This window comes from Pseudomonas marginalis (assembly GCF_900105325.1).
GTDB lineage: Bacteria > Pseudomonadota > Gammaproteobacteria > Pseudomonadales > Pseudomonadaceae > Aquipseudomonas > Aquipseudomonas marginalis.
Genome location: NZ_FNSU01000003.1, coordinates 3,014,390 through 3,232,500, shown reverse-complemented (window position 1 = coordinate 3,232,500; position 218,111 = coordinate 3,014,390). Strand labels below are relative to the sequence as shown.

Below are 218,111 nucleotides of genomic sequence, written 5' to 3'. Positions count from 1 at the left end.
GAGATAGCTGGTTCTCCTCGAAAGCTATTTAGGTAGCGCCTCATGTATCACTGTAGGGGGTAGAGCACTGTTTCGGCTAGGGGGTCATCCCGACTTACCAAACCGATGCAAACTCCGAATACCTACAAGTGCCGAGCATGGGAGACACACGGCGGGTGCTAACGTCCGTCGTGAAAAGGGAAACAACCCAGACCGTCAGCTAAGGTCCCAAAGTTATGGTTAAGTGGGAAACGATGTGGGAAGGCTTAGACAGCTAGGAGGTTGGCTTAGAAGCAGCCACCCTTTAAAGAAAGCGTAATAGCTCACTAGTCGAGTCGGCCTGCGCGGAAGATGTAACGGGGCTCAAACCATACACCGAAGCTACGGGTATCACGTAAGTGATGCGGTAGAGGAGCGTTCTGTAAGCCTGTGAAGGTGAGTTGAGAAGCTTGCTGGAGGTATCAGAAGTGCGAATGCTGACATGAGTAACGATAATGGGTGTGAAAAACACCCACGCCGAAAGACCAAGGTTTCCTGCGCAACGTTAATCGACGCAGGGTTAGTCGGTCCCTAAGGCGAGGCTGAAAAGCGTAGTCGATGGAAAACAGGTTAATATTCCTGTACTTCTGGTTATTGCGATGGAGGGACGGAGAAGGCTAGGCCAGCTTGGCGTTGGTTGTCCAAGTTTAAGGTGGTAGGCTGGAATCTTAGGTAAATCCGGGATTCTAAGGCCGAGAGCTGATGACGAGTTAACTTTTAGTTAACGAAGTGGTTGATGCCATGCTTCCAAGAAAAGCTTCTAAGCTTCAGGTAACCAGGAACCGTACCCCAAACCGACACAGGTGGTTGGGTAGAGAATACCAAGGCGCTTGAGAGAACTCGGGTGAAGGAACTAGGCAAAATGGCACCGTAACTTCGGGAGAAGGTGCGCCGGTGAGGGTGAAGGACTTGCTCCGTAAGCCCATGCCGGTCGAAGATACCAGGCCGCTGCGACTGTTTATTAAAAACACAGCACTCTGCAAACACGAAAGTGGACGTATAGGGTGTGACGCCTGCCCGGTGCCGGAAGGTTAATTGATGGGGTTAGCTAACGCGAAGCTCTTGATCGAAGCCCCGGTAAACGGCGGCCGTAACTATAACGGTCCTAAGGTAGCGAAATTCCTTGTCGGGTAAGTTCCGACCTGCACGAATGGCGTAACGATGGCGGCGCTGTCTCCACCCGAGACTCAGTGAAATTGAAATCGCTGTGAAGATGCAGTGTATCCGCGGCTAGACGGAAAGACCCCGTGAACCTTTACTATAGCTTTGCACTGGACTTTGAATTTGCTTGTGTAGGATAGGTGGGAGGCTTTGAAGCGTGGACGCCAGTCTGCGTGGAGCCAACCTTGAAATACCACCCTGGCAACTTTGAGGTTCTAACTCAGGTCCGTTATCCGGATCGAGGACAGTGTATGGTGGGTAGTTTGACTGGGGCGGTCTCCTCCTAAAGAGTAACGGAGGAGTACGAAGGTGCGCTCAGACCGGTCGGAAATCGGTCGTAGAGTATAAAGGCAAAAGCGCGCTTGACTGCGAGACAGACACGTCGAGCAGGTACGAAAGTAGGTCTTAGTGATCCGGTGGTTCTGTATGGAAGGGCCATCGCTCAACGGATAAAAGGTACTCCGGGGATAACAGGCTGATACCGCCCAAGAGTTCATATCGACGGCGGTGTTTGGCACCTCGATGTCGGCTCATCACATCCTGGGGCTGAAGCCGGTCCCAAGGGTATGGCTGTTCGCCATTTAAAGTGGTACGCGAGCTGGGTTTAGAACGTCGTGAGACAGTTCGGTCCCTATCTGCCGTGGACGTTTGAGATTTGAGAGGGGCTGCTCCTAGTACGAGAGGACCGGAGTGGACGAACCTCTGGTGTTCCGGTTGTCACGCCAGTGGCATTGCCGGGTAGCTATGTTCGGAATAGATAACCGCTGAAAGCATCTAAGCGGGAAACTAGCCTCAAGATGAGATCTCACTGGGACCTTGAGTCCCCTGAAGGGCCGTCGAAGACTACGACGTTGATAGGTTGGGTGTGTAAGCGCTGTGAGGCGTTGAGCTAACCAATACTAATTGCCCGTGAGGCTTGACCATATAACACCCAAGCAATTTGCGTCGAAAGGCCAGATTGCGGTGTGTGAAGACGCAATGAACCGAAAGTTCGAGATTTCACAAAACACCGACAGCTGTCACATACCCAATTTGCTGAAGCGAGGCCAGCTGGCCACGACTCAGTACCCGAATTTCTTGACGACCATAGAGCATTGGAACCACCTGATCCCATCCCGAACTCAGCAGTGAAACGATGCATCGCCGATGGTAGTGTGGGGTTTCCCCATGTGAGAGTAGGTCATCGTCAAGATTAAATTCCGAAACCCCATTTGCGAAAGCAGGTGGGGTTTTGTTTTGGTCGGTCGAAAAGTGCGAGGAGGCGCCTCGGGAGGGTCTTCAGTGCTAAAGTCCATGCCCATTAAAGGAGACAGGATCTCCGCTCGAAGCGCTAGCAGTACTTTGGGTGGGTCCAGGGTTAACCAAGGGTCGTTTTAGCGTCCTCGCAAAGGCCTGTGAGTGGGCCTGCTGGACTTTATGATGATATGAAGGGGAGTCGCGCTATCTCGCTCTCTGGGAGCTGTCGCGGCCTCAGGGCGCTTTTCTGCAGACGAAAAAAAAGACCTTGAAATTCAAGGTCTTTCTTTAAGATGGTGCCCCGAGGGAGACTCGAACTCCCACTCCTTTCGAAAACGGATTTTGAATCCGCCGCGTCTACCAATTCCGCCATCAGGGCTCAATGGCGGCGAAGTATAGAGATGAGATTACCGTTGGTCAATCACGTTTCATGGTCTATTTTCACTATTTCCGCTAGACTTCCCGGCCCTGCTAGACGAACCCCATCATGCGCGTTGCTGACTTTACTTTTGAACTCCCGGATTCGCTGATTGCTCGCCACCCTTTGGCCGAGCGTCGCGCCAGTCGACTGCTGACCCTGGACGGGGCCAGCGGCACCCTCGCACACCGTCAATTCACTGATTTGCTTGAGCATTTGCGTCCGGGCGATCTGATGGTGTTCAACAATACCCGGGTCATCCCGGCACGGCTGTTTGGCCAGAAAGCATCCGGCGGCAAGTTGGAAATTCTGGTGGAACGGGTGTTGGACAGCCATCGTGTGCTGGCCCATGTACGCTCCAGCAAGTCGCCGAAACCGGGTTCGAGCATCCTCGTCGAGGGTGGCGGTGAAGCCGAGATGGTAGCGCGTCATGATGCGCTGTTCGAACTCCGGTTCGCCGAAGAGGTTTTGCCGTTGCTGGAGCGCGTCGGTCATATGCCATTGCCTCCTTATATCGACCGCCCCGACGAAGACTCGGACCGTGAGCGCTATCAAACGGTCTATTCCCAGCGCCTCGGTGCCGTGGCCGCGCCGACTGCCGGGCTGCATTTTGACCAACTGCTGCTGGATGCGATTGCCGCCAAGGGCGTCGAGACCGCCTATGTGACCCTGCACGTGGGGGCCGGCACGTTTCAGCCGGTGCGTGTGGATAACATCGAAGACCACCATATGCATAGCGAATGGCTGGAAGTCAGCCAGGACGTCGTGGACGCAGTTAGCGCCTGCAAGGCGCGCGGCGGGCGGGTGGTTGCGGTGGGCACCACCAGCGTGCGCTCCCTTGAGAGCGCGGCGCGTGATGGCGTGCTCAAACCGTTCAGTGGCGACACCGATATCTTTATTTACCCAGGCCGGCCGTTCCATGTGGTCGACTGCCTGGTGACCAACTTCCATTTGCCGGAATCCACGCTATTGATGCTGGTGTCGGCCTTCGCGGGTTATCCCGAAACAATGGCGGCGTACAAAGCAGCCATCGACAATGGATACCGTTTTTTCAGCTACGGTGATGCGATGTTTATCACCCGTAATCCGGCGCCGCGCGGCCCAGAGGAACAACTATGAGTCGTATGTCGTTTGAATTGCTCGCCACCGACGGCAAAGCCCGTCGCGGTCGCCTGACGTTTCCGCGCGGTACGGTAGAGACCCCGGCATTCATGCCCGTGGGCACCTACGGCACCGTTAAAGGCATGCTGCCGCGTGACATCGTCGCCACCGGCGCCGAGATCATCCTCGGCAACACCTTCCACCTGTGGCTGCGTCCAGGCACTGAAGTGATCAAGAAGCATGGCGACCTGCATGACTTCATGAAGTGGCATGGCCCGATCCTCACGGACTCGGGTGGTTTCCAGGTGTTCAGCCTGGGCGCCATGCGCAAGATCAAGGAGGAGGGCGTGACCTTCGCCTCGCCGGTGGACGGTTCCAAGGTATTCATGGGCCCGGAAGAGTCCATGCAGGTGCAACGCGACCTGGGCTCGGACATCGTGATGATTTTCGACGAGTGCACACCGTACCCGGCTGATGAGGACGTCGCGCGGATTTCCATGGAGCTGTCCCTGCGTTGGGCCCAGCGTTCGAAGAATGCCCATGGCGACAACACCGCGGCGCTGTTTGGCATTGTCCAGGGCGGCATGCATGAAAGCCTGCGCAAACGCTCGCTGGAAGGCCTCGACAAGATCGGTTTTGACGGCCTGGCCATCGGCGGTTTGTCGGTGGGCGAACCCAAGCACGAGATGATCAAGGTACTGGACTACCTGCCAGGCCTGATGCCCGCTGACAAACCTCGTTACCTTATGGGCGTTGGCAAACCCGAAGATCTCGTAGAGGGTGTGCGCCGCGGTGTGGACATGTTCGATTGCGTGATGCCAACCCGTAATGCCCGCAATGGGCATCTGTTCATCGATACAGGCGTGCTCAAGATCCGTAACGCGTTCCATCGCCATGATGATTCGCCGCTGGATCCCACCTGTGATTGCTACACCTGCCAGAACTTCTCCCGTGCTTATCTGCACCATCTGGACAAATGCGGAGAAATGCTGGGTAGCATGTTGAATACCATCCACAATTTGCGTCACTACCAAGTCCTGATGGCTGGTTTGCGCGAGGCTATTCAACAGGGTACATTGGCCGCCTTCGTCGATGCCTTCTATGCCAAGCGCGGGCTCCCTGTGCCGCCCTTGGACTGAGTTTTCCGACCCTAAGATTCACTATTTGCAACTGGAGTGCTAAATGAGCTTTTTTATCTCTAACGCCATGGCTGACGCCGCTGCGCCTGCTGCTGCCGGCCCTATGGGCGGTGGTTTCGAGTGGATTTTCCTGGTCGGCTTCCTGGTCATCTTCTACCTGATGATCTGGCGTCCACAGGCCAAGCGTGCCAAAGAGCAGAAGAACCTGCTGGGCAGCCTGCAGAAAGGCGACGAAGTCGTGACCACCGGCGGCATCGCGGGCAAGATCACCAAGGTTTCCGATGCTTTCGTGGTTCTGGAAGTGTCCGACACCGTGGAAATGAAGTTCCAGAAGGGCGCCATCGCCGCCACGCTGCCAAAAGGCACGCTCAAAGCGATCTAAGTTCCAACCTTTACCAATCGACGGGGCGCGCAAGGCGCCCCGCGTTATAAGCGGGCGGCGTGATGCTGAACAAATACCCTCTGTGGAAATACGTACTGATCCTGGCGGTGCTGGCGATCGGTTTTATTTATTCCGCTCCCAATCTTTACCCTGATGACCCGGCGATCCAGATCACTGGCGCCAGCACTTCGCTGCAGGTCAACCAGGCTGACCTGGAACGCGCGAGCAAGGCACTGGCCGACGCGGGTATCCAGGTTAAAGCGGCAACATTGGCAGCTGGTGCGAAGGGCGGGTTGTTGCGCCTGACCAAGCAAGAAGACCAATTGCCGGCAAAAGATGTCGTACGCAAGGCCATGGGTGACGATTACGTTGTTGCCCTGAACCTGGCACAGACCACGCCACAGTGGTTGCGCAGCATTGGCGCGCACCCGATGAAGCTGGGTCTGGACTTGTCCGGTGGTGTGCACTTCCTGCTGGAAGTCGACATGGACAAAGCCCTCGACGCACGCCTGAAGGTCTATGAAGGCGACGTGAAGAGCCTGCTGCGTAAAGAGAAGCTGCGTTATCGCAGCCTGCCGCAGCTCAACGGTGCCATCCAGCTGGGCTTCTCTGACGAGGCCTCCCGTGAACAGGCCCGTGCGCTGATCCGCAAGAACTTCAACGATTTCGACATCGTACCGGCCGACCTGAATGGTCAGGCGGTACTGCGTCTGGCGATGAGCCCGGCCAAAATCGCGGAAATCCGCGAATACTCCATCAAGCAGAACTTGACCACGGTACGTAACCGCGTCAACGAGCTGGGTGTGGCCGAGCCGATTGTTCAGCGTCAGGGCGCCAACCGCATCGTGGTTGAGCTGCCGGGCGTGCAGGACACCGCTGAAGCCAAGCGTATCCTGGGTAAAACCGCCAACCTGGAGTTCCGTCTTGCGGCTGAGCCGGGTGCTTCCCGTGCAACTTCCGAAGAGTTCGAGTTCCGTGAAGGCAACCGTCCTCCGGCGCTGATCGAGCGTGGCTTGATCATCACCGGTGACCAGGTGACCGACGCCAAGGCCGGTTTCGGCGAGCACGGTACCCCTGAAGTGAACATCCGCCTGGATGGCCACGGCGGCGAACTGATGAGCCGCGCCACGCGCAGCAACGTTGGTCGCAGCATGGCGGTGATCTTCATCGAGCAGCGCCCGGTGACCACCTACACCAAGCAAATGGTCAACGGCGTCGAGAAAGACGTACCGGTGCAGACCTTCAAGGAAGAGAAGAAGATCATCAGCCTGGCGACCATCCAGTCGCCGCTGGGTGCTCAATTCCGCATCACCGGCCTGAACGGCCAGGGCGAATCCTCGGAGCTGGCCCTGTTGCTGCGTGCCGGTGGCCTGGCTGCGCCGATGTACTTCGCTGAAGAACGTACCATCGGCCCGAGCCTGGGTGCCGACAACATCACCAAGGGTATCGACGCGGCCTTGTGGGGCATGCTGTTCGTGTCGCTGTTCATCATCGCCATCTACCGCTTCTTCGGCATCATTGCCACCGTGGCCCTGGCGGGCAACATGGTGATGCTGCTGGCCCTGATGTCGCTGCTGGGCGCTACGCTGACCTTGCCAGGTATCGCCGGTATCGTACTCACCATGGGTATGGCGGTAGACGCCAACGTGCTGATCTTCTCGCGGATTCGTGAAGAGATCGCCGCCGGCATGACCGTACAGCGTGCAATCAACGAAGGCTTCGGCCGGGCATTTACCGCGATTCTCGACTCCAACCTGACCACATTGCTGGTTGGCGGGATTCTCTTTGCCATGGGCACCGGCCCGGTCAAAGGTTTTGCGGTAACCATGTCCCTCGGTATCTTTACCTCGATGTTCACGGCCATCATGGTGACCCGCGCAATGGTCAACCTGATCTTTGGCGGGCGTGACTTCAAGAAGTTGTGGATTTAAGGGGCTGCCATGTTACGTACAATCAACTTCATGGGCGTTCGCAACATTGCGTTCGGCGTCACCTTGCTCCTTACCGTTCTGGCGTTGTTCAGCTGGTTCCATAAGGGCCTGAACTACGGTCTGGACTTCACCGGCGGTACGCTCATCGAGCTGACCTACGAGAAGCCTGCCGACGTCACCCTGGTACGCAGTGAACTGGTCAAGGCCGGCTATCACGAAGCCATCGTGCAGAGCTTCGGTGCGACCACCGACCTGCTGGTGCGCATGCCTGGCGAAGACCCGCAACTGGGTCACCAGGTAGCCGAAGCCTTGCAGAAGGTGGGTGGTGACAACCCTGCGTCGGTCAAGCGCGTCGAGTTCGTGGGCCCGCAAGTGGGTGAAGAGCTGCGCGACCAGGGCGGCCTCGGCATGCTGATGGCGCTGGTCGGTATCATGATCTACCTGGCTTTCCGCTTTCAGTGGAAGTTCGGTGTCGGCGCCATTGTGTCGCTGATCCACGACGTGATCGTGACCGTGGGTATCCTGGCGTACTTCCAGATCACCTTCGACCTGACCGTGCTGGCGGCCGTGCTGGCGATCATTGGTTACTCCCTCAATGACACCATCGTGGTATTCGACCGGGTTCGTGAGAACTTCCGCGTACTGCGCAAGGCGTCGCTGATCGAGAACATCAACATCTCCACCACCCAGACCCTGCTGCGGACCATGGCGACGTCGATCTCCACCTTGCTGGCGATCGCGGCGCTGATGATCTTCGGTGGCGACAACCTGTGGGGCTTCTCCCTGGCGCTGTTCATCGGCGTCCTGGCAGGCACCTACTCGTCGATCTACATCGCCAACGTGGTGCTGATCTGGCTGAACCTCAACAGCGAAGACCTGATCCCTCCTGCCGCCACTGGCAAAGAGGTCGACGATCGTCCTTGATTGGCGCTTGTTGATCTGCTGTTACAAAAAAGGCACGAGTATTGAACTCGTGCCTTTTTTTTTGCTCCAAGGCTGGGTATAGCGCGGATCTTTCGGTCCGTTTGTGATGGTCAGGAGGTTCAACGTGAACAAGTCGTTACTGGTTGGTGCGGTATTGGGTGCTGTCGGTGTAACTGCCGGGGGTGCTGTTGCCACCTACAGCCTGGTAAAAAGCGGCCCTGAGTATGCGCAAGTGCTGGCGGTGCAGCCGGTGAAAACCCAGATTAAAACACCTCGCGAAGTCTGCAAGGACGTCGCAGTGACCCGGCAGAAGCCGGTGCAGGATCAACATCAGATCGTCGGTACGGTGGTTGGTGCGCTGGCCGGTGGCCTGTTGGGTAACCAGGTCGGTGGCGGTAACGGCAAGAAGCTGGCCACTGTGGCCGGTGCGGTCGGTGGTGGTTACGCCGGTAACAAGGTTCAGGAAGGTATGCAGAACCGCGATACCTATACCACCACCCAGACTCGCTGTAACACCGTCAACGACATCAGTGACAAGGTCGTTGGCTATGACGTGCGTTACACCTTGGATGGCAAGGAAGGTTCGGTGCGCATGGATCGTGATCCGGGCGGCCAGATTCCAGTCGACAAGGAAGGGCGTCTCGTCCTGGGCCAGAACCAGCAGTAAGTCTTCTCTTGTATTTGATTTGTGGTGGTGTTGGTATTTAAGCTCACACCAAGCAAATCCCAGGCATAAAAAAAGCACCCCGCAGGGTGCTTTTTTTTGCTCGCTCGCTTAGCGCTTCAGCGAAGCCGGCAGGTGCGGCTGGATCGCCGTCAGTACTGCCTTGAAGCATTTGGTGTTGCCGGCAACGACGTGGCCTTTTTCCAGGAAGTCATGACCGCCGGTGAAGTCGCTCACCAGGCCGCCGGCCTCTTGGATCAGTAGGGCGCCTGCAGCCATGTCCCACTCGGACAGGCCCGACTCCCAGAACGCATCAAAACGACCGGCAGCCACATAGGCCAGGTCCAGGCTGGCCGCGCCAGCACGACGGATGCCGGCAGTCTGGCCAACCAGGGCGCGGAACATGCCCAGGTAGTTCTCCAGGTTGTCCATCTGGTCGTCACGGAACGGGAAGCCGGTACCCAGCAGGGCGCCATCCAGGCTGGTGCGACCGCTGACGCGCAGGCGACGACCGTTCAGTTGGGCACCACGGCCACGGCTGGCGGTGAATTCTTCCTGGCGAACAGGATCGAGTACTACAGCGTGTTCCAGGCGGCCACGGTATTTGCAGGCAATGCTGACGGCAAAGTGCGGGATGCCGCGCAGGAAGTTGGTGGTGCCATCCAGTGGGTCGATGATCCACAGGTAGTCTTCGCCTTCGCCGCTGCCTTTGTGCAGGCCGGTTTCCTCGCCGAGGATGCCGTGGGTAGGGTAGGCCTTGCGCAGCGCGTCGATGATCTTCTGTTCAGCGGCGCGATCCACCTCGGACACATAATCCTTGGCGTCTTTTTCGTCGACCTTGATGGTATCCAGGCGCTCGATGGAGCGGAAGATCAATTCACTGGCGCTGCGGGCGGCGCGCAGCGCGATATTCAGCATGGGCTGCATGGATGTGTCACCTAAGGTTGTTAAAGAAAGCCGAGCATTCTAGCAGAAACTTTCTTCAGGTGAAGGACGACGTTAGCTTTCATGGCATAACCTTAGGCTGTTCTGTAAGATTTGCTCCCCTTTCCCGTGTCCGAGAGCGCCTACCTTGCTGCAAAACATTCGTGTCGTCTTGGTCAATACCAGTCATCCCGGCAATATCGGCGGGGTGGCGCGAGCCATGAAAAACATGGGGCTGACGCGCCTGGTGCTGGTCGAACCGCGCGTGTTCCCGCACCACGAGGCCGATGCCCGCGCATCCGGCGCCAATGACATCCTGGAAAAAGCCCAGGTGGTCGCCACTCTGGAAGACGCCTTGGTCGGCTGCAACCTGGTGCTTGGCACCAGCGCCCGTGACCGCCGCATCCCCTGGCCGCTGCTGGATCCGCGTGAGTGCGGTACCAAGGTAGTGGAAGAGGCGGCCGGCGGTGCTGAAATCGCCCTGGTATTCGGCCGTGAAGACTCCGGCCTCACCAATGAAGAGCTGCAACGATGTCATTATCACGTGCACATTCCATCAGACCCTGGGTTCAGTTCGCTGAACCTCGGGGCAGCGGTGCAGGTGTTGAGTTACGAAGTGCGCATGGCCTGGCTGGCCGCTGAAGGGCAGCCGAGCAAGGTAGAGAAGGATGAAGTGGCGTCGACCAAGAGTGGCGAACTGGCCACCATGGACGAGCTGGAGCGGTTCTATGAGCACCTGGAGCAAACCCTGGTGGCCATCGAATTCCTCGATCCGGAAAAACCTCGGCACTTGATGGCGCGCCTGCGCCGCCTGTACGGGCGCAGCTCGGTCAGTCGAGCGGAAATGAATATATTGCGTGGCATCCTCACGGAAACCCAGAAAGCGGCCCGTGGCGAGCTTCTTAAGCGGAAGGATTAAAAATGTTCGAGCGTTTGCGAGAAGATATCCAGAGTGTTTTCCATCGTGACCCGGCGGCGCGCAACGCCTTTGAGGTGCTGACCTGCTACCCGGGCATGCACGCGATCTGGATCCATCGCCTGTCCGGCGCCTTGTGGAATATGGGCTGGAAATGGTTGGCGCGGCTGGTGTCGAACTTCGGCCGCTGGTTGACCGGGATCGAGATTCACCCAGGTGCCAAGGTGGGACGTCGCTTCTTTATCGATCACGGTATGGGCATCGTCATTGGCGAGACTGCCGAGATTGGTGACGACGTGACCCTCTACCAAGGCGTGACATTGGGCGGCACCAGCTGGAACAAGGGTAAGCGCCACCCGACGCTGGAGGATGGTGTGGTGGTGGGTGCGGGCGCCAAGGTGCTTGGTCCGTTCACCGTAGGCGCTGGCGCCAAAGTCGGCTCCAACGCCGTGGTGACCAAGGCCGTGCCGGCCGGCGCCACTGTAGTGGGGATTCCGGGGCGGATCATCGTCAAGCCGGAAGTGGGCGATGAGCAGGAAGCCAAGCGCAAGGCCATGGCCGAAAAAATCGGTTTCGATGCCTACGGTGTCAGCGAAGACATGCCCGACCCTGTCGCGCGCGCCATCGGCCAGTTGCTTGACCACCTGCAAGCGGTGGACGGCAAGCTGGACGGTATGTGCGGCGCGCTGAAGGAATTGGGCAGCAGCTACTGTGCGAAAGACCTGCCTGAGCTGCGCGAAGAGGACTTCGCCGAGATCAAGAGTGAGCCCGCCACCAAAGCTGGCTGAGATCTCACATTTGCTGCTAGGCCCATGTGGGAGGCTTGCCCCCCCCCGATGGCCATCTGTCAGTCACCCAATATATTGACTGATCCACCGCTATCGGGGGCAAGCCCCCTCCCACATGTGATCTCCATTGGTCTCGATATCGAGCCATCGCCGCGCTGCCGCTGTTCGTCCTCGCCCCGTCCTGCTATGATTCGCGCGCCCTTTTTACGGGTAATCCTGACTAAAGTACTAGGTCTTATAGTTGACTTAAATACTCGGGAATCGCATACTTGCTCCCATTCTGAAACACCTTGGTACTTGTCCATGAGACTGACTACAAAAGGCCGATACGCGGTGACCGCCATGCTTGATTTGGCCTTGCACGCGCAAACTGGGCCGGTGTCCCTGGCCGATATCTCCGAGCGCCAAGGCATTTCCCTGTCCTACCTTGAGCAGCTGTTCGCCAAGTTGCGCCGTAGCAATCTGGTCTCCAGTGTGCGTGGGCCGGGCGGCGGCTATCAGCTGTCCCGCGACATGCAGGGCATCCAGGTGGCCCAGGTGATCGACGCGGTCAACGAATCCGTCGACGCGACCAAGTGCCAGGGCCTGGGTGACTGCCACGCCGGCGACACCTGCCTGACGCACCACTTGTGGTGTGACTTGAGCCTGCAGATCCATGAGTTTTTGAGTGGTATCAGCTTGGCTGATCTTGTGACTCGCCGTGAGGTGCAAGAAGTAGCCCAGCGTCAGGACCAGCGCCGTTGCAATACCAAGGCGCCGCGTCTGGACAAGATCGAAGCGTCCGCCGTCGAGTGACAGCCGAAGAGCTAACGGCACGCCAGCCAGCCTGATTTAGGAGAAAGTCCATGAAATTGCCGATTTACCTTGATTACTCAGCGACCACCCCGGTTGATCCGCGTGTCGCGCAAAAGATGAGCGAGTGCCTGCTGGTCGACGGAAACTTCGGCAACCCGGCCTCCCGTTCCCACGTTTTTGGCTGGAAAGCCGAGGAAGCGGTCGAGAACGCTCGTCGCCAGGTTGCCGACCTGGTTGGCGCAGATCCGCGTGAAATCGTCTGGACCTCCGGTGCCACCGAGTCCGACAACCTGGCTATCAAGGGCGCGGCGCATTTCTACGCGACCAAAGGCAAGCACCTGATCACCACCAAGATTGAGCACAAGGCTGTCCTCGACACCATGCGCCAACTGGAGCGTGAAGGTTTCGAGGTCACTTACCTTGAGCCAACCACCGACGGTATCGTCACCCCGGCCATGATCGAAGCCGCGCTGCGTGAAGACACCATCCTGGTTTCCGTGATCCACGTGAATAACGAAATCGGTACCATCAACGACATCGCGGCCATCGGCGAGCTGACTCGCTCCAAAGGCATCCTGCTGCACGTCGACGCTGCTCAGTCCACCGGCAAGGTCGATATCGACCTGTCCAAGCTGAAAGTCGACCTGATGTCGTTCTCGGCCCACAAGACCTATGGCCCCAAAGGCATCGGCGCACTGTACGTGAGCCGCAAGCCACGCGTGCGCATCGAAGCCACCATGCACGGCGGCGGTCACGAGCGCGGCATGCGTTCGGGCACCCTGGCGACCCACCAGATCGTCGGCATGGGCGAAGCCTTCCGCGTAGCCAAGGAAGACATGGCTGCCGAAAACGTACGTATCAAGGCCCTGAGCGATCGCTTCTACAAGCAGGTCGAGAACCTTGAAGAGCTGTACATCAACGGCAGCATGACTGCCCGTGTACCGCACAACCTGAATTTGAGCTTCAACTATGTCGAAGGCGAGTCGCTGATCATGGCGCTCAAGGACCTGGCGGTTTCGTCCGGATCGGCCTGTACCTCGGCTTCGCTTGAGCCTTCGTACGTACTGCGCGCCCTGGGCCGCAACGACGAACTGGCACACAGCTCGATCCGCTTTACGTTCGGCCGCTTCACCACCGAAGAGCAAGTCGACTACGCCGCGCAGAAGGTTTGCGAAGCCGTCAACAAGCTGCGCGTCCTGTCGCCGCTGTGGGACATGTACAAAGACGGTGTCGATATTTCCAAGATCGAGTGGGCGGCACACTAACTATAGAAGCCGCCACCCAAGCTCTGTAGGAACGTGGCGGTAAACGCAGGCGTTTTTACAGGGTTCCAGAGCGGCCCTGATGAGTGAGGATTCAGTACCATGGCTTACAGCGAAAAGGTCATCGACCACTACGAAAACCCGCGCAACGTCGGCAAGATGAACGCGGAAGACCCTGATGTCGGCACCGGCATGGTCGGCGCTCCGGCGTGCGGCGATGTAATGCGCCTGCAGATCAAGGTCAACGAAGCTGGCGTTATCGAAGACGCCAAGTTCAAGACTTACGGCTGCGGTTCGGCCATCGCCTCCAGCTCCCTGGCGACCGAATGGATGAAAGGCAAGACCCTGGATGAGGCTGTGACTATCAGCAATACCCAGCTGGCCGAAGAACTGGCCCTGCCTCCAGTGAAAATCCACTGCTCCGTGCTCGCAGAAGACGCCATCAAGGCGGCCGTTCGCGACTACAAGCAGAAGAAAGGCTTGATCTAAGCATTTGGCGACGAGTAAGGAGTCAACGATGGCTATCAGCATGACAGAAGCGGCTGCGCGGCACGTGCGACGCTCCCTGGATGGGCGCGGTAAAGGTGAGGGGATTCGTCTGGGTGTTCGCACCACGGGCTGCTCCGGCCTTGCCTATGTGCTGGAGTTCGTCGACGAGGTGGTTGATGAGGACCAGGTGTTCGAAAGTCACGGCGAGAAAGTGATCATCGACCCTAAAAGCCTGACTTACCTGGACGGCACCGAACTCGATTTCGTCAAGGAAGGGTTGAACGAAGGCTTCAAGTTCAACAACCCCAACGTACGCGGTGAATGTGGCTGCGGCGAAAGCTTCAACATCTGAGGCTATTCGTGGGTACTCCTTGTCATTTCGCTTTATTCGAGCTGCAGCCGAGTTTTCGGCTGGACCTCGAGCAGCTTGCCACGCGCTACCGAGAATTGGCGCGTGGGGTGCATCCGGACCGCTTCGCTGACGCTTCCGAGCGTGAGCAGCGCTTGGCGCTGGAGCAATCGGCCAGCCTCAACGAAGCCTATCAGACGCTCAAAAGCCCACCGAAGCGCGCGCGTTACCTGCTCGCGATGAACGGTGGCGAGTTGCCCCTGGAAGTGACCGTGCACGACCCGGACTTCCTGATGCAGCAGATGCAGTGGCGTGAAGAGCTCGAAGACCTGCAGGACGAAGCCGATGTGGCGGGTGTCGCGGTCTTCAAGCGTCGTCTGAAAGTTGCCCAGGATGAGCTCAACGAAAGCTTCGCAGCCTGTTGGGACGATGCAGCGCAACGTGAACAGGCCGAGCGCCTGATGCGGCGCATGCAGTTCCTCGACAAGCTCACCTACGAAGTGCGCCAGCTGGAAGAGCGCCTCGACGATTAACCCAGTGTGCTGCCCGTGATGCGCGCCTGATAGACAGATAAGACCTGATTACCATGGCTCTACTGCAAATCGCCGAACCCGGCCAAAGCCCTCAACCGCACCAGCGTCGCCTGGCGGTGGGGATTGACCTGGGTACCACCAATTCCCTGGTTGCTGCCTTGCGCAGCGGCCTGTCCGAGCCGCTGCCCGACGCTGACGGCCAGGTGATCCTGCCGTCCGCCGTGCGCTATCACGCTGACCGCACCGAAGTCGGTGAGTCGGCCAAGTTGGCGGCGTCTACCGATCCTTTGAACACCGTGCTGTCGGTCAAGCGCTTGATGGGTCGTGGCCTGTCCGACGTCAAGCAATTGGGCGACCAGCTGCCGTACCGCTTTGTCGGTGGTGAATCCCATATGCCGTTCATCGACACGGTCCAGGGCCCGAAAAGCCCGGTGGAAGTGTCGGCGGATATCCTCAAGGTGCTGCGCCAGCGCGCGGAAACCACGCTGGGTGGCGAACTGGTCGGTGCGGTGATCACCGTCCCGGCGTATTTCGATGATGCCCAGCGCCAGGCCACAAAGGACGCGGCGAAACTCGCCGGCCTGAACGTGTTGCGCCTGCTCAACGAGCCGACTGCTGCGGCCGTGGCCTATGGCCTGGACCAGCATGCCGAAGGCCTGGTCGCTATTTACGACCTGGGTGGTGGCACTTTTGATATTTCGATCCTGCGCCTGACTGGCGGCGTGTTCGAAGTACTGGCTACCGGTGGCGATACAGCGCTGGGTGGCGATGACTTCGACCACGCCATCGCGGGTTGGATCATCAGCAGCGCCGGCTTGTCCGCTGACCTGGATCCGGGCGAGCAGCGTAACTTGCTGCAAACGGCCTGTGCCGCCAAGGAGGCGCTGACTGACGCTGCTTCTGTTGACGTTTCCTACGGCAGTTGGTGCGCCAAGCTGACTCGCGAAGCCTTTGATTCGCTGATCGAACCAATGATCGCCCGCAGCCTGAAAGCCTGCCGTCGTGCCGTGCGTGACTCCGGTATCGAGTTGGAAGACGTCGGTGCCGTGGTCATGGTCGGCGGTTCAACCCGTGTGCCAAGGGTTCGCGAAGCCGTGGCCGAAGCCTTTGGTCGCCAGCCGCTGACGGAAATCGACCCGGACCAGGTGGTCGCCATCGGCGCCGCCATCCAGGCCGATACCCTGGCCGGCAATAAGCGTGATGGCGGCGAACTGCTGCTGCTTGACGTGATCCCGCTGTCCCTGGGGCTGGAGACCATGGGCGGGCTGATGGAGAAGGTGATTCCACGGAACACCACCATCCCCGTCGCTCGCGCCCAGGACTTCACGACCTATAAAGATGGTCAGACGGCGATGATGATTCATGTGCTGCAAGGCGAGCGCGAGCTGATCAGTGACTGCCGCTCCCTGGCGCGCTTTGAATTGCGCGGCATCCCGGCCATGGTCGCGGGTGCGGCGAAGATTCGCGTGACCTTCCAGGTCGACGCCGACGGCCTGCTCAGCGTCGCCGCGCGCGAGCTGGCGTCCGGCGTGGAGGCCAGCATCCAGGTCAAGCCGTCCTACGGCCTGACTGACGGTGAAATCGCCAAGATGCTCAAGGATTCGTTCCAATACGCCGGTGACGACAAGGTCGCGCGTGTACTGCGCGAGCAACAAGTGGATGCCCAGCGCCTGCTTGAAGCGGTGCAGGGCGCCCTGGATGCCGACGGCGAGCGTTTGCTGGATGCCGAAGAGCGCATGGTCATCGACCTGCAGATGCAGGAGCTGGCCGAACTGATGAAAGGCAACGATGGTTACGCCATCGAGCAGCAGACCAAGCGCTTGTCGCAGGTCACTGACGCCTTTGCTGCCCGCCGCATGGATCAGACGGTAAAAGCCGCACTGGCCGGGCGCAACCTGAATGAAATCGAGGAATAATTAATGCCGCAGGTCATTTTTCTGCCACACGCCGAGCATTGCCCGGACGGTATGGTTGTTGAGGCTGAGACCGGCAAGTCCATCCTCGAAGTTGCCCATGACAACCACATCGAGATCGAAAGTGCCTGTGGTGGTGTGTGCGCCTGCACCACCTGCCACTGCATCATTCGCGAAGGCTTCAGTAGCCTGGAAGAGGCCGATGAGCTGGAAGAGGATTTTCTTGATCGCGCCTGGGGCCTGGAAGCCACTTCTCGCCTAAGCTGTCAGGCAAAGGTCGGGACTGAAGACATCACCGTCGAAATTCCGAAATATTCGCTCAACCATGCGGCCGAAGCGCCGCACTGATTCAAGGAAGTGTCATGAGTCTTAAATGGGTTGATGTGCAAGAGATCGCTATCCTGTTGGCCGACGGCAACCCGGATACGGATCCCTATTCCCTGAATTTTGTTGCTTTGCGTGACATGGTCATGGCCTTGCCAGGCTTTGATGATGAGCGCGATCGCGGTGGCGAAAAGGTCCTGGAAGCTATCCAGACTGCCTGGAAAGAAGAGCAGGACTGACGCCTCCCTTACGCAGTTAGGCAATACCCAAGAACCCGCGTATAATTCGCGGGTTTAATTTTTCGTAAATTACCGTTTCTGGAGTTACACCATGGCTGTTCAACGTACTTTCTCCATCATCAAGCCTGACGCTGTTGCAAAAAACGTCATCGGCGAGATCACCACTCGTTTCGAAAAAGCCGGCCTGAAGGTTGTAGCTTCGAAACTCAAGCAACTGTCCAAGGCTGAAGCTGAAGGCTTCTACGCTGAGCACAGCGCTCGTGGCTTCTTCGGCGACCTGGTTGCCTTCATGATCTCCGGTCCTGTTGTTGTTCAGGTTCTGGAAGGCGAAAACGCCATCGCTCTGAACCGTGAGCTGATGGGCGCTACCAACCCTAAAGAAGCCGCTGCCGGCACCATTCGTGCTGACTTCGCTGACTCCATCGACGCCAACGCTGTTCACGGTTCGGACTCCGAAGCCGCTGCTGCTCGCGAAATCTCGTACTTCTTCGCAGCTACCGAAGTAACCACTCGCTAAGCATCGGCTTAAAGAGTGAGGGTGAATCCATGACGACATCGACTGTAAAAACCAACCTGCTGGGTCTGACTCAACAGGAAATGGAAAAATTCTTCGACTCAATCGGGGAGAAGCGTTTCCGTGCCGGTCAGGTAATGAAATGGATTCACCACTTTGGCGTCGACGATTTCGACGCCATGACGAACGTCAGCAAGGCCCTGCGCGACAAGCTCAAGGCTATTGCTGAAGTACGTGGCCCCGAAGTGGTCAGCGAGGACATCTCCAGCGACGGCACCCGTAAGTGGGTGGTGCGCGTAGCGTCCGGCAGCTGCGTCGAGACCGTGTACATTCCCCAGGGCAAGCGCGGTACCTTGTGCGTTTCGTCCCAGGCAGGCTGTGCCCTGGACTGCAGTTTCTGCTCCACCGGCAAGCAAGGCTTCAATAGCAACCTCACTGCCGCCGAAGTGATCGGCCAGGTGTGGATTGCCAACAAATCCTTTGGCAGCGTCCCGGCGACCGTCGACCGTGCCATCACCAACGTGGTGATGATGGGCATGGGTGAGCCGCTGCTGAACTTCGACAACGTCATCGCAGCCATGCACCTGATGATGGACGACCTGGGCTACGGCATCTCCAAGCGCCGTGTGACCCTGTCGACCTCCGGCGTGGTCCCGATGATCGATGAGCTGGCCAAGCACATCGACGTCTCCCTGGCGTTGTCGCTGCACGCACCCAATGACGCATTGCGTAACCAATTGGTGCCGATCAACAAGAAGTATCCGCTTAAGATGCTGCTCGAATCCTGCCAGCGTTATATGGCGACCTTGGGCGAAAAACGTGTGCTGACCATTGAGTACACCATGCTCAAGGATGTTAACGACAAGGTCGAACACGCGGTCGAGATGATTGAACTGCTCAAGAACACCCCGTGCAAGATCAACCTGATTCCGTTTAACCCGTTTCCACATTCTGGTTACGAGCGACCAAGCAACAACGCCATTCGCCGTTTCCAGGATCAACTGCACCAGGCCGGCTACAACGTCACCGTGCGCACCACCCGTGGTGAAGACATCGACGCCGCCTGTGGTCAATTGGTCGGGCAGGTGATGGACCGCACCCGCCGCAGCGAGCGCTATATCGCCGTGCGTGAATTGAACGCCGCCGACGATCTGCCGCAAATTGCTGTGAATCGAATCTGAGAGAGGATCTCTATGCCCTTGCGCCTTGCGCTGCTTCTGCTGGTTACCGGCCTCGCCGCCGGTTGTGTTTCATCGGGCCATGACAGCCCTTTGCAAACCGGCAAGGGCCGTGACGAGGCGCGGGTTGCCTATGTGCAACTGGGGTTGGGTTACCTGCGCCAAGGCATGAGCGAGCAGGCCAAGGTGCCGTTGAAAAAAGCCCTTGAACTGGACAGCGACGATGCTGACGCCAACGCTGCGCTGGCCCTGGTGTTCCAGGCCCAGGCCGAGCCTGAACTGGCTGACCGGTACTTCAACAAAGCCCTGGCCGCACGGCCTGCCGATCCGAAACTGCTGAACAATTACGGCAGTTTCCTGTTCAAGCAAAAGCGTTATGACCAGGCCGCCCTTTATTTCCAGCAAGCCAGTACCGATACCCTCTATCCTGAGCGCGCGCGGGTGTTCGAGAACCTTGGGGTGACCTCGATGCGCCTCGGCCAGCGCGACAGCGCACGCCAGCAGCTGGAAAAAGCCCTGCACTTGAATGGCCATCAGCCACGAGCGCTGCTCGAAATGGCTGAGTTGTCCTACGAAGACAGGCATTATGTGCCGGCACGTGACTATTACGAGCGTTTTAGCCTGCTCAGCGGGCAAAATGCACGTAGTCTATTGCTCGGCGTGCGCCTGGCGACGGTTCATGAAGAACACGACACGGCCGCACGTTTTGGCCAGCAACTCGAACGACTCTATCCCGGTACGCCGGAATATCAGCAATACCTGTCGGAGCAATGATGAAAGCGGCGCACCCGGAAGTTGTAGCAGCTAATCGCGTAAACCCAGGCGACACCTTGCGTCAGGCCCGCGAAAGCAATGGTTGGTCGCTGGCGGAAGTGGCCCTCAAGCTCAATTTGACCACCACCTCCCTGGGCAACCTTGAGGCCGGCGCATTCGACAAGCTGCCTGGGCATACCTTCGCCCGTGGTTATATCCGCGCCTACGCCAAGTTGCTGGGCATCGACCAGGCCGTGTTGGTCCAGGAATTCGACCAGTTCACCGGCACCGACTCCCAGGGCAGCAATGTGCATGGCCTGGGTCGCATCGAAGAGCCGGTGCGGGTTTCCCACACAATCCTGCGGATTGTCAGCCTGTTGTTGCTGATCGCCGTGATCGGCGGCGGTTTCGTCTGGTGGCAAGACCAGACGTCCCAGCGCAGTAAAGACCTGACCAGCAACGCCATGGAGCACGTCGAAGTCGAGAGCGCCGACGGCACCACCCAGATTCATCCGCTGGATGAGCCGGAAGACCAGGCCGTTGCCCAAGGCCAGGCTGCCCCCGAAACCCCGGCCACCGCTGAGCCGTCCGAACCGGAAAGTGCCCCGACCGCTGCCGTACCGGCCCCAGTGACACCGGCCACGCCAGCCCATACCCCCGCGGCTCCGGTTGCCCAGGCTCATACACCGGCTGCTCCGGTCCCGGCGCCAGCGACTACGGCGCCAACCGCTCCGGCAGCCCCGGCGATTTCACCACCCACCACCCCTGCGTTGATCGCCGGTGACGGGCGTGTACAAATTACCTTCGTCGCTGACTGCTGGACGCAAGTCACCGATGGCAACGGCAAAGTGCTGGTCAGTGGTCTCAAGCGTAAGGGCGATACGCTCGACCTGGGCGGCAAGCCTCCTTTGACGCTGCGTCTGGGCTTCGCCCGTGGCGCGCAAGTGGCCTACAACGGCCAACCTGTAGACGTAGCGCCGTTCACCACTGGCGAGACCGCTCGCCTGAAGTTGGGACAATAGTCATGCACGGCGAATCTCCAATCAAACGTCGCGTATCGCGCAAGATCTGGGTCGGCTCGGTGCCGGTGGGTGGCGACGCCCCCATCGCGGTACAGAGCATGACCAACAGCGACACCAATGACGTTGCCGCTACCGTTGCCCAGATCAATCGCCTGGAAGCGGCCGGTGTAGACATCGTTCGGGTATCCGTCCCGGACATGGACGCTGCCGAGGCTTTCGGTCGCATCAAGCAGCTAGTCAAGGTGCCGCTGGTTGCCGACATTCACTTCGACTACAAGATCGCCTTGCGTGTGGCCGAGTTGGGTGTCGATTGCCTGCGCATCAACCCGGGCAACATCGGTCGTGAAGACCGTGTGCGCGCTGTGGTGGACGCTGCCCGTGATCGCGGGATCCCGATCCGCATCGGCGTCAACGCCGGTTCCCTGGAAAAAGACCTGCAAAAGAAGTACGGCGAGCCGACCCCGGCAGCGCTGGTCGAGTCTGCACTGCGTCATGTTGAACACCTCGAACGCCTGAACTTCCAGGACTTCAAGGTCAGCGTAAAGGCCTCCGACGTGTTCATGGCGGTGGAAGCCTACCGCCTGCTGGCCAAGGAAATCGTGCAGCCGCTGCACTTGGGCATCACCGAAGCCGGCGGTTTGCGCTCAGGCACAGTGAAATCTGCGGTGGGTCTCGGTATGCTGCTCGCCGAAGGGATTGGCGATACTATCCGCATCTCGTTGGCGGCAGACCCGGTAGAGGAAGTGAAAGTCGGCTACGACATTCTCAAATCCCTGCGTTTGCGTTCACGCGGCATCAACTTCATTGCCTGCCCGAGTTGCTCGCGGCAGAACTTCGACGTGGTGAAAACCATGAACGACCTGGAGTTGCGCCTCGAAGACCTGCTGGTGCCGCTGGATGTTGCAGTGATCGGTTGTGTGGTCAACGGCCCGGGTGAAGCCAAGGAAGCCCATGTGGGCTTGACCGGCGGTACACCGAACCTGATTTACATCGACGGTAAGCCGTCGCAGAAGTTAACGAATGACAATCTGGTGGATGAGCTGGAAAAGCTGATCCGCGAGAAAGCGGCCGAAAAGGTCGCGGCTGACGCAGCGCTGATCGCTCGCGGCTGATTGAACGAATTTAAGGATTTGATGTGAGCAAGTCTCTGCAAGCCATTCGTGGCATGAACGACATCCTGCCGGAGCAAACGCCGTTGTGGCGCTACCTCGAGGGTACTGTCGCGCGCCTGCTGGATAACTACGGTTACAAGCAGATCCGCATGCCGATCGTCGAGTTCACCGAGCTGTTCAAACGCTCCATCGGTGAAGTGACCGACATCGTCGAAAAAGAGATGTACACCTTTGAAGACCGTAACGGCGACTCCCTGACCTTGCGTCCGGAAGGTACTGCCGCGTGCGTGCGCGCCGTGCTTGAGCATGGCCTCACCGGTGCTGGCCAGCCGCAGAAACTGTGGTACATCGGCCCGATGTTCCGTCACGAACGTCCACAGAAAGGCCGTTATCGCCAGTTTCATCAGATCGGCCTGGAAGTATTCAACATCGACGGCCCGGACATCGACGCGGAGCTGATCGTGCTGACGTGGCGCCTATGGGGCCTGCTGGGCATCCGCGACGCGGTCAAGCTTGAGCTCAACAGCCTGGGCACCAGTGAATCCCGCGGCCGCTATAAAGTGGCCCTGGTCGAGTACCTGTCCGCCCACCTGGACAAGTTGGATGAAGACAGCCAGCGTCGTCTGAAGACCAACCCGTTGCGCGTCCTCGATACCAAGAACGCCGACACCCAGGCCGTGCTGGTCAATGCGCCGAAAATGGCCGATTACCTGGACGACGAATCCCGCATTCACTTCGAAGGCCTCAAGGCTCGTCTGGACGCGGCCGGCATTCCGTTCGTGATCAATACCAAGCTGGTGCGTGGCCTCGATTACTACAGCAAGACCGTGTTCGAGTGGGTCACCGACAAGCTCGGCGCCCAGGGCACCGTGTGTGCGGGTGGCCGTTACGACGGGCTGGTCGAGCAGATGGGCGGCAAGCCGACCACCGGCGTGGGCTTCGCCATGGGGATCGAGCGGCTGATCCTGCTGCTGGAAACCCTGGAGAAGGTTCCGGAAGAAATCTCCCGTCAGGTGGACGTGTACCTGTGTGCCTTTGGCGAGGCCGCCGAACTGGCCGCCCTGGCCCTGAGCGAAAAAGTACGTGACCAGTTGCCAAACCTGCGCCTTCAGGTCAATGCCGGCGCAGGCAGCTTCAAGAGCCAGTTCAAGAAGGCCGACAAGAGCGGTGCACTGTACGCACTGATCCTGGGCGATGACGAGCTGGCCCAGCAAGTGATAGGTTTCAAACCCCTGCGTGGCCAGGGCGAGCAACAGAACATTGCCTTTGATGCGCTCGCTGCGCACTTGGCCACCTGCGTCGTGCAGGGTTGAAGCTGTCGAACAGCCGAATTTAGCGATTAAGGAGTATTGGGGTGTCGAGTACTGATGATGAGCAGTTGGCCGAGTTCAAGGACTGGTGGCAGCGTAACGGCAAGCCCCTGGTTACTGGCGGTCTGCTGGCTTTAGTGGTGGTGTTCGGCTGGCAAGCCTGGACAAAGTATCAGGCCAACCAGTCCCAGGGCGCCTCGATCGTTTATCAGCAATTGCTGGAAACTACACTGACGCCGGACGGCAAGCCCGACCCCGCGCAGGTTGCAGACCTGGCCGGCAAGCTGAAGAACGAATTCGGCGGCAGCACCTACGCCCAATACGGCAGCCTGTTCGTCGCGAAAGTCGCGGTCGATACCGGCAAGCTGGATGACGCCGCCGCAGAACTCAAGGCCATCGCCGACAAGCCGACCAACCCGACCCTGGGTGAAATCGCGCGTCAGCGCCTGGCCCAGGTATTGGCGGCACAGAACAAGGCTGACGAAGCACTCAAACTGCTCGACGGCGATGCGGACAAGGCATTTGTAGCCACTCGCGAAGAGCTCAAGGGCGACCTGTTGGTCCAATTGGGTCGTACCGACGAAGCCAATGCTGCGTACAAGAAAGCCAAGGCGGCGCTGTCTGATGAAGCGGCAGTCGGTGGCTTACAAATCAAGCTGGACGACCTGGCCAAAGGGGATGCATGACGTGATCCGTTGGAAACATGCAGCATTGCTGGCTCTGGCCGTTCTGGCCGCGGGTTGCAGCAGCAACAGTAAAAAAGAACTGCCTCCGGCCGAGCTGACCAGCTTCAAGGAAGAAGTCGTCCTGCAAAAGCAATGGAGCCGCTCCATCGGTGACGGCCAGGGCGAGACCTACAATATGCTGGTGCCGGCAATCGACGGTGACAACATTGTGGCCGCTGACGTAACCGGCGTGGTGATCTCCATGGATCGCATGAACGGCGACGTGAAGTGGAAGAAAGACCTTGAATTGCCGGTGTCCGGCGCCGTAGGCGTGGGTTACGGCATGGTCATGCTCGGCACGCTCAAGGGCGAAGTCGTGGCGCTGGACTCCAGCACCGGTGAAGAGAAATGGCGCGCTCGCGTGACCAGTGAAGTCCTCGCACCGCCTGCCACCAACGGCGATATCGTCGTGGTGCAAACCCAGGATGACCGTGTGATCGGCCTGGACGCCAGCACCGGCGAACAGCGTTGGTTGTACGACAGCACCCCGGCGGTGCTGACCTTGCGCGGTACCAGTGGTCCGGTTGTGACCAACAATCTGGCCGTTGCAGGCCTGTCGACCGGTAAAGTAGTCGCCCTGGACACCAGGAACGGCGTGCCTGCCTGGGAAACCCGTGTGGCCATCCCCCAAGGTCGTTCCGAGCTGGATCGCGTAGTGGACATCGACGGTGGCTTGCTGCTGTCGGGCGAAACCCTCTACGTCGCCACTTACCAAGGCCGCGTTGCCGCGCTGGACCTGCAGAGCGGCCGTGTCAACTGGCAGCGCGATGCTTCCAGTTATGCGGGTGTCGCCCAAGGGTTTGGCAGCGTCTACGTAAGCCTGGCGTCCGGCACCGTTGAAAGTGTCGACGAGCGTTCCACCACTGCACTGTGGAGCAATGACTCCCTGGCCCGTCGTCAACTGTCGGCTCCGGAAGTGTTCTCCAGCTATGTAGCGGTCGGCGACTTCGAAGGCTACCTGCACCTGCTGAGCCAGGTGGATGGTCGTTTTGTAGGTCGTGAGCGTATCGACAGCGACGGCCTGCGTGCTCGTCCGCTGGTGGTGGGCAACATGCTTTATGTGTTTGGCAACAGCGGCAAGCTGGAAGCCCTGACCATCAAGTAAGAACTATGCTTGGGGGTAACCCCTCAAGCAGCTTCACCTGTAGGAGCGAGCTTGCTCGCGAAAATCGTTAACGATAACGCGTGCTGTCTGAATAAACGCGGTGCCATTGCGTTTTTCGCGAGCAAGCTCGCTCCTACAGTCGAGCACCAGCCGCTGCCTTGCAGCGGCTTTTGTATTTTCTGAAATAACGAAGTGGAGAGCCGCATGGTTCCCGTAATCGCCCTGGTGGGCCGACCTAACGTCGGCAAGTCCACCTTGTTCAACCGCCTGACCAGGACTCGTGACGCCATTGTCGGCGACTTGTCCGGTCTGACCCGTGATCGCCAATACGGTGAGGCAAAGTGGCAAGGGCGCTCCTACATTATTGTCGACACCGGTGGTATCTCCGGTGATGAGCATGGCATGGACGAAAAGATGGCCGAGCAGTCCCTGCTGGCCATTGAAGAAGCCGATGTCGTGTTGTTCCTGGTGGACGCCCGCGCGGGCTACACCGCTGCCGACCAGATGATTGGCGAGCACCTGCGCAAGCGCAACAAGCGTTCCTATCTGGTCGCCAACAAGATCGACAACATCGATCCTGAGGCGGCCCGTGCCGAATTCAGCCCGATGGGGCTTGGCGACGCGATCCCGGTCGCCGGTGCCCACGGTCGCGGCATCACCCAGATGCTGGAAGTCGCCCTGCGCGACTTCCCTAAGGATGACGCCGAGGAAGAAGAAGGCGAAGAAGAGATCGTTGCCGAAGGCGAGGAAGCCAAGCGCATTCCTGGCCCAAGCGAAAAAGACGGTATCAAGATTGCGATCATCGGTCGCCCGAACGTGGGCAAGTCGACCCTGGTCAACCGCATGCTCGGTGAAGACCGGGTAATCGTCTACGACCAGCCCGGCACCACCCGCGACAGCATCTACATCCCGTTCGAGCGTAACGACGAGAAGTACACGCTGATCGACACCGCCGGTGTGCGCAAACGCGGCAAGATCCACGAGGAAGTTGAAAAGTTCTCCGTGGTGAAAACCCTGCAGGCGATCAAAGACGCCAACGTGGTGATCTTCGTGATGGACGCCCGCGAAGGCGTGGTGGACCACGACCTCAACCTGCTGGGTTTTGCCCTCGAAGCCGGTCGTGCCCTGGTCATCGCGATCAACAAGTGGGACGGCATGACGCCGAGCGAGCGCGATTTCGTCAAGATCGAGCTGCAGCGCCGCCTGTTCTTCGTCGAGTTCGCCGATATCCACTTTATCTCGGCCCTGCACGGCACGGGTGTGGGTAACCTCTACGCTTCCGTACAGAACTCGTTCAAGTCCGCCGTTACCCGTTGGCCGACCAACCGTCTGACCCAGATCCTCGAAGACGCCGTTGGCGAGCACGCACCGCCGATGGTCAACAACCGCCGGATCAAACTGCGTTACGCCCACTTGGGTGGTGCCAACCCGCCGATTATCGTGATCCACGGTAACCAGATCGAGAAGGTGCCCAAGTCCTACGTGCGTTACCTGGAAAACACCTACCGCCGTGTCCTGAAACTGGTCGGTACGCCGATCCGTATCGAGTTCAAGGGTGGCGAGAACCCGTACGAAGGCAACAAGAACACATTGACTGACCGGCAGGTGAACAAGAAGCGTCGTTTGATGACTCACCACAAGAAGGCTGACAAGAAGCGCAGGGATAAAAAGTAGCAGCTGCAAGTTGTAAGCTACAAGCTGCAAGCTAAAGCGGGTTTGCTTGCGGCTTGAAGCTTACAGCTTGTAGCTCAAACCGCCAGGCACAAAAAAGGGCTCTGAATGAGCCCTTTTTTGTGCCTGGCGGTTTGCCCCTTGACCTACTTGCAGCTTGCAGCTTAAAACTTGCAGCTCACCCGAAGGGGGCTCCCATGATCACCAGCAAGCTGCCAAATGTCGGCACGACTATTTTCACTACCATGTCGCAACTCGCTGCCGAAACCGGCGCGCTCAACCTGTCCCAGGGGTTTCCCGACTTCAATGGGCCTCAGGCTTTGCTCGATGCCGTGGGCAAACATGTCGCCAGCGGGCACAACCAATATTCACCGATGACCGGCCTGCCGGCCTTGCGCCAGCAAGTGGCGGCCAAGATCGCCCGCAGCTATGGCGCCACGGTGAATGCCGACAGTGAAGTGACCATCACCCCTGGCGCCACCGCCGCGATCTTCTGCGCGATCCAGGCGGTGATTCGCACTGGCGATGAGGTCATTGTGTTCGACCCCTGCTACGACAGCTATGAGCCCTCAGTCGAACTGGCCGGTGGCCGCTGCGTGCATGTGCAACTGAGCCTGCAAGGCTTTGCATTGGACTTCGAGAGGATCAAGGCTGCGCTGTCGCCACGTACGCGCATGATCATCCTCAATACTCCGCACAACCCAACCGGCGCGCTGATCAGCCGCGCCGAGCTGGACCAGTTGGCCGAACTGATCCGCGACCGCGATATCTACCTGGTCAGCGACGAGGTCTACGAACACCTGGTATTCGACGGCGTGCCCCACGTCAGCGTGCTGGCCCATGAAGAGCTGTACCCGCGAGCGTTCGTGGTCAGCTCCTTCGGCAAGACCTACCACGTCACCGGCTGGAAAACCGGCTACGTGGTCGCGCCACCGGCCCTGACGGCCGAACTGCGCAAGGTGCATCAATACGTCAATTTCTGTGGCGTGACCCCGTTGCAGTTCGCGTTGGCCGATTTCATGGCCGAACACCCGGAGCACGTCGATGAACTGCCGGGGTTCTACCAGGCCAAGCGCGACCTGTTCTGCGACCTGCTGGCACCGTCGCGTTTCAGCTTTAGCCGGGTGGCCGGTACCTACTTCCAGTTGGTCGATTACTCACAAATACGCCCGGACCTGGATGACGTCGCCATGTCCCTGTGGATGACCCGCGAGCATGGCGTGGCGACCATCCCGGTCTCGGTGTTCTACCAGAGCCCACCGCAAGGCCAGCGCCTGGTGCGCCTGTGTTTTGCCAAGCGCAAGGAGACGCTGCGACAAGCGGCTGAAAAACTATGCGTGATCTGACGGCATTGCCTGACTTGAATATCGCCCTGGTCCAGACCACCCTGGCCTGGCACGACCGCCAGGCCAACCTCGAGCATTTCGAGGGGCTGCTGGAGCAGGTCCGCGGCGCCGACCTGATCGTGCTGCCGGAAATGTTCACCACCGGTTTCTCCATGGCGTCGCAAACCCTCGCCGAGCCGGAAAACGGCCCGACCCATCAGTGGCTCCAGGCCCAGGCTGCGAAGTACAACGCCGTGATCACCGGCAGCGTGATCATCCAGGCCGCTGATGGCAGCCACCGCAACCGCCTGTTGTGGGCGCGGCCGGATGGCGAGGTGTTGCACTACGACAAGCGTCATCTGTTTCGTATGGCCGGTGAACACAATCACTACACCCCCGGCGAGCGCCAGGTGCAGTTCGAATTAAAAGGCTGGCGTGTTCGGCCGCTGATTTGCTACGACCTGCGCTTCCCGGTGTGGAGTCGGGATGCCCAGGACACTGACTTGCTGCTGTACACCGCCAATTGGCCGGGGGCGCGGCGCCAGCATTGGAACCGCTTGTTGCCGGCGCGGGCTATCGAGAACCTGTGCTACGTAGCGGCGGTGAATCGAGTGGGCACCGACGGCAAGGGCTTTGCCTACACCGGTGATAGCCAGGTGCTGGATTTCCAGGGTGAGAGCCTGCTGAGTGCGGGGGAGGCGAACGGGGTGTTCCAGGTGTGCCTGGACGCGGCTGAACTGGCGGCGTACCGCACCAGGTTTCCGGCGAACCTGGATGCCGATAGCTTTCAGTTTGTCTGACAGGCCGTTATCGGGGGCAACCCAAATCTGAAACTCAATAAAAAAGGCCCCTGGGTTCTCACCCAGGGGCCTTCTGTATGACGGCGAAGGTTACGCCGCTTTCGCTTCCTGCTGGCTCAACGAGCGGTTCAGCGCACTGAACAGTGCCTTGAAGCTCGCCGTGGTGATGTTTTCATCAATACCCACGCCATGCACCGGGCGTTCACCGTTCACACGCAGCTCGATATAGGCCGCGGCCTTGGCGTTGGTGCCCGCGCCGATGGCATGTTCGTTGTAGTCCATGATCTCCACCCCAATCGGCAGGCCGGCTACCAGGGCTTCCAGTGCGCCGTTGCCTTTGCCTTTCCAGTGCAGGTTGGTTTCGCCCTGGCCCTTGCCCGAGACTTCCACTTCGACAAAGCTGTTGCCGTTTTCTTCCTGCAGGCGATGGCTGACCAGCGCGTACGGAGTGTTGGCTTGCAGGTATTCACGCTGCAGCAACGCGTAGATCTGCGGTGCGGTCATCTCCAGGCCCACACGGTCGGTTTCGGCCTGGACCACCTGGCTGAATTCGATCTGCATGCGGCGCGGCAAGCTGATGTCGTATTCCTGCTCCAGCAGGTAGGCGATGCCGCCTTTGCCCGACTGGCTGTTCACCCGAATCACCGCCTCGTAGCTGCGACCGATATCGGCCGGATCGATCGGCAAGTACGGCACTTCCCACAGCGCATCCTCTTTCTGCTGGGAGAAGCCTTTGCGGATCGCGTCCTGGTGAGAACCGGAGAAGGCGGTGTGCACCAGATCGCCGACGTACGGATGACGTGGGTGTACCTGGATCTGGTTGCACTCCTCGACGACTTTACGCACGCCGTCGATGTCGGAGAAGTCCAGCTGCGGGTCGAGGCCCTGGGTGTACATGTTCAAGGCCACGGTGACGAGGTCGACGTTACCGGTACGCTCGCCGTTACCGAACAGGCAACCCTCGACACGGTCCGCGCCGGCCATCAGGCCCAGCTCGGTGGCGGCTACGCCGGTGCCGCGGTCGTTGTGGGTGTGCAGGCTGATGATCACGCTGTCGCGACGGTTGATATGGCGACCGAACCACTCGATCTGGTCGGCATAGATGTTCGGCGTCGCGCACTCGACGGTGGCTGGCAGGTTGAGGATCATCTTGTGCTCAGGCGTCGGGTTCCAGACCTCGATCACGGCATCGCAGACTTCCTTGGCGAACTCCAGTTCGGTAGCGCTGAAAGTCTCCGGCGAGTACTCGAAGGTCCACTGGGTTTCCGGCTGCTGGGCGGCGTACTTGACGAACAGCTTGGCCGCGTTGACCGCGATGGCCTTGATGCCGTCCTTGTCCTGGTTGAACACGATGCGGCGGAACGACGGCGATGTGGCGTTGTACAGGTGCACGATGGCCTTTTTGGCGCCGCGCAGGGATTCGAAGGTGCGTGCGATCAAGTCTTCACGGCCCTGGGTCAGCACCTGGATGGTGGTGTCCTCGGGGATGTGGTTGTCTTCGATCAGGGTACGCACGAAGTCGAAGTCGGTTTGCGATGCGGCAGGGAACGACGCCTCGATTTCCTTCACGCCGACCGCGACCAGGGTCTTCCAGAAGCGCAGCTTTTTCACCGCGTCCATCGGCTCGATCAGCGACTGGTTGCCATCACGCAGGTCGGAACTGCACCAGATCGGCGCGGTGGTGATGGTTTTGGAAGGCCAGGTGCGGTCCGGGATATCGATGGTCGGAAACGCGCGGTACTTCGAAGACGGGTCTTTGAGCATGCTCATCGGGAAATCCTTTGTTGTAGGGGCCGAGAAAAGGCGGCCTGCCGTAGAACTGTTTTTAGGGATAAAACGTAAAGACGAGGCAGATCGATTCAGCCTGGCAGTCGTGCGCTGACGAGGCACAGGCTGCGGTGCTGGCGAAGCTGGATGAGGGTGTGAGAGGTTTTCATGGATTTAACCCTACCCGCGGGGGATAGGAGATGGCAAGCGCTCAAGAAAAATTGATAGAAAATCTACGGTTTCGCATTTTTGTAGTTTTTTATTGTTTATTTTGTGGTTTTTTGTGGTTTTTATTTTGCTCATCTTCGTGGGTGCGCAATGGGTGGTTGCCGTACGGCGACGTTAGCGCCGGTACGGCATCCTGGGTTGCCTGCTACGGTAGTCGTAGATCATCAACGTTTTGCTTGAATTCAATATCCGGTTGTAAATCGGCGAAACTTGGGGAGGTAGTGTCTTTCGCGGCTGGGGGGATCGCCAAGCTTTTTGCGCCCTGGGGAGCCTCGATAATCGAGATTCCGACCCCTTTGTTCAACTCGGCAACCCCTGGAACACCGGCGGCCGTATTCATGTGCACGTTGCCAACCAACGCCACCCATTTCTCCCCCGGTGGTGTCTTCCCAATGATTTTTGTCGCGTAGTAATTGAAGTCTGACAAGCGCTCTTGGACGTAGCCTTGGTTACCAGCCCTGGCCGCGAAGTTATCGCTATGGGCTGTGAGGTAAGGATGCTCGAGCCCTATGACCTTAATGCCGTGTTTGTCGGCTTCCTGAATGAGGTCATACGGGGTCGGACTGTTTGGTGCATAGGTTGAGTAATCGTAAGGGCGGGGATAGGCATATCTCGCATCCTGAGGTTGATAGGCGCCGGCGCCGAACACTGGAGAGCCCTCGAAGTACGGGGCATTTTCGAGATAAATCGTTGTGACTCCGTTTGCTTTTAAGTTCGCCATGTTTTCAATGATGAACTTGTAGCCCCCTGGCTCGTCGTGAAGTTCGCCTATGACCAGGCCATTTACATCGGCTGGCGCCAAGGTCGATTTAATCAGTTGGGCCGACGTCGCATTGTCAGGGATGGCTGGAATGGCAGGCCGTGCCGGCAGTTGCCCCGCACTCATGCGGGCAAAGAAGTCCTGCACGTCACGCCTGAACCAACGCCTCAGTTGCCCGGTGGTGGCCGCGTTCCCGTCGAAGTCTCTGGCCGCTTGGCCACTGAGCACGCGATCCATATATTCGTCGCCCGGTGGTGAAGTTCGTCCTCTGTGCCTCTTGGCGCCGGGCAACTCACTCAGGCGCCATTCCCCTGTCCCGGTTGATTCCATGAACGCCACATTCTTGTAGATGCTGGGGGCATCCGACGGCACTTTGGGATCGATAATACTGACCCGCCCATGCCTGGCGTTGAACACAGAATAAATCTGGTAGGGGCGGTTGATTCCGGTGCTGTCGGTATAGCGGATGTAACAGTTTTCTCCCACTTGATAAATGCCATTGGCGTCTGGTCTGACGCCTCTAAGCGTGTCTTCAGGGACGGAATAGGCGCTCAGGTCTCGCGGTGGCGTAACGGATTGCGCGACGGGGCTGGGGATTGCCTGGGACGCCCTGATGCCCGCGCTGGTCGAAGGGACGGCAGGCGGGACAGGCGCGCCGGGCGGGGGCGTTCCCTGGGTGAGCAGCGACCTTGCGACGGGAGCGGCGGGGACGGGCGTTCCCGCCGCGCGAAACACCGGACGCAAAGGCGTGCTCGGCACATGGGGCAGGCCTGATGCAAGCGCGGTGAAGTCGGCGAAAAGGTTGACCCGGCCGCCGCGTGTGAGCAGTCCACCTGGCAAGTGCCGGGCATTGCCCTGGATGGTTTTCAGTGCCGCTCGGCCGAGCCGACTGCCCACCTTTACCCCGGTAGAAATGCCCTTGCCGATGACTGGTATGAAGTCCAGAAACAGGCTGCCCACCTCCAAGCCAAACATGATCTTGTTACGCGTCGATTCGGCGTTCACTTCTGCGCTGCTGGTTGACTGGAAGTCGGCTTTATCGATTAGCAAGCGCGTCTGTTGAGTGAACAATTCATCGTGGATGTCTGTTTCCATCGGCTTTAGGGTTATGGAACCAGCGAGGCGTTTTCTTCCTTTGTCAAGAACCTCGGCGGCTGCAAGAAGGTCGGTGCCCCCACTGGTGACGACTCGGCGCGCAGCGTCCACGGATTGCTGAAAATCGTCCTTTTCCGTTGGCGATTTTCTGCTCTGGGTATAGGCCTGCCATTCTTTCTTCTCCAGCAGCGTCGTCAATGCGTCCAGGTTGGGCAGTTCCCTGAACGCCAGTCCGTCGGGGGCTCCGGGGCTGTAGAGCACCACAGAAGCGTCGGTTTGATTGCCGATGACCATCACGCCGCGAACCGGTAGGCCCAGCTGGAGCAGGGTGTTGGCAACAATCGTTTGTCCATCCACCTTCGCACGCTGGGCCGGATCCGGATGATCCAGAACCGCGTTGATCCACTGTACGCCCCGCTTCAAGGTCTTGTCGGTGCTGGCATCGGCTTGGAACCCACCGGGGTTGAGTTGTGCCAGGAAGGCTTCTTTCACCATCAAGTCGGCATTGCTGGCTTTCCACGCCTTGTGTAAATCAGCAGCCGGCCCCGATGCGGCATCCGGCGCCATGCGCGTCTCCAGCAGCTTGGTGTATTCGCCACCCACATCTGCGGTGTAGACCAGGTGCTTGAGTTGTTGTGTATCGAGGGTGATCGGCCGCCTCTGATCATCTGGAACCGGTGAGCCCTTGGTGTCTTGCAGCGCCAGGGTCATGGTGGTTTCGGTGTGCTTGTGGCTTTCGCCCATTTCCCAGTGGCTTGGGTTTTTCAGGGCCAGGTCGGACAGTGACAGATAGGTGATGGTAGTGGAGGGGGGTTGTGGAATGCCGGAGCGACCGAGGTGGAAACGCGTCTTGGTGACTACTTTAACCATCAGTTGATCGGCGTCCACATTGGCCTGGGGGTAAGCCTGTTTCAGCGCCTCATTCATTTGCGACGTGGCAAAGCTGGATAAGGACGGAATGTTTTCCAGCAGGGGGGCGAGTTGTTCAGCGCTCTTTGTCGCTTTCCCTTCCAAGTGGCTGTAGAGCAATTCTTGAGCGGGGCTGAGGTTTTTCAACCAGCCCGGCTGGCCTTTCTCGGCCAATTTCTCGTTACGCGCAAGCATGGCGTTGCTGCCGTCGACTTGTGCCGACCAGTCAGCGGCATCATCCAGGGCCGTCATGAGCGTCGGCCCCAGCGTTGATGTGGGGCTTGATGGCCGCTGCGGGGTGAATGTCCTGGCCATCAACGCATCGACTTCCGCGCCCTGGCGCTGGAGCAGCAAATTTATCCCCTCTGCCTGCACATCCCCGGCCAGGGGGGCCACGCCTAGCATCAAGTCATCCCCCGTAGGCGGCGACGCGCGGTTTTGCAGCGAAAGCGGCAGGCTTTGCCTCAACAGCTCGGCGGCCGGCCCGCCGCTGTCGAGCCGTTGCGCCAATGCTTCGCGTAACAGTGCCGGGGTTGCGAATTCCTCGAAACCTTCGCTGGGGGTATAGAGCACCACGGGGCCATTCTGGTCGTTGAGCTTAATCTCCCGACCGGTGGCAGGCCAGGTCGGGGTGGACGCTGAAGAGCCATCCTTGCTGGTGATCATGAACGCACCGGCGAAGGCTGCACCCTGTACTGTGCCGTCATCAATGGTGATGGGGTACACACCGGGCCTTGATCCGTCAGGCAGTTTACTTTCCCGTTCCTCTAGAGACGGGTAGCGCAGCGCGTTGTCGATCAACTCTTTACTGGCCGGGCTCAGCGTGCCGTCCATCTTGCGGATGGCTGCCAAGGTCGACAGTTGCTGTTTGTGGACCCATAACAGTTGGTCCTGTGGCGAGGGCGAGTTCGCTGAAAGCTGGGGCGTGGTCCAGTATTCCCGAAGCGTCTGAGCGTACTCGGTGGCAATGCTCCTGGCGATGGTGTGCAGCGAGGCGGTGGGCTGGAGGACATTGACTGCCTCATCGGGCGCTGGCCGGGTCACAAATTCGGTCCTGACCCCCGGTGTCTCGAATAGCTGTTTGCTCGGGTTGGCATAGATTTCCCGAATCGCACGGCTCAAGGCAGTCATTATCGGCTCGGAGGATTTCAACTGTTCTACGCCGTTGTTTGACGTATAGCTATTGAACGAAACCTTGTCCGGGTCGAGGGGATTCAGTTGAGGAAACGCCTGTGCCAGCCGTGTCTGCAAAAAGTTTTTGAAATCAGGACGCTGGCGTTGCTCTGAGGCCATCTCGTCCATGAGGCTGGAGTACTGTTCATTCAGTAGCTGCAGATCGCCGATCTTGAAGTGATTCGAGAGAGGGCTGCGGATGGCAGTGGCGGGGTTTATGCCCGATGAGTAAGGGGCGGAGAGGCTGGCGAGTCCCCGTACGGACGAACGAGACTTGGCGGGGGCGGGTTGTGGGCCTGGGCTGTCGTTCTGGGCTGTTGGCGTAGATGATGCAGGGCGAGAAGGTGGAATAACGGTTTGGGGTTGCGCGGGCTTGAAGTCAGAGATATGCATTAAGGAAACTCCACAAGACTTGCTTTATGTGTCCTTGTGAGCGAATTGTCCTCCCTGGGACTCGATGTGTGGGTGGCAAGTCAAGCGATGACGGTTCCTTCGAAAATAGGCGGGAATGGCGACGCACTGTGTCGAGATCGGCGCCATGGTTGTTGAAAGAGGGCGGTCGTCAGTGACCGGTCTATACGTGGGGTTTGAACGTCCAGACCGGGCTGAATGCGCTGCCGCGTATCAGGGCTGGAAGGCGCCGATAAATATCGCAGGATCGACCCGTGCGTCATTGAGGCTGATATTCCAATGCATATGCGGCCCGGTCGCACGGCCCGTCGAGCCGACCTTGCCCACCACCGTACCGCGCACCAGTTGATCGCCGACTTTTACATCGATCTTCGACATATGGCAGAACATGCTGATAAAGCCCTGGCCGTGGTCGACAAACACGGTATTGCCATTGAAGAAGTAGTTGCCGGTCAGAATCACCTTACCGTTCGCCGGCGTCTTGATCGGTGTACCGGCCGGCACGGCAAAGTCCAGGCCCGAATGAGGATTGCGCTCTTCATCGTTGAAGAAACGGCGTACGCCAAACTTGCTCGACAGCGGCCCGTTCACCGGTTTGTCCAGCACCAGGTTGCTCGGCAGGTTCGGGCTGAAACTGCGATAGGCCTTGAGCTGCACGGCCAACTCGCCCTCGATGCGCTTGAGCTGCGCCGGGTTGGGGTTGACCTGGCTTTTGTTCTTCAGGGTGATGCGCTGTTCCGGGTATTTCTTGTAGCCGACGATAAACGGCAGGCTGCGCCCGCCGCTGCTGATGCGCTCGTTGCCCGGCTTGACCGTCAGCGGGATGCCGACAATCGCCAGCCAGTTGTCCTGCTCCTTCACCACCAGCACGGGTTTGCCCTGGTACGTGGCTTTCGGCGCGGTAGCCGAAGGGCCGAGTTCAACCACCGCAACGCCGCCGGGCACCGGCTTGTTCAAGGTACGGCTGATATAGCTGTCGGCATGAGCGTTAACGGCGAGGCATAGCAGCAGCAACACACTAAAGAAACGTGGCATCAATCAATCCAATAACGAAAGGGTGACGGGGGTCAGGTGGTTATCTTCCACCCGCACCTGCAATTGGCCTTCACCGAGGCGCGCGGTGAGGCGCTGGCCGGTGTGGGTCTGTGCGGCGTTGCGGATGGCCTGGCCACGCTCGTCGAGCAAAATGCTGTAGCCACGGCCCAAGGTTGCCAGCGGGCTGACTACGTGCAACGTCTGCACCTGGCTTTGCAATTGCAGGCGACGCGCCTTGAGGCCTTCGCGCATGGCGCGGGGCAGGCGTTCGGCAAGGCTGTCCAGGCGCTGGCGCAGCAGGGCCAACTGGCGCCCCGGATGCTGGCCGGCGAGACGGGTTTCCAGGCGGATCAGGCGTTCGCGGCGGGTATTGAGGCTGCGCTCGAAGGCGCGGCGCAGGCGCATATCCAGGTCATCCAGGCGCTGGGCCTGCTGGCGCAGACGTTCGCCGGGGTGCCGCAGGCGCCGGGCCATGCCTTCCAGGCGCAGGCGGTCGTGGGTCAGGCGATTGCGCATCAGCATCACCAGGCGGCGGTGCAGGCTTTCGACCTGGCGCACCAGGTTGCCGGCGTCGGGGGCCAGCAACTCAGCGGCCGCCGAAGGTGTGGGCGCGCGTACGTCGGCAACGAAATCGCTGATGGACACATCGGTTTCATGGCCGACGGCACTGACGATTGGCGTCACGCAAGCATCCACTGCCCGCGCCACGGCTTCTTCGTTGAAGCACCAGAGATCTTCCAGCGAACCGCCGCCACGGGCCAGGATCAGCGCGTCAAAGCCACGGGCATCCGCCAGCTTCAGCGCGCGCACAATCTGCGGGATCGCTTCGCGGCCTTGTACGGCGGTGGGGATCAACGTCAATTGCACCTGGGGCGCGCGACGACGGAACACGCTGATGATGTCGCGGATCACCGCACCGGTGGGCGAACTGATAATGCCGATGCGGCGCGGGTGCGCGGGCAGCGGCACCTTGCGTTCGGCACTGAACAGGCCCTCGGCGCTGAGTTTTTCCTTCAGGGCATCGAAGGCCAGGCGCAGCGCGCCATCCCCGGCGGGTTCGACGGTATCGAGGATCAACTGGTAGTCGCCACGGCCCTCGAACAGCGAGACCTTGCCGCGTACCTTCACCGCCAGGCCATCCTTCAACGCCTGGCGGACCCGCGCGGCGTTATTGCGAAACAGCGCACAACGCACCTGGGCGCCACTGTCCTTGAGGGTGAAGTACACATGGCCGGAGGCCGGGCGGGCGAGGTTGGAGATCTCGCCTTCGACCCAGATATTGGTGAACACGTCTTCCAGCAACACCCGCGCGCGGCCGTTGAGCTGGCTGACAGTCAGGACTTCGCGGTCCAGGCCCAAGCGGGCAAAGGGATCTTTAATCATGGGCGGCAGTTTATAGGCATTCGTGCAGGGTTTGACAGAACTGCTCCACCAACGCGCTCGGTGACTGCTGGCAGGCCAGGGCGACGGTGCTCAGGCAGTCCGAGTCGGCCAGGGGCAAAAAGTGCACGTTGGCGGGGGCGATGTCCTGCATGGACTTTGGCAGCAAGGCTATACCGAAACCGGCCTGGATCAACTGCAACTGGGTGGTTTTGCGTGACATCACTCGCGCGGCCTTGGGGAAAAATCCCGCACGCATGCACAGTTCGGCCGACAGATAACTCAGGCCGCCACGCTGGGGATGGGAGATCGAGATAAACGCCTGGTCTTTCAGTTGCTCCAGTTCGATGGGCGCCTGGCTGCGTGCCAGCGCATGACTCGCAGGCACGGCCAGCAGCAGGGGTTCGCTGTATAAAGGCATGACCCGTACACCTTCGCGCTGGCGCAGCACGGGTAAACGCAGCACCCCGACTTCCAGGCGACCGTCGGCGATTTCTTCCAGCTGCGCTTCGGAGGACAGTTTGCCGATATCCATCGACACCCCAGGGCAGCGCTCCAGCCAGGTGCCGATGCCTTGCAGTAAAGGCCCGCTCATCGGCACGGTGCTCGAATGGCTGAGGCGCAGTGTGCCCAATTCGCCGTTGCCCACTTGGGTCGCCATCTGGCTGGCCTTGAGCAATTCGCCCAGCAGGTTGCGCGCCCGTGGATAGAAGGCTTCACCGGCGGCAGTCAGCCGCGGCTGGCGCGCGGTGCGTTCGAACAGCGGGGTTCGCAGTTGGTTTTCCAGCTCCTTGATCTGCCGGCTCAGGGCCGATTGCGCCACGAACAAACGTTCGGCGGCGGCACTGAAGCTGCCGCTGTCGGCGATTTCGACGAAGTAACGCAGTTGGCGGGTGGAGATCACACGTCATGCCTTTTCGAGATAGGTGGAGGGCCTTGAAGATATTAGTCGGATCCCTTACCGATGGCTAAAGTGATGGTCATCTCCAATAAGGAATTACCCATGAGCCCGGTTGAGCTGATGAGTCAGTGGTCGTTTGATGGTATGGATTGGCTGGTGATCGGCCTGGGCGTGGTGGTGGCCTATATCGTGTTCGGCATCGCCGGTTTTGGCACGGCGCTGGTGGCGGGGCCGATCCTGATTGTGTTTATGCCGCTGTCGAAGATCATCCCGCTGCTGGTGCTGCTGGATTTCGTCGCGGCCTTCGGCGGCCTGCTGCAAACGCGCCGGGACGTGAACAAGCCGGAGCTGCTGCGATTGCTGCCGTGCATGGCGATTGGCTGCACCCTGGGCGTGGTGTTTCTGCTCAACCTGCATTCGGACCTGTTGCTGCTGCTGATGGGGCTGTTTATCAGCGCCTATGCGATCTACAGCCTGGCGGTGAAAACCCGGCCAACGCAGCTGGCCGCTGGCTGGTCGATCCCCATGGGCACCGTAGGCGGGTTGTTCGGTGCGTTGTTCGGCAGTGGTGGCTTTTTATATGCAATCTACCTCAACAGCCGCTTGCCCAAGGACGCGGCGCGCGCCACCCAAAGCGCGCTGATCAGTTGCAGCACGGTGGTGCGCCTGAGCCTGTTCCTGATCGCCGGGGTGTATGCTGATTGGCCGCTGCTGATGCTGGCGCTGTGCCTGCTGCCGGCGATGGCCCTGGGGCTGTGGTGTGGGCGCAGGCTGACCATGCGCATGTCCCGTGAGGCCTTCGTCCGGCTGGTGACGTGGTTGGTGCTGGCCAGTGGCATTGCGTTGATTGGGCGGTACTTGAGCACTTGACCTGATTTCTTCAGGGATTAAGCTGCCGTCCTCCCGAGCCTCATCGCGGGCTTGTCCGCGATGAGGCCAGAAGCCACGCCGCAGGTCTCCCATGAATTCCCAAAGCATCCTTGTCCCGAAAATCTCCACCTTGCCCGTCCACGAACCCCGCGCCCGGGCGATCGTGCGGTGGCTGGTGCGCAAGAACATCATCAAGGAAGAACTGACCACCTGTGGCCGCACCGGCAACCGCATGGCCTATGCCCTGGCCGACGGCGCCCGCGCCGTGGTGCTGCACCCCGAGGCGCTGCCGTTCAACGAGCCGGTCAACGGCCTGGAGATCATCTACAAGCGCTGCATCTATACCCCGGCCAAGGGCTTTCTCGAGGAGGCCGGCTGCCCGGAATGCCTCAAGGAAGTCGGCGAGGCGCTGTTCGAAAGCCTGGAAGACTGGATGCCCGGCCACACCGACAACTTCACCTGCCCGCTGTGTGGGCATGAAGATGACATCAACGGTTTTCTGTTCCTGCAGGCGTGCGGGTTTTCCAACCTGGGGTTCATCTTCAACAACTGGGCGGAGGCGGGGTTCAAGCAGAGCTTTATCGACGAATTCGCCGATTGGCTGGACCAGAAGATCAGCTGGGTCAAAGTCGAGCTGTAGTCCTTCTATCACTATTCCCAAATATGTCAGAGTTTTACATTGAGACCTGGGGGGTGTCTGAGTATAATGGCGCGCTTCCATTTTCCCGCTCGGGAGCCCCCGCGATGCTGCGTATCAGCCAAGAAGCTCTGACATTCGACGACATTCTCCTAGTGCCCGGTTATTCCGAGGTGCTTCCTAACGAAGTCAGTCTCAAGACCCGCCTAACCCGTGGCATCGAGCTGAATATTCCCCTGGTTTCCGCTGCCATGGACACCGTCACCGAAGCCCGTTTGGCAATCGCCATGGCTCAGGAAGGCGGCATCGGCATCATCCACAAGAACATGACCATCGAGCAGCAAGCTGCCGAAGTGCGCAAGGTCAAGCGTTACGAAGCCGGTGTGGTGAAGGATCCGATCACCATCGAAGCCGACGCTACCGTGCGTGACCTGTTCGACCTGACTCGCCTGCACAACATCTCCGGCGTTCCGGTACTGCACGATGGCGACCTGGTCGGCATCGTCACTTCCCGTGACGTGCGTTTCGAGAACCGTCTTGAAGTCACCGTCCGCGAAGTGATGACGCCTAAAGAGCGCCTCGTGACTGTCAAGGAAGGCGCCGACAAGAACGACGTGCGCGAACTGCTGCACAAGCACCGTATCGAGCGCGTGCTGATCGTCGACGACAAATTCGCCCTCAAAGGGATGATGACCGTCAATGACATCGAAAAAGCCAAGGCTTACCCGCTGGCCAGCAAGGATGACCAAGGTCGTCTGCGCGTCGGCGCTGCGGTCGGTACCGGCAAAGACACTGGCGACCGCGTGGCGGCCCTGGTGGCTGCCGGCGTTGACGTGGTAGTGGTCGACACTGCCCACGGTCACTCCAAAGGCGTGATCGACCGCGTTCGCTGGGTCAAGCAGAACTTCCCTGAGGTGCAGGTGATCGGCGGCAATATTGCCACCGGCGCGGCCGCCAAGGCCCTGGCCGAAGCCGGTGCCGATGCGGTCAAGGTCGGTATCGGCCCTGGCTCGATCTGCACCACGCGTATCGTTGCCGGTGTGGGCGTGCCGCAAATCAGCGCCATCGCCAACGTCGCCGCGGCCCTTGAAGGCACTGGCGTACCGTTGATCGCCGACGGCGGCATCCGTTTCTCCGGTGACCTGTCCAAGGCCATCGTTGCCGGTGCTTCCTGCGTAATGATGGGCTCGATGTTCGCCGGTACCGAAGAAGCGCCGGGCGAGATCGAACTGTTCCAAGGCCGTTCCTACAAGGCTTACCGCGGCATGGGTTCGCTGGGCGCCATGTCCCAGGCGCAAGGCTCTTCCGACCGTTACTTCCAGGACTCCTCGGCAGGCGCCGAGAAGCTCGTGCCGGAAGGCATCGAAGGCCGTGTGCCGTACAAGGGCACCCTGAGCGCCATCATCCATCAACTGATGGGCGGCCTGCGTTCCTCGATGGGCTACACCGGCAGCGCCGACATCGAAGAAATGCGCACCAAGCCAGAGTTCGTACGGATCACCGGCGCCGGCATGGCTGAGTCCCATGTCCACGACGTGCAGATCACCAAGGAAGCGCCTAACTACCGCGTAGGTTGAGGCTTCCAGCAAAACGTTAAGTAACCGGGGCTGTTCTTTCAGCCCCGAGTTGTTTCTGATTCATTAGACGAGACTGACTTCATGGCCCTCGACATTCACGCCCACCGCATCCTGATCCTCGACTTCGGTTCCCAGTACACCCAACTGATCGCCCGCCGCGTGCGTGAAATCGGCGTGTACTGCGAACTGCACCCGTTCGACATGGATGACGAAGCGATTCGCGAATTCGCACCGAAAGGCGTCATCCTCGCCGGTGGCCCCGAGTCCGTGCACGAAGCCAACAGCCCGCGTTGCCCGCAAGCCGTGTTCGACCTGGGCGTTCCTGTCTTTGGTATCTGCTACGGCATGCAGACCATGGCCGAGCAACTGGGCGGCAAGGTTGAAGGTTCCGAGCTGCGTGAATTCGGTTATGCCCGTGTCGACGTGGTCGGCAAGAGCCGCCTGCTGGACGGCATCGAAGACCACATCGACGCCGATGGCCTGTTCGGCCTCGACGTATGGATGAGCCACGGTGATAAGGTCACCAGGATGCCGGAAGACTTCCACATCCTGGCCAGCACCCCGAGCTGCCCGATCGCCGGCATGTTCAGCGACGAGCGTCGTTACTACGGCGTGCAGTTCCACCCGGAAGTGACCCACACCAAGCAAGGCGGGCGCATCCTGTCGCGCTTCATCCTCGACATCTGCGAGTGTGAAGCCCTGTGGACCCCGTCGAAAATCGCTGAAGACGCGATCGCCAACGTACGCGCCCAGGTCGGCACCGACAACGTGCTGCTCGGTCTGTCCGGCGGCGTTGACTCCTCCGTGGTCGCTGCGCTGCTGCACAAGGCCATCGGCGACCAACTGACCTGCGTGTTCGTCGACAACGGCCTGCTGCGCCTGCATGAAGGCGAGCAGGTAATGGCCATGTTCGCCGAGAACATGGGCGTCAAGGTGATCCGCGCCAACGCCGAAGAGCAGTTCTTGAACAACCTGGCCGGCGAATCCGACCCGGAGAAGAAGCGCAAGATCATCGGCCGCACTTTCATCGACGTATTCGATGCCCAGTCCAACAAGCTGGACAACATCAAGTACCTCGCCCAGGGCACCATCTACCCCGACGTGATCGAGTCGGCCGGTGCCAAGAGCGGCAAGGCCCACGTGATCAAGTCCCACCACAACGTGGGTGGCCTGCCTGAGGAAATGAACCTCAAGCTGGTAGAACCGCTGCGCGAACTGTTCAAGGACGAAGTCCGCCGTCTGGGCCTGGAACTCGGCCTGCCGTACGACATGGTCTACCGCCACCCATTCCCCGGCCCGGGCCTGGGCGTGCGCATCCTCGGTGAAGTGAAAAAGGAATACGCCGACCTGCTGCGCCGTGCCGACCACATCTTCATCGAAGAACTGCGCAAGGCCGACTGGTACCACAAGGTCAGCCAGGCGTTCGTGGTGTTCCAGCCGGTTAAGTCCGTAGGCGTTGTAGGCGATGGCCGTCGTTACGCCTGGGTCGTGGCCCTGCGTGCCGTGGAAACCATCGACTTCATGACCGCCCGTTGGGCACACCTGCCGTACGAACTGCTGGAAACCGTCAGCGGCCGTATCATCAATGAGATCGAAGGTATTTCGCGCGTTACTTATGACGTGTCGAGCAAGCCGCCGGCGACGATTGAGTGGGAATAAGCAAGGCGAGCCTGAATGGCCTGCGTTGAGTGAGTAAAAAACCTGGCCTCGGCCAGGTTTTTTATTGCCTGTCAGGCAGGAAGCCGACTTTGCAGGCTCATGCCCATATTGGTAAGGGCGCTGGACAGCTGTTCCAGCGTGGGGAACCGTATGTCATGCACGCCTGCCCAGGCCGGGCGGTCGATGTAAAAGCTGCCGTCGGCCAGTCGATTGATGGGGGTCGCAACGATGCCCCTGTCTCTGCTGTGGTGCCGCAGGGTGTAGTTGCCCTGGTTTTTGTCGATCAGGTACATGCCCTTGCGAAACAGCAGTCGCTGCTGTTGCTCCAGCGTCCTGTGCACCGGTGGGGCTTCCACTTGTACGCGTAGGTCGGCATTCAAGGTGTCGAAGCTGTCGCCGACGCTTTCATGACTGGGGGCGTTGTCGCGATCAATGGCGATGCCGGGGTCGATACGCACCTCGTTGCCTTGCCCCGGAAAGACCTCTTCTATACGCAGCCCGATACCTCCTTCCAGTTCACTGAGACCGGCGAATCCATTAAAGGTATTGATGTTTCTGGCCCCGGTCAGTACCAGCCATTTACCGCCGCCGTTCAGCGCTATGTCGGCTTGGATAAGGAGGTGGGCGAGGTAATTGCTCATCACCTGCTCTGAAAGATCGGCGATAGGGGTGGGGTATTTGTAATGGGCTGCGCAATCGATAGCCTGCACGCGTATGCCATTGGCCCTGGCGGTCTTGACCAGTTCCAGTTCATTGAACTGCCCGGATGGATCGGTGCCCAGCTTGCCAAGGTAGCTTTCCAGGTCCTCCGGCATCTTGCCGGTCTGGAAGTAGTGGTTCAGATCATCCTGGGCGAAGTCGTTGAGCAGGCGCCGCATATACAGGGTTTTCACGCCCTTGCGCGCGAAGAGCGGCATGTTGTTGATCAGCAGGCGGGTGCTGCTGATACGGTCCAGGGTTTCGCCGATGACGTAGCCCGGTAGGTCTTCGGGCAGGCGTTCGAGGACTTCTTCGAAGGCCGTTGTCGGTTCAAAGGCGGGGATGTCCGGACGAGGTGGCAGGCGGGTCCAGGACAGTTCCTTGTAGAAGTCTTGCGCCGATTGCAGCAGTTTGCGGTGCGTTTCGCCGAAGTAGTAGGTGAAGCGGTCAATACGGCCGAAGCGGCTGTGAACATGGGTTTCAGTGAGGCCCATTGCCCAGCGTTTCACTTCCGGGCGGGTGGATGGCGGGGTATCGAAGGGGCTGGTCACCCTGCGCAGCGAGTGGGGTGGCGTGGTCATCGCTTGTGGCGGTGGCGGGACCCGCGAGGGGGCCGGCCCCCGGGCGCTTTTGCTGGAGTTTCCCCCGCCGCCTTTCAAGCCGTTGCTGTGGGGCACAGGTTCCCATTCGTTGAGTTCGTTCAGGCGCACCGGCAGCGCGCCGGAAAAGCCATGGGGGTTGTTCGGGTCGACAATCGCCCAATGCCCACGACCGTTGGGGTCGGCTTCGTAGCGCACGTAATAGGCTTGATCGTTCATCAGGATGGCTTGCTGAGGCATGCCGTCGGAGGTCCGCAGGCTATAGACCTGCTGGAATTTTCCGGGGGCGGTATCCAGGTGTTCTCCTTCCAGTATCAGGTTGGCCTGGTAGGTGGCAGGTACCGCAGGCTCAGGCACCGGCGGTGCGCTGGCGGGCGCTGTGGGCGGCGTCAACTCAATGGGCTCCACTGCGAGGGTGTCGGCCGCTTCGGCGATATCGGGCATGACCCCGTCGGCTTTCAACAGTGCCAGGTTAAACAGCGTATCGATGGCACTGAATACCGCGCCCAGCTCCCCGGCGTGGCGTTCGGCCGGGGTCTTGCCGTTGATGGCCTGGTCGATGTTCAGGCCAAGATTTGCCGCACTGGCCCCCACGACCACCAACGCCACCGGCCAGCCGACCACGGCCATCGGGCCAAAGGTTTTGCCAAAGGCGTTCAGGTAGCCGATCCAGAGTTTCTTGCGCAGGTCGCCATTGCTGCGCAGGGAAAAATCCGCGTCATTGCGCATGCGCGTCTGACTCGATTGCGCCAGCCAGGTAAAGGCATCGTCCTCGATGGCCTGGTCGGCTTGATTGATCAGGCGGTGGTCCCAGGTGCCCCAGTCGACAAACAACTGGTCGAGTTGGTGGGACAGGCCCTTGTCCACCCAGTCCGGCGGCAGGGTACCCGCCAGGGCCTGGGCGGTGCGATAGATCAGCACGGGGGTGAGCAGCATCTGTTTCCACGTCACGGCAGCGGTGTCGTCCTGCTGGATCTGCGCCGACAGCGGGAAATGGGCCATGAAGCGGGCGCGGTTATCCGGGTGGCTGGTCTGGTTCAGCAGCCAGAAATGCAGGTCGGCAGGGGTCTCGAAACAGTGGAATGCCTGTGACTCGCCCGGTACATAAAGGATTTGCCGCCCATCGCCGTCGACGATGCGCAGGATATCCGTGGCGGTATGTCCACCGATATCCAGCGCCGCCACACGCAGCCCGCCGGCTGAAGTGGCCTTGGCCTGCAGGTTGGACAGGGTTGGGGGCCAGCACAGATTGCTGGCCAGGGCCCGAATCACCGTCTGCAACTGCGACGTGGTGAGATCCCCGGCCTGTCGTGCTTGCAGGGCCTCGGCCAGGCAGCTGACCTTGGCCAGGGTGCGAAAATCATCGAAGTGAGCGCTCCAGAATGCATCCATGCGCGTGGTGTAGCGATCGCTGAAATTGATCGCCCAGAAGTCCTTGAGCACCGCGCTGGCGGACAGCCGCACTTCGTTATGCTGATCGAATAACCGCGCCTCGGCACCCTCGCGATAAAAGCCACCATCACCGTCGAGCAGGTCGGCATTGTCCTGGTCATGTACCTCGAAGCGGTGAATGACCAGCTGCGTCAGCGTCATCGACGCCTGGGGTTTTTCGTTGTGGCTCCAGCCCGTAAACGTCGCCGGGTCACCGACACCGCCGGTGAAGCGGTGCCAGTGCACGTGATCGGGATCCAGGGTCGCCAGACCGTGTTTTGCGAGAATCTCGCGGGCGGCCTCGATGGCCATCCTCTGCATGTTCGGGCACGCATCCAGCACGATGGGCGCCAGGGCCCTGAGTTGTTGCTGAGCGGCGGGGGAGGTGTCGGCAAGCGGCATGCTGCTCTCCTTTAGGGGGAAGAGCCGAGCATGCCAAGCCGTTTAGACGGGCGATGGGTAGATAGTTAGCGCCTGGCGATATCGGAGAAGTAAAACTTATCCAACGTATGCCGCGACTCGGTGTACTCGAACTGTCGCCCGTCCTGCAAAAACGTCTGGTTGCTCACCACGATCACATGGCTTTGCCCTTCGAGGTCCAGGTGCGTCTGGTCGTCCTTGCTGCGGGGCAGGGCTTCGATGGTGCGCTGGGCGTAGCTGATCTGCAGTTGCAAGGTCTGCTCGATGAAGGCGTAGATCGACTGTTCGGCGATCGCCTGGTCCAGGCCTGGGATCAGGTCGGCGACGAAGTGGTTGATGTCGAGGATCACCCGTTTGCCGCCGATGCGCCGTACCCGTTTGATGCGTGTGATGAGGCTGCCGGGTTCGGCCTCGATGTGTTGCAACAATGGGCCTTCCAGGGGGAGCTGGGTGAATTCGACCACTTCGGTGCGTACGTCATCGCCCAGGTCGGCGTGGGTTTCGTGAAAGCTGACGATGCCGCCGAGTTGGAACTCAATCGGGTTGGGCGAGAGCACGAAGGTGCCCTTGCCGTGGATCTTTTGCGCAAAACCACGTTCCTGCAGTTGCTCGATGGCGCGACGCACGGTGCCTCGGCTGGCCTGGTAGCTGTCCATCAATTCGGTTTCGGAGGGCAGGCGCGTGCCGCGTTGCAGGCGTTCGGTGGTGATGCTGGCAAGCAGATCGGTATAGATCTGGTTGTATTTGCTCATGGATAGGGCTCTGTGCCGCGTTGGCGTTCAAGGCAGGAACCTTAGAGGCAGAGCGGGAGTTTGTCCATTAGACCCATGGATTTCTGCGGCTTGCAGCGCAGCGGTGTCCTGCAGGGAATAAACAAAATCAAACTCGTACAGACGAGTTGTTGCTTTAACTCGTCTGTACGAGTACTTTTGCCTTCGGCGTGCTGCCAATGACTGCCCCCAATAAAAAAAATCAAAGTGGAAACCAAGCATGAGCCACGACTATTCCAACATTGCCCGCGAGATCCTCGAGCACCTCGGGGGCAGCGACAACCTTGAGCAAGCTGCCCACTGCGTGACCCGCCTGCGCCTGGCGCTCAAGGATCCGAGCCTGGTCAACAACAGCGCGTTGAACCAGGTCGATCTGGTCAAGGGCTCGTTCTTCACCGGCGGTTTGTTCCAGGTGGTGATCGGCCCCGGCGAAGTGGAAAAGGTCTACGCCGCCCTGCGCGAACAGACCGGCCTCGCCGCCGCCACCATCGCCGATGTGAAGAAGAAGGGCGCCGACAAGACCAACGCCATGCAGCGCCTGGTACGGGTGTTCTCCGATGTGTTCATGCCGATCCTGCCCGCGTTGATCATCGCCGGCCTGCTGATGGGCGTGAACAACCTGATGGGCGCCAAGGGCATGTTCATCGAGGGCCAGACGCTGCTGGAGGCGTATCCGAACCTGGATGGCCTGTGGAGCCTGATCAACCTGATGGCCAACACCTCGTTCGTGTTCCTGCCGGCGTTGGTGGGTTGGTCGGCGGCCAAGCGCTTTGGCGGCAGTGAAATCCTCGGCATCGTGCTCGGCCTGATGCTGGTGCATCCCGATCTGCTCAATGCCTGGAACTACGGCAAGGCGGTCGCCGGGCTCGACGGCCAGAGCCTGCCGTACTTCGATATTTTCGGTTGGTTCAAGATCGAGAAAGTCGGCTACCAGGGGCAGATCCTGCCGATCCTGATGGCGGCGTATGTCATGAGCGTCATCGAGAAATGGCTGCGCGCTCGTGTGCCCAACGCCATTCAATTGCTGGTCGTGCCAATCACCACCATCGTCGTCACCGGCGTGCTCGCGTTGGCGATCATCGGCCCGGTGACCCGTCACCTCGGCATCCTGATCACCGAAGGCGTGGTCACCCTGTTTGACCTGGCGCCGATGGTTGGCGGAGCGATTTTCGGGCTGCTGTACGCGCCGCTGGTGATCACCGGCATGCACCACATGTTCCTCGCCGTGGACCTGCAACTGATCTCCACCCAGGGCGGCACGTTTATCTGGCCGATGATCGTGATGTCCAACCTGGCCCAGGGCAGCGCCGCGCTCGCGGTGTTCTACACCACCCGCAATGCGCGGGATAAAAGCATGGCCTCGACCTCAGCGATTTCCGCGTACTTCGGCATCACGGAACCGGCGATGTTCGGGGTGAACCTGCGCTTCAAGTTTCCGTTTTACGCGGCCCTGGTGGGCTCGGCGCTGGGCAGCATTTTCCTGTCGCTGAACAAGGTGCAGGCCTCGGCCATCGGCGTCGGTGGTTTACCTGGGTTTATCTCGATCGTGCCGCAATCCATCGCGATGTTTGTGATCGGGATGGTCATCGCGATGGTCGTGCCGTTTGTACTGACCTGTGCGTTGAGCATGAAGATTGTTCGGCCGGGTTATCGCGTCGCCTGATCAATCGCCATCGAGGCCCGAGAGGCCAGCACAAAACTCTACTGAAGGAACCCACCATGCAAGACTGGCAACACTCGGTGATCTACCAGATCTACCCCAAGAGCTTCCACAGCCACGCGGGTAACGCCACCGGTGACCTGCTGGGCATCGTGGACAAACTCGACTACCTCAAATGGCTGGGCGTGGATTGCCTGTGGATCACCCCGTTCCTGCGCTCGCCGCAACGGGACAACGGCTACGACATCAGCGACTACTACGCCATCGACCCCAGCTACGGGACCATGGCCGACTGCGACCTGCTGATCAGCGAAGCGGCCAAGTGTGGCATCAAGCTGATGCTCGACATTGTGGTCAACCACACCTCCATCGAGCATGAGTGGTTCCAGCAGGCGCGCAGCAGCCTCGACAACCCCTACCGCGACTTCTACATCTGGCGGGACCAGCCGAACAACTGGGAGTCCAAGTTCGGCGGTTCGGCCTGGGAATACGAGGCGCAAACCGGCCAGTACTTCCTGCACCTGTTCGACCACACCCAGGCCGACCTCAATTGGGACAACCCCCAGGTGCGTGCCGAGGTGTTCAAGTTGATGCGCTTCTGGCGCGACAAGGGCGTGGGCGGTTTCCGCCTGGACGTGATCAACCTGATCTCCAAGCCCGCCGACTTCCCCGAAGACAACAGCGACGGCCGCCGCTTCTACACCGACGGCCCGAACGTGCATGAATACCTGCAGGAGATGCACCGCGAAGTCTTTGAAGGCCATGACCTGATCAACGTCGGCGAGATGTCGTCCACCAGCCTTGAGCATTGCATTCGCTACTCGCGGCCAGAGTCGAAAGAGCTGTCGATGACCTTCAACTTTCATCACCTGAAAGTCGATTACCCGAACCTGCAGAAGTGGGTGAAGGCTGACTTCGACTTCCTGCAACTCAAGCAGATCCTCTCCGACTGGCAACTGGGCATGCAGGCCGGTGGCGGCTGGAACGCGCTGTTCTGGTGTAACCACGATCAACCCCGGGTGGTCTCGCGGTTTGGTGACGACGGTGAGCATCGCGTGGTCTCGGCCAAGATGCTCGCCACCGCGCTGCACTTCCTCCAGGGCACGCCGTTCGTGTACCAGGGCGAAGAACTGGGCATGACCAATCCGGGCTTCGACAGCATCGATCAGTACCGCGATGTGGAGACCCTGAACATCTTCCGCCTCAAGCGCGATGCCGGTGAATCCGAAGCGGCGAGCATGGCGGCGATCATGCAGAAGTCCCGCGACAACGGCCGTACGCCGATGCAGTGGAACGCGCAGCCGAATGCGGGTTTCAGTAGCGGCGAGCCCTGGATCGGCCTCCCGGCGAATGCCGCGCAGATCAACGTTGAACACCAGCGCGACGATCCCGACTCCGTGCTGCATCACTACCGCGCACTGATCGCCCTGCGCCGTCACGAACCGCTGATTCAAGAGGGGGTTTACCGCCAACTGCTGCAAGACCATTTGCAGGTCTGGGCGTACCTGCGCGAAGGCCACGGCGAGCGCCTGCTGGTGCTGAACAACTTCTACGGCCAGCCCTGTGAGGTCCAGCTGCCTGGCGACGTGATCGACGCCGCGACCGAGCAACGCCTGCTGATCAGCAACTACCCCGACTGCCCGCGACGCTCGGCCACGGTCGTCTTGCGTCCCTACGAATCGTTCGTGCTGCACCTGATTGATTGATACGCCCCCTGTAGGAGCGAGCTTGCTCGCGAAAAACCTGAGAGCGCCGCGTTAAACCAGTATCGCTGCGTAATCGTTGGCGTTCTTCGCGAGCAAGCTCGCTCCTACAGGGAATCGTGTCGTGCAAGGACAGTAATAAAACAATAAAAATAGAAGGAGCATTCATGAAAACAACAATAAAGCTGGGCCTCGTTGCATCCTGCCTGAGCCTGCCATTCGGCGCGCAGGCCCTGGAATTTGCCGGTTACTTGCGCAGCGGCGCGGGGACGTCGACAGGCAGTGGCAAGCAGCAATGTTTCCAGTTGCCGGGGGCGCAAACCAAATACCGACTGGGCAACGAATGCGAGCAGTACGCCGAACTGGAACTGCGTCAGGACCTGCTGACCCTCGACGATGGCTCGGTGCTCAGCGTCGACGCCATGGCGTCGCTGTACAACCAATACGACCGCGCCCTTAAATTCCAGGGCGAAGACAACGGCTCGGCGCGCATGCCGCAGATGTATGCGCAGTGGTCGAACCTGCCTGCCCTCAATGGCGGTTCGCTGTGGGCCGGTCGGCGTTACTACAAACGCAATGACATCCATATTTCCGACTTCTACTACTGGAACCAGAGCGCCACCGGCGGCGGAATCGAGGACGTGCTGATCGGCGACCTCAAGTACAGCTACGCCATTTCGCGCAAGGACAACCTGTACCAGAAGGAATACGCCACCCGTCACGACTTCAACGTCGCGGGCTTCAAGACCAACCCCGGCGGCGAGCTGGAGCTGGGCTTGAGCCATATCGAAAAGGCCGGCGGGCGCGACACCCACAGCGGCTGGGCGCTCACCGCGCAGCATGTGCAAAAAGACTTCCTGGGCGGCAAGAACAAATTCGCTTTGCAGTACGGCGAAGGCCCCGGCACCGGCCTGGGCTACACCGGCAATACCTTCCTGGATAACAGCAGCAAAAGTTATCGCGCCGTGGAGTTCTTCGACTGGCAGGTGACCCCGCGTTTTGGTGGGCAGATCGAGGCGGTGTACCAGAAGGATATTCGCCCCGGCAGCCAGGACCAGACCTGGATGTCCATCGGCGTGCGCCCTGCGTATGCGATCAGCGAACAATTCAAGTTGGTCACCGAGCTTGGGCATGATCAGGTCGATGCCACCGGCGGCACGCGCAAGCTGAGCAAATTTACCTTTGCCCCGACCTGGTCGCCCAACGGCCCGGATTTCTGGGCGCGGCCGGAAGTGCGTTTGTACTACACCTATGCGACCTGGAACGAAGCGGCCAAGCGTGCAGCGAATGAACTGGCGGCGGGCTCGGCGTTGTCCGACACCGGCGCCTATGGCACCGCGCGGCATGGGTCGAACGTTGGCGTGCAGGTTGAATACTGGTGGAAATAAGTCATCCATGGGATAGGCATCCACCCAAGGATCTTTACAGAACAAAACAGCAGGTGACGTCATGACCGCAACTCAACCCCTGGAACTGCTGGCGCCCTTGTCCGGCGTGCTGCTGGCACTGGACAAGGTGCCTGACCCGGTGTTCGCCAGCCGCATGATCGGCGACGGCCTGTGCATCGATCCCACCTCGCAGACCCTGTGCGCCCCCCTGGCCGGGGTGATCAGCAATATCCAGGACAGTGGGCATGCGGTCAGCGTCACCGACGACAACGGCGTGCAGGTGCTGATGCATATCGGCCTGGACACCGTGAGCCTGGCCGGCAAGGGCTTCACCCGCCTGGTCGAGGAAGGCCAGCGGGTAGAAGCCGGGCAAGCCTTGATCGAATTCGATGCCGACTATGTGGCACTCCACGCACGCAGTTTGCTGACCTTGATGCTGGTGGTCAGCGGCGAGCCGTTCACGCCGTTGGCAAGCGGCCTGGTGGAACGGGGCCAGCCGGTGTTGCAGGTAGCGCCCGGCAACCGGGTAGAGGAGGCCGATGAGGAGGAGGGCGATGCACGCTTCTCAAAGCCGTTGACCTTACCCAACGCCAACGGTTTACACGCGCGCCCGGCCGCCGTGTTTGCACAAGCCGCGAAAGGTTTTAACGCGAGCATTTACCTGCACAAGCAAACCCAGAGTGCCAACGCCAAGTCGCTGGTGGCGATCATGGCACTGCAAACCGTGCAGGGCGATACCTTGCAAGTGAGTGCGGCCGGTGACGATGCCGAGGCGGCGATCCAAGCTTTGGTCGCGCTGTTGCTTGAAGGCTGCGGCGAGGCCATTGCGGCGCCGGCTGCACAGCTTGAAGCGCCCGTGCCGGTATCGTCGGCGACGCTGCTGCGAGGCGTTTGCGCATCGCCGGGATCGGCGTTTGGCCAGGTGGTCCAGATTGCTGAGCCCGAGCTGAAGGTGACTGAACAGGGCGCTGGCGAGGCGTTCGAGCGCGGCGCTTTGGACCGTGGCTTGCTGGCTGCAACCGAAGCGCTGCAAGCCCTGCAAACCCAGGCGGCAGGCAGTGCCCAGGCGGAGATTTTCCGCGCCCATCAGGAATTGCTCGAAGACCCGACGCTGCTGGAACAAGCCCACGGCCTACTGGCCGAAGGCAAGAGCGCCGCATTTGCCTGGAACAGCGCCACGGTCGCCACTGCCCAGCTGTTCCAGAACCTGGGCAATGCCCTGTTGGCCGAACGTGCGGCGGACCTCGCGGATGTCGGCCAGCGTGTGCTGAAGCTGATCCTCGGAATTCAAGACCGCGCCTGGGACCTGCCCGACCGCGCGATCCTGGTCGCCGAGCAACTGACGCCTTCGCAAACCGCCAGCCTCGATCCCCAAAAGGTGCTGGGGTTTGTCACCGTCGGCGGCGGGGCGACCAGCCATGTGGCGATCCTCGCCCGTGCCTTGGGCTTGCCGGCGATCTGCGGGGTGCCGGAGCAGGTCTTGGCGCTGGCGAATGGCAAGCAGGTGCTGCTGGATGCCGATAAAGGCGAGCTGCATCTGGCGCCGAACCTGGCTGAAATCGAACGCTTGGAAGTGGCTCGCCAACAACAGGTGCAGCGGCATCAGCGCGATGTGGCGCAGGCTGCGTTGCCCGCCATCACCCGCGATGGTCATCACGTCGAGGTCACGGCCAACGTCGCTTCGCTTCAGGAGGTGGAGCAATCCCTGACCCTAGGGGGTGAAGGCGTGGGCCTGCTGCGCTCGGAATTCCTCTACCTCGACCGTAACCGCGCGCCGAGCCCCGAGGAACAGGCCACCACTTACAGCGCCATCGCCCGTGCCCTGGGTACTGAACGCAACCTGGTGGTGCGCACCCTGGACGTGGGCGGCGACAAACCGTTGGCCTACGTGCCGATGGAAGCGGAGACCAACCCATTCCTGGGTTTGCGCGGGATTCGCCTGTGCCTGGAGCGTCCACAGCTACTGCGCGAGCAGTTGCGCGCCATCCTCGCCAGTGCCGGCCTGACGCGGCTGCATATCATGTTACCGATGGTCAGCCTGTTGTCGGAGCTGCACCTGGCGCGCAAGATCCTTGAAGAAGAGGCGCTGGCGCTGGGGCTTGTCGAGCTGCCGAAGCTGGGCATCATGATCGAAGTGCCGTCCGCCGCCTTGATGGCCGACGTGTTTGCGCCCCATGTGGATTTTTTCTCCATCGGCACCAACGACCTGACCCAATACACCCTGGCCATGGACCGTGACCATCCACGGCTGGCCAGCCAGGCCGACAGCTTTCACCCGGCGGTATTGCGCCTGATTGCCACCACCGTCAAGGCCGCTCATGCCCACGGCAAATGGGTGGGCATCTGCGGCGCGTTGGCGTCGGAAGCGCTGGCCGTGCCGTTGTTGATCGGGTTGGGGGTCGATGAGTTGTCGGTCAGCGTGCCGTTGATCCCGACCATCAAGGCCACCGTGCGCGAGTTGGACCTGGTCGACTGCCAGAGCATCGCCCGCCAGGTGCTGGGCCTGGAAGAAGCCGCCCAAGTGCGCGAGGCCCTGCGCGACTATCAAACAGCCACCGTTGTGCTGGAGAACTGAGCATGTTGGATAAATTGAAGCAGGCGTTCTGGAAGGCCCTGACCCCGGATTTGATCGCCGAGACGGTCGAGGCACCGACGCAGAATCTGTTGTCGCCCGAAGTGCTGAGTGCGTTGGGGGGTGCGGATAACCTCAAGTCGCAACAGCGGGTGGCGCTGACGCGGGTAAGGGTGCAGTTGCAGGATGTGGGACGATTGGATGAGGCGGCGTTGAAAGCAGCGAGTGTGCTGGCGGTGATGGTGTTGCCGGGCGGTGTTGTGCACCTGATCACCGGTTTATAAGACGACGTCGATCAACGTTGAGCCATTTGAATGAGCTGCAGTTCGTGTGTGGTGAGCGGGCCTTTGTAGTGAAGGGGCTTTTGTGGTGAGCGGGCTTGCCCCGCGCTGGGCTGCGAAGCGGCCCCAATAGGGCCGCCGCGATTTTTCAGGAAAACCGTAGCGCCTGGTTTTGGGGCGGCTTCGCCACCCAGCGCGGGGCAAGCCCGCTCACCACAAAAAGCCCGCTCACCACAAAAGCCCCGTCACTACAAAGGCCCGATCACCGGCCCGCTTACCACAAAGCGCTCTCCCACACGGGTACCTAGAGCTTCGGGTTGTCTTCCGGCGGTTTGGTCTTGTCCACACCCGGCACATGTAGATTACCTTCCACCACCTGGTTACCCTCCAGCTGGGGCTGGGTCACCCAGGTCAGGATGTCGTAGTAGCGCCGGATGTTCGCCACGAAGTGCACCGGCTCGCCGCCTCGGGCGTAGCCGTAGCGGGTCTTGCTGTACCACTGCTTCTGCGACAGGCGCGGCAGCATCTTCTTCACATCCAGCCACTTGTTCGGGTTCAGGCCTTCCTTCTTCGCCAGGATGCGCGCGTCGTCCAGATGGCCGGTGCCGACGTTATAAGCAGCGAGGGCGAACCAGGTGCGGTCGGGCTCGGCGATCTTGTCGTCCAGCTCGTCCTTGATCTTGGCCAGGTACTTGGCGCCGCCCATGATGCTTTGCCTGGCATCCAGGCGGTTGGACACGCCCATGGCCTGGGCGGTGTTCTGGGTCAGCATCATCAGGCCGCGCACGCCGGTCTTTGAGGTGACCGCCGGTTGCCACAGCGATTCCTGATAACCGATAGCCGCAAGCAGGCGCCAATCGACTTTTTCTTCCTTGGCGTAGGCGCGAAAGTGTTTCTCGTATTTGGGCAGCCGCTGCTGCAAATGCTGGGCGAAGGTGTAGGCGCCGACATAGCCGAGTACATCGACGTGCCCGTAATAGCGGTCTTTAAGGCGTTGCAGGGTGCCGTTCTTTTCCACCTTGTCCAGGTAGCTGTTGATCTCGTTGAGCAGGCTGTTGTCGTCGCCGGCCGCCACGGCCCAGCTCTGGTTGCTGGCATTGCCGAGGTCGAACGCCACCCGTACGTTGGGGAAGTACACTTGGTTCATCGCCACTTCGTTGGAGTCCACCAGGGTCAGGTCGATTTGCCCCTCGTCCACCATGCGCAGCAGGTCGACCACCTCGACAGCATCGGATTCTTCGTATTCGATGGCCGGGTTCTGCTTTTTAAGCGCCGCCAGTTGTTCGGCGTGGGTGCTGCCCTTGAGCACCATGATCTTCTTGCCCACCAAGTCCGCCGCGTTCGTCGGGCGTGACTGGCCGTTGCGGTAGATGATCTGCGGGGTGACTTCCAGGTAAGGATGGGAGAAACGCATCTGTTGCTGGCGCTGCTCGCTGCTGACCAGGCCGGCGGCGGCGAGCACCGGGCCGTTGGGTTTGCCCAGCTGGCCGAACAGGTCATCGAGGTTGTCGGCGGTCTCGATTTCCAGCTTCACGCCCAGGTCATCGGCAAAACGCTTGACCAGTTCATATTCGAAACCGGTTTCACCGTTGCGGTCCTGGAAGTAAGTCGCCGGGCTGTTTCGGGTAATCACCCGCAATACGCCATCCTCCTTGATTCGCTCGAGCGTGCTGGGTTTATCAACACAGGCGCTGAGCATCAGGAAGAGTCCGGTGACGATGAGCCATCTGGCGCATCGCGGGCGCAAAGCAGTTGGGGAGAACATCTGCGCAGTATACGCAAACGGCCCACGGCGCCATATCTCGACAGCGGCGGACTTGTCTGCTAGCGCCGCCAAAACTGTGCTGCAACCCGCAGAAACGTGGCTTGGCGCCCGATTGTGACGGTTAAAATAACTGCGCGGAATGCCTTGGATAACGCCCCGATAGCGTGCAAACCGTGCCAACTGACGTTCGGCAGCCGCCAGCGGTGCCGTTTCGGGTGCCGTTGGCGATGGTTTACGCTAGAATGCACGGCCTCAAAGCACACCCCTTCCCGAGGCTGTCCCGAAGATGTTGATCCTGCGCGGCGCTCCTGCCCTTTCTGCCTTTCGCCACAGCAAACTCCTTGAACAACTGAGCCAGAAGGTTCCAGCGGTTACAGGCCTGTATGCTGAATTTGCTCACTTCGCCGACGTTACCGGCGTCTTGACCGCCGACGAACAGCAAGTGCTCGCACGCCTTCTGAAGTACGGCCCCAGCGTTCCCGTTCAAGAGCCGACCGGCCGCTTGTTCCTGGTTCTGCCACGGTTCGGCACCATCTCGCCCTGGTCGAGCAAGGCCAGCGACATCGCCCGTAACTGCGGCCTGGAAAAAATCCAGCGCCTGGAACGCGGTATCGCCTTCTATGTAGCAGGGCAGTTCAGCGACGCCGAGGCCGAGCTGATCGCCAGCAGCCTGCACGACCGCATGACCCAGATCATCGTCAGCCAGCTGGAACAGGCTGCCGGCCTGTTCAGCCACGCCGAGCCCAAGCCGCTGACCGCGATTGACGTGCTGGGCGGTGGCCGCGCTGCGCTGGAGAAGGCCAACACCGAGCTGGGCCTGGCCCTGGCCGAAGACGAGATCGACTACCTGGTCAACGCCTTCACCGGTCTCAAGCGCAACCCCCACGACATCGAACTGATGATGTTCGCCCAGGCCAACTCCGAGCACTGCCGTCACAAGATCTTCAACGCCAGTTGGGACATCGACGGCGAAAGCCAGGAAAAAAGCCTGTTCGGCATGATCAAGAACACCTACGTGATGCACAGCGAAGGCGTTCTGTCGGCTTATAAGGACAACGCCTCGGTGATCGTCGGCTCGGTCGCCGGCCGTTTCTTCCCGGACCCTGAAACCCGCCAGTACGGCGCGGTGCAGGAGCCGGTGCACATCCTGATGAAGGTCGAGACCCACAACCACCCGACCGCGATTGCCCCGTTCCCGGGCGCAGCCACCGGTTCCGGCGGCGAGATCCGCGACGAAGGTGCCACCGGCCGTGGCGCCAAGCCAAAGGCCGGCCTCACCGGTTTCACCGTGTCCAACCTGCAGATCCCGGGTTTCGAACAGCCATGGGAAGTGCCGTACGGCAAGCCTGAGCGCATCGTGACGGCGCTGGACATCATGATCGAAGGCCCGCTGGGCGGCGCCGCGTTCAACAACGAATTCGGGCGTCCGGCGCTGACCGGTTATTTCCGTACCTTCGAACAGTCCATCACCACCCCCCGTGGTGATGAAGTGCGCGGTTACCACAAGCCGATCATGTTGGCCGGCGGCATGGGCAACATCCGTGAAGAACACGTCAAGAAAGGCGAGATCCTGGTCGGCTCCAAGCTGATCGTGCTCGGCGGCCCGGCGATGCTGATCGGCCTGGGCGGCGGCGCGGCTTCCTCCATGGCCACCGGCACCAGCTCGGCCGACCTGGACTTCGCTTCCGTACAGCGCGAAAACCCAGAGATGGAACGTCGCTGCCAGGAAGTCATCGACCGTTGCTGGCAGTTGGGTGACAAGAACCCGATCAGCTTCATCCACGACGTCGGCGCCGGTGGTTTGTCCAACGCCTTCCCGGAACTGGTCAACGATGGTGACCGTGGTGGCCGTTTCGAACTGCGCAACATTCCAAACGACGAGCCGGGCATGGCCCCGCACGAAATCTGGAGCAACGAATCCCAGGAACGTTACGTACTGGCGGTCGGCCCTGAAGACTTCGCGCGCTTCCAGGCCATCTGCGAACGCGAGCGTTGCCCGTTTGCCGTGGTCGGCGAAGCCACTGCCGAGCCGCAGTTGACGGTGACCGACAGCCACTTCGGCAACAACCCAGTGGACATGCCACTCGAAGTGCTGCTGGGCAAAGCCCCGCGCATGCACCGTTCGGCGGTGCGTGAAGCCGAGCTGGGCGATGATTTCGACCCAAGCGCCCTGGACCTGGCCGACAGCATCGAACGTGTGCTGCACCACCCGGCCGTGGCGAGCAAAAGCTTCCTGATCACCATCGGCGACCGCACCATCACCGGCCTGGTGGCCCGTGACCAGATGGTCGGCCCATGGCAGGTGCCGGTGGCCGACGTTGCCGTCACCGCTACCAGCTTCGACGTCTACACCGGTGAAGCCATGGCCATGGGCGAGCGTACGCCGCTGGCCCTGCTGGACGCCCCGGCGTCGGGCCGCATGGCCATTGGTGAAACCCTCACCAACATCGCCGCGTCGCGCATCGGCAAGCTGTCCGACATCAAATTGTCGGCCAACTGGATGTCCGCTGCCGGTCACCCAGGTGAAGACGCGCGTCTGTACGACACCGTGAAAGCGGTCGGCATGGAGCTGTGCCCGGAGCTGGGCATCACCATTCCGGTGGGCAAGGACTCCATGTCCATGGCCACCCGTTGGAACGATGAAGGCGTGGACAAGAGCGTCACCTCGCCGCTGTCGCTGATCGTCACCGGCTTTGCGCCGGTCACCGACATCCGCCAGACCCTGACCCCGCAACTGCGCATGGACAAGGGCACCACCGACCTGATCCTGATCGACCTGGGCCGTGGCCAGAACCGCATGGGCGCCTCGATCCTCGCACAAACCCACGGCAAGCTCGGCAAACAGGCGCCGGACGTGGATGACGCCGAAGACCTCAAGGCCTTCTTCGCCGTGATCCAGGGCCTCAATGCCGACGGCCACCTGCTGGCCTACCACGACCGTTCCGACGGTGGTCTGCTGACCAGCGTGGTCGAGATGGCCTTCGCCGGTCACTGCGGCCTGAACATCGTGCTCGACAGCGTTGCCGAGGACGCCTCTGAAATCAACGGCATCCTCTTCAACGAAGAGTTGGGCGCGGTAATCCAGGTGCGCCAGGACGCCACGCCGGACGTCCTCGCACAATTCAGTGCCGCTGGCCTGGACGACTGCGTGGCGGTGATCGGCCAGCCGATCAACAACGGTGAAATCAACATCTCGTTCAACGGCGACACCGTGTTTGCCGGCCAGCGCCGCTTGCTGCAACGCCAGTGGGCCGAGACCAGCTACCAGATCCAACGCCTGCGTGACAACGCCGACTGCGCCGAGCAGGAATTCGACGTGATCCTGGAAGAAGACAACCCGGGCCTGAGCACCAAGCTCAGCTTCGACGTCAACCAGGACATCGCCGCGCCGTACATCAAGAAAGGCATCCGTCCACAGGTTGCCGTGCTGCGTGAGCAGGGCGTCAACGGCCAGGTGGAAATGGCGGCTGCATTCGACCGCGCCGGCTTCAATGCGATCGACGTGCACATGAGCGACATCCTCGCCGGTCGCGTTGACCTCAATGAGTTCAAGGGCCTGGTGGCCTGCGGTGGTTTCTCCTACGGCGACGTACTGGGTGCCGGTGAAGGCTGGGCCAAGTCGGCGCTGTTCAACAGCCGTGCCCGCGACGCGTTCCAAGGTTTCTTCGAGCGCAACGACAGTTTCACCCTGGGTGTGTGCAACGGTTGCCAGATGATGTCCAACCTCCACGAGCTGATCCCGGGCAGCGAGTTCTGGCCGCACTTCGTGCGTAACCGTTCCGAGCAGTTCGAAGCCCGCGTCGCCATGGTGCAGGTGCAGGAATCCAACTCGATCTTCCTGCAGGGCATGGCCGGTTCGCGCATGCCAATCGCCATCGCCCACGGTGAAGGCCATGCCGAGTTCGAAAGCGAAGAGGCGTTGCTCGAGGCCGATCTGTCCGGCTGCGTGGCCATGCGTTTCGTCGACAACCACGGCAAGGTCACCGAAAGCTACCCGGCCAACCCGAACGGCTCGCCGCGCGGGATCACCGGCCTCACCAGCCGCGACGGTCGCGTGACCATCATGATGCCGCACCCGGAGCGCGTGTTCCGCGCCGTGCAGAACTCCTGGCGCCCGGAAGAATGGAACGAAGACGGTGCCTGGATGCGCATGTTCCGCAACGCCCGCGTGTGGGTGAACTAAGACCGTGTACAAGCTCGCCTTCTTCGTGCCCGACAGCCATGTGGAGACGGTGAAAACCGCCGTCTTCGCTGCTGGCGGCGGACGCATCGGCGACTACGACCGCTGCGCCTGGCAAGTGCTGGGCCAGGGCCAGTTTCGCGCGTTGGACGGCAGCCAGCCGTTTATCGGGCAGGTTGGCCAGGTTGAAGTGGTTGAAGAGTGGAAGGTCGAGTTGGTGGTGGCCGATGAGTGGGTCAAGGCGGTTGTCGCGGCCTTGAAGCTCAGCCACCCCTACGAGACACCGGCGTATGAAGTGTGGCAGTTGGCAGATTTCTGATCGGCTGGCTGTTAAAACAAGAAACCCGCTGGGCCAGTTTGGCCAGCGGGTTTTTTGTTGGCTGTCATGCAATCAGGGCCAGGCCTTCAACGACTCAGGGCGCGGGGGTCAGCCCGACTTCCACCCGCAGTGCACTGATCAAGGTGCTTTCGTAGCTGAAGCGCTTGCCCTGCATCGGTTCCCAGCGGTCGACGTAATACAGGCCGTCAGCATTGACCTTGATGGGCGTCGACACAATTTCCCCGGTGCGCGAACGGTGCAGCACATTGTTCTGCGCCGGTGTTGGGCGTTCGATCAGGAAATGGCCGGGTCTTTTCAGCCGAGACCGGTCGACCGGAACGAACGGCGCTGGCGCCGTTAAGCCTTCCACACCGGCCTCCAGAACTAAGTCGCTACGCAAGGCCCTGGCATCGAGGTCTATGCCTTCGGAAAATGTCTCCCAGGTGCCGGGGCGAATGTTTCGCGCCAACGCGGGGGGCGTGTCCCTGACATGCAGGCTGACGGCACCTTGCAGTTCCGCCAGTCCGGGCACCCCCAGGTTGTTGTTGGTGTGAGTGCTGCCGATGAACGCGACCCACTTGTGTGGCCCATGCGCCGCCTGGTCGGCCTTGATCACATTGGAGGCGAAGTAGCTGAATATTTGGTTGCGCGTTACAGACATGTCCCCACCCAGCCCTTTGAGGTGATAACTGGCGGCGCAGTCCAGGGCGCGGACGCGCAAGCCGTGCTTGCCGGCTGCCTGGACGACTTCCGTGTACGTATCACGGCCTTTGTAGCCGCGCATTTGCCCCTGGTCCAGATAGTTCAGGTAGCGCTTGAGGGTGTCCGGCAGGTGTTGGGTGCGCAGGAAGGCATCCAGCTCTGCCTGATGCAAATCGGTCATCAGGTGTTCTACGTACAGGGTCTTGAACCCCTGCGCCTTGAGGTGCCCCATGTGCTCGCGCAACAACCGTTTGCTGGACTCCGCCCGGTGCCCTTCACCGATCACCAGTCCGGTGAACTCGCTGTGACGGATGCTTTCCAGCAGCGCCTCTGGGGTTTTCGGCGAGCCCAGAACCGAAGGGTCGGGCCTGGTGGGCGGCACGTGGCTGGCCATATAGGTTTGTGCCTCGGTGCTCAGGCGTTCCCTGGTGTTCTGGAACGCCTGGAGTGCTTCGCGATGATCGGGGGCCGTCGAGTAGTAACGTGTATTGAGCCCATATCGCGTAGTAGCCTGTTGAGCGATGCTGGCGCGCAACGGCGGCGCGATGTCGTAGTCGCTGAAGTGGTTGGCGACAGCGACTGACGCAGCACCGGATGGCGTTACCGGCTCGGGCGCCGCATAGGCTGTGTGAAGGGTCAGCCGGTAGTCAGCGTGGGCCAGTGGATCGCCGACGATGGCGCCCGGCTCGTCGATCCAGATGCCCACCGGCTGGCCTGGGCCGACATCGTCCACCCGCAAGGCCACCGCGTCGTGCAAGTCGGCCAGGCCCGGCGTTTTATCGAAGGTACGCAGGCGCGAGGAATCCACTAACGCGATCCAGCGAGCGTCGGGCTCGTCGATGGCGTCGGTCTCGATGGTCTTGTGGGAATAGAAGTTCCTGGCCGCGTTATCCCGCGGCGTTGTCGCCGGTGTGTCGCCCATTTGCAGGGCATCCTCCAGTTGATACGAGGTCGAGGCGTCGAGGGCTCTGAGTTTCAAGCCCTTTTTTTGCGCCTGGCGCACCAGGGCGACAAACGAATACTCGGCGTCTTCGGCGAAGCCAAACGCCTGGTCAATCGTCTTCAGGTGGCGTTCGATGTGCTGCCAGGATTTACCGGTGTTGAGCTTCTGCAATTTTGTGCGGAATAAATCGGCAGGCAGGTGCTCGATGTACAGGTACTTGAAGCCTTTGCTCAGCAAGCTGTCCATTTGCGTTATCAGGAGTTCTTTACTGGCGATGGAGCCTGGTGCCGCGCCGATGACCAAGTGCCGGTTTGCGGCCAAGGCATCGCTGGCCAGTAGTTGCGTAAATGAGGCGTCGGCGTCGATGGCCGGGACGTCGGCGCGGGCCGGCAACGGATCAAGGTGTTTGAAGAACTCTTCGGCGTCACTCGTCAAGCGTTCGGCCTGTTGCAAATAAGTGGTGCGCAGGGAGTGCAACTCGCTGGCGACGTGCCCCAGCGCGCCCTCCCGTGAGCCGAACTCCCATTCAGTCCGCTGCACGATGCTGGCCCGCACATCCGGATTGATCGCCAGTTCCAGTTTGCTCGCGTACTTCACCGGTATTTCATAGGGCTTGAGCGGCTCCGGTGTGTCGGGCAGTTTTTCATATTTAGGTGCGCCGCCGGTGATCCCGGTGCGGCTCCAGACGCCTTGCGCATCCGGGGCTGCCACGCGTGTGGTGGAGACCAGTTTGCCACTGGCCGGGTCCAGTCGGTAGAGCAGGTAGCGGCCGATGGGGTCCGGGGTTTTCTTCGCCCACAGCGCTTGGCCATCGAAGAGTACCGCTTGCATGTCTTCCAGGGCCAAGGGCTTGGGTTGCAGAGGCTGGACAAGTTTCAAGGCTTCGCTGGGGACGGCAGTGCGCCTGGCGATCGGGCTCACGGCGGGTCGGGCAAGCTGCCTGAGGGACACTAGGGCCGGGCGCAGATCGGTGAATGCGGCGCCGGCACTGTTGAGCATGTAGCCGATCAAGTGCTCCAGTGCGGCGCCGGTATCGCCCTGCTGGTAAGCGTGCAAGGCCAGCATGCCGTCCTTGAACGCCAGCAGCATGCCCAGGCTCAGGCTGAGGACGGGGAAGGGCGCGGTGGCAATCGCAGTGACCCACTCCACGCAGGTCCACAGAATACCGGTGATCATCTTGAGTCGATTGACCGTGGTGCCTTCAACATCGTCGATCTTGCGCTGCAGCTTCATGTTGTAAAGCGCTTGGCGCAGGTCCGGCAGGGGCACGCGAGTGGCGTCGTAGCGCGCAAGGCTGACGGAGGTCTTGTTCAGGTCCTCGGGTAACTGCGCCTTGGCGTTTTCCAGGAAAGTCCGTACCCGCGTCTGCGACTGGGCCCCTACCCGCAGGGTCAAATAGCCGACCATGCCGGGAATTTTTTTCAGCAGGTAATTGAACTGCCGGGCCTCGCGAAAGCTGATGCCATCCGGTGCGTTGGGGGTGTAGAGCAACGTCGGGAAGCCGCTGTGGCTGAACAGGAAGTTGTCGATGACCCACTCCCCGTCGACCAGCAGTCGATGGATGGCATAGGTACCGCGCTGGTCGGTGGCGGTACTGCCCATGCTGGCGATACTGCGTTCAAGCCACTCCCAATCGACCCCGGCGATATGCCCTTGCAGGCGGCACTCCAAGGCAGCGTTCTGCATCTGGCGTTGGGTGATGCTCAGGGTTGCATTGCGCCGCAACTCGTAATCCGCGCTGCCGACATTCAATAGGCGGGCCCTGACCTCGTTGATGTAGCGCTGGCCGATCCACACACCGGTGACCGAGCGGGCGACCTTTTCTGCGGTCAGCGGGCTCAGGTCAATGCCGTTGGGACCTTTGAAGCGGGCCGCCCGCGAAAACTTTTCGTCGAGAAAACCCACGCCGTCCGCGTAGCCGTCACGGTACAGCTGGGTGTAGGTCAGCGGTTTCGGCGTCCAGGCGCCGAGCAGTGCCGGCGGCGAGAAGGCCCAGACGGTATCGGGGTCGACATCGTTCTGGTGACGTCCCAGCAGCTCGTTCAGGCGCTTTTTTGCCTGCTCATGCAGAAAGTCGGGGAAGCTGGGGAAGTGCGCATCGGACAGCGCAAAGACGTTGTAGGCATGCAGTGCACCCTCGGCGTCGTCAGCCAGTTTCAAAAGCTTCTGGCGGTTGGCGTTACTGGTGGAGCGGTACCAGTCCGGTGTGCTGAAGGCATAGTCGTCGACCCGTGTCGCCAGCACATGGGCCGACATGGCCTTGAGGCAATGAGCATGGTTGCCGATGTTGCCAAAGCGGACCTCTTTGTATTCCTCGGCATGAGGCTTGAAACTCAGGCCAGTCAAGACCTGCTTCATCGCTGCACGAAAGCGCAAGGCGACCCGCGTGATCAGGTAATCGGTGAGGGTGCCGGGCGGTTGTTTCGAACCGTTGTCCAGGCTCCAGCCAAGGATGTGCTGCTGGCAGGCAACCTCATCGTCGAATGCCTGGAATTGCTGCCGCCCAGGTGCCTCAGGGGTACACAGCAGCAGGCGTATGACCTTGCCGTTGCCGTCGCTCTGGCGCAGCACCCACATATCCTGCAACTGGGCCTCATGCAGAGACAGAGTTGCGGCGCTCAGGCGGGCGTCGGTGCCTTGGCGCAGGGTCTGCACCAATTGGAAGTCGTCTTCACTGAGATGGCCCTCGAGCACGGCGGTATAGGCCAGCGCGTTGATCCTTTGGTCGAGCATCTGTTCGATCGCGAGGCTGGTTTCGGGTTTTGCATGCATCTGTTGTTGCGCAGCGGCGAAGTCGAGGCGCGGTTGCAGGGTGCTAAGCGTCTGTACCAGCCAGGTCACGGTGAGGTCCTTGTATGCCTCTGGCAGTGGCGCCTCTTGATAGGTGAGCGTGGTTTTTTTCAGGAAGTCCGAGCCCGTCTGCTCGTCACCTTCGTGCAGCCCGCGCAGGGTCAGGTCGATCAGGTTGCGGTCGTGTTCGTACTCGCCGATGGGGGAGACGTAGCGACGGGTATTGATCACCAGGCGTTCCGGTTCCAGGTCGTGGATATCCAGGTCTTCGCTCAGCCGCTCCAGCAGTTGATAGCGGGCCAGTGTTGCAGGCGTGGTGACCGGGCCCAGCAGTTCAAGCAGGTGTTGGCGGGCGGTGTTGTAGCCTGCCAGGTGCCCGGCCAATTCGGCCCGGCGGGTTTCGCTGGCGCTGCGGTACCAGTCCGGGGCGCTCTGGCGCAGGTAGCGCTCCAGCACGCGCTGGGCACGCCACGCCAGGCGTGCGGCCAGGTCGGGCAGGGACGCGACGATGGCCTGGTCCAGTGCGCTGATCAGGGTGTCCACGGCCTGCTCGGGGTTATTCACCAGGCTCAGGGCATGATCAATGTCTGCGTTGCGCTTATCGATCAGGGCGTTGTAGGTGTGTTCGAACAGCGGCCGGTCATTGATGGGCGTCAGTGCCAGCGGCCAGATCGCGCCGGGGCTGATGTGGTGGTAGCGCACCGGCAGCAGGTGCATGAAGTCGCGGCGTTGCGCGGCGTCATCCATGCCGCGCTGCAAATGCGCGTTCAGTTGAGGCAGGGAGCCAAAGGTTTCAATCCCGCGCGTGGGGGTGAACAGCATCACTTCGCCCACGGCCGGCATGGAGGAAAGGTCGGTGACGACCGGGCTGGTGCGTTCGGTCAGGACAAAGGCCCCGGCCAGTTCGATGGTTTGTGCTTGATAGTCCAGGGTCAACGCATAGAAACCAGGCCGCAGTGTGCTGCCCAGCGGCACACGCTCCAGCATGGCCTGTTGTTGCGGGTGCAGCAGACGGTCCTGGGCGCTCAGGGCGGTTTCGTTGGCAAGGGCAGTGAAACCGGCTTCAAAGGTCATGAAGGATTTACGCGGTTTTCCGTCGATCTGCTCGTAACGGTCGAGGTGTTCCAGATGGGTGTTGAGTGTGGCCTTGAGCGTGACCAGTTGTTGGGGCAGGTCAGCCTGTTTCAGCGATTGGTAAAGCGTTCGGCTCTTGTGCAGGAACTGCTGCCGGTAGCTCGCCAGGATTGCGTTGGTTTTTTCCAGATAGGCCTGTTCGGCTGAGGGTTTGTGTTCTGGCAACAGCGGTGCTTCGACATTGAGCAGGTGATGACCGATCTGATTGAGGTTGCTTTCGATGCCTTCAAAGGCCTGGGATGGTGTGTTCACAGGCGCGCTCTCCATGCTGATGATAGGAACCTCAGCATGGAGCGCTGCACCGTTGGCAAGGCGGTAGATAAGTCGCGATGTCAGGCGCTGGTGTGCACCGGATCACGGTTGGCCAGGGCCTTGAGCGCGCTGCTCAAGCCCTGGGCCGATTCACCCACCAGCAAGTGCCAGATGCCGTCGTCGAGCTGGCGGATTCCCTGGCAACCCAAGGCTGTGAGCTGCTGCTCGGACAGCGCTTGGTCATCAGCCAGCTTCAAGCGAATGCGGCTCATGGCCACGCACTCCAACTGCAACACATTACGCGCACCGCCCAGTGCATTCAGCCATTGTTCGGCGTGTGGCGGGGTGACAGCGCCGGCCTCGGGTTGAGCGGGGGCCGAGGGCGACGATGGCTGGCCGGACGTGGGCATGGCCAAGCGAATCTCGTCGGCAATGCTGTCCGCCAGCGGGCCCACCACCACCTGCAAGCTGCCGCCGTTACCGGGGCGCACCACGGCCATCGCGCCCAGGGCTTTGAGCTCTGCATCCACGGCCTTGTTGCGATCGACCATGTCCAGGCGCAGGCGTGTGGTGCACGCGCCGACACTCAGCAGGTTGTCAGCGCCGCCCAGCGCACGGATGTAGGCGCTGGCCCGTTGATGGTCGGTCATGACTTCGGTCGGGGCGGCCTGGATATCTTCCCGGCCCGGTGTCTTGAGGTTGAAGCGACGGATGCAGTAGCTGAACACGCTGTAGTAGATCACGGCATAGGCCAGGCCCACCGGCACCATCAGCCAGCCATTGGTGGACTTGCCCCAGCCCAGCACCATGTCGATAAACCCACCGGAGAAGGTAAAGCCCAGGTGGATGTTCAGCAGATTGGTGACGGCCATCGACAGGCCTGTGAGCAGCGCGTGCAGCAGGTAAAGGAACGGCGCGAGGAACATGAACGCGAATTCGATGGGTTCGGTCACGCCGGTCAGGAAGGAGGTCAGCGCCATCGACAGGAAGATCCCGCCCATGACTTTGCGCCGCTCCGGCAGGGCGTTGCGGTACATCGCCAGGCAGGCAGCGGGCAGGCCGAACAGCATCACCGGGAACATCCCCGTCATGAACTGGCCGCCCTTGGGGTCGCCGGCGAAGTAGCGGGTCAGGTCGCCAGTGACCACCGCACCGGTCAGCGGGTCGGTGAAACTGCCGAACACAAACCACGCCATGTTGTTGAGGATATGGTGCAGGCCGGTGACGATCAGCAGGCGGTTGAACACGCCAAACACGAACGCGCCGAGGCTGCCGCTTTCCATCAGCAATACGCCGAAGCTGTTGATCCCGTGCTGGATCGGCGGCCAGATCAAGCCAAAAATCACCCCCAGCGCCACCGCTGAAAACCCGGTGACAATCGGCACAAACCGCCGCCCGCCGAAGAACGCCAGGTACTCCGGCAGCTTGATGTCCTTGAAGCGGTTATACAGCGCACCGGCCATCAAGCCGCTGGCGATACCGGCGAGCATGCCCATGTTGATGGTAGTGTCCATCACCTTGAGCGTGGAGATCATCACCAGGTAACCAATTGCCCCGGCCAGGCCAGCGGTGCCGTTATTGTCACGGGCAAAACCCACGGCAATACCGATGGCGAAGATCAGCGCCAGGTTGGCGAAGATCGCCTGCCCGGCATCGTGCATCACCGCGATGTTGAGCAAGTCGGTGTCGCCCAGGCGCAGCAAGAGACCGGCGATCGGCAAGATCGCGATCGGCAGCATCAGCGCACGGCCCAGGCGTTGCAGGCCTTCAATAAAGTGTTGGTACATGGCGTGTCTCCTTTTTTCTTGTTGTTGTCAGCTCAGCGGCCAGTGGTGTTGACAGGCTTGGCGAACCGCCCTGGCGCTGCTCAGGTCGAGCAGGCCGAGGCTCAGTTGCCGGCATTGCGCCGCTTCCAGGTGGCGGACGCGGTCCTTGATTTCGCCGATCTGCGGCGGGCTGACCGACAGCTCGCTGACCCCCAGGCCGACCAGTACCGGCGTGGCCAGCGGGTCGCTGGCCAAGGCCCCGCAGACACCGACCCAGCGGCCATGCCTGGCCGCGCCGGCGCAGGTCTGGGCGATCAGCCGCAGCAATGCCGGATGCAGCGCATCGACCCGCGCAGCCAGGCCGGCGTGGTCGCGGTCCATCGCCAGGGTGTACTGGGACAGGTCATTGGTGCCGATGGATAAGAAGTCCGCGTGCTCGGCCAACTGCTCGGCCATCAGCGCGGCGGCGGGCACTTCGATCATCACCCCCAGCTCCGGGCGCTGGGTCAGTTCCAGCTCGGCGCACAATTGATCCAGGCGTTGGCGAATGTGCAGCAGTTCGTCGACTTCGCTGACCATCGGCAGCAGGATGCGGCAGCGCTCCAAGGGGCACACTTGCAGCAGCGCACGCAGTTGCTGATCCAGCAGCTGCGGGCGTACCTGCGCCAGGCGAATACCGCGCAGGCCCAAGACCGGGTTGGCCTCGACGGGCAGCGGCAGGTAGTCGAGTTGTTTGTCGCCGCCCACATCGATGGTGCGGATGATCACCGACTTGTCGCCCATAGCATCCATCACAGCTTGATAGGCTTGGCGCTGCTCCTGTTCATCCGGCGCCGTGCGGCGGTCGACGAAGAGGAATTCGGTGCGCAGCAGGCCGACGCCGTCAGCGCCATTTTCAAAGGCCACCTGGGCCTCGGCGCTGGAGGCGACATTGGCGGCCACTTCGATGTTCACGCCATCGCGGGTTTGCGCCGGTTGTTGGGCCTGGGCCTGTTGCTGCCGGCGACGCAGTATCTGCGCGTCGCGGATCCGGTGGACTTCGGCATGACGCGCCTCGCTGGGGGCCAGTTCCAGGCGGCCGTTGCCGGCGTCGAGCACCACGCGCTGGCCGTGCGGCACATCGAGCACCTCAGCGCCCAACGCGACGACACATGGCAAGCCTTTGCCCCGCGCCAGGATGGCGACATGGGACGTGGCGCCACCTTCGGCCATGCAGATCCCGGCAGCCTGTTGCGCGCTCAGTTGCAGCAAATCCGAAGGGGTCAGTTCATGGGCGCTGACAATCGCTCCCGCAGGCAATTCGAAATGCCAGGCTTCACCCAACAGTGCGCGCAGGACCCGTTGTTGCAGGTCGCGCAGGTCGTTGGCGCGTTCGGCGAACAGCGGCTTGCCCAGGGCCAGCAATACCGCGCACTGCGCCTGGATCGCATCACGCCAGGCATGGGTGGCGGCGCTGCCGTGTTCGATAGCTTCGGTGGCGGCGTCCAGCAGGGTGGGGTCTTCGAGCAGGGCCAGGTGGGCGGCGAAGATCTCTTCTTCTTCGACGGCCTTGCGTTGGCGAGCCTGGTCCAGGGTGCTGCGGATTTCACCGCGCACCTGCTCCAGGGCTGCGTCCAGGCGTTGCAGTTGTTCGTCAGTGACGTGATGGCCGGGGTCCGACGGCAACTCGATACCCGCCAGCCGAAACAACGGCCCGCAGACCAGTCCCGGTGCCGCGCACACGCCCTGCAACACATCAACTTCCGTGGTTGCCCGGCGCGGCATGGCGACGACCGGTGCGTGGGGTTCAGCCTTGACGGCGGCGGACAAGGCCGCGACCAGCGCCTGCAGCGCGGCTTCGGCGTCCTTGCCGCGACAGGTCACGCGCACCTCGTCGCCTTCGCCAATGCCCAGCCCCATCAGACCGATCAGGCTGTCGCAGGCGGCCGACCTGGCGCCGAAGTGCACCTGCGCCTGGCTGCTGAAACCCTGGGCGGTCTTGCGAATCAACGCCGCCGGCCGTGCGTGCAGGCCGCCACGGTGCGTCACGTGCACGCTGGCGCTGGCTTCGGCGACGGCGTAATCCACAGCCGTTTGCTGCGCTGCGTTCGCACGCGGCACAACCTGCACCAAGGGGTCGCCCTGCTTGACGGTTTTCGCGGCCAGCGGGCGCATTTCAAAGTGTTCGCCATTGGTGAGGATGATCAGGCTGACCAGGCTTTTGCACTGGCGGGCAATACGGTCCAGGTCAAAGCGCACCAGCGCCTGGCCATTGCTGACCCGGGCGCCTTCCTTGACCAGCAGGGCAAACCCTTCGCCGTTCAATTCGACCGTGTCGATGCCGATGTGCAGCAACACTTCGGCGCCGTTGTCGGCGCGTATCGTCAAGGCGTGGCCGGTGCGGGCGACGTGGATGACCACGCCATCGCACGGCGCATGCAGGCAATCGTTGAGCGGGTCGATCGCCATGCCGTCGCCCAGGGCGCCGCTGGCGAACACGTCGTCAGGCACGTTGCCCAGGGCCAGTAACGGCCCGCTGAGGGGGGCGTTGAGGGTCAGTTCATTATTGTTGTTGGGCATGGGCACGGTACTCATCAGGAAAGCGCGACTCAGTGAGTGCGGGTAACTTTGCTCAGGTGGCGCGGCTGGTCCGGGTCCATGCCTCGGGCGACGGACAGGCCGGCCGCCATGACATAGAAACTCTGGATCGCCAGGATCGGGTCCAGGCTCGGGTGTTCGGCGCGGCTCAGGGTCAAGTCGCGTTCGGCGATATCGTCCGGTGCTACGAGCAGCACGCGGGCACCGCGTTGGCGCATATCGGCGGCCAGGCTCAACAAGCCGGCTTGCTCGGCACCCCGTGGTGCGAAGACCAGCAGCGGGTAGTCCGCGCCGATCAAGGCCATCGGCCCGTGGCGTACCTCGGCGCTGCTGAAGGCTTCGGCCTGGATCGCCGAGGTTTCCTTGAGTTTGAGCGCGGCTTCCTGGGCGATGGCAAACCCGGCGCCACGGCCGATCACCATCAGTTGCTGGCAGCCGCGCAGCGCCTCGATGGCGGGCGTCCAGTCCTGCCCGGCGGCTTCACGCAGGCCTTCGGGCAGGGCCTGGCAGGCTTGCAGCAAGTCGGGCTCCTGGTTCCAGTGGCCGATCAACAGCGCGCTGGCGCTGAGGGTGGCGATAAAGCTCTTGGTCGCGGCCACGCTGAGTTCCGGCCCGGCGCACAGGGGTACATGGAATTCGCAGGCGGCTTCCAGCGGCGAGTCTTCGGCGTTGACCAGCGAGATGCTCAAGGCGCCACGCTTGCGCAGCAGGCGCAAGCTGTTGACCAGGTCCGGGCTTTGCCCCGACTGGGAGAAACCGAACGCTACCTGGCCGCTGACTTTCATGGGTGCTTGCAACAAGGTCACCACCGACATCGGCAACGACGCCACCGGGATGCCGACATGCTGCATGGCCAGGTAGGCGAAGTAGCTGGCGGCGTGGTCCGAGCTGCCCCGCGCAATGGTCATCGCCACCTGCGGCGGCTGGCGGCGCAGGCGGCCGGCGACTTCTTCCAGCAGTGGGCCCAGGCGTTGCAGTTGTGCCGCGACGGCGTCAGCGGAGGCCAAGGCCTCTTCAAGCATTTTTGAAGACAATGGTTTCTCCTTCGACCATGACGTCGGTGAGGTGCAGGGAGCGGTCCAGGCGTACGCAGTCGGCAAAGCTGCCCGGTTGCAGGCGGCCGCGTTCTTCCAGGCCCAGGTAATCCGCAGGAAATTGCGACAGGCGTTGTGAGGCTTCGCTGATCGGCAGGCCGATCTTCACCAGGTTGCGCAGCGCCTGGTCCATGGTCAGCGTACTGCCGGCCAGGGTGCCGTCGGCCAGGCGTACACCGCCTAGGCATTTGGTCACGGTGTGGCTGCCCAGCTTGTATTCGCCATCGGGCATGCCGGCGGCGGCGGTGGAATCGGTGACGCAATACAGGCACGGGATCGCCCGCAGGGCTACGCGCATGGCACCGGGGTGCACATGCAGCAGGTCCGGAATCAATTCTGCGTACTTGGCGTGGGCCAGCGCGGCGCCGACGATGCCCGGCTCACGGTGATGCAACGGGCTCATGGCGTTGTACAAATGGGTAAAGCTGGTGGCGCCGGCGGCGAGGGCGGCGACGCCTTCTTCATAGCTGCCCAGGGTGTGGCCGATCTGCATGCGCACGCCGCGCTCGCTGAGGGCGCGGATCAACGCATCGTGGCCGGCGATTTCCGGCGCGATGGTGATCACGCGGATCGGCGCCAGGCGCAGGTAGGTTTCCACTTCCGCCATCAGCGCGGTGTGGGCGAAGTTGGGTTGGGCGCCGAGTTTGCCTGGGTTGATGTAAGGGCCTTCCAAGTGCACGCCGAGTACGCGGGCGCTGCCGCTAGGACGTTGCTCGCAAAAGCCGCCGAGTTGGCCGAGCACGCTGGAGATTTCCTCCACCGGTGCAGTCATGGTGGTGGCCAGCAGCGAGGTGGTACCAAAGCGCACGTGGGTGCGGGTGATGGTCTCGAAAGCGTCGGCGCCTTCCATGATGTCTTTACCGCCGCCGCCGTGGACGTGCAGGTCGATAAAACCCGGCAGCAGGTAGGGCAAGTCGTTTTCAGCCGGGTCGCAAGGTTCGCCCTCGATGGCGATGACCTTGCCGTGCTGGTGCACCAGGCGGCCGCGCATCCAGCCGTGGGGCGTGAGGATATTGTCTTCGGACATGGGCAGTTCTCTAAGGCCGCAACTCGGCGGCAAAGTCATAACGGCGAAGCTCTGCGACAAAGTCGTAGTAGTCGTTGCGGCAGTAGGTGTCGGTGATTTCGATCGGCGTGTTGTCGGCGGTGTAGCCGACCCGGGTCATCAGCAGCATGGCGGTGCCGGGGGCGATGCCCACCAGTCTGGCGAACTCGTCCGAGGCATTGATCGCCTGGATGTGTTGCAGGGCGCGCACGATGGGCTTGCCGATGCTTTCGAGGTATTCGTACAACGAATTGCCGATGGCTTGCGGCTGCGGCAGCACCGAGGCGGGCATGGCGGTCATCTCGATGGCCATCACTGTGTCATCGGCTTTGCGCAGGCGTTTGAGGCGCGCCACTTTGTCGGTGGGCGACAGGCACAGGCGTATCAGCTCTTCGTGGGTCGGCGGCGTGATGTCGCGCTCCAGCCATTGGGAGCTGGGCACGAAGCCTTTGAGGCGCAACATTTCGCTGAAGCCCGACAGGCGTGACAGCGGCTGCTCCAGGCGTGGCGTGATAAAGGTGCCGGAACCCTGGCTGCGGCGGATCAGGCCTTGGGAGAACAACACTTCCAGCGCTTTACGGGCGGTCACCCGCGAAATGCTCAGCTGTTCGCTGAGGGCGCGCTCCGAGGGCAGGGCCTGTTCGGATTTCCACTGGCCGGCATGGATCGCCGCTTCCAGGTTGCGGGCCAATTGCAGGTACAGCGGCGTGGATTGTTTGTCGTCGGGACGCAGCGTCAGGATGGGGTTCATCTATGAGGTTTCCGATGCGGTTATTGGAGTGTTGTCGCCCGGTATTGGCCGGAAGCTAATACCACTTAAATACCATGTCAATGCTGCCAAAACGGTGCGAGTACCGGTTTCAGGGCGCCTTAATGGTGCCCGGTATCAAGTGGTATTAGAGAGGTCTTTATCGCGCGCAGAAGTGCGCAGCCCGCGCGGTGAACTGGTATTCACCGGCAGGCGTGGGAGGGGGAGGGAAATATTTTTAATTAAATTACGAACGGTCGAAGATTTACGGGCGGATCTCGATCAGCGTGCCGTCCTTGACCAGGTTCCAGACTTCGCGCATGTCGACGTTGCGCATACCGATGCAGCCGTCGGTCCAGTCCAGGGTGTGGAACCACTGCTCCGGGTACTCTTCGGTGTCGGGCGTGCCGTGGATCATGATCATGCTGCCGGGCTTCACCCCTTCGCGGCGGGCGCGGGCGGCATCGCTGATATTCGGGTAGGAGATGTGCATGGACAGGTAGTAGCGGTCGCTGGTCTTGCGCCAGTCGATCCAGTACAGGCCTTCCGGGGTGCGGCGGTCGCCCTCGATCAGCTTGTGGCCCTTGGGGTTTTTGCCCAGGGAAATCCGATAGGTCTTGAGGGGCTTGCCGTCGTTGATCAACTGCAATTGGTGGGCGGACTTGAGCACCAGGACTTTTTCGACCGTCTTGCCGCCCAGGGTTTCCACGGTAGAGGCCGGCGAAAGCGTGGCGAACGACAGGCAGATCAGAGCAAGCAACCAACGCATTAAAACGGTATCCCTGTGGCGACGAGCTGCCGAATGGTTATTGGGCGGGCTTTGAAGAAAGAGGTGGCACGGCTTCGCTGCGCACCGGGAAGGACTGCTGGCGGCGGTCGGCGAAAAAGTATTCTAGGGTACGCCCGACCGTGCGGAAAGCCAGCTCGGACCAAGGGATGTCCGCCTCGTCGAACAGCTGCACTTCGAGGCTTTCGGGGCCGGCGGCGAAGTCCAGGTCGACCAGTTCGGCGCGGTAGAAGATATGCACCTGGCTGATATGCGGCACGTCGATCAGCGTATAGATCGCCAGGTTGCGCACGCGGGCGCAGGCTTCCTCCAGGGTTTCGCGCGTGGCGGCCTGTTCGACGGTCTCGCCGTTTTCCATAAAACCGGCGGGCAGGGTCCAGTAACCCAGGCGCGGCTCGATGGCACGACGGCACAGCAGCACTTTATCGCCCCACACTGGCACGGTACCGGCGACGATATTGGGGTTCTGATAGTGGATGGTGGAGCAGTGATCACACACAAAACGCAGGCGCCCGTCGCCTTCGGGAATGCGTTGGGTCACCGGTTTACCGCACTGGCTACAGAAATTCATGCTGGGGTTCCTGGAAAGTGCGCCTATCTTGGCGTGGCGGGCGGGGGCCTGCAAGTTGTCGTTTAGCGACACCTGCCGGGTTTTGGGGTTGGGCACCCGCACGCTTTGGTGCATGATGCAAGGTAGCCAACAGACCGAGATGACTCATGCTGGACGAGCTACTTCGCCGGGTAAGCAATCACACCCCCCACACGCTGGAAACCGACGGGCGCTTCCCCGAGGCCGCGGTGCTGGTGCCGATTACCCGCAGTGACGAACCTGAGCTGATCCTGACCCTGCGCGCCAGCGGCCTGTCGACCCATGGTGGCGAAGTGGCCTTTCCCGGCGGGCGCCGCGACCCCGAAGACCCGGACCTGATCTTCACCGCCCTGCGTGAAGCCGAAGAAGAAATCGGCCTGCCCCCCGGCCTGGTGGAAGTCATCGGCCCACTGAGCCCGCTGATCTCCCTGCACGGCATCCGGGTCACGCCCTATGTGGGGGTGATCCCCGACTACGTCGAGTATCTGGCCAACGATGCTGAAATCGCTGCCGTCTTCAGCGTTCCCCTGGACTTTTTCCGACAGGATCCACGCGAACATACCCACCGAATCGATTACCAGGGTCGCAGTTGGTACGTGCCCAGTTATCGCTTCGGCGAATACAAGATCTGGGGCCTGACGGCAATCATGATCGTCGAGTTGATCAATCTGCTTTATGACGACGCCCAGATAAGCCTGCACCAGCCGCCCAAGAGCTTCATCAATACCTAAGCCGTCGTTTGAACGGCCAGCCGTGAGGGAACAGCATGAAATACCGCCTGGGCGATGCCCGCGTCGAGACCCATCCACACAGCTGGGTGGCGCCGAATGCCACGCTGGTGGGCAAGGTCAAGCTGGAGGAGGGCGCCAACGTCTGGTTCAACGCGGTGCTGCGTGGCGACAACGAGCTGATCCTGATCGGCAAGAACAGCAACGTCCAGGACGGCAGCGTGATGCACACCGATATGGGCTACCCGCTGACCCTGGGCACCGGCGTGACCATCGGCCATAACGCCATGCTGCATGGCTGCACGGTCGACGATTACAGCCTGATCGGTATCAACGCGGTGATCCTCAACGGCGCCAAGATCGGCAAGCACTGCATCATCGGCGCCAACGCGTTGATCGGCGAAGGCAAGGAAATTCCCGATGGCTCCCTGGTGATGGGCTCGCCGGGCAAAGTCGTGCGTGAGTTGACCGACGCACAGAAGCGGATGCTGGAAGCCAGCGCCGCGCACTATGTGCATAACGCCCAGCGTTACGCGCGGGACCTGGTTGAGCAGGAAGAATGAACCCGATTGAACGCCCCGTCGCCTCGCCGTGCGTGAGCATTTGTGCGCTGGACGATGACGATATCTGCACCGGCTGCCAGCGCACCGTGGATGAGATTACGCGTTGGAGCCGCATGGACAACGCCGAGCGCCGGGTGGTGTTGGGGTTGTGCCATGAGCGGGCGGTGGCGAGTGGGTTGGTGTTTATGGTTTCTGGGAAATCCGGTGCCTGATAGACCGCCATCGGGGCAAGCCCCTCCCACACTTGACCGCGTTTGATCTGTAAGAATGCGGTCAACATGTGGGAGGGGGGCTTGTCCCCGATGAGGCCCTCCCAGACGACATATTTCAAAATGTGAAGTACCCTGTGCCCCTTGTTCACAGGTCCCTCGCCCCATGCTCTTCCTGATCGCCTACATCAGCAGCGTCGTGCTGATCAACTTCGCCTTCTCCACTGCCCCGCACCTGGACGTCATCTGGTCGGCCTGGGGCGGCCTGGTGTTTATTCTGCGCGACATGGTGCAAACCCGCTTCGGCCACGGGGCGATCATCGCCATGCTGGCGGCGCTGGTGTTGTCGTATATCACTTCGGACCCGTCCATCGCCCTGGCCAGCGCCACGGCATTCGCGGTGTCGGAATGCATTGACTGGCTGGTGTTCAGCATCACCAAGCGCCCGCTCCACGACCGCCTGTGGATAAGTTCGGCGCTCAGCATTCCCCTTGATACCTTTATCTTCTTCGGCCTGATCGGTGCGCTCACCCCTGCCGTGGTGGGCACCGCCTTGGCGTCGAAGTTCGCCGGGGTCACGGCGGTGTGGCTGATCATGGCCTGGCGCATCCGCAAGCGGGCCGTCGCCAACTGAGGCCAATTTTTACAGTTCATGTAAAATGCCGGCCTTTCTCCCCATGATCCGCTCCCCTGAGGACCTGAGATGACCCGAATCGGAACTCCATTGTCGCCAACCGCGACCCGCGTTTTGCTGTGTGGCTGCGGTGAGCTGGGCAAGGAAGTGGTGATTGAACTGCAACGCCTGGGCGTTGAAGTGATTGCCGTGGATCGCTACGCCAATGCGCCGGCCATGCAGGTTGCCCATCGCAGCCATGTGATCAACATGCTCGACGGCGCCGCCCTGCGTGCGGTGATCGAAGCGGAAAAACCGCACTTCATCGTGCCGGAAATCGAAGCCATCGCCACCGCGACGCTGGTTGAGCTGGAAGCCGAAGGCTTCACCGTGATCCCGACTGCGCGCGCCACGTCGCTGACCATGAACCGTGAAGGCATCCGTCGCCTGGCCGCCGAAGAACTGGACCTGCCGACCTCGCCGTACCATTTCGCCGACACCTTCGAGGACTACAGCAAGGCCGTCCAGGACCTGGGTTTCCCCTGCGTGGTCAAGCCGGTGATGAGTTCGTCGGGCAAGGGCCAGAGCCTGCTGCGCAGCGCTGACGACGTGCGCAAAGCCTGGGATTACGCCCAGGAAGGCGGACGTGCAGGCAAGGGCCGAGTGATCATCGAAGGTTTTATCGACTTCGACTACGAAATCACCCTCCTGACCGTGCGCCACATCGGCGGCACCACCTTCTGCGCGCCGGTCGGCCACCGTCAGGAGAAAGGCGACTATCAGGAATCCTGGCAGCCACAGGCCATGAGCCCGGTTGCGCTGGCAGAGTCCGAGCGCGTCGCCAAAGCCGTGACCGAAGCCTTGGGTGGCCGTGGTCTGTTTGGCGTGGAACTGTTCATCAAGGGTGATCAGGTGTGGTTCAGCGAAGTGTCGCCACGCCCGCACGACACGGGTTTGGTGACGTTGATTTCCCAGGACCTGTCGCAGTTTGCCCTGCATGCGCGTGCCATCCTGGGCTTGCCAATCCCGTTGATCCGTCAGTTCGGGCCTTCGGCGTCGGCGGTGATTCTAGTGGAAGGGCAGTCGACCCAGACCGCGTTTGCCAACCTCGGCGCTGCACTGAGCGAGCCGGACACGGCGTTGCGTCTGTTTGGTAAGCCAGAAGTGAATGGCCAGCGCCGCATGGGCGTGGCGTTGGGGCGGGATGAATCGATTGAAGCGGCTCGGGCCAAGGCGACCCGTGCTTCCCAGGCGGTTGTGGTAGAGCTTTAAAGCATCGGGAGCAAGCCCCCTTCCACATTTTGATCGCATTGTTCCAGTAGAAATGCGGTCAAAATGTGGGAGGGGGCTTGCTCCCGATAGCTGTTTATCAGACGACCTTGTTCAAATCGTTATCCCGCGTCTCTTTCAGGCACAGCACAGCAATCAAGCTGAGCAACGCTGCCGCCGACACATACCCACCGACATAACTCAGCCCACCCATCGCCACCAGCTTGGTCGCGAAGAACGGTGCAGCCGAAGCGCCCACAATCCCACCCAGGTTATACGCTGCCGAAGCACCGGTATAACGCACGCGGGTCGGGAACAGTTCCGGCAGCATGGCGCCCATCGGCGCGAAGGTTACGCCCATCAGGAACAGCTCCAGCGCCAGGAACAATGCCACGGCCCAGGTCGAACCGTGGGTCAGCAGGGGCTCCATGGTGAAGCCGGACAGGATCGCCAGGATTGCGCCGACGATCAGCACCGGCCTGCGTCCGTAGCGATCACTGGCCAAGGCGGCCAAAGGCGTGGCAAGGCCCATGAACAATACGGCAAAGCACAGCAGCCCAAGGAATGTCTCGCGGCTGTAGCCCAAGGTCGACACGCCGTAGCTCAGGGAAAACGCAGTGGTGATGTAAAACAGCGCGTAGCACACCACCATCGACGCGGCGCCCAGCAGCACCGGCAGCCAATGCTGGCTGAATAACTCCACCAGCGGCACTTTCACCGGCTTTTCCTTGGCCACGGCGTTGGCGAACACCGGAGTTTCGTGCAGTTTCAAGCGTGCATACAGGCCGACCATCACCAGCGCCGCGCTGAGGATGAACGGAATACGCCAGCCCCAACTGCGGAACTGCTCGTCGTTGAGGCTCATGGCCAGGATCAGGAACAGGCCGTTGGCGGCCAGGAACCCGATGGAGGGGCCCAGTTGCGGAAACATGCCGAACCAGGCGCGTTTGCCTTTGGGCGCGTTCTCGGTGGCCAGCAAGGCGGCGCCGCCCCATTCCCCGCCCAACCCAAGGCCCTGGCCGAAACGCAGCACGCACAACAGGATCGGCGCCCAGGCCCCGATGCTGTCATAGCCGGGCAGCAAACCGATCAGCGTGGTGCACACGCCCATTAGCAGCAACGAGGCCACCAGCGTGGATTTTCGGCCGATACGGTCGCCAAAGTGGCCAAACAATGCCGAGCCCAGCGGACGCGCGATAAAGGCGATGCCAAAGGTCAGGAATGACGCCAGCATCTGCGCAGTGCCGGAGGTCTGCGGGAAGAACACCGGGCCGATCACCAGGGCTGCGGCGGTGGCGTAAATATAGAAGTCGTAGAACTCGATGGCGGTGCCGACGATGCTCGCGGTGGCGACTCGTGCAGTCGAGTTGGTCGGGGCGGCGGTCGCAGCCTCGTTATAGGTGGTGCTCATTGAGTTATCCCTGACAGTCGTTGCGCGTTTGGACGCGGATTATTATTGGGTCGAACCCCCTTGGATCAGGGTAGTGCGCGGGGCGGCTCGGGATGGGAGCGAACACCGGTCAGACACGATGCAGCGGAGCCTGGACGCGCGGAGTGCGGGTAGCACGCGGTCGGGCGGGGCTTGGGTAAGCCGCAGGGATTATAGGAAGGGGTGTGTGGATCCAACAAGGGGCTGACACGCTGCAAATCCAAATGTGGGAGGGGGCTTGCTCCCGATGGCAGTGGGTCAGTCCCCGAATGCAGTGAATGGCACACCGCTATCGGGAGCAAGCCCCCTCCCACATTGGATTTTGGTTTGTCAGGAGAGCTACGCGGCGACAGGCACTCGGCTGGTGTGCCAGATCAGCACTTTCGCTACGCGGTTGTCTTCGGTCTCGAGGATTTCCAGGCGATAGCGCCCGATCTTAAGGCACACCGCGCAATCCGGAATGGTTTCCAGCGCTTCGGTCACCAGGCCGTTGAGGGTCTTTGGGCCGTCGCTGGGCAGGTGCCAGCCCAGGCTCTTGTTCAGTTCGCGGATCGAGGCGGCGCCATCAATGATGTAGCGGCCGTCCGTCTGGGCTTCGATGTGCGGGTTGTCGGTGCTTTGCTCACTTTCGAATTCACCGACGATTTCTTCGAGGATGTCTTCCAGGGTGACGATGCCCAGCACTTCGCCGTACTCATCCACGACCATGCCCAGGCGCCGCTGCTGTTTGTGGAAGTTCAGCAGTTGCAGTTGCAGTGGGGTGCTTTCCGGGACGAAGTAGGGTTCGTGGCAGGCGGCGAGCAATGCGTCCTTGGTCAGGCTGGCATCGGGCAGCAGGTGCTGGACCTGGCGGGTATTGAGCACGGCCTGGACCTGGTTGATATCACTGTGGAACACCGGCAGGCGGGTGCGCGGGGAGGTGCGCAGTTGTTCGATGATGTCTTCAATCGAGTCGTCGAGGTTGATGCCGTCCACTTCACTGCGTGGCACCAGGATGTCATTGACCGTGATGTTGTCCAGCGCGTGGATGCCAGGCATGCCGGGGGTGCGGTCGGCGTCGGCATCAGGCTCGGGTTCGTCATCGTGGTCGGGTAGCGGTTCATCGCTCTTTTTAACCACCCCGGATTTGCGCGCAAACGGGCGCAATAACAGCAGGCTGATGCCGTTGAGCAGCCAGGCCAGGGGATAGAGGATTTTCAGCGGTACGCCCAGCAGCGTATTGCCAAAGCCCAGGATCGCTTGCGGATAACGGGTGGCCAGGGCGCGCGGCAGGTAGTCGGCCAGCACCAGCAGGAGTGCACAGGACATCAGCCAGCCGAGCCAAGGGCCGTTCTGTGCCCAAGCATAGATCGCCAGCAGGGTGCAGAGAATCACCACGGCGGCGCGACACAGGCTGTTGCACAGGATCAGGCTGTGACGCGGGAAATTCAGGCGGGCGGCCGCTTTGTCTCCCTGGCGAGTGCCGGGGCGCAGGGCCAGCAGGTGCTGTTGTGCGGCTTCGATGGCGGTAAACAGCCCGGCCCATAACACCAGCAAGGCGATTACCGCGAGCATCGGCCCCAGGGGCAAGTTGTCCATGATTGCTGCCCGTCAGATATGCAGGATGTATTCGCGAACCAGCTTGCTGCCGAAATAGGCCAGCATCAGCAGGCAGAAACCGGCCAGGGTCCAGCGGATCGCTTTATGCCCGCGCCAGCCGAGGCGGTTGCGGCCCCACAGCAGCACGCTGAACACGATCCAGGCCAGGCAGGCCAGCAGGGTCTTGTGCACCAGGTGCTGGGCAAACAGGTTTTCGACGAACAGCCAGCCGGAGATCAGCGACAGCGAAAGCAGGGTCCAGCCGGCCCACAGGAAACCGAACAGCAGGCTTTCCATGGTTTGCAGCGGTGGGAAGTTCTTGATCAGGCCGGAAGGGTGCTTGTGCTTGAGTTGGTGGTCCTGCAACAGCAGGAGCAGGGCCTGGAACACCGCGATGGTGAACATGCCATAGGCCAGGATCGACAACAGGATATGCGCGAGGATGCCGGGCTCTTCGTCAATCACCTGTACGGTGCCGGTGGGGGCGAACTGCGCCAGCAGCACCGTCAGCACGCCCAGGGGAAAGAGCAGGACCAGCAGGTTCTCGACGGGGATCCGGTAGCAGGCCAGCAATGTCAGCGCGATGACTGCTGCAGCGATCAGGCTGGCGGCGCTGAAAAAGTCCAGGCCCAGGCCAACCGGGGTCATCAGGTGGGTGAACAGGCTCGCGGTGTGGGCCAGCAGGGCGAGGACGCCCAGGCCGACCAGCAGGCGTTTGTCCGCCTTGGTGCCTTGGGCAAGACGAGTGCCCTGATAGAGGGTCGCAGCGGCATAAAGGAGTGCGGCGGCGAGGCTGGGTAGCAAACTGGGTGACAAGGGACCATAAATCCTGATAGACAAGCCCGAAAGGCGCTGAGTTTGGCATACACCTGCGTTCCACGAAAGACTCCCGGACCAGACAGCGGGTGTGCATGGACGCAGTCTTCGCTATAATCCGCGATCTGCCCACGCCGCAGGCTCGTCGAGCGCTGTGTTTAATAGCGATTTACCACAGCCTGGGCTGCCATTACCTCGGTCTACCAATGCATTTCGATGATTAGGGCCTGAAAGGATCGCGCATGTTTGAAAACTTGACTGACCGTCTCTCGCAGACGCTGCGCCATGTAACCGGCAAGGCCAAGCTGACCGAGGACAATATTAAAGACACCCTGCGCGAAGTGCGCATGGCGTTGCTGGAAGCCGACGTGGCCTTGCCAGTGGTGAAGGACTTCGTCAACTCGGTCAAAGAGCGCGCAGTGGGCACTGAAGTGTCCCGCAGCCTGACGCCGGGCCAGGCCTTTGTGAAGATCGTCCAGGCCGAACTCGAAAGCCTGATGGGTGCGGCCAACGAAGATTTGAACCTCAGTGCCGTGCCACCGGCCGTCGTGTTGATGGCCGGCCTGCAAGGTGCGGGCAAGACCACCACCGCCGGCAAGCTGGCGCGCTTCCTTAAAGAGCGCAAGAAGAAGTCCGTGATGGTGGTATCGGCCGACGTGTACCGTCCGGCGGCCATCAAGCAGCTGGAAATGCTCGCGGGCGAAGTGGGCGTGACCTTCTTCCCGTCCGACCTGAGCCAGAAGCCGGTCGACATCGCCAACGCCGCTATTAAAGAAGCAAGGCTCAAGTTCATCGACGTGGTCATCGTCGATACCGCCGGTCGCCTGCACATCGATGAAGAGATGATGGGCGAGATCAAGGCGCTGCATGCCGCGATCAACCCGGTCGAGACGCTTTTCGTGGTCGACGCCATGACCGGCCAGGATGCGGCCAATACCGCCAAGGCCTTCGGCGACGCGCTGCCGCTGACCGGCGTGATCCTCACCAAGGTCGACGGCGACGCCCGTGGCGGTGCCGCGCTGTCGGTGCGTGCCATCACCGGCAAGCCGATCAAGTTCATCGGTATGGGCGAGAAGAGCGAAGCGCTCGAACCGTTCCACCCTGAGCGTATCGCCTCGCGTATCCTCGGCATGGGTGACGTGCTCAGCCTGATCGAACAGGCCGAAGCGACGCTCGACAAGGACAAAGCCGATAAGCTTGCTAAAAAGTTGAAGAAGGGCAAGGGCTTCGACCTCGAAGACTTCCGCGACCAACTGCAACAAATGAAGAGCATGGGCGGCCTTGGCGGCCTGATGGACAAGCTGCCGAACATCGGCGGTGTGAACCTGGCGCAAATGGGCAATGCCCAGGGCGCGGCAGAGAAGCAGTTCAAGCAGATGGAAGCCATCATCAACTCCATGACCCCGGCCGAGCGCCGCGACCCTGAGCTGATCAGCGGTTCGCGCAAGCGTCGGATCGCCATGGGTTCCGGCACCCAGGTGCAGGACATCGGGCGCTTGATCAAGCAGCACAAGCAGATGCAGAAGATGATGAAGAAATTCTCCGCCAAGGGCGGAATGGCCAAGATGATGCGCGGCATGGGCGGTATGTTGCCCGGCGGCGGCATGCCGAAAATGTAAAGTATTCGAGCGGGAGTTCACTCCTGCTCCGACCCACAGGGATGTGGGATCTCCAGCAAACCCGCCGTTGGCGGGGGCTGACCTGCCGTTTTAACCGACGGCTCTCTAGCAGATCTGAATGGCCCGCTGATAGGCGCCAGAAAAAGACATTTGCAAAAGTCCGGATATTCCTTAGAATATGCGGCCTTTCGGGCACCTATGCCCGCTGTGCATTTAGATTTGCAGCACCGACTACAGGAACGATGTTCACATGCTAACAATCCGTCTTGCCCTTGGCGGCTCCAAAAAGCGCCCGTTTTACCACTTGACCGTAACTGACAGCCGCAACCCACGTGACGGCTCTCACAAGGAACAAGTAGGTTTCTTCAACCCGATCGCTCGTGGTCAAGAAGTCCGCCTGTCCGTGAACCAAGAGCGCGTAGCCTACTGGCTGAGCGTTGGTGCACAACCGTCTGAGCGTGTTGCCAAGTTGTTGAAGGACTCGGCTAAGGCCGCAGCCTGAGCAATATGAACGCGACGCCAACTGTTGCTGATGATTTGATCGTTATCGGCAAGATTTATTCTGTTCATGGCGTTCGCGGCGAAGTGAAGGTGTATTCCTTTACTGATCCGACTGAAAACCTGTTGCAGTACAAGACCTGGACGCTCAAGCGCGAAGGTAGTGTGAAACAGGTCGAGCTGGTCAGTGGACGCGGGAGCGATAAGTTCCTGGTCGCAAAGCTCAAGGGTCTTGATGATCGTGAAGAAGCTCGTCTTCTGGCCGGTTATGAGATCTGCGTGCCGCGCAACCTGTTCCCTGAATTGACCGACGGCGAGTACTACTGGTACCAGTTGGAAGGTCTGAAGGTTATTGATCAACTCGGGCAATTGTTCGGGAAAATCGATCATCTTCTGGAAACCGGCGCCAATGATGTAATGGTGGTCAAGCCTTGCGCTGGCAGCCTGGATGATCGCGAACGCCTGTTGCCCTATACCGAGCAATGCGTGTTGGCTGTCGACCTGGCGGCGGGCGAGATGAAGGTGGAATGGGACGCGGACTTCTAAGCGTGGCTAATTTGCGCATTGAAGTGATCAGTTTGTTTCCCGAGATGTTCTCCGCCATCAGCGAGTACGGCATCACCAGTCGGGCGGTGAAACAGGGGCTGTTGCAGCTCACCTGTTGGAACCCGCGAGACTACACGACGGATCGACATCACACTGTGGACGATCGCCCATTTGGCGGTGGCCCGGGCATGGTGATGAAGATCAAGCCCTTGGAAGATGCATTGGTTGAGGCCAAGGCTGCTGCCGGGGAGAAGGCGAAGGTGATTTACCTGTCCCCTCAAGGCCGTCAGCTGAAACAGGCTGCGGTACGCGACATGGCGAATGAGGAAGCATTAATCCTGATTGCCGGTCGCTATGAAGGCATTGACGAGCGCTTTATTGAGGCTCATGTCGATGAAGAGTGGTCGATTGGGGACTATGTCCTGTCTGGCGGCGAGCTGCCGGCGATGGTCCTGATAGATGCGGTTACACGACTGCTGCCTGGAGCTTTAGGGCATGCGGACTCCGCGGAGGAAGATTCCTTCACGGATGGTTTGCTGGATTGCCCGCACTACACCCGACCGGAGGTGTATGCGGATCAGCGTGTTCCCGACGTATTGCTAAGTGGCAATCACGCACACATCCGGCGTTGGCGTTTACAGCAGTCCCTTGGTCGGACCTATGAACGACGCGCCGATCTTCTGGAAAGCCGCTCGCTTTCTGGAGAAGAGAAGAAGCTGCTCGAGGAATACATCCTCGCGCGGGACGATAGTTAACAACGTATCGATGGTAGGTCCATTGACTTACCTTAGGAGCACAGCATGACTAACAAAATCATCCTTGCACTCGAAGCAGAGCAGATGACCAAAGAGATCCCTACCTTTGCCCCGGGCGACACTATTGTCGTCCAGGTGAAAGTGAAGGAAGGCGACCGTTCGCGTCTGCAAGCGTTCGAAGGCGTGGTAATCGCCAAGCGTAACCGTGGTGTGAACAGTGCTTTCACTGTTCGTAAAATCTCCAACGGTGTTGGCGTAGAGCGTACTTTCCAGACCTACAGCCCGCAAATCGACAGCATGGCCGTCAAGCGTCGCGGTGACGTACGTAAAGCCAAGCTGTACTACCTGCGTGACCTGTCCGGTAAAGCAGCTCGCATCAAGGAAAAACTGGCTTAAGTCCAGCTTCCCGATGCAGAAAAAAGCAGCCTACGGGCTGCTTTTTTGTGCCCGCGATTTGAGGTCCGGGATAGGATCTACCTGATTCCGCCATTTTTCTGTTCGAGTCCCTATGCCCGCCATCGACCACCCCCTGATCGACCGTTTCCTCGATGCCCTATGGCTGGAAAAAGGCCTGTCAGATAACACCCGCCAGGCCTACCGCAGCGACCTGGCGCTGTTCAACGGCTGGCTGCAGGAGAAACACCTGGAACTGATCAATGCCGGCCGCGAGCTGATCCTCGATCACCTGGCCTGGCGTCTGGAGCAGAACTACAAACCCCGTTCCACTGCACGATTTCTCTCCGGTGTGCGTGGCTTTTATCGCTATTTGCTCAGGGAGAAACTGATTACCCTCGATCCGACCCTGCAAATCGATATGCCGCAACTGGGCAGGCCCTTGCCCAAATCCCTGTCGGAAGCCGACGTCGATGCCTTGCTCGCTGCGCCCGACCTCAGCGAAGCCATCGGCCAGCGTGACCGCGCCATGCTGGAAGTGTTGTATGCCTGTGGCCTGCGGGTCACGGAGCTGATCAGCCTGACTCTGGAGCAAGTCAATCTGCGCCAGGGGGTGCTGCGGGTAATGGGCAAGGGCAGCAAGGAGCGGCTGGTGCCGATGGGGGAGGAAGCGATTATGTGGGTCGAGCGCTACATGCGCGATGCCCGTAGCGAGCTGCTTGGCGGGCGGCCCAGCGATGTGCTGTTTCCCAGCCAACGCGGCGAACAGATGACCCGCCAGACGTTCTGGCATCGCATCAAACACCAGGCCAAGGTCGCGGGGATCGGCAAGAGCCTGTCGCCCCACACTTTGCGCCATGCATTCGCCACCCATTTGCTCAACCACGGTGCGGATTTGCGCGTGGTGCAAATGCTGCTCGGGCACAGCGACTTATCCACCACCCAGATCTACACCCATGTGGCGCGTGCGCGCTTGCAGGATATGCATGCCAAGCACCACCCGCGAGGCTGAAAAGCGCCAATTTATTCCTCCACGGGCTGCCCTGCGGCCCAACTGTGGTAGGCTTTGCCGGTTAGCAAAGGGGACCGCCCGCACCCGTGTTTCCGTATTGGCGCGCCTGCACCCGTCCCTGCATCTGCCTTCAGGAGTTTCCATGCGCTTGACCCAGATTATTGCCGCCGCAGCCATTGCGTTGGTTTCCACCTTTGCCGTCGCCGATGACGCTGCCGAGCAGACCATCCGCAAGAGCCTGGCCAACCTGCAACTCGACACCCCGATCGAAAGCATCAGTGCCAGCCCCATGGCCGGCCTGTATGAAGTCAAGCTCAAGGGCAGCCGCGTGCTGTACGCCAGTGCAGACGGTCAGTACATCGTCCAGGGCTACCTGTTCCAGCTCAAGGACGGCAAGCCGGTCAACCTGACCGAGAAAGCCGAGCGCCTGGGCGTGTCCAAGCTGATCAACGGCATCCCGGTGGCTGAAACCGTGGTTTACCCGGCTATCGGCGAGACCAAGACCCATATCACCGTGTTCACCGACACCACCTGCCCGTACTGCCACAAGTTGCATGCCGAAGTGCCTGCGCTGAACAAGCTGGGTGTGGAAGTCCGCTACGTAGCGTTCCCGCGCCAGGGCCTGGGTTCGCCAGGCGACGAGCAGTTGCAGGCCGTATGGTGCTCGGCCGACAAGAAAGCGGCCATGGACAAGATGGTCGATGGCAAGGAAATCAAGGCCGCCAAGTGCGCCAACCCGGTGTCGAAGCAATTTGCCCTGGGCCAGTCCATCGGCGTCAACGGTACACCGGCCATCGTTTTGGCTGACGGCCAGGTGATTCCGGGCTACCAGCCGGCACCACAAGTTGCCAAACTGGCGCTGGGTGCCAAATAAACCAGCATCGTCGAACCTTTGGCGATCATGGCTCGTGGATAAGTCGACGGGCCATTAATTGAAAGCCGCAGTTGTGTGGCTGTTTTTCACGGCCGACCTAGCGTCGGCCGTTTCATGGGGAGTTCTTCAGTGAAACCGGTCAAAGTAGGCATCTGTGGGTTAGGGACCGTCGGTGGCGGCACCTTCAACGTACTTCAGCGTAATGCTGAAGAAATTTCCCGCCGTGCAGGGCGTGGGATTGAAGTGGCGCAAATTGCCACGCGTTCGCCAAAGCCTCAGTTCCAAACGACCGGTATTGCGATTACCAACGATGTCTTCGCCGTGGCCACCAACCCTGAAATCGATATCGTCATCGAGCTGGTGGGCGGTTACACCGTGGCTCGCGAGCTGGTGCTCAAGGCGATCGAAAACGGCAAGCACGTGGTCACCGCCAACAAGGCGCTGATCGCCGTACACGGCAACGAGATCTTCGCCAAGGCCCGCGAGAAAGGCGTGATCGTGGCGTTCGAAGCCGCGGTTGCCGGCGGTATCCCGGTGATCAAGGCGATCCGTGAAGGCCTGTCCGCCAACCGCATCAACTGGGTGGCCGGCATCATCAACGGCACCGGTAACTTCATCCTCACCGAAATGCGCGAGAAGGGCCGTACCTTCGAAGACGTACTGGCCGAAGCCCAGGCCCTGGGGTATGCCGAAGCCGACCCGACATTCGACGTGGAAGGCATCGACGCGGCGCACAAGCTGACCATCCTGGCGTCCATCGCCTTTGGTATCCCGCTGCAGTTCGACAAGGCCTACACCGAAGGCATCACCAAGCTGACCACTGCCGACGTGAACTACGCCGAAGCCCTGGGCTACCGCATCAAGCACCTCGGTGTCGCGCGCAGCACCCCGGCGGGTATCGAGTTGCGTGTGCACCCGACGCTGATCCCGGCCGACCGCTTGATCGCCAACGTCAATGGGGTGATGAACGCCGTGATGGTCAACGGTGATGCCGCTGGTTCCACGCTGTTCTACGGCGCCGGTGCCGGCATGGAGCCGACCGCTTCGTCGGTGATCGCCGACCTCGTGGACGTGGTGCGCGCCATGACCAGCGACCCGGAAAACCGCGTGCCGCACCTGGCCTTCCAGCCGGATTCGCTGTCGGCCCACCCGATCCTGCCGATCGAGGCATGCGAAAGCGCCTACTACCTGCGCATCCAGGCCAAGGATCACCCGGGCGTGTTGGCCCAGGTGGCCAGCATCCTGTCGGAGCGCGGTATCAACATCGAGTCGATCATGCAGAAGGAAGTCGAGGAGCAGAACGGCCAGGTGCCGATGATCCTGCTGACCCACCGGGTGCTCGAGCAGCACATCAACGATGCCATCCAGTCCCTGGAAGCTCTCCAGGGTGTGGTTGGGCCGGTAGTACGGATTCGCGTCGAACATTTGAATTAATCCAGCTGCAAGCTATTGGCTGCAAGCTGCAAGTAAAAGCCGATCAGCTTTAACTTGCCGCTTGTAGCTTGAAGCTTGAAGCTCAAACCAAAGGTTTGCTTTTATGCGCTACATCAGCACCCGCGGCCAGGCACCGGCCCTGAATTTCGAAGACGTCTTGCTGGCAGGCCTTGCCACTGACGGCGGCCTGTACGTGCCGGAAAACCTGCCACGCTTTACCCAGGAAGAAATCGCTTCGTGGGCCGGCCTGCCGTACCACGAGCTGGCGTTCCGGGTGATGCGCCCGTTCGTCACCGGCAGCATCCCCGATGCGGATTTCAAAAAGATTCTGGAAGAGACCTACGGCGTGTTTTCCCACAGCGCCATCGCGCCTCTGCGCCAGCTCAACAGCAACGAATGGGTGCTCGAGCTGTTCCATGGCCCGACCCTGGCGTTCAAAGACTTCGCCCTGCAACTGCTGGGTCGCCTGCTGGACTACGTGCTGGAGAAACGCGGCGAGCGCGTGGTGATCATCGGCGCCACCTCGGGTGATACCGGTTCGGCCGCCATCGAAGGCTGCAAGCACTGCGAAAACGTCGACATCTTCATCCTGCACCCGCACAAGCGTGTCTCGGAAGTACAGCGCCGCCAGATGACCACCATCTTCGGCGAGAACATCCATAACATCGCCATCGAAGGCAACTTCGACGACTGCCAGGAAATGGTCAAGAACAGCTTCGCCGACCAGGACTTCCTCAAAGGCACACGCCTGGTGGCGGTGAACTCGATCAACTGGGCGCGGATCATGGCCCAGATCGTCTACTACTTCCACGCCTCGCTGCAGTTGGGTGGCCCGGCGCGCTCGGTGTCGTTCTCGGTGCCGACCGGCAATTTCGGCGACATCTTCGCCGGCTACCTGGCCCGTAACATGGGCCTGCCGGTCAACCAGTTGATCGTCGCCACCAACCGTAACGACATCCTGCACCGCTTCATGAGCGGCAACCAATACGTCAAGGAAACCCTGCACGCCACCTTGTCGCCGTCCATGGACATCATGGTGTCGTCGAACTTCGAACGCCTGCTGTTCGACATGCACGGTCGCAACGGCGCAGCCATCGCCGGCTTGATGGACACCTTCAAGAGCGGCGGCGGTTTCAGCGTTGATGAAGAGCGCTGGACCGAAACCCGCAAGCTGTTCGACTCCCTGGCCGTGGACGACGCGCAGACCTGTGAAACCATCGCCGAGGTCTACGCCCAGACCGGCGAGCTGCTCGACCCGCACACCGCCATTGGGGTGAAGGCCGCCCGCGAATGCCGTCGTAGCCTGGATATCCCGATGGTGATCCTCGGCACCGCCCATCCAGTGAAATTCCCGGAAGCGGTGGAGAAGGCGGGTGTCGGCAAGGCGCTGGAACTGCCGGTGCACCTGACAGACCTGTTCGAGCGTGAAGAGCGTTGCACGGTGCTGCCGAATGACTTGAAGGCGATGCAGGCGTTTGTCAGCCAGCATGGCAATCGTGGCAAGCCTTTGTAAGGCAGGTCACCAAGACAAAAACGCCGCTTTCCCTTCCTTGGGTCAGCGGCGTTTTTTGTTTCTGGCAGGCCCGACAGCGTGCCGTTTACAAGAGCAACTTAATCGCTACTCCAGTAATCGAAGCAATCGTTGCGACCACGGCCATTGCTACGCCCATGGGGTACCAGAAAGTTTCACAGTTTATTTTCAGGGATTCCGATCTGAGCTTATCTTGCTCAGCCTGCATGCGTGATATTTCTGCGTAAATGCGCCTTACATCGGCATGCATTTTCTCCATCGTCGCCAGTCGCTCATCGTTTTCCACCATCGCATTCCTCCTTCGCAATAAGGGCCTTTGGCATACGCTTTACCCACGTGGCACTGTGATCAGCGCTCATCGAGTATAGGATTCACCCATGGCCTGCGCGGCAGGGGAAGCCCAAAACAGCAGCCCATTGCGTAAGCATTTATGTGCCGCCGTTTTTTGCCTGTCATGTTGCAAGCGCATGCTGGAAACGTCATCCCCCGACAACCCCGCATAAACGAAAAAGCGAACTTTCCTACGTCACAACCAGTCACTTAGGATAGATGCAGCTCCCGTTTACAAGAATGTTTGCGAACTATTGAGTGGTGATCGAGATGGAAAGTATCAGCCTATTGCTCGAAGAGGCACTGAGCCCTTATCAGGTGACGTTGACCACCGCAGGTGTGCAGGAAGAGTGCCTGGTAACCGTGAAGAACCCCGCCGGTGCGATCATGGTCGAGCGTGAAGTCGACCGGGCGCAATTGCTCGATAAGCGCCTATTGGTGGATGTGGTGGATTGCCTGCTGCGTGATCTCAAGATCGCTGAAGGACGCCTGGAACCCTCGGTCATCGCGGCCTTGCGCAACGCCGCCCAGACCCGCAGCGCTGCCGTTGCATGAAGAATTGTTTATAGATGGAAACTTCCCACGTCATGGCCGGTCAGATTTCGTAACAGCAAGAGCAAACATTGTGCTCCGGTGTTTGTGCCTTGTTGTACTGGTCTTTGTAGGCCACGTTTAACCCCGAAGTGTCTCCCCACTCTTCGGGGTTTCTTTTTGCCTGGGATTTGTCACGGCGCTGGCGAGTCCTGGAAAAAGCTCGGGTTGTCTCGCAGGTAATGTTCACGCATGACAGGGTCCAGCCAGGCGGCATAGGACTGTTGTACTCGTGCCAGCGGGAGGCTGGGCAGAACCTGGTTGATCCGTTCCATGGCTTCGCGCCCCTCAGGTGTATCCGAGCAGCCGATATGCGTGCGCTGGTAAGGCGCTGTGCCCTTGATGGGGTAGAAGCTGAGGTCGTCGGCTGCGATCCCCTGTTGCATCGCGTGGTAGCGGATTTCCGGCCAATAGCCCAGCACTGCCTCCAGCCGGCCCAGGCGCTGCATCTGCAGCAAGCTGCCAAGGGCATCGTTGCCGTAGTGCAGTGCCAGTTTGTGTGTGTCGGCCTGTTTCAGTCGCTCATCGATAACGGCGCCGTAGCTGCGTTCCGCGATCGCGCCTACCCTTGCCTTAGGGGCGTCGAAGAAGGCCTGCAGGTCAAATTGGCCGTCTACGATAAACGCCGCCAGGGCGCCCTGCTGGCTGCGTCGGATCGTGATGCCATTACTGGCGACCACAAACGCCTGCCTGGAAAATACGATGTACCTGGCCCGCTCGGCCGTCCACAGCAAGGATGGATCGCAGGTGAGCGTGGGTTCGCGCAGCATCTGCATGCCGCGCGCGCGATTGACGTGCATTACCTGGTGGCGATATTCCGGCAAGTGTCCGATCAGTATCGGCAGCAACTGGTCCAGGGCACCCTGGCCTTTGCCTGGCCCTTCGAAGATGGTCAGCGGCGGCAAGTCGCGCAATAACCAGATCAACGTGCCCTCTGCGCTCGCCGGTACGGGCCAGCCGCCGGCCAGCATGGCGGCCAGGTACAGCGCAATGAGCCAGTGTTTGCAGCCGTGGGGCATCAGATTGCACCTTGCTCACGCAGGCGGACAATGGCGGCGGCGTCGTATCCCAGCTCGCCCAACACCACGCCGTTGTGTTCACCCAGTTGCGGCCCCACCCATTCGCAACTGCCCGGTGTGTCCGACAGCTTGGGCACGATGCCCGGCATCTTGAAGTCCTTGCCGCCGGGAAGCCGGGCCTTGAGGAACATCTCGCGCGCGAGGAATTGCGGGTCGCCCAGCATGTCCTCGGCGCTGTAGATACGGCTGGCGGGCACTTCAGCCTTGTTGAGTTGCTCCACCACCTGCTCCAGCGGCAGCGAGTTCACCCAGCGATCAATCACGCCATAGAGTTCATCGCGACGGCTATCGCGCCCGTCATTGCTGGCCAGTTGTGGATCGTTCGCCAGGTCTTCCCGGCCGATGGCACTCATGAAGCGTTTGAAGATGGCATCGCCGTTGGCACCGATCTGTACGTGCTTGCCGTCCGCGCTGGTGTGGATCGACGACGGCGTGATGCCTGGCATGATGTTGCCGGTACGTTCGCGAATAAACCCGAATACGTCGAACTCGGGGATCATGCTTTCCATCATGGCGAAGATGGCTTCATACAGCGCCACATCGACCACCTGGCCCACACCGCCGTTAACCTCGCGATGACGCAGCGCCATCAAGGCGCCGATGACCGCCCACAGCGCGGCGATGGAGTCACCAATGGAGATTCCGGTGCGCACCGGCGGGCGATCTTCGAAACCGGTGATATAGCGCAGCCCGCCCATGGACTCGCCCACTGCGCCAAACCCGGGCTGGTCTTTCATCGGCCCGGTCTGGCCAAAACCCGAGAGGCGCACCATCACCAGTTTCGGATTCAGCCCATGCAGGGTTTCCCAGCTCAGGCCAAGCTTCTCCAGTACGCCGGGACGGAAGTTTTCGATCAGGATGTCGGCGTCTGCCAGCAGTTGCTTGAGAATCGCCAGCCCGTCCGGGTGCTTGAGGTTCAACGTCAGGGACTTTTTGTTGCGCGCCTGCACAAACCACCATAACGAGGTGCCTTCATACAGCTTGCGCCATTTGCGCAACGGGTCGCCGCCGTCCGGGGATTCGACCTTGACCACCTCGGCACCGAATTCAGCACAAATGCGTGAGGCGAAGGGCCCGGCGATCAGGGTGCCGAGTTCGATGACTTTCAGGCCGGCAAGCGGTTTGGCATTAAACGACATGGGGATCCTTGTCTGCGCAGAACGGTGATGTGAAGCCTTTTAACATAGGCGAGCAGGCCAGGGATAAGGATGATGCAGCGCAGGATTCGTTGAATGGCCTCGCCATCGGTTAGACTGGCCGCCTTTCCCTGTCTCTAGAAGCCCGTTCATGGCCCAGCCGTCCACGACCTACAAATTCGAACTCAACCTCACCGACCTCGACCGTTCGGTGTACGAGAGCGTCAAGCAGACCATCGCTCGCCACCCCTCGGAAACTGAAGAACGCATGACCGTGCGTCTGCTGGCCTACGCCCTTTTTTACAACGAACAGTTGGCGTTCGGTCGTGGCCTGTCAGATGTAGACGAGCCAGCCCTGTGGGAAAAAAGCCTGGATGATCGGGTTTTGCATTGGATCGAAGTCGGCCAGCCGGATGCCGACCGCCTGACCTGGTGCTCGCGCCGCACCGAGCGCACCAGCCTGCTGGCATACGGCAGCTTGCGCGTTTGGGAGGGCAAAGTGGTGCCGGTGGCGAACAACCTGAAGAATGTACACATCGCAGCAGTGCCCCAGGAGATTCTGGAGGTCCTGGCCAAGGACATGCCCCGCGTGATCAAGTGGGACGTGATGATCAGTGAAGGCACGATCTTCGTCACCGACGACCGTGGCCAGCACGAAGTGCAACTGCAATGGCTGGTCGGCGAACGCGGTTGAATTGGAGCTGCAAGCCTCAAGCTTGAAGCTTGAAGCTTGAAGCTTGTAGCTAAAATCCCCCTACAGAGAACTCCCCAACGTCCCATGCGTATCGATCCCCGCCCGTTGCCCGCCGTCTTGCCCTTCCTGGGTGAATTGCCACCGCTATTGACCCGTCTCTACGCCGCTCGTGGCGTGCAGTCCGAGGCCGAGCTGGACAAGAGCCTGGCGCGGTTGATTCCCTATCAGCAGCTCAAGGGCATCGACGCGGCGGTGGACTTGCTGGTGACGGCATTGGAGCAGCGCCAGCGCATCCTCATCGTCGGTGACTTCGACGCCGATGGTGCCACCGCCAGCACCGTAGGTACCCTGGGCCTGCGTTTGCTCGGTGCGGCCCATGTCGATTACCTGGTGCCCAACCGCTTCGAATACGGCTATGGGCTGACCCCGGAAATCGTCGCTGTGGCCCTGCAGCGCGAGCCGCAGTTGCTGATCACCGTGGACAATGGCATCTCCAGTGTCGAAGGCGTGGCGGCGGCGAAAGCGGCGGGGTTGCAGGTATTGGTGACCGATCACCACTTGCCTGGTGATGAGCTGCCGGCGGCGGATGCCATCGTCAACCCGAACCAGCCGGGCTGTGAGTTCCCGAGCAAGGCCCTGGCCGGCGTGGGCGTGATCTTCTACGTACTGATGGCCCTGCGCGCGCGTTTGCGCAGTTTGGGCTGGTATGAAAACAAGCCTCAACCCAACATTGGCGAGCTGCTCGACCTGGTCGCCCTGGGCAGCGTCGCCGACGTGGTTCCCCTGGACGCCAATAATCGCATCCTCGTGCATCAGGGCCTGGAGCGTATTCGTGCCGGTCGCGCACGGCCGGGGATCAAGGCGATCCTCGAAGTGGCCAAGCGGGATGCAGCGCGCATCACCTCCACCGACCTCGGCTTTATCCTCGGGCCACGCTTGAACGCCGCCGGGCGCCTGGACGATATGAGCCTGGGCATCGAATGCCTGCTCACCACGGATTTCGCCGCGGCACGGGAAATGGCCGCACAACTGGACGGCATGAACCAGGACCGCAAATCCATCGAGCAGGGCATGCAGCGCGAAGCCCTGGCTCAGCTCAAGGACTTGCCGGTGGACTCAATGCCCTACGGCTTGTGCCTGTTTGATCCGGACTGGCACCAAGGTGTGATCGGCATTCTTGCGTCGCGCATGAAGGAGCGGTACTTCCGCCCCACCATTGCCTTCGCCGATGCAGGCGATGGGCTGCTCAAGGGCTCAGGGCGCTCTGTGCAAGGCTTCCACATCCGCGATGCCCTGGCGGTGGTCGCGAGCCAGCACCCCAACCTGATCAGCAAATATGGCGGCCACGCCATGGCGGCGGGGTTGACCTTGCCCGAGGAAAACTTCCCACTGTTTGCCGAGGCCTTTGACGCCGAAGTGCGTCGGCAGCTGCGCGAAGAAGACCTCACCGGGCGCCTGCTGTCCGATGGCACCCTGGCGGTGGAAGAGTTTCACCTGGAACTGGCGCGCGCATTGCGCCACGCCGGGCCGTGGGGGCAGCACTTTCCCGAGCCGTTGTTCCATGGCGTGTTCCAACTGGTCGAGCAGCGGGTAGTAGGGGAGCGGCACCTGAAAGTGGTGCTCAAGAGCGAATGCGGGTCGGTGAAGCTCGATGGCATTGCCTTCGGCGTCGACCGGGAAGTCTGGCCGAACCCGACCGTGCGTTGGGTGGAGTTGGCCTACAAGCTGGATGTGAACGAGTTTCGTGGCAATGAAACCGTGCAATTGATGATCGCGCATATCGAACCGCGTTAAATCTCACTGACACCACAAACAACTGTGGGAGGGGGGCTTGCCCCGATAGCGGTGTTTCAGTCAGCTTACCTCTAGCTGACCCACCGTCATCGGGGGCAAGCCCCCCCCACATTTTTTATCGCCTACAGCCTGAGATTACTCGGCTTTGTCCTTGGCCTGGTGTTTGACGATGATATCCACCAACCGCTTGGCCAGTGCCGGATAGTTCTCATCGAAGTGATGCCCGCCCGGCAGTTTCACCGCCTCGCCCACGGCGGTCTTGTCGGTGCAGCCACTCTCGTCGACTTCTTCGGCACCGTAGATGCACACCACCTTGTCAGCCGGCAGCTTGGCCATTTCCGGGCCGGTCGCAGCTTCTTTGCCGGCGTTGCCCAGCCAGCCTTCCACTTCGATTTCAAAGCTGCCGGTGCGGGCGAAGGCCAGCAGGATGATGACGTCCACACGCTGTTGTTCGTTTTCCGGCAGGCGGTTGTAGATCGCCGGCAGTACGTCGGCACCGAACGAGTAACCGGTCAGTACAAAGCGCTTGGTGCCCCACTTCTGCCGGTAGTGCTGCATCAGCTCGGTGAGGTCCTTGGCGCTTTGTTCCGGGGTCTTGTGCTGCCAGTAGTAGCGCAGGGTGTCGATGCCGACCACCGGGTAGCCGATCTTGGCCATTTCGCCGGCCACGTCGCGGTCGAGGTCACGCCAGCCGCCATCACCGGAAAGGAACAACGTCACGGTGTCCTTGGCCTGGCCAGCCGGCACTTCCACCACGGGAATCGCCAGGCCGCCGTTGTCCGAACCCACCAGTTGCTTGCGCAGTTCGTTGTTCAGCACTTGCGGATAGTGAATGTCGTAGTCGCTGATACTGGTAGTGGCGCGCGGGGTGTCACGTACGAAACTGGCGCTTTCATCGTCAGGGTTGTCGTTCCAGGCCACCAGCCAATTACCGTGTGCGGCGGTTTTCGGCAGTGGGTCCTTGCACCCTTCCTGCACCAACGCGAAGCCGACGGAGATGGCGTTGGCCTTGTCGTCGCTCTGAGTGGCCAGCCAGCGCCAGGCGAGGGCGGCGCCAGGGCCGATGCCGCTGACCAGGGTCGCGGGGCCCTTGAGCTGGCCCAGGGCGCTTTGCAGCGCTTGTTCCTGGAGCTTGCAGTCATCCTTTGGCAGGATCACCTGGACGATCTGCGCCTTGCCGCCCTGGCTCAGGGTAATCAACTGGCTATTGGTCAGTGTTTCGTCAGCCATCACCGCCACCGCGACGCGGGCTTTCGGGGTGCCGGCCGGGGTCACGCGGGTCATCACCGAGCCGTCGGCCTGGGGCAGTTGCTCCAGGGTCGGCTGCGGGGCAGGGCGGTTCCAGAACCAAAAGCCGCCACCCAGGACCAGGGCGAGCAGCACTACAAAGGCCAATACATACCGCCAGGAGCGTCGAATCATCAGCGTTTCACCAATCCAGTCAAGCCGCCCGCGATCAGGGCGGCGGTATCGGCCAGTGCCACCAGCGGGTCAAGTCCTGCGGGCACGGCCATGTAACGGGGTTCCCAGTCAGGCTGGAACTTGTCTTTGAAGCGGCGCAAGCCTTGGAAGTTATACAGTTGCTCGCCGCGACGGAACACCATCGAGCCCAGGCGCTGGGTCAGTGGCGCGCCGCGTCGCGGTTGCAGGCCCGACAATGGCACCATGCCGAGGCTGAAGCGGGCGTAGCCGTGACTCTTATAGTGTTGAATCAGGCCGACCATCATGAATTCCATGGTCAACTTGGGCGCATCCGGGTGGGCGCGCATCAGGTCGAGACTGGCCAGGTCGTGGTTGTAGGTCTCGAGCAGGTTGGCGAAGGCCACCGGGCGGCCTTCGAAGCGAATGATCGCGATACGAAAGTGCTTGAGGTAGTCGTCGCTGAAGCGTCCGAGGGAAAAGCCTTTTTCCCGCACATTCTTACCGGTAAGCCAGGCGTCCGAGATGACTTTTAATTCATCCATCGGTGCCGTGCCGGGTTCAAAGATCTCCAGGGACAGGCCGTCCCGGGTGCCACGGTTCCAGGTGTAGCGCAGGTCCTTCATCTCTTTGCCCTTGGCTTCCAGGTCAAAGCGTTTCAGGTCGACGCGGGCTTCCTCGCCCAGCTTGATCGCGGTGAGGCCGATGTCCATGTAATAGGGCAGGTTCTCGGCGCGTACCTGATAGAACACCGGGCGCGCATGATGGATGTCGCACAGGTCGCGGAACTGCCAGATCATTTCGGCACGTGGCTGGGTCGGACCGATCGGGTCATACAAGGCCACCAGGCTGCGGCCGCGACGGGCATACATCAGGAACGCTTCGTCATTCGGGTGGAACAGCAGCGCCTTGTCGCCGGTCAGCGCCAGGCCGCCGTCGGGTTGCGACGATGCCATCAGGATCTTGCTGGCGCGTTCCAGTTCCTCGGGTGTCGGCAGGTGGATCACCGGGCGTGCGGTGCGCAGCAGCCAGGTCAGCGAGACGATGACCAGCAGCACGGCGGCGCCCAGCAGCGAGCGCAGGCCGCGCGGGGCATTGGCATCGAGGGTGAACTGCCACCACAGTTGATGGCTGTACGGTACATCTTGATACGCGAACAGCAGCAGCCAGATAGAAGCCCCCAGCACACAGACGCTGGCCACCAGATACAGCGGTGAGAAAGGCAGCTCGGTCAGGCGGCTGGCGCGATAGAACGAGCGGCGGAAGATCGCCAGCAGTATCGCCGTCATGGTCATCAGGCTGGCTTCTTCCCAATCGAACCCCTTGAGCAGCGAGAGCAGGGCGCCCACCAGCAGCAGCACCATGGTCAGCATCCACGCAGCCGACAGGCGTCGACGCAGGCCCTGGGCCAGCAACAGGCACAGCACGCCGATCAGGCTGGCACCGAAGTGCGAGGCGTCAATCAGGCGGTGGGGGATCAGGAAGCCGATGTTTTCCAGGCGTGAGTCGATTTCTGGCGTGGCGCCGGAAAACAGCAGGACCACGCCGGACAAAAAAACCAGTACGGCCAGCACCGGCGCCGCCAAACCCGAGGCTACCCGCAGGCTTTGCTGAGTCTGGAACAGGCGCTGCGCTTCGTTGACCAGCAGGAATACGCAGGCGATCAGCAGCGGCAGGACCACGTAGATCATGCGGTACAGCAGTAGGGCGGCAGCCAATGGCGCGGCACCGAGCTTGTCGGCGAATGCGGCGAGCAGGATGGCTTCAAATACGCCCACGCCCCCTGGCACATGGCTGAGCACACCAGCGGCCAGCGCCAGCAGGTACACGAGCAGGAACGGGCCGAAAGGCGGTGCTTCCGGCAGCAGCATATAAAGGACGGTGGCGGCAGCGGCAACGTCCAGTGCGGTGATGATCAGTTGCAGGAATGTCAGGCGGCGACCGGGCAGACGCAGGGTCCGACGCCCGGCTTTTACCAGCAGGTTGTCCGGGTAGGGTTGTTCCGGCAGGCGGCGGCGATAGATGCCGATGCACAACATGGCCGACAGCAACAGCACTGCGCCGGCAACGCCGCCGAGCACCGTTTGTGGCAAATGCAGGTAGGTCGACGCTGCCGGCAAGTTGCTCAGCGTGGCCAATGCAGCCAGCGGGGGCAGGGCGCAGCCCAGTGCCAGGCTGGCGAACACGGTCATGTGGGCGACTTCCGAAGCCCCGATGCCATGGCGTGCATATAAACGGTAGCGTACCGAGCCGCCCGAGAGCATCGACAGGCCAATGGCATTGCCGATCGCAAAGGCAGTAAAGCCGCCAAGGGCCAAGGTCTTGGCCGGCAGGTTCACCCCGGCATAGCGTGCGCCGGAAAATTCATAGCCCAGCAGAATGACAAACCCGGCGACGGCGGCGGCGAACGCACCGAGCAATGCGGGTTTGGGGACTTCCAGGATCGAGTCGTGGAGAGCGTAGAGGTCCAGCTCCAATAGCAGGTGCCGACAGGCGATCAGGGCGATTGCGAACAGCAACAAGGTCACGGCCAGCCCGATGGGTTGCCGGTATTTGCTCAACAGATCCAGCCAGCGCAAGCGGGTGGGGGCGATAGGTTGTTCTGCTGTGACGGTGTCTTGTGGTTCAGACGAGTTGGCGCGCATCAATCACCTCGTGGATTGTGCGCGACAGGATGGAGGTATCCAGCCAAGTTACCAATCCCTATGGACAAAATAATTACAAATATTAACGCGGATCACCGGGGGCGGCGACTGCGGCCATTGGTCGTAGAGGCGTAAGCATAGCGTGCAATGAGATGGACTCTACAAACCGTGTACGGTTTCATGAAAGATGCCATGCCATTGTTTCAGAAGAACTTTTTCATCGGATACAAAAAAGGCCACTCTTTCGAGTAGCCTTTTTTGATGTTTGGTTGCGGGAGCCGGATTTGAACCGACGACCTTCGGGTTATGAGCCCGACGAGCTACCAGACTGCTCCATCCCGCGTCTGTGGGCGGCATTCTACAGCCAGATGGCGAGGTGTCAACCGTTAATGAGCCGATGGGTCAAATAAGTGTGAAATAGCTGACATGTAACCTAAGTTCGCGATTGAAAACGCTTTTTGTAGTGAGCGGGCTTGCCCCGCGCCGGGCTGCGGAGCAGTCCGTGGTGAAGTGCACACTATCTTGTGTGGGGCTGCTTCGCAGCCCAGGACGGGACAGCCACAACAAAAAAGGCCACTCTTTCGAGTAGCCTTTTTTGATGTTTGGTTGCGGGAGCCGGATTTGAACCGACGACCTTCGGGTTATGAGCCCGACGAGCTACCAGACTGCTCCATCCCGCGTCTGTGTGTCGGCATTCTACAGAGGATCACGAGTGTGTCAACCTGTGAATCGAAGAAAAGCGCTTGTGGTTCAATCGGTTAGGTCTCCATGCGGGGCCATTTGAGGCGTGCGGGCCAGTAGGGCCAAGGGTTTCAGCTCTATTGGAAGGCTAATTTCGATTGAGAAAATAAATTCATCTAGGAAATTTCCTACCACTCAATCGGAAGATTCAAACTACTGGTGCTATATACAGGGGTGGATGCGATACTGGCCACCCGTTGGATTAAACCCGCCTTTCTACTTATGACGCAGCGCAAAATCATCCACGTTGACTGTGATTGCTTCTACGCCGCCATTGAGATGCGCGATGACCCGAGCCTGGCGCAAAAGCCCCTGGCAGTAGGTGGGTCGGCAGATCGAAGGGGCGTGATCGCTACATGCAACTACGAAGCGCGAGCGTATGGGGTGCGTTCCGCCATGTCGTCGCGACATGCCCTGAAGCTCTGCCCGGACCTGACCATCGTCAAGCCGCGCATGGATGCCTATAAGGAGGCGTCGAAGGAAATCCAGACGATCTTTCGCGACTACACCGACTTGATCGAGCCCCTGTCGCTGGACGAGGCCTACCTGGATGTCTCCGATAGCCCGCACTTTGGCGGCAGCGCCACGCGCATCGCCCAGGACATTCGGCGCCGGGTCTCCAACCAATTGCACATCACCGTGTCCGCCGGCGTGGCGCCGAACAAGTTCTTGGCCAAGATCGCCAGCGATTGGAAAAAGCCCAACGGCCTGTTTGTCATCACCCCGGATCAGGTCGAGGACTTTGTCTCCCAACTGCGGGTAAGCAAGTTGCACGGCGTGGGCAAGGTGACGGCAGACAAGCTGGCGCGCCTGGGCATCGAAGACTGCCTGCAATTGCGCGAATGGAACAAGCTGGCGCTGGTACGTGAGTTCGGCAGCTTTGGCGAGCGCTTGTGGAGCCTGGCCCGTGGGATAGATGAACGTGTGGTGCAGAACGACAGCCGGCGGCAGTCCATCAGTGTGGAAAATACCTACGATGTGGACCTGCCGGATCTCTCAAGCTGCCTGGCGAAACTGCCCGAACTGATGGAGACCCTGGCAGGGCGCATGGCGCGTATCGACAGCAGCTACAAGGCGGGCAAGCCGTTCGTTAAGGTGAAGTTTCATGACTTTACCCAGACAACGTTGGAGCAGGCGGGCGCGGCGCGGGATCTGGAGAGTTATCAACAGTTGATGACCCAGGCGTTCAATCGCGGTGGGAAACCGGTGCGGTTGTTGGGGATTGGTGTGCGGTTGCTGGACCTGAGTGGCGGGAACGAACAGTTAGAGTTCTCTTGGTAGAAACCGGAAACAAATGTGGGAGGGAGCAAACCCCCTCCCACATTTGGATCGATAGCGTTTTCGAAGCCTCAGCGTGCTCCGGGATCCGCCACCAACCGCCCTGCATCCTTGGTCAACGCCTGCAGGAATTCCTGCTGCAACTCGGGATCATTGCGGGTCAGTTCGATCAGGCTTTGTTCCAGTTCGCTGGCTTCTTCCTCCAGGCCCAGCTCCGACAGGCGCTTGACCCGGTGCACCCACTGGCTGACTTCATCGTCTTCCAGGTCGTCGTAGATCAGGCCGTGGGCTTCCAGCAACTTGCCGCGCAGGGTGCTGCTGATCGCCAGGGTCGAGTCCGAGTGCACGTCGTCCTGGCCATCTTCCACGCTGATCTTCAAGGTCGTGACGCGGTTCAGGTCCTGCTCGGCAAACGGGCTGTCCAACAGGTTCAGGCGCAGCACGCCGTTGCGGTCGGTGGTCAGCTCATGGGTCTGTTTGCCGGCGGTGACCTGGACCGGGCGCTCGCTCCAGGGCAGGCTCGAATACTCCACGCGTTTGTCGCGCTGGACTTCATCGATACCCGCCAGGTTCTGTTGCGCGCGCCCATGGGATTGCACATTCATGAACGGGTTGAGACCGTCCACGCCGTAGGTCAGCCAGTCGTGGGTCATGCTGGTCGGCAGGTTGCCGAGGGCGAAGATGTTCGCCACGTTGGCGCCCGCACCCGCGACCAAAGCCACTGCACCCAGGGGCATCTCATAGAGTTTGCGCCAGGGCTGGTAAGGCGTGTAGCGATCGTAACGACGGGTAACTTCGAATTCGGTGACCTCAAAGGTCTTTTGCTCGTGAATGCGAACCCGGCGTTGCGGCAGTTCCAGCACTTTGGGTTCGCCTACATCGATCTGCAGGCTGTGGTCGAGCAACTTACGCTCGACCCGCTCCTCGTGCTCACTGCGTTGCGACATCTGATTGGCGCAGCCGCTGACCAGCAGGGCGCCGCACAAGGCGGCGCCCCCCAGGGCTCTGGTGTTTCGCTTGAACATGACGTCTCTTGATCTGGTTTTCAGCGACGAATACGCGCCTGGAGGAAAGACAGCACGTCAGCCACCGGCAAGGGTTGGGCTTCGGCTTCGGTCCGGCTCTTGTATTCCAGATTGCCATCGGCCAGGCCGCGGTCACTGACCACGATCCGGTGCGGGATGCCAATCAGCTCCATGTCGGCGAACTTGATGCCCGGGCTGGTTTTCTTGTCGCGGTCATCCAGCAGCACTTCAAAACCAGCGGCCGTCAGTTCGGCATACAGTTTGTCGGTGGCTTCGCGTACTTGCTCGGTTTCGTAACGCAGTGGTACCAGGGCCACCTGGAAAGGCGCGAGGGCGTCACTCCAGATAATGCCTTTCTCGTCGTTGTTCTGCTCGATGGCAGCGGCAACCACGCGGGAAACGCCAATGCCGTAGCAGCCCATGTCGAGGGTAATCGGCTTGCCGTTCTCGCCCAGCACTTCGCACTTCATCGCCTTGCTGTACTTGTTGCCCAGCTGGAAGATGTGCCCGACTTCGATGCCGCGCTTGATTTCCAGGGTGCCCTTGCCGTCCGGGCTTGGGTCGCCAGCAACGACGTTGCGCAGGTCGGCCACGGTCGGCACCGGCAGGTCACGCTCCCAGTTCACGCCGAAGTAGTGCTTGTCGTCGATGTTCGCGCCGATACCGAAGTCGCTCATCAACTCGACCGAGCGGTCGATGATGATCGGCAGCGGCAGGTTCAGCGGGCCGAGGGAACCGGCACCGGCGCCGATGGCGTCGCGCAGTTCGGCATCGCTGGCCATGACCAGCGGGCTGGCCACGCCAGGTTGCTGGGCGGCCTTGATTTCGTTGAGTTCGTGGTCGCCACGGATCACCAGGGCGATCAGCTTGCCTTCTTCTTCGGCGTGCACGATCAGGGTCTTGATGGTCTTTTCAATCGGCAGATTGAATTTCTCCACCAGGGCCGCGATGGTCTTGGTCTCTGGCGTATCCACCAGGCGCAGTTCTTCAGCCGGGGCTGGACGGGAGGTTTCCCGTGGCACGGCTTCGGCTTTCTCGATGTTCGCCGCGTAGTCGGAACCGTTGCTGAACGCGATATCGTCTTCGCCGGACTCGGCCAGCACGTGGAATTCGTGGGAGCCGGCACCGCCGATGGAGCCATTGTCCGCTTCAACCGCCCGGAACTTCAGGCCCAGGCGCGTGAACACATTGCAGTAGGCCTGGTGCATGCGGTCGTAGGTGGCCTGCAGCGATGCCTGGTCGGCGTGGAACGAATAGGCGTCCTTCATGATGAATTCGCGGCCGCGCATCAAACCGAAGCGTGGGCGGATTTCATCGCGGAATTTGGTCTGGATCTGATACAGGTTCAGAGGCAGCTGTTTATAGCTGCTCAACTCGTTGCGCATCAGGTCGGTGATCACTTCTTCATGGGTCGGGCCGGCGCAGAAGTCGCGGCCATGACGGTCCTTGAAGCGCAGCAACTCAGGGCCGTACTCTTCCCAGCGCCCGGATTCCTGCCACAGCTCGGCCGGTTGGGTGCTCGGCATCAACACTTCGAGAGAGCCGGCGGCGTTCATTTCTTCGCGAACGATGGCTTCGACCTTGCGCATCACCTTCAAGCCCATGGGCAGCCAGGTGTACAGGCCCGAGGCCAGTTTGCGGATCATGCCGGCGCGCAGCATCAGCTGGTGGCTGATCACGACCGCATCGGAAGGCGTTTCTTTCTGTGTGGCGAGCAAATATTGACTGGTACGCATGGTAGGCCGTTGTCGGTTGCTTGGACTTGAAATGACTTGGGATTGTACGGGCGCAAACTGCCGCCGTACAGGCATCAGAATGCAGGGCTGTCTGTAGGCGCAGAGCTTGCTCGCGATGGGGGCGCCGCGGTCTGGCTTTTAAAGGGCCCCCAGAATCAGTCCTCTACCGGCGGATTCAACCGAATCCGCCGATTCTCCTGATACCAGTGCAACGCAATCAGCAGCAATGTCGGCACGCCCAGCATGCAGGTGATCAGGAAGAAGTTGTGGTACCCGAACTTCTCCACCATCACCCCCGAATACCCACCGATCAGGCGAGGCAACAACAGCATGATCGAGCTGAGCAGCGCATATTGGGTGGCGGAAAACTTGAGGTTGGTCAGGCTCGACAGGTAGGCCACGAATGCCGACGTGGCCAGGCCCGAGCTGAAGTTATCCAGGGAGATGGTGAAGATCAGCATCTGCAGGTCGGGGCCCATGTCGGCGAGCATCACGAACAGCAGGTTGGTCCCCGCCGACGTCACGCCGCCGATAAACAGGATCGGCAGGATGCCGAAGCGCACGATCAGCAGGCCGCCCATGCCGGCGCCGAGCAGGGTCATGATCAGGCCGAAGATCTTGCTGACCCCGGCGATCTGATCCTTGGTAAAGCCCTGGTCGATGTAGAACACGTTGGCCATCACGCCCATCACTGTGTCGGACATGCGATAGGTGGCGATCAGCCCCAGCAGCAGCAATGCCTGCCAGCGGTAGCGCAGGATAAAGTCGTTGACCGGCGTGAGCACCGGCGCCAGGCCCCGTCGGCCCATGGCCGACAGGCACAGTGTGGTGAGAATGATATAGAGAATGGCGCGCAGGAACGCGCGGTCGTCCATCAGCAAGTCCCACAGGCTGACGCCCTGGAACAGCACGCTGGCGAAGTCGGTGTTGAACAGCTGGGTGAACATCGCCGGTACGGACACCAGCAACACGATCAGCACGAACACCGACACCAGTTGATGCACGAAGCTGTAGCGCCCGGCCTGCAACTGGGTGCGCAGCGGTACATTCGGTTCGCGCATGAACAGCGTGGTCAGCAGCGCCGGGATCATCAGCACGCCGAACAGCACATAGGTGCCGGTCCAGGCCGAGTGCTTATAGTTGAAGCCGGTGGAGCCGAAGCCTTCGGCAAAGAACAGCGCACCGGCCGTGGCCAGCAGGGCGGCGATGCGGTAGCCGGACATATAGCTGGCGGCCAGGGCGGCCTGGCGGCTGTCGTCGGCGATCTCCAGGCGATAGGCGTCGACCGCGATGTCCTGGGTGGCGGAAGCGAAGGCCACCACGACGGCAATGGCGATCAGCCAGGACAGGTGTTTCTGCGGGTCGCAGAAGCCCATGCCGATCAATCCGAGGATCACCAGCGACTGTGCAAGCACCAGCCAGGAGCGACGACGTCCGAGTTTACCGAGCAGTGGCAGGCGCCATTGGTCGAGCAGCGGCGACCAGACCCATTTGAAGGCGTACGCCAAACCGATCAGGCTCGCATAGCCGATGGTCTCGCGGGCCACACCGGCCTCACGCAGCCACACCGAAAGCGTCGAGAACACCAACATGTAAGGCAAGCCGGCGGCAAAGCCGAGCAACAACAGCACTAACGTCGAGGGGCTGGCATAGGCGGCGAGCGCGGCGCGCCAGGTTTTACGGGGCATGGGCTGGAGTCTGCCTCAGATTCACGGAAACAAAGCGCGCACTCTAACCGCTGTGCTCTACCGGGCGCCAGCCATGGCGCTGAATATCCACGCGATTGTTGCGCACCGTGACGCCCTCGTCACGCAAGCGCGCCCGTTGCTCGTCGCCTGAGGCGCTGCCCACCGGCAGACTTATCCGACCACCGGCACCCAGCACGCGATGCCAGGGCAATGTGGTGCCCTCGGGAAGTTGGCTCAAGGTACGACCCACCCAGCGCGCGGCGCGTCCCAGCCCGGCCAGTTGCGCCAGTTCGCCGTAGCTCACCACGCAACCGGCGGGGACTTGCGCCAGGGTCAGGTACAGCGCGGTGCGGCGCATTTCGGCGGGGGTTTGTGGGGCATCGGCAGGCTGATTGACTGTGGGCATATCCGTTGGGATCTTCGGTCTTTTGTAAGAAACGTCTGTAAGTATGCTGTTGAGAATTGAACTCAACACAAATCCTTGAGTCAGTCCTAGCTATCTAACACGATAATCGCCCCTTTTCGCCAACCTTGAGCTCCCCATCCGCTTATGTTGTCCAGAACCCTGCTGTGCCTCGCTGTCTTCAGTGCCTCCACGCCCCTGCTGGCCGATACCGTCTGGTTAAAAAACGGTGATCGCCTGACCGGCAAGATCAAGGTCTTCGACGGTGGCAAGCTGCTGATCCAGACCGACTACGCCGGCGCCATTCCGGTGGACTGGAAGCAGGTGAAAACCCTGGAGAGCGACCAGGAGTTGCTGGTCAAGCAGGACGCCTACACCGGCGAGAAGGCCAAGTCCCTGCAGGCGGCGGACGATGGCAAGGTGGTGCTGGCCAATGGCGAGGCGCCCAAGACCGTCGAGCTGGCAAGTATCCAGCAGATCATCAAGCCCAAGCCGGTGATCGAAGACCTGATGTGGAAGGGCAATGTCGACATGGCGCTGGACTACAAGCGCGCCGAAAAAGACACCAATGACTACGACATCGACTTCAAGACCACCGCGCGCCATGGCCAATGGCGCCATACCGGGCAGGGCGAGTACAACCGCGAGTTCCAGGACGACGTCACCACCACCGACAACTGGGCGCTGGAGTATGACCTAGACCGCTTCATCACCGAGCACTGGTTCTGGCAGGGGCGCCTGACCTACAAGCGCGACAAGGTTGAAGACCTGGCGCGCCAACGTACCGTCGGTACCGGCCCGGGCTACCAGTTCTGGGACGACGAACTGGGGGCGTTCTCCCTCGGCTCGCTGGTCAACCGCACCGATTACGAGTACGCCGATGGCGGCAAGGACAACTTCTATTCCTTGGCCATGAAGTGGAACTACAACCGCTACCTGGTGGGCAAGACCGTTGAGTTCTTCACCAATGGCGAGGTGGGCAAGCCTATCGACGGCCCGGCCGAGTACTCCCTGGATGCGGAAATGGGCCTGCGCTATAAAGTCACCGAGTGGGCGTCGCTCAACCTCAAGGCCGAGCGCGACGTGATCAGCGGCGATTCGGAAAGCAGCCTGAGCAAGACCCGCTATACCGCAGGCTTCGGCGTCGCCTGGTAATCGAGCCGCTGGCAACCGGCGCGTAGATTGATTACCTTGTGTTGAGATCCATTCCCATACGCTATGGGCGGCCGAATACCCGAGGAGTCATACGTTGAGCACGCAGGTTGCCAAGAACGCCCGAGAGCTGTTGCTCAAGGAATACCGTGGGGCTCTCTCCACACTGTCCAAGGCCATGCCCGGCTTTCCGTTCGGCTCGGTCGTGCCGTATTGCCTCGACGAGCAGGGCCGCCCGCTGATTCTGATCAGCCGTATCGCCCAGCACACCCATAACCTGCAAAAAGATCCCAAGTGTTCGCTGCTGGTCGGCGAGCGTGAAGCGGATGATGTGCAGGCCGTGGGGCGCCTGACCTACCTGGCCGAAGCCGAGAAACTCGAGGACCCGGTCGCCATCGAAGCAGCGGCCGAGCGCTATTACCGCTACTTCCCCGATTCGGCCAACTACCACCAGGCCCACGATTTCGATTTCTGGGTGCTCAAGCCGGTGCGTCACCGTTATATCGGCGGGTTTGGCGCGATTCACTGGATCGACCAATTGACCCTGGCCAACCCCTTCGCGGGCAAGGCCGAGCGCAGCATGATCGAGCACATGAACAGCGACCACACCAAGGCCATTGCCCATTACGTCGAGTTGGCCGGCTTGCCTGCTTTCGAACCTGCGCAATTGGCCGGCATCGACAGCGAAGGCCTGCATCTGCGCATCGGCCAGGCTTTGCACTGGCTGCCGTTTGCGGCGTCTTGCAACACGCCGACACAAGTACGTGAAGCCCTGGTTTCATTGGCCCACGCCGAGGTCTGGCCGAAAAAAGCCGTCGCTGAAGCTTGAATTCACGAAACGGCGACGTCATCTAAGGTGGACTGGCAAGGCATTCTTGCGTTGAGGAACCTTTTGATGCGCCCTTTTTTATTGCTCTTTCTGCTGTTCCCGGTGTTGGAGCTGTTCGTATTCGTTCAAGTCAGCGGTGCGATCGGGTTTTTCCCGGCCCTGTTGCTGATCATTCTCGGCTCGATGCTCGGCGTCCTGGTGCTGCGCGTCGCCGGCCTGGCCACGGCGCTGCGTGCCCGTGAGAGCCTGAACCGCGGCGAACTGCCGGCCCAGACCATGCTCGAAGGCCTGATGATGGCGTTGGCGGGCGGCCTGTTGATCCTCCCGGGCTTTATCAGCGACGTAGTGGGCCTGGTGATGCTGCTGCCGTTCACCCGCAAATTGCTGGCGGGCAAGATGCGCCAGCGCGCCGAAGAGGCCGCTATTCGCCAACGTGCGTTCGCCGACGACCTGCAACCCCGTGGCGGCCCGGCTCCGCGCCAACCGTTGGGGCGAGAAGGCGACGTGATCGAAGGCGAGTTCGAACACCGCGACAGCAAATAACCGCTTCACTGGCACGGCACCTTCGGGTGCCGTGTTGCTTTTATAGGCCGGCAGACGCAAAAAAAATCATCGCCGGCCCCTTGTAATAAGCTTATGCGCCCTTATGTAACGGTCACCGCAAGGTTTCTGGTGGCGACACCGGACAGACTTCCGTGTTTCGCCCAGCGAACCGCGACCGGCACTGCCGGAATACAACCCGCCGGTATCGATACCGGCCGATGAAAAACACAATTAGGAGAGATCGACAATGAGCAAGCTTCGTCCTCTGCACGACCGCGTCGTAATCCGTCGCAGCGAAGAAGAAAAGAAAACCGCTGGCGGTATCGTTCTGCCAGGTTCGGCTGCTGAAAAAGCCAACCACGGTGTGATCGTCGCTGCAGGCCCAGGCAAGACTCTGGAAAACGGTGACGTACGTGCGCTGGCCGTTAAAGTCGGTGACAAGGTTGTATTTGGCCCTTACTCCGGCAGCAACACTGTGAAAGTCGACGGCGAAGACCTGCTGGTTATGGCTGAGAACGAGATTCTCGCCGTTCTGGAAGACTGATTTCCCCGCTCATTTTCCCGTTACTACAAAGTATTTAAGGAATATCGATCATGGCTGCTAAAGAAGTTAAATTCGGCGATTCCGCCCGTAAGAAAATGCTCACCGGTGTCAACATCCTGGCTGACGCAGTAAAAGCGACCCTGGGCCCGAAAGGCCGTAACGTGATCATCGAGAAGAGCTTCGGCGCTCCGACCATCACCAAGGACGGCGTTTCCGTCGCCAAAGAAATCGAACTGGAAGACCGTTTCGAAAACATGGGCGCGCAGCTGGTCAAAGACGTTGCCTCCCGTGCCAACGATGACGCAGGCGACGGTACTACCACCGCCACCGTTCTGGCTCAGGCGATCGTCAACGAAGGCTACAAGGCCGTTGCTGCCGGCATGAACCCGATGGACCTCAAGCGCGGCATCGACAAGGCCACCATCGCCATCGTCGCTGAGCTGAAAAACCTGTCCAAGCCTTGCGCCGACACCAAGGCTATCGCCCAGGTAGGCACCATCTCCGCCAACTCCGACAGCTCCATCGGCGACATCATTGCCGAAGCCATGGAAAAAGTCGGTAAAGAAGGCGTGATCACCGTTGAAGAAGGCACTGGCCTGGAAAACGAACTGTCGGTTGTCGAAGGCATGCAGTTCGACCGTGGCTACCTGTCCCCGTACTTCGTCAACAAGCCGGAAACCATGGTTGCCGAGCTGGACAGCCCGCTGATCCTGCTGGTCGACAAGAAGATTTCCAACATCCGCGAAATGCTGCCAGTGCTGGAAGCCGTTGCCAAAGCCGGCCGCCCACTGCTGATCGTTTCCGAAGACGTTGAAGGCGAAGCCCTGGCGACCCTGGTTGTGAACAACATGCGTGGCATCGTTAAAGTCGCAGCCGTCAAGGCTCCAGGCTTCGGCGACCGTCGCAAGGCCATGCTGCAGGACATCGCCGTCCTGACCGGCGGTACCGTTATCTCCGAAGAGATCGGCCTGAGCCTGGAAAGCGCCACCCTGGAAAACCTGGGTAGCGCCAAGCGCGTGACCATCTCCAAGGAAAACACCATCATCGTTGACGGTGCTGGCGTTGACGGCGACATCCAATCGCGCATCACTCAGATCCGTGCCCAGGTTGCCGAGACGTCCTCGGACTACGACCGTGAAAAACTGCAAGAGCGCCTGGCCAAGCTGTCCGGCGGCGTTGCAGTGATCAAGGTTGGCGCGGGTTCCGAAGTTGAAATGAAAGAGAAGAAAGCCCGCGTTGAAGACGCCCTGCACGCAACCCGCGCAGCCGTCGAAGAAGGCGTGGTACCTGGCGGTGGCGTCGCGCTGATCCGTGCCCTGGAAGCCCTGACCAACCTGGCCGGCGACAACGCTGACCAGAACGTCGGTATCGCTGTGCTGCGTCGTGCGGTTGAAGCACCGCTGCGTCAGATCGCTGCCAACTCCGGCGACGAGCCAAGTGTTGTGGTCAACGAAGTCAAGAACGGCAAAGGTAACTACGGTTACAACGCTGCGACTGGCGTCTATGGCGACATGATCGAAATGGGCATCCTGGACCCTACCAAGGTGACTCGTTCCGCGCTGCAGGCCGCAGCCTCCATCGGTGGTCTGATCCTGACCACCGAAGCTGCAATCGCTGACAAGCCAAAGGCTGAAGGCTCGGCTGGCGGCGGTATGCCAGACATGGGCGGCATGGGTGGCATGGGCGGCATGATGTAAGCCAGCCTTACCCCTGTACTGAAAAAGCCCCGCCTGCAGTAATGCAGGTGGGGCTTTTTTGTGGGCGGCGGCTTGGGCTCAGGTGGGCGCCGCGCGCTTGGAGGGCCGGTACAGCAACAGGCAATACAGCCCCAGGCAGATCAGCCAGGAGAAAATTGCCGTCCACACGTTATGGGAAAAGAAGTGCGCGCCTTGCATCATACGGCTGACGGAAAAAACGCTGCCCAAGCCGACGGCGAAGATGAATGCGCTGCGCGCCATCCGTGGCTGCCGGTCACGCAGTGCAAAAAACAGGGCAAACAAGGCGAACCCGGTGGCGGCATGACCGCCTGGCCAGCAGCGCCCGGGTTTATCGGTGGGCGGGCGAGGGCTCAGCAATTTGCTGTAGGTTTCCTGACCGCCGAATTCCTGGACGCTCCACGGGCACTGGACGCCGGTGATGGTTTTCAGCGGAGCGACAAACGCGGTCGCCAGCCCAAGGGACAGCACCAGGCAGCCCAGTTCACGCCGATAGGGTTTGAGCCGCCGGAGGATAAACGTGCCGGCAAATCCCAGGATCGCCAGGACCGAGAACAGGATGACCAACTGTTTGGCACGATCATGCAGGATGTCTTCGAGGAAGAAACTGTAACGCCCGATGAAGCCGCCCTCCGCGCCGTTGTAGAACAGCTTGGCGAGGTTCATGTCCAGCGAGGTCAGCTCCAGCAGCAGCAATAGGAGCGCAGCGCCGCCGGGGATGCCCAGGCAGAGCCATAGGTTGAGAGGTTTGGAGACGGGGACGGCGGGGGTGGTTCCCATGGTGGACCCTGGTGAAAAACGTCCCGTACTGACCTGTGCGGGGCGTTTTGGTTAGCGCGTGCTCAGTGCCGGGGCCTCTTCCTTGGGCGCTCTCCAGCTCAGTAACTGTTGTTTGAAGTCATAGCTGGCGGCCTGGTAGTAGGTGATCGCCCGCTGGATCAACGGGTCATCGCTGCCGACCCGCAACTCCTGGCTCTCACCCAGGGCCTGGTCGTGGCGGCGCAGGCCCAGGCGTGGGCTGAGAATGGCCAGGTCCTTGCCGTCGAACAGGCCAAGGTGCTGGTAGTTGCCGAGCACCACCCGAGGTGGCAGTGGGTTGTCTTGCAGTAGGTTGCGACCAAAGAAGGTGGATTCGTAGCTCAGGTTGAGCAGGCCCAGCAGCGTGGGCGCCAGGTCGATCTGGCTGGCCAGTTGTGCGCTTTCCCGTGCGTCGATCAGCTTGGGCGCATAGATGAACAGCGGAATCTGGTAGTTGGTGATGGGCAGGTCTTCCTTGCCTGCGCTGCCGGCGGTGTGGTCGGCGACGAAGATGAAGATCGTGTTATCGAACCAGGGTTTTTGGCGGGCGGCTTCCAGGAATTGGCCGATGGCGTGGTCGGTGTATTTCACCGCGCCGTCGCGGCCATTCCCGGATTTGATGTCGATACGCCCATCCGGGTAGGTGTAGGGGCGGTGGTTGGAAGTGGTCATCAGTTGCAGCAAAAAGGGCTGCTGCTTGGCGTAGTCGATGTCGGCCAGTTTCAGGGTTTGGTTATACAGGTCCTCGTCAGCCATGCCCCAGGCGTTCTTGAACGAGATTTCTGACTCGGGCACGCTGCTCTGGTCCACGACGCGATAACCGTTGCCGCTGAAAAACGCGTTCATGTTATCGAAGTACCCGCGCCCGCCGTACACAAACACGCTGTCGTAACCGACGGCCGTGAGCTGTTGCCCCAGGCTGGCGAAGCCGCTTTCACGACCGATGCGCTTGACGATCGAGCGCCCGGGCGTGGGTGGAATCGCCAGGGTGATCGCCTCCAGGCCACGGTCGGTGCGAGTGCCGGTGGCATAGAAATTATTGAAATACAGGCTCTGTTTACGCAGCGCATCCAGGTTAGGCGTGAGGTTGCGCTCGTCGCCGTTGCTGCCCATGTACTTGGCGCTGAAACTTTCGATGGTCACCAGCACGACATTGGGTTTGCGCGGCGTGCCCGGATTGGTGATGGCGCGGCGGATATCCAGCGAGTCCTGGCCGATAAAGCGGGCGTTGGGTTCGCTCAGCTCTGTACGCAGTTGCGTGGCGATAACCTCAGTCGGCAGGGTTTTGTAGAACTGTGGGTAATCCAGTTCGTTGTTACGGAATGCGGCGAAAAACTGATACGGACCATTGCTGGCCAGTTCGTTCTTGTAGGCGTTGCCGCCCTGGGCTCGCGGGCTGTCCTGGCTGACCAGTTGCAGGCTGAGGCCAGCAATCACCAACAGGGCCAGGGCATTCACCAGGCGACCGCGCATCGGCGGCAGTGGGGCGCTCATCGCCGCATTGAACGGCTTGCGCAAGGCCAGGCTCAAGACAATCGCCAGCATGGCGAGCAGGCTCAGCAGTTTGCCGATCGGGTAGGACTCGAGCAGGTTGTTCAACACCTCGTCGGAGTACACCAGGTAATCGACGGCAATGAAGTTGAAGCGCACGCCGAATTCATCCCAGAACAGCCACTCGGCCACCGAGGTAAATAGCATGGCGAACAGGCTGACGGTGAGCACGGCCTGCAGGAACCAGCGGTGACCGCGACGGCGCCACAGCACGGGCGGGCACAGCAGCAAATACAAACCCAGCGGCAGTGCCGCATACGCCAGGAAACCCAGGTCGTACAGCAGGCCCACGCCAAACACCGGCAACAGGTTGCCGCCGACTTCATCCAAATGGGTGATGAGCAGCACGCCACGAGTGAGCAGGAAAATAACCAGCCAGGCACCGGTTACCAACAGCAAATAGCGCATTGGCGCCGTCTTGAGCAACCCCATGTCCATGTTCCTTATATCAATGGGGGGCGATCTTCTGCCTGACACTGTAGTCAGTTTGTGAAGCTATAGTGAAAAACTCGTTGGTAGGCTGAATCGGTTGAAAACCTATATTGGCACGCCTTTCCGCTCTATCCCTGAGCCACACTTGGCCTTAAGCTGCGCGAGCCAACACGGCCGTTACCGCGTACGGAGACACTGCCCATGCGAATTCTACTGGTTGAAGACAACCGCGATATTCTGGCCAACCTGGCCGACTACCTGGGGCTAAAAGGCTACACCGTGGACTGTGCGCAGGACGGTTTGTCGGGCCTGCACCTGGCCGCGACCGAGCATTACGACTTGATCGTGCTCGACATCATGCTGCCTGGCATCGATGGCTACACCTTGTGCAAACGCCTGCGTGAGGACGCGCGCCGTGACACGCCGGTGATCATGCTCACCGCTCGCGACCAGTTGGATGACCGGCTGCAGGGCTTCAAGTCCGGCGCCGATGACTATTTGCTCAAACCGTTTGCCCTGTCGGAACTGGCTGCGCGCATCGAAGCGGTGCTGCGCCGTGCCCAAGGTGGCGGTCGCCGCGCCCTGCAAGTGGCTGATCTGAATTACGACCTCGATACCCTGGAAGTGACCCGCGAAGGGCGCCTGCTCAAGCTCAACCCGGTCGGCCTGAAGCTGCTCGCGGTCTTGATGCAGAAAAGTCCCCACGTATTGCGTCGGGAAGTGCTGGAAGAGGCGCTGTGGGGCGATGACTGCCCGGACAGCGACAGCCTGCGCAGCCATGTCCACCAGTTGCGCCAGGTGATCGATAAGCCGTTCGCCAAGCCGTTGCTGCAAACCGTGCATGGTGTGGGTTACCGCTTGGCCGAGGGCCGTGATGGAGTTTAAGCAAAGCCTTGCCCAGCGGATCATCATCGCCTTTGCCTTGATGAGTGCGTTGGTGGCGGGGGCCTTCGCCATGGGCATCGTCGCCACCGTGCACCTGGTGGAAGAGAAGTTGATCTCGGCAGGCTTGGGCGGTGACCTGCAGCGCCTGCTGCTGATGGACACCGTCGAGGACTGGCGGCACCGGCCCGAGCCCGACCAGCTATTTTACTTCAGCGGTGGCCCCGGGGATTTTGAATTGCCCAAGGACCTGCGGCATCTGGAACCAGGGTTTCATGAGGTGTTTCGTGAGGCGTTGTCGTACCACGCCATGGTAGAAGTGGTCGACGGTCGGCGCTATGTGCTGCTGCAGGATCAAAGCGATTTCGAAGAGCGCGAGCGCGTGCTGTTTGCCGTGGTGCTGGTGGGCTTCGTGCTCAGCCTGGCGCTGGCGGTATTCCTCGGCTGGGTGCTGGCCCGTAAAGTGATGGCGCCGGTGGTGCGCCTGGCTCGCCAGGTGCGGCACCGCGACCAGTTGCTGGGCCTGGCGCCTCCCCTGGCACCGGACTACGCGGCCGACGAAGTGGGTGAGCTGGCGGTGGCCTTCGACGCCACGCTGGGGCGCCTGCGCCAGGCGTTGTCCCGCGAGCAGTTGTTCACCAGCGATGTCAGCCACGAACTGCGCACGCCTTTGATGGTGCTGGCCAGTTCCTGCGAACTGTTGCTGGAAAACCCGGCTATCGATCAGCGTGGGCGTAACCAGGTCGAGCGAATCGCCCGGGCCTGCGAAGAAATGCGCGAACTGGTGCAAACCTTCCTGATGCTGGCCCGGGCTCAGCATGATGACGGGAGCATGTCGCCTAGGGCCAATCTGTCCCAGGTCGCTGATGATCTGCTCGGCATCTGGCGCGAGCCCATCGAACACAAGGGCCTGGAGTTGATCTACCAGCCGGGCGACCCGCTGGATACGCGCTACAACGCGACCTTCCTGCATGCCGTGATGGGCAACCTGTTGCGCAATGCCCTGCATTACACCGAAAGCGGCTTCATCCGGCTGACCCTGGAGCCGACCGGGTTTGTGGTGGAAGACAGCGGCGTCGGCATTCCCGAAGACAAGCGCGAAGCGATGTTCGAGCCGTTCGTCCGCGGCAGTGAGAAGCGCGGCGAGGGTCTGGGGTTGGGTTTGTCACTGGTCCAGCGCATCTGCGAGAACCAGGGCTGGAGCGTTACCCTCAGCACCGTGGAGCCCAATGGCTGTCGCTTTCATGTCCAGTTGAGTCAGGTCAACGCCTGAACGTTCCCGCTGCCGTTATCCTGCCAGAGATCCCCGTAATTCGGCGAAGATGGCCCCATGATATTGCTTGTATCTGTAAAGTCTTGAAATATATGAGATTGGACAGGACAAGTTTTTCACAAGGGGTTGACCTGTTGATCACAGGACGCTGCTTAAGGTTGTAGGCATCAGCAACTGGAGATCCGTTGATGCCTACCCCGATCAAGCTCGAATTTTCCGAAAAGTACGACGATCAGCACGCCCACGAATATTTGCTCAAGCATCAGGACAATCTGGCTCGCCGGTTGTCCCACAAACGCGACGAGCAACTGGCCCGTGGCGCGTTGGCGATGGCCGGCGAGCCTGGCCTGGTGCTGGACCTGCCGTGTGGCGCCGGGCGTTTCTGGCCGCTGCTGGCGGAAAAACCCAACCGTGTGATCATCGGCGCCGACAATTCGGCCTCCATGTTGAAGGTCGCGATGGCCGCCCAGCCCGCAGAAGTGGTGAAAAGGGTACGACCCTTGCAGACATCTGCCTTCGATATCGATTTGCCGGATAACTCAGTCGACAGCATTTTCTGTATGCGCCTGCTCCACCACATTGGTGATCCGGCGCACCGTCAGGCAATTCTGCGGGAGTTTCAGCGGGTTACCCGTGACAGCGTGATCATTTCGCTGTGGGTCGATGGCAATTTCAAAGCCTGGAAACGCAAGCGTCTGGAAGGAAAGCGTCGCAAGACAGGTGAGCAGGAAGGTTACCAGAACAGATTTGTGTTACCGGCTGCTACTGTTGAAGCAGAGTTCGAGCAAGCCGGATTCCGTGTTCAGGAATCCCTGGACTTCATACCGCTGTACGCCATGTGGCGGGTGTATGTATTGCGCAAGAGGTAACAGGATGGCAGTTGAGTGCGTAGCAGGCAGTCACGTAGCTCCCGAAGAACGCTTCGATTATTTCTGGCGTCAGCAAGGCGAATGGGTCGAAGAGCCCAATCGCCGGCGTGGCGGTGAAAGTGGTGTACAGCGTGTAATGACTGCCAATGGCCGTTTGCTCTACAGCAAGCGCCAGACGGGCCATATCTACCGCAGTTGGCTGCACCCGTTCGGACGCCCCACGGTGCTGCGCGAGCGTGATGCCCTCAGGGGCCTGCGACTGCTGGATGTTCGCGTGCCCGAAATGGTCTTTTGTGAGGCGCGTCGTGACCCCGAGCACCACTGGAAGGCGCTGCTGGTAACCGCCGCCCTAGACGGCTTCGACGAAATTGAAAACTGGTACGCCGCCGGTGGTCGCGAAGAGTATGGCGAGCAGGTGCACGAGCGCTTGCTCAAGGAGTTGGCTGCCACCCTGGCCCGCATGCACAAGGGCCGCTGGCAGCACGGTTGCCTGTACATCAAGCATATTTTCGTGCGGGTGACGGGCGAGGGCGACTCGGCCCAGGTGGAAGTGGCGCTGCTGGACTTCGAGAAATGCCGCCAGCGCTTGACCGCTTATCGGGCAGCCTCCCATGACATGTTGCAGTTGCGTCGCCATTCGTCGTGGAACAGCACCGACTGGGAAAAACTCAGCTACTTTTACCAGACGGCGTTTGGCAGCGCTATCAAGGGTTTAACCAAATGAAGCTAGAAATAGCACGAGGTTTGTTCCTGGTCGGGGCGATGGGCATTGCGGCCCTGGCCCTGGCCGCATGGGAGCAACCTCGCACACAGGTGCTCAGTGCGGTGCAAGGTGGCGGGCAATGCCTGTTGCCCCGCGTCGCCAAGGCGAGTGCGGCGGTCAAGCCTGATCATGAGTTGCTGTTGTTCATGTTTGGGATGTCCCAAGGGATGAGGCCGCAGAGTTGAAACGATTCAAACCCCCGAAGAAGGGCCTTGCGATGCGAGGCCCTTTTTTTTTACGTGATCTTCCAACCTTACTCGCAACGCGGCTGCTACAAGAGCCTCACCCCCGTAGATACCGTCTTATCGCAAATCCGTAGATACCGTCTTATCCAACACCGCGCAAATCCGTAGCAGCTGCCGAGCGCAAGCGAGGCTGCGTCAGGCGCGCTGCCGATTCAGGCTCGAGTCGCGGCCGACGCAGCCTCGCCAAGGCTCGACAGCTGCTACGGGGGGGCGGTGTTGGATAGACGGTATCTACGCAGGTCAGATCAGATGCAGGTGGTTATCCCAGAGCCCCGCCGGTAATTCCAACGGTTTGGCGACCAGCTGTTTCTGGCGGCAATCGTAGTAGCGGCAACGGCCCTGGCCCGAAGTGACGACAAACCCGTCCGCCACTGCGCCGACGCCTGCGCAATCGGGCAACGGTCCATCCAGGCGCAGCTCGGCGGTGTCCATGTCCCAGATAAAGAAGCGGTTACCACGGGGTGCGGTCAACGCCACCAGGCGCAACTCGCTGTGCACGGCGACGCTGGCGGTGTAATGCCCCATGGCCTGCAACTGCTCATCGGCCACCGGGAACGCCACGAACGGCTGGCCCGGGCGCTTGATCGCCAGCAACTCGGAGCGCTCCTGGGACGGTCCCATGAACTGCTGGCCGGTGAGAAGGGTGCCATCGCTGGCGATGCCCATATGGCGCACGCTGTTCATCTGCTGGCCGAGGGTTTCCTTGCTGATCAGCGTGCCGTCACGGTGCATCAGCACCAGGCTCGGTTCCATGGCGTTGAGGTTCATCTCCACGCGGCTTTCGGCTTCGGTGCGAATGCCGCCGTTGGCCACCACCAGGGTTTCGCCGTCGGGCATCCATGACACCTGGTGCGGGCCGATGCCATGGGTGGAGATCTCGCCGCTGTGCACCAGGCGCTCGCCTTCGAACTTGTACACACCGAGCAGGCCACGGCCGGGGTCGGACGTGTCGTTCTCGGTGGCGTACAGCCAATCGCCGCTCTTGTGGATGACCGCATGGCCATAGAAGTGGCGGTTGGCGTTCGAGGTGAGGGTTTGCAACAGCGCGCCGTTACGCAGGTCGATCAGGTAACTCTCGGTGCCTGGGCGGCGGGCAACAAACAGCGCAATCGGCAGTGTCGGGTGGTTGATGATGTCGTGGCAGCGCTGGCCGACCTGGGTGGCAAACACCTGCTTGCCGTCCAGCTGAAAGCCCACGGCATAGTGCTTGCCGTCTGCATCATCGCGCGCCGACAGCAGCAGCGGGCCCCTGTCTTTCCCTTTGAACAGCGTCCAGCCACCCAACGTGAGTGCGCTGAGCAGCACGCTGCCGATCGCCAAAGCCTGTCGCCTGAGCATCATCAGTCACCGTCGTTGGCATTGAAGCCCAGTTGGATCCCCAGCGCCTTGGCCAGCTCGCCTTCGTGCAGGCGGTGGACGACGTTGAGGCTGTCGTAGATGTCGTTGAGCTGCTGGCGTCCGGCGTCATCGTTCAACAGTTCGTTGAGGGTGCGCTGGTTGCTGGCGAACAGTTTCAGCGCGGCGGCATAGGCCGCGTCGATCTTGTCGGCCAATGGCTTCTGATCCGCCGGCAGCAAACCACGCAGGCCCTTGTTGTCCACGCCCACCCACACGGTCTGGGCGGCGGCGAGGCTGGCTTCCAGGCTTTGCAGGGACGACTGGCTGCGCCATGCATCGGCCTGGAACGGCTGCGGGATGCCCTTGGTCTGGCGGCCCATGGGCGTGCCGAGTTTTTTCTTCAGGGTGTCCAGTGCGGTCACTTGTACGCGCAGCAGATCGGCGATGGCTTCGTGGGAATCAGCGTAGCGCTGGTTCGGAAACTTGCTCATCTGCGCGAGCATGCCGTCGGTGCTGTTCCAGCTGGCCAGGATCTCTTCGGCCAGGGCTTTCTGGCGCTCACCAATGGCCACCAGCAGCGGACAGTAACGGGCTTTCTGCGCATCGTCGGCGATGTCGGTCCTGGCGTCGTAGAGGATGTATTCGTAGGCCGACAGGCCCTGCACCACCACGCTGGACTTGGCCAGTGCGGCACCGTCGATCTGCGGCTGGGCGGCGACCAGTTGCTCGACCTGGCGGCCCACCAGGTTCTTCTTGTCCGGCCAGAACTGCACCTGCCACGAGCGGTTGCCCTCGGCCAGCGGGCCGATCAGCAGCGGCTGCAACTCGGCCCAGGCTTTTTGCGCGTGGAGGAAGTCGGCGCGGGCGGTGTCCAGGCTTTCTTTGCCCTGGCAGTAGGCCAGGGCGCTGACGGCCAACTGGCGGTCGGCTTCGACCCAGCGGCTGTAGGTCGGCAGGATCACCTGCTTGGCGATCGCCGCCGAGGTCACGGCTTGCGGGTCTTGTGGCGAGCAGGCGCCCAGGGCGAGGGCGGCCAGGCTGGTGAACAACAACTTGGGACGGAACATGTCGAGCTCCCTTCTGTAATTGGGGCGAAGCTTATAAAGAATTCAGGAACGCCAGCAACGCAGCGCGCTGCTCGGCATTGAAGGACAACACATGCTGCTGCGCCGCTTGTGCTTCGCCGCCGTGCCACAACACGGCTTCGAGCAGGTTGCGGGCGCGGCCGTCATGCAGGAACTGGGTATGACCACTGACGGTCTGCGTCAGGCCGATGCCCCACAACGGCGGCGTGCGCCAGTCGCGGCCACCGGCCTTGAATTCCGTGCGGTTGTCGGCCAGGCCTGGGCCCATGTCGTGCAACAGCAGGTCGCTGTAGGGGCGAATCACCTGGTTGGCCAACTCGGGTTCGGCGGCATTCGCAGCGGTGGTGAACGTCGGTTTATGGCAACCCTGGCAACCGGCCTGGTAGAACAGGTTTTTCCCGGCCAGCACCTGCGGCGTGTCGACGTCGCGGCGCACGGGCACGGCCAGGTTACGGGTGTAGAACAGCACCAGGCGCAGGATGTTGTCGCTGACTTCCGGCTCGCCATCGGGGCCATTGCCGTTGGGTGCCTGTTTGCAGGCGACTTGGGCGTCGGTGCAGTCATCGAAGGGTCTCAGGGAGGTGGTGAGGCCCATATCACCAGAGAACGCGTGAACATTTTGTTGATTGAGATTGGGTTGCCCGGCTTTCCAGCCAAAACGCCCGAGTACGGTTTTTTGCTCGGCGTCATCCCAGACCCGATTTGCGCGGCCGACGAGGGCTTCCTTGTCGGCGGTCTTCGGGTCGGTATTGCGCAGGATGTCTGCGTCGCTGATGGCTTCGAGCAGGCCCAGGCCGATCATCGGCGGGGCGATGCGTGCGGAGAAGCGTGTATCTGGATGCATCGGGCCATAGCCGAGCTGGGTGATTTGCAGGTCGGGTTTGCGCAGCTCGATGACGGTGCCGTCCTTGAAGGTGACGTTGACCGGCGTGTAGTCGACGCGCACCTTGCCTTCCGGCGGCACGCCGGGCACCGCCATGTCCTGCAGTTGCCCGCCGTAGACGGGCTCGGGCACCACCCCGGCTTGCTCGATGAGCTTGGCGTAGGGCGCCTGGTCCTGGGTAGACAGGGGAATCGACAGGCGCACCAGCATCGACACCGCATTGGCCGCGTCGGGCAGCGGCGGGTGGCCACGGCCGTCCTTGATATGGCAGTTCTGGCAGGCGTTGGTATTGAACAGCGGGCCCAGGCCATCCCGGGCGGTGGTGGTGGACGGCGCGATCACCCAGGGGCTGCGAAAGAAGCTGTTGCCCACGCTGAAATCCAGGCGGCGCGTGGGCGACAGGTTGGCCGAGGGCAGGGAAAACGCATTCTGGTCGCGCTTGTTCACCGTCGTCGCGCCGCCCGCTCGCGATTCACCCGGCTCGGCCTTGGTGAAGCGTGGGGCGTCGTCGCAGGCGGCCAGGCTCAAGGCCATCAACGCTGCGCACAGGCGAAAAAGCGAACGAAACATCGAGTTTCCCGGACGAAGGCTGGAAATAAGGTCGCAAAGTCTAACAGGGCGGGGCGGATTGAATAAGAGCAATTATCGTTTGGTGGCATCCCGATTCATTCCCGCTAGAATGACCGCACATTTTTTTCTGGAGGTGGCCAATGCAGGCTCTCGACGCTTTGCTCAACCGTGTTTCCGTGCCGCGTTTGCTGGAACCGGCACCGACCCAGGAGCAGCGCGATGTGCTGTTCGCCGCAGCCATGCGTGCGCCCGACCACGGCCAACTGCGCCCTTGGCGTTTCCTTACCGTGGAAGGTGCCGCCCGTGAGCAGATGGGCACGCTGTTGGCCGAAGCCGCCCGTTTGCAGGACGCCGATGCTCCCCAGGCTGTCATCGAAAAGGCCCAGAACGGCCCGCTGCGTGCACCGCTGGTGGTGGTGGTGATTGCCCGCCTGCAGGAGCACTTCAAGGTGCCCAAGTCTGAACAACTGTTGGCAGCCGCCTGCGCGGCCCACGGCATTCTGCTGGCGGCCTATGCCCAGGGGATTGGTGCGGTGTGGCGCACGGGTGAGTTGTCCTATTCGGCCCACGTGGCCAAAGGCCTGGGGCTGACGGCGGATGAGGACGTGATTGGCTTCCTTTATTTGGGTACACCGCAGAACCCGCCGCGTACGGCGCCGAAGGAAGATGTGGCGGCGTTTGTGAAGGCCTGGACGGGTCTCTAAGCAGTAGGCGATCAAAATGTGGGAGGGGGCTTGCCCCCTCCCACATTTGACCATTGGTGTGTCTTACACCTTGAATTGATCCATGAGTTTCATCTGCTGGCTGGCCAACGCATTGAGCTGGCTGCTGATGGCCGCCGATTCGGTGGCCTGGCCGGTGAGGGTTTCGGTCACGGTGCGGATCGCCGAGACGTTGCGGTTGACCTCTTCGGCCACGGCGCTTTGCTGCTCGGCGGCGCTGGCGATTTGCAGGTTCATGTCGCTGATCACCGTCACCGCATCACTGATCTTGCCCAGGGCCTGCGCGGCTTGATGGATCTGCCCGGCGTTACTCTGGGCCTGGCTCTGGCTCGAGTGCATGGTTGCCACCACGCCACGGGTGCCGCTCTGGATGCGTTCGATCACCAGGCGGATTTCCTCCACGGAATCCTGGGTGCGCTTGGCCAGGTTGCGCACTTCGTCTGCCACCACCGCAAACCCCCGGCCGCTTTCCCCGGCGCGTGCGGCTTCGATCGCCGCGTTGAGCGCCAGCAGGTTGGTTTGCTCGGCAATGCTGCGGATCACTTCCAGGACTGAACCGATCTGCTCGCTATTGACCGCCAGGGCTTCGACTTCGCCCACCGCTTTGCTGACTTCTTCGGCGAGGGTGGTGATGTCGCGGGTGCTCTGCTCGATGATCGACATGCCTTCACGGGCCGACTGATCGGCGCCGCGTGCCGCGCTGGCGGCATTGGAGGCGCTGTTGGCGACGTCATGGGCGGTGGCGCTCATTTCGTTGGACGCCGTGGCCACCTGGTCGATTTCGCGGAACTGCACCTGCATGCCTTCGCTGGTCTGGCGTGCGATGGCCGAGGACTGGTCAGCCGTGCCACGGGCTTCGGTGATGCTTTGCTTGATCTGCGCGATGGTCGGTTGCAGCTTATCGAGGAAGCGGTTGAACCAGTTCACCAACTCGCCCAGTTCATCTTTCTTGGCATAGGCCAGGCGCTGGGTGAGATCGCCGTCGCCGCTGGCGATGTCCTTGAGCATGGCGGCCACGCTGTTGATCGGGCGGGTCACGCCGGTGGCGGTGAGCCAGATCAGCAGCAAGCCGAGCAGGCCGGCGGCGGCGCCGACCAGCAAGGCCTTGAGGGTGCCGCTGGCCTGGGCTGCGTCGAGCACGCCTTGAAGTTTCGTGCTGTCGGCAAGCATCACGTGTTTGGGCAGTTTGATCACTACGCCCCAGGCTTTGGCATCGGCAATGGGCTTGACCGGGTAAACCGCGCGGATGGTGTCGCCTTGTTCGCGGTTGACATAGCTGCCACTGGCGAGCAGTTGCACGATCTCCTTGCCTTCTGCACCGAGGGTGTCGACCAGGTTTTTTCCAACCTTGGCGGGTTCGCCACTGTAGGCCGCAATCAGGCCGTTGCTGGAAATGATCTCAAGGTGTGCCGCACCGTCGAACAGCTCTTTTTGCGCGGCGTCCGTGCTGGCTTGCAGGGTGTTGAGGGCGATATCGACACCGACCACGCCAATGACTTTCCCGTCCACGATCATCGGCAAGGAGATGGTGGTCATCAGTACCGGTGTGCCGGTCACCGTGTCTTCATATGGGTCCAGCAGGCAGGTGCTTCGGGTGTCCCGGGGGCAGGTGTACCAAATGTTATAGGGCGTTCCGCTGAGGTTGAGGGTGGTCTTGGTCAGGTCTTCCTCGAGCATGATGGTGTTCAAGGGTTCACCACCGACGCGGTTCCAGTAGCTGGAGAAGCGGCCTTTTTCATTGGACGCGCGGGTCTTGTCATTGGCGAACTCGCTGTCCTTGCCGTCCAGGCCATTGGGCTCGAACGCCAGCCAGATGCCGAGCACTTTGCTGTTGCGTTCGAAGGTGGTTTTCAGGCTCTGGTTGAGTTCTTCACGCAAGGCGCCGGGGTCCAGCGAGCGCTTGGTGGCCAGGTTGCGCAGGTCTTTGACCTGATCGGCGATGGCGGTGATCACGGTAAGATTTTCACCAAAGGTTTTCCGCAGCAGCACGGCTTGCTCCGCTGCCTTGGCTTGCAGCAGGTTCTGCACGCTGCTGGTGAGCATTCGCGAGCTTGAATCGCTGATCAGATGGTCGTTCTGGTTGGTTTCGTAAAGGTTGATGCTGATGATCAACGCTATTACGCCCAGCAGACATAGCCCGGACAGCAGCACGATTTTCAAACGTATGGAGAGGGTGTCGAACATAGGTTCACTCGCGAATGGGCGTGTGGAAATGCATGCAATCCAAGGCCAAGTCCATTCAGCGCTATGTCTGAAACATCGGCGTAACAAATCAATTCATGAGAGATAGGCGATGGGCGGTAGGAAAGCGGCTACAGCCGGCGTCACACGGGCTGTGCGAGCCGTTCCGGGCGTGACCAGATCCACAGGTTGCCCAGGCTCATCCCGGCAATCGCCAGGTAGATCGGCCAGCCGTGGTCGAGCATCACCAGCATCAGGATGGCGCACAGCAGCATGCTCACGGTGGCACTGACTTTGGCCCGGCGCGCGATGATCCTGCCGTTGCGCCAGTTGAACAGGATCGGTCCGAACAGGCGGTGGTTTTCCAGCCAGGCACTGAGGCGCGGTGAGCTTTTGGTCGCGGCCCAGGCGGCCAGGAGGATGAACTCGGTGGTGGGCAAACCCGGCACCACAATCGCCACCAGCCCGATGCCCAGGCTGACGTAGGCCAGCAGGCCGAAGAGGATCTGTGCGATTTTCGAGGTGGATTGGGGTTTGCGGGTCATGGTGTGTGCAAAGTAGGGGATAACAAAAGAGTCGGCATTGAAATGCGGTTTAAATGTGGGAGGGGGCTTGCTCCCGATAACGGTGCATCAGCCAACAAATAGGTACCTGACCCTCCGCCATCGGGGTGCAAGCCCCCTCCCACAGTTGATTGCATTTCAATGTGGGCGATCAGGCCAGTTCAGGGGCGCTAGCGTACGCCTGTTCCAGCAACACGGTGAAGCGTACAAACGCATCCACCGCGCCTTTTTCCGCTGCGGCTTCTTCCTCGGCGCTCAATTGCAACGCATCCAGGGTGCGAGTGAAGCTTTTCCAGCCTTCGGCGCGACCACCGGCCGGCTCACCCAGGTGGCGGGCACCGAAGGTTTCGCTCAGGCCCAGGCCTACGGCGCGCTTGATCAGGAACGCAGCGCCCAGCTTGGAACCTTCGGACACGAACAACCAGCCCAGGGCCTCGGCCTTGCTTGGGTTCTTCAGCGCGCCGGGGACCGGTGCTGGCACTTCTGTATCCAGGTCTGCCAGATCCAGCCTGGCGGCCTCGGCGCGGCAGCGTTCGGCCAGGTCAGGCACGATCTTGATCAGTTCGGCATCGTTGTACAGGGCCACCAGCTCCGACTGGAACAGGTACTGCGCGACCACGAAACGCGCGAAGTTGGCCTGGGTTTCAAACGGGGCGTGGGCCTTGACCAGCGCATCCAGCTTGGTATGCGGCTCGTTGGTGATCTGGTTCAGGCGCTGGGAGCGCAGGCTTGGGCGTTCTGCGGTAGAAGAAGCGGTCATGAAAAAGTCCTTGAGAAGGGGGAGCGCCTTATGGCCCTTAAAGAGAGCTGTTATCAACTAGACGAACAAGAAGACGCGGCACAGTAAAAAATCCTCACCTCGCCGCTGAAATTTCGACGAGGTGAGTCGGGTGTCGTCAGATGTCCCAGATCAGGTTGATCGCAACGTTGCGGCCCGGCTGGGTCAGGCGGTCGAGGTTGGCCGGTCCGGTCACCGCGGCTTCGCCGACACTGTCGTAGCTGCGTACGTCATCCCAGTTCCAGTACTTCTTGTCGGTGAGGTTGTAGAGGCCGCCGTTGATGGTCACGTCCTGGGTGACTTTGTAGAAGGCGGTCAGGTCGACAACACCGAAGCCCGGAGTCTTGAAGGGCCCGCTGGTGTCGCCGTCCGGCGCGTGGAAGGTACTGCTGTCGACGCGATCCTGCTTTTTCACCAGGGTCCAGCTCAACAGACCACCGTAGTTGTCCTGGTCGTAGCCCAGGCCAAACACGCCCTTGAGCGGGTTGACGCTGTTCAGCGGCTCGCCGTTATCGTCGTTACGACCGTAGGCATAGGACACCGAACCCTGGGTGTAGAGGCCCTGCGGGGCGCCGAATGCATCCAGGTTCAGGCGCCCTTTGGCTTCGGCCCCTTTGATGGTGGCGCGCTTGATATTGATGGCCTGGAACTGTTCGACCGTGCCGCCGACGACGGCGTTGTCCTCATCGATAAAGTCGCGGTACTTGTTGTAAAACACGGCGATTTCAAAGGATCCCTCGTCAAATTTGCCGCGAATCCCGGTTTCGATGCCCTTGCTGGTTTCTGGCTTGAGGTCGGGGTTGGGTTCGACGGTGTAGCCCAGGTTGAGGTTTTCAAAGCGGCCGTACAACGCCTTGGCGGATGGCGTACGGAAACCTTCGGCATATTGGCCGAACCAGGTGTATTGATCCGTCAGGGCGTAAGTCAGGCCGAACTTGGGTGTCACACGGTGCCAGGTTTTTTCCTTGTCGCTCACCGGGTCCGCGCCTGTCGGGTTGACGGTGTTGAGGAACGCCTGGGTCAGCTTGGGTTTGAGCTGGGTGTAGTCGTAGCGCACGGCGGGCAGGAAGGTCCATTTGTCCCAGCTGATCTGGTCCTGTGCGAACAGCGAATACGTGTTGATGGTCGGGTCGGGGAAGTCGCTGGACTTTTTCACGCTGTCAGTGGCAATCGGGCTGGGCGCGCCGATGGCGGTGCAGCCACTGCCGACGGCCACACAGGTCGCGCCGCCCTCGCGCGAGCCGGTGACTTTCTGCTGCTTGAGGGTGGTGCCGTAGGTCACTTGGTGATCGGTTTCACCGAGGCTGAACGCTTTGTCCAACTGAGCATCGAAAATCCACTGTTTTTCCTGGTACAGCGTGTCGCGGGTACGCAGGACACGACGACCTGACTGATAGATCTCGGCAGTGGTCTGGTCGGTCTTGGCGATCTGGTAGTTGAGGCTGGTCTTGATCCGGTCGGCAATCGGCGACTCAAGGGCGAAGCTGTTTTCCAGGCCGAAACGTTCGCGGGTAATGGTGTCGTTACCACGGCGATCACGGTACAGGTTGAAGCCTCGGCCGCCGATGAACGGGCCGCCCACCGCGTTCTTCAGGTTGACGTCGCGATCATCCTTGTACTTCTCATAGGTCAGGCCCAGGCGGTTGTCATCGCCATAGTTCCAGCCGAGCTTGGCCAGGATGTTGGTGGTGCGCGCGTCCTCGGGGTTGGCGCCGGTACGGGCCAGGCCGGTGGCGTTGTTGCCGTCGTAGGATTCGGTCTCATGGCCATTGCGCTGGCTCAGGTGCAGCAAGCCATCGAAGTCCTGCACGCGGCCGGCGACGGTGCCGGAGGTCAGCCAGCTTTCGTCGGCGGAACTGTAGCCGGTCTTCAGGCGTGCGCCGACGTCCTGGCCGGGCTTGATGATGTCGTCCGGGTCGAGGGTGAAGTAACTCACGGCACCGCCGATGGCGCTGCTGCCGTAGAGGGCCGAGGCCGGGCCGCGCAGGATCTCGACGCGCTTGACGATCTCCGGGTCGACGTAGTTGCGGCGGGTCTTGGCGTAGGGGCCGTTGAAGAAGTTGTCGGGCACTTCCACACCGTCCACCTGGGTGAGGATGCGGTCGCCGTCGATCCCGCGGATGTTGAACCCGGCATTGCCGGCACGGGTGCCAGCGCCGCCGACCGAGACGCCCGGCTCGTAGCGCACCAGATCACGGATGGTGTTGACGTTCTGGCGGTCCAGTTCTTCGCGATCATGCACGCTGACGGTGCTGGGTACGCTGTTCACATCCTGCGCGTTACGGGTGGCGCTGATGGTCACCTGTTGCAGGTTGAGGGTGCTGCCCGCCGTGCGCTTTTCCAGGACGATGTTGTTGTTGCCCAGCTTGCGGTAGCTCAGGTTGGTCCCCACCAACAGCCGGTCCAGGGCTTTCTCCGGCGACAGGGCGCCGCGCACCCCAGGGGACGACACACCCTGGCCCAGCTCGGCGGGCAGGCCGACTTGCCAGCCGGTCACGCTGGTAAAGGCGTTCAGCGCCGAAACCAGTGGCTGTTGCTCGATGCTGAAGCTGTAGTTGCCGTGGTTGCGGGCGGCAGGTTCGGCGGCAGTGGCGGCCATCACTGGCGAACCGGCCAGCAGGATGGCGGCGGTCAGCAAGGACAGCACGGGGGAGGAGGACCGGCGGTTGAAACGAGAGGACATCGAGAGCGCTCCGGAAGGTACGAATCTTATAGTTGCGAACCGAACCAAATAGGAATCAGTTGCATTGGCTAAGACGAGACGTACCGCCGAAGGCTATCGAGTAAAAATAATTCTCATTTAGTTCAAAATCACCAGCGCGGGGTATTCCGACAATGTGGCTGAGGTGATGTGGGCCAGGGAGCGCACCACATCCAGGGGTTGGTCGAGGCGGTAGTTGCCGGTGACGGCAACGCTGGCGAGCTTGTCGTTGGTGTTGACGATCCAGCCGGGGTAGTAGCGACGCAGCTCGGCGAGCACTTCGCTCATCGGGCAGTTTTCGAAAATCAGCCGGCCTTGCACCCAGGCCAGGTCCTTGCTGGCATCCAGCCGGGCCGGTTGGCCAAAGCCCTTGGGCCCGATGCGGATGCTTTCGCCGGCACTCAGGCGCACGCGGGCATCGTCGAAGGTGTTGCTCAGGTCGACATCGCCGCGCTGCACCTGCACCTGGGCTTCGCCGTTGAGGTAGCGCACGGCGAAGGCGGTATCACGCACGCTGGCGCGCACGGGGCCGGCGTCGATTTCCAGGGGCAGGCCATGGCCGGGCATGATTTCGAAAAAGGCTTCGCCCTGGTACAGGCGGACGATGCGCTGGTGGTCCTTGATGCTGCTGGAAAACGCCGAATTGGTGTTCAGCAACACTTTCGAGCCATCGTCCAATTGCAGGCGCTGGCGTTCGCCCACCACCGTGAGATGGTCGGCTTGCAGGCGTACCGGCAGGTTGCTGAAGCTGAACAGGCCGATCAACAGCACGGCGGCGGTGGCCAGCGGTTTCCAGTGCGGCTTGATCCGGCGCCAGCCCCTGGGTTTGCGCGGCGCGGCCAGGGCGACGGCGGCGCTGTGTACCGGCGCGCCACCCCAGGCGGCCTGGGCCTTGCCGAAGGCGTGGACGTGGGCGGGGTCTTGGGCCAGCCAGGCTTCGAACTCGGCCCGCTGCCCGGGCGCTGGGCACTGCAAGACGATCAGCCAGTCGAGGGCCTGGTCCATAGCCGTGTCTTGCAACACCTCATGAGCCAGCTCATGGGGGCGCAGTTTATTCGGGTCCGTCACGGTGTTCCTCGGGTCTTCGCCACGTTTTATTCATCTTTCCTACAGCTTGGGTCGACAATTTCGTCGGCTGAAGCTTAAGGCCGATCCAGTCTTTCGGCCACACCTACACAAATGGCCATGATCAATTTCAGTTCCTTTTGCACGGTGCTCAAGGACACGTCCAACTGATCGGCGATCTCCTGGTAGCTGCAACCGTGCAGGCGGCTGAGGATGAAAATCTGCTGCTGGCGCGCGCTCAACTGGCCGAGGCTGATGCTCAGGTGCTCAAGCAATTGCTCGGCCTGGGTGGCGTCTTCGGGGGTGCTGATGGGGGCGGCGACGCTTTGCAGGATGTCCAGTGGCACATCTTCCTGCAGGGTGCGCGCCTGAACCCTGCGCGAACGCAGATGATCCAGCGCCAGGTTGCGCGCGGTCTGGTAGACGAAGGGTTCGAGGTGATCGATCGGCCGCTCGCTGAGGGCCCGGGTGACGCGCAGGTAGGTTTCCTGCAACAGGTCCTCGGCGGTGCTGTGGTTATTCACCATCCGCTGCAAGGTGCGTAGCAGAATCACCCGTTGGGTGAGAAAGACTTGGTTGAAGCGAGATTGGCTCACAGTGATACCAGACCGATTTGCAGTTAATGATAATGCTTATCATCAACTCAAATGGCAAGTGGCTATTTCTGTGAGCCTACATGGGGCCAGTGTGGGAGGGGGCTTGCTCCCGATGCAGTGTGTCAGTCGATGCATTCATCACTGATACCCCGTCATCGGGAGCAAGCCCCCTCCCACAAAAGCCATTCCACAAAGGGCGTTATTCGGCGTTACACAAAGCCAGGCAGTTATCCAGCATGCGGTTCGAGAAGCCCCACTCGTTGTCATACCAGGCCAGCACTTTCAGCAACTTGCCGCTGACCTTGGTGTGGTTGGCATCGAAGATCGACGACAGCGGGTTATGGTTGAAGTCACTGGAGACCAGCGGCAGGGTGTTATAGCCGAGGATCTTCGAGTGTTGGCTGGCTTCCTTGAGCAGTGCGTTGACTTCGTCGGCAGTGGCGTCTTTCTTCAACTGCACGGTGAGGTCCACCAGCGACACGTTGATCACCGGTACACGCACGGCCATGCCGGTCAGCTTGCCTGCCAGCTCCGGCAGCACCAGGCCCACCGCTTCGGCGGCGCCGGTCTTGCTTGGGATCATGTTCTGGGTGGCCGAACGCGCGCGGTACGGGTCGGTGTGGTAGACGTCGGTCAGGTTCTGGTCGTTGGTATAGGCATGAATCGTGGTCATCAAGCCGCTTTCGATACCCAATTCGCGGTGCAGCACCTGGGCGACCGGCGCCAGGCAGTTGGTGGTGCACGACGCGTTGGAGATGATCTGGTGGGATTGACGCAGGATGTCGTGGTTCACGCCGTAGACCACGGTCGCGTCCGCGCCTTTGGCCGGGGCGGAGATGATCACCTTGCGTGCACCAGCGGTAATATGGGCGGCAGCCTTGTCACGGTCGGTGAACAGACCGGTGCATTCGAACACCACGTCGACCTTGTGCGCCGCCCACGGCAGGTCGGCCGGGTTGCGAATGGCACTGACGGCAATCCGGTCACCATTGACGGTCAGGCTTTCCTGATCGTGGGCGACCTCTGCATCGAAAGTGCCGTGCACGGTGTCGTATTTGAGCAGGTGGGCATTGATCGAGCTGTCGCCCAAATCATTGATGGCGACGATCTGCAAATCCTGGCGATAGCCTTGGGTATACAGTGCGCGCAGGACATTACGGCCGATACGGCCAAAACCATTGATTGCGATACGAAGAGTCATTGGAAAGTGCCTGTCGTCGATTTGTTGTAAGAATTACAAGATTATTCGCATAAAAATAGAAAACAAGCCTTTTTAGTGGCAATATTTTGTTCAATCTACAACGAGTGACCTGAATCAACTGGTCCGATGATCCAAACGACTCTCTGCCATCCCATGAGCTGCGGGCGTTTGATCAGCATAGACACTCAGGTCGCCACATCCGTTAGCCTGGAGTTCTACACATGCATCCCCGCGTCCTTGAGGTCACCGAACGGCTTATCGCCCGCAGCCGCGCCACTCGTGAGGCTTACCTTGCGCTCATTCGCGGCGCAGCCAGCGACGGTCCGATGCGCGGCAAGCTGCAATGCGCCAACTTCGCCCATGGCGTGGCCGGTTGCGGCACCGAAGATAAAAACAGCCTGCGCATGATGAACGCCGCCAACGTGGCAATTGTTTCGTCATATAACGACATGCTCTCGGCGCACCAGCCGTACGAACATTTCCCGGAACAAATAAAGAAAGCCCTACGCGAAGTCGGCTCGGTCGGCCAGTTCGCCGGCGGCACCCCGGCCATGTGCGACGGCGTGACCCAGGGCGAGCCCGGCATGGAACTGAGCCTGCTCAGCCGTGAAGTCATCGCCATGTCCACGGCGGTAGCGCTGTCCCACAACATGTTCGACGCGGCGCTGATGCTGGGCATCTGCGACAAGATCGTGCCCGGCCTGATGATGGGCGCGCTGCGCTACGGCCATCTGCCGATGATTTTCGTACCGGGCGGGCCGATGCCGTCGGGCATCTCCAACAAGCAGAAGGCCGATGTGCGCCAGCGCTACGCCGAAGGCAAGGCCACTCGCGAAGAGCTGCTGGAATCGGAGATGAAGTCCTACCACAGCCCCGGCACCTGCACCTTCTACGGCACCGCCAACACCAATCAACTGCTGATGGAAGTGATGGGCCTGCATTTGCCGGGTGCCTCGTTCGTCAACCCGTACACGCCGCTGCGTGACGCCCTGACCCGCGAAGCCGCGCACCAGGTCACGCGCTTGACCAAGGCCAACGGCAACTTCACGCCGATCGGCGAGATCGTCGATGAGAAATCCATCGTCAACGCCATCGTTGCGCTCAACGCGACGGGCGGTTCCACCAACCACACCCTGCACATGCCGGCCATCGCCATGTCGGCGGGCATCATCCTCACCTGGGACGACATGGCCGACCTCTCCGAGGTGGTGCCGACCCTGTCCCACGTGTATCCAAACGGCAAGGCCGACATCAACCACTTCCAGGCAGCGGGCGGCATGTCGTTCCTGATCCGCGAGCTGCTTGAAGCCGGCCTGCTTCACGACGACGTCAACACCGTGGCCGGCAAGGGCCTGAGCCGTTATGTCCAGGAACCATTCCTGGTCGACGGCGAGCTGGTATGGCGCGATGGCCCGATCGAAAGCCTCGACGAAACCATCCTGCGCCCGGTGGCGCGCGCGTTCTCGCCGGAAGGCGGCCTGCGTGTGATGGAAGGCAATCTCGGCCGCGGAGTCATGAAAGTCTCTGCCGTAGCGCCTGAGCATCAGATCGTCGAAGCGCCGGCGGTGGTGTTCCAGGACCAGCAGGACCTGGCTGATGCGTTCAAGGCCGGCCAGTTGGAAAAGGATTTTGTCGCCGTGATGCGCTTCCAGGGCCCGCGCTCCAACGGCATGCCGGAACTGCACAAGATGACGCCGTTCCTCGGCGTGCTGCAGGACCGTGGTTTCAAGGTCGCACTGGTGACAGACGGGCGTATGTCCGGCGCGTCGGGTAAGATCCCCGCCGCGATTCACGTCAACCCCGAAGCCCAGAGCGGCGGGCCACTGGCACGGGTCAAAGATGGCGATATCATTCGCGTGGATGGCGTGAAGGGCACCTTGGAGCTTAAGGTGGACGCCGAAGAATTTGCAGCGCGCACGCCTGCCACGGGCCTGTTGGGCAATAACGTGGGGGCCGGTCGCGAGCTGTTTGCATTTATGCGCTTGGCCGCAAGCTCCGCAGAGCAGGGCGCCAGCGCCTTTACCTGTGCCTTGGAGACGCTTAAGTGAAGCTAGCGCTGGTCGGTGACATCGGGGGTACCAACGCCCGTTTTGCGTTGTGGCGAGATCAGGCACTGCATTCGATCCGGGTGCATGCCACGGCTGATCACCAAAGCCCTGAGGATGCGATCAAGGTCTACCTCAAGGAAGAAGGCCTGCAAATCGGCGACATCGGTGCGGTGTGCCTGTCGGTCGCCGGGCCGGTGAGCGGGGATGAATTTAAATTCACCAACAATCACTGGCGCTTGAGCAAGACTGCGTTTTGCCAGGCCTTGCAGGTGGATGAGCTGCTGCTGGTCAATGACTTCTCGGCCATGGCCCTGGGCATGACGCGTCTTAAACCCGACGAATTCCGCGTGGTCTGCCCTGGCACGCCGGAACCGTTGCGCCCGGCGGTGGTGATCGGTCCGGGCACCGGCCTGGGTGTCGGTACCCTGCTGGACCTCGGTGCAGGTCGTTACGCGGCGTTACCGGGGGAGGGCGGCCACGTCGACCTGCCCCTGAGCAGCCCGCGGGAAACCCAGCTGTGGCAGCATATCTACACCGAGATCGGCCACGTCAGCGCCGAAACCGCCTTGAGCGGTGGCGGTCTGCCGCGGCTGTACCGGGCGATTTGTGCGGTCGATGGCCACACACCGGTGCTCGACACCCCTGAAGCCATCACGGCGGCGGGCCTGGCGGGCGATCCGGTGGCCATGGAAGTGTTGGATCAATTCAGCATCTGGCTGGGCCGGGTAGCCGGCAACAATGTGCTGACCACTGGTGGGCGCGGTGGTGTGTATATCGTGGGTGGGGTGATTCCGCGGTTTGCCGACTTCTTCATCAACAGCGGTTTTGCCAGGAGCTTCAGTGACAAAGGCTGCATGAGCGACTACTTCAAGGGCATCCCGGTGTGGCTGGTGACTGCGCCGTATTCCGGGTTGACCGGGGCTGGCGTCGCATTGGAACAGGCGTTTGCCTGACCCGCACCACCTATAACAACAAGGAGGACCCCGTGAGCGTAATCAGTAAATCGATTCTCCTCGTCGACGACGACCAGGAAATCCGCGAATTGCTGCAGACCTACCTCAGTCGCGCCGGTTTCCAGGTGCGTGGCGTGCCGGATGGCGCGGGGTTCCGCCAGGCGATGAACGAGGCGCCATGCGACTTGGTCATCCTCGATGTGATGCTGCCGGACGAAGACGGTTTCAGCCTCTGCCGCTGGATTCGCCAGCACCCGCGCCAGGCGCAGGTGCCGATCATCATGCTCACCGCCAGTTCCGACGAAGCCGACCGCGTGATCGGCCTGGAACTGGGGGCCGACGACTATATCGGCAAGCCGTTCAGCCCCCGCGAGTTGCAGGCGCGGATCAAGGCCTTGCTGCGCCGCTGCCAGTTCGGCCAGGAGCGCAGCGGCAATGGCGATGTGCTGGTGTTCGACGAATGGCGCCTGGACATGATCAGTCATCGGCTGTTCCACGTGGATGGCGAAGAGGTGATCCTCTCCGGTGCCGACTTTGCCCTGCTCAAGCTGTTTCTCGATCACCCGCAGCAGATTCTCGACCGCGACACCATCGGCAACGCCACCCGTGGCCGCGACCTGATGCCGCTGGACCGGATCGTCGACATGGCTGTCAGCCGCCTGCGTCAACGCCTGCGCGACACCGAAAAACCCCCGAGGCTGATCCGCACCGTGCGCGGCAGCGGTTATCAACTGGCAGCCAGCGTGGTTGCCGGCAATGCCCACTGAGCCGCTGAGCGAACGCCGCCGGCGCTTCCCGGTACCGCGCTCCCTGCTGGGGCGCATGTTGCTGCTGACCTTGCTCGCGGTGCTGTTCGCCCAGGCGCTGTCCAGCGTGATCTGGGTCTCGCAGTTGCGCGCCACCCAGCTCGAAGGCCTGGTCACCAGCGCCCGTAGCCTCGCGCACTCGATGACCGCCAGCGTGAGTTATTTCCGTTCGTTGCCGGTGGCCTATCGGCCGTTGGTCCTTGACCAGTTGCGCAGCATGGGTGGTACCCGTTTTGTCGTGACCCTCAATGATCGGCCACTCGACATGCAAGTGTTGCCGCAAACCCCGCGCAAGCAGGCGGTGCTGGTGGCCGTGGATGAAGTCCTGCGCCAGACCCTGGGCGCCGACGTGCCTATCTCGGTGGAGTTCGTCAGCGCCGAAGACCTGCGCATCTTCAACGCCGGGTTGAAACTGGATGAGTTGCCGCGCTCCTGGGCCCATTACGCGCTGACCCTGGAACCCGTCAACCCGCCGGTATTGGTGACCCAGATCGAACTCGCCCCCGGCGAATGGCTGTACATCGCTTCGCTGTTGCCCGAGCCCTACACCAGCCTGGAAGAACAGGGCCTGCCGTCCCAGCAGGTGTGGTTTATCGTGCTGACCAGCGGCTTTTTGCTGCTGTTCATCGGCCTGCTGGTGCACTGGCAAAGCCGGCCGCTCAAGCGCCTGGCGCGGGCGGCGCGTGACATGTCCCTGGGCGCCGATGTGGAACCGGTAGCCGAAGGCGGCGGCAGTGAAGTGGTGGAAGTGGGCCGCGCGTTCAATGCGATGCGCGAACGCATCAGCCGTTACCTCACGGAGCGCAGCCAATTGTTCAGCGCGATTTCCCACGACCTGCGCACACCGATTACCCGCCTGCGCCTGCGCGTGGAATTGCTCGAAGACGAGAACCTGCAAACCAAGTTCGGCCGTGACCTGGATGAGTTGGAGTTGCTGGTCAAGGGCGCGCTGCAATGTGTAAAAGACACCGATATCCACGAGAACATCCAGCCAGTCGACCTCAACCATGTGCTCGAATGCCTGGTGGAGCCTTATGTGGCGCCCAACGGCAACGGCCGGGTCACCCTGGACGGCGCAGCAGTGGCGGCGTACCCGGGCAAGCCGCTGGCGCTCAAGCGCTGCATCGGCAACCTGATCGACAATGCCTTGAAGTACGGGCAGAACGCCCATTTGCGTATTGAGGACGATGGCGCGGAGTTCATCCTGCACGTCGACGACGAAGGCCCTGGCGTGCCGGAACAGCGTTTGGAACAGGTCTTCGAACCGCATTTTCGCCTGGCCGGTCAGCAGCAGGGTTACGGTTTGGGCTTGGGTATTGCGCGCAATATTGCCCATAGCCATGGCGGTGAAGTGAGTTTGCAGAATTTGCGTGAGGGGGGCTTGCGGGTCACCCTGCAACTGCCCCGGACCCTGGACTGAAAAACACCATTGGACAAATAGGGGAGGGGGCAAGCCTCTTCCCACATTTTGATCGTCTGTGTGTCAGACGCTTTGGCGCAGTCGTGCCAAATCCCTCAGCGGCGGTGCCCCAAACAACCGGCTGTACTCCCGGCTGAACTGCGACGGGCTTTCATACCCCACCCGATACCCCGCCGCCGACGCTTCCAGCCCTTCGGCAATCATCAGTCGACGTGCTTCCTGCAAACGCAGCTGCTTCTGGTACTGCAGCGGGCTCATGGCCGTAATCGCCTTGAAACGGTGATGCAGGGTCGAGACGCTGAGGTTCACTTCCTTGGCCAGGTCATCGATGCGCAGCGGTTGTTCGTAGTTGCCATTGAGCCACTTGATCGCCTGGCTGACGCGATGGCTCTGGCTGTTGGCCACTGCAATTTCATACAGGCGATAACCCTGGGGACCTCGCAGCAGGCGGTAGAGGATTTCACGGTTGATCAGCGGCGCCAGCATGGCAATGTCTTTGGGCGTATCCAGCAGGCGCGCCAGGCGCAGCACGGCGTCGAGCAACTGGGGGTCGATGCGGTCCACATACATCCCGCGCGATGTCGGGCGCGTGGGCACGCCCATGGGGCCGGCCTCGGCGATCAAGGCGGTGAGCTGCGCCGGGTCGATATTGATGCGCACTGACAGGTTCGGATCTTCCGGCGTGGCATCGATGATTCGCCCGGCCACCGGCATCGCCACCGAGAACACCAGGTAATTGAGCGGGTCGTAGGCAAAGATTTCGTCGGCCAGGCGCACTTCCTTGCTGCCGTTGGCGAGGATGCACAACGCCGGCTCCACCAGTACCGGCATGAAGTCACGCGGCGTGTTGTGGCGGTTCAGGAACAGTGACGTAATCGCCGTGCCATAGGAGCCGTCTTCCCAGGTATGACGATGCACGATGCTCGCCAGCTCGGCGCGCTGTTTTTCCGTCTCGGCGTCGAGGGGCATGGACTGATGTTCGGGCGACGGCATAAGGCGTCCTCTGCATGCTTTTTTGATGGGCTCAGCTTAGCGGCGGCTTTTCAAACAGTGTTAGGTCGATTCTGCACAATCCTTGCCTGATCCTGCGACGTGTCGTGAATCAGGCAAGTTCTCGGGCTGTCATGTCCCTGAAACAAGGCGTTTGCCTGTGGAATCGAACCGGCGGTCCCTACGTCCTCTCTACGCTTCTCGCAGGATTGTGCAATAAGCCAGCAGGAATTGACTAACCGCGCCCGCACCCGCGCCGTTATCTTTGATCCTGTGGCAACACACCCTCACAGTGCTTGCCGAGCATCACTTCTCAACGGGAGAGTCGAACATGTCCACCCCCATTCCCGCGAGCCATATGGCCTTTATCCGCGCCCGCACCGGGTGCAGCACCGAACTGGGTGCACGCTTGAGCAGTTTGATCGAACCGGGCCGTCAGGCTCAGGGTTGCCTGCAATTTTCGTTGCAGCATTCCCAGGTCGATCCCGATGTCTGGTTGATCTCGGGTTTCTGGAGCAGCGAGCAGGCGATGAGCGCCTACTTCAACTCGCCGGCCCTGATGATCTTCACCGAGCTGTTGAACGACATGGTCGTGCGCAGCATGGACTTCCAGACCTTCACCGATGCCTCTGCCGCCAATGCCTACGGCGAGTACCTGCAACTGGCCGGTTAATGGTTAGAATGGCCAACTTTTCCATTGGCCAGGACCTGCAACATGGCACGTAAACAATTTGCCCACCACGAAGCCGTATCCGCCGTAGTACCAGGTGAAGGGGGCTACAGCGCCGCCGTCGCCGTCAAGGCGCTGGATGGCATGGGCGCACCGCAGTTTCACAAGATCCTGGATGGACAGACCTTCAAGACCGCCTCCGACGCCGATGATGCAGCCACCGTGCAGCTCGAGCGGCTGATCGATGTGGATGAAGAGGGTCAACTGACCTGGGCGAGCGCCGCGAGCTGAACAACGCCGACCCTCTAATGTGGGAGGGGGCTTGCTCCCGATAGCAGTGTGTCAGTCAACAACGATGTTGGATGTGCCATTGCCATCGGGGGCAAGCCCTAATGCCAGTCAGTTAAGCGTACATCGCCTCCTGTAGGAGCGAGCTTGCTCGCGAAAAACGTCAACGATAACGCGTGCTTCCTGAATGAACGCGGCGCCTGTGAGTTTTTCGCGAGCAAGCTCGCTCCTACAAAAAGCCTTAACTGACTGGCATTAGGGCAAGCCCCCTCCCACTTTTTTGGTGTATTTCAGTCAGGGTTTGCTGGCGCCTGGGCGATACATCTTGAACAACGCCTCCGGGCCCAACTGGAAGTAATCCGCCGGGCCACCGCCACGCAAGATCGGCTCCGCGGCTGCGGTGTCGTACACCCCATCCTTGAGCAGCCACTTGGCAATGTGCACCGCGACCACCTCGCCCAGCACCAGCCAGCTTGGCACCAACTGCTGGTCGGCGCGTTGCAGCTGGATGATCTGCGTCACCTTGCACTCGAACGACACCGGGCTCTCGCCCACTCGCGGCACGCCGACGATTTTCGACGCCACCGGTGTCAGGCCGGACAACTCGAACTCATTCACCTCCGGCGAGACGGCCGCGCAGCTCTGGTTCATCTGCTCGGCCAGCGGGCGGGTGGCCAGGTTCCACACAAACTCGCCGGTCTGTTCGATGTTGTTCAGGCTGTCTTTGCGCCCGACGCTGGAAAACCCAATGATCGGCGGAATGTAGTTGAACGCATTGAAGAAACTGTAGGGCGCCAGGTTCAGGCGGCCGTTGCTGTCGTGAGATGAAATCCAGCCAATCGGCCGTGGCCCGACAATGGCATTGAACGGGTCATGTGGCAGGCCATGGCCGTTGGCCGGTTCGTAGAAGTGGATAGCGTCAGACATGGCCGGGTTCCTGCTGCGGGGTTCTGGGAGGCCGTCATAGTGCAATCCACGGCGACGAATTTCCATCGGCCCTATGGAATTTTCATTCAGCGGCCACCTATTTTTCACAGCGGCCCGTTCAGTCTGCGCCCAAGGTCGATACCCCCTATAAGACTGAGCCTCGGAGCCTTCTACCGCATGAATAAACTTCCTCAGATCACCCTGGCGTTCTGGGTCATGAAAATCTGCGCAACCACCCTGGGCGAAACCGCCGGGGACTTGTTGTCGATGACCCTGAACGTCGGTTACGCCATCAGCTCGATGATCCTCATCAGCGTGTTCCTGGTCACTCTGGTGACACAACTCTGGTCGAAAACCTACAACCCGGTGCTGTACTGGATCGTGATCCTGTCCACCAGCACCGCCGGCACCACCATGTCGGATTTCATGGACCGCACTCTGGGCCTGGGCTATGCCACCGGGTCGATGATCCTGATCGTGATCCTGATGATCATCTTTGCGATGTGGCATCTCAGTGGTGACTCGCTGAACGTGAACAAGGTGCAGACTTTCCGAGGCGAGCTGTTCTACTGGATGGCGATCCTGTTCTCCAACACCCTGGGCACTGCGTTGGGCGACTTCCTGGCGGACGATTCGGGGCTCGGCTTTGCCGGTGGCGCCTTGTTGATTGGTTCGACCATCGCCGCGGTGCTGGCGCTCAAGTACTTCACCCAAATCTCGTCGGTGCTGTTGTTCTGGGTGGCGTTTGTACTGACCCGGCCGTTTGGTGCAACCCTGGGCGACTTCCTGACCAAGCCCCATGAAAAGGGCGGGTTGGATTTCGGCACCATTGGATCATCGGCGGTATTGGCGGCGGTGCTGGTGGTGATGATTGCCGGGGCGTCGTATGCACAGCGGCGGCATGGCCGGAGCCCGGTAGCAGAGGTGTCCTGATTCAACAGGTGGGAGCGGGCAAGCCCGCTCCCACATTTGTTACTGCATCCAACCGTTAGTCCGTGGTAATCCGCGAATGCTTGCGTGTGTCCTTCATGGTCACATAGACCACCAGCGACACCGCAATACACGCAGTCACATACCAGTAGTAACCGGTTTCCATCCCGATGCTCTTGAACCACAGCGCGATGTATTCAGCGGTACCGCCGAAGATCGACACGGTCAGTGCATAGGGCAGGCCTACGCCCAGGGCGCGGATTTCGGTTGGGAACAGTTCAGCCTTGACCACGGCGTTGATCGAGGTGTAGCCGCTGACGATGATCAGCGCGGCCATGATCAGGAAGAACGCGCCCCACCAGGTCTGGATAGTATGCAGGGTGGTGAGGATCGGTACGGTGAACAGGGTGCCGAGGATGCCGAAGGCGATCAGGATCGGCCGACGCCCGACTTTGTCCGACAGCCCACCGACGATCGGTTGCAGGCACATGAACAGGAACAGCGTTGCCGCCGAAATCGTGGTGGAATCGGAAATGCTCATGCCGACGGTGTTCACCAGGTACTTCTGCATGTAGGTGGTGTAGGTGTAGAAGGCCAGGGTGCCGCCCATGGTCAGGCCGACCACGGTCATCAGTTCCTTGGGGTGGCGCATCAAGGTGCGCATGGCGCTTTCCTTGGCTTTTTCCTTCTTGGTGAACGACTCGGTTTCTTCCATGCCGCGACGCAGGTACAGCGCGACCACTGCGCACAGGGCGCCGATGGCGAATGGGATACGCCAGCCCCAGTCGTACAGTTGCTCGGTGGTGAGCACTTGTTGCAACACGATCAGTACTGCCAGGGCGATAAGCTGGCCGGAGATCAGGGTCACGTACTGGAAGCTGGAGAAGAAACCGCGACGTTCCTTGGTGGCCATTTCACTCAGGTAGGTGGCCGAGGTGCCGTATTCGCCACCGACCGACAAGCCTTGCAGCAGGCGGGCGAACACCAGCAGGATCGGTGCGCCGACGCCGATGGTTTCGTAACCGGGGCTCAGGGCGATGATCAACGAGCCGAAGCACATCAGCAGGACCGACGCCATCAGTGCTGCTTTGCGACCCGCACGGTCGGCGTACAGGCCCATCAGCCAGCCACCGATCGGACGCATCAGGAAGCCCACGGCGAAGATCGCGGCGGTGTTGAGCAATTGGGCGGTGGTATCGCCTTTCGGGAAGAAGGCTTTGGCGAAGTACAGCGAGAACGCGGCGTAGACGTACCAGTCGTACCACTCGACCATGTTGCCGACCGATCCGCTGAAGATCGATTTGATGCGGCTGGTGGTGGTGCGTTCTTTGGCCGGCGCGGCCGCCGACCCCTGGGGCAAGGTGTTGGAGTTATCCATTGAAGGATCCTTCATCTAGTTGTTTTTATGGAGCGGCGCGAGCGCAGCCTGGCTGGGGCTATAGCAGGAGCTGTGCCAGGTAGATGAAGGCCCGGTCTAGAAGGGGCTCGGGTTTATTTTGAGCGGAAAGTCGCTGATGCTTTTTAGGGGGATGAGCGGAAATTCGCTCATTCATCTTTCAGGAACATGTCCCTGGCCAACCCATGGCGCTGCATCTTTTCGTTGAAGGTGCGCCGTGGCAGCTGCAACTCCGCCAGCACCGCCTTGATATCACCTTTATGCCGGGTCAATGCGGCCTTCAGGCAATGGGCCTCGAACGCCTCCTGCTGCGCGGCCAGCGATTGCCCGGCTTCGATGCCTTCCGGTTCCGGTTCGCCAAGGCCCAGCACCTGGCGTTCGGCGACGTTGGCCAGTTCGCGCACATTGCCCGGCCAGTCATGGCTGAGCAGGCGCCCCAGTTGCGCGCCGCTCAGCGGTTCCACGCTGCGACCCAGGCGCTCGGCGGCGCTTTGGGCAAAGTGATCGAACAGCAGCGGGATGTCTTCGCGGCGCTCGCGCAGAGGCGGCAGGCGCAGTTGTGCAACGTTCAGCCGATAGGCCAGGTCTTCGCGAAAGCGCCCGGCGCGGGCTTCTTCCAGCAGGTCCGGCTTGGTGGCGGCAATGATGCGTAAATCCACATGAATGCTTTGATTGGAGCCCAGGCGTTCCAGCTTCTGATCCTGCAATACCCGTAACAGCTTCACTTGCTGGGCCAGGGGCATGCTTTCGATTTCATCGAGGAACAGCGTACCGCCATGGGCGTACTCCAGTTTGCCGATGCGCTTGCCCTGGGCACCGGTGAAGGCGCCGCTTTCGTGGCCGAACAGTTCGGCCTCGAACAGTTGCTCGGGAATCGCCGCGCAATTGAGCGCCACAAACGGTTTTTTCGCGCGTGGGCCGAAGTCATGCAGGCAGCGGGCGACCAGCTCCTTGCCGCTGCCGGTCTCGCCACGGATCAGCACGTTGACCGGCAAGGTCGCCAGGTCGAGTACCTGCCGGCGCAGGTTCTGCAAGCCCCGGGACACGCCGAGCAGGCTCGACTCCAACTGTGCCCGATGATCGGCCTGTTGGTGCAGGCGGCGGTTTTCCAGGATCAGCCCGCGCTTGTCCAACGCGCGGCGCAGGCTGTTGAGCAAGGCATCGGGGCTGAAGGGTTTTTCCAGAAAGTCGTAGGCGCCGTCGCGCATGGCTTCGACGGCCATCGGTACATCGCCATGCCCGGTCAGCAGGATGACGGGCAGGTCGGCGTCACGGCGTTGCACTTCGGCCAGCAGCTCCAGGCCGCTGAGCCCGGGCATGCGCACGTCGCTCAGGATCACCCCGGGAAAGTCCTTGGGCAGTTGCGCCAGGCAGGCTTCGGCGCGGCTGAACAACTGCACCTCGAACCCCGACAAGCTCAGCCATTGCTCGACGGCCGTACGAATGCTGGCTTCGTCATCGACCACAATCACCGCGTTCAACATAAGTCGGGTGTCTCCAGCGCGATAGGCAAGGTCAGGGTAAATACCGCGCCGTCGCCACGGTTACTGGCGCTCAGGCGTCCGCCCAATTCGTGCACGATAGCGTAGGAAACCGCCAGGCCCAAGCCGAGCCCGTCGCCCACCGGCTTGGTGGTGAAGAACGGGTCGAACACGCTGTTGAGGTGCTCTTCGGCAATCCCGCCGCCGCTGTCGCTGACCGTGAGTTGCCACAGTTGCTGATCGGCGTGCAGGCGGATTTCCAGGCGCTTGCGGGGTTTGTCGGCCATGGCGTCGAGGGCGTTGCGCAGCAGGTTGATCAGCACCTGTTCGAGGCGGATCGCATCGCCGCGTACCCAGGCGGGGCGGGTCAGGTCGAGCACGGTGCCGATGGCTTCATCACGCAGGCGCGCGTCGAGCAGGTGCAGGGACTGGTCGACCACGGTGGCCAGGTCGAGGCGTTCGCGCAGGCCGCTGGGGCTTTTGCGCGCAAAGGTCTTGAGATGGCCTGTGAGGGCGGCCATGCGTGTGAGCATATCGTCCAGCGGGGTCAGGGCCTTGTAGGCGTCGTCCACCCGACCGTGGTCCAGCAGCAACCGCAGGGTCGCCAACTGCATGCGCTGGGCGGTCAGCGGCTGATTGATCTCATGGGCGAGGGCGGCGGACATCTGCCCCAGCGCCGCTAACTTCGCCGATTGCACCAGGCCATCCTGGGCAGTGCGCAGGGCCTGGGTGCGCTCTTCCACAAGCTGTTCGAGTTCTTCGCGGCTGCGCTGGCGCAAACGGGCCAGGCGCCAGCGTTGGCTGAGGAACAGCACCAGGAACACCAGCGCCAGCCAGGAGCCGGCGGCGGCAAGGCCGGCGTTGCGCTGGTCCTCAAAGGCGAACTGGGGTTTGCGCAACAGGTGCAGGGTCCAGCCCTCGGCTTTCAGCGGCAGGGACTCCCAGATGTAATTGGCGTTGCCTTCGGGGCCGTTGACGCGCATCAGGTGGCTGTTTTCGTCGAAGCGTTGCAACGTCTGGGTGTCCAGCGGCTGCAGTTGTTTCTTGTCGTATTGGCGGGTGGCCTTGAGTTCGACCAGGTCGCTGGCCGACAACGGGTGCAGGTTGCGATAACGCCAGCCCGGTTGGTTGGCGATAAACACGATGCCGCGCGCGTCGCTGACCAGCAACAGGTCATCACCCTGGGCCCATTCGCGCTCCAGCTCAGGGAATTCCAGTTTCACCACCATGGCGCCAAGGAACTGCTCGTGTTCATCCAGCACGGCGCTGGAGAGGAAATACCCCGGGATCCCGGTGGTCACGCCGACTGCGTAAAAGCGCCCGGTGCCCTGGCTCTTGGTCTGGCTGAAATACGGCCGAAACCCGTAGTTGTGCCCGACATAACTGCTCGGCAAGTTCCAGTTGCTGGCGGCCACGGCCAGGCCTGTGCGGTCCATCAGTTCCAGGGTGGAGGACTGCGCCGCACCGTTGATGCGTTCGAGCTTGCGGTTGAGCAGGTCCTGGGTGCCGGCGTCCAACGGGCCTTTGAGCGCGTTGATCATCTCCGAGTCCAGCGCCAGCACGGCGGGCAGGGCGCGGTAGCGTTCGATCAGGGTGTGCAGGGAATTGGCGTACAGCGCCAGTTGCTGGTTGGCGCGTGCCGCATCGTCCACCAACGCCTGGCGTTCGGCATGGCGTGTGGCCAAGGCAGCGGCCAGCAACGCACCGGCGATGATCAGCAGGGAATAGCAGGTCAGGCGCAGGGGACGAGGGATCACGATCATACGGTGATGGGCAGGCACGGTAAGGGGAGTGCACCATAGCATGAGCGGCTTGGGTCTTGTGGTGAGGGGCTGTCGTGGCTGAAGGGGAGAGTGGGTTTATTGTGGTGAGCGGGGCAAGCCCGCTCACCACAATAAACCCGCTTGCCATAGGTGAATCAGCAGGCAATAAAAAAGCGACCGGGCCATGGGCCGCAGTCGCCTTTATCCTTGCGGGAAAGTGCTTACTGCACTTCTACCGCCAGGCTTTCACTGATCTTTTTCTGCCAGATGGCCGGACCGGTGATGTGGACGGATTCGCCCTTGCTGTCCACCGCAACGGTGACCGGCATGTCTTTCACGTCGAACTCGTAGATCGCTTCCATACCCAGTTCGGCGAAGGCAACCACACGCGACTTCTTGATGGCTTGGGCCACCAGGTAAGCAGCGCCGCCCACGGCCATCAGGTACACGGCCTTGTGGTCCTTGATCGCTTCGATCGCGGTAGGGCCACGCTCGGATTTGCCGATCATGCCCAGCAGGCCGGTTTGCTCGAGGATCTGACGGGTGAACTTGTCCATCCGCGTCGCGGTGGTCGGGCCAGCCGGGCCAACCACTTCTTCGCGCACCGGATCAACCGGGCCGACGTAGTAGATAAAGCGACCCTTGAGGTCCACCGGCAGGTTTTCGCCCTTGTTCAGCATCTCGACCATGCGCTTGTGCGCGGCGTCGCGACCGGTGAGCATCTTGCCGTTGAGCAGCACGGTTTCGCCCGGCTTCCAGCTCTGCACTTCTTCCGGGGTCAGGGTGTCGAGGTTGACGCGACGGGCCGATGGACCGGCTTCCCAGACGATTTCCGGGTAGGCGTCCAGCGGTGGCGCTTCCAGCGACGCCGGGCCCGAACCGTCGAGCACGAAGTGCGCGTGACGGGTGGCGGCGCAGTTGGGGATCATGCACACCGGCAGCGAAGCGGCGTGGGTCGGGTAGTCCATGATCTTCACGTCGAGCACGGTGGTCAGGCCACCCAGGCCCTGGGCGCCGATGCCCAGTTGGTTGACCTTCTCGAACAGCTCCAGGCGCATTTCTTCGATACGGTTTTGCGGGCCGCGCTTTTTCAGCTCGTGGATGTCGATGGATTCCATCAACACTTCCTTGGCCATCACCGCGGCTTTTTCGGCGGTGCCGCCGATGCCGATGCCGAGCATGCCCGGTGGGCACCAGCCGGCGCCCATGGTCGGAACGGTCTTGAGCACCCAGTCGACGATCGAGTCGGACGGGTTGAGCATGGCCATTTTCGACTTGTTCTCGGAACCGCCGCCCTTGGCCGCCACATCCACTTCCACGGTGTTACCCGGGACGATGGAGTAGTGGATCACGGCCGGGGTGTTGTCCTTGGTGTTCTTGCGTGCGCCGGCCGGGTCGGCCAGGATCGATGCGCGCAGGACGTTTTCCGGCAGGTTGTAGGCGCGACGCACGCCTTCGTTGATCATGTCGTCCAGGCCCATGGTGGCGCCATCCCAACGTACGTCCATGCCCACGCGCACGAACACGGTGACGATACCGGTGTCCTGGCAGATCGGGCGATGGCCGGTGGCGCACATGCGCGAGTTGATCAGGATCTGCGCGATGGAGTCACGGGCTGCCGGCGATTCTTCGCGCAGGTAGGCCTCGTGCATCGCCTGGATGAAATCAACGGGGTGGTAGTAGGAAATGAATTGCAGGGCGTCGGCAACGCTCTGAATCAGGTCGTCTTGCTTGATCACGGTCATGAGTCGCGCTCCTCTATAAGGGAACATTCAATAAAGGTGGGCTCAGTGGGGTGCATCGGTCGGCTGAGTCCACCTTTCCAAGGCACGCCAAGTGGTGCAGGCGCGACGCTAAAAAGGCGCGGCAGTATAACCCGGCACGGTGGCCGATACACCCGACTATGGTCAAACTGTCGCAGGCATGATTCCCTGTGCGCACCCCTTGTGATTGAGTCCTTCCATGCCTGAACTGTACGTCGGCGAACGCCATTGGTCGGTAGCCACCGGCAGCAACCTGCTGGATGCCTTGAGCCAGGCGGGTGTGGCCGTGCCCTACAGTTGCCGTGCCGGCAGTTGCCATGCGTGCCTGGTGCGGTGCCAGGGCGAGGTCGAGGACCGTCAGCCCGCTGCCTTGAGCCCGGCACAACGCCAGGAGGGCTGGCGCCTGGCGTGCCAGTGCCAGGTGATCGGCGATCTGCAGGTCGAGGCGTTCGACCCGCTGCGGGACGGCCTGCCGGCCCAGGTGGTGGGGGCCGATTGGTTGAATGCCTCGGTGCTGCGCCTGCGGCTGCAACCGGAGCGTGGACTGCGGTATCGCGCCGGGCAGCACCTGGTGTTGTGGGCCGGGCAGGTGGCACGGCCTTATTCCCTGGCCAGCCTGCCTCAGGAGGATGCATTCCTGGAGTTTCATATCGATTGCCGCCAGCCCGGCGCATTCAGCGATGCCGCGCGAGCCTTGTCGGTGGGTGATCGCCTGCGCCTGGGAGAATTGCGTGGCGGCGCGCTGCAATACGATCCCGACTGGCAATCCCGGCCGCTGTGGCTGCTGGCTTCCGGTACCGGCCTGGGGCCGCTGTGGGGTGTGCTGCGCGAGGCGTTGCGCCAGGATCACCAGGGCGCCATCCGTATGATTCACCTGGCCCATGATGCCGACGGTCATTACCTGGCCGGACCCCTGGCCGAACTGGCTGCGCATCATCCGAACCTGACGTTGGAGCTGTGGACTGCGGCCGAGTCGGCCCAGGCATTGGCGCAACTGCGGCTTGTTTCCCGGCAAACCCTGGCCTTACTCTGCGGGCATCCTGTCAGCGTCGAGGCCTTCTCCAAGCGCCTGTTCCTGGCGGGACTGCCGCGCAATCAACTGCTGGCCGATGTGTTCCTGCCCCGTGGTTGAGTGCTGAATTCCACTGCCGTGAGACTCGCCATGACCGACGCCATCCTGCTGCAACGCGAGCGCGGGCTGCTGACTCTGCAGCTCAATCGCCCGGACAAGAAAAACGCCCTGACCCGAGCCATGTACAGCCAATTGGCCGAGGCGTTGGAGCAGGCCGATGCGGACCCGCAGGTCAATGCCGTGCTGATCCAGGGCAGCAGCGAGTGTTTTACTGCCGGCAACGATATAGGCGATTTTCTCGAGCAACCGCCCGGTGACCTCGACAGCCCACCATTTCACTTTATGAAAAGCCTGCTCAACTGCCGCAAGCCGGTGATCGCAGCCGTAGCGGGTGCGGCGGTGGGGATCGGCACGACCCTGCTGCTGCATTGCGACCTGGTGTACATCAGCCGCGATGCCCGGTTGCGCATGCCGTTCGTCAATTTGGGGCTGTGTCCGGAGTTTGGGTCGAGCCTGATCCTCCCGCGTTTACTGGGGCACGCGAAGGCGGCTGAACTGCTGTTGCTGGGTGAGGGCTTCAGCGGCGAACAAGCGGCCGCGTGGGGGATTGCCACCGAAGCGTTGGGCAGTGGCGAAGCGGCATTGGCCAAGGCGCGGGAAATGGCCGAGCGCTTTGAAACCCTGGCGCCGGGAGCGGTGCAGGTCTGCAAGCAGTTGATGAAGAGCGTGGACCGTGAGCAGTTGCGGCAAGTGATCGAGGAAGAGGGGGCGTTGTTTGTGCAGCGCTTGAAGTCGCCGGAAGCGATTGCGGCGTTGTCGGGGTTTATGGACAGGCGCTAACCCCATGTGGGTGCGACGATTCGACATGCTCCCTGCCACACGGAAAGCAAAAAGCCCCGCCATTCACATGGCAGGGCTTTTGTTTTTCAGCCTGTCACTCAGACCATTGGGTCGCCAACGTGCAGGATCTTCATGCCGTTGGTGCCGCCGATGGTGTGGTAGCTGTCGCCTTTGGTCAGGATGACCCAGTCGCCTTTCTCCACTACGCCGCGCTTGATCAGCTCGTCGATGGCCGCCTGGCTGACTTCATGGGGCGGCAACGACGCCGGGTCGAACGGTACGGTGTACACGCCACGGAACAGGGCCGCACGGGCCTGGGTTTCGCGGTGCGGGGAGAACGCGTAGATCGGCACCGAAGAACGGATACGCGACATGATCAATGGCGTATAGCCACTTTCGGTCAAGGCAATGATCGCTTTCACGCCCGGGAAGTGGTTGGCGGTGTACATGGCGGCCAGGGCAATGCTCTGGTCGCAGCTTTCGAACACTTTGCCGATGCGGTGGCTGGAGGTCTTGCTGGTCGGGTGCTTTTCGGCACCGACGCAGATACGCGCCATGGCCTGCACGGCTTCCAGTGGGTACGGGCCGGCGGCACTTTCGGCCGAGAGCATCACGGCGTCGGTGTAGTCGAGCACGGCGTTGGCCACGTCGGACACTTCGGCGCGGGTCGGCATCGGGTTCTGGATCATCGACTCCATCATCTGGGTCGCGACGATCACCGCTTTGTTGTGGCGGCGTGCGTGCAGGATGATCTTCTTCTGGATACCGATCAGTTCGGCGTCACCGATTTCCACACCCAGGTCGCCACGGGCAACCATCACCGCGTCGGACGCCTTGATCAGGCCGTCGAGGGTTTCATCATCGGCTACGGCTTCGGCGCGCTCGATCTTCGCCACCAGCCAGGCGGTACCGCCGGCTTCGTCGCGCAGTTTACGGGCGTATTCCATGTCGGCAGCGTCGCGCGGGAAGGATACGGCGAGGTAGTCCACTTCCATTTCAGCGGCGAGCTTGATGTCGGCCTTGTCTTTTTCAGTCAGGGCTGGGGCGGTCAAGCCACCGCCGCGACGGTTGATGCCTTTGTGATCGGACAGCGGACCGCCGATGATCACGGTGCAATTCAGTTCGGTCGGGGTCGCGGTGTCAACGCGCATCACCACGCGACCGTCGTCCAGCAGCAGCTCGTCACCGACGCCGCAATCCTTGACCAGGTCCGGGTAGTCGATACCCACGACGTCCTGGGTGCCTTCGGTCAGCGGGTGGCTGGTGGAGAAGGTGAATTTGTCACCGATCTTCAGCTCGATACGCTTGTTGGCGAATTTGGCGATACGGATTTTCGGGCCTTGCAGGTCACCCAGCAGTGCGACGAAGCGGCCATGTTTGGCGGCCAGGTCACGCACCAGCTTGGCGCGAGCCTTGTGCTCGTCCGGGGTGCCGTGGGAGAAGTTCAGACGGGCAACGTCCAAACCAGCCAGAATCAGCTGTTCGAGGACTTCCGGCGAGTTGCTTGCCGGGCCAAGGGTGGCGACGATTTTGGTACGACGGACGGACATGCACAGACTCCTGAGTTCAAGCGCTGAGGAAGGCTACTATGCTCTTTGGTTGTAGTCATTGTTCGTTTGCACTACTTATCGACGATTCGCTTGTTTTCGCGCCGGTTGAATAGATGAACATCCTTGAAGATTTTTGACGAGGGGTCGATACACTGCACAAGACAGGAGAACCTTCATGCGAATTTTGCTCATTGCTGCCCTTGCCGTCAGTGTTGTCGGCTGCACCCGTTGGTCGATGGACCACCATTTGAACAATGCCTACCGTGCATACAAGGTCGGGGATTGCGAGCGCGTCACCTTGGAGCTATCCCAGGTCGACCGCGAGAGCCGTACACGGCGTTATGTACAACCGGAAGTTTCGATGTTGCGCGGGCAATGCCTGGAACGCCAGAAACTGTTCGTCGACGCCGTGCAAACCTATCAATTCATCATTAACCAGTACCCGTCGAGCGAGTACGCCTACCGTGCCCGCGCGAGGCTGGATACCTTGCAGCAACTGGGCCATTACCCCGGTGCGAGCGTGGCACAGCCGCGCCCCGCCTCTTTGTAATGGCATTCGTCATTTAATAACTGGCCCGTTGCCAGTCTTGGGCTATTCTTTCAACGTTCGTTTGTACAAGTTTCTATTCGAACGGATGCAGGGCCCGGATTCGGCAGCTGTCGAGTGACAAAATGTTGTCCGTTGTCACACCGAGATCCAGGGAGAGCGAGCAATTGCGCTCGTTCCGAATCACTGGCACGGCCAGAGTCATGGCCACTGGATGGCGATCTCACCATGTTTACCGACCGACGGATCGAGCGGCATCAACTACCGTATTTCCTGCAAGTGTTTAACCGTGTCACCGACAAACCCATAGGTTTTTTGGGTAACGTCTCTGACGACGGGCTGATGTTGGTCAGCCAGTTACCCATGATGGTCGATGTGGACTTCGAGTTGCGCTTGAAGATACCCGGGGCTGACGACACGTTCCATGTCATTGACATCACCGCGACCTGCCTGTGGAGCCATGAAGATATCAACCCGCAGCACTATGATTCCGGGTTCAGCGTGCTTGAAGCCCCCGAGGAATATGGGCAACTGATCAACGTGCTGTTGCAGTACTTCAGTTTTGATTCCTTGGAGGCTTCGGCCTAGAAGCGGCGCGCTGTCGACGCGGCCGGGGTGCTGCTGTCCCTGCCGCAGTCGTGCGCTTTTTTAGAATACTCCGGCTTTCTTCCAACCCAGGTAGCGTGTCACCAGGGCCGCGCCCATTTCTGATGGCAACGTATCCAACGCCGACAGGCCGTGGGCGTTCATGCGGTCATGCAATTCATCCCGAGTATTGAGGTAGTCGACAGTGCCGCTGTAGGCCAGGGCTTCGGGCAAGGTTTGTACGGGGGATTGGCGCAGTCGATCGAGTACTTCCTCACGCATACTCGCCACCAGCACCCGATGTTGACGACTGATGCGCTTGACGGCGGAGAGCAGGGCTTCGTCGTCCTCATCCCGCAGGTTGCTGACAATAATGACCAATGCCCGACGTTTCTGCCGGGCCAGCAGTTGGCTGGCCGCTGCCTGGTAGTCGGCGGTTCGGCGGCTGGTGTCCAGGTCATAGACCGTATTGAGCAACAGATTCAATTGGCTGCTGCCCTTGACCGGTGCCAGGTAGCGTGGCTGGTCAGTGGCAAAGGTGCACAACCCCACCGCATCGCCCTGGCGCAGGGCCACATAACTGAGCAGCAGGCAGGCATTGAGGGCGTGGTCGAAATGGGACAGCTCGTCATCCTGGCTGCGCATGCGTCGGCCGCAATCGAGCATGAACACGATCTGCTGGTCGCGCTCGTCCTGATACTCCCGGGCGATGGGGGTACGTTGCCGAGCGGTCGCTTTCCAATCGATTTGTCGCAGGCTGTCGCCCTCACGAAACTCGCGCAGCTGATGAAACTCCAGTCCCAATCCTCGTCGTTGCCGTTGACGTACCCCCAGTTGGCTCAGCCAGTTATCCACACCCAGCAGTTGTGCCCCGTACAGGCGGGCGAAGTCCGGATAGACGCGGGTGGCATCCTCGGTTTCGATAAAGCGCCGTGCAGACCAGAGCCCCAAGGGACTGGGCAGGTGGATTTCGCAGCGACTGAACGCGAAATGCCCACGCCGCAAGGGGCGCAGACGATAACCCAGCTCACTGCGTTCACCAGGGTGCAGTTCGATGGACTGGGGCAGGTTTTCCACGCCCAGCCCGTCGGGGACGTGATCGAACACCTGCACTGTCAGCGCCTGTGGGTAGTCATGTTCCAGGGACAGGCGGACTTCGCCCCAGCGCCCCAGCGCCAGGCTGCCGGGCATCTGCCGGTGCACGCGTGGTGAGGGTCGGCGGCGCAGTCGCAGTGCGTCGAGCATGGCCAGCAGCAACAGCGCCAGGAGCAAGCCCCATGTTATTGAGTGCAAGGTCTCGGGTACCTTGAACTGCAAGGCGGCCGCAGCGCCCAGCAGGATACTCAAGCCCAGCAGTACGCTGAGCCAGGCTAATAACAGACGGGTCGGTTTCATGGACGGGTCATTGCCGGGGGGCCGGAATCTGGTCCAGCAGCTGCTTGAGCACCTGGTCGACCTCCAGCCCGTCTATATCCAGTTCTGGCGCAAGGCGTACCCGATGACGCAGTACCGCCAGGGCACAGTCCTTGATGTCATCCGGTGTGACGAACTCGCCTGCGCGTAACAAGGCCCGTGCGCGGGCGCCGCGTACCAGGGCGATGGAGGCTCGCGGGCCGGCGCCTATGGCCAGTCCCGGCCAACTGCGGGTTGCTCGCGCCAGGCGCACGGCATAGTCGAGCACGTGTTCATCCAGGGGCAGTTCACTGGCGATCCGTTGCAGCTGCAGCACGTCCTCGGCCTCCAGCACGGTGCGCAACGGTTGCACGTCCAGCATGTCGGCTCGTGATGAGCGTGTCACTTCGCGCACCATATCCAGTTCCTGCTGCGCATCGGGGTAGTCCATGCGTACCTTGAGCATGAAACGGTCCAGTTCGGCTTCCGGCAGGGGGTAGGTGCCTTCCTGTTCGATGGGATTTTGCGTGGCAAGTACCATGAACGGCTGGCCAATGGGCAGCGCCTCGCCTTCGAGGGTGACTTGCCGTTCCTGCATGGCTTCGAGCAGGGCTGCCTGGGTCTTGGCCGGAGCGCGGTTGATTTCGTCGGCCAGCAACAAGTGGGTGAATACGGGCCCCTTGCGCAGCTTGAACTGTTCGGTGTGCAGGTCGTACACCGCGTGGCCGGTGACATCGCTCGGCATCAGGTCCGGGGTGAACTGGATCCGCGCGAATTCGCCGTCAAAGCAACGGGCCAGGGCACGTACCAGCAAGGTCTTGCCCAGCCCGGGGACACCCTCGAGCAATACGTGGCCGCCGGCGATCAGCGCGGTGAGTACATCATCGATTACCTGATCCTGCCCGATCACCGCCTTGCGCAGTTCAATGCGCAGGGCCTGGGCCTGCTGGCAGGCGCGTTGCAGAGGGTCGCCGGGCAGGGTGTTAGCGCTGGGAAATTCGCTCATAGGGCATTCCTGAGGGTTTGCAGGCACGCCACCTGCCGGCTGAAATCGGCACTGGAAAGCCGTTTCGTCGGGAGTGGGCCGAGGGCCTGGCTGATGACGTGGGAGGGTTGGCGCGTCAGGTGGGCAAGTACTCGCCCCTGTTCCGTATTGTCGAGATGTTCAAAGCCAGGATGACGCCGCCGTGCGGCGCGCAGGATGTCGCGCTGCAAGGCCTGCAACAGTGTGCCTTGGCCGCTGCGACGCAGCAGGAAGTCGGCGCTGGCTTTCAGATGCTCCTGCAATTGCCGGCGTGCCTTGGGGGCGGGCGCCTGGATTGGGCCCTGGCGCATACCTGCCTGCCAGAGTGCCAGGGCAATCAGGGCAATGAGCGCCACCAACGCCTGGGGGAAATAACGCAGCAGCAGGGTGAACAGGTCATCTACGTCGCCGTTGAACAACAAGGTTACGGCAGTGCCCTGGGTCAGATGCCACAGCAGCCAGGCATTGTCGTGTTTGCCAATGTCCGGCGTTTTCCACAGCTCGCTGTCGGTGATCACCGTTACGCGGCCTTGCCCGAGGTCGAGTTGCATCAAGTGGCTCGACCGCGCGCTATTGGCTGAAAATTGTGCCAGGTGCTTGGGGTCGATGAGATTGAAGTCGGTGTCGAAACTGAAATAGACCGGGGCTGTGTCGTTGTCGACATACAGTTTGGTCAGGTCCGGTGCTTTATTTTTGCGGGTCGGGGCCGAGGCGGGGGCGTCGGGTTCATCGCTGAGGACTTGGTGGATAGGCAGGCGATCGAGCAGCAGGTCGCCGCTCTTGCCGGTTTCGTCGTCCCACAGGGCCTCGGCGACTACCAGTAGATGGCCGCCGGACCTGGCCCAGTCCAGGAGTTGCCCTGCCTGGCGTGGCGACATGTTGCCGCGTTCGCCCAGCAACAGCAGGCTGTTGCCCTTGGCGGGCAGGCTCGCCAGGCGTTCCAGGCCATTGGCGCGCTCCACGGCCAGGCCTTGCAGGCGCAGAAAGTGTTCGGCTGCCAGGTAAGGATTGGCCTGGGCTTCCGGGGAGGGGCCGCGGTCCACCACTTCTTCATAGGGGATCGCTTTGCTCCATGCGTAAAAACCGCCCGCTCCAAGCAGGCACGCCAACAGCAGCCCCACCCACAGTAATGGCCGGTTCATCGGACGCCTCCCGCACTGAACAGGGCACGCCAATCGTTGCACAATGTCTGCTGGACTGAGACCGGGGGCAGGTGATGGCCATAGGCGAGGTTTTGCCAGTGCCGCGTCAATTCATCACTGAAGGCCAGCAACTGCGGCTGCTGCAATTGGTGAACCCGTTGCAGGATCTGGCCTTCGGTGTCAGCACTTTTAAGGGGAAGGTTGAAGTCATGCAGCAACCTGCTCAGCAGGCCACGATACAAAAGGCCGAGGGCCTCCCGTGGCTGGGTAGACCAGAGTTGCTCGGCGGCGCTGGCGATATCCTCGGGCAGGGTCTCGGCGCCCAGTTCCAGGCCGAACAATTGCGCGGGTGGTGGTTTCGCTGCTTTGGGTGTACGTGCCCCGCGCAGGCTGACAAAGGTGTGCAACCAGTCCCGATAACGCCAGGCCAGCAGGGCCACGCCACCGATCAGCAGGCTCCATAACAGCACTTCCAGGCCTTGGGCGACAGGCTTGAACGTGTTGCTGTTGAGGTTGTCCAGCAGCGCCTGCAGCCACGCCGGAAGTTTGCCGTCACTGTGTGCCTTGTTTTTAACGACGGGCTTTTCTTCGCCAAAGCGATAGCGTTTGACGGTTTCCGGATTTTTGAAGGGCGGCTTGTCCAGCAGCGACTTGATGGACTGGCTTGCGCTTTGGGGAGGCAGTGGCTTGGCGTCATCCGCCATGGCGGGCAGGTTGAATGGCAGCAAGGTCAGCCCGATCACCAGCACTAACAGTGGCGCCACACTGCTCAGACGCTGGCGCAGGCGGCGGAATACCAGCTCCAGGTCCCACGCCTCCAGCAGGGTGCGGCGATTGAGATAAAGGCTGAAACCACAGGCAACATAGATGGGCTCCCAAAACACCAGGATCAAGGCGTAGAAGGCGTTGCTCAAGTGTTCCAGCCAGACCCCCTCGGAGCCCGTCGCCAGCGCCAGCCGTTGCCAATCCCAATCCAGTTCAAGCTGTTGCGGAATGAATAGATAGAACAGCGCCATGCAGCCGAACCACAGGCCGATTTCCAGGTGCACCCCAACGGTGGTCAACCAGCGCGCGGCTCCTGCATTGCGCTGCAGCAGCACGCCCAGGCGTTTCTGGCGCGCCTGGCCGTCCAGGCCTTCGAGCTGGCTGACCGGCATTACAAAACTGCGGCTGAGGCTAAGTCGGCGCCAGGTCAGGCTGGCCAGCAGTTGGTGGTTAAGCAGTCTTGGCCATTCGCGCACGGCCTGCTTAAGGCTGGGTGTTTCGCCGAACAGGGCTTTGGAGAGGATATATAAAGGCAAGCGGTCGAACGCCGGTTTGAGCCACCAGAACAGGAACATGGCTGTGGACGGGTATTTCCATAGCAACGCGGTAAGCAGGGCAAAAACCGGCAGGGTCACCAGCGCCCAACTGCTCATCAATAGCAGGCGATGTTCCCGGGCCATTAATACCCCAAGGTCCATGGCCTCCCATGCGGTACGCGGGCGAATCGCCACGCTGGCATTACTCAGGCGCATGGCGAGTCCGTCCGGCAAGGGTCAGGTAAGCCGCCACCAGCAGCCAGAGTGCAGCACCCACCAGGTATTTGATCCAAGGGGCGATCTGGGTGGTGGAAGACCAGTAGGCCTCGATAAATGCTGCGATCAGCAGGAACACCATGACACCGCACAGCAATTTCACACTCTTGCGCGCTGCGAGCCGCAGGGATTCGCCACGGGTCAGTTGCCCCGGGGCGATCAACGCCCAGCCCAGTTGCAAGCCTGCGGCACCGGCGAGTGCTATGGCCGTCAACTCAAAGGCCCCATGGCCGATGACAAATGACCAGAAGGTCTGCCCATAGCCGATTTCGGTCAGGTGCCCGGAAACCGCGCCGATGATCAGCCCGTTGAATATCAGGAAAAACACACTGCCCAGGCCGAACAGCAAGCCGGCGGCAAATGTCTGAAAGGCGATACCGATGTTGTGCATGACGTAGTAGCCAAACATCATCCAGTCTTCGCTCGATGCACGTTCGGCGGCGCGCCCCAGCCGGCTGGCCTCGGGGTCATACATGCCCTGCATCTCTGCCACCTGCTGGGGGCTGACAATGCTGTAGATCAGGTCGGGGAACAGGTAGACCAGCAGGGCAATGCCCAGCAGGCTGCCAAAGAACAGCAGGCTGGCAATCAACACGAAACGCCACTGTTCTCGCACCAGACGCGGAAAATCGGCCAGGACGAAACTCAGCACGTTCGCGGCCAATTGGCTGCGGTGGCGATACAGTTGTTGATGGCCGCGCAATGCCAGTTGTTGCAGGGGATCCACCAGGTAACTGCTGTAGCCGCGCTCCTGGGCGAGGGCCAGGAGCTGGCATAGACGCCGGTATTGATGAGGGAAATCGGCCATATCTCTGGCCTTGGCCTTGCCGTGTTCCAACTGCTTCAGTTGTTCGGCAAAAGCTTGCCATTGGTGTTGGTAACGGCTTTCGAAAAGACTCTGCTTCATGTCGGCCCCAGCAGGCCGCGGGCCACACCGTTGAGTTGCTCCACGGCGCGGGCCGGGGACACCTGCAGCGGCGTCGCGAGGATCGAGGCGAGTTCGTGTACCCGTTCAGGGGACAGTTCGCCCTGGCGTTCGGCGAAGCCAAGAATCGCTCGCTGTTCACTCAGGTCCAGGGCAAACGGCAAGCGCAGGGCTGCAGCTTGGGGCACCTGGGGACGTGCCAGAGGCTGTTCGCGGTAGACCACCAAGGTGCCAGCGGCCAGGTCGCCAAGGCGTTTGAAATGAGGATGTTGCAGGCAACTGATTGCGCCGAGAAAGTAGCCGAAAGGCAGCATGTCGACAAACCGCAGGAGGTTGCGGATCAGCGACGCCGACCAGCCTATGGGGGTACCGTCGTCCTGCACGACCCGCAAGCCCATGACCTGTTTGCCCGGTGAGCAGCCCTGGTTGAGTACCTCGAACAGCACCATGTACCACCAACTGACCAGGAACAGCAGAAGCGACCCCAGGCCAACACCTATATTGCCGAGCAACGCCAATGGCACCAGCAGCACGCCCATGATCACTGCACGTGCGCCGAGGTCGAAGGCAAATGCCAGCGCCCGTGGCACCAGGCCGGCTGGGCGCAGCGGCAGGTCGATGCCCTCCGGGGTCTCGATCTGGTAGAGGGTGTCCAATGGGGCTGATGGCATCGCGATCCTTGGCAGTGCAGAGCGGCTGGAGACACGGATGCTAACAGTGTCGGTGATGGAAGCAACTACTCAAGGTTTTGCTGGATGTTTGTACAGTAGAATTGGTGCTGGCCCCAAACACGGCTGAACGCCTAGACTTCGTCGATCTTCAGCACAGGAATAGCCCGTGACCTCCATTTTCTGGTACGACTATGAAACCACCGGCATCAACCCGCGCAGCGATCGCCCACTGCAGGTTGCCGGCATTCGTACGGACCTCGATCTCAACGAGGTCGGCCCGCCGGTCAATCTTTACTGCAAGCCCAGCGACGACATCCTGCCCCATCCCGCCGCCTGTGCCATTACCGGCATCACCCCTGTAACACTGGCGGAAAAAGGCCTGGCCGAGGCCGATTTCATGACCCGTGTACATGCCGAACTGGCGGCCCCGGGGACGTGCGGCGCAGGTTACAACACCTTGCGGTTTGACGACGAAATGACGCGCTACAGCCTGTATCGCAATTTTTTCGACCCCTACGCGCGGGAGTGGCAGGGCGGTAACAGCCGCTGGGACCTGATCGACGTGGTTCGCACTGCCTACGCCCTGCGCCCGGAAGGCATCGAGTGGCCCCAGCAGGACGGGCGCGTGACCCTCAAGCTTGAGCGCCTGACCGCCGCCAACGGGATTGACCACGGCCAGGCCCACGATGCGTTATCCGACGTGCGTGCCACCATCGCCCTGGCTCGCCTGGTGCGCGAGAAGCAGCCCAAGCTGTACGACTGGCTGTTTCAACTGCGCAGCAAGCAACGGGTGATGGACCAGGTGCGCTTGCTGCAACCCATGGTGCATATCTCCGGACGTTTTTCTGCCGAGCGTCATTACCTGGGGGTCGTGCTGCCCCTGGCCTGGCACCCGCGCAACCGCAATGCGCTGATTGTCTGCGACCTTGGGCTCGATCCCCAGGGGCTGCTGGACCTGGATGCCGCTGCCTTGCGCCAACGCCTGTACACCCGTCGTGAGGACCTTGCCGAGGGCGAGCTGCCGGTGCCGCTCAAGTTGGTGCATATCAACCGTTGCCCCGTGGTCGCGCCCTTGAACGTACTGCGGGCCGAGGATCGTGAACGCCTGCAATTGGATATGGATATTTGCCAGGCGCGGGCGCTGCGGCTAACTGACGCACAGGCACTTTGGCGCGATAAGTTGGCAGTCATTTACGCCGAGGAAGATTTTGCACCGAGTTCAGACCCGGAACAGCAGCTTTACGAGGGTTTTATCGGGGATCGTGATCGACGCTTATGCGAGCAAGTCCGGGCGGCTGAGCCTGCGCAATTAGCCAGCCAGCAGTGGCCTTTTGATGATCACCGTTTGCCTGAATTATTGTTTCGCTACCGGGCGCGTAACTTCCCCGATACGCTGAACAGCGAGGAGCTACAACGCTGGAAACTTTTCTGTCAGCAACGTTTGGCAAATCCTGAATTCGGTGCGCCGAATACCTTGGAGGCATTTAATCACGCTCGGCAGGAGTTGGCCGTTAGTGCGACGCCGTTTCAGCAGCAGGTGCTGGAGCAATGGCAGAGATATGCTGACTCTTTAGCCGCTCGTGTGAATCGGTAATAGCGGTTTGTAGAAAAGACGGTCAATAAAAAACGCCAGCAAGCTGGCGTTTTTAATGGGTCGCGTATCAAGCGCAGACCGGGTGAGGCTTAGCCCAGCAGGGTAGCCCAGCCTTCAACCACGTCACCGCCCCACTTGGCTTTCCACTCTTTCAGGGTTTTGTGGTTACCGCCTTTGGTTTCAATCACTTCGCCGTTGTGCGGGTTCTTGTATTGCTTGACCTTGCGAGCACGCTTGGTACCGGTAGTTTTCACGGCGCCACGGGGTGCTTTAACTTTCGACTCTGGATCCAGCAGCGCGATGATGTCACGCAGGGATTTGGAGTATTCACCCATGAGGGTGCGCAGTTTGCCTTCGAATTCCAGCTCGGTTTTCAGTTTGTCATCTTGGGACAGGTTCTTCAAACGAGCTTGCAGCTCTTTGATAGCTTCTTCGGTGGCACGGTATTCGTTGATCAGAGACATGTGGACTACCTTATGTAGAACGCTGATTGACAGGGATAGTGGTCCAATAATAGTCAGGCGGTTTCCCCAAGTAAACATTTAAGCGCGTATTCAGGTGAATTACTTTGAATGTTTGTGAAGACGCTATGCAATCGAGTTAATTAGTAGGGGGCTACCCCGAAAATAATCTCCTTGAAATTTGCATAATTGCTGCAGCGTGCGCTGTTCATTCATATAGCGATGGTAAAACCATGCGCTATTAAGGGACGTGGCCAGGGCAACGGATCAGAATAAGGCTCATCGAATACTGCAGTTTTTCTGCACAATCGCTAGAATGGCGGCCTTTGCGAAGTTCTGGAGTTCCCCCCTAATGCGCACTTTTCGGCTGGTGATTGCTTGCCCGGACCGGGTCGGCATCGTTGCCAAAGTCAGTAACTTTCTGGCCTCCCACAACGGCTGGATCACCGAGGCGAGCCATCACTCGGACAACCTCAGCGGTTGGTTCTTCATGCGTCACGAAATCCGTGCCGACACGCTGCCCTTTGGTCTTGAAGCGTTCCGCGAGGCATTTGCGCCCATCGCAGAAGAGTTTTCGATGACCTGGCACATCACCGACACCGAGCAGAAAAAGCGCGTGGTGTTGATGGCCAGCCGCGAATCCCACTGCCTGGCCGACTTGCTGCACCGCTGGCACAGCGACGAGCTGGACTGCGAGATCGCGTGCGTGATCTCCAACCATGACGACCTGCGCAGCATGGTCGAGTGGCATGGCATTCCCTATTACCATGTGCCGGTCAACCCGCAGGACAAGGAGCCGGCATTCGCCGAGGTCTCTCGCCTGGTCAAGCAGCATGAGGCCGACGTGGTTGTGCTGGCGCGCTACATGCAAATCCTGCCGCCTGAGCTGTGCCGCGAATACGCAGGCAAGGTGATCAACATTCACCACAGCTTCCTGCCTTCGTTCGTGGGGGCCAAGCCTTACCACCAGGCTTCCCTGCGTGGCGTGAAGTTGATTGGCGCAACCTGCCATTACGTCACTGAAGAGCTTGATGCCGGTCCGATCATCGAGCAGGACGTGGTGCGTGTCAGCCACAGTGACAGCATTGAGGACATGGTGCGGTTTGGCCGTGATGTCGAGAAGATGGTGCTGGCCCGTGGCCTGCGCTATCACTTGGAAGACCGCGTGCTGGTGCACGGCAACAAGACGGTCGTATTCTGATTCAAGCGTCTTGGTTGAACAAAGAAGGGCCTGGGCGTTAAATCGCTGCAGGCCCTTTTTCATTCCCCGCACTTTTCAGGACCAGGCCATGACCGACCCACTTGATAAAGCCACGTCCAAGGCGCCTGCTACGTTGGGTGAGGGCTGCCTGAGTCGTTACGACCCGGAGGCGCTGGAGCCGGAAGACGGTACGGACTTTCCGGGAGCAGCCGAGCTGTGGGAGCAATTGCACGAGGCCGATGAATTGCCCGTTTCCCCTGGCCGAGGTGCTTGAGCGACCACCTGTTCAGCCAGCCAGGCAGCCTTGGTCAGCGGTGTTCGCCCTGCGTTGAGTAGGCGTTGTACGGTTTCAAGCCAATAGCAGCGAGAGAATGCGTGGCGCATGTCCACCGGGTGCACGCCCAGGCGAATCACCGGGGCGGCGTGCCAGCGCTGTTCGCGACGATCGCTGATGACTCTGGACACCCCTCGGCGCCATGCACTGCGCGCACTCCAGGTCAGGCCCGGGGCGTCGATCGGCGTGAAATCGGGCAGTCGATACAGATGCTGCGGGCTGCTGGTGTAGCTCAGCGGTAGTTGGCGCAGGGCCTCGCGAGTGCCCTGGCTCATTAACCAGGCGGGTGCGACGAAGCCGTGCAACGGCCAGTCATGACGCCGGAATACTTCAATGCCATCCTGAAGACGATCAAGAGCCTGGGCTTGAGACAGTTGATAGAACTCAGCCTCATGGGTGTAGAGGCGGCGCATGAACCAGTCTTTGGGGGTGCGCGGTGCCGGTTGATCATCGCAATGGTAGTAACCGTGCAAGGCAAGTTCATCGCCCTTGATCACGCGGCGATCCAGCAGGCGTTGAAAATCGCCGTGGGCAGTCAAGGCGTCGCGATGATGGAAGTCCGGCACCACCAACCATGTGATTGGTACGGCACCCAGGGCATCGACGGCTTCGACAAAGGGCCGATAGTCGGCCCAGTTGTGCGGCGCCACATCGTGCAGCACCAGTAATACCGAGCGCTCATGCATGGGAAGGCATCGGCTTGTGACTGCCCAGTACCGCGTGGTAGTGGCCGAGCAGGCTGTCGACCACCGTATACCAGGCGTAATGTTGTTCTACATGACGCCGAGCCTGAGCGCCCAGGCGCCTGCTGCCGAGGTTGAACAGCTCGCGCACCGTATCGGCCATCGCCCTTGGATTGTTTGGCGCGCACAGCAGGCCGCAGCGTTCGTCGACTATCTCCGTGAACGCGCCAGCCGCCACCGCGATTACCGGTATGCCGCAAGCCATGGCTTCGAGGATGACCAGGCCAAAGGTTTCCTGGTCGCCGCCATGCAGCAAGGCATCGGCACTGGCCATCAGCCGGGCGACATGCTGTGCCGGGCGAAACCCCTCGATGACGGTGACATTGGCCGGCACGCTGGTCGGCATGCCGGAGCCCACCAGCACCAAGTGATAGCCGTCCCCCAGCCGTTTCATGCAGCGAAGCAGGATCGGCAGGTTTTTTTCCTTGGAACCGCGCCCCGCAAAGATCAGCAGGCGGGTGTCTGCGCCGATCCCCAGCTCGGCGCGCAGGCCTGGGTCGCGGGCGTCAGGGGTAAAGGTTTGCAGGTCGACGCCCAGTGGTTGGACGAACACATTCTTCACGCCGAGCCCCATGAGCTTGTCGGCCATTACCTGGCTGGGCGCCAGTACTCGGTCGAAACTTCCATAGAGTTTGCTGACATAGGCTTCAACGTTCGGGGCAAACCAAGACCCCATGCGGTTGCTCACCAGTAGCGGTAAGTCGGAGTGGTAAAAGCCGATCACCGGCACATCCAGCTGGCGCCGGGCATCCAGCGCGGCCCAGGCGGTGAGATAGGGATCACCTACCTCGATCAGATCGGGCTGTAAATCGTGCAGGACATTTCGCCAAGGGGCGAGGCGAAGGGGGAAGCGGTAGCCTTTGCCGAAGGGCAGCGCGGGAGCCGGTACCTTGAAGATGCCATCCTGGTTGCTCCATTGCGCGCCAGGAATCAACAGGCTATGGCGAATGCCGGGCTTGAGCCCCAGGCGTCGGTGCTTGGCGTCCAGGTAAGTGCGCACGCCGCCGCTTGTCGGGGCGTAGAACATGGTTATGTCAGCGATATGCACGATGAACATCCCTCCGATCCATTGCTCTCCTAACGTGGACCTGAGCTAAGGATAGATGTTCGGTTGGCGTTCATCGTGAAAACAGTGCAGGAGCCTGACCGGCTCCTGCGGTAGTTCAGATCCGGAAGCTGCCCACCAGCTGTTTCAACCGTGCCGCCTGCTGTTCCAGGTCGGCGCAGGCGCGCAGCGTCGATTGCAGGTTTTCCACGCCTTCCTGATTGAGGGTGTTGATCTCGGTGATGTCCATGTTGATCGACTCCACGACCGAGGTCTGCTCTTCGGTCGCGGTGGCCACCGACTGGTTCATGCCGTCGATCTCGCCAATGCGCTGGGTCACGCTGTTCAAGCGTTCGCCGGCCAGGTTGGCGATTTCCACGCTGTCATGACTGTGGCGCTGGCTGTCGCTCATGGTGCTGACCGAGTCACGGGCACCGATTTGCAGTTCCTCGATCATCTTTTGTACCTGCTGTGCCGACTCCTGGGTGCGATGGGCCAGGTTGCGCACTTCATCGGCGACCACCGCAAACCCGCGCCCGGCTTCCCCGGCGCGTGCGGCTTCGATGGCGGCATTCAGTGCCAGCAGGTTGGTTTGCTGGGAAATACTGGTGATTACCTCAAGAATCTGGCCGATATTCACCGTCTTGCTGTTAAGTGCTTCGATATTGCTGCTTGAGGCACTGATCATTGCAGACAGCTGAGTCATCGCCTTGATATTGCGTTCAACTACCTGTTGACCGTCTTCGGCCAATTGCCGTGCGTCACTGGCCTGGTTGGAGGCTTGTGCGGCGTTACGCGCGATTTCCTGTGCGGCGGCGCCCAGTTCGTTGATCGCGGCGGCAACGCTGTTGGTACGGTTGGCCTGTTCGTCGGAATTGACCATCGACGAGTTGGACGCACTGACAACCCGCAGTGCGACTTCATTCACCTGTTGGGTGGCCGAGGACACTTCGCGGATGGACGTATGAATCCGCTCCACGAAGCGGTTGAATGCAGTGCCCAGGGTGCCGAACTCATCGTGATTCTGGATGGCCAGGCGGCGAGTCAGGTCACCTTCGCCGTCGGCGATGTCTTGCATGGCACGGGTCATGAGGTGCAGCGGTTGCAACAGCACGCGAATCAGCATGCCCAACAAGGCAATGATGATCACCACCGCAATGAGCGTGGCGATCACCGCCGAGGTGCGAAATTCGCTGAGCATGGCGAAGGATTTGTCTTTATCCACCGAAATGCCCAGGTACCAGTTCACCGACGGCAGGCCCTTGATTGGTGTGAAGGTCACGATGTTGTCCTTGCCATTGGCTTGGACTTCACTGAAGTCGCCGCTGATCTTCGGCGTGTTTTTTGGATACATGTCGGCCAGGGTTTTCATCACCAGGCTTTTGTCCGGGTGTACCAGCACCTTGCCGTCGGCGCTGACCAGGAACGCGTAGCCCATGCCGCCGAAGTTCAGCGCGCCGATGTTATCCACCAGGGTTTGCAGGCTCAGGTCGCCGCCCACCACGCCAATGCTCTGGCCGCCTTTAGCGCTGGGGGTGGCGATGGAGATGATCAACTGCCCCGTAGCGGCATCGATATACGGTTCGGTCAGCGTCGAGCCGTTGCTGCTTTGGGCGCCCTTGTACCAAGGCCGAACGCGTGGGTCGAAGCCATCTGGCATCTTCGTGTCGGGGCGGATGGTGAAGGCCCCTTTGCTATCGCCCACGTAGGTAGCCATGAAGGACGACGTCAGGGCTTTCTGTTCCAGCAAGCTGGCAACGGTCGAAGGCTCAGGGTTGATGGCGATGTTTTGCGCCGCGTTTTCCACCAGCGCAATGCGCCCGGTGAGCCAGGTCTGAATGTTGCTGGCGGTGACATCGCCCATTTCATGCAGGTAATTGTTAAGGTCGTCGCGAATGGCATTGCGTTGCAGGTAGTCGTTGTAGAGGGTGAACAGTGCGAAGGCCGCGATGACGATAAGGGAGGCTGCAAGCAGGATTTTATGGCTGAAACGCAGATTTTTATTCATAGCTTGAAGGGTCCGCTCAGGTCTTAATATCCGAAGCGCGTCCTTGTGGAACACGCGGGAGGGTAGCGTCAAAAAAGGTTGATATTTCCGTTGGTCCCTGTAGGAACTATCTGAGCGTTTTTTAGACTTTGTAGGTCTCACATCTGTCTTATCGACCTGGCGACATTAAAGATTAACCATGGGTGACGAAATGCCTGACTCCACGCAACTCCTTATCGGTGCCGGTCTTGACGGCCAGCCCATTGCCCAGGCCATGCGCCTGGCCAACCGTCACGGTTTGATCGCCGGCGCCACGGGCACAGGCAAGACGGTCACGTTGCAACGTCTGGCCGAAGCGTTCAGTGATGCGGGCGTCGCGGTATTTGCCGCAGATATCAAAGGTGACCTCTGTGGCCTGGGTGCCGCCGCCAACCCTCAGGGCAAAGTCGCAGAGCGCATCGCCGGCATGCCGTTCCTTAATTACACGGCCAAGGCGTATCCCGTCACGCTGTGGGATATCCACGGGCAGTCCGGTCATCCATTGCGCACCACCATCAGCGAAATGGGGCCGTTGTTGCTCGGCAGTTTGCTGGAGCTCACGGACAGCCAGCAGTCGGCCCTTTACGCGGCGTTCAAGGTGGCGGATCGCGAAGGCCTGTTGCTGCTGGATCTCAAGGACCTCAAGGCCCTGCTCAACCACCTGCGTTATCACCCGGAGTTGCTCGGCGAGGATGCGGCGCTGATGACCACCGGCTCCAGCCAGGCGCTGTTGCGGCGTCTGGCAGTATTGGAGCAGCAGGGCGCCGAGGCGTTGTTTGGCGAGCCGGCCCTGCAGCTTGAAGACATCTTGCAGCCCACCCGCGAGGGACGCGGGCGTATCCATCTGCTGGACGCCAGCCGCCTGGTGCATGAAGCGCCGAAGGTGTACGCGACCTTCCTGTTGTGGTTGTTGGCGGAATTGTTCGAGCAACTGCCCGAGCGCGGCGACGCCGACAAACCGTTGCTCGCGCTGTTTTTCGACGAGGCGCATTTGTTGTTTGCCGACACGCCCAAGGCTTTGCAAGAGCGCTTGGAACAAGTGGTGCGGCTGATCCGTTCCAAGGGCGTGGGGGTGTATTTCGTCACCCAATCGCCGGGCGACCTGCCGGACTCCGTGCTGGCGCAACTGGGTTTGCGCATCCAGCATGGCCTGCGGGCGTTCACCACGAAAGAACAGAAATCCTTGCGAGCGGTTGCAGACGGGTTCCGGCCGAACCCGGCGTTTGATGCGTTATCGGTGTTGACCGAGCTGGGCACGGGTGAGGCATTGGTGGGCACCTTGCAGGAAAAAGGTACGCCGGAAGTCGTCCAACGCGTACTGGTCGCGCCGCCGCAATCGCGAATCGGGCCGCTCAGTTCGGCTGAACGCGCTGCATTGGTGGCCAGTTCGCCCTTGCAGGGGCGCTATGACAAGCCGATTGATCGCGAGTCGGCCTATGAAGTGTTGATGGCGCGCAAGGCGCTTGGACCGACCGAAGAGGCCAGGCAGGCCGACGAGGAGCCCAGTTTCACTGACAAGGCCGGGGCGTTTCTGGGAACCACCGCAGGCAAGGCGCTGAAATCCGCGATGCAGCAGGCCGCCAATCAGATGGGGCGCCAACTGGTGCGTGGTTTGCTGGGGTCTTTGCTGGGCGGCAGTAAGCGCAAGTAGCGGTTCAAGGTTTGGGCTTGCCATGGGCGGCCAGCCGCTCAAGTGCCGCGCGCAAGCCTGGATCGCTGATGCCGTCGGCCGTGGCCTGAATCGTCTCGGCCGCCGTCTCCGACAAGTCCATCGTGTGGCCCGCCGCGCCTTGCTGCACGGTCGGCGGCTGCACCTTGAACTGGATGCGCGTCAAGCTGGCGAACTCATCGAATGCCATCAATTGACGCTGCAGGCGTTTTTGCTGATAGCGCAGGCGGGTCGCCCAGTGACCATCTGTGACAATCAGCAACAGGTTGCCTTCACGCCAGGACGCCACGTGGCAATGCTCACGGGCGGCCGGTTGAAGTTGGCTTTCGAGCAGGCGTTGCAAATGGCCCAAGCGTTGCGCATGGCCAAAGATGGCTTTCAACGGCTTGGCTTCGCGAAGCAACACGCTGGGCGCGCGGGCTGTAAGAGGGCGAAATGCCATGATTGGACACCTTAAGTAACAGAGCGGCCATCTTAGCAGAAAGCGTCTACGCGGCCCCGGGCAATGCATTGCCGGGGCTTTATCCACAAAATCAATGAGCTCCACGGGTTGAAGTTCGCGCAAAAGCCCTTATTTTAAACAAGCCCTCTCACAGCCCCTTGCCCGCCTTCGGGGAACAACGCCACTTTCCTCACCCACGATTCCGGGTAGAATGCGCGTTCGCATGCGGCCGTGAGGGCTGCTCGGGCCACTCACGGTGCGCCCTCCATCCCTATGTGTGGAAGAACCTGCCGATATGTTTGCGCCTTTGTTAAAGAAACTTTTTGGAAGCAAGAATGAGCGCGAAGTCAAACGCATGCTCAAGACGGTGCAGCTGGTCAATGCCTTCGAAGAGCAGATGGTTGCCCTTTCGGACGAGCAATTGCGCGCCAAGACCGAAGAGTTCAAGGCCCGCATAGCCAAAGGTGAAACCCTCGACAAGCTGCTTCCCGAAGCCTTTGCGGTTGCCCGTGAAGCCGGTAAGCGTGTCATGGGCATGCGCCACTTCGACGTCCAGTTGATCGGCGGCATGACCTTGCATGAAGGCATGATTGCCGAAATGCGTACCGGTGAAGGCAAGACCCTGGTAGCGACCCTGGGTGTTTACCTCAACGCACTGTCCGGCAAGGGCGTGCACGTTGTGACGGTGAACGACTACCTGGCTCGCCGGGACGCCAACTGGATGCGCCCGCTGTATGAGTTCCTCGGCCTGACCGTAGGCGTGGTAACGCCGTTCCAGCCGCCGGAAGAGAAGCGCGCCGCCTACGCCGCCGACATCACCTACGGTACCAACAACGAATTCGGTTTCGACTACCTGCGCGACAACATGGCGTTCAGCATGGAAGAAAAATTCCAGCGCGAACTCAACTTTGCCGTGATCGACGAAGTCGACTCCATCCTCATCGACGAAGCCCGTACCCCGCTGATCATCTCCGGCCAGGCCGAAGACAGCTCGCGCCTTTACACCGAGATCAACAAGTTGATCCCGCGCCTTGAGCAGCACATCGAGGAAGTGGAAGGCGTGGTGACCAAAGAAGGTCACTTCACCATCGACGAGAAGACCCGCCAGGTCGAACTCAACGAAGCCGGTCACCAGTTCGTCGAAGACATGCTGACCCAGATCGGCCTGCTGGCCGAAGGCGAGAGCCTGTACTCGGCCCATAACCTGGGCCTGCTGACCCACGTGTATGCCGGCCTGCGTGCCCACAAGCTGTTCCATCGCAACGTCGAATACATCGTGCAGGATGGCCAGGTCGTACTGGTCGACGAACACACCGGCCGTACCATGCCGGGCCGTCGTCTGTCCGAAGGCCTGCACCAGGCCATCGAAGCCAAGGAAATGCTCAACATCCAGGCCGAAAGCCAGACGTTGGCGTCCACCACCTTCCAGAACTACTTCCGCCTGTACAACAAGCTGTCCGGCATGACCGGTACCGCCGACACCGAAGCGTTCGAATTCCACCAGATCTACGGCCTGTCGGTGGTGGTCATCCCGCCGAACAAGCCGCTGGCCCGTAAAGATTTCAACGACCTGGTGTTCCTGACCGCCGAAGAGAAATACGCGGCGATCATCAACGATATCAAGGACGGCATGGCCCAGGGTCGTCCGATCCTGGTAGGTACCGCCACCATCGAGACTTCCGAGCACGTGTCCAACCTGCTCAACAAGGAAGGTATCGAGCACAAGGTCCTCAACGCCAAGTTCCACGAAAAAGAAGCCGAGATCATCGCCCAGGCCGGTCGCCCGGGTGCGCTGACCATCGCCACCAACATGGCCGGTCGTGGTACCGACATCCTGCTGGGCGGCAACTGGGAAGTGGAAGTGGCTTCGCTGGACGATCCGACCCCTGAGCAGATCGCCCAGATCAAGGCTGACTGGCAGAAACGCCACCAGGCCGTGCTGGAATCCGGTGGCTTGCAGGTGATCGCATCCGAGCGCCACGAATCCCGTCGTATCGACAACCAGCTGCGCGGTCGTGCCGGCCGCCAGGGTGACGCCGGTTCCAGCCGTTTCTACCTGTCCCTGGAAGACAGCCTGATGCGCATCTTCGCCTCGGATCGGGTGAAGAACTTCATGAAGGCCCTGGGCATGCAGTCCGGTGAAGCGATCGAGCACCGCATGGTGACCAACGCCATCGAGAAGGCCCAGCGCAAGGTAGAAGGCCGTAACTTCGACATTCGTAAGCAACTGCTCGAGTTCGATGACGTCAACAACGAACAGCGTAAAGTGATCTATCACATGCGTAACACGTTGCTGGCCGCCGACAACATTGGCGAAACCATCGCCGATTTCCGTCAGGACGTGCTCAACGCCACTGTCAGCGCACATATCCCGCCACAATCGCTGCCTGAACAGTGGGATGTCGCCGGTCTGGAAGCTGCGTTGAAGAGCGACTTCGGTGTCGACTTGCCGGTCCAGCAATGGCTCGACGAAGACGACCACCTGTACGAGGAAACCCTGCGCGAGAAGCTCATGACCGAGCTGCTGGCCGCGTACAACGAGAAAGAAGAGCAGGCGAGTGCCGAAGCACTGCGCACCTTCGAGAAGCAAATCGTACTGCGCGTGCTGGACGACCTGTGGAAAGACCACCTGTCGACCATGGATCACCTGCGTCACGGCATCCACCTGCGTGGCTATGCCCAGAAGAACCCGAAGCAGGAGTACAAGCGCGAGTCGTTCACGCTGTTCTCCGAGTTGCTGGATTCGATCAAGCGCGATTCGATTCGCGTGCTGTCCCACGTTCAGGTGCGTCGCGAAGACCCGATCGAGGAAGAAGCGCGCCTGCGCCAGGAGGCCGAGGCACTGGCTGCGCGCATGCAGTTCCAGCACGACGAGGCACCCGGTCTGGAAGCGCCTGAAGTGTTGGGTGAAGAGGTCGATGTGGCCCTGGCCCAGACCCCGGTTCGTAACGAGCAGAAGCTGGGCCGCAACGAACTGTGCTGGTGCGGTTCGGGCAAGAAGTACAAACACTGCCACGGCGAAATCAACTAAGATTTTTGCCTGACGCTGCTACACCCCGCGCCGCGACCGGCCCCTGCCGTCGCGGCGTTTTGCCATTAATTTCACCGTCGATCACGACGGCACAGACATCACCTATTTTTAAGGAGCGCATTCATGGCTGTTGGTCTTGGTCCTTTGCCCACATTGCACCCGGTTGCCGGTTTTGAGCTCGGTATCGCTTCGGCCGGCATCAAGCGCCCAGGGCGCAAGGATGTGGTGGTGATGCGCTGTGCCGAAGGCTCGACCGTTGCGGGCGTGTTCACCCTCAACGCCTTCTGCGCCGCGCCGGTGATCCTGGCCAAGCAGCGTGTTGCCGGCTCGATTCGTTACCTGCTGACCAACACCGGCAATGCCAACGCCGGTACCGGCGAGCCGGGGCTGGTCGCCGCTGCGCGCACCTGTGCCAAGCTGGCCCAACTGGCCGGCGTGGATGCCAGCCAAGTGCTGCCATACTCCACCGGCGTCATCGGTGAGCCGTTGCCGGTCGAAAAAATCGAAGGCGCCCTGCAAGCCGCGCTGGACGACCTGTCCGTGGATAACTGGGCGGCAGCCGCCACCGGCATCATGACCACCGACACCCTGCCAAAAGGCGCGAGCCGCCAGTTCGTGCACGACGGTGTGACGGTTACCGTGACCGGTATCAGCAAGGGCGCGGGCATGATTCGCCCGAACATGGCCACCATGCTTGGCTATATCGCCACCGACGCCAAGGTTTCCCGCGATGTGCTGCACAGCCTGATCCTGGACGGCGCCAACAAGTCGTTCAACCGCATCACCATTGATGGCGATACGTCCACCAATGACTGCTGCATGCTGATCGCCACCGGCCAGGCCAACCTGCCGGAAATCACCGAGGCCAGCGGCCCGCTGTTCGCGGCGCTGAAGCAGGCGGTGTTCGAGGTGTGCATGGACGTGGCCCAGGCCATCGTGCGTGACGGTGAAGGCGCGACCAAGTTCGTGACCGTTGAAGTCAACGGCGGCGCCAACCACCAGGAATGCCTGGATGTCGGCTACACCGTGGCCCACTCGCCGCTGATCAAGACCGCGCTGTTCGCCTCCGACCCGAACTGGGGCCGTATTCTGGCTGCCGTCGGCCGTGCCGGCGTGCCGGACCTGGACGTGAGCAAGATCGACGTGTTCCTTGGCGACGTATGCATCGCCAGCCGTGGCGCCCGTGCCGAGACCTACACCGAAGCCCAGGGTTCGGCGGTGATGCAGCAGGAAGAAATCACCATCCGCATCGAGCTCGGTCGCGGTGAGTGCAGCGAAACCATCTGGACCACCGACCTGTCCCACGAGTACGTGAAGATCAATGCGGAATACCGCACCTGATAGAAGAGGATAAGCGCGGTGAAACGAGTGCATGTAGCAGCAGCGGTGATCCGCGGTGTCGACGGCAGGATCCTGCTGGCGCGCCGTGCCGATACCCAGCATCAGGGCGGCCTGTGGGAGTTTCCCGGTGGCAAGGTGGAGGCCGATGAGTCGGTCGCCACGGCCCTGTCCCGTGAGTTGCAGGAAGAGCTGGGTATCCAGGTCACCACGGCGCGACCGCTGATCAAGGTGCAACATGACTACCCGGACAAGCAGGTGTTGCTGGATGTCTGGGAAGTCTCGGCCTTTACCGGCGAGCCCCACGGTGCCGAGGGACAACCGCTGGAATGGGTGGCCCCGCGCGATCTGCCCCACTATGAGTTCCCGGCGGCCAATGCGCCGATCGTGGCGGCTGCGCGCTTGCCGGCCGACTACCTGATCACGCCGGGCGAGCTGGAAACGCCCACGCTCTTGCGCGGGATCCAGAAGGCTATTGCCGGTGGCATCAAGCTGATCCAGCTGCGGGCGCCCAACGGTTACGACCCCAAGTACCGCGACCTTGCGGTAGATGCGGTGGGCCTGTGCGCCGGTAAGGCGCAGTTGATGCTCAAGGGACCGTTTGAATGGCTCGGGGACTTCCCGGCGGCCGGCTGGCATATGACCTCGGCCCAACTGCGCAAATATGCGAGCAAGGGCCGGCCGTTGCCGAAGGATCGCTGGTTGGCGGCGTCATGCCATAACGCGGAAGAACTGGCGTTGGCGGAGTTGATGGACGTGGATTTTGTCACGCTGTCGCCGGTGCAGCCGACCCAGACCCATCCCGATGCGCAGCCGTTGGGCTGGGAGCAGGCGGCAGAGTTGATCCGTGGGTTCAGCAAACCGGTGTTTCTGTTGGGTGGGGTTGAGCCTGCGCAGCGGGAGCAGGCGTGGGAAGCCGGCGCTCAAGGTGTCGCAGGAATTCGGGCGTTCTGGCCTGAGGTTTGATGCTGTTCTGAAGGGCCCTATCGGGAGCAAGCCCCCTCCCACATTCGACCGGGTTCCAACTTTGGAATGTGATCAAAGTGTGGGAGGGGGCTACACCCCGATGAGGCCCTATCAGTCACCGAATCATCATCAGTGTGGCTTCGCCGCCGCCTGCCACAACACTTCTGCAACACCCTGGCGCTTGGCAATCACCCGCGCCGCCACAAACAGCAAATCCGACAGCCGATTGATATACGCCAACCCCACCCCTTCCAACGGCTCGACCGCATTCAAATGCTGACAGCGCCGCTCGGCACTGCGCGCCAGGCTGCGGCACACATGGGCCTGGGCAATCAGCGCTGAACCACCGGGCAAGATGAAATTCTCCAGGGGCCCGAGTTCTTCGTTCCAGCGATCGATCGCCGCTTCCAGCCGATCCACTTCCGCCGCGTTCAATGCCTTGTACTCCGGCATTGCCAACTCCCCACCCAGATCGAACAATCGATGCTGGCAAGGCGTAAGCACCTCGATCACGTTCTGTAAGCCTGGATGCTGCCCGCCGAGGGCTTCGAGATACGCCAGCAGTAACCCCAACTGGCTATTCAGCGTATCGACCTCGCCGATGGCTTCCACCCGGGGATGGTCCTTGGGCACGCGGCGGCCGTCGCCGAGGCCGGTTTCGCCTTTATCGCCGGTGCGGGTGTAAATCTTCGACAGGCGAAAGCCCATGGTCAGTGCTCCAGTTGGGTGAGTTCGTAAGGTGGCAGTTGGCCCGCCAGGGGCAGGCGCAAGGTGAAGCAGGTGCCTTGGCCGAGGGTGGAATGCACCTCCATCTGGCCCTTGTGGTTGTTGGTGATGATGAAGTACGACACCGACAGCCCAAGCCCGGTGCCCTGGCCGATTTCCTTGGTGGTAAAGAACGGCTCGAAGGTGCGTTTACGCACGTTTTCGCTCATGCCGATGCCATTGTCTTCCACCTGGATTTCCGCCCACGGCGGGTTAAGGCGCGTGCGCAGGATGATGCGCCCCGGTTCGCTGTCGTCCTCGCGCAGGTGAATGGCCTGGGCGGCGTTTTTCAGCAGGTTGAGCAGCACCTGTTCCAGTTCGTTGGCCGTGCCGGGCACGGGGCCCAGTTGCGGGTCGAACTGACGGATGATTGCCTGGCCCTTGAAATCGAAGCCAATGGCCAGGTCAAAGTCGTTACCGGCGATTTCTACCGCCTGGTCGATCAGCGCCGGCAGGTCGCAAGGCGCCATCTGCCGGTTGCTGCGGCGGCTGAAGCTGAGCATGTGGGTGACGATTTTCGCCGCCCGTGCCCCCGCCTGCTGGATACCGTCGAGCAGTTGCGGCACTTCGCGGCTTTGCAGGTAGCGGTTAACGGTGTCCAGCTCAACCCCCACCTGTTCGGCGTGTTCCAGGTTCTTGGGCAAGTCGGGGGACAGGCGCCGGCGAATGTTCTGCACGTTATGCAGGATCGCCCCCAGCGGGTTGTTGATCTCGTGGGCCATGCCGGCGGCAAGTCCGCCGACGGAGAGCATTTTTTCCGACTGCACCATCATCTCTTCCAGTGACAGGCGCTGGGTGATGTCGTCGATACGGATCACTACACCGCGCCCGGCACCGCCCATCAGCGGGTAGAAGGTCAGGGCGTAATGCTTGGGTTCGTCGTCCTTGATCCAGGTGACGCGCTCGATGCGTTCCACCGTGTGTTGTTCCACCGTGGCCTTGATCTGCGGCAGGTACGGCTTGAGCGGCTGGAAGGCGAGGTAGATCGGTTGATTCAGCGCTTCATCCAGGCGCGTGCCGGACAGGGCCGTGGCCTCCTGATTCCATTGGGTGACGTAGAGCTGTTCGTCCAGGGCGATCAGTGCCGAAGGCATCGAGTCGATGATGCTGTTGAGGTAGTTCTGGAAACCGGTGAGCTTTTTCTCGATCTTGCTGCGCACCTGGACTTCCAGCTCCAGCTTGCGGTTGGTGTGGCGTGTCTCTTCGGCCAGGCCTTGTGCCTGGTCGTAGGCCGCCTGGGAGTCGTCCCGCGCGCGCTTGAGCTGCTGCTCCCGGGCTTCGATGCGCGACAGCATGGTGTTGAAGGCTTCGGCGAGGCTGCCGATTTCATCGCGGTTGCCCCTGCCGGCACGCAGGGCGTAGTTCTCTTCGCGGGTGACCTGGCGTGACAGCTCTTCGAGTTCATGGATCGGCCGGGTGATCAGGCGTTTGATCTGCCGGGCGATGATCAACCACAGCAGCACACTGAAAATCAGGATGCCCAGGCTCGCCGTCAATGTGCCGGTATAGAAGGCCACCGGCAGCTCACTGCTGGCCACCAGCAGCAGGTGGCCGGACGGTTGGCCGGGACGGGGCAGGGTGATGACCTGGTTACTGCGAAATTCGGTCACGCGCCAGGCTTCGATATGCCGGTAGTTGTCCGGCAGGTGCAGGCGATCGCCGTGTTGCATCTGCGCCAGGCGATTGCCTTCGCCGTCGTACAGGGCGGCGGCGCGCAGAGGCGAATAGCTGGTCAGTTCATTGAGCAGCGCATCGGCCTTGGCCGGGGATTCAAGGGCTTCGGCGGCGAGAGCCGGGTTGGATACCAGCCGGCCGATGGCCTGCAAGGCCTGGGGGGCCATGCTTTCCTGGGAGATCCAGTAGGCGGCGCTGATAAAGGTCAGGTTGGCCACCAGCAGGACGGTGGTCAGCAGCACCAGCAGGGCGGCCAGCAGTTTCTGCCCGACCGGTAGGTTTTCTAGACGCTGGCGCAGCGGCATCAGGGTTTTCCCAGGTGATAGACAGGCGGGCAGGGTAGCGCGTGCCTCAGTCGCGGGGCAATCCGCGTGCAAGTAACTGCTCGACCAGGCGCACTTGCAGTTGTTGCACATGGGGCAGGCTCAATTGGTGACGGGCGGCCGCCTGGCAAGCATAGCCCAACAAGTAGCTGATTTCGGTGCGGCGGGCGTTGGCCACGTCCTGGTACATGGAGGAATAATTGGCGGCCGTGGCCTGGATAACCCGTTCCACTTCCTGGTGCAGATCCCGCGCGGCGGCGGGTTGGCCGCAGCATTCCAACAGTTCGCCAAGCTCGGCACACAGGGTCGCGACTTCACATTGATGGCTCTGCAGTTCGCCATTGCGGCACTGGTAAAGCACCGTCAGCGGGTTGATCGCGCAATTGAGCGCCAGTTTGCGCCACAGGCGCGTCAGGATGTCGGTACTCCATTCGTGGGGGATGCCCGCAGCGTGCAGGTCATCCAGCCACAGCGGCGGAGTAGGGTGGCTCGCGTCCCCCAGCCAGGTGTAGCCATGGCCGGCGAACACCACGCGCCAGTCACCGTCGCGAAACGCGCCTTCGGTGCTGGAGGCAAAAATGCAGCGCGCCTGGGGCAGTTGCGCGGCCACCGCGTCTTGGCTGCCGAGGCCGTTCTGCAGCAGGATCAGCTCGGCGTCCGGTGCGAGGCGGTGTTGCAGTTGTGCGACAGCGCCCTGGGCGTCGTAGGCCTTGCACGCTACCAGCAGGCGATGAATCGGCTCGGGGCTGTAGGGCGTTTCAGCGAACACCGGGTAGGTATGGGCGACGCCGTGTTCCACCAGGGTCAAGCCGGGTGAAGCCCGGTAGCTGGCCAGGCGCGTGGCATCGCGCAGGATCAACCTGACGGGTAAGCCGGCACGAGCCAGGCGGGTGGCCCACAGTGTGCCCAGGCTGCCCGCGCCAAGAATATGCCAGGTGGTCGACATCAGTTTCTGCTCCGTAGGGTCGCTCACAGTGAACGGGACGAAAGAACCGCTATAATGCCCCGGCATTTTAGCTCTGGCGCGCTCCATCTCTACTGAGCCCGCCCCTTATATTGGAGAAATCACATGCCTTCGTTCGACGTGGTATCTGAACTGGACAAACACGAAGTCACCAACGCCGTCGAGAACGCCGTCAAGGAGCTGGACCGCCGCTATGACTTGAAAGGCAAGGGCAGCTTCGAATTCAAGGAAAAGGAACTGACCGTCAACCTGACCGCTGAAGCCGATTTCCAGCTGGAAGCGATGATCGAGATCCTCAAGCTGTCTTTGGTCAAGCGCAAGATCGACGCGCAGTGCCTTGAAATCAAGGACGCCTACGCCTCCGGCAAGCTGATGAAGCAGGAAGCCGTACTCAAGGAAGGTATCGACAAGGAGCTGGCAAAGAAGATCGTTGCCCATATCAAGGATGCCAAGCTGAAAGTCCAGGCGGCCATCCAGGGTGAGCAGGTTCGTGTCACCGGCAAGAAGCGTGATGACCTGCAGGATGCCATTGCCGCCCTGCGCGCCAAGACCTTCGACATGCCGCTGCAGTTCAATAACTTCCGCGACTGATGGCACATTGGGGAACCTGCGGGCGTTTTCGGCGTCCCACGCCCCAGAGCCAGCGCCTGCTCTTGAGCCCTACGGGGCTCATTTGCGTTTTCAGGCAGGCAATAAGCCGCACATTCGCCATACAGGAGAAGCTACATGGATTTAAACGCTGAAATGGATCACTTGATCAAGACCTCGCAGTCATGGATCCCGATGATCATGGAATACGGCAGCCGGGTGTTGCTGGCGGTGATCACCCTGGCCATTGGCTGGTGGCTGATCAACGTATTGACCCACCGCGTGGGCCGCCTGCTGGCCATGCGTAACGCGGACCTGGCGCTGCAGCACTTCATCACCAGCCTGGCGAACATCGCGCTGAAAGTCATGCTGATTGTCAGTGTGGCCTCGATGATCGGCGTGGCGACCACGTCGTTCGTCGCCGCCATCGGTGCCGCTACCCTGGCCATCGGCCTGGCGTTGCAAGGCAGCCTGGCGAACTTTGCCGGTGGTGTGCTGATTCTGTTGTTCCGCCCGTTCCGCATTGGTGACTGGATCGAGGCCCAGGGCACCTCCGGGACCGTCGATAGCATCCAAATCTTCCACACCGTGCTGCGTACCGGTGACAACAAGACCGTCATCGTGCCCAACGGCATCCTGTCCAACGGCATCATCACCAACACCAACCGTCAGCCGACCCGCAAGGTGGTCTTTGATGTGGGTGTGGACTACGAGGCGGATCTGCAAAAGGCTCGTGAAGTGCTGCTGGAGCTGTCAAAAGATCCGCGTGTACTGACGGATCCTGCTGCGGTGGCCGTGGTGTCGACCTTGGGCGATAGCTCGATCACTGTTTCCCTGCGCTGCTGGACCAATACCCCGGATTATTGGGATGTAGTGTTCATGTTGAATGAACTGGCGCGTGATCGTTTAAAGGCTGCGGGGATTGATATTCCATTTCCGCAGCGCGTTATTCGAGTGATGCAGGAAGCAGCTCCGAAGTAAGTGAAAGAAGCGCGTTTAACTTGGCCGAAAGGTCAGGTTAAACGTGTCACTTGAATCTCGTTAGTTAGCTTGCTAGTTATTTACTGAAATAAAACTGCAATGAAAAAGCCGCTCCCTTGTAAACAGGGGAGCGGCTTTTTTGTTTAAGGCCGGAGCCTTAAGTCATCGTTGTAATTGAACCGGCAATTACAAGATGTTCAGCGGGTATTGCGCGATCAGACGCAGTTCGTCGAGGGAACCCGAGTAAACCTGATCAGATGAGCGATAGGTCGCCTGACGTACGCGCAGGCTCAGGTCTTTGGCTGGACCGCTCTGGATCACGTATTTGGCTTCGATGTCGCGTTCCCACTCTTTACCATTGTTAGTGGTCGAGGTGTTGGCGCCGGTACCTTTCACATAACGAGTCATGAAGCTCAGGCCTGGGATGCCAAAGGTCGCCATGTTCAGGTCATAGCGAGCCTGGTAGGACTTCTCGTCTTCAGCGTTGAAGTCGGAGCGGGCGATGGAGTTGGCCAGGAAAATCGTGCCGCCGCCGTCTACGCCGTAGCCGTACTGGCCGTCGCCGCTGACCTTCTGTGCTGCCAGGGTGAAGGTGTGAGCGCCAATGGTGTACGCGCCTTGCAGGCTGAACGCACGGTTGTCGAGCTTGGTGGTGCTGTCTTTGTCAGCACGGACCAGGCCGGCGCCGTCGCTCTTGGTGTCGTAGATGTTGAAGTCGACAGCCACGGACTGGTCATCGCTGAGCGCGTGGGTCCAGTTGACGTTGGCGTAGATCTTCTTCCAGTAGTCTTCCACTTTCGAGTAGTAGAGGCTGGTGGTGAACTCTGGGGTCCAGGAGTACACGCCGCCCACGAAGTTGGCGTCTCGCAGGCCACGGCTCGAGCCTGGTTCGGAGCTGGCGATACTGTCGCGGTAGGTTTGATCCTGGGCAACGATCGAGGTGAAGTGACCGGCTTCCAGTTTCAGATCTTTGATTTCGTTGCTGGTGATGGAGATGCCTTGCGGCAGTTCCGGCAGCAAACGGCTGTCATCGGAAGCGAACACTGGAGCGGTGGTGTACTGATCACCGATCTTCAGGACCGTATTGGACATACGGAACTTGATGGCTGCGCCGCCTTTGGAGTAGTCATCCTGCGAACGGCCGTCGGAACCCTCTGGGAACAGACCGGTGCCGGCACGGCCTTTGCCGCTGTCCAGCTTGACGCCCAGCAGGCCGATCACGTCGACACCGACACCGATGGTGCCTTGGGTGTAACCCGAGCTGAAGAGGCCGTGGAAGCCAAGGCCTGTTTCTTCGATACGGCTTTGTTCTGCACCGTGGTTACGGCGGTCACGGCTGAAATACAGGGCCCGCGTCAGAATGCTGGCTGTACTGTCCTCGATAAAGCCCTTGGAATCGTCCTGGGCGGACGCCATTGCGAACTGCGAGGTGCCTGCTGAAACAGCCAGGGCGATCATGCTCCACTTCATCACGCGCATCGTGATTTGCTCCTTTGGTTTTAGGAAGAGTACTGCCGTCCCACCTGTATTTTTATCTGGGCGGCTCTTTCTTTTTTGTGTCGGCGCAAAGTTATATCACGCAGACTCTATTGACGATACTTACCCATCTTTCCTTTCAGCTTCTTTACGAGGCTGTCGTAAATTGCTAGTTCCATGTCGCAAATTCACAGTCCGAATGTAACGGGACTGACAACTTCAATGCTGTTTTCAAACGTCTTTCAGAGTTTGTCGTCTTCCTTGGTATGCATTGAAACGCCACTGTTTTTTATCGCGAAACACTCACTTCCCTGCAGGTGCCGTTGTCGACGATAGGGGGGTGAATGCAACAAGCGCGCCCAAACTGGTAACTGAATGTCATTTTTTCGTGAAAAACGTTACGACGGTGTAAAAACCGCATAAGTACGGGCTTTTTACGCCGTTTGGTTTGGGCTTGACGCCCGTGTGTTACCGCTGTTGGGGGGGCAAAAAAAACGTTGCCCGAGGAAAACGTTACCGGTCCACCCCCATGAGTGGGTAGTTGGCGGATCTCTTTGAGGCACAAGTGGGTCATTTTGGTGCATCCCGGTGAGGCCCGAGTTAGCGTAGCTCAATTATTCGCCTGCATCGAAAGGGTGCGGTTTTTTTCTCCGGATGCGCCGGGGCTCTCCCGTATTCGCCGTGAAGCCGCCTGCATTCAAAGGTATGCTGGGCGCCGGAACTTGACCTGCCAAACGGAGTGCCCGTGGTGTTCGCCTTAGACCAACGCCTGCAACAAGACACACTGGTGATCGGGGACTTCCCGTTGTGCCGCCTGCTGCTGTCCAATGACTCGAATTACCCCTGGTTCATCCTGGTGCCACGCATCAACGGTATCAGCGAAGTGTTTCAGCTGGATGTCGCAGATCAACAGATCCTCTGGAAGGAAACTACGTTGCTGGCGCAGTTACTCAACGAAGGCCTGGGCGCCGACAAGATGAATATCGGTGCGCTGGGCAATGTCGTCAGCCAATTGCACGTGCATGTGATCGTACGTAAGCGTGATGACGCCGCGTGGCCTGCGCCGGTTTGGGGCAAGCATCCGGCCCAGCCGTACACTGAAGAACAAGTGGCGGCCATTCGTGTGCGCCTGCACGCGTTGCTGCCTGCCGACTTTATCTTTACCCAGGGTTGAACCATGGACTTGCAAGACCGCGTTACCGATCTGGAGAGCCGCCTGGCCTTTCAGGACGACACCATCGAGACCCTCAATGACATCCTGGTCGTCCAGCAGCGCGCGGTTGAACGCCTGCAGCTGCAGATGACCGCGCTGCTCAAGCGTCAGGAAGAAATGGGCGGCCAGTTCGAGACGTCCGAAGAAGAGGCGCCGCCACCGCACTATTAATCCGAGTGCAATAAAAAACCGCGACCCAGCCAAGGCTGGATCGCGGTTTTTTTGCTGCGACGGCTGGAATCAGCGACGCGGCAGGGCTGCGATCACGTCTTCGGCTTGCAGGCCTTTGTCGCGATTCATCACGGAGAACTCCACGCGCTGGCCTTCCACCAGGACGCGATGACCTTCGCCACGGATAGCCCGGAAGTGGACGAAGATGTCGTCGCCCGAATCGCGGGAAATAAAGCCGAAGCCTTTGGAGGTGTTGAACCACTTGACGGTACCGGTATCCCGATTGGTCATGTCGTAGTTTTGCGACGCGGCCGCCGGGGACGAACGGTAGAAGCTGATGGCCAGGTGAAGAACGATAGCGACCACAGCAATCACCAGGCTGAGCAGGATGGCCGGATGGCCGCCCACTTCAGGCATAGGTGCCAGGAGGGTGAGGGTTTGTACGACAACGGTCAGTACCAGCAGCGCGCTGACCAGGTTTTGCAGTTGATGACGTGTGCCTTTGTTCCAGTAAGGGATTACGGGAGCGAGCGTCAGGTTAAGAAGGCCGAACAAGGCCAGGTACAGAGCGTCGTGTTGTTGCAGGTAGGGCAGGCTTTCAGGCTGCAGGCTCGGGATAAAGGACAGCAGCAACGCTGCAACGCCCGTTAGCAGGTGGACGATTTTCAACATTTTGATTAACTCACGTTAAGACGGATCACAAGGAAGAGCTGACTGGCACGGTTCGCTTCTGAACAATGGGAGGCGTTGGGCACGTGCGCGGGTATCAGCCTATGCCGCTTGCCGTGGAAATTAACGACGGCGACACGCTGCCTATTTAACAGCAAAGGCCGTGCCTACTCAAATCGAGCATTTTCCGCGGTTGAAAGGGGCGTGGCATTTCTGCGTGAAACGCTTGTCCTAGACATGTGCAGGGGTTTCTGGCGGCCTTAAAGAAAATTTCCGACATGCCCAAAGGCTTGTACTGCACGGGCTGACAGGTCGTGCAGGGGCGATTTGCCGCATGTCGCCCGAGGGTGTCGGGCTGCGTCTCTGCGGCGCTATTGCTAGAGTAGTCGTGCACCTGATCAATGAATGCTTGTCAATTGAAGGGGATAAACATGGCAATCGATATCGGTATCAGTGAAGAAGATCGTAAATCCATCGTCGATGGGCTTTCACGGCTGCTTTCCGATACCTATGTACTGTACCTGAAGACCCACAACTTCCATTGGAACGTCACGGGCCCCATGTTCCGTACGCTGCACCTGATGTTCGAAGAGCAGTACAACGAACTGGCGCTGGCGGTGGACGCCATAGCCGAGCGTATCCGTGCCCTGGGTTTCCCGGCACCGGGCGCCTATTCGATCTATGCCCGCCTTTCCTCCATCAAGGAAGAAGAGGGTGTTCCCAGCGCAGAAGAGATGATCAAGCAACTGGTGGCGGGCCAGGAGGCGGTCACGCGTACCGCACGTGGTATTTTCCCGTTGCTCGACAAGGTCAGCGATGAGCCGACCGCGGACCTGCTGACCCAGCGCATGCAGGTTCACGAGAAAACCGCGTGGATGCTGCGTTCCCTGCTCGAAAGCCAGTAAACGACAGCCACAGTGGCGCCGTTGTGGCGCCACTTGCTTGTTTCCACGCATTTCCTGGCGTTGTCCTACGCCTATCAACGCCCCGTCTTCTGGCTGCCTGCCTCGTCCTGCTGTCTTATAGGGCCACTGTCCAATGGGAGAACCCATGGGCTGTTGTTTGGCAATGGAGTGTCAGGTGTATGTCACGTGGAGTGGATGTGGGAGTGATGGAAACCGGTGGTTTCCACAAGATAAGCGTCGACCCCTTCGCCAAGGGGTTCGATATGGGGCTGGCCAAGCCATTGTCCCGATCGGTAAGGCTCAACGGATTTTCCACTTGTCTTCGGCTTGAGCAGATCTATTGGAATATCCTCACGGAAATAGCCAGGATCAATGCCTGCTCTGTCAGTGCATTGCTGTCCTATGTCGATCGGGAAGTGCACTTGCGGTATGGAGGAGTGAAGAACTTCAGTGGGTTGGTCAGGGTAGTGTGTGTGGTTCATCTGTTAAAGGGCCGTGCTGCCTCGCCAAGCCCTGAGTAATCGGCAGGCCTCGGGGCAGGTCCGCTGTCGAGGTGGGCCTGCCCCGGGCAGAAAGCCGGCTGCGCTGCCTTGATTTACCAGATATAATCCCGCGCTTTGCTGCTGCCGGGGCTTTCTCCCTCTGCTCTTTATCAGGAGCGGGCGCGGCACAGTAACGATCGACCGCCGAGACATCGCCATGCCCATGTATGACTATCAATGTGCTTCCTGTGGACATCAGTTGGAAGCCATCCAGAAGATCAGCGCAGCGCCGCTGGTCGATTGCCCGGCCTGCCAGGCACCCGAGCTCAAGAAGATGTTGTCCATGCCGGGCTTCCGCCTGAGCGGCAGCGGCTGGTACGAGACCGATTTCAAGACCGGTTCGAAGAAGAACCTGGCGGGCGGCGACAAAGCAGACTGAGTTGAACTCCATGCGCAGGCTCCTGCATTATCCGTCCCCTGCTTTAATGTACGGTGACGAGGCAGGCCTCCACCGAATTTCGAATTACGAGAAGTGAAACCACTACCATGATGCGCAGCCACTATTGCGGCCAACTGAACGAGACCCTGGATGGTCAGGAAATCACCCTTTGCGGATGGGTTCACCGTCGCCGCGACCACGGCGGGGTGATCTTCCTCGATATCCGTGATCGTGATGGCCTGGCCCAGGTGGTATTCGATCCGGATCGCGCCGAAAGCTTCGCCGCCGCTGACCGTGTGCGCAGCGAGTACGTCGTGAAGATCACCGGCAAGGTTCGCCTGCGTCCGGCCGGTGCCGTGAACGCGAACATGGCGTCCGGTGCGATCGAAGTGCTGGGCTACGAGCTGGAAGTACTGAACGAATCGGAAACCCCGCCGTTCCCGTTGAACGAATACTCCGACGTCGGCGAAGAAACCCGCCTGCGCTACCGCTTCCTGGATCTGCGTCGTCCGGAAATGGCCGAGAAGCTGCGCCTGCGTTCGCGCATGACCACCAGCATCCGCCGCTTCCTCGACGAGAACGGCTTCCTTGACGTCGAAACGCCTATCCTGACCCGGGCCACCCCGGAAGGCGCGCGTGACTACCTGGTGCCTAGCCGTACCCACGCCGGCAGTTTCTTCGCCTTGCCGCAGTCGCCGCAGCTGTTCAAGCAGCTGCTGATGGTGGCCGGTTTCGACCGTTACTACCAGATCGCCAAGTGCTTCCGCGACGAAGACCTGCGCGCCGACCGCCAGCCGGAATTCACCCAGATCGACATCGAGACCAGCTTCCTCGATGAAAAAGAGATCATGGGCATCACCGAGCAGATGATCCGCAACCTGTTCAAGGAAGTGCTGGACCTGGAGTTCGGCGAATTCCCGCACATGACCTTCGAAGAAGCCATGCGCCGCTACGGTTCGGACAAGCCAGACCTGCGTAACCCGCTGGAACTGGTGGACGTGGCCGACCAGCTCACCGAAGTTGATTTCAAGGTGTTCAGCGGCCCCGCCAACGACCCGAAATGCCGCATCGCCGCCCTGCGCGTGCCTGGCGGCGCGAGCATGCCGCGCAAGCAGATCGACGACTACACCAAGTTCGTCGGCATCTACGGTGCCAAGGGCCTGGCGTATATCAAGGTCAACGAGCGCGCCAAGGGTGTTGAAGGCCTGCAGTCGCCAATCGTGAAGAACATCCCGGAAGCCAACCTCAATGTGATCCTGGATCGCGTGGGCGCGGTCGACGGCGACATCGTGTTCTTCGGCGCCGACAAAGCCAAGATCGTCAGCGAAGCCCTGGGCGCGCTGCGGATCAAGCTGGGCCACGACCTGGACCTGCTGACCTGCAAGTGGGCACCGATGTGGGTCGTCGACTTCCCGATGTTCGAAGAGAACGATGACGGCAGCTTCAGCGCCTTGCACCACCCGTTCACCGCGCCGAAGTGCTCGCCCGAAGAGCTGGAAGCCAACCCGGCAGGCGCGCTGTCCCGCGCGTATGACATGGTGTTGAACGGTACTGAGCTGGGTGGCGGTTCGATCCGTATCCACCGCAAAGAGATGCAACAAGCGGTCTTCCGCCTGCTGGGCATCAACGAAGCGGAACAGGAAGAGAAGTTCGGCTTCCTGCTCGACGCCTTGAAATACGGGGCGCCGCCCCACGGTGGCCTGGCTTTCGGCCTCGACCGCCTGGTGATGCTGATGACCGGTGCCCAGTCGATCCGTGAAGTGATCGCGTTCCCGAAAACCCAGAGTGCTGCGGACGTCATGACCCAGGCTCCGGGTGTGGTGGATGCCAAGGCATTGCGCGAGCTGCATATCCGCCTGCGCGAGACGCCGAAGGCTGAGTAAGGCTGCTGCGTGAAAGCGCACTGAGGTTTACGCAGTCTAAAAAGGCGCATCTTCGGATGCGCCTTTGCGTTACAAGGGGTGTATCCCACCCGGGGTGGGGTTGATAAGGTTTCTAGAGAATTTCGGAGTTGTGTTATGGCTGGCCATTCCAAGTGGGCGAACATCAAGCACCGCAAAGAGCGTCAGGATGCCAAGAAAGGCAAGATTTTTACCAAGTGGATCCGTGAGCTGACGGTCGCTGCCCGCCAGGGCGGGGGTGACCCGGGCTCCAACCCGCGTCTGCGCCTGGCCCTGGACAAGGCCCTCGGCGCCAATATGAGTCGTGACATTATCGACCGTGCCGTGGCCCGTGGGGCCGGCGCTGCCGACACCGACGACATGGTCGAGTTGACCTACGAAGGCTACGGCCCGGGTGGCGTGGCGGTGATGGTCGAATGCATGACCGATAACCGCAACCGTACTGCCGCCGCCGTGCGTCATGCGTTCAGCAAGTGTGGCGGCAACCTGGGGACTGACGGTTCGGTGGCCTACCTGTTCGAACGCAAGGGGCAGATCTCCTTCGCGCCGGGTGTGGATGAAGATGCGCTGATGGAAGCGGCGATGGAGGCGGATGCCGACGACGTGGTGACCAATGAAGATGGCTCCATCGACGTGTTTACCTCGTTCGCCGGCTTCTACGCCGTGCGTAATGCCCTGGAAGCGGCCGGTTTCAAAGGCTCCGACGCCGAGATCGTGATGCTGCCGACCACCAGTGCCGAGCTGGACCTGGACGGTGCGCAGAAAGTGCTGAAGATGCTCGATATGCTCGAAGACCTGGATGATGTACAGAACGTGTATTCCAACGCCGACATCCCGGAATCCGTGGCCGAACAGCTAGGCTGAAGAATGACGTAGATCCAAATGTGGGAGGGGGCTTGCTCTCGATGGCGGTGTATCAGTCAGCCTATGTCTAACTGGACGATCGCCATCGGGAGCAAGCCCCCTCCCACATTAGAACTACGATGTATCAAAAAATGTGTTTATCCGACCTGCAGGCGTTATGACTTTAATCCTAGGTATCGACCCCGGTTCGCGCATCACCGGTTTTGGTGTGGTGCAACACACCCCGCGCGGCTGCGTCTACGTCGCTTCGGGCTGTATCCGTACCGGCGCAGGCGAGTTGGCTGAGCGCCTGCAGATCGTCTATCGCGGCGTGCGTGAAGTGATCCAGACCTACGGACCGGTCACCATGGGCATCGAAAAAGTGTTCATGGCAAAAAACGCCGACTCAGCCCTTAAACTCGGACAAGCCCGTGGCGCCGCCATCGTGGCAGGGGCCGAAGAGGGCATGGAAATCGCCGAATACACCGCGACCCAGGTCAAGCAGGCCGTGGTCGGCACCGGTGCGGCCAATAAAGAGCAGGTGCAGATGATGGTCATGCACATGCTCAAGCTCACCTCAAAGCCGCAGATCGATGCCTCCGACGCCCTGGCCATTGCCATTTGCCATGCACACACGCGCTCCAGCCTGCTGCCTCACGGCCTGGGCATGGCACGCAGTCGTGGCGGGCGCCTGCGTCTCTGATAGCATCAGCGCAATCGTTATTTCCGGTCAGGCCTCGCTCTGACCCCAAGCTTTAAGGATCTGAACCGTGATTGGACGCTTGCGCGGCACCCTGGCTGAGAAACAGCCGCCGCACCTGATTCTGGATGTAAACGGGCTGGGGTATGAGCTGGAAGTGCCCATGACCACCCTGTACCGCCTGCCGTCGGTCGGTGAACCTATAACGCTGCATACCCATCTGGTGGTGCGCGAAGACGCGCAACTACTCTATGGTTTCATTGGCAAGCGCGACCGCGACTTCTTCCGCGAACTGATTCGCCTTAATGGCGTGGGGCCTAAATTGGCCCTGGCGTTGATGTCGAGCCTGGAAGTGGATGAGCTGGTACGAGCCGTTTCGGCCCAGGACACCTCAGCGCTGACCAAGGTACCGGGCGTGGGCAAGAAAACCGCCGAGCGCCTGTTGGTAGAACTCAAGGACCGCTTCAAGGCCTGGGAAGTGGTGCCGAGCATGTTCGCCCTGGTGCCGAACCAGCCGGATATGCCGGCGGGCCAGGTCGCGAGTGCTGAAAGCGACGCCGTCAGTGCGCTGATCTCCCTGGGCTACAAACCCCAGGAGGCCAGCAAGGCCGTCTCGGCCATCAAGGACAAGAACCTGAGCAGCGAAGACATGATCCGCCGAGCCCTGAAGGGAATGATTTAAGTGATTGAAGCTGATCGTCTGATCGCGGCCACCGGGCCTCGTGACCGTGAAGAAGTCCAGGACCGCGCCATCCGGCCCTTGAGCCTTGCCGACTACATCGGCCAGCCCACCGTGCGCGAGCAGATGGAGTTGTTTATCCAGGCCGCGCGCGGGCGCAGTGAGTCCTTGGACCATACCTTGATCTTCGGCCCGCCGGGGCTGGGTAAAACCACCCTGGCCAACATCATTGCCCAGGAAATGGGCGTGTCGATCAAGTCCACCTCCGGCCCGGTGCTGGAGCGGCCAGGTGATTTGGCGGCGTTGCTCACCAACCTCGAGCCCCATGACGTGCTGTTCATCGACGAGATCCACCGGCTCTCGCCTATCGTCGAGGAAGTGCTGTACCCGGCGATGGAAGATTTCCAGCTCGACATCATGATCGGCGAAGGCCCGGCGGCCCGCTCGATCAAGCTCGACTTGCCACCGTTCACGCTGGTGGGCGCGACGACCCGTGCGGGCATGCTGACCAACCCGCTGCGAGACCGTTTCGGCATCGTTCAACGTCTGGAGTTCTATAGCACTACCGATCTGGCGACCATTGTCAGCCGTTCGGCCAGTATTCTCGGCCTGCCCCTGGACCCGGAGGGCGCGTTTGAAATCGCTCGTCGGGCCCGGGGCACGCCACGGATTGCCAACCGCTTGTTGCGTCGTGTGCGTGACTTTGCCGAAGTACGGGCCAAGGGGCATATCACCAAGGCCGTGGCGGACCTGGCCTTGAACCTGCTGGATGTGGACGAGCACGGCTTCGATCATCAGGATCGACGCCTGCTCTTGACCATGATCGAGAAGTTCGACGGCGGCCCGGTGGGTGTCGACAGCCTGGCGGCGGCCATCAGTGAAGAGCGCCATACCATCGAAGATGTGCTGGAGCCGTACCTGATCCAGCAGGGCTATATCATGCGTACGCCAAGGGGGCGGGTGGTGACGCGCCATGCCTATCTGCACTTCGGGTTAAACATTCCGTCACGATTGGGGGAGATGCCCGTGGTAGACGAATTCCTTGATGCAGTGGACGATTAAAAGCTTCACGCCAGTCGATTTATTCGATGTTTGTGCTGTCCTAGTGGCTGGCGTCGTCATTCAGTCACTGGATATGTTTTTCGAGAATGAAAAAACAGTTGCCCCACCGGATTGGCAACCTGAGGAGTAAGCACTAGAGTATGCGCGCGCAAAACGGGGATCAGTCGTTCGCACATCGCTGTCGCGTTTATTACGAGGACACCGATGCCGGCGGCATCGTGTATTACGTCAATTATCTCAAGTTCATGGAGCGGGCTCGTACCGAGCGGCTACGGGAGCTGGGCTTTGCCCAATCCCAGCTGGCAGGGGAGGACCTGTTATTCGTCGTGCATTCCAGCGAGGCGCGTTACCACGCACCGGCGCGACTGGACGACGAGCTGCTGGTCAGCGCTGAAGTAATCGAATTGAACCGTGCCAGCCTGCGTTTCAAGCAGCAGGTCAGGCGGGCAACGGATGCAACGCTGCTCTGTGAGGGGCAGTTCCTGGTGGCGTGTGTGCGCACCAATAGTTTGAAACCTCGGGCCATTCCCGAAACTCTACGTGCGGCCTTTGCCGCCGTGAGCGGCGCGGGTAAACAATCAAAGCAGGAGATTTAGCGTGGAACCTACCGTCGTCGACCATTCCTCCATGTGGAGCCTGGTCAGCAATGCCAGTGTCGTGGTTCAACTGGTGATGCTGACCCTGGTAGCCGCATCGGTTACCTCTTGGGTCATGATTTTTCAGCGCAGCAACCTGCTGCGCGCCGGTCGACGTGCCCTGGAGAGCTTTGAAGAGCGCTTCTGGTCGGGTATCGACCTGTCCAAGCTGTACCGCCAGGCCGGCAGCAACCCGGACCCGGACTCGGGCGTCGAGCAGATCTTCCGCGCGGGCTTCAAGGAATTCTCGCGCCTGCGCCAGCAGCCGGGTGTTGATCCGGAAGCGGTCATGGAAGGCGTGGCCCGTGCCATGCGCGTCGCCATTTCCCGTGAAGAAGAGAAACTGGAGCAGAGCCTGCCGTTCCTCGCTACCGTCGGTTCCGTCAGCCCGTACATCGGCCTGTTCGGTACGGTGTGGGGGATCATGAACTCGTTCCGCGGCCTGGCCCAGGCCCAGCAAGCGACCCTGGCCACCGTGGCCCCGGGTATTGCCGAAGCCCTGATCGCCACCGCGATCGGCCTGTTCGCCGCTATCCCCGCAGTAATTGCCTACAACCGCTTTGCTGCAACCAGCGAAACGTTGATCAGCCGTTACTACACCTTCGCCGATGAGTTCCAGGCGATCCTGCACCGTAAAGTGCACACCAGCGAAGAATAAGCAGGTAATTCCCAATGGCTTTAATCGCTCGAGCTCGCAAAAAGCGCAAGCCGGTCGCCGAGATGAACGTAGTACCCTACATCGACGTGATGCTGGTGCTGCTGGTGATCTTCATGGTGACCGCGCCGATGCTCAACCAGGGCGTGAAGGTTGATCTGCCCAAGGTTTCCAGTGAAGCCTTGCCGCAGGACAACAACACTCAGGTCCTGACCATTTCGATCAAGGCTGACAAGACCTATTACTGGAACCTTGGCAGCGAAGTCGACACCCAGAAGCAACAGGACAAGGCCTTGACCCTGCCGGCGATGACCGATGCGGTGACCAAGATCATTCGCTCCGGCAACGAAGGCGGCAAGCACACCCAGGTGTTCATCCGCGGCGACAAGTCGGTCGACTACGGTTCCGTCATGGGCGCCATGGGCGGGCTGCAGAAGGCCGGCGTCGGTAACGTTGGCTTGATTACCGAGGCGCCCTGATGCAGCAACAGCGAGAGCCGTCCGCCTCGGAAAGCTTCTTCTGGCCTAGCGTCTGGGCAATTGCCCTGCACGTCCTGGTCTTTGGCATGTTGTTCGTCAGCTTTGCCATGACCCCGGACCTGCCGCCAGCCAAGCCGATCGTGCAGGCGACCCTGTATCAGCTGAAATCGAAAAGCCAGGCCACCACCCAGACCAATCAGAAGATTGCGGGTGAGGCCCAGAAGTCGGCTGCGCGCCAGACTGAAGTCGAACAGATGGAACAGAAGAAGGTCGAGCAGGAAGCGGTGAAGGCTGCTGCGGAACAAAAGAAAGAAGAGGCGGCTCAAAAGGCCGAGGAATCGAAAAAGGCTGACGAAGCCAAGAAGGCCGACGAGGCGAAAAAGGCTGATGAAGCCAAGAAAGCCGAGAAAGCTGCCGAAGCTAAAAAAGCTGAAGAGAAACAATTGGCTGATATAGCCAAGAAGAAATCTGAAGAAGAAGCCAAGAAGGCTGCCGAAGAAGAGGCCAAGAAAAAGGCCGCTGAAGACGCCAAGAAGAAAATAGTCGAAGACGCGAAGAAGAAAGCCGCCGAAGACGCCAAGAAAAAAGCTGAAGCAGACGAGGCGAAGAAGAAAATCGCCGACGACGCGAAGAAGAAAGCTGCCGCCGATGCCAGCAAGAAAAAGGCCCAGGAAGCAGCGCGTAAATCCGCCGAAGAGAAAAAGGCCCAGGCCTTGGCAGATTTGCTCTCTGACACGCCGCAGCGTCAGCAAGCCTTGGCCGATGAACGTGGTGATGAAGTCGCGGGCAGTTTCGACGACCTGATTCGGGCGCGGGCAGCAGAAGGCTGGACACGTCCACCTTCGGCACGCAAAGGCATGACAGTAGTGCTGCAGATCGGCATGTTGCCGGACGGTACGGTGACTTCGGTCAGTGTGGCCAAGTCCAGTGGTGACGGTTCGTTCGACAGTTCGGCGGTTGCCGCGGTCAAGAATATTGGCCGGTTGACCGAGATGCAGGGAATGAAACCAAGCGACTTCGCTCCCTATCGTTCATTCAAGATGACATTCACACCTGAGGATCTAGCCTTGTGAGAAACCTTCTTCGAGGAATGCTTGTCGTTATTTGCTGTATGGCAGGGATAGCGGCGGCGGATGAAAAGAACATCCTGGTCACCAGCGGCAGCGATCGGGCCACCCCGATCGCGGTAGTGCCGTTTGGCTGGCAGGGCGGCAGCGTGCTGCCGGACGACATGGCCCAGATCGTCAGCGACGACCTGCGCAATTCCGGTTACTACGCACCGATTCCGAAAGGCAACATGATCAGCCAGCCGACCCAGGCCAGCGAAGTCATCTTCCGTGATTGGAAAGCGGTGGGCGCGCAGTACCTGATGGTCGGCAGCATCACGCCGGCCGGCGGTCGCCTGCAGATCCAGTACACCTTGTTCAACGTGGCCACTGAGCAGCAGGTCCTGACCGGCAGCGTATCGGGTACCGCCGAACAACTGCGCGACATGGCCCACTACATCTCGGACCAGTCGTTTGAAAAACTCACCGGTATCAAGGGGGCGTTCTCGACACGCCTGCTTTATGTAACGGCCGAGCGTTTCTCCGTAGACAACACTCGCTACACCCTGCAGCGTTCGGACTACGACGGTGCGCGGGCAGTGACCTTGCTGCAATCCCGTGAGCCAATCCTGTCGCCGCGCTTCGCGCCGGACGGCAAGCGTATTGCCTACGTGTCTTTCGAACAGAAGCGTCCGCGTATCTTCGTCCAGCACATCGATACTGGCCGTCGTGAGCAGATCACCAACTTTGAAGGCCTCAACGGTGCACCGGCCTGGTCGCCGGATGGTTCGCGCCTGGCATTCGTACTGTCCAAGGACGGCAACCCGGACATCTACGTGATGAACATGGCTTCGCGCCAGATCAGCCGCGTGACCAGCGGTCCTGGTATCAACACCGAACCGTTCTGGGGCAAGGATGGTTCGACCATCTACTTCACCTCGGACCGCGGCGGCAAGCCACAGATCTACAAGACCAGCGTTGGCGGTGGGGGCGCGGAACGCGTGACCTTTATCGGTAACTACAACGCCAATCCTAAGCTTTCGGCTGATGAAAAGACGTTGGTGATGATTCACCGTCAGGATGGTTTCACTAATTTCCGGGTTGCGGCCCAGGATTTGCAGCGTGGAACGGTAAAAATCCTCACAGATACCAACCTTGATGAGTCAGCTACTGTTGCGCCCAACGGCACCATGGTAATCTACGCCACCCGCCAGCAGGGCCGGGGAGTCTTGATGCTCGTGTCCATTAATGGACGCGTAAGGCTCCCGCTTCCTACCGCACAAGGCGAAGTCAGAGAACCGTCCTGGTCCCCTTACCTGAACTGACGCGGCGCTACAAAAAGAAGTACTTAACACACTGGGGTTCATTAGGAGTTTCACGATGGAAATGCTGAAGTTTGGTAAGTTTGCTGCTCTGGCTCTGGCTCTGTCCGTAGCCGTTGGTTGCTCGTCTAAAGGCGGCGACAATGCCGGTGAAGGCGCAGCTGTTGATCCAAACGCTGGTTACGGCGCTAACACTGGTGCAGTTGACGGCTCCCTGAGCGAAGAAGCTGCTCTGCGCGCTATCACCACTTTCTACTTCGAATACGACAGTTCGGACCTGAAACCAGAAGCCATGCGCGCTCTGGACGTTCACGCGAAGGACCTGAAAGCTAACGGCGCTCGCGTTGTTCTGGAAGGTAACACTGACGAACGTGGTACTCGTGAGTACAACATGGCACTGGGCGAGCGTCGTGCGAAAGCCGTTCAGCGCTACCTGGTACTGCAAGGTGTTGCTCCAGGCCAACTGGAACTGGTTTCCTACGGTAAAGAGCGTCCAGTTGCTACTGGCCACGACGAGCAGTCCTGGGCTCAAAACCGTCGCGTCGAACTGCGTAAGTAATTCGTCATGCGAACGTGCCGTCGTGCTCTAACTGTATTGGCTCTCAGCCTCGCCCCGCTTGCGGTGTGGGCTGCGGTTCCTGTGGAAGATAGCAACTCTGGCTATAACAATAGCGGGAGCAGTTATCCGCCAGCGGGTTATGGCACGAATGGCGCCTATGCTGGGGGGGCGGCTACGTCCGCTCCCTCGGCACAGGGCGAACTGTTCAACCAGCTGCAACGCATGCAGGATCAATTGGCGCAGCAACAAGGCACCATTGAAGTTCTGCAAAATGAGGTGCGTCAGCTGAAGCAGGAAGGCCTGGAGCGTTACCAGGATCTTGATCGACGTATAGGAGCCGGTGTTACACCTGCCGCTACTCCTGATAATTCTTCTGCCGGTGGCGCGCCCAGCGCGGCTATCGGTGGTGCAGCAGCAGGGGCCGCCGCTGCGAGCCAAGCCCCTGCCGCCAGCAGTGAACCGGGTGATCCGGCGAAGGAAAAGCTGTATTACGATGCAGCCTTCGACCTGATCAAGGCCAAGGATTTCGATAAGGCCAGCAAAGCCTTTACCGCCTTCCTGGGCCGCTACCCAAACAGCCAGTACGCGGGCAACGCCCAATACTGGTTGGGCGAGGTGAATCTGGCAAAGGGTGATCTGCAGGGGGCGGGCCAGGCATTTGCCAAGGTCAGCCAGCTGTACCCCAAGCACGCCAAGGTGCCCGACTCGCTGTATAAACTCGCTGACGTAGAGCGCCGCCTGGGTCATACCGACAAGGTCAAAGGCATTCTGCAGCAGGTCGTAGCCCAATATCCGGGTACCTCCGCTGCACAGTTGGCCCAACGGGATCTGCAACGCTTGTAAGCGATGCAGCCGTTTAGAAGAAACCCGCGCCTGGCGCGGGTTTTTTCGTTAGAATCCACGCCCTTTTATGACACACGCTTCCTGGGGCCTACGCGTTGGCGGGGTTCCTTGAAGTGCCTGACGGAGGCGGACAGCCTGTTTAGCTGTTACGCCCGTGGCGACTATGCAAGACACATTACGCATCACCGAAGTTTTTTACTCGTTACAGGGTGAAACGCGAACCGCTGGCCTGCCCACGGTTTTTGTGCGCCTGACCGGTTGCCCCTTGCGTTGCCAATACTGTGACAGCGCCTACGCCTTCAGTGGCGGCACTGTGCGCACCCTCGAAGACATCCTGGAGCAGGTTGCCGGCTACCGGCCCCGCTACGTCTGTGTAACGGGTGGCGAGCCCCTGGCCCAGCCCAATGCCATCCCCTTGCTCAAACAGCTGTGTGATGCCGGTTACGAGGTCTCCCTGGAAACCAGTGGGGCCCTGGATATTTCCGCTGTAGACCCGCGTGTCAGCCGAGTGGTTGACCTCAAGACGCCGGGCTCCAAGGAAGTGCACCGCAACCGCTACGAGAACATCGAACTGCTGACGCCCAACGATCAGGTCAAGTTCGTGATTTGTTCCCGTGAAGACTACGACTGGGCCAATTCCAAGCTGATCCAGTACGGCCTTGACCGCCGTGCCGGTGAGGTATTGTTCTCTCCCAGCCACCACGACCTGAACGCGCGCGATCTGGCCGACTGGGTGGTTGCCGATAACCTGCCCGTACGCCTGCAATTGCAGCTGCATAAATACCTGTGGAACGACGAACCGGGGCGCTGAGATGACTGATCAAAAGCGCGCGGTCATCCTGCTGTCAGGTGGCCTCGATTCCGCAACGCTAGTGGCCATGGTTCGCGCCGAAGGTTACAGCTGTTACACCATGAGCTTCGACTACGGTCAGCGCCACCGCGCCGAGCTGGATGCAGCCGCCCGTGTGGCCCGAGACTTGGGCGTGGTCGAACACAAGGTGATTGGCCTGAACCTCGACGGCATGGGTGGCTCGGCCTTGACCGACAGCACTATCGACGTCCCTGAGGCCCCCACCCAAGGCATCCCGGTTACCTACGTACCGGCACGCAACACCGTGTTCCTGTCCCTGGCCCTGGGCTGGGCGGAGGTTCTGAGTGCCCGTGACATCTTCATCGGGGTTAACGCGCTTGATTACAACGGCTACCCGGACTGCCGCCCCGAATACGTCGAGTTGTTCGAGCGTATGGCCAATTTGGCGACAAAAGCCGGGGTAGAAGGGCAGGGTTTCCGGATCCAGGCACCGCTGCAAAACCTGAGCAAGGCCGCTATCGTGAAGGCTGGCGTAGGACTCGGTGTCGATTACTCGCTGACAGTTTCCTGCTATCAGACAGACGATGACGGCCGTGCCTGTGGGAAATGCGACAGCTGCCGGCTGCGTGCAGAGGGCTTCCAAATGGCCGGAATTACGGACCCGACGCGTTATTTCTGATTTATTTCAAATAAGGTGTTGAATAATCCTTAGAAATCAGTATTATACGCGCCACCACACAGCGGGTCGTTAGCTCAGTTGGTAGAGCAGTTGGCTTTTAACCAATTGGTCGTAGGTTCGAATCCCACACGACCCACCATTTTTGGCGGTTTAGAAAATCCGGAAGGCCCACGCAAGTGAGGATTTCCGGGTTTTTTTTTGCCTGCGATTTGGTGCTTACCTGCCGGTGCGCAATGCACCCAAGCTATACCAGCATTTGGCAAACCTCCCTGTTGACTCTCCTGTTACGGGCACACCCTATCCTGCCCGCTCGACTTTTCAGGATGAAGTGATGATGAGCAAGCGAGTACTGGTGATTCTGGGGCACCCCTCAACCGACAGTTTCTGTGGGGCATTGACCGACACCTATGTGAAGGCGGCCACAGAGGCCGGGCACGATGTGCGTCTGTTACGCCTGGATGCACTGCGGTTTGATCCAGTGCTGCACGATGGCTACAAACAGGTTCAGTTGCTGGAGCCCGATCTGCTCAAGGCCCAGGCCGATATCACGTGGGCTGAGCACCTGGCGTTTGTCTATCCCATCTGGTGGGGCGGAATTCCGGCCCTGATGAAAGGCTTCTTCGATCGAATATTCCTTCCCGGATTTGCCTTCAAGTATCGCGAAGGCAAAGCCTTTCCCGACAAGCTTTTGAAGGGGCGCACGGCCCACCTGCTGGTCACGATGGATACCCCGCCGTGGTACTACAAGTGGGTCTACTGCATGCCGGGCCTGCACCAGATGCGCAAGACTACCCTGGAGTTCTGCGGCATCAAACCATTGAAGACCCTCACGTTCGGGCCGATCCTCGGTTCCGGCGACTCCCAGCGCGAAGCCTGGCTCAAGCAAGCCCAGGCTATTGCTTGCCGCTGACATAGCCGTTGCACAGCATCGCCTTGCAGCAGGCGATGCCGGCTTTATCCCTGCCAATTACACTGCCTTTTGCCACCTTCGGGTTTCCGACCCCGTAGACATGTGTGAAGATGCGGCGCGCCAAAGTACGCGCCTCTTCTGCGCCATAAAAAAAGGACTTTTACATGTATATCGGCAAAGCTGCCCAGTTGTCGGGCACGACAGTCAAGACGATCCGCCACTATGAAGACATTGGTTTGCTGCCGCCGCCGGTGCGCGAAGGGAAGTATCGGGTCTATAGCCAGCAAAGCGTTGAGCTGCTGACGTTTATCAAATGCGCTCAGCAGTTGGGCTTCAAGCTCAAGGAAATGCAGGCGATCCTTCAGGATCACCGGGGCCAGGAGCTGCCGTGGGATTTGGCCAACCAGGCGATTGCGGATAAAAAGCTGGAACTGAAAAACCAGATCGAAGGCTTGCAAAGTATCTACGACGGCCTTGAACAGTTCGAGAGCAGCCTCAAGGACGCCCAGTATCAATGCCAGTTTGAACATCTTTCCAAAACGGCCTGAACGAACGTGCTGCATGACCTCATGAAGCGTTGTGTGCTGTTCGGAAACGCCGGCAACCCCTGGTTACTCAATGGCTATGGCCGGCGTCGTCCGTTCCAGCCTCTAGCTCAAGGCGCCCTCGCGTCCTGGGTGCTCGCGTTCATCAGTGCGCTGCTCGGGCACAATGGCTGCAAAGAACCACGGAGATATCAAGGTCACTAACAGGATGGTCATGACGCCGCTGGAGAAGAGGGCCAGCGCTACCAGTGTTCCCAAGTCAATGACCGGCTTGTAGGCGGAAAACAGCAGGGCAAGGAAGCCCACCGAGAAAATCACCACGTTGACCACTGTCGAACGCCCGACACTGTGCATCGCCGTCAGGATCGCCTCGTCCACGTGGATACCTTGCTGAACCAGCAGCTTGATGCGCGACAGCAGGTGCACCGCGTAATCCACCACACCCACGACCAGGAACGTCACCAGCGTCGTGCCGATATTCAGCTCGATGCCCAACAGGTACATAAAGCCATACACCGTCACCGACGTGGTCAGCAGCGTCAGCATGCCCAGAATGCCCAGCCGGACGGACTTCAGCCAGAACATCATCATCAGCGTGACCACCAGCAACGCGAGCGAGAAGCTCAGGACCTGGCCCTGGGTGATCTCGGCCAATATGCCGGTCCATATTTTTGGCGTACCGGCATGGGTAACCTGCAGATTGGCCGGCTTGTTTACCAGCAGCCAGGCGTCCAGGCGATCGAGCATGGCCTTGTAGTCGCTGGCCACCGAAGAGGTCATGGTGTAGAGCGTCAAGGCCTTGGAGTAGTCGGCATTCAGTACGTTCTGCAAGTCTGAACCACCGCCGTTCTCGAACATCATGATGTGTTGCTCGATAAGCGAGGTACCGTCGACCTCAAAGGTTTCCGCCTGCCCCTCATCGTTGACCGATGTCACCTGCTCCAGGGCCTGTGGGACCCGCAGGTACTCGGGGTTCATATCATTGAGCACCAGGTTCATGCGCTTGACGTAAGCCGCCACCGAATAGGTGTAACTGACGTTTGGCTGAGACTTGAGAAAATGATCGAGCTTGTCGAGGAACTGCACGGTCTCCGTGGTCAACGCCCCACGCGGGGTCTTGGTGTCGAACGCGATCCAGCCGGGGGACGTGCCCGCGATCCGGGAGCGGTTGATGAACTCATCGGACACGCGCACCGGGCTGTCTTTCTTGAAGTAGGCGATGCCCGAGTCTTCGATATCGACCATGAAGGTAAACACCGTCATCAGTGCCAACAACGGCAAGCTGACCAGCAGCACCGGTTTGCGCCAGCGGATCAGGCGGGCACAGAAAGCTACCAGGTAGCGCGAGATGATCGACTCTTTGTGCACGGTTTTACGCGGCGGCTGATCTTTGCCCCAGATGGAAATCCACGCCGGAATCAACAGCAGCGAGATGATCAGGGCGGCCGTCAGCCCGATGGACATGAACACCCCGAAGTTTCGGATGCTGACGATGTTGTTGGTGGTGGAGATCATAAAGGTGGCGATGGTGGTCACGGTGGTCAGCACCACCGGTACGACCATGCGGCGCATGGTCTCGCGGTTGGCCTCGCGGTACGTCTTGCCGGCATTGAGTTGCTCATAGTACTCAGCCATCACATGTATCGCGTCGGCGCAGCAGATGGTGAACAAAAATACCGGCAGCACACTGGTGAGCAGGTCGATGGGCACTTTTAACAAGGCCATCAGCCCCAGCGTCCAGATCGTGCAGAAGAGGATATTGAACAGCGGCAGGAACACACCCAGCGGCTTGCGAAAGAAAAACACCAGCATGGAAGTCACAAGCAGGAACACGATAGGAAACAGCAGCGCCAGGTCGTGATCGATGATCTCTTGTTGGGCTGCGATGAAGATCGGCGTCCCGGCAATAAACACTTCATCGGTGAATTGCGGATGTTTGCTCTGATAGTCCGCGACGATCTGGCGTACCTGCTGGTACGCCCGCAGTTGCGCCTGGGCGTCGTCCTGCTTGGTGCCCAGCTCGGCCACCACCACCGCGACTTTCTTGTCAGGGGAGACCACCCCGCCGACCATTTGCTCGTTGCCCATGATCTGCGCTTCGACGACCTGCGGGTCCATGTCCAGGCCGTGCAGGGTCTTGTGAATCCACAGTTCGCCATCGGCGCTCAGGCTGATGTTTTCCAGGTCGGCCATCGAGGCCATTTCCTTGATGGGGTTAATCCGCTCCGCCAGGAACGTCAGAAACTGCTGGTCTCGTTCTGCCCAGCCCTGGTTGCGGGCGTGATCGCGCAGGGCTTTGGCTTGGGCATAGTCGTTTTGGTTAAACCCGCCGCCGAGGATATCGCTGGCCAACAGTTGGGCGCGGCTGTCGTTTTCGTGCTGGCCGACAACACGGCGCAACTCGACTTCATCGTCGGCATTGGCCAGCATCAGCCGGCGAAGGGCCTGGGAGATTTCGAACTGCGCGTTGAGCGACTGCGTGTTAAATACACTGTGCGCATTGCTCTGGGCCACCATGACCGAGTCATAGGTGCCGGTGAACTCGTGCTGCAGGTCGATAATGGTTTTGCGCGCCGGGTGGCTTTCCTTGAGTAAGTAGGGGTTGGTGTCCGACATCAGCGAGCCGAGGGTATAGGTGAAGTAGGCCGTGATCGCCACCAGCACAAATACAATCGTGCGCGCATAGCGCTCAACGAAGTTCAGGTATCGTTCCATAGTTCAATCGGTTCCACGAAAGGCAGGCGCAGTATTCAGCGGGCGGATACGGCAAATTCAGGCAGGTCGCCGGTTTTCAGGCCGCGCTTGATTGCGGTCTGGTTGAACAGCCAATCGTCCAGTTCGACGTTGTACTGCAACTGGTTGAACCGCAGTTGGGAGCGCGTGCCGGCGATGAAGTCTTCGGTTTCGCTGAGGGTGATGCTGTCGATTTGATCGACCGTCTCGACTTTCAGCGTACGCATCTGCTTGAACATCACGCCTTTGACGTCGAAGAAATCCTGGCGCATGACCAGGTTGTTTTGCTTGTCGATCCACACCTTGAGCTGGTTGTAGCCAGTCTTGGCGAGAATCTGCGCAGACACCGGCGTGCGCTCGATGACGTAGCACTCGCGCCCGCCCATGGTCTCCTCGCCCACCAGTGTCTGGCGGTAGTCTTCGGCGCGGATCTTGTCCAAGTCCGCGTAGGAGTAATCGCTGCCCATAAACGCGCCACGCTTATCGGTGGTCGAGATCCGACGGGTCTGTCGGCTGACCGGCAGGTACATCCACTGGCTGTCCTCGGCATTCAGTGCTTCGTGGGGGTTTTCGATGTGGAAGGCGACGTTGCGCACATCGTTGGGCGCCGAGAAGTACATGGTGAACTTGTCACTGTCCGAGTAATCCTTTTGCAGGTAGCTGAACTCCCGCACCCGGCTATTGCCTTGCTTGTCGAGCAGGATCAACGACACCTGCGACATGAAACTCTTGCCGTCATTGCGGTCACGGGCCTGACGAATGATGTCGTCGGCGTTCGGGGCGGCCAATGCCCCCATGCTGGTCAGCATCAGGAGGCTGGCGGTCAAGACCTTGAGGGGCGGCAACATAGAATTTCCTTTTCTTGAAGAGGGTTTTATTGAGATCAGTTCAGGGCTCAGAACAGGTAGCCGGCGGACACGCGCAGTTGATCGCGTTGGCGGTACTGGCCAAAAGTGCGGTCTTCCTTGCCAAAAAACACATCCACCTCCAGGCCCAGCTTCAGCCAGTCCACTGGGGTGTAGGTGAAGATGCCTTGCAGCAAAGCGTCGTCTTTGGCAGGCGGTGACATGGCCAGGACCAGGCGGGACTTGAGGCGGTCACGCAGGTGATTGCCCTCGGCGGACAGGGTGAACAACGGCTGGCGTTTGTCCTGCACCATGCCCATTTGCCAGTCCAGTAACTGCTGCTCCTGCCATTGCACGGAAATCAGCCAGTTGCGCAGCAGGTAGTCGACCCCCAGCAATGACTTGACCATTGGGCTCTGGCTGCTGCCGCGGGTGCGGTAGGGGTTGGTGACGTGCCAGCGGTCGAAGTAGGCCACCTCGCTGCGCACCACGAAGCTGTGGCCGGCATCGATCGCCAGGCCTGCGCCGCCCATGCTGTAACGTGGGAACTGGCGCTCCAGGAGCACGCGCTGATCGTCGGCGATGCCTTCGACCGCATACACCGGGTCCTGCTGGCGGGCGTTGAGGGCGACAAAACTGGCGTCCACCGAGCCGATCCTGCCGTTGGCGCTCATGCCATAGGAAAAACCTTTCTGCCCGCTGTAGTCCGGCTTCGAATCGATCACGAACAGGTCCGGGTCCGGGACTGCGAACAGCGGTGCGTCGAACTCGCTGCCCTGGGCCGGTGCCTGGTTTTTCAGGAAGTCGGTGATCCACAGGGCTTCCACTTCCCACTCGCCCACGGGCTGGGTCAGGCGCACCATCGGCACGGCGATGCGGCTGTCTTCAAGCAAGGCCGTGACCCCTTCGCGATAGTCGATGGGGTTGACCTGGTCCAGCACCCGCAGTTCGTCGGCGCGGCCCCAGACCACTTGCTGCCAACCTACGGTGACTTCACCGTCGCCCAGGTACTGGCCCCAGTAGAGGTGTCGCCAGTCGGCACTGAAGCGGTATTCATCCCGTGCCTCCTGGCTGTAAGGGTTATGCCCGTCATAGCGCGCGTCGTAGCGCACCCGGCCCTTGGCCTTGTAGTAGCCGCTGTCCCAGTTGTCTTCCAGGTTGGCCTTGAAATACGCCGCCTTCTGGGTGACAGGATCGTCGCCGTGCAGGCGCAAGGCACTGGCCAGTCCTACTTCCGCATCGGCATGGGCGGGCAACAGGTCTGCACCGGCCAGTCGCGGCGCCAGCGATACCAGGCCGAGCAACAGGCTGCGCGTGAACAATGCTGTGCTCATGACTACATCCCCAACCCGGCGCCGCCATCGATCATCAGGCTCTGGGCCGTGACCCCGGAGGCCTCAGGGCTGACCAGGTAACGCACCATGGCGGCGACTTCGTCGGCCTGGATAAAACGGCGCAAGGGCAGCTTTTTCTTGGCATTGCGCAGGATTTGCTCCTGGCTGATCCCGGCAATACTGGCTTGCGTTGCCAGCTCGCCCTGCAGCATCGGCGTATCGATCCAGGCTGGCAGAATCGCGTTCACGGTAATTCGGCGCGGCGCCAGGTCCAGTGCCAGAGCCTTGGTCATGCCGATAATGCCGTGCTTGGAGGCACAGTACGCGGTGTTGCGGACCTTGCCGATGCGACCAAGGATCGACGACAAGTTGATGATGCGGCCGCGATCCGCCAGCAGTGGCAGGCACAGCGAGGTGACATAAAAGGTGCCGTTCAGATTGACGGAAATCACCTTGTGCCAGTTGTCCAGGTCCTCTGGTTCATTCTCGTTGCAGACCCCGGCGCTGTTGACCAGTACATCGATAAAACCGAGGCGCGCCGACAGGTCGTTGAATAACCCCTGCACGCTGGCAAGGTCAGCGATATCGACGCCATGGGTCTCGACGCTCGCGGCAAAGGTTGCGGCGCCGACCCAGTCCTGCAGCGATGCCACGTCACGGTCCACCAGGATCAAGCGGTGGGCCGGGTCGTTGGCGAAATGTTCCGCCACTGCCCGGCCGATACCGTTGGCGGCGCCGGTAATCAAAAACGTTCTGGGTGTATTCATGGCATTTTCAGCCCGCCGTTGACCGACAGTACTTCGCCGGTCACATAGGTTGCGCGCTCGGCGAGGTACAGCACGGCTTCGGCAATGTCCTCCGGCACGGCAAAACGCTTGATCAACAGTCGCGACTGCACTTCCTGCTCGTGGGTTTCGAGCAAGGCGGCGGTCATGTCGGTGCTGACGATTCCCGGTGCGACCGCGTTGACGCGGATATTGCGCGGTGCCAACTCAACCGCCAGGGCGCGTGTCAGTGCCTCCACACCGCCCTTGGCGGCGGCGTAGCTGCTTTGCCCTTTGCCAGGCTTTTGCGCAGCCACTGAACTGAGGTTGATGATGCAGCCTTGACGCTGGCGCATCATGCCGGGCACCACCTGCTGGCAGCAGAGCAGAGTGCCGATCAGGTTGGTCTGGATCACCGCGCAGATGGCCTCGGTGGAGAGTGTCGCCAGCAATCCATCGCGCGTGATGCCGGCGTTATTGACCAGCAGGTCGATGCGCTCGAAGCGCTGTTCAACCTGTTCGAAAAACACCTTGATGCTGTGGGCGTCACTGATGTCGCACTGCGCCGTGAAGCATTCGCCACCGAGCTTTTCGACTTCATCACGTACCGCCAGGGCCGCCGCTTCGTCACGCACGTAGTTGAACGCGACCTGGTAGCCGGCCTCGACCAGTGCCAGGACGACCGCTTTGCCGATGCCGCGACTGCCTCCGGTGACTACCGCTGTTTTAGAAGACATGGCCGTTCCTTAGAGTGAGTTGTGGGTCTTGAACTGCGCCAGGCCAAAGCCATGGATCGCCGCCAAGGCACGAATCTGCTGCACTTGCTCGCGGCTGATGTCGCCGTAGGAGTAATGCTGGGTGATCCCCGCCAGGCCCATGAGCACAGACTCGGCCATGCAGGCATACAACTGGCCCTGTTTCAGGTAGGCCCGCACATTCGGCGCCAACCCATCGTCGAATGGCGTCTGCACGATGCCGCCGTGCATGTACAGCACGTCGCTGCGCTGGCTATTGATCGCCTGATCAACGTTCAACGGCACGGCGATGTCACAGATCACGCTGTGTTCGGCAAAATGCCCGGCGTCGAGAAACGGCTGCGCCGCGTTTGCCGCACACAGGACGATGCGCGCCTGCTTGAGGGCATGCAGGTCATCGGTGACGGTAATGAACGCGTTGGCACCAAGTCGCTCCTGCACCAGGCGCGAGACCTGCAACCCCAGCTGTGTGCTGTTGCCGTATTCGCTCAGCAGTGCACGGATACCGTCGATTTTGAGCAGGCGCTGCGCCAGCAGATCCTCGGTGGCCGTGCCCTTGATAATCGAGCGGGCAGCGTCGGCGTAGATCAGTTGAGCGGTTTTTTCCAGGCGGCGTACCGAGCCATCGCGGCCGCTGCCGATCAGGATCAAGTGGTCGACCGTGGCTGACAGCAGCGACGCATAGGTCGACGCCACGTTGCCGGCCGCGCCGACCACGGCCGCCGTCTGCGCCTGCAGCTCCAGCCCCTGTTGCTTGCAGCCTTGCTCGATGGCTTCCAGGCCCATGCCGATGGTCAAGGCGTTGCCGGAGGTCAGCGCCATGTCCGGGATTTTCAGGGCCTGGCAGTTGTTGGTCACGATGGAGGTATACATACCCAGGCCCGCGACGCGGTAGCCATCGGCGCGGGCATCCAGGATGCGATTGCCGACTTCTTTGCGAATCACGTCGAGGTCGCCGCTGATGATGTAGTCCGCCATGGCGTTGGAGTCCATGCACAGCGGGTACAACGTGAACTCCACGGCCATGCCCAATTGCGAGCGGATCACCACCGGGCCCACGGGGGCTGCCCGGCGTTCCGGCGCAGTGCGTTGCATGAACACACGTTTTTGCTCGGTGCTCAGTTGGCCCAGGGAAGGGTCGACATCACCGAGGATGTCGGCATCGATCAAATGATTGATAAAGGCCACGCGGGCGACGATGGGGGTGTCCTGCGGGGCATTGGCATGGGCGGTGACCTGGAAGCCGGTGTCGCGGGGCGCCACAGCGGGGATCAAGTCATGACAAATGGTGGCGGCCAGCGGGAATGCATCCCCGCGTTGCAACAGGTCACAGACCTTCTGCAAGGCTTTGATCAGCCCGTCGATCTCGGCGAAGCTGATGCAGGCGGGCGGTTCCAGGCGGATCACATTGGAGTTGCTGCCCGACGGCGCCACGCGCAGGGCTTCGAATTGCAGCAGGTAGCCGGCAATCAGGTAACCCAAGGCATCGTTGTATTGGGCCGACGCCTGTACCAGCGAGCTGTTGGTGCTCTGGTCGTGCAGTTCAATGCCGAGCAACAGCCCGCGACCTCGCACGTCGGCGATCACCCCGGGGTAGGCCGCCTTCAACTCAAGCAGCGAGGCCTTGAGGTATTCGCCCTTGGTGTGCACGTCCTTGAGCATCGCCTGGTCATCGGCGAACAGACGATTGAGCGCCGCCAGGGCGATATGGCAGGAGGCGTCGTCTTCGGCGAAGGTCGAGCTGTGGATATAGCTGAAGTCTTTCTCATAGTGGCTGCTGCGAATCACGGTGGCCGCAATCTTCATCAAGCCACCACCCAGAGCCTTGGACAGGCAGTAGTAGTCGCCTTGCAGATTGAAATGACTGCTGGCCAGGAAGGTGCCGGTACGACCGAAACCGGATTGCACCTCGTCGATGATCAGCGGGCACTGCTGCTCATTGCACAGGCGGCGCAGGGCTTTATAAAAATCGGCCGCGAACTCGATGATGCCGCCTTCGCCCTGGATAGGCTCCATCAATACGGCGGTGATTGCGCTGAACGTATCACGCTTGACCAGCAGTTGATCGCCGCACCATTGCACGTTCAGCCAATGGCGGGTGTGGCGCGCCGGCAGCTCCTGGAGTTGATGGGGTTGCTGGGGGTCAATGAACTCCACGTTCAGGCCGAAGCGCGCGAACGGCTGGCGATACTGTCGGCCATAGGTCAGTTGTACCGTGTTGACCAACTTGCCGTGAAAACTGCCGCGCAACGCGATGAACACCGGCTCGACGTGCAGCTCGGCGAGGTTGTGCTGACGCACCGCCTCAACCACCTGGCGCACCGTGGCCGTGGTCAGGTGGGCAGGCAGCAGGCCTGCCGGCAAGTCGAGGTCAGTCACATCCACTTCGCGGTAGGCGCGGTCGCTGGAGGTCAGTTGGGCCAGGGTAAAGTCCAGTTCGTCGAACTGGCGCTGCAGGTTTTTCTGGCGGTGAAACTCGGCGTGCTTGACGGCAATTTCTACTGCTTCGGCACCGCTGTTGGAAAAGGTCGAGATGTACGGTTCGTTGTTCTTCAATTCACGATTGAAGGCTTCGCTCAACGCGCGTCCCAGCGTACCGGCCGTGGCGCGGACCGACATCTGGGCGTTAAAAGGCACGTCATTGCGCAGCAGTGTGCAGAGCTGTTCGACAAACTGCGGGTCGTTATGGCCAAACAAGGCCGCGCCGTAGCCCCCGAGGAAATCGGTGACGGTCACTTCGTCACCCTGGCGGTTGCGGTAGAACAATTTGCTGCCCAGTGCCCGTTTGAACTCACACTCAAGCCCCAGGGCCTGAAGCAGATCGACAAACTTGGGGCGAACAAAATCACGGTAATCCATCACAGCCATGTCCTTTAAAAGAGGGAGGGGGGTACACACACGTCAGGCGCTGTTGGCCTGTTCGCTGTACTTCAATTGGTAGCAAGCGCTGAAACCGTTGTCGTCGCGGTTGAGCACCAGGCCATCGTCGAGCCGCGTCGAGCAGGGAGCCCCCAGCACAAACGGCAACTGCGCGGCCACGGGTTGGCTTAATCCGGCAATCGGTGGCACACGCTGGGCGAGCAGGGCGCAGCGGGCCAGGATCAGGTCCGCCAGGCTGGGAGCCGCACTCAGCAGGCCGGTCAGCGGTACGCCACTGGTGATGTGGGCGGCGCCGGTTCGGGCCAGTGTGTGGCTCAACTGTCGGTCTTTGTCGGGCGTGCCGGTGCCGCTGCACACCAGCACGTCGACTTGCTGGTCTGGCAGGTTCAAGTGCTCGATCGCGGCGTCGGCGGTCATTGTCTGCAGGCAGACCTGGGGTTCATCGCCCAGATCCTCGCGACGGCGCAGGACCAGGGCCGCCGCGCCTTCGCCAGCGATACCGCCGGTGCCGTGCGCATCGAAAGCGCGCAGGGTGTCCGAACCGTCGGCGCTGATCGTGCCGGCCTGCACCAGGGCGCTGAGTGCCAGCGCATCGAGTTCGCTGCCCGCACCGACGATGATCGCCACGTCAATTCGTCCGCTCTGCAACGCGGCGCACGCTTCACGCAAGGCCGCCAGGTTGCCGGAGACCCCTTGCATGTAGGCGTTGCATTCACACTCAAGCTTGAGCGCCAGGCTGACCACGCCCAGGAGGATATTGCTCAGGCCCTTGAGCACCAGGAACGGGTCCTGTGCCCGCTCGTGCAAGATACGCCGGGCCAGGTGCTGCATGTCGGCACCTTCGCCCTGGCGGCATTCGTGGAGCAACTCGCCGTAGGACGCCAGTGACGGGTGGGTATAGCCACCCTGGCAGCAATAGAGGCCGTAGGTCAGGCCGTCGGCGCCCGGCGTCAGTTGGGCTTCGGCCAGTGCCTGTCGAACGGCGCTGACGCCCCAGATGACGGCGGGCGTGCAGTAACGTTGCAGATTTTGGGCGAGGTCCTGGCGACTGCGCTGGTGATCGTCATAGTGAATCTGCCCGAAAGCCGTGACCCGTTCACTGTGAAACTGCAAAGAGCGCAAGGGCTTGATCCCGCTGCGCGACTCACAGGCCGCCGACCAGAAGGCGTCCACGCCCCAGCCGCTGGCCAGGACACAGCCGCTGCCGGCAATGGCGATGGGGGGCGGTACGCCGCTCATTGCGCGTGCTCCTGGTATTTGCCCAGCACCAGGCAGGTATTGAGCCCACCGAAGCCGAATGAATTGCTGAGTGCCACATCGACCCGGCGGTTGACGGTCTGATGGGCGCAGTAGTCCAGGTCACAGTCGTCGGCGGCACTGTGCAGGTTGAGGGTCGGGGTAATCCTGTCCTGTTGGCAGGCCAGTGCGGTGACGATGAGTTCGGGGGCGCCGGCGGCCGCGATCAAGTGGCCGAATTGGGATTTATTGGCGCTCATCGCCAGCCGTCGATAGTGCTCGTCCTGGGCGAACACCGACTTGATCGCCAGGGTTTCGGCGGCATCGTTGAGCGGGGTGGAGGTGCCGTGGGCGTTGATCAGGTCCACCTGTTGCGGGCGGATGCCGGCGTCGTGCAAGGCGGTCTGCATCGCCAGGGCGGCGCCTCGCCCTTGCGGGTCGGGCGCGGTGACCTTATAGCCGTCCAGGCTGCTGCCGAAACCCAGCACTTCGGCATAGGGCACGGCGCCACGGGCAAGTGCCCGCTCGAGGGTTTCGAGCACCACAAAACCTGCGCCCTCACCGGCAACCAGACCGCTGCGATGGCGATCGAACGGGCGGCAAAGCCCGGTGCCCCAGCGTTGCTCGCTGCTCGCCGCACCCAATAGGTAAAGCGCGGTCATGGTGTCCAGGCTCAGCACCGAATCGGCGCCGCCAGCGATAGCGACGTCGACTTCTCCCCGGCGGATCATCTGGAATGCGTTGCCGATGGCCTGGGAAGCCCCGGCACAGGCGCTGCTGATGTTGATCACCGGGCCTTCGCAACCGATGTCGTCGGCGATCACCCGGGCCAGGCGGTCGTTGCTCTGGCACAACGAGTGGGCGGCATCGACCTGCTCAGCCTTGGCCATCAAGTAGCGCCAGGCCGGAGGGGCATTCGGCTCATCGGCGACGGTCAGCAGCATGTCCTGGATCTTGTGCGCCGGTGCGCCGGAAGCACACAGCACGGCGGCATCCCGCAACTGCGCGGGGCTCAGGCCGCTGTCGCTGATGGCTTGGCTGGCCGCCACCCAACCCAACTGGCTGCGTTTTTCCAGGGGCGTCTGCCAGGCGCGGTGACCTTGCAGGTAGTCCGGTAGTTGGCGGGTGTCCACCGGCGCCGCGTAGCGCACCGGGAAGGTGCCGTCGGCCACGCCTTCGGGCTGCCAGGGGCGGATGCAGTGCTCACCGAGCAGCATCTGCGCCCACATGGTTTGCCATTCGAAACCGAAACCGGTCACGGCACCCAGGCCGGTGATCACAATCCTTGGTGGACTCATGCCTGTTTCTCCATGGCTTCATTGACCAGTAATACGGCGCCCCAATGGCCCGTACGGCTGTGATTGAGCAGCAGCGTGTAGCCATCGTGTTGATCGTGAAGGGCCAGGGCAATTTCAGTCAGCAGGGCGCTGGCGCCCAGGTTGCCGGTCATGGGCTGGCAGCTGTGGAGAATCGCCTGGGTGTCTGTGAGTAGACGCGCCAGGGATGGGGTGTCAGGCGCGGCGACAATATGGGCTACGTCGCGCAAACCCAGTTTTTCTCTGCTTAATGTCTGTTGGATGACCTTGCTCGCCACGGCGTGGGAACGTTCGGGCGAGGCGCTGTAGCCACGGGCGAAGCCGGCGATGCGCAGGGCGCGTGCACCGTTTGCAGGAGGGCAGGCGGTCAGCAACAGCGCTGCGGCGCCTTCGCCGTAAACGTCCGGGGTCGCGAGAGGAGGGCGTTCGGTGGTGTCGCGCAGGTACAGGGCCGGCGAGAGATTCGGGCTACTGCTGACCACGACCCCTGCATCGGCACGCCCCTCGGCGATATGTTCGAAGGCCTCGATCAGCGCGTCGACCCCGGCATTACTCTGTGAGCAGAAACCGCCCATCGGACCATGGCAGTGCAACGCTTCGGCGACATAGGCCATGACGCTGCTGTTGAGCATCATCAGGGCGTGCAGCGGCGGGGTATAGGCAAACAGTTGCGCGAGCAGCGCATCCGGTTGCTCGGCGATGGCCTGCACGGCCTCCCAGCAGGAACTGGGGCCGTCCACTTCCGGGATGGCAGCCATCAGCGCCACCCGCTCGCCAGGCAGCTGCAAGTCCTTCAACGGGCCGGCAATCTGCCCGGCGCAGTACAGCAGCCGAGCGCCCTGAGGTTCGACACTGCGTTGAATCTTGCGGTCGAACACCGTGGTCGGCAAGCGCGGTACGCTCACGGGGTACGCCAGCTGGTCCGGGGCAAAATCCAGCGGTTGTGCCGCCTGCACCGGGCCGTGCAAGTCGGTGCACTCAGTGCCGGCGTGGTTGAACACCGAAGCGGCGATCAGGTAGACGGGTTTTGCTTGAAGGCTGTTCATCTCATGCTTTTCCCAAAACCAGCGAACTGTTGACGCCACCGAAACCGAACGAATTGGACAGCACCACATCGATGGGCTGGCGCTGCGTTTCGGTCAGGAAATTCAACTCAGGGAACTCGGCGTTTGCCGGGTCATAGTTAAGGGTGGGTAGCAGCACGCCCTGTTGCAGGCTCATCAGTGACAGCACCGCCTCGATCGCGCCGCTGGCCGCAAGGGAGTGGCCGATCGCCGATTTGTTGGCTGTGAAGGTCATCGTGCTTACGCCGGTGCCGAATACCTGCGCAATCGCCAGGGCTTCACTGCGATCATTGGCCTGGGTCGACGTGCCATGGGTATTGACGTGATCCACCGCGTCGCAGCCCAGGCCTGCATGGGCGAGTGCTGCCTTCATGCAATGGGCGTAATGGCTGCCATCGCGGCTGCTGGAGGTGATCTTCTGCGCTTCGCAATAGTTGGCGTAACCCAGGACGCGGCCGATTGGCGTGGCCTTGCGGCGCTCGGCATGTTCCCTGGACTCCAGCACGATCATCGCCGCGCCCTCGCTGAGGACGAACCCGCAACGGTCGTTCATGAACGGGCGGCTCTGTTGTTCGGGCGCGAGGTCGGCACGTTGGCAAATGGCGCCCAGGCCGTCGAAGCTGTAATACGACAGTTCATGGGCCATCAACTCGACGGCGCCACATAGGGCCAGGTCGATGTCACCGCGCTCAATGGCGCGAAACGCGGCGCCGATTGCCATGGTGCCGGCCGCGCAGGCATCGGAGTGGGTGCTGATATGGTCGCGAATGCCGAGCAGGCGGGCGATGTGCACCGTCTGCTGGTCGATCCGACGAGCGAATGGGCCGCCCACCAGGGTGTGGTTGTCCAGGTAGCGATCCAGGTCGACGCTGCCGACGTCGTCCATATAACGGCTGGCCTCTTGCAGGTCACGGCTTACACAATGCTTGTTGGCGCCGAGGAACACGCCGCTGGGCACGCGGGCGAAGTCGGCGCGAACCAGGCCTGCCTGCTGCAGCGCCTGCCTGGCCACGAACTCGGCGAGCAGGCTCTGGCGCGGCAGGGTTGTGTCACCCGTCGCCACTTGTGCGCTGATGGCTTGCCATTGAACGGGGTCAATGTAACCCGCGGCGCTCGCCGCAAAACCCAACTCGGCAAACACCGGGTGTTGGCGAATGCACGAACGCTTTGCGCCGATCTGCGCAAACAGCGTTGCAGCGTCCAGTGCCGTGGGCGCTACCAACCCATAGCCCGTGACTAAAACCTCTCGCGGCCCCATGCAGAACTCCTAGACCGCTTCCGGCAAGCGGGACGCGGCAAACTGCTCAACCAGATGGCGAGAAATGTCGTCGCCTTCCATCGGCGTCAAGCGCGCGCTGCAACCGCCGCACACCACCTGGCGACGCTCATTCAGACGCGCCTGGTCGGCATTGCATTCAGGGCAGGTCGCGGGCAGGTGGTCGAACATCCGGTAGCATTGCACGGCCCAGTTACGCACCGTCGTGGCCGCGAACACGTCCGCCGGCTGCATGCCGGCGCGCAGTTGCCCGGGTGCAAATGCGCTCAGGCTCTGCTCCAGGAGCGCTACCCCAGCTTGGGTGATACGGCCTTTTTCGACCAGTTCGCTGACGTCGCCAAACACGGCTACCGCATGGTCCAGCACGCTGGTTTTAGGCAGCGTGCAGCCATAGTTACGGCCAAGCTGAAAACTCAGGTCGACGATATCCAGGGAGTCGGCATTCAGATCCTCCACGATGCTGCTGTGCTCATCGACCTCTGCGAGGTCCATCACCAATAGCTGCGCGAGGATTTCGCGGGTGGTGGTGATGACGCTGTCCAAGTCCAGTGGATTGTTCAAAGGTTATTTCCCTATAACGCATAAATGAAGGGTATGAGCAGTGGCCCTGACGGGGATTTGCTTGAGGTGATTTTTGACGGCGGGGAGCGTAAACCCTCCTGCCAGGGGGAGAGTCAATGTGCTATTACTGTTTTTATCGCTTGCCCTGTGCCGGGCTGGTTGGATTTAATCAAGGCAGTTCAACTCAAGACAGGGATCGTCATGACTACGCTTTCGCCTATCAGCTCCGTCAATACATTGGTTATCCGGCCTGCTGAACCTTCCACCGTCGGTCTTGCGCAGACCACCTCTACCGCCGTTGTACGACCCTCTTCGGTCGTCAGCCTGGGCAATGTGATGTCTGATACGCTTGCCGACACCTACTCGCGTCGCGGCCAACTGCCTGGCCAGGAGGTCGTGCGAGCGTGGGAGAGCGACAGCCAGGACGCCCTCAGCAAGGCGATCAATACCAATTTCAATTCATTGTCGACAGCCAATCGCTTCAATGGCCTGGGCGCCGGCCTTGTGGAGCTGTTCGCCAAGAGCGGTACGAACATTTCTCAGTCTGTGCTCTACGCGAGCGCCGACCGCGCGCAAAATGCTGGTGAGATCAAAGTCGACCAGACGCTGCTGCACAGCAGCGCCGACAACTTGGTCAGCCTCAGTATCAAGACCGCCAGCGGCAAGACCGTCACCTTCAGCCTGTCCAGCCAGAGCGACGGCCTGGGCGTGCAGGCAACGGTGGAAGGGGGCAGCCTGACCGACGAGGAACTCAAGGCGGTCGGCCAATTGGGCAGCGCCTTCCAATCAGCGATCGATGGCCTTACCGCAACGCCGCCTAAAATTGATCTGGGTAACCTGACCAGGTTTGACCCCAAGGTACTGGCCTCGGTTGATCTCAACGCTAAAGTGAAGACGCTGGACGGTCAGAACCAGACCCTGGCCTTCCACGCCGACGCCCAGCGCCGCACCACGCGCATGAGTGGTCCGGACGGCGAAGTGAACGTGGCGGTAGACCTGAAAAACGCTGCGATCCTGGGCAATGCCCAGCAGCAGGCCAAGGCCCTGAAAAGCTACCTGGCCCAGTTTGACCGGGCGCAGGAGCGTGGCAATGCCAAGGCGGACCTGATGACGATGTTCAAGGACGCGTTCAGCGCCATGAACAGCAACTACCCACAAGGTATAAGCCTTCCTGACGCGCTGACCCGTAACCCGACTGACCAAGGCCTGCTGACCGGCCTGGCGGACTTCAAGGCCTCTCTCAAGCAAGCCAGCGAATCCTCCAACCCGATACGCCCCTCTGAAATCGACAGATTTGCTTACAGCGTGTCGCAGAAGACCCGTGTCAGCGGCAGCAGCGCACTGGACCGCAGCGTGACTCAGGACCAGCAATCGAGCCTTTCGGCCAGTTATCACAAGGGCCTTGATGGCAGTAAAAATCCGGGGCTGACTCGCGATGAAAACTCGCAAAACTACCTTTATGTGCAGGTTGAGGACAACGCGAGCAGTTCGGCCAACCTCGCCTATAAGGATGGCCTGCTGACCAACGCCTCTGTTTCGCAAGAGGCCAGCCAGTCCACTCGCACGCAGAAATACGTGTTGGGCAAGTTGGTCGACGAGACCTTTGTGCCCAAGCAAGCCTCGGTCCAGCGCGACTATTTGGTGCTGCTGGAGTACGCGGCGACGCAAAGCAAGAAGTCCAAGGACGCGCTGCAAGAGTCGACCTTGAAGGACGCCCTGGCGAACATGCATGAATCGGTGATGTTGCAAGAAGATCCCTCTGCACTGATACGCTGACGGCCGTCGTAAAAAACGGGAAACCCCACTGTCGGGGTTTCCCGTTTTTTTGCCCGACGGACGCACTCGCGAATGCCAGATTAGGCTTTTGAAACCATTGGATATTCTGTAGCCTTGCGCAGCTTCACCTTTACCCGTGCTTGATGAACACAATCACTTCGTCCGGCGGCGCCCGAAGGGCTCCAGAGCCGGTGGTACACTCGACTTTCGCGCTACTGCGCCTGCAGGTCTTGCGAACATGACGCACATTTCCGAACGCCTACTGGTTCAAGCCCACCTCGACGCCAAGCAGCCCAAGGCCCTCAGCGCCGAGGAAGAGGCGAGCCTGCGTGCCGCCATTGCTGCCGAGCTCAAGGCTCAGGACGCGGTGCTGGTTGCCCACTTCTATTGCGATCCGGTGATCCAGGCCCTGGCCGAAGAAACCGGCGGCTGTGTCTCCGACTCCCTGGAAATGGCCCGCTTCGGCGCAGCCCACCCGGCCAAGACCGTACTGGTCGCCGGTGTACGTTTCATGGGCGAGACCGCCAAAATCCTCACCCCCGAAAAACGCATCCTCATGCCGACCCTGGAAGCCACCTGCTCCCTGGACCTGGGGTGTCCGGTGGATGAGTTTTCGGCGTTCTGCGACCAGCATCCCGAACGCACCGTGGTGGTGTATGCCAACACCTCGGCGGCGGTCAAGGCCCGGGCCGATTGGGTGGTGACCTCCAGCTGTGCGCTGGAAATCGTCGAAAGCCTGATGGACAACGGCGAGACCATCATCTGGGGCCCGGACAAGCACCTGGGTACCTACATCCAGCGCCAGACCGGCGCCGACATGCTGCTGTGGGACGGTGCGTGCATCGTCCACGAGGAGTTCAAGTCCAAGCAGTTGGAAGACATGAAGGCGCTGTACCCGGACGCAGCGATCCTGGTGCACCCGGAATCGCCGACCTCGGTGATCGAACTGGCCGACGCGGTGGGCTCCACCAGCCAATTGATTGCGGCGGCACAGCGGCTGCCGAACAAGACCTTCATCGTGGCGACCGACCGCGGCATCTTCTACAAGATGCAGCAGCTGTGCCCGGACAAGGTCTTCGTCGAAGCGCCCACGGCCGGTAACGGCGCCGCGTGCCGCAGTTGCGCACACTGCCCGTGGATGGCGATGAATACGCTGGAGCGCACGCTGCAGTGCCTGCGTGAGGGCAGTAACGAGATCTTCGTCGAGCCGTCGGTGATTCCTCACGCCGTGCGACCGCTCAAGCGCATGCTGGATTTCACCCAGGCTGCGCGCCTGAGGCTGGCCGGTAACGCCTGAATCGAGGCGAGCTCGGTTGAAAATGTGGGAGGGGGCAAGCCCCTTCCCACATTTTGATCTCCAATAAGAAGGGTATTATTTCTTTTGCTTCGGGATGCGCACCAACTGCGTATCCGAGTAGATGTCATGCCAGCTGCGTTTGTGCTTGTCGAACAACGACCAGACAAACCCCAGCCCCACGCACAACCATGACGCAATCGACACCACAAAGCGCAACAGCGCCTGCCACAGGCTGATCCGCGAGCCGTCGGCGTTTTGCACGCGCACGCCCCAGACCTGCATGCCCAGGGTTTGCCCGGAATGGGTCCAGAACTTGGCAAAGAAACCAAACAGCACAAAGAACAGAATCGTCGACAGCAGCGGGTCACCGTCCAGTGCGCCGGATTCGGTGAGGGTGCGCATCCTGGCTTCGCCCACGAACGCGATCCATACCAGCTTGTAGATAAACGCGGTGACGATCAGCAGCGCGGTGCACAACAGGAAGTCATAGAACATCGCTGCCAGGCGACGGCCCAGGCCAACGGCGGGGAACTCGCCTTGGGGACTCAGCAAGGGTTTGGACATGGCAGGGCTCTCAGAGGAAAAAAATCATTTTACGGAATAGCGCCCATAAAAAAGCCCCTGATGTCATGTCAGGGGCTTTTTGTCGCAGGAAGGATCAGCCTTCTGCTTGTACTTCGTCAGCCTGCATGCCTTTCTGGCCTTGAACTGCAACGAAGGTGACCTTCTGGCCTTCCTTCAGGCTTTTGAAGCCGTTGCCTTGAATAGCGCGGAAATGCACGAACAGATCCGGACCGCTTTCTGGAGTGATAAAACCAAACCCTTTCTCGTCGTTAAACCACTTGACGGTACCGCTCTGACGATCAGCCATTTTCTTATTTCCTTGACGCTAAAAATTAATGACAGCCCCTTTCACATGAAAGAGTACTGGGCTGGGTTGCAGGAAAGTAAGAGACGTCGAACGGGTTGTAGCACAACTACTTCAGCTACTGCCCAGGTCCAG

186 protein-coding genes, 4 tRNA genes, 2 rRNA genes and 2 pseudogenes (1 of these 194 cut by a window edge) are annotated in these 218,111 nt (G+C 60.8%); 113 read left to right on the top strand and 81 right to left on the bottom strand.

What is annotated here, in order from left to right; genetic code table 11:
- Both BLW22_RS24155 and rrf read left to right on the top strand, forming a co-directional pair.
- A 23S ribosomal RNA gene (locus tag BLW22_RS24155) occupies positions 1-2,103 on the top strand (it extends 789 nt beyond the left edge of the window).
- Between the two features lie 152 nt (positions 2,104-2,255).
- Positions 2,256-2,371: ribosomal RNA gene (gene rrf / locus BLW22_RS24150) — 5S ribosomal RNA — on the top strand.
- Positions 2,372-2,709: 338 nt separating this feature from the next.
- Here rrf and BLW22_RS24145 read toward each other — a convergent pair.
- A tRNA-Leu gene (locus tag BLW22_RS24145) sits at positions 2,710-2,794 on the bottom strand.
- 108 nt (positions 2,795-2,902) lie between these two features.
- Between BLW22_RS24145 and queA the strand changes: the two genes are divergently transcribed.
- From queA to BLW22_RS24115, 6 genes are all read left to right on the top strand, one after another.
- Positions 2,903-3,952 carry a tRNA preQ1(34) S-adenosylmethionine ribosyltransferase-isomerase QueA gene (queA, locus tag BLW22_RS24140; protein WP_065924873.1) on the top strand — a complete coding sequence of 350 codons (1,050 nt, stop codon included), beginning with the start codon at positions 2,903-2,905 and terminating at the stop codon, positions 3,950-3,952.
- A gap of 5 nt (positions 3,953-3,957) precedes the next feature.
- Positions 3,958-5,073 (top strand): tRNA guanosine(34) transglycosylase Tgt, encoded by a 1,116-nt coding sequence (gene tgt, locus BLW22_RS24135; RefSeq protein WP_161985738.1) that lies wholly within the window; start codon positions 3,958-3,960, stop codon positions 5,071-5,073.
- Between the two features lie 43 nt (positions 5,074-5,116).
- Positions 5,117-5,455: a preprotein translocase subunit YajC gene (gene yajC / locus BLW22_RS24130; protein ID WP_003175975.1), complete on the top strand. Its 339-nt coding sequence runs from the start codon at positions 5,117-5,119 to the stop codon at positions 5,453-5,455.
- A gap of 62 nt (positions 5,456-5,517) precedes the next feature.
- Complete coding sequence (gene secD, locus BLW22_RS24125) at positions 5,518-7,386, top strand: protein translocase subunit SecD (RefSeq protein ID WP_027605408.1); 1,869 nt, start codon at positions 5,518-5,520, stop codon at positions 7,384-7,386.
- Between the two features lie 9 nt (positions 7,387-7,395).
- Entirely contained in the window at positions 7,396-8,310 is a 915-nt protein-coding gene (secF, locus tag BLW22_RS24120; RefSeq protein ID WP_065924872.1) for a protein translocase subunit SecF, read from the top strand.
- Between the two features lie 124 nt (positions 8,311-8,434).
- A complete protein-coding gene (locus BLW22_RS24115; protein ID WP_015885750.1) occupies positions 8,435-8,977 on the top strand; it encodes a glycine zipper 2TM domain-containing protein in 543 nt (180 codons plus the stop codon).
- A 108-nt stretch (positions 8,978-9,085) separates the two neighbouring features.
- Here BLW22_RS24115 and suhB read toward each other — a convergent pair whose 3' ends face one another.
- Entirely contained in the window at positions 9,086-9,901 is an 816-nt protein-coding gene (gene suhB / locus BLW22_RS24110; RefSeq protein ID WP_003175971.1) for a type III secretion system regulator SuhB, read from the bottom strand.
- Positions 9,902-10,046: 145 nt separating this feature from the next.
- Between suhB and trmJ the strand changes: the two genes are divergently transcribed.
- From trmJ to BLW22_RS24005, 21 genes are all read left to right on the top strand, one after another.
- Entirely contained in the window at positions 10,047-10,817 is a 771-nt protein-coding gene (gene trmJ / locus BLW22_RS24105) for a tRNA (cytosine(32)/uridine(32)-2'-O)-methyltransferase TrmJ (protein WP_027605410.1), read from the top strand.
- 2 nt (positions 10,818-10,819) lie between these two features.
- On the top strand, positions 10,820-11,602 hold the full coding sequence (gene cysE, locus BLW22_RS24100) for a serine O-acetyltransferase (RefSeq protein WP_065924871.1): 783 nt from the start codon (positions 10,820-10,822) through the stop codon (positions 11,600-11,602).
- A 303-nt stretch (positions 11,603-11,905) separates the two neighbouring features.
- Positions 11,906-12,397, top strand: a complete 492-nt coding sequence (iscR, locus tag BLW22_RS24095) for a Fe-S cluster assembly transcriptional regulator IscR (RefSeq protein WP_003194020.1) — start codon at positions 11,906-11,908, stop codon at positions 12,395-12,397.
- A 50-nt stretch (positions 12,398-12,447) separates the two neighbouring features.
- Complete coding sequence (locus BLW22_RS24090; RefSeq protein WP_017530022.1) at positions 12,448-13,662, top strand: IscS subfamily cysteine desulfurase; 1,215 nt, start codon at positions 12,448-12,450, stop codon at positions 13,660-13,662.
- Between the two features lie 99 nt (positions 13,663-13,761).
- Entirely contained in the window at positions 13,762-14,148 is a 387-nt protein-coding gene (gene iscU / locus BLW22_RS24085) for a Fe-S cluster assembly scaffold IscU (protein WP_003209682.1), read from the top strand.
- 28 nt (positions 14,149-14,176) lie between these two features.
- Positions 14,177-14,500 (top strand): iron-sulfur cluster assembly protein IscA, encoded by a 324-nt coding sequence (gene iscA / locus BLW22_RS24080; protein ID WP_024077295.1) that lies wholly within the window; start codon positions 14,177-14,179, stop codon positions 14,498-14,500.
- A gap of 8 nt (positions 14,501-14,508) precedes the next feature.
- On the top strand, positions 14,509-15,030 hold the full coding sequence (gene hscB / locus BLW22_RS24075; RefSeq protein WP_027605413.1) for a co-chaperone HscB: 522 nt from the start codon (positions 14,509-14,511) through the stop codon (positions 15,028-15,030).
- Positions 15,031-15,083: 53 nt separating this feature from the next.
- Positions 15,084-16,946, top strand: a complete 1,863-nt coding sequence (hscA, locus tag BLW22_RS24070) for a Fe-S protein assembly chaperone HscA (RefSeq protein ID WP_065939251.1) — start codon at positions 15,084-15,086, stop codon at positions 16,944-16,946.
- A 3-nt stretch (positions 16,947-16,949) separates the two neighbouring features.
- Complete coding sequence (gene fdx, locus BLW22_RS24065; RefSeq protein WP_065924869.1) at positions 16,950-17,291, top strand: ISC system 2Fe-2S type ferredoxin; 342 nt, start codon at positions 16,950-16,952, stop codon at positions 17,289-17,291.
- 14 nt (positions 17,292-17,305) lie between these two features.
- Positions 17,306-17,506 (top strand): Fe-S cluster assembly protein IscX, encoded by a 201-nt coding sequence (gene iscX / locus BLW22_RS24060; RefSeq protein WP_065924868.1) that lies wholly within the window; start codon positions 17,306-17,308, stop codon positions 17,504-17,506.
- 91 nt (positions 17,507-17,597) lie between these two features.
- The gene (ndk, locus tag BLW22_RS24055) at positions 17,598-18,023 is read left to right on the top strand and encodes a nucleoside-diphosphate kinase (RefSeq protein WP_017846179.1); all 426 of its coding nucleotides are present in this window, start codon (positions 17,598-17,600) and stop codon (positions 18,021-18,023) included.
- Between the two features lie 29 nt (positions 18,024-18,052).
- On the top strand, positions 18,053-19,201 hold the full coding sequence (gene rlmN, locus BLW22_RS24050; protein ID WP_027605416.1) for a dual-specificity RNA methyltransferase RlmN: 1,149 nt from the start codon (positions 18,053-18,055) through the stop codon (positions 19,199-19,201).
- 12 nt (positions 19,202-19,213) lie between these two features.
- Positions 19,214-19,972, top strand: coding sequence for a type IV pilus biogenesis/stability protein PilW (pilW, locus tag BLW22_RS24045; RefSeq protein WP_065924867.1), 759 nt, complete (start codon positions 19,214-19,216; stop codon positions 19,970-19,972).
- Positions 19,972-20,973 (top strand): RodZ domain-containing protein, encoded by a 1,002-nt coding sequence (locus BLW22_RS24040; protein ID WP_065924866.1) that lies wholly within the window; start codon positions 19,972-19,974, stop codon positions 20,971-20,973. The genes pilW and BLW22_RS24040 overlap by 1 nt, the downstream gene beginning before the upstream one ends.
- 2 nt (positions 20,974-20,975) lie before the next feature.
- Positions 20,976-22,085: a flavodoxin-dependent (E)-4-hydroxy-3-methylbut-2-enyl-diphosphate synthase gene (gene ispG / locus BLW22_RS24035; RefSeq protein WP_003175952.1), complete on the top strand. Its 1,110-nt coding sequence runs from the start codon at positions 20,976-20,978 to the stop codon at positions 22,083-22,085.
- A 23-nt stretch (positions 22,086-22,108) separates the two neighbouring features.
- Positions 22,109-23,398: a histidine--tRNA ligase gene (gene hisS / locus BLW22_RS24030; RefSeq protein ID WP_065924865.1), complete on the top strand. Its 1,290-nt coding sequence runs from the start codon at positions 22,109-22,111 to the stop codon at positions 23,396-23,398.
- A 41-nt stretch (positions 23,399-23,439) separates the two neighbouring features.
- Entirely contained in the window at positions 23,440-24,081 is a 642-nt protein-coding gene (locus BLW22_RS24025; protein WP_027605420.1) for a YfgM family protein, read from the top strand.
- Positions 24,074-25,225, top strand: a complete 1,152-nt coding sequence (bamB, locus tag BLW22_RS24020) for an outer membrane protein assembly factor BamB (RefSeq protein ID WP_065924864.1) — start codon at positions 24,074-24,076, stop codon at positions 25,223-25,225. Before BLW22_RS24025 ends, bamB begins: the two co-directional genes overlap by 8 nt.
- 204 nt (positions 25,226-25,429) lie before the next feature.
- On the top strand, positions 25,430-26,899 hold the full coding sequence (der, locus tag BLW22_RS24015) for a ribosome biogenesis GTPase Der (RefSeq protein ID WP_065924863.1): 1,470 nt from the start codon (positions 25,430-25,432) through the stop codon (positions 26,897-26,899).
- 194 nt (positions 26,900-27,093) lie between these two features.
- The gene (locus BLW22_RS24010; RefSeq protein ID WP_074847586.1) at positions 27,094-28,242 is read left to right on the top strand and encodes a pyridoxal phosphate-dependent aminotransferase; all 1,149 of its coding nucleotides are present in this window, start codon (positions 27,094-27,096) and stop codon (positions 28,240-28,242) included.
- On the top strand, positions 28,230-29,021 hold the full coding sequence (locus BLW22_RS24005; protein ID WP_074847585.1) for an amidohydrolase: 792 nt from the start codon (positions 28,230-28,232) through the stop codon (positions 29,019-29,021). The genes BLW22_RS24010 and BLW22_RS24005 overlap by 13 nt, the downstream gene beginning before the upstream one ends.
- 90 nt (positions 29,022-29,111) lie before the next feature.
- Here the strand turns inward: BLW22_RS24005 and leuA are convergent, their stop codons facing one another.
- The 5 genes from leuA to BLW22_RS23975 all read right to left on the bottom strand — a co-directional run bounded on the left by leuA (position 29,112) and on the right by BLW22_RS23975 (position 38,683).
- Positions 29,112-30,791, bottom strand: coding sequence for a 2-isopropylmalate synthase (gene leuA / locus BLW22_RS24000; RefSeq protein WP_027605424.1), 1,680 nt, complete (start codon positions 30,789-30,791; stop codon positions 29,112-29,114).
- A gap of 370 nt (positions 30,792-31,161) precedes the next feature.
- A complete protein-coding gene (locus BLW22_RS23990) occupies positions 31,162-35,346 on the bottom strand; it encodes a membrane-targeted effector domain-containing toxin (protein ID WP_143045160.1) in 4,185 nt (1,394 codons plus the stop codon).
- A gap of 231 nt (positions 35,347-35,577) precedes the next feature.
- Entirely contained in the window at positions 35,578-36,399 is an 822-nt protein-coding gene (locus tag BLW22_RS23985; protein ID WP_074847583.1) for a M23 family metallopeptidase, read from the bottom strand.
- Between the two features lie 3 nt (positions 36,400-36,402).
- Positions 36,403-37,782, bottom strand: coding sequence for an exodeoxyribonuclease VII large subunit (gene xseA, locus BLW22_RS23980; RefSeq protein WP_065924857.1), 1,380 nt, complete (start codon positions 37,780-37,782; stop codon positions 36,403-36,405).
- A 10-nt stretch (positions 37,783-37,792) separates the two neighbouring features.
- Positions 37,793-38,683 carry a LysR family transcriptional regulator gene (locus BLW22_RS23975; protein WP_074847582.1) on the bottom strand — a complete coding sequence of 297 codons (891 nt, stop codon included), beginning with the start codon at positions 38,681-38,683 and terminating at the stop codon, positions 37,793-37,795.
- Positions 38,684-38,782: 99 nt separating this feature from the next.
- Here BLW22_RS23975 and BLW22_RS23970 point away from each other — a divergent pair, with 99 nt between their 5' ends.
- The 4 genes from BLW22_RS23970 (at position 38,783) to guaA (ending at position 43,423) form a co-directional block, all read left to right on the top strand.
- Entirely contained in the window at positions 38,783-39,550 is a 768-nt protein-coding gene (locus BLW22_RS23970; protein WP_074847581.1) for a sulfite exporter TauE/SafE family protein, read from the top strand.
- Positions 39,551-39,641: 91 nt separating this feature from the next.
- Entirely contained in the window at positions 39,642-40,190 is a 549-nt protein-coding gene (locus BLW22_RS23965) for a sugar ABC transporter ATPase (protein ID WP_065924854.1), read from the top strand.
- A 104-nt stretch (positions 40,191-40,294) separates the two neighbouring features.
- Positions 40,295-41,764 carry an IMP dehydrogenase gene (gene guaB / locus BLW22_RS23960; RefSeq protein WP_017478674.1) on the top strand — a complete coding sequence of 490 codons (1,470 nt, stop codon included), beginning with the start codon at positions 40,295-40,297 and terminating at the stop codon, positions 41,762-41,764.
- Positions 41,765-41,845: 81 nt separating this feature from the next.
- Entirely contained in the window at positions 41,846-43,423 is a 1,578-nt protein-coding gene (guaA, locus tag BLW22_RS23955; protein ID WP_027605430.1) for a glutamine-hydrolyzing GMP synthase, read from the top strand.
- 71 nt (positions 43,424-43,494) lie between these two features.
- Here guaA and BLW22_RS23950 read toward each other — a convergent pair whose 3' ends face one another.
- Together BLW22_RS23950 and treR are read right to left on the bottom strand one after the other, a co-directional pair.
- Positions 43,495-46,554, bottom strand: a complete 3,060-nt coding sequence (locus tag BLW22_RS23950; protein ID WP_074847580.1) for a membrane-targeted effector domain-containing toxin — start codon at positions 46,552-46,554, stop codon at positions 43,495-43,497.
- 65 nt (positions 46,555-46,619) lie between these two features.
- A complete protein-coding gene (treR, locus tag BLW22_RS23945; RefSeq protein ID WP_027605432.1) occupies positions 46,620-47,324 on the bottom strand; it encodes a trehalose operon repressor in 705 nt (234 codons plus the stop codon).
- A gap of 238 nt (positions 47,325-47,562) precedes the next feature.
- Between treR and treP the strand changes: the two genes are divergently transcribed.
- From treP to BLW22_RS23920, 5 genes are all read left to right on the top strand, one after another.
- Positions 47,563-49,005, top strand: a complete 1,443-nt coding sequence (gene treP / locus BLW22_RS23940) for a PTS system trehalose-specific EIIBC component (protein ID WP_074847579.1) — start codon at positions 47,563-47,565, stop codon at positions 49,003-49,005.
- Between the two features lie 56 nt (positions 49,006-49,061).
- Entirely contained in the window at positions 49,062-50,708 is a 1,647-nt protein-coding gene (treC, locus tag BLW22_RS23935; protein WP_074847578.1) for an alpha,alpha-phosphotrehalase, read from the top strand.
- A gap of 164 nt (positions 50,709-50,872) precedes the next feature.
- On the top strand, positions 50,873-52,093 hold the full coding sequence (locus tag BLW22_RS23930; RefSeq protein WP_074847577.1) for a maltoporin: 1,221 nt from the start codon (positions 50,873-50,875) through the stop codon (positions 52,091-52,093).
- Between the two features lie 61 nt (positions 52,094-52,154).
- Complete coding sequence (gene ptsP, locus BLW22_RS23925) at positions 52,155-54,668, top strand: phosphoenolpyruvate--protein phosphotransferase (RefSeq protein ID WP_074847576.1); 2,514 nt, start codon at positions 52,155-52,157, stop codon at positions 54,666-54,668.
- Between the two features lie 2 nt (positions 54,669-54,670).
- On the top strand, positions 54,671-54,949 hold the full coding sequence (locus BLW22_RS23920; protein ID WP_074847575.1) for a PTS sugar transporter subunit IIB: 279 nt from the start codon (positions 54,671-54,673) through the stop codon (positions 54,947-54,949).
- 301 nt (positions 54,950-55,250) lie between these two features.
- On the opposite strand, the gene mltF is transcribed toward BLW22_RS23920, so the two are convergent.
- Positions 55,251-56,711: a membrane-bound lytic murein transglycosylase MltF gene (mltF, locus tag BLW22_RS23915; protein WP_074847574.1), complete on the bottom strand. Its 1,461-nt coding sequence runs from the start codon at positions 56,709-56,711 to the stop codon at positions 55,251-55,253.
- Between the two features lie 286 nt (positions 56,712-56,997).
- Between mltF and purL the strand changes: the two genes are divergently transcribed.
- Entirely contained in the window at positions 56,998-60,894 is a 3,897-nt protein-coding gene (gene purL, locus BLW22_RS23910) for a phosphoribosylformylglycinamidine synthase (protein WP_074847573.1), read from the top strand.
- A gap of 4 nt (positions 60,895-60,898) precedes the next feature.
- A complete protein-coding gene (locus BLW22_RS23905; protein ID WP_065924847.1) occupies positions 60,899-61,210 on the top strand; it encodes a YqfO family protein in 312 nt (103 codons plus the stop codon).
- A 94-nt stretch (positions 61,211-61,304) separates the two neighbouring features.
- Here BLW22_RS23905 and BLW22_RS23900 read toward each other — a convergent pair whose 3' ends face one another.
- From BLW22_RS23900 to BLW22_RS23865, 8 genes are all read right to left on the bottom strand, one after another.
- A complete protein-coding gene (locus BLW22_RS23900; protein WP_143045159.1) occupies positions 61,305-67,031 on the bottom strand; it encodes a membrane-targeted effector domain-containing toxin in 5,727 nt (1,908 codons plus the stop codon).
- A gap of 80 nt (positions 67,032-67,111) precedes the next feature.
- Positions 67,112-68,818: an N-acetylglucosamine-specific PTS transporter subunit IIBC gene (gene nagE / locus BLW22_RS23895; RefSeq protein ID WP_065924845.1), complete on the bottom strand. Its 1,707-nt coding sequence runs from the start codon at positions 68,816-68,818 to the stop codon at positions 67,112-67,114.
- A 27-nt stretch (positions 68,819-68,845) separates the two neighbouring features.
- On the bottom strand, positions 68,846-71,356 hold the full coding sequence (gene ptsP, locus BLW22_RS23890; RefSeq protein WP_074847571.1) for a phosphoenolpyruvate--protein phosphotransferase: 2,511 nt from the start codon (positions 71,354-71,356) through the stop codon (positions 68,846-68,848).
- Between the two features lie 29 nt (positions 71,357-71,385).
- Positions 71,386-72,408: an SIS domain-containing protein gene (locus tag BLW22_RS23885; protein ID WP_143045158.1), complete on the bottom strand. Its 1,023-nt coding sequence runs from the start codon at positions 72,406-72,408 to the stop codon at positions 71,386-71,388.
- On the bottom strand, positions 72,389-73,495 hold the full coding sequence (nagA, locus tag BLW22_RS23880; RefSeq protein ID WP_074847569.1) for an N-acetylglucosamine-6-phosphate deacetylase: 1,107 nt from the start codon (positions 73,493-73,495) through the stop codon (positions 72,389-72,391). The genes BLW22_RS23885 and nagA overlap by 20 nt, the downstream gene beginning before the upstream one ends.
- Before the next feature lie 10 nt (positions 73,496-73,505).
- On the bottom strand, positions 73,506-74,264 hold the full coding sequence (locus BLW22_RS23875; protein ID WP_074847568.1) for a GntR family transcriptional regulator: 759 nt from the start codon (positions 74,262-74,264) through the stop codon (positions 73,506-73,508).
- Between the two features lie 262 nt (positions 74,265-74,526).
- Positions 74,527-75,030, bottom strand: coding sequence for a L,D-transpeptidase family protein (locus BLW22_RS23870; protein ID WP_027605448.1), 504 nt, complete (start codon positions 75,028-75,030; stop codon positions 74,527-74,529).
- A gap of 37 nt (positions 75,031-75,067) precedes the next feature.
- Positions 75,068-75,619 carry an NUDIX hydrolase gene (locus tag BLW22_RS23865; protein WP_065924840.1) on the bottom strand — a complete coding sequence of 184 codons (552 nt, stop codon included), beginning with the start codon at positions 75,617-75,619 and terminating at the stop codon, positions 75,068-75,070.
- Between the two features lie 146 nt (positions 75,620-75,765).
- Between BLW22_RS23865 and BLW22_RS23860 the strand changes: the two genes are divergently transcribed.
- The 5 genes from BLW22_RS23860 to purT all read left to right on the top strand — a co-directional run bounded on the left by BLW22_RS23860 (position 75,766) and on the right by purT (position 79,022).
- On the top strand, positions 75,766-76,368 hold the full coding sequence (locus BLW22_RS23860; RefSeq protein WP_015885706.1) for a CoA pyrophosphatase: 603 nt from the start codon (positions 75,766-75,768) through the stop codon (positions 76,366-76,368).
- A gap of 35 nt (positions 76,369-76,403) precedes the next feature.
- On the top strand, positions 76,404-76,928 hold the full coding sequence (locus BLW22_RS23855; RefSeq protein ID WP_065924838.1) for a gamma carbonic anhydrase family protein: 525 nt from the start codon (positions 76,404-76,406) through the stop codon (positions 76,926-76,928).
- Positions 76,925-77,140 carry a DUF1289 domain-containing protein gene (locus BLW22_RS23850; protein WP_065924837.1) on the top strand — a complete coding sequence of 72 codons (216 nt, stop codon included), beginning with the start codon at positions 76,925-76,927 and terminating at the stop codon, positions 77,138-77,140. Before BLW22_RS23855 ends, BLW22_RS23850 begins: the two co-directional genes overlap by 4 nt.
- Positions 77,141-77,303: 163 nt before the next feature.
- A complete protein-coding gene (locus BLW22_RS23845) occupies positions 77,304-77,771 on the top strand; it encodes a VUT family protein (RefSeq protein WP_065924836.1) in 468 nt (155 codons plus the stop codon).
- Between the two features lie 69 nt (positions 77,772-77,840).
- Entirely contained in the window at positions 77,841-79,022 is a 1,182-nt protein-coding gene (gene purT / locus BLW22_RS23840; RefSeq protein ID WP_074847567.1) for a formate-dependent phosphoribosylglycinamide formyltransferase, read from the top strand.
- A gap of 97 nt (positions 79,023-79,119) precedes the next feature.
- Here the strand turns inward: purT and BLW22_RS23835 are convergent, their stop codons facing one another.
- The 3 genes from BLW22_RS23835 to BLW22_RS23825 all read right to left on the bottom strand — a co-directional run bounded on the left by BLW22_RS23835 (position 79,120) and on the right by BLW22_RS23825 (position 82,830).
- Positions 79,120-80,430 (bottom strand): MFS transporter, encoded by a 1,311-nt coding sequence (locus BLW22_RS23835; protein ID WP_065924834.1) that lies wholly within the window; start codon positions 80,428-80,430, stop codon positions 79,120-79,122.
- A 357-nt stretch (positions 80,431-80,787) separates the two neighbouring features.
- Entirely contained in the window at positions 80,788-82,026 is a 1,239-nt protein-coding gene (locus BLW22_RS23830) for a transporter associated domain-containing protein (protein WP_065924833.1), read from the bottom strand.
- Positions 82,027-82,038: 12 nt separating this feature from the next.
- Positions 82,039-82,830: a cytochrome C assembly family protein gene (locus BLW22_RS23825; RefSeq protein WP_413038082.1), complete on the bottom strand. Its 792-nt coding sequence runs from the start codon at positions 82,828-82,830 to the stop codon at positions 82,039-82,041.
- 254 nt (positions 82,831-83,084) lie between these two features.
- Here BLW22_RS23825 and ffh point away from each other — a divergent pair, with 254 nt between their 5' ends.
- The 9 genes from ffh (at position 83,085) to thrC (ending at position 91,486) form a co-directional block, all read left to right on the top strand.
- On the top strand, positions 83,085-84,461 hold the full coding sequence (ffh, locus tag BLW22_RS23820; RefSeq protein ID WP_065924831.1) for a signal recognition particle protein: 1,377 nt from the start codon (positions 83,085-83,087) through the stop codon (positions 84,459-84,461).
- A gap of 250 nt (positions 84,462-84,711) precedes the next feature.
- Entirely contained in the window at positions 84,712-84,963 is a 252-nt protein-coding gene (rpsP, locus tag BLW22_RS23815) for a 30S ribosomal protein S16 (protein WP_003238923.1), read from the top strand.
- Between the two features lie 5 nt (positions 84,964-84,968).
- Positions 84,969-85,505 (top strand): ribosome maturation factor RimM, encoded by a 537-nt coding sequence (gene rimM, locus BLW22_RS23810; RefSeq protein ID WP_027605457.1) that lies wholly within the window; start codon positions 84,969-84,971, stop codon positions 85,503-85,505.
- Positions 85,487-86,260, top strand: coding sequence for a tRNA (guanosine(37)-N1)-methyltransferase TrmD (gene trmD, locus BLW22_RS23805; RefSeq protein ID WP_174562741.1), 774 nt, complete (start codon positions 85,487-85,489; stop codon positions 86,258-86,260). Before rimM ends, trmD begins: the two co-directional genes overlap by 19 nt.
- A 45-nt stretch (positions 86,261-86,305) precedes the next feature.
- Positions 86,306-86,656: a 50S ribosomal protein L19 gene (gene rplS, locus BLW22_RS23800; protein WP_003175895.1), complete on the top strand. Its 351-nt coding sequence runs from the start codon at positions 86,306-86,308 to the stop codon at positions 86,654-86,656.
- 112 nt (positions 86,657-86,768) lie between these two features.
- Entirely contained in the window at positions 86,769-87,665 is an 897-nt protein-coding gene (gene xerD, locus BLW22_RS23795; RefSeq protein WP_074847566.1) for a site-specific tyrosine recombinase XerD, read from the top strand.
- A 142-nt stretch (positions 87,666-87,807) separates the two neighbouring features.
- Positions 87,808-88,539, top strand: a complete 732-nt coding sequence (locus BLW22_RS23790; protein ID WP_027605460.1) for a thioredoxin fold domain-containing protein — start codon at positions 87,808-87,810, stop codon at positions 88,537-88,539.
- Between the two features lie 129 nt (positions 88,540-88,668).
- Positions 88,669-89,973: a homoserine dehydrogenase gene (locus tag BLW22_RS23785; RefSeq protein ID WP_074847565.1), complete on the top strand. Its 1,305-nt coding sequence runs from the start codon at positions 88,669-88,671 to the stop codon at positions 89,971-89,973.
- A gap of 103 nt (positions 89,974-90,076) precedes the next feature.
- The gene (gene thrC / locus BLW22_RS23780) at positions 90,077-91,486 is read left to right on the top strand and encodes a threonine synthase (protein ID WP_074847564.1); all 1,410 of its coding nucleotides are present in this window, start codon (positions 90,077-90,079) and stop codon (positions 91,484-91,486) included.
- 85 nt (positions 91,487-91,571) lie between these two features.
- On the opposite strand, the gene BLW22_RS23775 is transcribed toward thrC, so the two are convergent.
- Positions 91,572-91,793 (bottom strand): hypothetical protein, encoded by a 222-nt coding sequence (locus tag BLW22_RS23775; protein WP_027605463.1) that lies wholly within the window; start codon positions 91,791-91,793, stop codon positions 91,572-91,574.
- A gap of 311 nt (positions 91,794-92,104) precedes the next feature.
- On the opposite strand from BLW22_RS23775, the gene BLW22_RS23770 reads away from it, so the two are divergent.
- Positions 92,105-92,389, top strand: coding sequence for a DUF3509 domain-containing protein (locus BLW22_RS23770; protein WP_065924827.1), 285 nt, complete (start codon positions 92,105-92,107; stop codon positions 92,387-92,389).
- A 170-nt stretch (positions 92,390-92,559) separates the two neighbouring features.
- On the opposite strand, the gene BLW22_RS23765 is transcribed toward BLW22_RS23770, so the two are convergent.
- Positions 92,560-93,444 carry a TIGR02285 family protein gene (locus tag BLW22_RS23765; protein ID WP_074847563.1) on the bottom strand — a complete coding sequence of 295 codons (885 nt, stop codon included), beginning with the start codon at positions 93,442-93,444 and terminating at the stop codon, positions 92,560-92,562.
- The gene (locus BLW22_RS23760; protein WP_027605466.1) at positions 93,444-94,643 is read right to left on the bottom strand and encodes a CaiB/BaiF CoA transferase family protein; all 1,200 of its coding nucleotides are present in this window, start codon (positions 94,641-94,643) and stop codon (positions 93,444-93,446) included. The genes BLW22_RS23765 and BLW22_RS23760 overlap by 1 nt, the downstream gene beginning before the upstream one ends.
- A 148-nt stretch (positions 94,644-94,791) precedes the next feature.
- On the opposite strand from BLW22_RS23760, the gene BLW22_RS23755 reads away from it, so the two are divergent.
- Positions 94,792-95,334 carry a YaeQ family protein gene (locus tag BLW22_RS23755; protein ID WP_032890801.1) on the top strand — a complete coding sequence of 181 codons (543 nt, stop codon included), beginning with the start codon at positions 94,792-94,794 and terminating at the stop codon, positions 95,332-95,334.
- Between the two features lie 84 nt (positions 95,335-95,418).
- Positions 95,419-97,128, top strand: a complete 1,710-nt coding sequence (recJ, locus tag BLW22_RS23750; protein ID WP_065924825.1) for a single-stranded-DNA-specific exonuclease RecJ — start codon at positions 95,419-95,421, stop codon at positions 97,126-97,128.
- A 135-nt stretch (positions 97,129-97,263) separates the two neighbouring features.
- Here recJ and BLW22_RS23745 read toward each other — a convergent pair whose 3' ends face one another.
- From BLW22_RS23745 to BLW22_RS23730, 4 genes are all read right to left on the bottom strand, one after another.
- Positions 97,264-98,550 carry a virulence factor family protein gene (locus BLW22_RS23745; protein WP_074847562.1) on the bottom strand — a complete coding sequence of 429 codons (1,287 nt, stop codon included), beginning with the start codon at positions 98,548-98,550 and terminating at the stop codon, positions 97,264-97,266.
- The gene (gene mprF, locus BLW22_RS23740) at positions 98,550-101,192 is read right to left on the bottom strand and encodes a bifunctional lysylphosphatidylglycerol flippase/synthetase MprF (RefSeq protein ID WP_065925010.1); all 2,643 of its coding nucleotides are present in this window, start codon (positions 101,190-101,192) and stop codon (positions 98,550-98,552) included. The genes BLW22_RS23745 and mprF overlap by 1 nt, the downstream gene beginning before the upstream one ends.
- 266 nt (positions 101,193-101,458) lie before the next feature.
- Positions 101,459-101,535: transfer RNA gene (locus BLW22_RS23735), tRNA-Met, on the bottom strand.
- 260 nt (positions 101,536-101,795) lie between these two features.
- Positions 101,796-101,872: transfer RNA gene (locus BLW22_RS23730), tRNA-Met, on the bottom strand.
- A gap of 283 nt (positions 101,873-102,155) precedes the next feature.
- On the opposite strand from BLW22_RS23730, the gene dinB reads away from it, so the two are divergent.
- Positions 102,156-103,214, top strand: coding sequence for a DNA polymerase IV (gene dinB / locus BLW22_RS23725; protein ID WP_027605471.1), 1,059 nt, complete (start codon positions 102,156-102,158; stop codon positions 103,212-103,214).
- Positions 103,215-103,282: 68 nt separating this feature from the next.
- On the opposite strand, the gene BLW22_RS23720 is transcribed toward dinB, so the two are convergent.
- The 4 genes from BLW22_RS23720 to BLW22_RS23705 form a co-directional block, all read right to left on the bottom strand.
- The gene (locus BLW22_RS23720; RefSeq protein ID WP_065925011.1) at positions 103,283-104,236 is read right to left on the bottom strand and encodes a hypothetical protein; all 954 of its coding nucleotides are present in this window, start codon (positions 104,234-104,236) and stop codon (positions 103,283-103,285) included.
- Positions 104,237-104,256: 20 nt separating this feature from the next.
- Positions 104,257-105,972, bottom strand: coding sequence for a proline--tRNA ligase (locus BLW22_RS23715; RefSeq protein WP_065925012.1), 1,716 nt, complete (start codon positions 105,970-105,972; stop codon positions 104,257-104,259).
- A gap of 155 nt (positions 105,973-106,127) precedes the next feature.
- A complete protein-coding gene (locus tag BLW22_RS23710) occupies positions 106,128-107,660 on the bottom strand; it encodes an AmpG family muropeptide MFS transporter (RefSeq protein ID WP_065925013.1) in 1,533 nt (510 codons plus the stop codon).
- 43 nt (positions 107,661-107,703) lie between these two features.
- Positions 107,704-108,066 carry an MGMT family protein gene (locus BLW22_RS23705; protein WP_043293512.1) on the bottom strand — a complete coding sequence of 121 codons (363 nt, stop codon included), beginning with the start codon at positions 108,064-108,066 and terminating at the stop codon, positions 107,704-107,706.
- A gap of 144 nt (positions 108,067-108,210) precedes the next feature.
- Here BLW22_RS23705 and BLW22_RS23700 point away from each other — a divergent pair, with 144 nt between their 5' ends.
- The 5 genes from BLW22_RS23700 (at position 108,211) to groL (ending at position 112,828) form a co-directional block, all read left to right on the top strand.
- Entirely contained in the window at positions 108,211-109,218 is a 1,008-nt protein-coding gene (locus BLW22_RS23700; protein ID WP_074847561.1) for a DUF481 domain-containing protein, read from the top strand.
- 94 nt (positions 109,219-109,312) lie between these two features.
- Positions 109,313-110,044 carry a HugZ family pyridoxamine 5'-phosphate oxidase gene (locus BLW22_RS23695; protein WP_074847560.1) on the top strand — a complete coding sequence of 244 codons (732 nt, stop codon included), beginning with the start codon at positions 109,313-109,315 and terminating at the stop codon, positions 110,042-110,044.
- 66 nt (positions 110,045-110,110) lie between these two features.
- Positions 110,111-110,587: an FxsA family protein gene (locus tag BLW22_RS23690; protein ID WP_024077215.1), complete on the top strand. Its 477-nt coding sequence runs from the start codon at positions 110,111-110,113 to the stop codon at positions 110,585-110,587.
- Positions 110,588-110,834: 247 nt separating this feature from the next.
- A complete protein-coding gene (locus tag BLW22_RS23685) occupies positions 110,835-111,131 on the top strand; it encodes a co-chaperone GroES (protein ID WP_003175874.1) in 297 nt (98 codons plus the stop codon).
- Between the two features lie 50 nt (positions 111,132-111,181).
- On the top strand, positions 111,182-112,828 hold the full coding sequence (groL, locus tag BLW22_RS23680; protein ID WP_065925015.1) for a chaperonin GroEL: 1,647 nt from the start codon (positions 111,182-111,184) through the stop codon (positions 112,826-112,828).
- A gap of 78 nt (positions 112,829-112,906) precedes the next feature.
- Here groL and BLW22_RS23675 read toward each other — a convergent pair whose 3' ends face one another.
- Positions 112,907-113,626: a phosphatase PAP2 family protein gene (locus tag BLW22_RS23675; RefSeq protein WP_074847559.1), complete on the bottom strand. Its 720-nt coding sequence runs from the start codon at positions 113,624-113,626 to the stop codon at positions 112,907-112,909.
- A 51-nt stretch (positions 113,627-113,677) separates the two neighbouring features.
- Positions 113,678-115,627: an LTA synthase family protein gene (locus BLW22_RS23670; protein ID WP_074847558.1), complete on the bottom strand. Its 1,950-nt coding sequence runs from the start codon at positions 115,625-115,627 to the stop codon at positions 113,678-113,680.
- A 201-nt stretch (positions 115,628-115,828) separates the two neighbouring features.
- On the opposite strand from BLW22_RS23670, the gene colR reads away from it, so the two are divergent.
- The 5 genes from colR to BLW22_RS23645 all read left to right on the top strand — a co-directional run bounded on the left by colR (position 115,829) and on the right by BLW22_RS23645 (position 119,599).
- On the top strand, positions 115,829-116,512 hold the full coding sequence (gene colR, locus BLW22_RS23665; protein WP_027605482.1) for a two-component system response regulator ColR: 684 nt from the start codon (positions 115,829-115,831) through the stop codon (positions 116,510-116,512).
- Entirely contained in the window at positions 116,502-117,782 is a 1,281-nt protein-coding gene (locus BLW22_RS23660) for a sensor histidine kinase (protein ID WP_065925018.1), read from the top strand. Before colR ends, BLW22_RS23660 begins: the two co-directional genes overlap by 11 nt.
- Before the next feature lie 188 nt (positions 117,783-117,970).
- Positions 117,971-118,651, top strand: a complete 681-nt coding sequence (locus BLW22_RS23655) for a class I SAM-dependent methyltransferase (protein ID WP_065925019.1) — start codon at positions 117,971-117,973, stop codon at positions 118,649-118,651.
- Positions 118,652-118,655: 4 nt separating this feature from the next.
- The gene (locus BLW22_RS23650) at positions 118,656-119,375 is read left to right on the top strand and encodes a lipopolysaccharide kinase InaA family protein (protein ID WP_065925020.1); all 720 of its coding nucleotides are present in this window, start codon (positions 118,656-118,658) and stop codon (positions 119,373-119,375) included.
- On the top strand, positions 119,372-119,599 hold the full coding sequence (locus BLW22_RS23645) for a hypothetical protein (RefSeq protein WP_027605486.1): 228 nt from the start codon (positions 119,372-119,374) through the stop codon (positions 119,597-119,599). Before BLW22_RS23650 ends, BLW22_RS23645 begins: the two co-directional genes overlap by 4 nt.
- Positions 119,600-119,899: 300 nt before the next feature.
- On the opposite strand, the gene BLW22_RS23640 is transcribed toward BLW22_RS23645, so the two are convergent.
- Genes BLW22_RS23640 through BLW22_RS23630 form a run of 3 tightly spaced genes read right to left on the bottom strand, consistent with a single transcriptional unit; the run spans position 119,900 to position 123,535 of the window.
- Positions 119,900-120,997: a DUF1513 domain-containing protein gene (locus BLW22_RS23640; protein ID WP_074848234.1), complete on the bottom strand. Its 1,098-nt coding sequence runs from the start codon at positions 120,995-120,997 to the stop codon at positions 119,900-119,902.
- A gap of 2 nt (positions 120,998-120,999) precedes the next feature.
- Positions 121,000-122,064, bottom strand: coding sequence for an imelysin family protein (locus BLW22_RS23635; RefSeq protein WP_065947898.1), 1,065 nt, complete (start codon positions 122,062-122,064; stop codon positions 121,000-121,002).
- A 31-nt stretch (positions 122,065-122,095) separates the two neighbouring features.
- Positions 122,096-123,535, bottom strand: coding sequence for a di-heme oxidoreductase family protein (locus BLW22_RS23630; RefSeq protein ID WP_074847557.1), 1,440 nt, complete (start codon positions 123,533-123,535; stop codon positions 122,096-122,098).
- A 140-nt stretch (positions 123,536-123,675) separates the two neighbouring features.
- On the opposite strand from BLW22_RS23630, the gene BLW22_RS23625 reads away from it, so the two are divergent.
- Positions 123,676-124,239, top strand: coding sequence for an NAD(P)H nitroreductase (locus tag BLW22_RS23625; protein WP_074847556.1), 564 nt, complete (start codon positions 123,676-123,678; stop codon positions 124,237-124,239).
- 63 nt (positions 124,240-124,302) lie between these two features.
- Here the strand turns inward: BLW22_RS23625 and BLW22_RS23620 are convergent, their stop codons facing one another.
- From BLW22_RS23620 to gap, 7 genes are all read right to left on the bottom strand, one after another.
- Positions 124,303-126,441 (bottom strand): methyl-accepting chemotaxis protein, encoded by a 2,139-nt coding sequence (locus tag BLW22_RS23620; protein WP_065925024.1) that lies wholly within the window; start codon positions 126,439-126,441, stop codon positions 124,303-124,305.
- A gap of 140 nt (positions 126,442-126,581) precedes the next feature.
- Complete coding sequence (locus tag BLW22_RS23615; protein ID WP_027605492.1) at positions 126,582-126,983, bottom strand: YbaN family protein; 402 nt, start codon at positions 126,981-126,983, stop codon at positions 126,582-126,584.
- A gap of 169 nt (positions 126,984-127,152) precedes the next feature.
- Positions 127,153-127,761 (bottom strand): biliverdin-producing heme oxygenase, encoded by a 609-nt coding sequence (locus tag BLW22_RS23610; protein ID WP_074847555.1) that lies wholly within the window; start codon positions 127,759-127,761, stop codon positions 127,153-127,155.
- Positions 127,762-127,897: 136 nt separating this feature from the next.
- Positions 127,898-130,462: a TonB-dependent receptor gene (locus tag BLW22_RS23605; RefSeq protein ID WP_074847554.1), complete on the bottom strand. Its 2,565-nt coding sequence runs from the start codon at positions 130,460-130,462 to the stop codon at positions 127,898-127,900.
- A 117-nt stretch (positions 130,463-130,579) separates the two neighbouring features.
- Entirely contained in the window at positions 130,580-131,548 is a 969-nt protein-coding gene (locus BLW22_RS23600; protein ID WP_074847553.1) for a FecR family protein, read from the bottom strand.
- A gap of 74 nt (positions 131,549-131,622) precedes the next feature.
- A complete protein-coding gene (locus tag BLW22_RS23595; protein ID WP_065925863.1) occupies positions 131,623-132,141 on the bottom strand; it encodes an RNA polymerase sigma factor in 519 nt (172 codons plus the stop codon).
- A gap of 199 nt (positions 132,142-132,340) precedes the next feature.
- Positions 132,341-133,342: a type I glyceraldehyde-3-phosphate dehydrogenase gene (gap, locus tag BLW22_RS23590; RefSeq protein WP_065925864.1), complete on the bottom strand. Its 1,002-nt coding sequence runs from the start codon at positions 133,340-133,342 to the stop codon at positions 132,341-132,343.
- A 221-nt stretch (positions 133,343-133,563) separates the two neighbouring features.
- Between gap and edd the strand changes: the two genes are divergently transcribed.
- The 4 genes from edd to BLW22_RS23570 are packed head-to-tail and all read left to right on the top strand — an operon-like array spanning position 133,564 to position 138,569.
- Positions 133,564-135,390, top strand: a complete 1,827-nt coding sequence (gene edd, locus BLW22_RS23585; RefSeq protein WP_027605498.1) for a phosphogluconate dehydratase — start codon at positions 133,564-133,566, stop codon at positions 135,388-135,390.
- Positions 135,387-136,343 (top strand): glucokinase, encoded by a 957-nt coding sequence (locus BLW22_RS23580; RefSeq protein WP_065925865.1) that lies wholly within the window; start codon positions 135,387-135,389, stop codon positions 136,341-136,343. The genes edd and BLW22_RS23580 overlap by 4 nt, the downstream gene beginning before the upstream one ends.
- A gap of 32 nt (positions 136,344-136,375) precedes the next feature.
- The gene (locus BLW22_RS23575) at positions 136,376-137,110 is read left to right on the top strand and encodes a response regulator (RefSeq protein WP_024077192.1); all 735 of its coding nucleotides are present in this window, start codon (positions 136,376-136,378) and stop codon (positions 137,108-137,110) included.
- Positions 137,100-138,569 (top strand): ATP-binding protein, encoded by a 1,470-nt coding sequence (locus tag BLW22_RS23570; protein ID WP_027605500.1) that lies wholly within the window; start codon positions 137,100-137,102, stop codon positions 138,567-138,569. The genes BLW22_RS23575 and BLW22_RS23570 overlap by 11 nt, the downstream gene beginning before the upstream one ends.
- Before the next feature lie 63 nt (positions 138,570-138,632).
- On the opposite strand, the gene BLW22_RS23565 is transcribed toward BLW22_RS23570, so the two are convergent.
- The gene (locus BLW22_RS23565) at positions 138,633-139,562 is read right to left on the bottom strand and encodes an AraC family transcriptional regulator (protein ID WP_027605501.1); all 930 of its coding nucleotides are present in this window, start codon (positions 139,560-139,562) and stop codon (positions 138,633-138,635) included.
- Between the two features lie 328 nt (positions 139,563-139,890).
- Between BLW22_RS23565 and BLW22_RS23560 the strand changes: the two genes are divergently transcribed.
- Positions 139,891-140,232 carry an antibiotic biosynthesis monooxygenase family protein gene (locus BLW22_RS23560; protein WP_065925866.1) on the top strand — a complete coding sequence of 114 codons (342 nt, stop codon included), beginning with the start codon at positions 139,891-139,893 and terminating at the stop codon, positions 140,230-140,232.
- 42 nt (positions 140,233-140,274) lie between these two features.
- Positions 140,275-140,520, top strand: a complete 246-nt coding sequence (locus BLW22_RS23555; protein ID WP_053135736.1) for a hypothetical protein — start codon at positions 140,275-140,277, stop codon at positions 140,518-140,520.
- Positions 140,521-140,811: 291 nt separating this feature from the next.
- Here BLW22_RS23555 and BLW22_RS23550 read toward each other — a convergent pair whose 3' ends face one another.
- Positions 140,812-141,444 carry a flavin reductase family protein gene (locus BLW22_RS23550; RefSeq protein ID WP_065925867.1) on the bottom strand — a complete coding sequence of 211 codons (633 nt, stop codon included), beginning with the start codon at positions 141,442-141,444 and terminating at the stop codon, positions 140,812-140,814.
- A gap of 177 nt (positions 141,445-141,621) precedes the next feature.
- Between BLW22_RS23550 and BLW22_RS23545 the strand changes: the two genes are divergently transcribed.
- Positions 141,622-142,377 (top strand): COG4705 family protein, encoded by a 756-nt coding sequence (locus tag BLW22_RS23545; protein ID WP_065925868.1) that lies wholly within the window; start codon positions 141,622-141,624, stop codon positions 142,375-142,377.
- A 55-nt stretch (positions 142,378-142,432) separates the two neighbouring features.
- Here the strand turns inward: BLW22_RS23545 and BLW22_RS23540 are convergent, their stop codons facing one another.
- The 4 genes from BLW22_RS23540 to BLW22_RS23525 all read right to left on the bottom strand — a co-directional run bounded on the left by BLW22_RS23540 (position 142,433) and on the right by BLW22_RS23525 (position 148,759).
- Positions 142,433-143,752, bottom strand: coding sequence for an MFS transporter (locus BLW22_RS23540; RefSeq protein ID WP_074847552.1), 1,320 nt, complete (start codon positions 143,750-143,752; stop codon positions 142,433-142,435).
- Positions 143,753-143,919: 167 nt separating this feature from the next.
- Positions 143,920-145,254: a sigma-54-dependent transcriptional regulator gene (locus BLW22_RS23535; RefSeq protein WP_065925870.1), complete on the bottom strand. Its 1,335-nt coding sequence runs from the start codon at positions 145,252-145,254 to the stop codon at positions 143,920-143,922.
- Entirely contained in the window at positions 145,248-147,014 is a 1,767-nt protein-coding gene (locus BLW22_RS23530) for an ATP-binding protein (protein WP_074847551.1), read from the bottom strand. Before BLW22_RS23530 ends, BLW22_RS23535 begins: the two co-directional genes overlap by 7 nt.
- A 221-nt stretch (positions 147,015-147,235) precedes the next feature.
- Positions 147,236-148,759 (bottom strand): fumarate hydratase, encoded by a 1,524-nt coding sequence (locus BLW22_RS23525; protein ID WP_065925872.1) that lies wholly within the window; start codon positions 148,757-148,759, stop codon positions 147,236-147,238.
- 217 nt (positions 148,760-148,976) lie between these two features.
- Here BLW22_RS23525 and BLW22_RS23520 point away from each other — a divergent pair, with 217 nt between their 5' ends.
- A complete protein-coding gene (locus BLW22_RS23520; RefSeq protein ID WP_074847550.1) occupies positions 148,977-149,909 on the top strand; it encodes an iron-sulfur-binding ferredoxin reductase in 933 nt (310 codons plus the stop codon).
- Between the two features lie 30 nt (positions 149,910-149,939).
- Complete coding sequence (locus tag BLW22_RS23515; RefSeq protein WP_065925874.1) at positions 149,940-150,689, top strand: enoyl-CoA hydratase-related protein; 750 nt, start codon at positions 149,940-149,942, stop codon at positions 150,687-150,689.
- A gap of 98 nt (positions 150,690-150,787) precedes the next feature.
- Here the strand turns inward: BLW22_RS23515 and pyk are convergent, their stop codons facing one another.
- Positions 150,788-152,239 (bottom strand): pyruvate kinase, encoded by a 1,452-nt coding sequence (gene pyk / locus BLW22_RS23510; RefSeq protein ID WP_065939184.1) that lies wholly within the window; start codon positions 152,237-152,239, stop codon positions 150,788-150,790.
- Between the two features lie 175 nt (positions 152,240-152,414).
- On the opposite strand from pyk, the gene BLW22_RS23505 reads away from it, so the two are divergent.
- Together BLW22_RS23505 and BLW22_RS23500 are read left to right on the top strand one after the other, a co-directional pair.
- Positions 152,415-152,789 (top strand): tol-pal system YbgF family protein, encoded by a 375-nt coding sequence (locus tag BLW22_RS23505; RefSeq protein WP_025854787.1) that lies wholly within the window; start codon positions 152,415-152,417, stop codon positions 152,787-152,789.
- 225 nt (positions 152,790-153,014) lie between these two features.
- Positions 153,015-153,374: a PilZ domain-containing protein gene (locus tag BLW22_RS23500; RefSeq protein WP_065925875.1), complete on the top strand. Its 360-nt coding sequence runs from the start codon at positions 153,015-153,017 to the stop codon at positions 153,372-153,374.
- Positions 153,375-153,434: 60 nt separating this feature from the next.
- Here BLW22_RS23500 and BLW22_RS23495 read toward each other — a convergent pair whose 3' ends face one another.
- From BLW22_RS23495 to BLW22_RS23470, 6 genes are read right to left on the bottom strand one after another with little or no spacing between them, the layout of a single operon-like run.
- Entirely contained in the window at positions 153,435-154,766 is a 1,332-nt protein-coding gene (locus tag BLW22_RS23495; RefSeq protein WP_074847549.1) for a DUF58 domain-containing protein, read from the bottom strand.
- 7 nt (positions 154,767-154,773) lie between these two features.
- Positions 154,774-155,769: an AAA family ATPase gene (locus BLW22_RS23490; RefSeq protein WP_074847548.1), complete on the bottom strand. Its 996-nt coding sequence runs from the start codon at positions 155,767-155,769 to the stop codon at positions 154,774-154,776.
- On the bottom strand, positions 155,766-156,929 hold the full coding sequence (locus BLW22_RS23485; RefSeq protein WP_074847547.1) for a DUF4350 domain-containing protein: 1,164 nt from the start codon (positions 156,927-156,929) through the stop codon (positions 155,766-155,768). The genes BLW22_RS23490 and BLW22_RS23485 overlap by 4 nt, the downstream gene beginning before the upstream one ends.
- Positions 156,926-158,446: a DUF4129 domain-containing protein gene (locus tag BLW22_RS23480; RefSeq protein ID WP_074847546.1), complete on the bottom strand. Its 1,521-nt coding sequence runs from the start codon at positions 158,444-158,446 to the stop codon at positions 156,926-156,928. Before BLW22_RS23480 ends, BLW22_RS23485 begins: the two co-directional genes overlap by 4 nt.
- On the bottom strand, positions 158,433-159,413 hold the full coding sequence (locus BLW22_RS23475) for a stage II sporulation protein M (RefSeq protein WP_074848232.1): 981 nt from the start codon (positions 159,411-159,413) through the stop codon (positions 158,433-158,435). Before BLW22_RS23475 ends, BLW22_RS23480 begins: the two co-directional genes overlap by 14 nt.
- On the bottom strand, positions 159,410-160,102 hold the full coding sequence (locus BLW22_RS23470; protein WP_065925881.1) for an RDD family protein: 693 nt from the start codon (positions 160,100-160,102) through the stop codon (positions 159,410-159,412). The genes BLW22_RS23475 and BLW22_RS23470 overlap by 4 nt, the downstream gene beginning before the upstream one ends.
- Before the next feature lie 166 nt (positions 160,103-160,268).
- Between BLW22_RS23470 and sbcB the strand changes: the two genes are divergently transcribed.
- Positions 160,269-161,696, top strand: a complete 1,428-nt coding sequence (gene sbcB, locus BLW22_RS23465) for an exodeoxyribonuclease I (protein WP_065947887.1) — start codon at positions 160,269-160,271, stop codon at positions 161,694-161,696.
- A gap of 89 nt (positions 161,697-161,785) precedes the next feature.
- Here sbcB and mvaT read toward each other — a convergent pair whose 3' ends face one another.
- Positions 161,786-162,160 (bottom strand): histone-like nucleoid-structuring protein MvaT, encoded by a 375-nt coding sequence (mvaT, locus tag BLW22_RS23460; RefSeq protein ID WP_003175830.1) that lies wholly within the window; start codon positions 162,158-162,160, stop codon positions 161,786-161,788.
- Between the two features lie 349 nt (positions 162,161-162,509).
- Here mvaT and purU point away from each other — a divergent pair, with 349 nt between their 5' ends.
- Both purU and BLW22_RS35470 read left to right on the top strand, forming a co-directional pair.
- Entirely contained in the window at positions 162,510-163,358 is an 849-nt protein-coding gene (purU, locus tag BLW22_RS23455) for a formyltetrahydrofolate deformylase (protein ID WP_015885632.1), read from the top strand.
- Between the two features lie 88 nt (positions 163,359-163,446).
- Positions 163,447-163,632, top strand: coding sequence for a hypothetical protein (locus BLW22_RS35470; RefSeq protein ID WP_074847545.1), 186 nt, complete (start codon positions 163,447-163,449; stop codon positions 163,630-163,632).
- Positions 163,633-163,640: 8 nt separating this feature from the next.
- Here the strand turns inward: BLW22_RS35470 and BLW22_RS23445 are convergent.
- The 4 genes and pseudogenes from BLW22_RS23445 to BLW22_RS36060 form a co-directional block, all read right to left on the bottom strand.
- Positions 163,641-164,378, bottom strand: a pseudogene (locus tag BLW22_RS23445) (DUF2334 domain-containing protein); the annotation flags it as partial.
- Positions 164,371-165,492 (bottom strand): N-acetylglucosaminyl phosphatidylglycerol synthase, encoded by a 1,122-nt coding sequence (locus BLW22_RS23440; RefSeq protein WP_074847544.1) that lies wholly within the window; start codon positions 165,490-165,492, stop codon positions 164,371-164,373. The pseudogene BLW22_RS23445 and the gene BLW22_RS23440, both read right to left, overlap by 8 nt.
- Before the next feature lie 106 nt (positions 165,493-165,598).
- A complete protein-coding gene (locus BLW22_RS36065; RefSeq protein ID WP_370671262.1) occupies positions 165,599-166,363 on the bottom strand; it encodes a methyl-accepting chemotaxis protein in 765 nt (254 codons plus the stop codon).
- Positions 166,364-166,456: 93 nt separating this feature from the next.
- A pseudogene (locus BLW22_RS36060) lies at positions 166,457-167,488 on the bottom strand (HAMP domain-containing protein); the annotation flags it as partial.
- Positions 167,489-167,678: 190 nt separating this feature from the next.
- Here BLW22_RS36060 and BLW22_RS23430 point away from each other — a divergent pair.
- A complete protein-coding gene (locus BLW22_RS23430) occupies positions 167,679-169,157 on the top strand; it encodes a helicase HerA-like domain-containing protein (RefSeq protein ID WP_065925936.1) in 1,479 nt (492 codons plus the stop codon).
- A 4-nt stretch (positions 169,158-169,161) separates the two neighbouring features.
- Here BLW22_RS23430 and BLW22_RS23425 read toward each other — a convergent pair whose 3' ends face one another.
- The gene (locus BLW22_RS23425) at positions 169,162-169,617 is read right to left on the bottom strand and encodes a DUF721 domain-containing protein (RefSeq protein ID WP_027605525.1); all 456 of its coding nucleotides are present in this window, start codon (positions 169,615-169,617) and stop codon (positions 169,162-169,164) included.
- Between the two features lie 295 nt (positions 169,618-169,912).
- Here BLW22_RS23425 and secA point away from each other — a divergent pair, with 295 nt between their 5' ends.
- From secA to BLW22_RS23410, 3 genes are all read left to right on the top strand, one after another.
- Positions 169,913-172,648 (top strand): preprotein translocase subunit SecA, encoded by a 2,736-nt coding sequence (gene secA / locus BLW22_RS23420; protein ID WP_027605526.1) that lies wholly within the window; start codon positions 169,913-169,915, stop codon positions 172,646-172,648.
- Between the two features lie 123 nt (positions 172,649-172,771).
- On the top strand, positions 172,772-173,989 hold the full coding sequence (gene argJ, locus BLW22_RS23415; RefSeq protein ID WP_065925885.1) for a bifunctional glutamate N-acetyltransferase/amino-acid acetyltransferase ArgJ: 1,218 nt from the start codon (positions 172,772-172,774) through the stop codon (positions 173,987-173,989).
- Between the two features lie 18 nt (positions 173,990-174,007).
- Positions 174,008-174,952 (top strand): Nudix family hydrolase, encoded by a 945-nt coding sequence (locus BLW22_RS23410; protein ID WP_065925886.1) that lies wholly within the window; start codon positions 174,008-174,010, stop codon positions 174,950-174,952.
- Between the two features lie 129 nt (positions 174,953-175,081).
- Here the strand turns inward: BLW22_RS23410 and BLW22_RS23405 are convergent, their stop codons facing one another.
- Genes BLW22_RS23405 through BLW22_RS23395 form a run of 3 tightly spaced genes read right to left on the bottom strand, consistent with a single transcriptional unit; the run spans position 175,082 to position 178,660 of the window.
- On the bottom strand, positions 175,082-175,660 hold the full coding sequence (locus tag BLW22_RS23405; protein WP_065925887.1) for a cob(I)yrinic acid a,c-diamide adenosyltransferase: 579 nt from the start codon (positions 175,658-175,660) through the stop codon (positions 175,082-175,084).
- Between the two features lie 2 nt (positions 175,661-175,662).
- Complete coding sequence (locus BLW22_RS23400) at positions 175,663-177,696, bottom strand: sensor histidine kinase (RefSeq protein WP_065925888.1); 2,034 nt, start codon at positions 177,694-177,696, stop codon at positions 175,663-175,665.
- Between the two features lie 46 nt (positions 177,697-177,742).
- A complete protein-coding gene (locus BLW22_RS23395) occupies positions 177,743-178,660 on the bottom strand; it encodes a putative 2-dehydropantoate 2-reductase (RefSeq protein ID WP_065925889.1) in 918 nt (305 codons plus the stop codon).
- 123 nt (positions 178,661-178,783) lie between these two features.
- On the opposite strand from BLW22_RS23395, the gene BLW22_RS23390 reads away from it, so the two are divergent.
- Positions 178,784-179,269 (top strand): YajQ family cyclic di-GMP-binding protein, encoded by a 486-nt coding sequence (locus tag BLW22_RS23390; RefSeq protein ID WP_053135814.1) that lies wholly within the window; start codon positions 178,784-178,786, stop codon positions 179,267-179,269.
- 135 nt (positions 179,270-179,404) lie between these two features.
- Positions 179,405-180,247: a mechanosensitive ion channel family protein gene (locus BLW22_RS23385; protein WP_065925890.1), complete on the top strand. Its 843-nt coding sequence runs from the start codon at positions 179,405-179,407 to the stop codon at positions 180,245-180,247.
- Positions 180,248-180,433: 186 nt separating this feature from the next.
- On the opposite strand, the gene BLW22_RS23380 is transcribed toward BLW22_RS23385, so the two are convergent.
- The gene (locus BLW22_RS23380; RefSeq protein ID WP_027605533.1) at positions 180,434-181,726 is read right to left on the bottom strand and encodes an OprD family porin; all 1,293 of its coding nucleotides are present in this window, start codon (positions 181,724-181,726) and stop codon (positions 180,434-180,436) included.
- A gap of 745 nt (positions 181,727-182,471) precedes the next feature.
- On the opposite strand from BLW22_RS23380, the gene BLW22_RS23375 reads away from it, so the two are divergent.
- Both BLW22_RS23375 and BLW22_RS23370 read left to right on the top strand, forming a co-directional pair.
- Entirely contained in the window at positions 182,472-182,897 is a 426-nt protein-coding gene (locus BLW22_RS23375) for an HIT domain-containing protein (protein WP_065925937.1), read from the top strand.
- A 3-nt stretch (positions 182,898-182,900) separates the two neighbouring features.
- Complete coding sequence (locus BLW22_RS23370) at positions 182,901-183,107, top strand: SlyX family protein (RefSeq protein ID WP_065925891.1); 207 nt, start codon at positions 182,901-182,903, stop codon at positions 183,105-183,107.
- Between the two features lie 69 nt (positions 183,108-183,176).
- Here BLW22_RS23370 and BLW22_RS35735 read toward each other — a convergent pair whose 3' ends face one another.
- A complete protein-coding gene (locus tag BLW22_RS35735; RefSeq protein ID WP_005790922.1) occupies positions 183,177-183,779 on the bottom strand; it encodes a cold-shock protein in 603 nt (200 codons plus the stop codon).
- A gap of 428 nt (positions 183,780-184,207) precedes the next feature.
- On the opposite strand from BLW22_RS35735, the gene BLW22_RS23360 reads away from it, so the two are divergent.
- From BLW22_RS23360 to BLW22_RS23265, 20 genes are all read left to right on the top strand, one after another.
- Positions 184,208-184,681 carry a Dps family protein gene (locus tag BLW22_RS23360; RefSeq protein ID WP_065925892.1) on the top strand — a complete coding sequence of 158 codons (474 nt, stop codon included), beginning with the start codon at positions 184,208-184,210 and terminating at the stop codon, positions 184,679-184,681.
- Between the two features lie 179 nt (positions 184,682-184,860).
- Positions 184,861-185,202 carry a ribbon-helix-helix domain-containing protein gene (locus BLW22_RS23355; RefSeq protein WP_065925893.1) on the top strand — a complete coding sequence of 114 codons (342 nt, stop codon included), beginning with the start codon at positions 184,861-184,863 and terminating at the stop codon, positions 185,200-185,202.
- Between the two features lie 178 nt (positions 185,203-185,380).
- A complete protein-coding gene (locus tag BLW22_RS23350) occupies positions 185,381-185,602 on the top strand; it encodes an FmdB family zinc ribbon protein (protein ID WP_010208103.1) in 222 nt (73 codons plus the stop codon).
- A 107-nt stretch (positions 185,603-185,709) separates the two neighbouring features.
- Positions 185,710-187,485 (top strand): aspartate--tRNA ligase, encoded by a 1,776-nt coding sequence (gene aspS / locus BLW22_RS23345; protein ID WP_027605538.1) that lies wholly within the window; start codon positions 185,710-185,712, stop codon positions 187,483-187,485.
- A 135-nt stretch (positions 187,486-187,620) separates the two neighbouring features.
- On the top strand, positions 187,621-188,367 hold the full coding sequence (locus BLW22_RS23340; protein ID WP_027605539.1) for a YebC/PmpR family DNA-binding transcriptional regulator: 747 nt from the start codon (positions 187,621-187,623) through the stop codon (positions 188,365-188,367).
- Between the two features lie 157 nt (positions 188,368-188,524).
- Positions 188,525-189,049, top strand: coding sequence for a crossover junction endodeoxyribonuclease RuvC (gene ruvC / locus BLW22_RS23335; protein WP_065925894.1), 525 nt, complete (start codon positions 188,525-188,527; stop codon positions 189,047-189,049).
- A 67-nt stretch (positions 189,050-189,116) separates the two neighbouring features.
- The gene (gene ruvA, locus BLW22_RS23330) at positions 189,117-189,728 is read left to right on the top strand and encodes a Holliday junction branch migration protein RuvA (protein WP_003175802.1); all 612 of its coding nucleotides are present in this window, start codon (positions 189,117-189,119) and stop codon (positions 189,726-189,728) included.
- On the top strand, positions 189,729-190,787 hold the full coding sequence (gene ruvB / locus BLW22_RS23325) for a Holliday junction branch migration DNA helicase RuvB (protein WP_065925895.1): 1,059 nt from the start codon (positions 189,729-189,731) through the stop codon (positions 190,785-190,787).
- Positions 190,788-190,927: 140 nt separating this feature from the next.
- On the top strand, positions 190,928-191,383 hold the full coding sequence (ybgC, locus tag BLW22_RS23320; RefSeq protein WP_032890914.1) for a tol-pal system-associated acyl-CoA thioesterase: 456 nt from the start codon (positions 190,928-190,930) through the stop codon (positions 191,381-191,383).
- 1 nt (position 191,384) lies between these two features.
- Positions 191,385-192,080 carry a protein TolQ gene (gene tolQ, locus BLW22_RS23315; RefSeq protein ID WP_053135845.1) on the top strand — a complete coding sequence of 232 codons (696 nt, stop codon included), beginning with the start codon at positions 191,385-191,387 and terminating at the stop codon, positions 192,078-192,080.
- 23 nt (positions 192,081-192,103) lie between these two features.
- Entirely contained in the window at positions 192,104-192,556 is a 453-nt protein-coding gene (tolR, locus tag BLW22_RS23310; protein WP_161793227.1) for a protein TolR, read from the top strand.
- A complete protein-coding gene (tolA, locus tag BLW22_RS23305; protein WP_065947883.1) occupies positions 192,556-193,629 on the top strand; it encodes a cell envelope integrity protein TolA in 1,074 nt (357 codons plus the stop codon). The genes tolR and tolA overlap by 1 nt, the downstream gene beginning before the upstream one ends.
- Before the next feature lie 17 nt (positions 193,630-193,646).
- Entirely contained in the window at positions 193,647-194,927 is a 1,281-nt protein-coding gene (tolB, locus tag BLW22_RS23300; RefSeq protein ID WP_043293513.1) for a Tol-Pal system beta propeller repeat protein TolB, read from the top strand.
- Positions 194,928-194,982: 55 nt separating this feature from the next.
- Complete coding sequence (gene pal / locus BLW22_RS23295; RefSeq protein ID WP_003209827.1) at positions 194,983-195,483, top strand: peptidoglycan-associated lipoprotein Pal; 501 nt, start codon at positions 194,983-194,985, stop codon at positions 195,481-195,483.
- Positions 195,484-195,489: 6 nt separating this feature from the next.
- Positions 195,490-196,326, top strand: a complete 837-nt coding sequence (ybgF, locus tag BLW22_RS23290; protein WP_027605544.1) for a tol-pal system protein YbgF — start codon at positions 195,490-195,492, stop codon at positions 196,324-196,326.
- A gap of 163 nt (positions 196,327-196,489) precedes the next feature.
- On the top strand, positions 196,490-197,137 hold the full coding sequence (gene queE / locus BLW22_RS23285) for a 7-carboxy-7-deazaguanine synthase QueE (protein WP_027605545.1): 648 nt from the start codon (positions 196,490-196,492) through the stop codon (positions 197,135-197,137).
- 1 nt (position 197,138) lies between these two features.
- Positions 197,139-197,816 carry a 7-cyano-7-deazaguanine synthase QueC gene (gene queC / locus BLW22_RS23280; protein WP_074847542.1) on the top strand — a complete coding sequence of 226 codons (678 nt, stop codon included), beginning with the start codon at positions 197,139-197,141 and terminating at the stop codon, positions 197,814-197,816.
- Positions 197,817-197,879: 63 nt separating this feature from the next.
- Positions 197,880-197,955, top strand: a tRNA-Lys gene (locus BLW22_RS23275).
- A gap of 192 nt (positions 197,956-198,147) precedes the next feature.
- Entirely contained in the window at positions 198,148-198,726 is a 579-nt protein-coding gene (locus BLW22_RS23270) for an NAD(P)H-dependent oxidoreductase (protein ID WP_065925899.1), read from the top strand.
- Positions 198,727-198,890: 164 nt separating this feature from the next.
- Positions 198,891-199,274 (top strand): MerR family transcriptional regulator, encoded by a 384-nt coding sequence (locus BLW22_RS23265; RefSeq protein WP_074847541.1) that lies wholly within the window; start codon positions 198,891-198,893, stop codon positions 199,272-199,274.
- Between the two features lie 102 nt (positions 199,275-199,376).
- Here BLW22_RS23265 and BLW22_RS23260 read toward each other — a convergent pair whose 3' ends face one another.
- Genes BLW22_RS23260 through BLW22_RS23210 form a run of 11 tightly spaced genes read right to left on the bottom strand, consistent with a single transcriptional unit; the run spans position 199,377 to position 214,035 of the window.
- On the bottom strand, positions 199,377-201,986 hold the full coding sequence (locus BLW22_RS23260; RefSeq protein ID WP_074847540.1) for an efflux RND transporter permease subunit: 2,610 nt from the start codon (positions 201,984-201,986) through the stop codon (positions 199,377-199,379).
- Between the two features lie 35 nt (positions 201,987-202,021).
- A complete protein-coding gene (locus BLW22_RS23255) occupies positions 202,022-202,852 on the bottom strand; it encodes an outer membrane lipoprotein-sorting protein (RefSeq protein WP_074847539.1) in 831 nt (276 codons plus the stop codon).
- Positions 202,853-202,899: 47 nt separating this feature from the next.
- Positions 202,900-204,183, bottom strand: coding sequence for a DUF1302 family protein (locus BLW22_RS23250; RefSeq protein WP_074847538.1), 1,284 nt, complete (start codon positions 204,181-204,183; stop codon positions 202,900-202,902).
- 2 nt (positions 204,184-204,185) lie between these two features.
- Complete coding sequence (locus tag BLW22_RS23245) at positions 204,186-204,950, bottom strand: SDR family NAD(P)-dependent oxidoreductase (RefSeq protein ID WP_074847537.1); 765 nt, start codon at positions 204,948-204,950, stop codon at positions 204,186-204,188.
- Positions 204,947-205,684 (bottom strand): 3-oxoacyl-ACP reductase family protein, encoded by a 738-nt coding sequence (locus tag BLW22_RS23240; RefSeq protein ID WP_074847536.1) that lies wholly within the window; start codon positions 205,682-205,684, stop codon positions 204,947-204,949. The genes BLW22_RS23245 and BLW22_RS23240 overlap by 4 nt, the downstream gene beginning before the upstream one ends.
- Before the next feature lie 9 nt (positions 205,685-205,693).
- The gene (locus BLW22_RS23235; protein ID WP_074847535.1) at positions 205,694-208,561 is read right to left on the bottom strand and encodes an aminotransferase class III-fold pyridoxal phosphate-dependent enzyme; all 2,868 of its coding nucleotides are present in this window, start codon (positions 208,559-208,561) and stop codon (positions 205,694-205,696) included.
- Positions 208,562-208,603: 42 nt separating this feature from the next.
- Positions 208,604-209,821 (bottom strand): beta-ketoacyl synthase N-terminal-like domain-containing protein, encoded by a 1,218-nt coding sequence (locus BLW22_RS23230; protein ID WP_074847534.1) that lies wholly within the window; start codon positions 209,819-209,821, stop codon positions 208,604-208,606.
- On the bottom strand, positions 209,818-211,116 hold the full coding sequence (locus BLW22_RS23225) for a beta-ketoacyl-[acyl-carrier-protein] synthase family protein (RefSeq protein ID WP_074847533.1): 1,299 nt from the start codon (positions 211,114-211,116) through the stop codon (positions 209,818-209,820). Before BLW22_RS23225 ends, BLW22_RS23230 begins: the two co-directional genes overlap by 4 nt.
- Positions 211,113-212,180: a beta-ketoacyl-[acyl-carrier-protein] synthase family protein gene (locus BLW22_RS23220; RefSeq protein WP_074847532.1), complete on the bottom strand. Its 1,068-nt coding sequence runs from the start codon at positions 212,178-212,180 to the stop codon at positions 211,113-211,115. Before BLW22_RS23220 ends, BLW22_RS23225 begins: the two co-directional genes overlap by 4 nt.
- A 1-nt stretch (position 212,181) precedes the next feature.
- Positions 212,182-213,456, bottom strand: coding sequence for a beta-ketoacyl-[acyl-carrier-protein] synthase family protein (locus tag BLW22_RS23215; RefSeq protein ID WP_074847531.1), 1,275 nt, complete (start codon positions 213,454-213,456; stop codon positions 212,182-212,184).
- Between the two features lie 9 nt (positions 213,457-213,465).
- Positions 213,466-214,035: an acyl carrier protein gene (locus tag BLW22_RS23210; RefSeq protein ID WP_074847530.1), complete on the bottom strand. Its 570-nt coding sequence runs from the start codon at positions 214,033-214,035 to the stop codon at positions 213,466-213,468.
- A 201-nt stretch (positions 214,036-214,236) separates the two neighbouring features.
- On the opposite strand from BLW22_RS23210, the gene BLW22_RS23205 reads away from it, so the two are divergent.
- Together BLW22_RS23205 and nadA are read left to right on the top strand one after the other, a co-directional pair.
- On the top strand, positions 214,237-215,811 hold the full coding sequence (locus BLW22_RS23205; protein WP_413038073.1) for a lactate dehydrogenase: 1,575 nt from the start codon (positions 214,237-214,239) through the stop codon (positions 215,809-215,811).
- 238 nt (positions 215,812-216,049) lie between these two features.
- On the top strand, positions 216,050-217,108 hold the full coding sequence (nadA, locus tag BLW22_RS23200; protein WP_065925901.1) for a quinolinate synthase NadA: 1,059 nt from the start codon (positions 216,050-216,052) through the stop codon (positions 217,106-217,108).
- Positions 217,109-217,183: 75 nt separating this feature from the next.
- On the opposite strand, the gene BLW22_RS23195 is transcribed toward nadA, so the two are convergent.
- Both BLW22_RS23195 and BLW22_RS23190 read right to left on the bottom strand, forming a co-directional pair.
- A complete protein-coding gene (locus tag BLW22_RS23195; protein WP_065925902.1) occupies positions 217,184-217,672 on the bottom strand; it encodes an RDD family protein in 489 nt (162 codons plus the stop codon).
- Between the two features lie 94 nt (positions 217,673-217,766).
- Positions 217,767-217,979 carry a cold-shock protein gene (locus tag BLW22_RS23190; RefSeq protein ID WP_014339904.1) on the bottom strand — a complete coding sequence of 71 codons (213 nt, stop codon included), beginning with the start codon at positions 217,977-217,979 and terminating at the stop codon, positions 217,767-217,769.
- Positions 217,980-218,111: the final 132 nt, after the last annotated feature.

What these genes read in the sequence shown, in the direction of transcription:
- queA (WP_065924873.1), top strand. Translation starts at nt 2,903, where the DNA reads ATGCGCGTTGCTGACTTTACTTTTGAACTCCCGGATTCGCTGATTGCT.
- tgt (WP_161985738.1), top strand. Translation starts at nt 3,958, where the DNA reads ATGTCGTTTGAATTGCTCGCCACCGACGGCAAAGCCCGTCGCGGTCGC.
- yajC (WP_003175975.1), top strand. Translation starts at nt 5,117, where the DNA reads ATGAGCTTTTTTATCTCTAACGCCATGGCTGACGCCGCTGCGCCTGCT.
- secD (WP_027605408.1), top strand. Translation starts at nt 5,518, where the DNA reads ATGCTGAACAAATACCCTCTGTGGAAATACGTACTGATCCTGGCGGTG.
- secF (WP_065924872.1), top strand. Translation starts at nt 7,396, where the DNA reads ATGTTACGTACAATCAACTTCATGGGCGTTCGCAACATTGCGTTCGGC.
- suhB (WP_003175971.1), bottom strand. Translation starts at nt 9,901, where the DNA reads ATGCAGCCCATGCTGAATATCGCGCTGCGCGCCGCCCGCAGCGCCAGT.
- cysE (WP_065924871.1), top strand. Translation starts at nt 10,820, where the DNA reads ATGTTCGAGCGTTTGCGAGAAGATATCCAGAGTGTTTTCCATCGTGAC.
- iscR (WP_003194020.1), top strand. Translation starts at nt 11,906, where the DNA reads ATGAGACTGACTACAAAAGGCCGATACGCGGTGACCGCCATGCTTGAT.
- BLW22_RS24090 (WP_017530022.1), top strand. Translation starts at nt 12,448, where the DNA reads ATGAAATTGCCGATTTACCTTGATTACTCAGCGACCACCCCGGTTGAT.
- iscU (WP_003209682.1), top strand. Translation starts at nt 13,762, where the DNA reads ATGGCTTACAGCGAAAAGGTCATCGACCACTACGAAAACCCGCGCAAC.
- iscA (WP_024077295.1), top strand. Translation starts at nt 14,177, where the DNA reads ATGGCTATCAGCATGACAGAAGCGGCTGCGCGGCACGTGCGACGCTCC.
- hscA (WP_065939251.1), top strand. Translation starts at nt 15,084, where the DNA reads ATGGCTCTACTGCAAATCGCCGAACCCGGCCAAAGCCCTCAACCGCAC.
- fdx (WP_065924869.1), top strand. Translation starts at nt 16,950, where the DNA reads ATGCCGCAGGTCATTTTTCTGCCACACGCCGAGCATTGCCCGGACGGT.
- iscX (WP_065924868.1), top strand. Translation starts at nt 17,306, where the DNA reads ATGAGTCTTAAATGGGTTGATGTGCAAGAGATCGCTATCCTGTTGGCC.
- ndk (WP_017846179.1), top strand. Translation starts at nt 17,598, where the DNA reads ATGGCTGTTCAACGTACTTTCTCCATCATCAAGCCTGACGCTGTTGCA.
- rlmN (WP_027605416.1), top strand. Translation starts at nt 18,053, where the DNA reads ATGACGACATCGACTGTAAAAACCAACCTGCTGGGTCTGACTCAACAG.
- pilW (WP_065924867.1), top strand. Translation starts at nt 19,214, where the DNA reads ATGCCCTTGCGCCTTGCGCTGCTTCTGCTGGTTACCGGCCTCGCCGCC.
- BLW22_RS24040 (WP_065924866.1), top strand. Translation starts at nt 19,972, where the DNA reads ATGAAAGCGGCGCACCCGGAAGTTGTAGCAGCTAATCGCGTAAACCCA.
- ispG (WP_003175952.1), top strand. Translation starts at nt 20,976, where the DNA reads ATGCACGGCGAATCTCCAATCAAACGTCGCGTATCGCGCAAGATCTGG.
- bamB (WP_065924864.1), top strand. Translation starts at nt 24,074, where the DNA reads ATGCATGACGTGATCCGTTGGAAACATGCAGCATTGCTGGCTCTGGCC.
- der (WP_065924863.1), top strand. Translation starts at nt 25,430, where the DNA reads ATGGTTCCCGTAATCGCCCTGGTGGGCCGACCTAACGTCGGCAAGTCC.
- BLW22_RS24010 (WP_074847586.1), top strand. Translation starts at nt 27,094, where the DNA reads ATGATCACCAGCAAGCTGCCAAATGTCGGCACGACTATTTTCACTACC.
- BLW22_RS24005 (WP_074847585.1), top strand. Translation starts at nt 28,230, where the DNA reads ATGCGTGATCTGACGGCATTGCCTGACTTGAATATCGCCCTGGTCCAG.
- leuA (WP_027605424.1), bottom strand. Translation starts at nt 30,791, where the DNA reads ATGAGCATGCTCAAAGACCCGTCTTCGAAGTACCGCGCGTTTCCGACC.
- BLW22_RS23990 (WP_143045160.1), bottom strand. Translation starts at nt 35,346, where the DNA reads ATGCATATCTCTGACTTCAAGCCCGCGCAACCCCAAACCGTTATTCCA.
- BLW22_RS23985 (WP_074847583.1), bottom strand. Translation starts at nt 36,399, where the DNA reads ATGCCACGTTTCTTTAGTGTGTTGCTGCTGCTATGCCTCGCCGTTAAC.
- xseA (WP_065924857.1), bottom strand. Translation starts at nt 37,782, where the DNA reads ATGATTAAAGATCCCTTTGCCCGCTTGGGCCTGGACCGCGAAGTCCTG.
- BLW22_RS23970 (WP_074847581.1), top strand. Translation starts at nt 38,783, where the DNA reads ATGAGCCCGGTTGAGCTGATGAGTCAGTGGTCGTTTGATGGTATGGAT.
- BLW22_RS23965 (WP_065924854.1), top strand. Translation starts at nt 39,642, where the DNA reads ATGAATTCCCAAAGCATCCTTGTCCCGAAAATCTCCACCTTGCCCGTC.
- guaB (WP_017478674.1), top strand. Translation starts at nt 40,295, where the DNA reads ATGCTGCGTATCAGCCAAGAAGCTCTGACATTCGACGACATTCTCCTA.
- guaA (WP_027605430.1), top strand. Translation starts at nt 41,846, where the DNA reads ATGGCCCTCGACATTCACGCCCACCGCATCCTGATCCTCGACTTCGGT.
- BLW22_RS23950 (WP_074847580.1), bottom strand. Translation starts at nt 46,554, where the DNA reads ATGCCGCTTGCCGACACCTCCCCCGCCGCTCAGCAACAACTCAGGGCC.
- treR (WP_027605432.1), bottom strand. Translation starts at nt 47,324, where the DNA reads ATGAGCAAATACAACCAGATCTATACCGATCTGCTTGCCAGCATCACC.
- treP (WP_074847579.1), top strand. Translation starts at nt 47,563, where the DNA reads ATGAGCCACGACTATTCCAACATTGCCCGCGAGATCCTCGAGCACCTC.
- treC (WP_074847578.1), top strand. Translation starts at nt 49,062, where the DNA reads ATGCAAGACTGGCAACACTCGGTGATCTACCAGATCTACCCCAAGAGC.
- BLW22_RS23930 (WP_074847577.1), top strand. Translation starts at nt 50,873, where the DNA reads ATGAAAACAACAATAAAGCTGGGCCTCGTTGCATCCTGCCTGAGCCTG.
- ptsP (WP_074847576.1), top strand. Translation starts at nt 52,155, where the DNA reads ATGACCGCAACTCAACCCCTGGAACTGCTGGCGCCCTTGTCCGGCGTG.
- BLW22_RS23920 (WP_074847575.1), top strand. Translation starts at nt 54,671, where the DNA reads ATGTTGGATAAATTGAAGCAGGCGTTCTGGAAGGCCCTGACCCCGGAT.
- mltF (WP_074847574.1), bottom strand. Translation starts at nt 56,711, where the DNA reads ATGTTCTCCCCAACTGCTTTGCGCCCGCGATGCGCCAGATGGCTCATC.
- purL (WP_074847573.1), top strand. Translation starts at nt 56,998, where the DNA reads ATGTTGATCCTGCGCGGCGCTCCTGCCCTTTCTGCCTTTCGCCACAGC.
- nagE (WP_065924845.1), bottom strand. Translation starts at nt 68,818, where the DNA reads ATGTACCAACACTTTATTGAAGGCCTGCAACGCCTGGGCCGTGCGCTG.
- ptsP (WP_074847571.1), bottom strand. Translation starts at nt 71,356, where the DNA reads ATGCCCAACAACAATAATGAACTGACCCTCAACGCCCCCCTCAGCGGG.
- nagA (WP_074847569.1), bottom strand. Translation starts at nt 73,495, where the DNA reads ATGTCCGAAGACAATATCCTCACGCCCCACGGCTGGATGCGCGGCCGC.
- BLW22_RS23875 (WP_074847568.1), bottom strand. Translation starts at nt 74,264, where the DNA reads ATGAACCCCATCCTGACGCTGCGTCCCGACGACAAACAATCCACGCCG.
- BLW22_RS23870 (WP_027605448.1), bottom strand. Translation starts at nt 75,030, where the DNA reads ATGCGTTGGTTGCTTGCTCTGATCTGCCTGTCGTTCGCCACGCTTTCG.
- BLW22_RS23865 (WP_065924840.1), bottom strand. Translation starts at nt 75,619, where the DNA reads ATGAATTTCTGTAGCCAGTGCGGTAAACCGGTGACCCAACGCATTCCC.
- BLW22_RS23860 (WP_015885706.1), top strand. Translation starts at nt 75,766, where the DNA reads ATGCTGGACGAGCTACTTCGCCGGGTAAGCAATCACACCCCCCACACG.
- BLW22_RS23855 (WP_065924838.1), top strand. Translation starts at nt 76,404, where the DNA reads ATGAAATACCGCCTGGGCGATGCCCGCGTCGAGACCCATCCACACAGC.
- BLW22_RS23850 (WP_065924837.1), top strand. Translation starts at nt 76,925, where the DNA reads ATGAACCCGATTGAACGCCCCGTCGCCTCGCCGTGCGTGAGCATTTGT.
- BLW22_RS23845 (WP_065924836.1), top strand. Translation starts at nt 77,304, where the DNA reads ATGCTCTTCCTGATCGCCTACATCAGCAGCGTCGTGCTGATCAACTTC.
- purT (WP_074847567.1), top strand. Translation starts at nt 77,841, where the DNA reads ATGACCCGAATCGGAACTCCATTGTCGCCAACCGCGACCCGCGTTTTG.
- BLW22_RS23835 (WP_065924834.1), bottom strand. Translation starts at nt 80,430, where the DNA reads ATGAGCACCACCTATAACGAGGCTGCGACCGCCGCCCCGACCAACTCG.
- BLW22_RS23830 (WP_065924833.1), bottom strand. Translation starts at nt 82,026, where the DNA reads ATGGACAACTTGCCCCTGGGGCCGATGCTCGCGGTAATCGCCTTGCTG.
- ffh (WP_065924831.1), top strand. Translation starts at nt 83,085, where the DNA reads ATGTTTGAAAACTTGACTGACCGTCTCTCGCAGACGCTGCGCCATGTA.
- rpsP (WP_003238923.1), top strand. Translation starts at nt 84,712, where the DNA reads ATGCTAACAATCCGTCTTGCCCTTGGCGGCTCCAAAAAGCGCCCGTTT.
- rimM (WP_027605457.1), top strand. Translation starts at nt 84,969, where the DNA reads ATGAACGCGACGCCAACTGTTGCTGATGATTTGATCGTTATCGGCAAG.
- trmD (WP_174562741.1), top strand. Translation starts at nt 85,487, where the DNA reads ATGGGACGCGGACTTCTAAGCGTGGCTAATTTGCGCATTGAAGTGATC.
- rplS (WP_003175895.1), top strand. Translation starts at nt 86,306, where the DNA reads ATGACTAACAAAATCATCCTTGCACTCGAAGCAGAGCAGATGACCAAA.
- xerD (WP_074847566.1), top strand. Translation starts at nt 86,769, where the DNA reads ATGCCCGCCATCGACCACCCCCTGATCGACCGTTTCCTCGATGCCCTA.
- BLW22_RS23790 (WP_027605460.1), top strand. Translation starts at nt 87,808, where the DNA reads ATGCGCTTGACCCAGATTATTGCCGCCGCAGCCATTGCGTTGGTTTCC.
- thrC (WP_074847564.1), top strand. Translation starts at nt 90,077, where the DNA reads ATGCGCTACATCAGCACCCGCGGCCAGGCACCGGCCCTGAATTTCGAA.
- BLW22_RS23775 (WP_027605463.1), bottom strand. Translation starts at nt 91,793, where the DNA reads ATGGTGGAAAACGATGAGCGACTGGCGACGATGGAGAAAATGCATGCC.
- BLW22_RS23770 (WP_065924827.1), top strand. Translation starts at nt 92,105, where the DNA reads ATGGAAAGTATCAGCCTATTGCTCGAAGAGGCACTGAGCCCTTATCAG.
- BLW22_RS23765 (WP_074847563.1), bottom strand. Translation starts at nt 93,444, where the DNA reads ATGCCCCACGGCTGCAAACACTGGCTCATTGCGCTGTACCTGGCCGCC.
- BLW22_RS23760 (WP_027605466.1), bottom strand. Translation starts at nt 94,643, where the DNA reads ATGTCGTTTAATGCCAAACCGCTTGCCGGCCTGAAAGTCATCGAACTC.
- BLW22_RS23755 (WP_032890801.1), top strand. Translation starts at nt 94,792, where the DNA reads ATGGCCCAGCCGTCCACGACCTACAAATTCGAACTCAACCTCACCGAC.
- recJ (WP_065924825.1), top strand. Translation starts at nt 95,419, where the DNA reads ATGCGTATCGATCCCCGCCCGTTGCCCGCCGTCTTGCCCTTCCTGGGT.
- BLW22_RS23745 (WP_074847562.1), bottom strand. Translation starts at nt 98,550, where the DNA reads ATGATTCGACGCTCCTGGCGGTATGTATTGGCCTTTGTAGTGCTGCTC.
- mprF (WP_065925010.1), bottom strand. Translation starts at nt 101,192, where the DNA reads ATGCGCGCCAACTCGTCTGAACCACAAGACACCGTCACAGCAGAACAA.
- dinB (WP_027605471.1), top strand. Translation starts at nt 102,156, where the DNA reads ATGACGCAGCGCAAAATCATCCACGTTGACTGTGATTGCTTCTACGCC.
- BLW22_RS23720 (WP_065925011.1), bottom strand. Translation starts at nt 104,236, where the DNA reads ATGTTCAAGCGAAACACCAGAGCCCTGGGGGGCGCCGCCTTGTGCGGC.
- BLW22_RS23715 (WP_065925012.1), bottom strand. Translation starts at nt 105,972, where the DNA reads ATGCGTACCAGTCAATATTTGCTCGCCACACAGAAAGAAACGCCTTCC.
- BLW22_RS23710 (WP_065925013.1), bottom strand. Translation starts at nt 107,660, where the DNA reads ATGCCCCGTAAAACCTGGCGCGCCGCGCTCGCCGCCTATGCCAGCCCC.
- BLW22_RS23705 (WP_043293512.1), bottom strand. Translation starts at nt 108,066, where the DNA reads ATGCCCACAGTCAATCAGCCTGCCGATGCCCCACAAACCCCCGCCGAA.
- BLW22_RS23700 (WP_074847561.1), top strand. Translation starts at nt 108,211, where the DNA reads ATGTTGTCCAGAACCCTGCTGTGCCTCGCTGTCTTCAGTGCCTCCACG.
- BLW22_RS23690 (WP_024077215.1), top strand. Translation starts at nt 110,111, where the DNA reads ATGCGCCCTTTTTTATTGCTCTTTCTGCTGTTCCCGGTGTTGGAGCTG.
- BLW22_RS23685 (WP_003175874.1), top strand. Translation starts at nt 110,835, where the DNA reads ATGAGCAAGCTTCGTCCTCTGCACGACCGCGTCGTAATCCGTCGCAGC.
- groL (WP_065925015.1), top strand. Translation starts at nt 111,182, where the DNA reads ATGGCTGCTAAAGAAGTTAAATTCGGCGATTCCGCCCGTAAGAAAATG.
- BLW22_RS23675 (WP_074847559.1), bottom strand. Translation starts at nt 113,626, where the DNA reads ATGGGAACCACCCCCGCCGTCCCCGTCTCCAAACCTCTCAACCTATGG.
- BLW22_RS23670 (WP_074847558.1), bottom strand. Translation starts at nt 115,627, where the DNA reads ATGGGGTTGCTCAAGACGGCGCCAATGCGCTATTTGCTGTTGGTAACC.
- colR (WP_027605482.1), top strand. Translation starts at nt 115,829, where the DNA reads ATGCGAATTCTACTGGTTGAAGACAACCGCGATATTCTGGCCAACCTG.
- BLW22_RS23660 (WP_065925018.1), top strand. Translation starts at nt 116,502, where the DNA reads ATGGAGTTTAAGCAAAGCCTTGCCCAGCGGATCATCATCGCCTTTGCC.
- BLW22_RS23655 (WP_065925019.1), top strand. Translation starts at nt 117,971, where the DNA reads ATGCCTACCCCGATCAAGCTCGAATTTTCCGAAAAGTACGACGATCAG.
- BLW22_RS23650 (WP_065925020.1), top strand. Translation starts at nt 118,656, where the DNA reads ATGGCAGTTGAGTGCGTAGCAGGCAGTCACGTAGCTCCCGAAGAACGC.
- BLW22_RS23645 (WP_027605486.1), top strand. Translation starts at nt 119,372, where the DNA reads ATGAAGCTAGAAATAGCACGAGGTTTGTTCCTGGTCGGGGCGATGGGC.
- BLW22_RS23640 (WP_074848234.1), bottom strand. Translation starts at nt 120,997, where the DNA reads ATGCTCAGGCGACAGGCTTTGGCGATCGGCAGCGTGCTGCTCAGCGCA.
- BLW22_RS23635 (WP_065947898.1), bottom strand. Translation starts at nt 122,064, where the DNA reads ATGTTCCGTCCCAAGTTGTTGTTCACCAGCCTGGCCGCCCTCGCCCTG.
- BLW22_RS23630 (WP_074847557.1), bottom strand. Translation starts at nt 123,535, where the DNA reads ATGTTTCGTTCGCTTTTTCGCCTGTGCGCAGCGTTGATGGCCTTGAGC.
- BLW22_RS23625 (WP_074847556.1), top strand. Translation starts at nt 123,676, where the DNA reads ATGCAGGCTCTCGACGCTTTGCTCAACCGTGTTTCCGTGCCGCGTTTG.
- BLW22_RS23620 (WP_065925024.1), bottom strand. Translation starts at nt 126,441, where the DNA reads ATGTTCGACACCCTCTCCATACGTTTGAAAATCGTGCTGCTGTCCGGG.
- BLW22_RS23615 (WP_027605492.1), bottom strand. Translation starts at nt 126,983, where the DNA reads ATGACCCGCAAACCCCAATCCACCTCGAAAATCGCACAGATCCTCTTC.
- BLW22_RS23610 (WP_074847555.1), bottom strand. Translation starts at nt 127,761, where the DNA reads ATGACCGCTTCTTCTACCGCAGAACGCCCAAGCCTGCGCTCCCAGCGC.
- BLW22_RS23605 (WP_074847554.1), bottom strand. Translation starts at nt 130,462, where the DNA reads ATGTCCTCTCGTTTCAACCGCCGGTCCTCCTCCCCCGTGCTGTCCTTG.
- gap (WP_065925864.1), bottom strand. Translation starts at nt 133,342, where the DNA reads ATGACTCTTCGTATCGCAATCAATGGTTTTGGCCGTATCGGCCGTAAT.
- edd (WP_027605498.1), top strand. Translation starts at nt 133,564, where the DNA reads ATGCATCCCCGCGTCCTTGAGGTCACCGAACGGCTTATCGCCCGCAGC.
- BLW22_RS23570 (WP_027605500.1), top strand. Translation starts at nt 137,100, where the DNA reads ATGCCCACTGAGCCGCTGAGCGAACGCCGCCGGCGCTTCCCGGTACCG.
- BLW22_RS23565 (WP_027605501.1), bottom strand. Translation starts at nt 139,562, where the DNA reads ATGCCGTCGCCCGAACATCAGTCCATGCCCCTCGACGCCGAGACGGAA.
- BLW22_RS23560 (WP_065925866.1), top strand. Translation starts at nt 139,891, where the DNA reads ATGTCCACCCCCATTCCCGCGAGCCATATGGCCTTTATCCGCGCCCGC.
- BLW22_RS23555 (WP_053135736.1), top strand. Translation starts at nt 140,275, where the DNA reads ATGGCACGTAAACAATTTGCCCACCACGAAGCCGTATCCGCCGTAGTA.
- BLW22_RS23550 (WP_065925867.1), bottom strand. Translation starts at nt 141,444, where the DNA reads ATGTCTGACGCTATCCACTTCTACGAACCGGCCAACGGCCATGGCCTG.
- BLW22_RS23545 (WP_065925868.1), top strand. Translation starts at nt 141,622, where the DNA reads ATGAATAAACTTCCTCAGATCACCCTGGCGTTCTGGGTCATGAAAATC.
- BLW22_RS23540 (WP_074847552.1), bottom strand. Translation starts at nt 143,752, where the DNA reads ATGGATAACTCCAACACCTTGCCCCAGGGGTCGGCGGCCGCGCCGGCC.
- BLW22_RS23535 (WP_065925870.1), bottom strand. Translation starts at nt 145,254, where the DNA reads ATGTTGAACGCGGTGATTGTGGTCGATGACGAAGCCAGCATTCGTACG.
- BLW22_RS23530 (WP_074847551.1), bottom strand. Translation starts at nt 147,014, where the DNA reads ATGATCGTGATCCCTCGTCCCCTGCGCCTGACCTGCTATTCCCTGCTG.
- BLW22_RS23525 (WP_065925872.1), bottom strand. Translation starts at nt 148,759, where the DNA reads ATGACCGTGATCAAGCAAGACGACCTGATTCAGAGCGTTGCCGACGCC.
- BLW22_RS23520 (WP_074847550.1), top strand. Translation starts at nt 148,977, where the DNA reads ATGCCTGAACTGTACGTCGGCGAACGCCATTGGTCGGTAGCCACCGGC.
- BLW22_RS23515 (WP_065925874.1), top strand. Translation starts at nt 149,940, where the DNA reads ATGACCGACGCCATCCTGCTGCAACGCGAGCGCGGGCTGCTGACTCTG.
- pyk (WP_065939184.1), bottom strand. Translation starts at nt 152,239, where the DNA reads ATGTCCGTCCGTCGTACCAAAATCGTCGCCACCCTTGGCCCGGCAAGC.
- BLW22_RS23505 (WP_025854787.1), top strand. Translation starts at nt 152,415, where the DNA reads ATGCGAATTTTGCTCATTGCTGCCCTTGCCGTCAGTGTTGTCGGCTGC.
- BLW22_RS23500 (WP_065925875.1), top strand. Translation starts at nt 153,015, where the DNA reads ATGTTTACCGACCGACGGATCGAGCGGCATCAACTACCGTATTTCCTG.
- BLW22_RS23495 (WP_074847549.1), bottom strand. Translation starts at nt 154,766, where the DNA reads ATGAAACCGACCCGTCTGTTATTAGCCTGGCTCAGCGTACTGCTGGGC.
- BLW22_RS23490 (WP_074847548.1), bottom strand. Translation starts at nt 155,769, where the DNA reads ATGAGCGAATTTCCCAGCGCTAACACCCTGCCCGGCGACCCTCTGCAA.
- BLW22_RS23485 (WP_074847547.1), bottom strand. Translation starts at nt 156,929, where the DNA reads ATGAACCGGCCATTACTGTGGGTGGGGCTGCTGTTGGCGTGCCTGCTT.
- BLW22_RS23480 (WP_074847546.1), bottom strand. Translation starts at nt 158,446, where the DNA reads ATGCGCCTGAGTAATGCCAGCGTGGCGATTCGCCCGCGTACCGCATGG.
- BLW22_RS23475 (WP_074848232.1), bottom strand. Translation starts at nt 159,413, where the DNA reads ATGAAGCAGAGTCTTTTCGAAAGCCGTTACCAACACCAATGGCAAGCT.
- BLW22_RS23470 (WP_065925881.1), bottom strand. Translation starts at nt 160,102, where the DNA reads ATGCCATCAGCCCCATTGGACACCCTCTACCAGATCGAGACCCCGGAG.
- mvaT (WP_003175830.1), bottom strand. Translation starts at nt 162,160, where the DNA reads ATGTCTCTGATCAACGAATACCGTGCCACCGAAGAAGCTATCAAAGAG.
- purU (WP_015885632.1), top strand. Translation starts at nt 162,510, where the DNA reads ATGCGCACTTTTCGGCTGGTGATTGCTTGCCCGGACCGGGTCGGCATC.
- BLW22_RS35470 (WP_074847545.1), top strand. Translation starts at nt 163,447, where the DNA reads ATGACCGACCCACTTGATAAAGCCACGTCCAAGGCGCCTGCTACGTTG.
- BLW22_RS23440 (WP_074847544.1), bottom strand. Translation starts at nt 165,492, where the DNA reads ATGTTCATCGTGCATATCGCTGACATAACCATGTTCTACGCCCCGACA.
- BLW22_RS36065 (WP_370671262.1), bottom strand. Translation starts at nt 166,363, where the DNA reads ATGGTCAATTCCGACGAACAGGCCAACCGTACCAACAGCGTTGCCGCC.
- BLW22_RS23430 (WP_065925936.1), top strand. Translation starts at nt 167,679, where the DNA reads ATGCCTGACTCCACGCAACTCCTTATCGGTGCCGGTCTTGACGGCCAG.
- BLW22_RS23425 (WP_027605525.1), bottom strand. Translation starts at nt 169,617, where the DNA reads ATGGCATTTCGCCCTCTTACAGCCCGCGCGCCCAGCGTGTTGCTTCGC.
- secA (WP_027605526.1), top strand. Translation starts at nt 169,913, where the DNA reads ATGTTTGCGCCTTTGTTAAAGAAACTTTTTGGAAGCAAGAATGAGCGC.
- argJ (WP_065925885.1), top strand. Translation starts at nt 172,772, where the DNA reads ATGGCTGTTGGTCTTGGTCCTTTGCCCACATTGCACCCGGTTGCCGGT.
- BLW22_RS23405 (WP_065925887.1), bottom strand. Translation starts at nt 175,660, where the DNA reads ATGGGCTTTCGCCTGTCGAAGATTTACACCCGCACCGGCGATAAAGGC.
- BLW22_RS23400 (WP_065925888.1), bottom strand. Translation starts at nt 177,696, where the DNA reads ATGCCGCTGCGCCAGCGTCTAGAAAACCTACCGGTCGGGCAGAAACTG.
- BLW22_RS23395 (WP_065925889.1), bottom strand. Translation starts at nt 178,660, where the DNA reads ATGTCGACCACCTGGCATATTCTTGGCGCGGGCAGCCTGGGCACACTG.
- BLW22_RS23390 (WP_053135814.1), top strand. Translation starts at nt 178,784, where the DNA reads ATGCCTTCGTTCGACGTGGTATCTGAACTGGACAAACACGAAGTCACC.
- BLW22_RS23385 (WP_065925890.1), top strand. Translation starts at nt 179,405, where the DNA reads ATGGATTTAAACGCTGAAATGGATCACTTGATCAAGACCTCGCAGTCA.
- BLW22_RS23380 (WP_027605533.1), bottom strand. Translation starts at nt 181,726, where the DNA reads ATGCGCGTGATGAAGTGGAGCATGATCGCCCTGGCTGTTTCAGCAGGC.
- BLW22_RS23370 (WP_065925891.1), top strand. Translation starts at nt 182,901, where the DNA reads ATGGACTTGCAAGACCGCGTTACCGATCTGGAGAGCCGCCTGGCCTTT.
- BLW22_RS35735 (WP_005790922.1), bottom strand. Translation starts at nt 183,779, where the DNA reads ATGTTGAAAATCGTCCACCTGCTAACGGGCGTTGCAGCGTTGCTGCTG.
- BLW22_RS23360 (WP_065925892.1), top strand. Translation starts at nt 184,208, where the DNA reads ATGGCAATCGATATCGGTATCAGTGAAGAAGATCGTAAATCCATCGTC.
- BLW22_RS23355 (WP_065925893.1), top strand. Translation starts at nt 184,861, where the DNA reads ATGTCACGTGGAGTGGATGTGGGAGTGATGGAAACCGGTGGTTTCCAC.
- BLW22_RS23350 (WP_010208103.1), top strand. Translation starts at nt 185,381, where the DNA reads ATGCCCATGTATGACTATCAATGTGCTTCCTGTGGACATCAGTTGGAA.
- aspS (WP_027605538.1), top strand. Translation starts at nt 185,710, where the DNA reads ATGATGCGCAGCCACTATTGCGGCCAACTGAACGAGACCCTGGATGGT.
- BLW22_RS23340 (WP_027605539.1), top strand. Translation starts at nt 187,621, where the DNA reads ATGGCTGGCCATTCCAAGTGGGCGAACATCAAGCACCGCAAAGAGCGT.
- ruvC (WP_065925894.1), top strand. Translation starts at nt 188,525, where the DNA reads ATGACTTTAATCCTAGGTATCGACCCCGGTTCGCGCATCACCGGTTTT.
- ybgC (WP_032890914.1), top strand. Translation starts at nt 190,928, where the DNA reads ATGCGCGCGCAAAACGGGGATCAGTCGTTCGCACATCGCTGTCGCGTT.
- tolA (WP_065947883.1), top strand. Translation starts at nt 192,556, where the DNA reads ATGCAGCAACAGCGAGAGCCGTCCGCCTCGGAAAGCTTCTTCTGGCCT.
- tolB (WP_043293513.1), top strand. Translation starts at nt 193,647, where the DNA reads ATGCTTGTCGTTATTTGCTGTATGGCAGGGATAGCGGCGGCGGATGAA.
- pal (WP_003209827.1), top strand. Translation starts at nt 194,983, where the DNA reads ATGGAAATGCTGAAGTTTGGTAAGTTTGCTGCTCTGGCTCTGGCTCTG.
- ybgF (WP_027605544.1), top strand. Translation starts at nt 195,490, where the DNA reads ATGCGAACGTGCCGTCGTGCTCTAACTGTATTGGCTCTCAGCCTCGCC.
- queE (WP_027605545.1), top strand. Translation starts at nt 196,490, where the DNA reads ATGCAAGACACATTACGCATCACCGAAGTTTTTTACTCGTTACAGGGT.
- queC (WP_074847542.1), top strand. Translation starts at nt 197,139, where the DNA reads ATGACTGATCAAAAGCGCGCGGTCATCCTGCTGTCAGGTGGCCTCGAT.
- BLW22_RS23270 (WP_065925899.1), top strand. Translation starts at nt 198,148, where the DNA reads ATGATGAGCAAGCGAGTACTGGTGATTCTGGGGCACCCCTCAACCGAC.
- BLW22_RS23265 (WP_074847541.1), top strand. Translation starts at nt 198,891, where the DNA reads ATGTATATCGGCAAAGCTGCCCAGTTGTCGGGCACGACAGTCAAGACG.
- BLW22_RS23260 (WP_074847540.1), bottom strand. Translation starts at nt 201,986, where the DNA reads ATGGAACGATACCTGAACTTCGTTGAGCGCTATGCGCGCACGATTGTA.
- BLW22_RS23255 (WP_074847539.1), bottom strand. Translation starts at nt 202,852, where the DNA reads ATGTTGCCGCCCCTCAAGGTCTTGACCGCCAGCCTCCTGATGCTGACC.
- BLW22_RS23250 (WP_074847538.1), bottom strand. Translation starts at nt 204,183, where the DNA reads ATGAGCACAGCATTGTTCACGCGCAGCCTGTTGCTCGGCCTGGTATCG.
- BLW22_RS23245 (WP_074847537.1), bottom strand. Translation starts at nt 204,950, where the DNA reads ATGAATACACCCAGAACGTTTTTGATTACCGGCGCCGCCAACGGTATC.
- BLW22_RS23240 (WP_074847536.1), bottom strand. Translation starts at nt 205,684, where the DNA reads ATGTCTTCTAAAACAGCGGTAGTCACCGGAGGCAGTCGCGGCATCGGC.
- BLW22_RS23235 (WP_074847535.1), bottom strand. Translation starts at nt 208,561, where the DNA reads ATGGATTACCGTGATTTTGTTCGCCCCAAGTTTGTCGATCTGCTTCAG.
- BLW22_RS23230 (WP_074847534.1), bottom strand. Translation starts at nt 209,821, where the DNA reads ATGAGCGGCGTACCGCCCCCCATCGCCATTGCCGGCAGCGGCTGTGTC.
- BLW22_RS23225 (WP_074847533.1), bottom strand. Translation starts at nt 211,116, where the DNA reads ATGAGTCCACCAAGGATTGTGATCACCGGCCTGGGTGCCGTGACCGGT.
- BLW22_RS23220 (WP_074847532.1), bottom strand. Translation starts at nt 212,180, where the DNA reads ATGAACAGCCTTCAAGCAAAACCCGTCTACCTGATCGCCGCTTCGGTG.
- BLW22_RS23215 (WP_074847531.1), bottom strand. Translation starts at nt 213,456, where the DNA reads ATGGGGCCGCGAGAGGTTTTAGTCACGGGCTATGGGTTGGTAGCGCCC.
- BLW22_RS23205 (WP_413038073.1), top strand. Translation starts at nt 214,237, where the DNA reads ATGACTACGCTTTCGCCTATCAGCTCCGTCAATACATTGGTTATCCGG.
- nadA (WP_065925901.1), top strand. Translation starts at nt 216,050, where the DNA reads ATGACGCACATTTCCGAACGCCTACTGGTTCAAGCCCACCTCGACGCC.
- BLW22_RS23195 (WP_065925902.1), bottom strand. Translation starts at nt 217,672, where the DNA reads ATGTCCAAACCCTTGCTGAGTCCCCAAGGCGAGTTCCCCGCCGTTGGC.
- BLW22_RS23190 (WP_014339904.1), bottom strand. Translation starts at nt 217,979, where the DNA reads ATGGCTGATCGTCAGAGCGGTACCGTCAAGTGGTTTAACGACGAGAAA.